Consider the following 230686-nt stretch of genomic DNA (forward strand, 5'->3'; position numbering starts at 1 on the left):
TTAAGAGGTAAATTGCAAAATCAACAGAGGTTTTGTGGACAAGCAGCCTTGATAACCTTCTTTGTTTTCCTAGATAACAATTTGGAAAATCTCCATGCTCAACTTTAGATCGGTCAATCGCTTACTTCCATTTTTCTCACATGAAAGACACCTTTAGAATACGTGCAGCACAATTTCTTCCATAATAGATTCCGCCTTGATGTAAAATATATGTTTGGACACTAGCATTGCAGTAATTAAATCTGATGATTCAAAATACTAAGAATGTTCAATTTTTTATTGATTTCGAAACAAAAAAATCCTTTACAATGGAAGTACAGGTGGTTCCTGTCCAAATCCAATCGTAAAGGATAACTGTTATGGACAAGAATACACTAATTTCATCATTTGGTAAATGGGTTTCACCCATAAATATTCAAAAACTTAGCGAACAAGTCAAAGAATTGAAACAGGACTATTACACAAAAAAGCTGACAACAGAAGCCTATATTAAACTTTTATTGGTAGCCCAGCTGCTCGAATTTAAGAGCTTAGAGGAAATGAGTGATGCACTTGTAGACGAAGATCTTCAAAAAGCACTCGGATTTGAATCGATAAGTGCCTCTCAGCTATCCCGAAAAAACAATCAGATCAACCCACTAATTCTTGCAAATTTGTTCTTGGATCTTGTTTGGAAAATTCAACGGTACCATTATCAAAACGGAAAGAATATGCCACTGAAAATCATTGATTCAAGTACACTCCCGTTGAATTTGACCCATTATAAATGGGCAAAATTCCGTAAAACAAAAGCTGGTGTAAAGCTACACTTACGGCTCGTTTTCATGGATAAAGACACCGTCTATCCTGAAAAAGCAGTGATTACGACAGCAAAAGAACATGACCGAAATCAACTCGAAGTCCTAGTGGATGATCAAGAAGCCATGTATGTGTTTGACCGCGGTTATGTGGACTATGAACGTTTTGATCGGATGACAGATGATGGCTATTTCTTCGTTTCAAGACTGAAGAAAAACGCAGTCATTCGTGAAGTCTATACATTTTCACTTCCTGATGATTGTCACGTTCTATCCGATAAAATGGTCTACATTGGTACCACACAAAATCGTACTGAAAATGTCTATCGTCTACTAGAAGTTATGGACACAAAAGGGAACTTACTTCGTTTCATCACCAACCGATTTGATTTAAAACCAGAAGAGATAAGTGATATTTACCGATCTCGCTGGGCTATTGAACTCTTTTTCAAATGGCTCAAGCAACACGTAGAAATTAAGCACTTTTATGGAATGAGTGAAACAGCTATTCAAAATCAAATTTTCTTAGCCCTGATCACGTATTGCTTACATGTTCTCATTCAATTGGAGATGAAAAGTAAGAAATCCCTACTTCGAATTACTCGTTGGTTAAAGAGAGCTCTGTGGAAACCAGCTTATGTTTGGTTGCGAAAATTTGATGGGCGAGCCAGTCCATAATCTCCCTTTTGTCGTTGTCGCTCTGGTTTAACTGTATATATTTACCAAATGGGCAGTGCCACCTTTCTTTAGGTTTTGTCTTTTTGGCACAAATTCACAAAAATTAATTAACAGAAAATTCTAACTATATTTATGCAATGCTAATGATGTTTGGAGGATAAATACATGAAACCAAAGGTGATAGTATATAAAAAATTGCCTGAAGATATTTTAAACAGCTTGAAACAAGTATGTGAGATCAAATATTACCCCGACAGTGAAGACTATTCTATATTTCTGCATGACTTACATGACGCTGAAGGGATTATTGGCGCAGGAATGCGAATCGATCAGCATTTTTTAAAGCAAGCTCCAAAATTGCGAATTGTCAGCAATGTTTCGGTTGGATATGACAATTTAGACATTCAGGAATTAACGAAACGAAACATTATGGCAACCAATACACCTGATGTTTTAAATGAAACAACGGCTGATGCAATTTTTGGGCTGCTCCTTATAACAGCTAGAAGAATGGCGGAGTTAGATCGTTACGTAAAAGAAGGCAAATGGGAAGCCCCGATTGGAGAAAATTTATTTGGTGTTGACGTTCACCATAAAACACTTGGGATTATCGGCATGGGGAAAATCGGCACCGCCATTGCCAAACGAGCACATTTCGGTTTTGGCATGAACATTTTATATCATAACCGATCCCGCAATCAAAAGGCAGAGGAACAATTTCATGCCACCTATTGCGAGCTTGAGGACTTACTAAAACAATCAGACTTTGTCTGCCTTATGACGCCGTTAACATCAGAAACAAAGCATTTAATCGGGCTAAAACAATTTCAATTGATGAAACGAAGCGCCATTTTCATCAACGGTTCAAGGGGCCAGACCGTCAACGAAAAAGACCTTATTTACGCGCTCCAAAACAAACTCATTTTAGGTGCCGGGCTTGATGTATTTGAACAAGAACCTGTCCCGAAAGATCACCCTCTGTTAAAAATGAATAATGTCGTCACATTACCGCATATCGGCTCAGCAACTTATGAAACGCGGTATGCAATGGCAAAACTGGCGGCGGAAAATTTAATAAAGGGGCTGAAAGGATTATGTCCGCCCAATTTAATAAATCAAGAAGTGATGCGAAAGTGAATTGCTAATTTCAAACATTGACCATCGGAAACACTCCTTTCCAAAAAATCTTTTCAAAGAAAAAAGCGTTCTCCACGGAGGCGCTTTTTTTCTTTGAAAACATAAAATGTGAGTCCTTAAACTGCTGCTTGCTGAAACCTGGATAAATAATGATTCATTCAAGCCGTTCTAAGGTCAGCCTTTAGCTCCAGGCTGAGGAGGCTCGCACTCTTTTTCAATGGGCTGCTTTTTCTGTTATATTTCATTCGCTGCTGATGATTGTGCTGAAATAATCAAATCGTTTTCTTAAAGCATTCAGCAGTCATGGATGCTAGTTTTTATTTGCAGATCGGACGTTGGATGATCTGCTTTTTTTTACGTATTTAGTTGAGCATTTTGCATATTTTTTGACCCAAGAGCCATAAGGATTTCAAAGACATAAAAAAGGACTTCACCCCTAAAATGTAGAATTTTTGAAGTGACGAAACCACAAAAATTCAAAAGGAGGAAGTCACTTTGTATATTCTACAAGAAAGCCTATTTTCCTTTGAAGAACTGCAAAAATTAGAGTCAAAAGAGAAATTACCTATCTTTTTTAGCTCGCTTGATTTACGCCCTTATGCTAAACAGTTGAGAAGTTCTTCACCCCGAGGGGCTGACGGTCATTCCAGAGAAGGGATTCTAAGGGCTCTCATCGCTGCCCCACTCGAAGGCATCGACACCTTTACCGCCCTTCATCATCGATTGGATAAAGACCTTCGTTTCCGTTATCAATGCGGTTTATCGATTGATCGCCCCGCACCGTCTATCTCCACTCTCAGCCGGGTTTTTGCGGCACTTACCAAAAAAAAGCTGGCTGAAAAGATCTTCCTTGACTTGGTACAGTTAGCTCAGGAGGAAGGAATAATTGACGGCAGCCACCAGGCCATCGACAGTGCCGCCATTGATGCCTATGAAAAGAAACAGCCCAAAAAGCGTAGTGAACAAACGGGTAATGCCAATTGGGGCGCAAAATATGATTCCTTCGGCAATAAAATTACCTGGTTTGGCTATAAGATGCATCTTTCAGTCGATACCGCAAGCGAACTGCCAATAGCCATAAAAGTAACCCCTGCCCATGTGAACGATGGAGAAGTCGCACCAGAATTAATAGAGCAAGTGGCAGAGCGTACCAAATCCAAAATTGAATTTCTGATCATGGATGGCGGATATGACCAACTAAAAAACTATGAATCAGCCAAAAACATTGGAGCGCAAGCCATTATCCCGCTCAATTTGCGCAACGAAAAAGAGCCTCCTGAAGGGATTTCTTCCAATGGAACTCCGCGTTGTTCCATGGGTTATGAAATGACTTATTGGGGAGCTGATAAGGACCAGCTCAAGTTCAGATGTCCTCACGCAACCGGCAAAGTGGATTGCCCATTAGGAATGGCAGCCTGTTCATCTTCCAACTATGGAATGGTGGTAAAAGTCGACATCAAAAAGGATGTGCGCCGATATTCCAATCCGCACCGTGATACAAAACGTTGGAAAGAGCTTTACAACGAGAGGACAAGTGTAGAACGCTGTAATTCAAGAATGAAAAGCTACCTTACGGCGAACTCCCTACATGTATGGGGAATTGAAAAAGTAAAGACCCATATTTACCTGAACGCTATTGTATTACTTGTTTCAGCGCTAGCGATGGCAAAGGAAAATAAAGGGAAGAAAGCCGCTTAAAAAAATTCAATGTGAAAAATTCTGTAGGTATGCCCGAAAACAAGATTATTGTAATATTTTGTAAAATAACATGCTGGTAGCTATTTGCCGAGTGCTTTATTTTTTATACTTTTATCCAAAAAATCTAATTTTGCAAAATGCTCAGTTAAATAATTCGTGAAATGGAATTTTTTTAAAAAGATACTTTTTACAAAAATGTCATTTATGTTAATATAAAAAAAGATATTTCTATTTTCCGGTCATCAGATGACCTGTTTATCTGTTGTCAGAAAATTTAATAAAATGAAAGAAGGCGGACAAAGCTCTAAATGAACTGAAAGCTTCGTGAAAATGAAAGCGTTTAAACAATTCGATTTTATAACGAAAAATTTGAAGAAGGGGAGAAAGCCATGGTCAAGGGTAAATGGAAAATATTGATTGCCAGTTTAGTAGGAAGTGCGATTGAATGGTTTGACTACTTTCTTTATGGAACAGTTGCATCATTAGTTTTTAACCAATTGTTTTTTGTTAATGAAGACCCTACAGTCGGATTATTAATTGCCTATACTTCTTTTGCTTTAGCGTTTTTCCTCAGACCTGTTGGCGGAATTATTTTCAGCCATATTGGCGACAGGTTAGGAAGAAAGAAAACATTGGTTTTAACCCTTAGCTTAATGGGAATTGCCACATTTGGCATGGGGGTAATGCCTACGTATCAAGTGATCGGAATTTGGGCTCCTATCTTTTTGACTCTGTTGCGTTTCATACAAGGTTTAGCTCTTGGCGGAGAATGGGGAGGCTCTGTTTTACTAGCTGTTGAATATGCTTCAAAAAATAATAGAGGTTTTTTTGGAAGTGTACCTCAAATGGGAATTTCTTTAGGATTGATTTTAGGCACCCTTGCCCTTTCAATTATGTCACTTTTGCCGCATGATCAATTTATGTCATGGGGCTGGCGTGTTCCATTTCTGTTAAGTGCATTGCTTGTAATTTTCGGGCTGTGGATTAGAAAAGGAATTGATGAGACGCCTGCCTTTAAAAAAGCTCAACAAGAAGGAGAGGTTGCTAAAATTCCATTGGTAGACACTCTTCGCTACCATTGGAAAGAGGTTTTAATTGCGATGGGTGCAAAAGTCGTGGAAACTGCACCGTTTTATATATTTGGTACGTTTATTGTATCGTATGCCACTTCAACTTTGAATTTTGATAATACAGATGCATTAAATGCTGTACTGATAGGCTCTATCGTAGCTACAATCGTCATTCCGCTCGTCGGAAGCTTATCAGATCGAATCGGACGAAAAACGATTTATATTAGCGGAATTATACTCACTATTTTATATGCGTTCCCATATTTTTGGATGCTTCAACAAAATTCGGTGTTTTTATTAATTTTAGCAACGGTGATCGGCCTAGGCGTTATTTGGGGATCTGTGAATGCAGTTCTCGGCACAATGATTTCAGAAATTTTTTCGGCCAAAGTTCGATATACGGGAATATCTCTAGGCTATCAGCTTGGGGCTGCAGTTGCCGGAGGGACCGCACCGTTAATTGCAACCGCTTTATTAGTGGAATTATTTAACAATTCCTACATTCCTGTTGCCATTTATATTATTTTCGCTGCATTGATCAGCTTCATAGCTATTTGGTCTGTAAAAGATGGAGCGAATAGAGAGCTGAATGATAAAGTACAAATAAAGGCTTAAGAAAATTACAAAGCCCAGATTATTCCATTCCATGTGGATAATCTGGGCTTTATTTCTCACCATACTTGGGGTTGTTAATATAAAAATGAATAATTTTTCCATTAATAGGTATAAAAAAGCGAAAACTCTAGTATCGTAATTGTTGACTAGACAAACTAATTTATCAAATCTATTCTGCCATTACCATCTTTTTTATGGTTTCTATGCCTTCTGATGAAGTGCCTGCTGTTTTTCCAACCCAAGCAGCACTTCCATGCATTCTTTGTCCCATTTGCTTTGGGAAAAAATAAAATAAAACTCATCAAAAAGGGGGGATGGATACCGAAACAACGAACATCTTTTCTTTCGTATCCGCCTAGAAACGGGAAGAAAATTTGTCACCCCCGCCTTTTGATGATGAACCTTTTATTTTGCAATCTTCCTTATTTTTCATACTTCACAAACGGATCAGCAATGGTAATTTTTTGCGCTTCTGCATCGCTGGTGCCTACATATAGATCAGCTGTTCCATCCCCTTTTCTGATTAAACCGCCGCTGAAAACTACATTGACAAGGTCAGGCCGCTTGGCAGCGCCTTTCAAAAAATGGGATCTCGTTGCAATGAGTTCCATATCAGAAAATTTCATTGTATCAGGATCTAATACAAACACCATCGGATAATAATGGCGGTTCCCTTGTTCATCTTTGCTTGCTATATGTCCGAGCACACCAATCAGACCGTTAGAAAGCAAATGCAGTTCGTTTGCTCCTCCCCATTCTTCATCCGTAAATTGGCCCTCTAAAAGCGTGGCTTTTTCGAGATTTTCGGGATTAAGATCATCAAGAGTCGGTATTCGGATAAACCCAATTTTGCCGAGACCGCCTTTCTCGCCTTGAGGCCTTGTCAACACTCCAATTGATCCGTCTTTTAATTCAATCACTCTGATATCCTTCATGCCTTCAGGACCTTTAGCGAATTTTTCTAAATCTGCAATATTTTTCCCTTTATAAAAAAGCGTTCTCCACCAAAGTGAGCTTTTAAAAGTGGGATGCGGAAAAATTTCAACTCCGCCAAAAACTAAATCTCCTCCAATTCTCGTCACGAACGGATCCTGCAGCTGAAATTTCGGCGCTCCTTCTTTCGGAATCCACTTTCCATCCCGATTTACAAAGAAATATACTTCTGAATGCTCGCTGTTTCGAGGCTCTACTCTACCTGCTATGACAAGTTCCCCATCATCTAAAAACGGCGCCGAGATATTATATACGTCCCTATTTCCTACACCTTTGAAAATTAACTTTTGTGGATTGATCGGCTGAGGAGCATTTTCAAATTCTTTTAGCAGCTTAGCGCTTGACTTAATGCCCGTTTTCTCCAACCGCACAAAAGCTCCCTCCACACTTTTGCATTTCTGTTTCTAGCAAAGACTTTCTGATGTTTTATCATATTCAATTCCAATGATGCTTGACAATGATGTGTAACGGGGGAAAAATATTTTACAAATGGATTCATCAATATTATTTACCTTTTCAAAAGAATTCTTTTAATTATTTTACATAACAAAAGTATTTCGTCAATTATATCATTTACAAAGATCAGCAAATTATTTATATGCCCTGCCCTATTTCAAATAAAACGTTTGCAAAGTTTTTCCATTATTTCTTCAAGAGAAATTTCCGCACCTGCAACCGATTGATCCGATGCACCATAATAAATCCGAACTGTACCATTTTCCGTCAAAGCTCCGCATGTAAATACAACTTGACCGAAGAATCCGTTCATTTCATAATCCGCTTCAGGCTTTAAAATGGGTTCCTCCGTCTTAGCTAACATTTTCCCAGGATCATTCAAGTCTAGAAGCAGAGCACCTAAAGAATAGCAGTCGTTTTGATCAGCGCCATGATAAATAGCCAACCAGCCTCTATCGGTTTTAAATGGAACTGCTCCCCCGCCAATGCGGCAGCTGTCCCATCCTTTTTCGCTAAGACTAAGCAAATGCCGATGATTTCCCCAATATAAAAGATTGTCCGATTCAGCAATCCATATTTCCGGTCTGCCGATTCCTTTCGGTACAGGTCGATGCAGCGCATAGTACTTGCCATTAATTTTTTCAGGAAAAATGGCCACATCTTTGTTTTCAGGATGAAAAATTAACCCTAGCCGCCTGCATGTTTTAAAATCAGTTGTTGAGGCAAGCCCCACTCCAATGCCTTCAGGCGACACTGCGCTGTACTGAATGTAAAAAGATGCACCAATCTTAGTAATTCTTGGGTCTTCAATTCCCCATGCTTCACGTTCAGTTTCCGGATACATGAAAGGTTTATCATCAATGGTGAAATTCCGTCCGTCTTTGCTGCGGGCAAGCCGAAAATAAGATAAAGATGTGACATAGGCAGCTCTATGCATGGAATCACTGTAAAAAATCATTCTTGGGTCAGAAAAATCATATCTTTTGTCATTTTTTTGCAATTCCATCTCTTTCAGCTTTCCTTTTCCTGAAGAAAAATCGATATAAGAAATTTTCACGACATTTGGATCAGTACAGACAGGACGTTCAGCAACGCGCAGCAATAAAAGCACTTCGCCGTTCAACTGGGCAACACCAGCATTAAAAACTCCTATTACTTCATGTCCACGGTGAAAAGGTTTTACATCGTCCGGAGCAATCAGTGGATTTTCTGGAAAACGAAAAACTTTCACAACCAATGCCTCCTGTTTTAAAAAAATCTAGGAAGTTTTTTGAATTGCCATGTTATTTTTCTTCAATGTCCCCTTTTCAATTCCTGTTACCAATTGTGATCGAATGTTAAACAATCCATGATCAACGTTTGAATTATCTATCCAAAGAACATCTCATTTATACAGAGTCGCTAATATAAATATTCAGAATAAAAATCAAGGTTGATATGGCAATTTTCAATCAAAGGTAAGAGTTAAAGCATGAAATCCAGCTGTCCAAAAATCCACAAACACCTCTTGAATGGATTGGCAAGGCAAAACGCAGCACTTATGTATTGAAAGATGAGCCATTATTTTTATGGTGACAAAACAAACGAAAGATTGACATACTGCATAATGACAGGGATGGTTATCAAGGGGTGTACAGAGCAAATTCAAACAAAATTCTCTATATAAAAATGACAGTCCGATGGGTTCCTAAAATGAAGGATTGGGGAGAAATACTACTGTAAAGGACAAAAATAATCGAATAAAATTTGTAAATGTCCTTCATAGAGGCAATGAAGTCCAACAAGAAGCAATTGTATGTGCTGAATGTCCATCATAAAACTTTTGAAGAACGTAATTCAGAAAGAGAACATAAGAAAAATCCTTCATAAGACTTCTGAAGGATTAAACAAGATAGGAAAAAATGGTTTGTCCGATAAATCCCTAAAATGAAGGGGCTCCAAAAAGTCAGTTAACTTGGGCACCTCTCCAACGGAATATTTTGACTGTACCAAATGAATGGCTCCAAAAAGTCAGTTAACCCTGACTTTTTGGACAGCCCTACCATCTAAGCGTCTATTCATTTCGATTTTTTCCACCTTAGTCTGTCTTAAAAACGCTTGGCAGACAAGGAACTGATCTTTAGAGAAGATGCGAATCGAACCAAAAAAGTTCATGAGCGGACGAGGCCAGTGACGCTGGATGAAAGCATTCGCCGACAGTCTGAATGCCTCCCAAATAAGGAAGGCTAGACTTTGTTCAGCTGTTTTTATTCATTTGTATATTTTGCAAATGAAGCTCCAAGCAGGTAACAATAGTTCAAATGGCAAGAATAAGCTTTCCGCATAGCTCAAACAGCGGCTGAAAATTAAAGCCTAATTTCCGGATAAAACAATACTTTGCCGATGAACTCTTTTTTTTCTAAAATTTTTTCAAACATTTTCGGTCCTTCCTCTAACGTGATGCGATGTGTGATCAGCGCCTCAGCGTTTATTTTTCCGGTTCTCATACAATCGATGGTCGTTTTCCATTCTTTTCCCGGAAACGGAGACGATATGGCATTCCAAGATCCTAATACGGTTAATTCGTTTCGGACGATTTTTTCAAAGTAAAATCTTTCGACTAGGACGTCTCCGTATGGAATTCCCATAAATACAACCTGCCCTCTCTTTTTCGCTAATGAAAAAACTTGGGCGGAAGTTACAGGGGATCCCGCTGATTCTACAGCAATGTCTACTCCTTTTCCATTCGTCAGCTCCATGATTTGATCATATGCCGATTTTTCAAGAGGATTAATCGTAAAATCCGCTCCCATTTCTTTGGCAATATTTAATTTCTGATCATCGATATCAATCGCAAAGATTTCACTTGCTCCAAAAATTTTTGCCCATTGGACTGCGAGAAGCCCGATAGTTCCGCATCCCATGACAGCAACGCTGTCACCCGGCTGCAACGATGTCCGGTAAAGCCCGTGTACGACAACGGATGACGGCTCAATCAAAGCAGCGGAGTCATAGCTTATCTCGTCCGGTATTAAAAGCACATTTTCACTAGGCAATTTCACATATTCGGCAAAGGATCCCGGCTGTAAGGCTCCAATAACATGCAAGCTTTCACATTGGGACAAAATCCCTTTTTTGCAGCTTTCACATTTACCGCAATATAAAGCAGGACAGCCGACAACCCTGTCTCCTGCTTTTACATGAGAGACAGAAGGACCAACTTCTACCACTTCACCGGAAAATTCATGTCCCCAAATCATCCCTTGTACGTAAGGTCCCAGTTTTGCATATCTTGAAATGTCTGAACCGCATATGCCTGTTGCTTTTACTTTAATGATCACGTCGTTCTCATTTTCTATCCTTGGTTCACTAGCATCCTCGAACCGCAGATCTCGTTTTCCGTAAAGTTTTAGTGCTTTCATTTCCTATTCCCTTTCCCGCATGGTTTAATTTTCGTTATGAACCTTCATATCTTGCTCCGAACGAACACCTTTAGATTTATTTTTGAAAAGCTTGTAAAATGCAACTGCCAACACGATTGAATTTATGATAAATTGATGTTCAATATAAAAATCGCTGACCATTCTCCCATACGGTCCAAGAATAAAATCTATGATGCTCTCAATCATTTTTTCACCTCTTATTGACATGTTTGTCAATACTTTACTTCTTCCCCTTTGCCAAGACTTACATGAGACATATCCCCACCTGCTATGCGGTGGGGAACAACTGATTATTCATGAACAGGAGTTAAAATAACTTTAATTGCATCGCCGCTTTTAATTGCTTCGTATGCTTTATCCCATTCAGAAATGTTGAATTGATGTGTTACAAGTGTTTTAGTATTTACTCTATTTTCATTCATCAAGGCTAAAGACGGCTCCCAATCGCTTGGTTTTTGACTGCGAGATCCGGTAAATACAATTTCTTTTTGAATAATTTTTTCCATATCAATAGGGATTTCAGATTTTGCATAAATGCCAACCTGTACAAATTGGCCTTTCTTTTTCAATAAATCGAGCCCCATGTTCAAAGCAGGTACAGCACCGGTACATTCAAATACTGCGTCTACACCGTAGCCATCCGTCAATTCATTGACTAATTGTTTGACGTCTTCTTCTTGAATGTTTACGGCATAATCCAGTCCAAGCTCTTTTGCCTTTTCCAGCCGCAGCTTGTCATTGCTTAATCCGGTTATGATAACTTTAGCTCCTAAATCTTTTACGACTTGAGCGACTAATAAACCAATCGGACCGGGGCCGAGTACTAAAACGACATCACCTTGATGAATCGTAGCTTTCTTAACTGCATGATGTGCACATGCAAGCGGCTCCGTCATCGCTGCAGATAGAAAATCTACATTTTCAGGAAGCTTATGAACACTTTCTTTACGTGCAATCAAATAGGTTGCAAAGCTTCCATCTTGCTGCGTGCCCAGCCCTTTTCTGTTGCTGCATAAATTGTAATCACCGGACTGACAGTATTTACATGTTCCGCATATATAATAAGTAGTTTCAGAGGTTACCCGATCTCCTACCTGAAATTCAGTTACATTCTCCCCGACTTCTGCTACTACACCGGAAAATTCATGGCCTAACGTAACGGGGGCTTTCACTTTGTAATGTCCTTCATACGTATGAATGTCCGTACCGCATATTCCGCTGTATTTCACTAAAATTTTGACTTGATCCGGTCCGACTTTCGGTTCTTCCACATCTACTATTTCCAAGTTCCCAAATCCTAGTTCTTTTTTTACTAAAGCTTTCATTTCTTTATCCCTCCAGCAAGCTGCAATATTGGAGACTATTAATTGAATAGCGCAAAAATTCTATAGATGACGTAATTGATCAGATTTCCACCTTGGTCGATACTAGAGATTTTGCTCGCTCCTTCAGGCATGTTAAATTTAGATTCTACAGCCATCTCAGTATGGAGCGCCGCCAAATCTGTCGCCATGTACAGTGACAGGGCGATTAACAACGTACCAACGATTACCGAATGAACAATGTTTCCTCTTGCAGCACCGACAATAAATGCAACAATGAAAGGAATGGTAGCTAAGTCCCCAAACGGAAGAACGTTATTTCCAGGTAAAATAATGGCGATTGCTACTGTGATCGGTACTAAAATAAGAGCTGTTGAAATTACGGACGGGTGACCAATTGCAACGGCAGCATCTAGCCCGATATAAATATTTTGTGCGCCGAATTTCTTTTGAAGCAGTTCTCTAGCTGATTCAGAAATCGGCATTAAACCTTCCATTAAAATTTTCACCATTCTCGGCATTAACACCATAACTGCTGCCATAGACATCCCGATTTCGATCGTATCTCCGACAGAATATCCAGCCAATAATCCTAATGCGACACCTAAAATTAGCCCCATAAAGATCGGTTCACCAAAGATCCCAAATCTTTTTTGAATCGTTTCCGGATCAGCATTTAAATTTTTAAGACCTGGTATTTTTTGAATCAATTGGATCAATGGGATACCAAGAACTGCGTATGAAACCGTGCTTCCCGTTGCAACAGAAATTCCCGGAAGCCCGAAATATTTATCAAGCATCGGAGCTGTCCAATCTGCAATTTTCAAGCAAGCAATTTGGAATAATACCGCGGCAATTAAGCCTTGAATAATACTGCCTGATAACGTATATACAATTGCACCGGTAAAAGTGTAATGCCAAAAATTCCAAATATCTACATTCATTGTTTTTGTCGTTTTTGTCACAAGCATCAAAACATTTACTAACAATCCGAGAGGAATGATAAAGGCTGCAATTGGGGAGGCCCAAGAAATCGATGCAGCAGCCGGCCAACCTACATCAATAACATTCAGTTCGATTCCAAATCGATCAACCATTCCTTGAGCTGCCGGCCCTAGATTATTGACTAAAAGATCAACTACTAAGAAAATCCCTACGAATGCAACACCAATCGTCAAACCGGCCCGAAAGGCTTTTCCGGGTTTTTGTCCGAAAATTAACCCTAGTATAAAAATCGCCACGGGCAAAATAACTGTTGCACCTAAATCTAAAAATGCTCGTATCGCATCAACAAAACCTTGCATATTTTTCCCCTCCTTAAACCCCTACCAAAATAATCAAACGTTTGTTTAATTTTTCAGCGCTTCCAAAATTTCTTTTTTCACTTCATCCAGTCCAATGCCTGTTAAGAAAGCGCGTGCATTAATAACCGGGAACGGGTACTCCTGCTGTACAATTGTTGTACTAATTAATAAGTCAGCCGTGTCCACATAAGAACCAACTTCTGTAATTTTTATTTGAATAATTTCACATTCAATGTTATGTTCTTTGCAAAGCTGTTGCACCGCATCATTAACAATAGTTGAAGTAGCAATTCCAGCACCACATGCGACTAATACTTGTTTTTTCTTCATTTCAATTCATCTCCTTTAAATCTAAACATTCTATAATTTTTGTTTTGATTAATGTTTTATTTTTTTCTGTTGTTAAAAACTTGATGACATCCTCGTTTTGAAAGATGCTTATCAGTTTTTGCAAAATTTTCAAATGAGAATTTTGCTTGTCGATCGCTAATAAAAACACAATTTTTACCGGAGTTTTTGCCTCCTGCTCCCCCATGATTCCAAACTCAACAGCGTCTTTTAGTATCGCCAAGCTGATCGCCTTTTTATTGACATGAACGGAATCCGTATGGGGAATGGCGACAGATATATTACTGGAAGTTGGGAGACCGGTCGGAAAGGTTTTTTCCCTCTCAATAATTGCATCTATAAAACTCTCTTTTACAAAGTTTTTTTCGTAAAGATGGTTTCCCATTACTTTCAAAACTTCTTCCTGATCCTTCGCTTTTAAGTCGCAAAAAATCAAAGATTCATCAAAATGCAAATCAATCACTGGTATATCACCTACTCCATTAATAAAAGAGCTTTTATTCTTGTGCATATAATTTCAGAACTTCATGTAAGTCTTTCATGCTTTGTGCGTTCAATACTTTATTCAAATCCTGTTCATTTCTCACTAAATTCATTAATTGCATGAATGCTTTTAAATGTTGATCTTTATCTAAAGCTGCAATCACAATGATTAACTTAATGGACTGATAGTTTTCAAAGGCTACTCCTTTTCGCAATTTCAATAAGCTCATCGATAAACGATTTACTCCTTCATCAGGTGAAGCATGTGGAATAGCTACATGTTCACTGATGACAAAATAAGGATCTGATTGGCAATGTTTGATCATTGCTTCAACATATTGTTCTTTAATGCTTTTATCCTTCAGCAAAGGCTGGGCCGCCAGTTTAATCGCTTCTTCCCAACTACGAACCGAATGGCGGAATATCATCGTTGAAGGAGTAATTAAATCGCATAAATTCGGATTTTTAATAGAATGATTTTCTAACTTGTTGTTAGAGCCTTGGTGAATATAGCTTTGAATCGCATTGTAAAGCTCTTTTTTATTTTTAATGACAGCATGCTTTTCAATAATTCCCATTAATTCTTCAACATTTATTACTTCAGGTACAAACCCATATAAGTCAGACATCACTTCTTTTCGCAATCGTCTTTTTTCTTCAGCACCAATAAAATGATCTACAAGGAAGAACTTTTTATTTGTTTTCAAATAAACTGGAGAAAAGACAATGTCATAATCCATTTCATATTGTTGGAATTCGCGCACAGACAATGAATCAAGAAAAATAAATTCAGGAAACAGTTCTCTTAGCGTCCCATACATCAATCTGGAAACTGATATTCCTTTTGGGCAGACAACTATGGCTTTCATTCTTTGGCTAATATTGTCGCCCTGCCTGGAAAGCCACCCGCCGATTAAAATTGTTAAATAAGCAATCTCACTTTCCGGAATAGCTGAACCGATTAAATCTTCCAGCGGTTTAACCGATTTTTTAACAAGATGATGCAATTCCTTGAAATTTTTATTGATATCATCAAGAACATCATTTGTATCAGTTAAATTGTATTTAATTCGAAAATAGGCGGGCTTCATATGAAGGACGAGCTTTTGAAGAAGCTGCTCTTTATCCTTCAAAAAAATGAACGTATTTTTTTCAAAGTTGTCGATCACTTGACTTAGCGCGCTTTTTAATTCAGGAATTTCTTTATCAATCTCCTCTTTAGACCAATAAACATTCGTTGTCAGCAAATTCAGAGTAATAAAGAGCCGTTCTTCCTCTGAAACATTTGGAAAATCATGCAAAAGTTCTTCCGTTGCCAAGTATTCTTTTGTGCCGGAAATCTCATTATAATTAAGGTTAAAAGAACCGATATGATGGCCTTTCCGTATTCTTCTTAAAATAAAAATTAAAATATAAGGCATTAACTCAAGTTTTTCGTCTGTAAATTTCAGATTTAACGATGCCTCCACTTTTTCGAGGCGATTTTTAAATTCCTCTAACTCATCTACAGATAATTGCGAAATCTGAATGATCTTTTCTTTTCCTTGATCTGCTGTCCAGATGCTGTTCGTGATAGAGATTAACAGTTTCCGGCATTGAAATTCGTCTCCCTCAATGACGTATCCATATTTTCTTGAATACTTGTATTCAAGGCCGTGTTGTTCGACAATATCCTTTACTTTTTTCAAATCGTCAATAACGGTATTCTTGCTCACTTTTAGTTCAGATGTGAAATGAGCCAACGATAAGGCATCCATTCTCGTTAAAATCATCAATATAATGAAATGGACGCGCTGCAGTTTCGATAAATCATAAAAATCGACTGATTGAGTATTTTCCTTTTCACTCAATACTTTTAGTAAACTCGGATCTACAACAAAATAGCCGTGATTTGTCCTTTCAATCTGAGGGAAATTTTGTTCATAAAGCCAATCATTGATCTTGGAAAAACTATAATTGATCTGTCTCTTGCTCAAGTTGAATTTTTGAGCAAGTTCATTGCTACTAATGTTTGGATTTTTGATTACTTCTTTCAAAAGACAATTGCTTCGAATGTCTAGTAGCATTTGTACCTCCTTTCTAAGCACAATTTTAGGCCACTTTTCCTAAAATTGATTACGCTTTCATTCCTTTTTTTGAATTTTCGCTTTACAATTTTGGGATGAACTGATCTGTTCTCGTTATTATCAAATATTAAGGACACCTTCTGAACGAATGACATCCTCCTTCTGATAAATCTCATTTTCAGGCATTAAGGCAGTCCGAAATGGATGCTGCATCAAGTAAATGGATTTAAATCCAATTACTTATTTAATTTATCTATAGACTTCCCAACAAGGATTTAGAATATAAAGAAGTACAAGGTCAAAGATCTTACCCAGTCGCTTGTAATCAACAGCGACGAAAAAACTGTCCATCCGGAAAAGATAAGACGGGATTCGTTTGACACTTACTGTAAAATCGAATGTCCTTGGATGTACGAGCTCTTCTTAACCGTCTTGTTAGGAATCAGCTAATATACTAACACAATTACATAATGTTATTTATAATTTCATAAAAGAAACATAATGAAAAATATTTAAAATTTTATCTAAATTTTAAAATATAATTATAAAAAATCCATATTTTATCATAAATTAAGGAAAGATGTATGAAATCATAATACAAATTCTTATTATTCATTCGTATAAAAAACGTCATTTTTTTATTGAACTCAAATGAAATTTACTGTATATTCTAATTATTCTTATAATTAAAAATTCTATGGGGTGGGATTAGCTGATGAGCGATTTTTCAAATGAGAAATTCACGGTTGCTGCCGTACAAGCCTCTTCGATTTTATATGACAGGGAAAAATGCTTGGAAAAAGCTATTTCGTTAATTGAAGAATCCGCGAAACAAGGGGCTCAATTAGTTGTATTGCCTGAGTCTTATATTCCTGGCTATCCGTATCACATCTGGTTAGGAACACCAATGTGGTATCATGAACTATTTAAGGAATGGTTTCTCAATTCTGTAGAAGTACCTAGTAAAACAACTGATGCTTTATGTGAAGCTGCACGAAAACATAATATACATGTCGTTATTGGTATTTCAGAGCGAGATGGCAAAACATGCTATAACACAATTTTATTTATTGATAATAAAGGGAAAATTTTTGGCAAACACAGGAAATTGGTGCCGACTCATGTTAAGCGTGTTCATTGGGGCATGGGAGATGGAAGTTATCTTAATGTTTATGACACAGAGCTGGGACGAATGAGCGGGCTGGTCTGCTGGGAGCATACTATGGATTTGGTACGTCATTCCCTTATCGCACAACGCTCCCAGCTGCATTGTGCCGTATGGGTAGGATTTTCAAGTATAACGGGTTGGGATACATTATTTGATATGTCTACTGAACTATCTGCGCGTTATCATGCTCAAGTAGGCGGATGTTTTGTTATCAATTGTCAAAGTACAGTCGACAAGGACAATGTGGAAAAGTTAACACAGATTGATTATCAAAAAGAGTGGATAAAGCCTGGAGGGGGCTGGACGGCGATTATCGCACCCGGTGGTTCGATATTATCCGGTCCTTTAAAAGGAAAGGAAGGTATTTTGTACGCTGAAGTTGATATGAAATTAATTGCTGATATGGCACATTGGCACGATGCCACCGGACATTATTCACGACCTGATGTGACTAGTCTTCTGTTAAACCGCGAGCCTTATAAAGTGCTCCGAGATATGAACAATGCCAATAACATTAGTAATCCGAAGAATAGAAGTGGTCATGATCAACAATCTGTTGATCAAATAATGAACTTGTTAAAGCAATTAGAACAAAATCTTCGAAGCAGTGAATCAGATGAGCTCAGCAGAAGATTATCAGAAATTCAGCGCGAAGCCGTTCATGCATTTACAAGGGGGAATTAACCATGTGTCTTTGTTCTTTCGGTCCGAATTCTGGTGTTCACACTTATGATGTGACAAAATCAAAAGTAACGTATTTCAAATATAATATCAATGATCGTACTTTAGTTACGAACAAACAAGAGCAAGCAGATAGTGAAGCGTTGCCTAAGGGAAAAAGTCAATCATTATAAGCATATGCACACAAAAACTCCCTTGTTTTCCTCGAAACTAGGGAGTTTGTCTGAATGACAGAAATATAGCCAATTTTTCAAACGAACGAACATTCGGCTGTTCTTCATTATAAATCGCCGACCAGCAACCATTATGGATCAGCAGGTTGCAAAAAAACAGGGACAAACAAAATCCGAAATGCTTCTGACCGCAAGCTGCCATTGACCGTCATCTTGTATGGAAAGAGCTTCTTGAAATTTTAGCTCAGAGTTAAGTAAAAAAATCAGGAACTTTACAATCGACATTTCGAAAGAACGGCTCTTCTTGTGATTATTTTGCAAAACGAGGGGCTCTAAGTATGTTCCTATAGTCTATGATTTCACGATTCCTAGACCGCCACATTTATCCAATACGAAACGGAAACTTTATTTTATACGCTAACTCTTGAAAGTCTATAAAAGGATTGCGGTTTCCCTGTATATAATAAATCGATTGGTTCCGATGCTTTTCATAGATGGAAACGGGAAACGATTCATGCCAGTGAATCAGTAAAGAAAGATTAATTTGTTTAAGGCTGCTTTTTTTTATTTCATTCGGGTATCGCAATAAAAAATACATCATTGCTCTCGCAACAGTACCTTTGCCATGTTCCGGTTCGAATCGGCCGTCTTTGACAACTCCGCAGCGATTGCGGATTTTTTCTTTTGGCGATTCCGGCTGATAAAAAGAAAAATCATGAAAAGGATAATTGGATCGTTTGACATTGCACTCCGGATGACAAACAAATAAATGATGCAAATCGCTTTTCATCGGTTCCCGTGCATGAAACCAAGACTGCGGAACAATATGTTCTGTATTATATTTTAAACGCAAGTCAATGCTTTTCATCTTTTTCAATAAAGAAATGTCCTTTTTGCTGACTATTTCTAAAAGAGCTTGAAATTGCTCATATCTTTTTTGAATTATTTCGAAATCTTCTTGTATGATTCGGCTAGGATCGCTTTTTTCGCCAGAATAGATGCTTTTCACTGTTCCATCCGGCTGCAAATCGACCCACGTATACAAATAATGATCTTTGCATATAAAATACGGCAGCTGATTTTTATGTGTTTTTTTCACTAGATTATGATAATGGTAAAATAGGTTCAGCCCCTTGATTTCTTTTCCGATGACATTTTTGTAATAATGCTCTATATCTTTTTTATCTTTTTCTGGATCATAATAAAACTTCGTGTTTTGGCGGATTTTTTCCTGATTCTGCAAAAGAGTAAGAGATGTCCGAGTACGATCTTTTTTCTGCCACTCCTTGTGCTCTGCAATATTTTTAATTAAAGGTGCATCTTTTCTCCTTTTTCTTCCCATCATTCCTCATACCTCAATAATTAGTATCATGCTTGCAAACAATGAAACTTTGTTACTTTTGCAGCTTGCGAAATACAAGAAAAAATTTTCATCGTCAACAGCCAATCAAAAACCTTCTATTATTCTTTATTAATGGAATAATGCCAAACTCCTTTTTCCATCTTCTTTCTAATTTTTCCGTTTAATTCCAAATAATCTAGATGTCCTATAATTTCAGACATCACAAGCGAAAACTGCTCCGAATACTTATTTCCATAATAGGCTTGGGCTAGACCGCTCGCGGTTGTTACCCCGTTTAAAATGAGATTCATAATTTTTTCTGCTTTTTTCTCAATCCCTTTTAATCTTTTATTTATTAAATCTTTCGGGTCTTGAATGAATACACCGTGTCCCGGAAATACGAGATCAAGAGGCAAATCCGAAACTTTCTCTAAAGAATGTTTATGCTGGAGTAAAGTCGGCATCCGCCGTCCAAAAGAATCGGGTTCGACAAGTGCGTTGCTGGATATATGCTGAATCAGCAAATCACCTGAAATCATCCAACGATGCTTTGGATCATACAGCGCAATTTGATCCGGAGCATGTCCGGGCACCTCGACAATTTGAAAATCCAAATGGCTGCTCTCGACTGGAATGATCTCCGCTTGGATAGCAAGTTTTCTGTTTTTCACAATCGATTCTTTTAAATAATCGACCTGCTTTCTCCCTGCTTCATGACATCCCATTTCCTCATATAATTTAGAAAAAAACTCCACCCTCATCTCAAGAAATTGGCGGTCTCTCTTTAAGCGCGGGATCGCATTTTTGTGGGCATAAACTTGAATGGGGTGATCCGCAATGATTCGATTCACTAATCCGACATGATCTATATGGTTGTGAGTTAAAATGATTTCGGTTAAGTCATGCAAAGCCAACCCGTTTTTTTGCAGCGTTTCCAACAATGCATTCCAACAAGCCTCATGATCCAAACCAGCATCTATTAAAGCAAGGGATTCTTTTGCTTTCACTAAAAAAAAGTTGATCGTTCTTAAATTAGACGGAACATCGACGATAATCGGGATGATTTCATAATTTTGCTTGCGAAGCTCCATATTTTTACTCCCCCTTTGTTTTGACGAACCAAATAAACCGCTTAAAACCCCCGACTTTAAAATTTGATACAAAGCGAAAAAAAGAGTTATGTGATTTGTTTCAGTCCTTGCAGTGCAGACGCTTACTTTAACCAAATCCCCATTTTTGCCATACCCTTTGGAAAATTTAGAACTGTATAAACATATTATATGTTTTTTTAAAAAGGTTTGTAAAAGAGAGGCTGCCAATTTATTTTCCATTTGTAACATGTAAGGCAATAACAAATATAGATCCGGTAGTACGGCCGCTGATTTCACGCTAATTTTACATCAAAAATCCCCATCGCCAACCGGCCGATAAGGTACTGTAAATTGACGCGCTTCATATTAAATACCAAAGCTCTTTACTGAGAAATAAATAACCCTCTTCCTTATTTTCAATGGAAAAGGGAAATCTGCTTGAACATTAAAATTCATAAATTCTTTTTTACATGTTGATCTAGGTCCGAAACAGGCAAAAGAACTAGCAGCTTCTTGCTAGCATTCTTATACATAAAATAAATCCGGTCGAATGAAAAAACGATTCAACCGGAATTAGTTTTTCAATAATTTCTGAATATCTTGCTCAAAATCAATCGGTTCGTCCCATGGTTCATATCTATTCACGACTTGGCCGTTTTCATCAATTAAATATTTTGTAAAATTCCATTTAATATCGTTGCCAACCAGCCATTCAGGGTATTCATTCGCTAGTTTGATTTTTAATAGTTTTTCTGCCGTATTCGATTCATCAAATCCGCGGAACGGCGCCTCATTTTTCAAATATTCGAATAATGGATGAGCGTTTTTTCCGTTCACGTCGATTTTTGCAAACATCGGGAATGTGACGCCATAATTTAATTGGCAAAAAGAAGCTGCTTCATCGCTTGTTCCCGGCTCCTGTTGATCAAACTGGTTGCATGGAAATCCTAGTATTTCAAAACCTTGATCATGATATTTTTTATATAGCTTCTGCAATTCTTCAAACTGGTATGTAAATCGACATTTACTAGCGGTGTTCACCACTAAGAGCACTTTTCCTTTAAATTCTGCTAAAGAAACTTTTTCGCCGTTTGCTTTTTCTACTTCAAATTGATAAATAGACATGGGAAACACCTCTTTTATTATTAAGTTACTCAGCTTTCGCAGTCCAAAATCTTGTTTAAATGCTTGATGTAAATGGTTTTGGGAAGTACAAAATTATCATTTGACATTTTTTAAAACATAAAGAAAGACACCTATTCTTTTGGTAAAATATTGGTGACGAAACCAAATCCAAAAGAAAGGTGTCACCACTATGATAACGAATAAAGACTACTTTGCGCAATTACCAAAAGAAATTAAACAAGGATTTTCCGAATTAAATATTGGATATCATTTAAGAAAAGCGAATATTACGAAACTTTCCGGGTATTCTTGTCTTACTGTTTTCAAACTGATTTTTCTTTTAGTCTTCCAATATAAGAACTGGTTTCGTGCTTTTATGAGTAAACGATCTCAGGATCTGCCCGGAAAGGATACAGTCTATCGCTTTTTAAATACACCAACCTATCATTGGAGAAAGTTTCTGCTTTCATTAAGCAGTGAAATGATCCGTCTGCTTCAACCATTAACTTCAAAAGATCGTGTCACAGCTTTTGTGATTGATGATTCTGTCTTTTCAAGAAACCGTAGTAAGTCGGTTGAACTGTTGGCTAAGGTTTTTGATCACTCTACCCATCAGTACTTGAAAGGGTTTCAAATGCTTACCCTTGGCTGGACCGATAGTTTTACTTTTATTCCCGTTGATTTTGCTCTTCTAAGTTCACCGAAAAAGGAAAGTCGCCTGCAAGAAATCAATACCAATATTGATAAACGAACATCTGGCTATAAGCGTCGCCAGGAAGCTCTGAAATCAAAACCGGACGTGGCTTCAGCTTTACTTGATCATGCGCTTGAAAAAGGGATTATAGCTGACTATGTTCTCATGGATTCCTGGTTTACACAAGCGCCTTTAATTGAGAAGATTACGAACAAAGGGTTATTTGTCATTGGCATGGTGAAGCAATTAAAGCAGCGATACGTTTACAATGGTGAACGTTTCACACTGAATCAACTTTACAAATTGGCAAAACCTCACATGGGTAAAAAAGACATTCTCGGATCCGTTTATGCTACTTTAGACAATGGAATTCCAGTAAAAATTCTATTTGTACGAAACCGTAATAAACGGAGCGAATGGCTTGCCATTCTCAGCACAGATACAACATTAGAAAATGAAGAGATCATTCGTATTTACGGCATGCGTTGGGACATTGAAGTCTTCTTCAAATGCAATAAATCCCTTTTAAATTTAGAGAAAGAATTCCAGGGACGTTCCTACGACATGTTAATTAGCCATACAACCATTGTTTTTACACGATATATTCTCATTGCTTGGCAAATGCGAAAAGAGGAGGATCCTAAGACGATTGGCAACCTTTTTTACATCCTTTGCGAAGATGTAAAAGACATAGATTTTATTACTGCCCTTCAATCACTTATTGACCTTTTCCAAACTTTGGCGGAAGCCGAGGTTTCTTTGAACATGGACATCTTTAAAAATCAAATGAATAAATGGTTGGCCACTATACCTAATTATATCAAGCAATGCTTAAATATTTCTGTGTGCGAAAGTTGAGTAAGTTATAATTATTATAATATAAAAATATTATCACGCAAAAAAATTGCTCTCAGTTACAAATTTGGAAACTTTTTGCCTGAAACGAAAAAAATGAAGGTGAATACCCGCCTATTTTTTCAATTTGAAGCATTGATGTTTTTAGAATGGCTGCCTTAGTCCTCCTTTACTATAAAAATTTGGGAGCTCTCGGCAGAATCCATTAATTTTTGAAAATATATGTTTCCTCTTTGTAAATAACTCGAGCCTTCACAAGTATTGAGTATTTTCCGGCGCTCGCATTTAAGTTGTAATTAGATACACTCACTAATTCCTTCATTCATTTCTTGTGTTAAAGTGTCTCCTTCAACCGTTCCTTACTTATAAGTATTCAACCACTAGTGCCAGCTGGATTTTTTGTCCAATCTTTCCTTTCATCTTAAGCTCCCGCCTGCAGATCATCCCGCTGTTCGGTTTTCCATGAATGGCTAAATTGTAAGATTCCAACGCTACGGCAGCTTTTTTTATTTCATTTACAAGAGTTGTTCTCCCCAGATTCATGTCAAAAGCGAGCTCATCCAGCGTATTCCTTCCTTTGCTGTTGATTAATCGATCAATGATAAAAGCGATACGCCTTTGTGATGAATCCAGCATGTTTTTCTTCTTAGAAACGGTTTCAATGAAATCATCAAACCTATGCCCATCTTCAATAAACAAATGGTAGCCTTTTCCCTTTTCGTTTTTGATGGCTGCAATCCCATTCAGTTCACTGTTAAGCTGCTTAATATAATTGCGGATTGTTCTCGTGCTGACTCCCAATGAGTTGGCAAGATAATCCAAAGAACAATAGGATTTTTTTTGAAACGTTTCTAGCATTTGAACAACACGGCCATCAATTGTAAAATCCAACAATATTCACCACCTTTTACGTAAAAATAAAGTGACATAGTTTCGTCTATCAGTCAAAGGTAGTGATTGGAATTTTGTGATATTTCGTTATAGGACCATTTTTTTAGGCTCCTGTGATCTTAACCGCGGGATTTGCCTCCAGAAATATTAACTGTCGTACCAGTAATATAACTTGCGCGGTCTGAAGCCAAGTAAGAAACTAAATCGGCTATTTCCTTTAGTTTACCCGGACGCCCAAGAGGAATGGAATTGCTGTAATCCGTTGACAATTGATCAACTGTGACGCCTCGAGTATAGGCAAGCGCTTCATTATAAGCATCTGACGTCAAGCCTGTCGGTTCGTTGATACCAGGCGCCACCGCAACAACCCGGATATTGTATTTGCCGAGTTCTTTTGCCCACGAACGAGTGAAAGCTATTAATGCTCCCTTTGTGGCGGCATAGCAGCTTTGACCAGATGATCCTTCCTGTCCGGCTTCGGAAGCAATATTGATAATCACTCCTTTATTTTGTTTAATCATTTCCCTGGCAGACGCCTGTGCACAAAGGTAAGGACCTTTTTGATTGACAGCTACCATAAAGTCAAAATCTTTCTCATTCAACTCGTATTCAGGTTTTTCACCTTTGACATCGACTAACAATCTTGGCAGGTTGACTCCGGCATTATTTACTAAAATATCCACTGAGCCGAATAATTTCACGGTTTCTGCCACCATTTTGTCAACGCTTTCTTTTTTTGTAACGTCACATTTTAGAAAATAAGAACCATTATCTTGCGGTCCTTTTTCTCCATTTAAATCGGCTACAACAACTTTTGCCCCATTTCGGATCAGTTCGTTTGTGATATGTAATCCGATCCCGGAAGCGCCGCCTGTTACAATCGCCACCTTTCCTTCTAATTCAAGCCATGAGTCACTCATTACGATCTCCTCCTTTTGATCTAATCTCTGCTCATTAGATGCTTTTAGTGTAAAATGTTTTAACCTTTCATTTAATACACAGTTTTTCACTTAAAATTGAAAAGTGGTGCATGAGCGGACAAAACGGCGGAAACAGATTGGAGCTGTAGAAATGAAAGAAAGTCTTACCTGCTTTCAAGGGCGACTATAAGCCAAAAGACATATAAAAGTACGGAGTAACGAGAAAAAGACGTTCAGCGTTCCAGAGGAAATACCGTAATGAACGCAAACGCACGACGTAACGAAGCGATATTCGTTCATGAAAGCAAAATGGTGTAAACCGCACGCTTTCAGCAGCTGATAAATATATGAATGAATCGTATTGTTTTATTTTTATTGCATGAATTTTAGACTACAGGAAATCTATGATTTATAAACGAAAAAAATAATCTTTCTTATCAAATGAAGGATTAGACTATAAATCCCTAATTTTTAGTCAAAAAACGATGCAAAACTTATCATTTCAAAGGCAATGGGTGTTGAACCACGATTGTATCCCTCCTTGTATTCACTAACGGGAAGCAGTCTTCATGTTTTCTTTTTTACACTATCAAATGTGTGGACTGAATTTGCAAGATTTGATGCTTTTGAATTACTCTAATTTGCAGATTTTTATTTACATAATATTACAAAAAAGTTTATTATGGCATCATACGTAAGGGAATGAGACAAGCTGCATTACTTGTGAGCGGCAAAATAGACTTATAGGAATATTAAGTGAGGTCATCATTTATATACCTACTAATGCCCAATTAGGAATTAGACTAGTTTTAAATGAATATAGATTCAGGAGTGAAAAGATTGCGCAACATTATTTTATTATTCATTATGTTTTTTTGGTTGGCTGCAATAATGTAAATGAATTCAGTAGCATTGCATTAAGTTAATTTTAATTTGTCAAGCCCAATTTTATGTTAAATTTCATCTTTTTGGATAAAAAAAAACTCCTTATAATTAGGATTGGCAGTCCTATCCAAATCCTAAGAATAAGGAGAAACCATTATGGATAAGAATACCACAGAATCCACAATAAATGAACTATTTAAAGAGATCGATCCAATAACTTTTTCAAAACTAATTAATGTGATTGACGTTGACAAATACATTAAAAAATTAACGGCGTATAAGTTTTTACAACTTTGTATCATCGCTCAGTTAAACGAATTGGAAAGCTTAACAAAATTGGCCAAACATTTGAAAGACAAGGAAGAGTTGCAGACATATCTGGAATTTGATGCAATTAGTACTTCGCAACTTTCTCGCAAATTAGGCCAATTATCCCCTCAACTGTTTGAAAAAGTATTTAAATATCTGGTCTTAAAGATCCAAGGGCAAATGAAAAATGCCCCGATCATCCGAAACATTGGTCGTCTTCTGGTCATTGATTCTACCACGATGAGCATGAGTTTGAGCCAATATCCATGGGCAACTTTTCGTAAGACAAAGGCTGGTGTTCGACTCCATTTAAAGGTTGTTGTAACGAAGGATATCACTGTTCCGGATCAAGGGATTATCTTACCCGCGAAACATGCCGATCGCACACAGATGGACGAACTCATTGAAATCGATCCAAATGCGATTTACTTGTTTGATCGAGGGTATGTCGATTACAAACAGTTCGACCGCTTATGCCGAGAAGGGGTGCGATTCATTACCCGGCTTAAAAAGAACGCAGAGATTGAAGTTTTATCGGAACGGATTCCCAATCCAGAACGTTTGATTTATAGGGATCAGATTGTCATTTTAGGAAATGACCGTAATCATACCAAAATGACTCATCCTCTCCGATTGATCGAAACGGTCGACAGCGAAGGGAATCCCGTGATCATCATAACCAATTGCTTTGATCTTTCTGCGGAAGAGATTGCAGATTTATACCGATATCGCTGGAAGATAGAGACCTTCTTTAAATGGATGAAACAGCACCTTAAGATAAAAAGATTTTATGGAAAAAGTCAAAATGCCGTTTACAATCAAATTTGGATCGCCCTAATCACCTATTGCTTACAGGCCATGCTCCAATTAAAAGTGAATCACGATGGTCCTTTATTAGAGATCAAGCGAACTTTACAGAATCTGCTTTTTAAAGGTTTTGACTGTTTTGTTCGCTCCCTTTTTAAAAAGCCAATTCGAACGTCCAACGGTCGGAAAAAATACCATTGGGAAAAAGATTTTGAAACCATCGTGTACCAATTTGAAGAAGGGGAGGTGGAACACCTAGACGATTTAGTTTATGATCCAATGTTTCTGTAATATATTACCAAATTGTGGAAATGGACTGCCGATTAAGACGTCATTGTCCTTTTAAGCTTGCTTAGAAAGATTGTATGTCTGAATATTCAGTTACATGAAATAACTGGAATTTTTATTGAGCTTGACAAACATTAAATTTTTTTATGCAACGCTACTGAAATGAATTAAAGAAAGATGAGAAAACTGCAAGTTACGGAAATTTTGAGCTGAAATTAAAAGTCCCCAAAGCGTTTAAAAACAAACAAGAATTTGATATCATTGCAGCTTTTAAAAATAACGGAACTGAAACAACTTTATTTCATAGTAAACCAATAATAGAATCGTTCATTATAAAGGATAAACGAGGTGAAGTAATTTATTCAAAAGATTAAACATCAAACAGAGTTTTATATAAAGACGAAATCAAGCTTAATCAAAAATTTGAGGAGAAATTTCATATAGCTATAGATAAAACGGGAACATATTATGTAGCAGTCAACACTTCCAAATTATCTGAGAGCGAGGATGTTGAAGGCAAAAGATTTTCCATGAAGAACATAAAAATAAATGTTGAACAACAACATATAAGCAATCTTACAAATTAAACCCGGCTTTTATTATGATCCCTCTTGTGCAGACAGTTAGGAAAAAGTTTAACCTTGTTTTCTGCAAGAAAAAAAATACAGAGTGTTGCAGTATATCTTTATAAAAATTTTGGATAAATATACATATATGTGATCTATCCATCAAGGGCTTGGCGTAAATCCTCTGTAGCCATGATTCTTTAGCCAAGCGCCAGCTTCAACAGTTTTGGCAAAACCAAAAAAGATTATCTTGGCTCCTCCTCCATGTAAAGCCCCCTTGCATATCACTGCATAAGGATTTTGCAATTCTCTGCACTTTTATTTTGCAAAAAACACCTAACCTGTCTCACAGGAGGGATTTTTCACGGAAATAAAAGGATAAATATACTGATGAGTTTCAATGATGGTTGTTTAGGAATCTTAAACAGGAACGACGTTTAGCTAAAAAATTTCTTGAAATATTCGTCAGTAGGTTAAAAAATGCGAAACCTCAAAAAAGATTGATCAAAAGCATTTGCAGACCAGAGGAAACTTTTATCGTACTGCCTGAAGGCCACATTTCGTATACTTTTTAAACATCTACTCTACTATCGGAAATGACAAAATAACCGATGTTCCTTGCCCTTCTTCACTTTCAATTTTCATCGTCCCGTTATGTAAAGCAACAATTTGTTTGACGATGGAAAGCCCGAGGCCTGTTCCCCCTGTTTCTCTTGAACGCGATTTATCTGTCCGGTAAAAACGTTCCCCTATACGATCCAACTCTTTTTTCGGTATGCCTATTCCATTATCCCGAACGATCACAACAGCCCGCTTCTCTTTCTGATACAATGTAATGTTGATCATCCCGTTTTCGAAGGAATACTTAATGGCATTGTCAATCACATTACAAAAAACTTGATGCAGCCGGTTCATATCTCCCATAATGATAATTTCATCATCTAAATCTGTTTTGATGGATATATTCCTTTTCTTCAGCGCAGGCGCAAACAGTTCTAATGAATCAAGAATCAATTGGGAAAAGGCGATCGGCTCTGCTTCAAGAGTCATATCTTTGTTTTCCAGCTCATTTAATTGTAATAAGTCGTTTATGAGCTTCTGCATTCGCGTTGTTTCTTTATTGATGAGCAGAAGATGATTTTTCGCCTCTTCTTTTGATGAATAAGCTTCATCCAGCAAGATTTGCGTGTATCCTCCAATATATGTGAGAGGGGTTCTTAATTCATGAGCCACGTTGGATAAAAATTCTTTCTTGCGCTCGTCTTGTTTTTCAAGAGATTCCGTCATTTTGTTGAAGGCGCTCGCCAATTCTCCTATATCATCTGACGTTTGGATAGGAACTCTTTTAGAAAAATTTCCGCGGCTGATCTCTTTTGCAATCGTTTGAATAGTTCGCAGCGAACGAAAGATCGAATGAATTGAGTACGTGATAACAAAATAGATCAATACGAAAAAGATTAAACCGAACAAGATTAAAATCGGAATGCCTTTACTAAAAACCTCTGGTATTTCGGCTAAAGGAATATAAATATATATAAAACCTATTAAGTTCTGTTCGTGGGTTAGCGGGAATATTGCTCCGACAATCTTTCGATCCAATTCATGAACATAGCCCTCTTTAACTACGTATTGCCCGGATGAGAGCTTTTTCTCATCTTCTTGACTGATCAGATGTTTGTAATCAATTTGATACGGAAAATGTTGATGAAGCTCATCTAATTGATCAACAGCTATTACTTCATAAGGTGAAATGAGATTATACCATTCAATTTTTTCTTTAATATCTTCACTAAGCGAGCCGTAATGAAAGTGAGCAGCTGTCTGCTTTCCTTCAAAAATAAGCCGCTCTTTCACACTGCGAATGTAAAGCTCTTTATATAGGAAGTGAATGAACAGAAAAGAAAACAAGATGGAAAAAATGATGCTGATGAAAAAGAGCAGCAATACTTTCTGACTAACTGAAAAATGTTTTATTTTTTTCAAGACGGCACCTCAAACTTGTAACCGATTCCCCAAACGGTTTGAATAAGATGGCTGTGCTCCTTTAATTTTAGACGAATCGTTTTAATATGAGTATCAACGGTTCGTTCACTTCCTGCATAATCGGAATCCCATATTTGGTCAAGCAATTGACCACGTGTAAATACTTTTCCTTTATTTTTGGCTAAAAGGAATAATAGATCAAATTCTTTTTGAGTGAGCGCAAGCCTGCGGCCTTCAACAGTGGCAATCCGGCCTTGAAGATCAAATTGCAACGGTCCAATAGCTGCTATTTTTACATCGCTTGCAATTCGATGTGTTCTGCGAAAAATCACTTCCATACGCGCCAAAAGCTCTGAAGGATGAAAAGGTTTTACTATATAGTCATCTCCCCCAATCTTTAAACCTTTCACCTTATCTTCCTCATTCCCTTTTGCCGTTAAAAAAATGACTGGAGAATCAATTTGAAGATATTGGCGCATTTCCTCAACTAAAGTAAAACCATCAATGTAAGGCATCATGACATCAACGATCAGCATATCCGGGTTTTCCTTTTTTAATCTTTCAAGTGCTTCAAACCCGTCTTTTGCTTCCAAACATATATATCCTTCTCTTGTCAAATACGTTCTAATCAGCTTTCGCATCTTTTCTTCATCATCAACGATTAACACCTTTAAAGACATCAGCCACTTGACACCTTCTCTCAACTTATTAAATGAATTTTCTAATTTATTAATTATAACCAGAAATTATGAAATTTGTTTGAAGTTTTTCATAAATTTGTCCTAGTAAGCTCCGAGCGATAGAAAGGCAAGCAAATGCTTCACATGACTGTCCATCATGTTTAGACCTCCTGCGATTGGATTTGACAAATTGCCAATTTTAAAAGCAAAGGCCAGTAAATGAATGTAAGAAAGGAAACAAATGTAAAAAAATATCCAAATAGGCTTCATAGTTTTCACACAATTATACGCTAACCTTCAATTAGAACAATGACACTGAAAAAAGGATTCCGTCATGAAAAAATTATGGTATTTAATCGTTTTCTTGATGCTTTTTTGGACACATCCATCCAGCATCCATGCCGAAAGCACATTGCAATATCTGATTGATCAAGCTCCAGAGCACTCAATCGTGAGAATACCGAGAGGCATTTATCATGAATCGATTGTGCTCTCAAAACCTGTTACGTTACAAGGAAATGGACAAGTAACCATTCAATCCTGCCGTAAAGAACCCGTCATTTCCATCAAAGGTCAACGCGTTTCAGTAAAAAACGTAACAATTGTTCAATGCAGCCAAGAGAAAAACGCTGCCGCCATACAAGTATCAGGAAATCATCACCGAATTGAACACGTTCATATTCGTACAAAGGGGATCGGGTTAAAGCTTGAACACGCCTATCACACCGTCATCACACAAAGCTCGATAAAAGGTGAAAAACAACATAACGGGATTGATTTATGGAAGTCAGAACAAAATGTCATTGAAAAAGTCAGAATCGAAAAAGTGAGAGATGGGATTTATATGGAGCAAAGCGATTATACAACGGCCGTCCAAAACCTCATCCAGCAATCAAATTACGGCATACACATTATGTATTCTGACCACATAACAATTCAAAAAAACATTTCCAAAAATAACGTGGCAGGAGCGATGGTCATGGAAACAAAGGGGGGAAAAATCGAAAATAATGAATTCATTTTTAACAACCGCAATGTTCATGCTCAGGGGATTCTTTTATTTGATGCGACAGAGACAAAGGTGGTCCGCAATAATATTTCTTATAATCGAGTTGGTATTTTTGCCGAAAACGCCTCCAATAACCTTATTTTATCCAATGAAGTGCGTGGGAATTTTATTGGCATTCAATTCAAAGAGGCGAACGGAAACATCGTTTCAAACAATACGTTTATTAGCAATGTAAATGAAGCTCAAGCTTTGAGCAGCTCGGACAATGAAGTGAAAAGGAATTATTGGGACGCCTCTCTAAAGCTTGATGCCGATGGATCCGGTTATAGCGACATACCTTATAAAACGAATCCGTTCTTTTTAAGTTTGACGAAGGATATTCCAGAATACCAGCTGTTTTTCCATTCACCAGGCATGGTTGTATTGCAAAAATTATGGAAAAGTCCAGACAATGAAGCGATGACGGATGACTCGCCGCTTATGACAGCTCAAATACAAGATGAATCAAAGTCATCTTCTGGAGTGATCATTGTTTTCAGTCTTCTCTTGTTTTTAGGAAGCATTACTTTATGGAGGATAGGGAGGAAAAAAGAGGATGCGTAAAATGTATTTCATTTTCATGTTATGCGCTCTACTGATTATCACTGCTGCGTGCGGAAAAAAGGAAGTGTCGCCAAGAGCCATTGATGAAAAAAACGATAAATGCGCTCAATGTAACATGGCTGTAATGGATAATCAGTTTGCAACACAGCTTATTTTAAAAAATGGCAAAACATTAGTTTTTGATGATATCGGATGTATGTATAAATGGAAAAGCGAAAATAAAAATGAAAACATCGAAGCGGAATTCGTCAGAGATTATCATTCGAAAGAATGGGTTGAATCTGATAAAGCAACCTACGTGTATGATCAATCGATACGGACGCCAATGGCCTATAACGTCATTTCTTTCCAAGATAAAAAAGATGCTGAAGCCTTCATTTCAAAAAATAGCGGAAAAATATTAAACTTCGATCAATTGCAAGATCATAAATGGAAAATGAATAAAGAAATGATGGAAAAGAATATGCAGGATGGTCATACGGATATGAATGGCGACCACAGCCACATGGATGAGGGCAATGATCATTCACATGAATGAAGGGCAAATTTATAAGTGCCCTTTTTTTACAGCGGGAGGAGTTATGCGGAACATATGGAAAGCCGAATGGCGTTTGACAATCAGGCAGCGTTCTTCTTACACGTTTGTGTTTCTATGGATTTTCGTTTTATCATTACTATTTTTGTTAGAGCGGAATAACCCTGCTCTCACAGGCTATACAAACATGACAGGCACAATCGCCAACATTGTGCTGTACATCGTACCTCTGTTTATGCTGGTGGCTGGATCGTTTTCCATTGCGAATGAAATGGAAAATGGCCAGTGGAGTCTTTTATGCACGTATCCGTTGCCGACTATTGCCTATTGGGTTGGGAAGCTTTGCGGGCAATTGACCGCACAATCTGCCATCTTCAGCTTAAGCTTCAGTTTGAGCCTTTTGGTCGGCACTTTATTGGGAAGTTCATTATCTTTGAAATGGGTGCTCATTTTATATTTTTTTTCTATCTCGCTAATATGGTTTTTTCTCGTCATCGGCTTGACCATTGGCTCGTTTTCAGAAACGAGATGGCAAGCTCTCATACTTTCGGTCGGCGTGTGGTTCTTTCTTATCATGATATGGCCGACTGCAGTCATTTCCGTTTTGAGCTTTGTCCCTTATCCGATGATAGCTCCGCTTTTAAAGGCATCTTTATTCTGTAATCCGGCGGAATTGCTCCGTATAGTATTTGTTGTTCAGCTTGACGGCGGAGCTGTTTTTGGACAATCATACGACGAGCTCATCTCTTTTATGCAAACAAAAGCGTTATGGGTGCTGCTCGTCGGTTATATGTTCATCTTTTCAAGCGTCATGCTTGCATTTTCCGTCTGGAAGCTTGAAAGGAAGAAAAGACAATGACAACATTACAAGTCTCCGACGTTTCAAAAAAATATAAAACAAAAGTTGTGCTTTCTTCCATGTCACTGGAAGCGAAAAAAGGGGAATGCATCGTATTATGCGGCGGAAACGGAGCCGGAAAAAGCACGCTTCTTCGCATTTTGGCGGGTATTTCAAAACCGTCCTCCGGGGACATTGTTTTAAACAATATCAGTCTAATTAAAAACAGAAAAAACTATATCGAGCAGATAGGCTACATGCCCGATGATTTTCATGCTCAGCAATTCATGACGCTTCAAGAATTTTTATCATTTTATGCCAAACTGCGGAAAAAAGATCAATCATCTGTACAAGACATTTTTAAAAAAATAGGTTTGGAAGAATTTAAAAGAGAACTAGTGAAAAATGTATCAAAAGGAATGAGGCAAAGACTATTATTAGGACAAGCATTGTTAGGAAATCCAAAACTGCTCTTGTTAGATGAGCCAACAAATGGTTTAGACCCATTTTGGATTGATCAGTTTGTCAATTTGATAAAAGAACAAAAGATGAAAGGCACAATCATCATTTTTTCCACTCATATGATGGATGTTGCCGCAGAAGCAGGCGATCAAATTCTGTTTATAAAGGAAGGCTCTATTATTGACCATATGAAAAATACAATTCATAAGGAAAAAACCGCATTGCAATTGTTGAGGTTATATCGACATGATCTATAAAAGTTTTTGTCATTGCTTAAAAAAAGGGTGAAAAAAATGGAATTAGAAAGAATAGATGCAGTAGCAAAGGATTCAAAAGCATTCACTGATAAACAAACGAAAGCTTCTTTATATAAAACAGTATGGAGATGGCATTTTTACGCAGGGATTTTTTTCGCACCGCTGATTATTTTTTTGTCTATTACCGGAGGAATTTACCTGTTTAAACCGCAAATTGAAAATTACATGTACCATGATCTTTATTACGTCCAACAAGGACAGCATAAAATTTCATCTACAGAACAGATTCATGAAGTGAAAAAGAATTATCCACATGCAAAAATTACAGGTTTTACACCTTCCTTTGCGCCGGACAGATCATCTGAGGTTGAAATAATGGTGAACGGGGAAAGTATATCTGTGTTTGTCAATCCATACAACGGCGACATTATTGGAAAGTTAAATGAGAATGCACGCTTCATGGCATGGGTGAAAGATTTGCATAACGGTGAATTATGGGGCGGCACCATTGGAAACTGGTTAGTAGAGCTCTCCGCTTGCTGGTTCATTATCCTAATTATTACTGGTGTTTACTTATGGTGGCCGCGAAATAGAAAATCTCTTTTTGGGACATTGATTCCGCGAATAAACCTGAGTAAAAGAAACCGCACGTTTTGGCGCGATATGCATGCCGTTACAGCAATCTGGCTTTCTCTTTTTATCGTCGTACAATTGTTTTCTGGACTCATGTGGTCCGGTGTTTGGGGAAGCATGGCACATCGTATCGTTGATCCCATTTCCGGAAACCCGGAAGGAGATCAACCATGGGAAAAATATGCATTTCGTGAACTACTCGTCATTGAAATGACGAGCTTCCTGTTCTACGCAATGAACTTTTGTCCATTAAACGTATACACAGTTGGCGTGTCCAACACCACTACTGATTGGGCTTTCAGCCCTTTCAGATACTTTTTGCTGATGTTGATCGCTCCATTCACATCTGCATTGATTACACTTTGACAATCCTTACATACATATAGTCCTCGATGCTTACGATTCGACCTTTTCGCAAATTCTTTCGCTGGATATGGTGTACATACCGAACACGTTTGTGATGTATATTCTTCTGATTGCTTAACGACTGAAATCCCTTGTTCCTCGGCTTTATACGTGATCATCTGAACTATCTTTTCAAACGGTAATTGATGAAACTTTTGATTGGTTTTCTTCCCAAAATTCGTTTGATCACGAATACCTGTTATATCTCCAATGACAATCGTTTCAACACCTTGCTTAACTGCAAGATCAACAACTTTCTTCGTCATACAATGCAAGATATGAAACGTTTGTCCTTTTCTTTTGCGATATAACTGCAACACTCGTTTGGATTTCTTCGGGTATTTCATTCCTTTGGCTACCTGTTGAGCATCAGAAATAGCTTGATAGTGCGCTATTTTCTTGTGAAAATACCGTTCAACCGCTAACCATTGGCGACCCGATAGAATATGAGAGTTTCCTTTATAATCATAACAAGTAAGAGCGTTCGCAATCCCTATGTCGATAGACATAAACTTTGTAGAATGTTCCTTCATCAACACATCATCGTATTTTTGTGCCAAAATAATTTTGTACTTCCCATTTTTCAACGGTTTTACTTCGACCGTTTTCACATGATGAATTTTTATATGTTTAGGGATAGAGATATAAACGAATTTCTCTATAATCCCATACGTTTCTTGCAAATAAGCCTTTTGTTTAGCAGGAATAGACAATCGAATACGATTTCCTTCGATGCGAAAACCATTGTTTAGAAACTTTACATTGAAATTGTGATGTTTGAATCGTGGAGGTTTGGGATTTTCAATCCCTCCCGATTTCTTCAATTCAAAAAATGATTGCCAAGATTCTTGTAACACCTTCAAAACTTCTTGTGCGGATTGAGAAGGAAGATTCTTGTACCAAAAGTGATTCTTTAACCGCTTCTTTTGATCGTACCAGTTAGGATAAGGAATACCACTATCTTTTGTCCAGTTACGTCTTTCAAAATTTGCAACATTCCATAATTTTCGGCTCGCATAACATAGCTGACGAAGGATAATCTCGTTCATTTGATTTGGTTTATAAATGAAATACGATGCACGAATCATGTTATTCACTGCCCTTCTTCTGCATAGCAATGTATTTCTTAATCGCTCCTTCACTAATAGAACCAATCGTTTCAATATAGTAACTGCTGTTCCATAGTTGCCCTTTCCATAACTTTTGCTTAATCTCAGGAAATTCTAAGAACAATTTTCTGCCCGAAATTCCTTTTAACATTTTTACAATGTAAGAAGGAGCTACTTTTGGATGAGCGGTCGCAAATACATGAATATGATCTTGTTCACCTACCTCCATCATGACCACTTCAAATCCTTTTTCTTTTGCGATTTCTTGAAAAAGGTCTTTTAAATATTTCTCGATTTCCTTGATTAGCACCTTTCTTCGATATTTGACAGACCATACAATATGATAATTGACATTATAAACACAAGTTCTAGCATGAGTAATTTTTGCTTTTTTATCCATACATATAGTATATTAAAAATACAACGAAATTCCAATATTTATATGGATTAGATTGATTACATATAGTCTTTTATCTGTACAAAGAAGGCGTTGATTCATCTCCTCATTGAAATAAGGAGGATTCTCACCGCTTTATCCTAAATCAACAATTCCAACAAAAGAAATAGCAGATGTTCCTTGGGCAGCTGAAAACTTACCTGTTCCCGAATCAAGTCCCAAAGGAATGAAAACAATTTCTGTTGATAAAGTTATGCAAATTGCAGAAAAAAACAACGTCCAACCGGGATATGGAATTGCATTTCCTGATGGAGAAACCGGTGTATATACGATCTTTCTAGATCCTGCTGACGTCTATCCTAACCGCCCACTGCCCTGGGCACAACAAACGCTGCATATAGATCAATACAGCGGAAAAGTTTTAGCTAAATTTGCATGGAGTGACTATGGTGCATTGGGAAAATTAATTTCACTAGGCATTGCATTTCATCAAGGAGAATTTGGATTCATTAGCCAGCTGTTCATGCTTGCATTAACTATTGGCATTATAATGATTGTTGTAAGTAGCGTTATAATGTGGTGGAAGCGAAAACCGAAAGGCAAATTGGGTGCTCCGGCTTTGCCAGAAAACTTTAAAATGTTAAAGGGAGTAGCCGTCATTGTCATTGTTCTAGGTCTTTTCTTCCCATTAGTAGGCGCGTCACTATTGATAGTGTGGGTTTTGGATTATTTCGTCATTAAAAGAATTCCCATTGCGAAACAGTGGATCGGGTAGAAAGCTAAATGGGAGTATCACACGAATAATGAATAAATTGTTATCAACCATTTACTGGCACCAGAGCCAATAAATCATTTCGCCTGTCAGCTCATCGATTGCATACGTCTGATTCCGTGAATCCCCGTCAAGGGAGGAAAGTTTTCAAGTTCGTGCGCGCTGGCAGGCGCCTTCAATGTTGGCACATGCTTTGCAGCAGCTACCCACTCTCCCATTTTACTGGAATAACAAGTATAACTCCTCTATCTCGTCTACAAAATTCAGGTGACTTCCTTTTTACAAAATTGACCTGAACGGCAGACAATAGATGTTCATGTAATGAGAGTCTCGTTCCTTCCCGCTTAAAAGGAGTTGGAGGATAGTTTCTTTTTCAGTTCATCTAGCTCTTCTTCAGTTAATTTCGTAACTGACATAATAACTTCCTCTTCTAGCCCTGAACGAAGCATGTCTATGGCTACCTGTCGAACTCCTTCTTCCCGGCCCTGCTTCAACCCTTCCTCCCATCCTGCCCGTCGTTCGCCTTGAAGGTTTGACAATTGGTCCCGCAGCCATTTCAAACGCATTTCATATTCATAACGGTTTACCGGGTTGACGCTTAAGCTTTCCCATTCTTCCAGCGCTTCACGAATTTCCTGCTCATTCATCGCAAACACCTCCAGTTTCGATTTTTCACTTTTCGCCATCCACTGGAGACATGAAAAAAATTTTAGTTCATACCTCTTTTCACATAAAATGAACTATTCTACTCATGGTCAAAAAAGTCATTCATCCAATAGTTTCTTCTTCAGCTCATCTAGCTCTTCTTCAGTTAATTTCGTAACTGACATAATAACTTCCTGTTCTAGCCCTGAACGAAGCATGTCTATGGCTACCTGTCGAACTCCTTCTTCCCGGCCCTGATTCAACCCTTTTTTCAATCCTTCTTCCATTCCCTTTTTCAGCCCTTCCTCCCATCCTGCTCGCCGTTCGCCTTGAAGGTTTGACAATTGGTCCCGCAGCCATTTCAAACGCATTTCGTATTCATAACGGTTTACCGGGTTGACGCTTAAGCTTTCCCATTCTTCCAGCGCTTCACGAATTTCCTGCTCATTCATCGCAAACACCTCCAGTTCACTGAGCATAAACTCATCGATTTTCCCCTTTTTGGCGTCTACTGCTGACAGCATCATCAGCCACGGATACTCTGGCAATCGTTTTATTTCTCTGTTATATTTCTTCCATTTTACCATAAACTGCTGTAAATCAATGACGTGAAATTCAAGGTGCGGACTCCAAAGAAAATGTTCTTCATCTTCTCGTATATGGAAAACCGTATGAAATCGCTCCGTTTCATGAGGAAAAAGCCGATAATTAAGGATGGTAATCATAAAGGTAGGGGGAAGCATGCTGTACGGCTGTCCTTTTGCTAATGACCGGGAGAAAACCCTCGCCCAGTAATACAAAATTCGTTCCGGTAAATCGTGCTGATTAACGATTTGAATTTCCACATTAATGCGCTCGCCTCGATCCGTCAGCACCAGTACATCAAGCCGGTTCATTTTTCCATCTTCCGTCTCTTTCGTCAGCTCTGTGCTTTCAAACTGAACATCGACAATGCGATCTGCTTCGCTCCGATGTAAAATCGCATTCAAAAAAGCAATGGTAAGCGACTTGCGGTTCGGGTTGCCGAACAGCTGCTTAAACATGAAATCCATCTTCAAATCGAGGTATTCTTTCATAGTGAAGATCGTCCTTTCGAGGGAGAATAAAAATTAAGAGGAAAACATAAGAGGGGGAAAGATTAAAAATCGTAACAGCTAGGACAAGTATTAATATTCACACCAAACAGAACATATGTTCTGTAAATAATATAAAACTAACTATAAGAAATGTCAACCTAAAATTCCAAACTTATTAATAGGAATTTAAATAATGAAGTTTTTTACTAGATTTTTGAACGTTTCCAGCCCGCTACAATTCAAAACAGCAGAGATAGGCATTTTTTTCAGTTTTACTGTAAACGCTCAAGTAATGCTGTTAAAGCCTCACTGCATCATATAACAATAATGAAGATAAAAGAGGAAAAACATTTAGATTTAGAAAAAAACAGAAATGACGGAAACCTTCATCGTTCCGCTTGATACAGGTGTCCAAAAGTAATGCACTTCAATAAAAAAGACCTTGCCAGCCTCCTGAAATGTCCACCTTAAACCATATAGCGTAGGTAGAAAAAAATACTGGCAAAGTCCAAGATTCATCGTCTTAAAGTTTTCGAATCCCATAAACTGAATAGCCGATACTAAAATTGTTTCAATGAGATTGATTGTCTTAGAGTTTCGAGCCTCTCTCGATCAATCAAATTTCAAAATGGCAGGGATTTATAGAAATCAGTCAAAAAATAGGCAGATAAAAATCAGAAGGTATAGCGGCATGATGTTTCTATTGCTTGCCGAAGCTCTAAAAAATGAATGTAAATCGTATCAGACTGTCTGTTATTTTATCGAGGCTGGAGGAAGGAAAATCAGAAGAAGGAAGCAACCCCGTGAATTCCTGCTTCATCGATCTCCAGCCCGCTATCAGCAAGATCGTGCTTTGTCCGCTATCGCTTGGCTTATATAAGATCAACAAGCTTTTCCTGCTTCATTCTGTAAATGATGAATATCGTACTGATCGCGATCAATACAAGAAAGGTGCCGATTGTAAGCATAAGCGGATGAAGAATCGCAAACAGTTCGCCAACAAGGTATTTTAAAGTACAATAGCTTAGCAGCACAACGATCGGGACAAGCGAGCCGATCAATGTGATGTAGTTTTGTGCGATCCGTGAGAAAAATACTGAAAAGAGCGCCGCAACAATGGCAACAATATAAGTAGCAATCACCGTTGTGATGATATAGCCTTCAAATGTAAAGTCAAACCAAAAATAGTAAAAATTATAGAACGAATTGATGGAAAGCGGAAAAAAAGTTTGCGTACCATTCCCAAGATAGAAAAACCAAAAAATGACGATCTGCACAGTTGTGATCAATGCTGTGGCTGCTAAAGCAGCAAGAAGTTTTGCAGAAAACAAATTCCGGCCGGTTTTCGTCGTGTATTGCAGACTGATCGCATTGTTTAGTCTGTCTGTAATATGAACGCGGCTTGTTACCATGACAACGCTTATAATAATCAAAACCGCCCAAAAGCGGATGAGCTCATTGTAATTTTCATAGACAAGATATGGAAGAATAGAATTGACATCATTGTTTGCCATGATTTGTTTTACACGTTCTTGCTGATCTTCATCGGTATAAGATTCAATATCCCTCCCTTTCGATTCATATTGTTCAATGATATTTTCGAATGCTTGCAGCTCCCAAAAAACATCTGCTTGATCAGCAAACACGACTTTTTCATGAAAATCTGCATACTGTTTATTTGTTAAATCCAATTGTCGAAACTGTTCATATGTTGTAATGCCTAGTTTTTCCGCATCTTGTTGTGATTTTAAATAGGCATTGGCCTCGTCTTCTTTTTGTTTATACCAGCTTTTAAAATGCCGAAACTCTTTTTCGTCCATTTCATGACCATATTTGTTGATCATTTCTTTTGTAATCATAAACTCATCTTTTGCAGGCCGTCCATTAGGGAAAACTTCAAAATTAAAGCTTAAAAACAGCTTGTAAAACAGAAAACTGATGAACAAAATAAGCAGCAGCACCTTCCAATTGAACAATTTTCTTAGTTCGTATAAAAAAACTCTCAATATTCTTCCCCCTAATTTAATGGTTGCCGTTTAAATTTGTACATGCTGAAGAATCCTAATAGAACAAATATGACCGCCCACGCTGCTATCGTTACAGCTTCAAAATATGGAAACATCGTAAAAATGTTGTTTCCCATAAACCATACATGCGGATTCATAATTAAATAAAAAGGATTCACATGCATGATCAAGATAAATTTACTATTCAGTGAAACAACGCTTGGAAGCCATAAACTAACACCAGCGAACAAAGCAAATGTAAAGAAAACAAGATAGCTGTTTTTCAGCCATATAGATAAGCTGAAGGTGAGCAGCATGTACAGCAGCTGGCTTAATAGTAAACAGCCGACAAATAAACAAACATACTGCAAGAATGATAGATTCCACCACGATATGTAAGGAAAAGGCGTTTCGCTATTAAAATAGCTGCTAATCGGCACAAACAGAAGATTAGAATAATCATAGACAGAAAAGTAAATGATCAATGTCGCTGCGATTAACAACATAACAGCACACACATTAGCGATTACACTTGCAGCAAGCTTGTCCCATAGCAAATTTCTCCCGCGTTTGCTCGTAAATGCAACAAAGAATGTACGGTGTTCAAATTCATAATTAGTTAGCAATGCTGTGATTAAAACAACGAGGATCATTCCTTCAAAAGCGATCGCCCGGCCAAGCTTTTTAAATAGCAAGGAATGCATTTCATAGACTGATCCTAAATAAAAGAAATGGCGATGTTCACCGTTTTTCACTAGCTGCTGCAGCCGCTTTTCTAAAAGATTGGCTTGGTTCAGCACCGTTTCTTCTGCCTCCCCGCTTAATCCGTATTTCTTGATTTGTTGCCGGGCAAACTCTGTCGCATCCAGCTCGCTGTAAATATCATCGACGCTTTTAGCGGTTTCATAATATTGAGTGAACAAGTTGAGATTGAATAGCCTGTTTAATTCACGATCCGTAAGATGTTGGTACAGAAACGCTTCATGGCCTTTTATAAACTCATATGGAAACTGATACTGCTCCCCGCTTTTTGGATTCAGCTCATTCACCCATACCATTTCATGATCGATTTCTTTTTTCATACCTGCCAATGCTTCATCATCGATTTTCGTCCCGTATTGCTCAACTATGTTTTGTAAAACAGGTAAATTTTTCCGTTCATTTTTATGGTCGAAAATAATCAAACCATTCAACGCCACAAAAAATAATAGTAAAATGATAAAAATCGGCGACTTGACAACTTTTATTAATTCGTATTTGATCATTATGCCAGCGCTCCTTCTCCATATACATGAAGAAATACGTCCTCTAATGTCGGCTCAACACTTTTCCAATTTTCATTTGGCTGTTCGTCGCTAACAAACCGAAAGATCATCTGGCCATTTTCTTGCTTTTCCGAAATTGTTGCAAATCGCTTCCGAAAGATTTCTGCATCCTGAAAATCAGCTGCGGTCTCATAAATGCGGCCGGACAATAATTGGCATAATTCACGTATCGGCTTTTTATATAAAATCGTTTTATCTTTAATCATAATGATTTCATTGGCAATCGATTCGACATCAGACACAATATGCGTTGATAAAATAATGATCCGATTGTTTGCTAATTGGGTTAAAAGCTTGCGGAAACGGGCGCGTTCGGTCGGATCAAGACCTGCAGTGGGCTCATCAAGAATCAAAATTTTTGGATCGTTCAGCAATGCCTGGGCGATGCCGACCCGCTGAATCATCCCGCCGGAAAACTTCCTCATTTTTTTATGCATGACATCTTCAAGTCCAACGAGCTTTAAAAGCTTCGGTATTTTTTCTTTTGCTTCATGCTTTGAAATCCCTTTTAATGCTGAAAGGTAAAGCAAATATTTTGCAGGGGTGTAATGCTTGTAATATCCGAACTGCTGCGGCAAATAACCGAGAAGCTCCCGGTATTTGCTGCCGAGATGGATGATATTTTCTCCGTTGTAACGAATTTCTCCTTTTGTCGGAAAGATGAGTGTGACAAGCATTTTCATCAATGTTGTCTTCCCAGCGCCATTTGGAGCTAATAGTCCGTAAATTCCGTTGTCAAACTGTAAATGAACATTTTCAAGAGCAATAAAATTGCCGTAATATTTGGAAACATGGTCGACAATTAGCATCTTTACAAAACTCCTTTTATATTGGTTTTGACGAAAAACAGCTTAAGCTGATGAACATATATATACATCGCAGCCATCCCGATGATGATGTAAATAAAATACGGAACGTTTAACAAAAAGGCTTGATAAACATAGCTGTTCATGTAAGAAAGAAACAAGTTTGCGGCAATCCAGCTGATAAATAAAGCAATTTTCCCACTTTTTGTCGGTACATAAAGCAATACATACAAAAAAGCAGCAGCAAAAAGAAATAAAGATGCAACAGATAATAAAAAGGCAAAAGGAAAATGAATGGAAAACTCTGTTGCCAGCCAGAAAATGATGACTCCATTGGCGAGCATAGCGAAAATGCTGAACATGAACATACGGAATGCTGCTAATTGATACACATTGTATTTACAAGTCATTTCCACCTCAAACGCCGGCTTTTGCTTTTGGCAAATAAAAAAGAAAAAAACGATGACAAAATAAATAACTGGTGAAAAACAAAAGATGAATGTATATACATCCAAGGCTATCCATGAAAAATATTTTGCGGTTGAAAGAACAAACATAGCGAAAACAGCGATAGTTAAAACAATCGTAAAAGCGATTTCCGTCAGATCACGAAAGACGTTGCGGAAACCGACTTCGCGATACATAGTGAACATATATTGCCAAAAGGAAGGCTTTTTGTTCATGCCTTTTGCAATAATCTTCTGAATTTCTTGTTTGATCTCCTTATCGCTAGGAAAAGGAATTTTTTCGTTATCAATGGCCATGGACATCCTCCTTTAACTGCTCATTGATTTTTCGCAATGTAGAATAATATTTCGTTTTTACGGTTGATTCTTTTATCTGGAGCTTTGCGGCAATCTCGGCAAATGTTTGGCCTGCAAAAATTTTCATTTGCACAATTCGTCGATTCTCATGATCAAATCGTTCAAGCAGGTTTAAAACCTGTTTTACCTCGTCCTTTTGTTCGATTGTAAAAAGCACATCATCACTTTCCCGCTGATCTGTTAACAAATTGACCGTTTTCTTCTGCTGTTTATATTCTTTCGAGCGATAGTAATCGATGATTCTCGCCTTTGCGATTTTATACAGCCATGTCCGGAACGCCGCTTTCCCCTCATAATGGTGAATGCCGCGCAGCATGCTGATGAAAATCTCCTGCGTCAAATCTTTCGCTAATTCTTGATCAAACGTTTGTTTAAATACGAACGCATAAATCTCTTTGTAATAATAAGAGATCAGCTTATTTGCCGCTTTTTCACTTGCCCGCTTCTGTATTGCTTTTATCCATTTCTTCTCTTGATCCATCGTGAAGCTTCACTTCCAATCCCAAAGCTCAAAACTTCTATCACTACCTATATATTCGCAAATAATAAATAAAAAGTTTTGCGAAAATCAAAAAAATTATTCAGCCTCTTTATCCAGATCCAGCCGCTAGCCTCTCGATTGTTCGGAGCTTTGCAGGCGACGCTTAACGACATATCCTTACTGATTGGACCGGTCTGCTTTATGCACACTAGCGAAAAAACGTTTCTTTCAGAACGGAAGCTTACATTACGAATAAGCGATTGTGATATAATGTGTATTCCGGCATGCAGATGAACGATATGTTTGCTTCAAAATACTGAAACGACTGCTGTTTAAAGGAAAAGCTGCTAAAAAGAATTATTAAAGTCTTCTTTATCTGGAAGCAGTAGTTTCATATTTTTTCAATTTTCCGGACAGACCCAATATATGTGCTTAAAAATCCCATAAAAGTCATTTAACATTTTGTTCCACATACATACAATTTAAATAGAGATTGTTACTAGAAAAAGGAGATCTTTATGAACAAGATTTTATTATCGAATATGACGGTATATGCTGAAGAACGAGTTTTCAAAAATGGATATGTATTAATAGAAAATGGGAAAATTCTCGAAATTGGTCCTCAAGAAAAGCTGACTGTTACAGACGAACGGGTTGAAAAAGTTGAAAGCAAAAACAAATATGCAGTTATTCCTGGTTTTATCGATCTGCATATTCATGGAGCAGCAGGCGCCGATACGATGGATGGAACCGATGAGGCAATTCGCAAAATGGCAGCGGCACTCCCCCGGGAAGGAACGACGAGTTTTTTAGCAACAACGATGACAAGCTCTGAACAGCGGATTGAAGAAGCTCTGATCAATGTAAGAAAGTACATGGAAACAGCGAATGAACCCGGATATGCAGAAGTGTTAGGAGTCCACTTGGAAGGTCCGTTTATTTCCTCTAAAAGAGCAGGGGCGCAGCACTCAGAAAATATTCTCGAACCGAACTTGCAGTTATTTAAAAAATGGCAGCATATGTCCGGCGGGGTGATAAAGCTTGTGACATTGGCGCCTGAAAGAAAAGGTGGAATAGAATTAACCGATTATTTAAAACAAACAGGAGTTGTCGCCTCCATCGGGCATTCAGATGCTTCTTATGCTGAAGCTGCTAAAAGCATACAAGCTGGCATTACCCATGCAACCCATTTATTTAATGGAATGAGCGGATTGCACCATCGCAAGCCGGGAGCTGCTCTAGCAGTGCTCATGCATGATGAGGTGTTGTGCGAAATTATCGCAGATGGCATTCATGTGTGTCCGGAAATGGTGAAATTTGCTTATCAAAACAAAGGAAATGACGGGCTTATTTTAATCACGGATGCAATGAGAGCGAAATGTCTCGGTAAAGGAATCTATGAACTTGGAGGCCAAGAAGTCCGAGTGAATGAAGATCGGGCAGTTTTGCGGGATGGGACGCTGGCAGGAAGTATTTTGAAGCTGAATGATGCAGCCAAAAACATGATGGCTTACACCGGATGTACGCTTCAAGACATTATTCAAATGGCAGCCGTTAACCCTGCCAAACAAATAAACGTTTATGATCGCAAAGGAAGCATTGCAAAAGGAAAAGATGCTGACTTAGTTGTTTTAAATGACCGCCTTGAAATAGTAATGACATTTTGCCGCGGAAAACTTGCCTATTCACAACAAGAAATGTGACGAAGATATTGCTGCCAGCGAAAGATTACGGTGATATGAGCATGAAAGCAGCACAAATGATTAGGTAAACAAGAACTGAATTTTGCATTAAGACGGATCAGTTATTGCTGCTTTTACACAACAGCTCACATCAATAAACAAGTTCGCTCTGTGAATCTAGATGAAGATGTGGACTGCATCCATTTAATAAAAAATAGTTACGATCATGATGGGGAGCACTATCCGCTAAAAGCAGATCCTCTCTTTTGTACCGATACCATTAATAACACAAAAACGAAGTGGAATTTAAGCTATGGTGGCAGAGTCGAGAAAAACTATTGTTGTAAATGATTCCATTGAAATCGCTTCAATGATGGCTCTATCCCTTAGCCATGACTATCGCTTAATTGATGGAATGTTAGCGCAAAAAGCCTTAAACGAGCTAAAAAAATTTAAGTGATTCCGACCAGTTGTTTGAAAAATAACACCATTAACCAACCGTCTTACTAGAGAAAATATGGAATAAGTGATAAAAGGAGCGGATCCCGTTAGGAATGCAAAAACATACAAAAACCCAAAAGTTTTTCGCAAACAAGCCCATTTCAGTCAAATCGATAGGTAACTATTTCAACCACTTTCGCACTTCCTCTTCCGCAAGTCCAGTGAGATCGGCAATATCTTTCGCTGCCATTCCTTTCGCCGACATATGCCGGATCATGCTCTTCCGTTCTTCCTCCCGACCTTGCTTTAGCCCTTGTTTCAACCCTTGTTTCAATCCTTTTTCCAACCCTTCCTCCATCCCCGCACGCCGCTCGCCAAGAAGATTGGACAATTGATCCCGCAGCCATTTCAGCCGCATTTCATACACGTAGCGATTTTCCGAACTGACGCTTAGCTTCTCCCACTCTTCCAATGCTTCGCGAATTTCTTGCTCGTTCATCGCCAACACCTCCAGTTCCTTGAGAATCGTCTCATCGATCTCTTGTTTCCGGGCATCCACCGCTGACAGCATCATTAACCAGGGCCACTCCGAAGATCGCTTCACATCACGTCTATATTTCTTCCATTTTACCATAAATTGTGATAAGTTCTTTTTCCCTTGAAAATAGATCCTAATTATTTTCTAGATGAGTAATCCTTCCTTATTTTTCAAATGGAGGCGGAAATAAAGGAGTTATTTTATTTGACTCGATCGAAATAGCAGACAGGATCTGAGAAGAGGCAAGCATGATCCGTGCCTTTCCGCGAAGAAGCATTAGACTAAGTTTCATCATAGTCCGAATCCTTTGACTGCATGTACTTATTGAAAGGGAGAGTGTATGAATGGGTACGAAGACTTGCGGCAAATCAAAACACGTATTCAGGCTGTAACAAATATTCTTCTTCATGAATTCATCAGGAAAACTCTTGCATTCTATGAAAATAAATCTCGCGACTCAAAAAGCTGTTTTCTGCAAGAAAAAATACAGAGTGTTGCAGTATACCTATATCAAAATTATGTATAAATATACATATATGTGATCTATCCATCAAGGGCTTGGCGTGAATCCTCTGTAGCCATGATTCTTTAGTCAAGCGTCAGCTTCAATAATTTTAGCAAAACCTAAAGCTCTCTCCATGTATAGCCCCTTTGCATATCACTGCATATGGATTTTGCAATTCTCTGCCCTTTTATTTTGGAAAAAAACAGAAACCCAAATGAACTGGAAGCTGTACTATGAAGTGCCCAGTTATCAAGGATACTAAACTTAGGTTGTGGAAATCCAAATACTGATACCTGAACCATTTGAAATTTAGAGAAATTAAGAACAAAAATAAAAAAATTTTAACTTCTAATCAAGTTTTTTATTTTTAAAGAACCGATCTGGGAAAATTTGATACACAACCGCTTCTTTCATCCAATCTGGTGTTTTGTAATTCGGATCATAGACGGTCAGCTGGAACAGCTCCGCATTTTTGTCGACCGCCCTCCCCCATTGTCCTTCTTTCGTATCTTCGCCATATTCCGCCTTCATCCCGGCATCGACAGCGATAAATTTATAACCGTATACCCCCGGCGCAGAAGGAGTAAACGCAGCCTCCCAATACTCATCATCCCCGAGCACGCCGACTTTTTCCATCGTGTAGACTTTGGCGGTTCCGGTCGTCGCATTTTTCACATACACATCCGCTTTCGTCAAATCGCCTTTTTTCGCCGCAAGACGAAGCGTTACCTTCGTTCCCGCTTTCACCGCGCCAAACGGCTGGCGGTACAGCGTATCCCATGTATTGTGTTTTAATCGGTCTTTCTGAACAACACCGTCAGAGCCATTGGGGTTGTAGTCGGTGTACACCTCTTTTGTTTTCGCATTGAAGAAGAATGTAATGGTTGTCGTTTCCAAAACGGTTAAGCGTGCATTCTCTTGTGGGTAGCTCTCGTTCCAATTGTTTCCGAGGACAATTTTATATTCATACGATCCTTTCGGCACCCGCGCCGTAAACGTGTACACCGAGTCAAAATCATCATCGGTCAACAGCGCTGTCGATGTCCCTGGAGTCCATCCGTTGTTCTCCCCCTCATAGCCGATGGCCGGCAGCACCGTCCCGACAAGACGCGGCTGTTTCTCCTTCGCAATCGCCGTATACCATGTCGAATCCGCGATCGCATGCGTCCGGTCATTGTAATAAAACGTCACCTCGGTTTGCCGATCCAGCTTCAACACCAGATTTGCGCCATTGCGACCACCGGCGCCGTAATTTTCATCCCAGCTGCCGTTGACCGCAATTTTGTACTCATAGGTCCCGGCTGGCAGCGTCCCGGTGAATGTATAAAGCCCATTCCCTTCATCATGCATCCTCGTCGCCAATGCCCCCGGATCCCATTCCGCCGTATGGCCCAACTCATCTTGCAAATTGCCGACTAGCGTGATCGTCCGTGGCTGCGAGGCCGTGGATTCGGCCGTCCACCGATGCTCCCCATTCCCTAGAGCGCTAGAACTTCCTGTTTCGTTCGCAGCGGCAACCGCCTGGAAAGGAGTCAATGCCAGCAACAACACCGATGCCAAAACCAATGATAGCATTCTCCTTGCCTTCTTGATCATCCCCCGCTCCCTTCTCCTTTGTTTGGCCAACTTCCTTCTCTCCTTTCCTTTTTATATTCTTTGTGCAATCGTTTGCACAAAACGGTTGATGCAAACGATTTCATCAATCTTTATCTTATACGAATAAACAGAATATTTCAACTATATTTTCCACTTGTTGAAAAACGAATCGTTCTGTTGTTCTATTTTCGATTCGTGTCAAACTCAAAATTGTTTAAATTCGATATTGAAAACGATTACAAATAAAAATTATAATAGACGTAAACGTTCGAGGGTTTGCTCCCTTTTTACTCTTTTTATCCAATCGTTTCCCTTAATTTTTTGGAAGCCAAACCGTCGAATGTAACATTTGATTAAGGGGGAAGGGCATTGTGCTAACGTTTCACCGCATCATTCGAAAAGGATGGATGTTCCTGCTCGCGTTTTTGCTCACTGCCTCGCTGTTCTGCCCAACAGGACAGCACGCCAAGGCTGCCGCACCGTTTAACGGCACCATGATGCAGTATTTTGAATGGTACTTGCCGGATGATGGCACGTTATGGACCAAAGTGGCCAGTGAAGCCAACAACTTATCCAGCCTTGGCATCACCGCTCTTTGGCTGCCGCCCGCTTACAAAGGAACAAGCCGCAGCGACGTAGGGTACGGAGTATACGACTTGTATGACCTCGGCGAATTCAATCAAAAAGGGACCGTCCGCACAAAATATGGAACAAAAGCTCAATATCTTCAAGCCATTCAAGCCGCCCACGCCGCTGGAATGCAAGTGTACGCCGATGTCGTGTTCGACCATAAAGGCGGCGCTGACGGCACGGAATGGGTGGACGCCGTCGAAGTCAATCCGTCCGACCGCAACCAAGAAATCTCGGGCACCTATCAAATCCAAGCATGGACGAAATTTGATTTTCCCGGGCGGGGCAACACCTACTCCAGCTTTAAGTGGCGCTGGTACCATTTTGACGGCGTTGATTGGGACGAAAGCCGAAAATTAAGCCGCATTTACAAATTCCGCGGCATCGGCAAAGCGTGGGATTGGGAAGTAGACACAGAAAACGGAAACTATGACTACTTAATGTATGCCGACCTTGATATGGATCATCCCGAAGTCGTGACCGAGCTGAAAAACTGGGGGAAATGGTATGTCAACACAACGAACATTGATGGGTTCCGGCTTGATGCCGTCAAGCATATTAAGTTCAGTTTTTTTCCTGATTGGTTGTCGTATGTGCGTTCTCAGACTGGCAAGCCGCTATTTACCGTCGGGGAATATTGGAGCTATGACATCAACAAGTTGCACAATTACATTACGAAAACAAACGGAACGATGTCTTTGTTTGATGCCCCGTTACACAACAAATTTTATACCGCTTCCAAATCAGGGGGCGCATTTGATATGCGCACGTTAATGACCAATACTCTCATGAAAGATCAACCGACATTGGCCGTCACCTTCGTTGATAATCATGACACCGAACCCGGCCAAGCGCTGCAGTCATGGGTCGACCCATGGTTCAAACCGTTGGCTTACGCCTTTATTCTAACTCGGCAGGAAGGATACCCGTGCGTCTTTTATGGTGACTATTATGGCATTCCACAATATAACATTCCTTCGCTGAAAAGCAAAATCGATCCGCTCCTCATCGCGCGCAGGGATTATGCTTACGGAACGCAACATGATTATCTTGATCACTCCGACATCATCGGGTGGACAAGGGAAGGGGTCACTGAAAAACCAGGATCCGGGCTGGCCGCACTGATCACCGATGGGCCGGGAGGAAGCAAATGGATGTACGTTGGCAAACAACACGCTGGAAAAGTGTTCTATGACCTTACCGGCAACCGGAGTGACACCGTCACCATCAACAGTGATGGATGGGGGGAATTCAAAGTCAATGGCGGTTCGGTTTCGGTTTGGGTTCCTAGAAAAACGACCGTTTCTACCATCGCTCGGCCGATCACAACCCGACCGTGGACTGGTGAATTCGTCCGTTGGACCGAACCACGGTTGGTGGCATGGCCTTGATGCCTGCGATCGCGTTGTAAAGACATTCCGCTCTATCATTGAGGCAAAAAACACGGCCTTGCCCGCCATGAATGGCGGCACAAGGCCGTGTTTGATGTTATCATCCATTTGCTTGCTTCAACTTCTCCCCGAGTTCGACAGTCACTAGGCAAACAAAATGCCTCTCGCCCCTTGATACAAAAGGGATCGGAGGCATTTGGGCACACTTCGGGCGTGTATCTAGGTGCGAGGGTGGATGCCTAGAATCTTTGGAGGAGGTTCCAGCCCTAGAGCCGCAAGGAATAGCGCTTGTTTGGCCGTCAGTTCGGTTCGTTGATAAAGGTCGCCGTTTTTTGAAGAAAAATGTCCAAGCATGAGACGCTCGCATTCGTCTCTTACTTTCGGCCACGATTCATGAGTTCGGATCTCCACGATCCGAACCAGCAAGAGAGCCAGCCAACTGAGCAGCACATGCGCCCGGATACGGTCTTCCAAGCGATGATACATGGGGCGCAGCTCGAGTGTTGATTTCAACGTCCGAAAGGCCTGCTCGATATCCACCAGTTGCTTATACCCGAGCGCGACATCCTCGGCAGACAAGGTGTCATCGGAGGTTCGGATGAGATATTTGCCATCGTACGTTTCCGCTTCACGAACCGCTTGCTTGTCGATGCGAAGCGTTCCATCCTTCAATTGACGCAAGTATTTTCCGTAGGACGGATGGGAACGCAGCCGGCAGGTGGCCTTATGATGAGCTTCATTGGGGAGTTGGCGAAGCCCCTCCAACTCCTCTTTCAGCGATTCGAGCAGCGTTTCCCGTTCCTTGCGTTGGCGTTCGGCTTCGCTGGGATTGTACACGAGAACATAGCGCTGACGCGCTTCTCCGTCGCCCACGATGATTTCTTTGATATGCAAGTTCTCGCGAACTTGTTGGTAGCGCCCGCGACGGTTTAGGGCCTCTTCGACGGCGGCTTTGCCGGACCGCATTTTTTCGCCGACAATGTAGTGTCCCCCGGCCTGTTGCAAGATTCGCAAATTCTCTTCAGACGAAAATCCGCGGTCCATCACGCTGATCACACGCCCAAGCTTCCAGCCAATCAAGTCTTGTTTCACCTGTTTGATGACCGTCATATCCATCGTATTGCCAGGCCATACCCAAGCGCGAATGGGGACTCCTTCCCGGGTAACGGCCAGTCCAATGACGATTTGGACCAAATCGGGACGCTTATCTTTGGAAAACCCCTGCTTTCGAAGCGATTCTCCTTCTGGTGTTTCGGATGGATCCACTTCGAAGTACGACGAAGTCGTATCAAAGTAAATCAAATCGACTTCCAGGTTCAATAAATCGGCCACGGCATGGAACACTTGGCGTTCCAATTCCGGCTGCACAGCCAGCAGCTCATCCATCGCCCGGTACAACTGGTGGCTGGCGACTTGGGGAAGATGAGGGATATGCACGTCTTTCTCCACCCACTCCTCCATCGCCAACTTGCTTGACGGATGAAGGGCACGATTCGCCACCATGGCAAAAATCAGCCGTTCCAACGGAATCTGATGATGTCGGGAGGCAAACAAGGAGTGGAGAATCTCTCCCAATCCCAGTTGTCTCCAGAGCTGATCCAAAAGCCAAGCGCCACCAAGGCGTTTGCTTGATTGAAACTGAAAGTCATCCGACACTTCTCCTGTCAACGTCTCGATTTCCCAAGCCTGCTCAGGAGAAAGGAATCGCGAAATGCTTTTGGCCAGACGCTCCAAGACAGCGCGATCCACCTCGTCTTCGCGCCCAAACGAATAAATCACCTTCGCTTTCGCATATTTGGCCTTCGGATCCCATTCGTTGTGAGCAAGCTGGAGATACGCCACGGTCGTTCCATCTTTGTTTTTGCGTGTTACTCGCCGTATGTACATGCCTATATTATAACCGATATTCAGCTGTTTTAAAAGTTAAAATAAACAATTCGTGTGCCTATGAAATTCAGTGTTTTTTTCTAGGATCCGCATCGCGAAATCTTTGATATAACAGCATTTTGGCCATTTTCATTTGCCTAAAATGGCCTCAAAACTGTCGAACTCGGGTCATGCCCTTTTCGAAAAGCAAACTCATCGACACAAACCGCCTTTGGCTGAATGGTATTCGACAAAAAGGAAGGGGCATGGGTATAAAACCAACGTTCAACAGTCGTGTAAGGGAGTTTTAGCATACGAGCCACCGCCTGAATGGATGTTCCAATGCAAGATTGCGCCACCCATTGTTGAAAGACGTCCGTTGCCACACTTCGAGGGGAGATCCCTGGATAAGAGGTGCTGAATGTCATGCCACAAGTGCAACAACGTCTCCGTTCCACTGGGAGTTCAATCCAAAAAACCCCGATCCGTTGGGCATAGCCATGCATCCATTGCTTCTTTTTTCGGGTCATTTTTGTTGTGCGTTGCAAGCAGACAGGACATAACGGACATTGTTCGGGAAGAGAAAGTTCGAAAATCCAGCGTTCTCCTTCTTTTCGTTCCTTTTCAATCAAAACATCTGGCAAATCGATAAGTTCTTTGATAAACTGAGAGTACATGCGAATTTTCCTCCAATGGTTTGGTTTGGTCACCTTTACCATACAGGAAAATTCGCATTTTTTGTACCCTCTATTTTCTTTATTTTCCTACTGCGTTCTATGTCAATATATCAAGTACAACTTGTGGTGAAGAGCCTTTTATTTGAACATTTTACATTTTTTTGTTCTAAGAGCCATAAGACTTTCAAAAGAAAAAAGGACTTCACCCCTCATTTGTAGAATTTTTGATGTGACCTAAACACAATAATTCGCTAGGGGGAAGTCACTTTGTACATTCTACAAGAAAGTCTATTTTCCTTTTTGAAGAACTGTAAATTTTAGATTCTAAAGAAAATTTGCCAAATCTTTTTTAGTGCTCTTGATTTACGTCCCTTTGCTAAGCAATTCTTCACCCCAAGGGGGGGCTGAAGGTCATTCTAAGGAAAGGAATTTTAAGAGCTCTTATTGCTGCTCCATTAAAAGGTTTTGATACGTTTACAGCCCTTCGTAACCGATTGGATTAAGACATTCGTTCCGTTATCAATGCGGTTTAAAAATCGGTCGACCTGCACCATCTATCTCTACTTTTAGTACAGTATTTTCCATGAACACACTCAAAAAAATCTAGCAGAAAAAATCTTTATATGATCTTGTCCAGATAGGCCAAGCTGAAGGCGTATCAATGGAGGGCATCAGGCTATCGATAGTGCCGCCATTAACGCCTATGAAAATAACAAGTCTAAAAACAAACAGGCAATGCAAATTGGGGAGCAAAGTTTGATTCTTTTAGCAATAAAATCACTTGGTTTGGCCATAAAGTGCATCTTTCTGTAGATACCATCAGTGAATTACCGATTGCGATCGAAGTAACTCCAACTCATGTAAACGATGGAGAAGTCGACCCAACATTGATCGGAAATGTGACAGATTGTACAAATTTCCAAATCGAATTTCTGATCATGGATGGTGGATATAACCAACTTTATGAAAAACCGATTAGTTTCTATCAAATTGAAAATTAACAGCTGTTAAAAGCTCCCTGCAAAAAGTCCTTTATTTATAAATATCCCCGATTGACAAATATTTCGTTTCCAAATACGGTTCAATGCCTTCCACTCCACCTTCACGGCCGATTCCGCTTTCTTTCATTCCTCCAAAAGGAGCGTGGGCAGCAGATGGAGAACCGTCATTCCAGCCGATAATTCCGAAATCTAAATGCTCATGCAGATAGATGCCTGTTCTATAGTCATTTGTAAAAAAGTAAGCGGCCAGACCATAAGGCGTGCTGTTTGCAATATTAACAGCTTCTTCTAATTCCTGAAACGTTGTGATTGGCAAAATGGGTCCAAATGTTTCCTCTTGCATAATCTTCATGTTCTCATTGACATTTTTGAGAACCGTCGGATAAACAAAGAAATAGCCTTTTTCCCTATTTGCATTGTATTTATTGCCGCATAGAACTTCAGCACCTTTACTGATTGCATCATTGACCTGCGAGACAATCTTATTAAAGCCTTTTTCATTAATAACTGGCCCAATTTGAGTGCCTTTTTCCAAACCATTTCCAACTTTTAATTTTTTAACTTCATTTGTTAATTTTTCAGCAAATTCCTCTACAATGCTTTCATGCACTAGAACTCTGTTTGCACAAATACATGTTTGACCGGCATTTCTGAACTTGGATGCTATCGTTTGTTCTACCGCCAAATCAATATCAGCATCATGTGCAACAATGACCGGTGCGTGGCCGCCTAATTCCATTCCCTGTATAAAATTTTAGGTCTATATCGCTTGACACGGAGCCTCTGCGGACATGTTTCCTAGCGAAAGGAGCGAGCGCCAATCCTTGCTTCGCAAGGCATCAAGCCTAACATGTCCGCCACTCCATGTAAAATTTTATTCGAATCATTTATGCTAAATAAGCAGTATGCTCAGATATGGTTGTTCATCTACTTGACCTTAATTTTTTGTCCGGTTAAGTCAATTCATTTTAGAACCAATTTTAAAAATAAGTTCTTCATAAATTTTTAGCGATGAGGCAAACAAGAAAGACGAACAAGAGCGCCCAGATGGCGGCTGGTAAGCTATTTCTGTTTCCATGATTTCAATGACGGAATAGCTTTCACCCCCATAAAACCTCCGTCAGCTTTTCGGCGCGGCAGGCGCCTGTGGCTTTACCTTCAGCAAAAAGAAAATGCCAAGGAGCACCATCAGCAAAAGCGATCCCATCGCCAACCGATTGGCAATGTTTCCGTATGAATGAAAAAGGAGGGTAATGCTTCCATAAATCGCTGGACCAATGATGGCTGACACTTTTCCAGAAAAAGCGAACAGTCCGAAAAATTGCCCTTGCTTATCTGGCGGGGAAAGTTCGACTATATATGTTCTCGAAGTGACCCACATCGCTCCTAAACTGACGCCGAACAAACTCCCAGCAATCCAAAAAGATAGCTTGGAAAAAGCAAGCACCCCTATCGCCAGTGCGATGCACATCACGATGCCGACATACAAAACCGCTTTTTTGGCTCCCTTGCTTCTCGTAATATAGCCAAAAAGAAAGGAACCGATAATACTTGAAACTGTGGAGACTAAATATAAAAGGATAAACTCCCCTGCCGTAAACCCGGCAATGACTTTAGCATAAACGGACATGATGGCGATCGTCGTCGCCACCGCATCATTCAAAAAGAAATAAGCAATCATGAAAGTAAAAATGTTTTGATACTTTTTCATTTCTTTCAATGTTGCATAAATATCCCGATAGCCTGCAAAAAGTCCGGCCTTTCGCTTTAAGGCATCGGCTTTTTCGGCTTCTTCTTTGACAAAGAAAAACAGCGGGAAAGAAAAGAGGAGAAACAAAAGGGCGCTTGGAATAAAAGCCCGATAGTAATCCATTTCTCCAACAAATGGATACACAGCGAGCCCGACAAGCGTTCCGACATATCCGACAGCAACGCCAAAACCGGAGATAAGCGGTATTTAGAGCATGCAGTGCGCCAATTGCCATTGGATCGCTTCCGATAATAAAAGCCGTCGGCAGGCTTCCTTTCTTAATCGCCTGTTTCATGATCTTGTAACCTTCACTCGTCAGCCAGTCGGCAATGTATACATTTTCTTCCTTGAATAGTTTTCTTTCTTTCATGATTTTTTCAAACGTTTCTATTCTCGGATCGCGATTTTCAGACTTGCTCAAATTGTCGAGAGTTTTAATTTGCTGCACCCCGCCGATATAGCCGATATTTTGATGATTTAATTGAAATAAATAGTCAAGCACTTTGGCGGTGGCTTTCTTAAAATCTGAAATCACGACATCATATTTTACATGCGAGTCATTCGGGTCATAATCAATAAAGACGACATTAGAATTATGGTTATAAAATTCCTCCAAATTTTCGATATCTAAAGAGCCGATGACAATAATGCCGTCCAAGTTGCTCAGTTTTGAGGGATCACCATTGCTGTTTACCCGGTAAATCGTCGAAATTTCCATCCCAAGATCTTGGCAAGTTTTTTCGCAGCCAACTCGAATGGACATAAAATAAGGATCGTTATACTCATATTCTTCGGAATATATGATGACAAACCCAATATTAAAAGATTTTTTTCCCTTCTACCGGAAGTTTTTTCGTTTTTTTCCGCAGAGGTGTATAGTCCAATTGTTTTGCCGTATCCAAAATACGTTTTCTCGTATCCTCGGCCACAGATAATGTCGGGTCATTATTCAATACTCTTGATACAGTGGCAGTTGAAACATTTGCCAGCTTCGCAATATCTTTAATTGTCGCCATCTCCACAACCTCATTCTAAACATATTTTTTACTAAATTTTTCTGTCATTTTACCAAAATTTTAATTTACAAACAATAAAAAAGTCCGCGAAAGTGGGTAATTCTATTGCTGCACATTTTCCCTGAAAAATGCAAAAAAGAATGCCTGAACATGTTTTTTGTTTTAATGGAGCCTTGGAAAATGCTTTTCAATAGCTTAACCCACCTTGTTGATCAGAGACGATTACGCTTATGGGTTCCCTATGTTTCAGCCTTTCAAAAAACTTATGAACTATCCAATCGTTTTAAACAATCGGCCAATTTAGAATGCCAGCTTCTTAGCAGCCATTCAATAAAGGGCCTAAACGGATAGTTTAAAAAATAACAAATAATCGCCTTATAAAATCTTTATAATTGGAAGTTACACTTTCATTACGAGATTCATGAAATGTTTGAATCATAGGAAGTTGAATCGTGATTGTCTTTTGAAACTGGAGTAAACATTGAAACAGCCACCTTTTTGTTTCAGCAACACACACCTCTTTAAAGTTTCTTCAAGAGAAAGGGGAATCGAAAATGGAGAAATACATTTTGAAAACTCACCATTTGAGTAAATCTTTTGGCAAACAGTTAGCGGCAGACAATGTTTCTTTAAAGGTGAAAACAAACACGATCTATGGACTGCTCGGGCCAAATGGAGCCGGAAAATCAACGACTTTAAAACTGTTAACAGGGCTTTTACATCCCACATCTGGCGAAATTATATTTAACGGTCATCGATGGAGCAGAAAAGATCTTAAAGACATAGGTGTACTTATTGAATCACCGGGTCTTTATGGCAATTTGACCGCTTATGAGAATCTACTTGTTCATACAAAGGTACTAAATTTACCAGAGTCAAGGATACAAGAAGTGCTGAAAATAGTTGGTTTAGAAAATACCGGTAAAAAGAAAGTATCGCAATTTTCGTTTGGCATGAAGCAAAGATTAGGTATTGCTAAAGCACTTTTAAATCATCCAAAGCTTCTTATTCTCGATGAGCCAACAAACGGGCTTGATCCACTAGGTATACAAGAATTGCGCAAGCTTATAAGATCCTTCCCATTGCACGGAATGACTGTCATTTTATCAAGTCATATCTTATCAGAAGTGGAACAATTAGCAGATCATATTGGCATCATTCATCATGGAAAACTCAAATATCAAGGTGAAATCGAGAAAAATAAAGATTTAGAAAAATTGTTTATGGAAGTAGTCAGTGAAAAAACGAAATAGGGAGGAAATGAAATAATGCTCAATATGATACAGTCAGAAAATTTAAAATATAAACGTACATTTACAAAAAAAATTGTATATATTTCTCCTTTCTTTTTTATATTATATGCCATTCTTACAATGCCTACTATTCATTCAAAATATAATTATTTCGAATATACAGTATTCAATTGGTGGCCATTACTATTTATGCCGTTAGGGACAGCCTTGATATCTTCACTTTCTGCAATGAGGGAAAAAAAGTCAGGAAACTACAGAGTTTTACGATGTCATGATATGAGTTTAACACATATGTGGTTCAGTAAAATCATTGTGATTGCCCTATATACATTGTTATCATCTATTGAACTCATCTTCTTATTGTTCATATTAAAATTTTTTCTTCCTAACAGCATTACATCAGCAGTTGTAGTAATACAAGCAAGTCTTGCAGTTTGGGTCACATCTTTGGCATACATCCCTATAGGCTTGTTTTTGGCAGAACGATTCGGAACAGCGGTTTCTATTATTGTTAGTGTTTTAGGCATCGTCATAGGAGTAGTGATGGCCTCAGAACCTTATTGGATTTATATTCCGTGGAGCTGGGGAATGAGGCTAATGTCTCCTATTGTAGGTGTTCATCCAAATGGAACCCCGCTGGAAACAGGAAGTCCATTGTTAAATTCTTCTGTTATTCCAATGGGAATTGTCGTCTCGATTGTATTTTTTATTTTGCTGTCATTTGCGACAGCGATTTGGTTTTCTAAAAAAGAGGTGAACTGAATTGTCTTTTCTTCAAGTTCTATCTTCCGAATGGATAAAGACGAAGCGAACGGCGATTAGACTTATCGTGTTTGTCACACCAATCGTTTATCCAGTTTGTATGTTATGGTATTTTTCTAAATACAGTAATCCTTCATCATGGCAAATTAAGATATATAGCGGCTTTTTCGAGGTGTTAACAGTCTCTATACCTATCATTGTCTCTCTACTTACAGGTCTTATATCGTTTCAGGAAGAAAAATCAGGAAATTTTATCGGCCTGTTAGCAGAACCAGTTTCAAGAGCAAAACTTTATATGAGTAAACTAGTTTTGCTGATTTTATCAGCAATCATGGATATATTCTTGGCCACTTTCCTTATGCTGTTAGGGATGAGTTATATATTACATGTAGACGATGTTCATTACGGATTATTTTGGCAAGGTGCACTGTTATCAGTGATTGGCTCGCTTTTTCTTTTTTCAATGCATATATTTATTAGCTTTGCATATGGGATGGGAGCGTCTATAGCTATTGGAGGGGGCGGTTTCCTTATTTCAGCTATCATTGGAGCAACCGTTGTTGGGGATGACATGTGGCCATTTATACCTTGGGCTTGGGCTGTTAGACTTGCAAAAATCCCCATATTGTTGATGCCTGAAGCAAAGCTTGCTAATGGAATACAGCCATCAGAGCTCTTTCTTCAAGAACTGATGAAAGGCATGATACCGGCGATTATATGTTTTGTGTTCGCAACAATCGGCGGAATAATATGGTTTAATCGATGGGAAGGAAACAAATCATATGAATAATAACAAAAACAATCTTGTAAAGCACGATGAAGCAGGAAAGGAGAAAATATGCATTGAAAAGAAAAAATTCTATATTTTCCCTTTTATTGATCGTTTCAATTTTTTTGGGAGGTTGTTCGCTTATAAGCGAGTTAAAACATACCGCAACAAAAAATATGGCGATTGATAAAAAACTACCGATATATGAATTAAACAAACAAAATTTTAAGGAAATAAGCTATAAAGATAAGACTTATATTATCCAAGAATCTGTCATTAAGCCTAGTTATTTACAAGAACCTATTGGGAGAGTTTCCGAAAGTATTACAATTAATGAAGAACATGAAATATTAAGCAAAAAAGAACTTAGAAAAGTTGAAGTTCTTCCAAATAAAAAAGAAGAAAAAAGATTTCATTATAACTTTGGCTGGGTATACAGCATAAAAAATACAAACCCAGACGAAGAAATAGCAGTTGTCGTGAATAACCAATATCGTGTGGCAAAAATGCAAAAATAAAATTCGCCACAAAAGGTGGAATCAAGAGCGACGATAGAATGAATTGATTTTCTATATGGACAAAAAAGATGGAAAAATGAGCGCAAGCGCCGCATGAATAATGGGATTTAGAGTCAAAATTCAAGAAGGAAGCCGAAAACATTAAGCGTTATTGAAACTTATTACAAATTTATGATATTTTCCTGTTCCTTTATATAAAACTCTACTGTCGCTCCACCTTTTTCGTTATTATAAGCCAAAATCTCTCCACCAAAATTGTTAACAATTTTTTTCGAGATATAAAGGCCTAAACCGATATGATTTTTGTATTGTTCATCTTGATAAAATGCCTCGAACAACATGGACGCATCCTTTTGTTTAAATCCGATTCCTGTATCCATACATTTAAAGAAAATTTTATTGCTCTCATCACCTAGTTCATCATGTACCTCAAGTTTAATTTCTCCATTCGTTGTAAATCTCAGGCTGTTATATAAAATATTATCTAAGACCCTCATTAACATTGACTCATCAAGTAAATAAAATTGTTTACTTAAATTGATATCAAACTTAATATCTAAGTTCCTTTTATTATAGGCCACTGCTGATATTTCTTGCTTTTTCTCTATAAGCATTTTATTCAAATCCAATTTCTTAATATTTAATAAAAAATTCGCCTTTTCTACTTTATATAACAGCGATAAATTATCTGTAAGCATGACCATCTTATTACAATTATTACGAATAATATCTAGATGGGGAATGATATCAAAATCATCATGGTTCTTCAAATCAGCAATCAAATCCATTTGTCCTTGGATCACCGTTAAAGGGGTTCTTATGTCATGGGCAATTGATGACATCATCATCTTGCGTTCATCATCTAACTTTGATAGATTTTCAATGGTTTCTTTCAGTGCGTTGATCATTGTATTAAAAGAATTTTGTATTTTGATAAATTCCCATCTTTTAAGCCCGTGCACCTGAAAGTCAAAATCACCATTCGAAATCTTCTCTGCAGCCTGAAGCAATACTTTGATATTATTAAATAATGACTTATATAGTTTAGATGTAAATAAAATCAAATAAATAATAAAAAATATTAACGGCGAGATCAGCAGCAAAATATAAATCAATACCACTCCGGGATTATCCTTTATATTATTAATTAAGAACCCAAAAGGAGCCTTTATGACATAGACAGCTTGGATAGAGTTATTATGCTGAACAGGTACATATCTATAAACATACTTTCCTTTTACAATCTCATGATTTATGACTTTGCTGAAATTTATTTTATTTTCTACAACCCCCTTATCCCCATACATATGATTACCGTTGATATCCAAAACTTCACCTTGGATGTTTTCATGATAGGACTTTAAATCAATTAATTGTCCTTTTAAAATTGATGATGAATTTTCTTCGATCTTTTTTTCAATTAAATCTATATACTTAACATAATAGTTAGACGGTTTGATGGTATTGTTGTTTGTTATCACAAATATCAACAGAAATAAGCATATATATGTGATAAGCGTTGATATAAAGGTTGATAGGAAGACCTTAACAACCAATAAATAAAAATCTCTTTTTATCGTTTTATCCTTTTTCATATGTCACATCCCATTTATATCCTAATCCATATAGCGTTTTAATATAAGAATGTTCCGGATCTAAAGAGCGAATTTTCTTTCTAATATTTTTGATACTCTCTGTAACTGTTTCTAATTGACTTTCTGAATCGAATCCCCATACGCTTTCAAAAATTCTTTCTTTAGAAAAAACCATATTCTTATTCAACATTAATAGTTTAATGATTTCATACTCTTTTTTTGTTAAATGTAATTTAACACCTTTACAAAAAATTTCATTAGCTAAAAGATCTATAGTAATATTTTTAGAGCTTAGAAGATGCCTTTCATTCGATCTTATTCGCTCTTCTCGTCTTAAATGGCAATCTATTCTAGCCTTTAATTCCTTTAAGCTAAAGGGTTTACTAATATAGTCATCTCCACCTACTGAAAGAGCTTGAATCTTATCTTCTTCTAACGTTTTTGCACTTACAAATATGATAGGACAATCCAAACTGTCACGGATCATGCTACACAATTCCATTCCATCAATGCCTTCCATCATAATATCCAATATAATTAAATCAAAATTATTATTGATAATCTGCAATGCCTCATTCCCGCTATGAACAGTTTCAACAAAGTAATTATAAAGCTCTAGGTATTGTTTTATTGTAAGGCAAATATCTTCATTATCATCAACCACTAAGATTCTCTTTTTTTTATTCATTATCCCCACCACCTATATGAATTCTTGGAATAATTCGGGACAATATAAAAAATAATGATGTAACCGAATAGAAACTCGAAGTTATCTGTCTTAATGGCAAATAACAACATTCCATTCCCTATATAAATTGAGAATCTAAAGTTTTTCTAATGTTTTTGGAAATTTTTTATTGCAATTGAAAAGTGCAGAAAAATGCAATGAACATGCGAATGTTTGCTGCCATATTAATTCCTTTTAATATCACACGAAGACAGCAAATGTTAGGTAAACTCACATATCAAAATATTTTAAAATTTCAAAGAGTTTTTAGAGGTTTTTTAGGAGTGAAGGAAACGATTTTAAAAAAAGTGAATCTAATGGAAGAATGGTTAAGATAATTATTGTTGCGGATGCATCGAAATAAGAAAAATTACTTGTCGACGTTTATGAAGACAGGGAAATATAAATTAGGGATGGAGGCAGCTTGTTTAAAACAAAGACCTTGATGCTATAATCAAACCTCTTGTAAAGTGCAAAATAAAAATTCAGAGTTTTGCAAAGAAATACACAGGTCTGAACTGTCGCCAAGTGCAAACAATGATCCGAAATGAGGATCGAAGGAAGCGAATTCCCTCCCTTTCGCTGATCATACCTTTAGTCCCTCAACACTCTCTCAGCAAGTTGGACAGATGACTGGCGCCATACCCAACTACTCTTTCAACAAATGACAGATTTTTCTTCCGTCAAATCCAGCATGCGCAATTTCTGTTACGCTCAGTCCTTTTTCAGCCACTTTCGCACTTCCTCTTCCGCAAGTCCAGTAAGATCGGCAATGTCTTTCGCCGCCATTCCTTTCGCCGACATATGCCGGATCATGTTCTTCCGTTCTTCTTCCCGTCCTTCCTTTAATCCTTCTTCCCGTCCTTGCTTTATCCCTTTTTCCAACCCTTCCTCCATCCCAGCGCGCCGCTCGCCCAGAAGGTTGGACAATTGATCCCGCAGCCATTTCAGCCGCATTTCATATGCGTAGCGATTTTCCGGACTGACGCTTAGCTTCTCCCACTCTTCCAACGCTTCGCGAATTTCTTGCTCGTTCATCGCCAACACCTCCAGTTCATTGAGAATTGTCTCATCAATTTCTCGTTTTCGGGCATCCACCGCCGACAGCATCATCAACCAGGGCCACTCCGAAGATCGTTTGATCTCACGTCTGTATTTCTTCCATTTTACCATAAATTGTGATACATCAATGGCGTGAAATTCAAGATGCGCGCTCCAAAGAAATTGTTCTTCATCCTCTCGGATATGAAAGATGGTGTGGAAGCGATCGGTTTCATGCGGAAAGAGCGGGTAGTTGAGGATGGCAATCATAATCGTGGGCGGAAGTTCGCTGTACCCTTGTCCTTTGAAAAGCGACTGGGAAAAGAGCCTCGCCCAGTAATACAAAATCCGCTCCGGCATATCGTGTTGGTCAATGATTTGAATTTCCACGTTGATCCGCTCGCCTCGGTCGGTCCACACGAGCACATCCAGCCGGTTCATTTTCCCCTCTTCTATCTCTTTTGCCAGCTCCGTGTTTTCAAACTGCACATCAACAATCCGGTCATGGCCTGTCCGATGCAAAACCGCATTCAAAAAAGCGATTGTTATCTGCTTTCGGCTCGGGTGGCCGAACAATTGTTTAAACATAAAGTCCAGTTTTAAATCGAGGTATTCCTTCATAACAGGGATCATCCTTTCGAGGAGAATTTGGAGAGGAATAGAGGTTCATCTAAAGAAAAGCCAAAACCATTGACAGAGTTTTCAGACAAAAAAGAGCCCATCGCCTTTCTAATACGCACTTCTTGACAAATCCCAACCGGCAGCCGTTCTAATGAAAACTTTGCCACCAGATATATCGGGAACATATGTTCTGTTAATGCTATTGTAATATACATGATCTTCTCTTTCAACCACCAACATTTCGACAAATTTCGAACCAGCCAAACACCATTCCAAAAGGGTTAACTCCCACTCCCTTGGAAATAGATCCCAATTGTCTTCTGAAAACAGGAGGATGAGTAAAATTTTCCTCATTTTCCTTAAATGTAAATGGAGGCGGAAATGAAGGCGTCGTCTTTATTGGAATCGATCGAAAGAAAAGACAAGCACTAGCCATGATCCGCGCCTCATCCGGAGAAGATTGTACGAGTTTCATCATAGTCCGCATTCCTTTACTGTATGTCCCGCATTAAAAAAAGGAAAGGGGGAGTGTATGAAAAGAGGTACGAATACTTGCGGCAAATCAAGACCCACATTGAAGCGCAACAAATAATCCTCCGTGAGATCATTAGAAAAACCACTCGCATTTGGCGAAAAATAAATCTTATGATTCGAATAATTTCGGAAGTGCTGAAAGATGTGCGATGAAGAACCCGGTTACAAAGGAAAAGGCATATATAGATGGCGGAAATCAAATATTTGCACCTGAACAAATGAAATTGAGACGTAAAGAGCAAAGAGCCTTCCTCATAAATCGATTTTCGACTTATAGCTGTCCCCTTTATGGAATAACGTTGAAAGATCATGCAATTCAGTCAAGCCCTAATATTGTGTAAAAGCCGACTCCCAGCTCAGCAAACTTATGCCTGCGAAATAGAACCGCTTTCCGCTCGCTCCTCTTTCCATAAATTATTAGACTCATCATGGAATTCCCCTTTTTGTACAGTCCCTTCAACGGCCAAATCCAAATTATTGTGTAAAATCATACTCCCAGTCTAGCGAACTTAGAGCGAACTTAGGCTCCCGGCAAATCAAACCGCTTCCTTTTCACACAAAATTCAGGACTTAATCGCCTCCAACAAGTTTTTTAGCTTTACTTATACAAATTCCAGCCGCAATCAACTAAACGCAACAGGCAAAATTCAACCCACCATTTCATATCCTAAAGGATGAGAAATGGTGGTTTAATATTACTGTGTTGTATACCGCTTCCTTCCATTAAAAAACAAACTCCACTGTCGGATTTTTCGTTACACAATCAATATGGACATCTGCTTTAACCATTCCGCCAAAGGTGTGATTGGAACCGAATGCAACGTGGACGGTATTGTACGCTTTTTCATCTTCCAAAATAACGCCTGTGATTCTTGCTGCATAGTTTGTTCCGATGCCTAACTCGCCTAACAAACGGCCGTTTCCATCCCCGAGCAGCGCCAGTAATTGAGCACCTGTCTCACCTGTGGCATCTACCAACCTCCCCTTTTCAATCGTTAATACAACAGGTTCATCGACTAAACCTATACCTGCAATCGAACCTGTAATTTCAATTTTTCCTACCGCCTGTTCTTCTAATGGAGCTATATACGCCTCACCTGAAGGAAGATTTCCGGATGCCGCTTTTCCGCGGAAAACACCTGTACTTGGTATACCATCTCTGCCTTCAACAGGAATCTTTAATTCATAGCTGTCGCCGGTTTTAATAATAACCATTTTTGCCTTTGTTAATTTTTCCGCTACTTCATTTGTTTCTTTTTCAACAATGCTATAATCTGCACTCATCGCACCATTCAAAAACATATCTTCTGTAATTCCCGGCATGGTAATGACACTAACTCCATGTTGATTGGCCGTTTTCCTTGCAGCAGTATGGGTCAATGAATGTTTCGTTAAACAAAAGACAAGATCAAATTCCAGCATTTTTTCTGCCGTTTCCTGCGGAGGTTCTTCCCCTGATTTACTCCGATCTTCCATTACATGAATTTTCGTTTTCCACCCATCATTTTTTAGAGCCTTTTCAAATTTTCTCCCTAACGATTCCGTACTATTATCCGTTAAAACAAGGATAGATATATTTTTGTCTACTGAAAAATTATTTTTCATTAAATTATGAACGGTTTCTTGAAAACTGCTCATACCTTTTCACTCCTTATTTTGCGTAAAATATATACTTGCCAAAACAAAAATGAAAGCGATGATCGTACCGAAACCGAGTGGTTCATCCAATAAAAAAACACCTAACAGAATCGTGGTAATTGGCATCAAATAGGTAATAAATAAGGCAAAAATGGCGCCGCCGGATTTAATTAAATAAAAATACAACAGATTCCCGATACCCGAATTAAATACGCCTAACATGACAAAATAGAAAAAATTATTTCCACTATTTCCACTAAATAAATATTGATAGCTATCAAGATCAAATAAAAGCATAAAAATACCGGAATAAATACTGCCGACAGCCATTGAAACAAAGGACAATGTGTAGACAGAAACCGAACTCAAAAACTTGCCTGTCAAAATCGAAGACAATGTATAAAAACTGACTGCTACTAACAGAAATATGGCACTCATAACCTGAAATTGCCCAGAAAATCCAAAAACAAAAGATAATACTATACCGATAAAGCCAATGGCGACACCTAATAGTTCTTGTCGATGAACCTTCTGTTTTAATAGAAAAACACTAAATAAAACGCCAAAAATCGGACCTGTTGCATTGATAACCGCACTAATGGTTGTATCTAAACCCTTTTGGCTAAAACTCATAAATACCCATGGAACACCTGCGCTTAACAAGGTAATTCCAATTAAGGCACCCTTATTTTTAAAGTCTGTTTTTTTCTTTTTCAATAGAACGAATGGCAACAAAACCAGACCGCCAAATAAACAACGATAAAAAACAATAGAAACCGCATGAAAATCTGGTAAAAGCAATTTTGTAAAATAAAATGTCGATCCCCAAAGGAGGCTTAATACAAATAAAGCCAATACTGGCATTTCAGATTACATCCTTCCATGCTATAGGAAAACGAAAGCGCCCATTAAGCGATCTGCTTCCAGGCCTAGAGCCGCAGGACTGTGAACAACATCGGTGAAACAGCATCGCATAAAGAAAAAGCGAATGCTTTTTCGGGGAGATAAAAGGCACGATGGGGCTTGTGATCCGATGTTGTCCAAATCGTACGGAGGCGATGGAAACCTCGCTCCTGCTAAAGCACTTCAGCATTTAAGTTCAAAATGTAATTTCTTACTTTAAAAAGAGATCCGGATAGATCCGGATCAACTAAAAGACATATTCTGCAGCAATCCGTGCCACAAGTGTACGTGGAAGAATCACCGGCAAACCGCTCCCTTTTTTCGCTTCAAGTTTATGGGTTTCATTGTACCCCATACAATCCAACACAATTAACTCTGCACCCTGTTCTTTTAAGGATGCAGCCGCTCCGGCGATATCGCTTTCTTCATAAGGAGAAGCGGCTGCCGTTACCAATTCCAGTCCGACGCCCTCCCATTTTTTCGCTAATGAATGCCGCTGCTTTTCTAATGGAACCACTAACCCTAATTTACTGCCGCCCGTCATAATGGCTTGAACTGTATGCACTAAAATTTTATCCGGATAAATGATTGGTTTTGTTGTCACTAATGTTGGAAAATCACCGGTACATAACATAATCACTACTTCCACATCTTGTTCCAATTTGGTCAATTCATCCTGTAATAATGGAAGCAGCTTGCTTTTTCCAATCTCGACTGATTGACCATTGCGGAGTCGGGAAATATAAACTGTGTCCGAACCCTCAGGTTTGATGGCATCCATCGTTTCTTCCGTTAGCCGATCCAATCCGCCTCTTTCCACGATTTCTACATCCGCACCGAAAATTTTTTGAAAGGAAGGAGTGGCATCTGTGCGAGGGGATTGGCCGATTGTTAGTACACCAACCTTAGCCATGATTACTCATCCCCTAAAGTTTGCAAATGTTTCATGGAACCATAGAGTTTCACTAAGCGTTCATATTCTTCTTTATCATAAAATTCAAAGTTGCCTTGAGTATATTCTTTTGCCACTTCAATGCAAAATCTTACAGCTTGGGCAATATCGACTTCATGGCTAGCACCAGTACCGCATCCCGGTACAGCTGTTTTGGCAGTGATAGCGACGCCGACAACCGGTGCATCTGTTGCAACGGCAGGCTGAAGAATGCTATTTAAGTGGTAGACGCCATTGCCGTATGGCGTAATATCTTGCGTTGTGACAGCAAACGTGACTGGTAAATCACCCGTTGTCATTTCCATAATTCGCAGTAAATCATCATTGAATTTTAAAATATATCCTGATTTGACTGTTGGAGAAATCGCAATGCCACGGTGGTTTATCACTTTATTTCCTTTCGTTGTATCAATCGATAAAACGGCGTCCATTTCCGGGACTACTTCATATCGATTCATTGTTAATATATCAACAGGAGAATCCATAAAATCTACAGGTTCATGCGGCCGTGTAGGCGCATCCGGACAAATATGTGTCGTTACATAAACATCACCGGGCAGCCGATCCCCTTTTTCGGACATGATTGCAAGTTTTAAAGCTATTGTTACAGCCGCAGCTGCTCCATCACCGTCGGAAACAAATCCAATCCGATTTGGACGTGCGCCCAAACCGCCAAGTCTTCCGACAACACCCAATGTCGGAGCATGTCCGCCGCTCGATTTCCCATTTGTCCCTTTAATTAATATTTTGACAAAATCTGTTGACCCATTTTCGCCAGTTACTGTTGTGTAGCTTGCTTCCACATATTTTTTTCCTTCAAATAAGCGGACAACCGCTTCTCCATTAACTGAAGCATCATCTAGTAATTCCAAAACTTCCATTGTATATTTTAAAGACATCCCAATCTCTCCTTATACAATTTTTTTATTAATAACAGGTTCAATGGTTTTTAACAAATTGTGGTTATACATGGTTGAGCTTAATTTCAAATTCTCTTTTGGAACGGAAATGACGGCTACTTTCAGTCCCTCTTTCACCTCAGCACTGACAACCGGCATTCCTGTTTCGGCATTGAAAGTCATAATTAAATCAGGAAATGTCCCTTTTCTCTGGCCATTGACTTCGACTGTCATGTACTCATTCCAAAATGTTAATTCCAAGTCATCAACTTTTACAAACCCTACATCAAAACCGCCTTTTTCTTCAAGCTCGCAATAACTAACCGTTCCGGAATGAATAACACGCCCTTTTAAATGGGACGCAACGGCTTCAATTCTTTCCGGTCCCTCCGGTGCTGACAAAAAGACTTCGCCGAGTTCAATTGCTTGAGTAATGCCGCCTACTGCTGCATTTTCTTTTACATAATCAACAGTTACCGGATTTCGGCAAACGGCAACCATTCCGCCCGCTTCTACTGAAATACTTCTGACAATTTTACCGGCTGATTCCAGGGATGATTTTACGACACCTTCCACTTGTCTTTTCCCTTTTCCGCCGGCAAATGACTGGATCGAAACATAACCGTCAACTTCAGACAAATTCATGGAGCCCATCGCCCCTGTTGGATGGGCGCGTCCGTTGCTTGGCGCATCAATAACCGGCAGCCCGGTTGCCGCTGCCTGCAGCCAGCCATTTATCGTTGTTGCTGCCCCATTTTCATTTGTCATAAGCGCTTTAATAGGATGGTGAAACTCCTTTAGCATCCGGTTTACAGTCTCAACAAACTGGTCGGAACTAACAGAAGCTTCCTTAGAAGATGGAGCCCCTACTAATGAAACATTGACTACATAATCGCCGCCCTGTAATTCATCAATTGAAACTAATTCCGGCTGGCCAATGGAAAAAGTAGACTCGGCTTTTTGGAGACCGTCATGAATCCAGCCTCCGCCTCCCCCGCCGAGAATACAGCCGCCGTAAACGGCTTTTTTCGCATCTTCCATCGTTAATGTTTTTCTAGCCATTCTATCACCTCATTATTTCGCTTTAAACACGGATGAGAAGAAACTATATAATGCATCGCCGGCAATAAATCCAGCTGCGGTCGTATACATCTTATTTTCAGCTTCAGATCCTATAAATTTGATAACAAGAACGCGAATTATTAAACCGACAATAACAGCCCATCCTGCTAAAGGATTCATAATAAGCAACCCAGTAGCCAGCATAATGCCCAATTGTCTTTCCGTACCGCCAATCAGCTGAATGATCACCCCGGGAATGGCCCATAAGAGCAACATAAGACCAACATTCCCGCTTAATCCAGACTTAATGGTGGATGCATATACATGATCAACCGGCGGAACTAAGCCTTGTCCAAAAAAGTTCTTGGAAAATAGGGCAACCATCACAATCGCGATAATGAACCCGATAAATGCACTTTTCAATTGTATTTTCCGTCCATATAATTCTTGTTCAACGGAAACGCCAGTCCGAATGATGTTGCCGGATTTCAAATCATATCCAAAATCTGCAAAAGCAGGTCCTGTTGCTGCTGTAAAACCGGTCAGCAATGCTAATGCAACTGGCGGGAAGCCGAGTATCATGCCGATTAACAATGAAATAAGTGTTACCGCAAATGCCGGGAACCAACCGGAGTGCATAGCCGCAATCCCGACTATAATTTCATGCACTAATGCAGCAAAAGCAGCAAATATAATGAAAAGAATCAATTGACCAAATGGCATTTCAGTAATGAGCCCGCCCATGACGGCAATTAGAATAGCGATTCCTAAGTAAAGCAGGAATCCAAAACCAAAACCTTTTTTAATATCGTCAGCACCGCGGGTATATTCGTATCCGCTTGTGTCTGTAACTTTTCCACCTTGTTTTCTCGTTTTCGTAAAAGTAATGATAAACTGAATAAGAGCAACGAGACCTGCGCCGATCATCATGCCATGTGGGATATAATAGTCTCCTAAATTCAAGCCAAACAACGGTTGCGAGTATCCGTTAAGTAATAAACCAATACCGAACATGCTCAAAGCCCAAAAATTCCCGATGAATGCAACACCAAAGGCCGACATGGAAATGCCGAAGTGGGATCCAACTAATCCGCCAAGAATCCCCAATCCAAGATATTTTGCCTTTTTGCCGCCTTCATCACCGGCTTTTAAAGCTTCGGCCGTGGCAACACCTGGAGGCCATACTTCGTTTGCCCCGAAAAGTTTCGTATCGAAAACTTTATAAAGGATAAGGGCATCGGTTAAAAGCGCCAATCCGGCTCCGATTAACATTGGGATAATAAGGTCCGGCAAGCCCATTACAAATGGAAGTCCAATTGGTATTAATAAACTATTGGCAGCCCCAAAAGTGGCAGCTGAAATGGATGTCTGAACTAAATTTTGATTTTCCAACGACTTAAATTGTTCAAAGATTTTAATTGGAATTCTCGCAAATAACATGGCGATTAATGCGCCAATAATGGATGTATTTGGCGTAATACCGAGCGTTGTAATTAGTTGCATCCCGATAATGGCGCCAAAAATAGAAATAAGAACAGAAAAAATAAAAAAGGTTAAATTGAATGTCCTATTTTGCATCTTTATGACCCCTTTTTAATTAATTGATAACCAATCCCTTGCGCCTCCACTAAATCGATAACAGGTACAGAAATTTTTCCGTTTAAATAATCTTTAAGTCCAATAGTGGAAAAACCTGTACAAGCAAACAGGATACAATCGGCGCCAGAGTTGATGACATCCTTTACTACTTCTAATAATTCATCTTTTGCCGTGGAAGCGAATAAATCGGTTGTTTTTCTAAGAGAAGGATGATAGGAGTAGGAATGGAATTTCCTTCCCAATTCCTCTTTCATTCGTGCTGGAGGTGCGTCGGTAATGCCAATGATGCCAATACGGTTTCCTACCATACTTGCAGCATGCGCCCCACAACCCCCCGCGCCTAAAACCGGCAAATCAATTTCATTTCTTGCTTCATCCAAGCCTGGATCTGCAGCACAACTAATGGTAATGGCATCAATGTTCGGTTTTTCCGCCAATTCTTTAGCTAACTCAACGATTTTGGGTATGGCTTTTTTCTCCGATTCATCATCGTATATTCCATTAGGTTGCGATGGAATACAGCGTGTGACCGATTCTATGGAAAAATATTCTTTCAATTTCTTCCCGTGTTCATTTAAAATTTTTTCATCATCAGTTGTTAAAACACGAATAATCCCTAACAATTGAACCACCTCTATCGGATTTTTCACCATTATAAATTTTTCAACTATTTCTATAAATGCAAAAAGAGTGAAATCATTTTCTTTCTGAATTATCCATATTGTGCATTGTTGATCTTTACGCAAATGATCTATTTGATAAAAAAAGAGTCTCATCACCATATTCTGTGATGTTCACACAATTCCGGCAATAAGTTAGCGAGATTGATACTCAATCTAGAGTAGCTCCTTCGTCAGCTTGCAGACCACTAAGTGGGTAGAATGGAAGAGGTCAAGCGCTTTCCTTGACGGATTCCATTCTACCAACTACAATGCGGAAAGCTGATGAAGGGCATGGTTAAGCAACCTGATTTTTATAAGTTTTACCTGTACATTCCAAAAATACACGTAGCCGAAATCTTTCAAGGTTTCTGAAGCCAAAAGCACGTCTTTTGATGTTCTTACTCTTATGGTTTGTACCTTCAATCCGGCCATTCGTAAAAGGGGTAAGAAAATATTGTAAAATTTGTGCCTTCCAATTTTCTATCGTCTTGGCAACTTGATGAAATGAAGGAAATGGGCTGCTCCATGCGAGTTGAATCTATTCTTCTAAGAGTGAATCAGCTGTATCATAGTCATTCACTTGGTATATTTCTCTAAAGAGTTCTTTTAGAAAATAGGCATATGACAATTCTGAATGCTCTTTGAGCATCTCGTCTAATTGTTGTTTTTCATTAGCCGTTAACTTTTCAGAACCTTTCAAGAGTTTAAACCGTCCCTTTTTTAGTCCAGGAGTTTTCTTTCTAACTTGGTCAAGTGCATGTGTCACCTTTTGCACCACATGATATTTATCAATGACGATACAGGCCTCTGGGAATATAGATTTAACAGCTTTATGGAAGGGATCCCACATATCCATAACAACGGTATGAACGCATTTATCAGACCGAATCTTCTTGGCAAGTAAGATCTGAGTTGAACGATAACTCCGTTGATGTTCCATACCAAGCACACTCCCGGATTGGGTATCCATAAGAACTGTTTCATATCGGTGACCCTTTCGGACAGCGATCTCATCAAGGCTAAGGATTAATTCATTGTTTTCTAAAACACTTTCAAGAGTTTCTAAATGCTCCTTCTCTTTTTCTTTAGCAACGGAATAAAATATTCTTTCAACGGTTGTATAAGGTATTTTTTCCTTTCGACTCACTTCTTGGATAGTAGAGCCAATGCACATTTCGTACAGATATTCTCTGTACCGATTGGTCTGATGCTTATTAGGACGGATACATTCAAATGTTTGTGAAAATCCCTCATTACAGTTGTGACAACGGTATCTATACACTCTGACAAACAAGAAAAGGGGCTTACCTAATACGGACAAGTCACGAACCTTTCTTGTCCGCCAGTCATGGGCATGACTAGAAAAAAAACCGCAGTAAGAACAGCGTTCTTCTGTAGTATTTTTCTCAACATGTAACAAACTGCAATCTTCAAGAAACACTTGTTTAACAACTTCAAATTCTGGCAAATCTAGTGATACGGAAAACACTTTAGAACCTCCTGTTATGTTAAGTGACGCTAACATTATTGCCAGGAATTCGTGAGTGTTTTCCTTATTTTTTGGGTTAAATCACAAAATGTGGTGATGAATCTTTTTTTCTTAAAGTACAAATACTGTCCATGTCTTGATGATAATGTAATAGTGTTATCACTCAATATTACTAAATTGAGGATGAAAAAATGACTAATCAGAAACCATTCCGAAGTAAAAGTTTTTATTTAAAGGATTTTTATTCCATTATTTCTGTACCCTAATTTTATGCATTGTACCTTATTACATCTTTTTTGTGTTTAATTCCATATAGTAACATATATTTAGTTTCTAAAATTGAAATTTTTTGTCGGAATGGAGGATTTTCATGGACGAGCAACAATCAAAATCGCTTCGAATTTTGTCATTATATGAACGTCTTTGCCAAGGAGATACGATTTCGAAAAAGGAAGAAGCGGTTCGTTTTGGTGTGAATGAAAAAACAATTCAGCGTGATATTGATGAATTGCGTACATACATCGCCAATAATTTTGAAGCATCAATGGTATTAGAATATGATCGGAAGAAAAATGGCTACGTATTAAGACGAAATGAAAACATTTGGTTAACGAATGAAGAAATACTCGTTTTAGCAAAAGTATTACTGGAAAGCAGGGCATTTCAAAAAGCAGAAATGGATCAGTTATTGGATAAACTCATTTTGCAATCACAGCCTGAAAATCGACGATTTATCCAAGAAGTGATTCGCAACGAGCGCTTTCATTATGTCCCGGTGCAACATAATCAATCGCTGATAAACATGATTTGGGATTTAAGTTATGCGGTACGAACGAAGCGAGTGACAATTATCGATTATCAAAAGGAAGGAAATGATTCTCCTGTTAAAAGAAAGCTCAAGCCTGTTGGAATCGTTTTCTCTGAATATTATTTTTATTTAGTAGCGTTTCTCATAGACTACGATTTTAGTTTTCCGACAATTTATCGAATGGATCGAATTGTCGATTACTGTATTACTGATGAGCGTTTTAAAGTTGACTATAAAAATCGATTTGAAGAAGGAGAATTTCGAAAGCGAGTCCAGTTTATGTATGCAGGTGAACTAATGAAAATTACGTTCCGTTTTTGGGGACCTTCCTTACAAGCTATTTTAGATCGATTACCGACTGCAAAGATTATTGCAAAAGATGAACAATCCGTCACAATTGAAGCAGAAGTTTACGGCCGTGGCATTAAAATGTGGCTTTTAAGCCAAGCGCAATATTTAGAAGTGTTAAAACCTGAAGAATTTCGGAATGAAATGAGAGAAACGATAGAAAAAATGTTGAAGAACTATAAATAAGAATAAATATACACATCGTTATTTAAAAGTAATTTTGTCGAAATTTATCGTTTTTTTGTAGATTTTATCCTAAAAAATTATAGTAAAATATACCTGCAAATTTTTAATTATCAAAAGCCTGTTTATAAATCTAAAAAACATCTGTATTTTCTACTCAATTCTTTAACTATGATTATAATTATTCGCTAGGAGGGCAACACAGTGACAAAAGAAAAAATAAAAACTCTAGAAGTGCTAGATGAAAAAACGAAAAAAGTATACACGCGCGTGTTAATAGCCTTCATAAAAGAACAGGGAGAATTACATCCAAAGCAACTTTCTGATTTATATTTATTTATGTCCCAAATTGGACTGAGTTCTGAATCACGGCATGACCTTCGTGCTTTTCTGAGCAATGATTCAAACGTATCTTTTGTTGATGTACTTCATTGTTTGATGAGTGAGATGCAAACGTTAAATAGTGAAGAACAAGAAGCAATGAAATTTTCAATTATTAAAGATTTAGCACGTTTAATAAAAGCAGCAAATTATAACCCTCGTTTGGATAACAATCTAATAATTACAGCTGAAAAGTTTTATCCTGAAAAGGCTGAAGAAATTCTAGCACTTGTTATTAAATCTATAGATAACGACGAAAAATTTCTTAAAGATGAGATTTCCATAAGTGAATTTGAAAAGAGGACTAAAGATTTAGCTTCAAAAGCCGCAGCAGTAGGGGTTCCCATTGCAGCTGTATATTTTTCTGGAAGCGTTGTTGGATTAAGTGCAGCTGGCATTACTTCAGGCTTAGCGGCGCTTGGATTTGGTGGATTGTTAGGTCTCAGTTCAATGATTACTGGAATTGGGACAGTTGTCATTTTAGGAGTCATGGCTTACAAAGGAGTTCGTTGGATACTTGGCAAGAACGAACGTGAGTTACGGAACAAACGTGAAAAGCTAATCCAAGACATATTAAAAACACATCAAAAAGCAATAAATATACTTATAGAAGATATTAATGAACTTGCAAATAAATTGGAACAATACATGAGTCAATCCAATCGGAATGAAGAACTGCTTGAAAAATTGAAACGTGAGCTTGAGATATTTAAAGCTGCACTTAATTCTTTAGAAGAAAGGAAAGAGCAATTTGAAATTTAACAAATATGAGCGTATTGTAGCATACCAGAGACTTGAACTTCTTGATTTGAGACGGTTATTTTCCGAAGTTGAAGTCGATTTGCAAGATTATTTATCTCGTGAACAACGAATTAATATAGAAGCAAATATAATTCAAGATGAATTATCTAGTATAAGACAACGCCTAGAAGCATTAGGTGTCGATTTCAATAAATTCGAAACGTCTACATCACCTAGTGTGAAAAGTATACATATCCCTGTAAAAACGTACCGAAAAATTGAATCTACGGATTTTAATAATGATTTCAATCGTTTATTACAACTGGCTGATCAACGGTTGAGTGATGCCGGCATCGATTTAAAACGAGATCCTTTATTACAAATTATCAGCCAAAATGAATTAAAACAGAGTCAAGATGATTACTTAAAAAATTTCGGAAATATCGAATGGACAAAATCTGACTACCTTATTGTTTTGATTGCTGGGCTTGTTGCAACCCTTCTTGATATTTTTTTAGTGAAAATTCCAACTGATACTAACTTTTTAGGTAATATGCAAGAAGGTTCTCCAATCACAAAGTGGATTAAGGAGAAATCTTCAGAAATTCACAAATCATTTTTTGAGGATTTGGAAAAGAAAGCGAAAGTGGTCTTTGATGCTTCAACTGACGTTTCTCTTGATCAAGAAGTTGCCGGTTTAAATCCACATTTTCATCGACTTATGAGTTTTGGGCACGATCCCATTCTTGGTTTTATTTTTGGAGTTATTGATGTTATGAAAGGAACCGGGACATTTGTAGATAAGTATGGAAATCTTATTGTTGCTAAAAATAATGGATACTCACCGGAAAGTAATTTTTTCATCGCAATCATTAAAGTATTTCTTCATTTACTTTCTGATATTTTTACAAAGGCAGGGATTCAACCGCCGTTTTTCACACTTGTTCAGCTTATTAAAGCTAAATCTCCATTTGTACTTGGTCCTTCTGGTGAAAAGGTTAGTTGGACCGATGTTGCTCGCTATATGTACAAGCATGGATATGATTTTCGTCATTTTTTAACTACGGGCATTGTACCAGCATCAGTTGATATTATTATCCGTTTATACTGGTACGCTTCAAAAATGTTTTCTGATGATCCAGAAACCCACTTTCCAAAAGCAAAGCTAGCATCTTTGTTAATGCTGGGTCACTCTATTGCTTTATCTGGAAATTTTATAAAAACAGGGTTGATTTACCATATGAATCCCCTTGCACTTAATTGGTCACAAATTCTTCGCATGGTTCCAATCGTTATTTCTTATATAAAAGAAAAAATTGAGAGAGATAAGAAGATACGTAAATCTATAGATAAGGAATGGATATTATTGTATAAGGGGATCTAGGCTATGGTTATTCAATGACAAGGAAATGTTTTAAAAATAAAAAACGAAAAAGCAATTGTAAGAAATATCCAAATAGCGAAATCGTGATAGAAAATGTCAATAATATCACCAAAAACATCTAAAGTTACATTCTCATTAGCCCCCTAATGAATTTGGACACTCGATAAGGTGTTTTTTATAATCGAAGTGACCAATGAAGGGGACTTTTGATGTACATGAAACGAAGAAAACATTCGAAGGAATTTAAGCTACAAGTAGTGAAAGAAGCATTAGAAGTTGGAAATAAAGCATTGGTAGCTAGAAGATACGAGCTTAGCCCGAATCTCGTGCAAAGATGGGTGAAGGCATACGAAGAAGGACAGCTAGGACAAGAAACAGTTACCCATTCCTCTTCAGCTGAAATCAAAAGGCTGGAGGAAGAAAATGAACAGCTCAAGAAGCTATTAGGGGAAAAAGATTTAGAAATCGCGATTTTGCGTGATTTGATAAAAAAGAAGAACCCTCACTTACTGAAAAATTGGAAGTTGCCGAGCAGTGGAGCGAGAAAGGATATCCGATTACAAAAGTATTGGAGATTCTAGAAATGAATCGCTCAACCTACTATTTTTACGGAAATGAAAGAGTTTTATAAAAATATTTTTAATCGAGTAGGAGGGAGCGATTAACTCCCGTCCTCTCACACCACCGTACGTACGGTTCCGTATACGGCGGTTCAATTAAGATAATTGACGCAAGTCTTTATAACTTCCGTGAATAGCTGTTCTCTTTATGCCAGTGGTCACTCCACCCTCCAAGAGATCTCCCACGGGATTCACCGCTTCCTCCCTCAAGTGAGGTACTACGTTTTCTGTGTTCATCATGACTCACTGAATGCCAAGGGCTATTCTCTCTTAATTGTTCGGTCCTTCTTAGTTGTTCTAGACCAACTAATACTATGACCTCTGCTGACTTCTGACGGTTCAGCTATCTATCACTAGATAGGTTACCAAGGTTACTTGGCGTGCCAGCCAGACCTCCCCGGGTAAGAGTGTAATCTTTCCTTCCATCCATCTGCTTCATTTACTCTGTATCACCTTCGGCAGAAAGGGCTTTGTTTTGTCTTGCAAACTCACCCAGTGATACCTAGCCTCATATGAAGTTCGTGTTCCGAGAGACCCAAAGTTTGCCGCTCGCTTCCTTCAGATTCCGCGTCACCACGGACACCCTTGCGTTAAGCTAACTGCTACTTCTGCCTTCGCAGCTCGGGACTTTCACCCTATAGATTACACCCATGCCGGGCGCACAAGTAGAACCACATAATGCATAATGAAGGAATATTTTCATCTAATTTCAAGATATATCGTTAATTTCTTTGTTTCATTACTAAATATATCCTCTCCCTCTATAAATGTTGATATATCAACGGTAGTAGCCGTTTCAGGGGTGTCAAAAAAATATTTTTCGACAAAGTTTCTAACATTATTTCTTAAATATGTGTATATCTTACATTGACTGGGTACGCTTCGCGGCCACTACTGGTTAAATTTGGTTGTAGTGGGGGGAAGCGTATGGGATGCACCGTAGATCTCTGCATCGCTGATGATGACGAACCCTCCCATGTCTCTTGGCATCCTTGTGCCTACATTCCTTCGTTCGGTCTAGTCATCAGGCAGAGGCCGGCTAAGCTCCTTTAGGGACTCAAGGTCGAATGGATGATATCGCGCCAGCTTCTCCGTGTCATCCTTGTTGTCTAGAGAATCGAGACTATAGGCATCAAGCAGCCGTTTCGAGGCCAAAGATGTCCTGCATCATTCGCTTCGCATCGAACGCTTGGTGCTTCGTACATACAGCGTGCAATACCTTCAATAATTTTCCGCATAACACCACAATCGATTGCTTCTTCCGCAACGGATTATCAGGACGTGTCGTGTAATAGTCGTGCAGCTGCCGAAACGCTTCGTTGTGGCGGATCATCGGCATCATCACGCGGAAGAGGAGGGCGCGCAACCGCCTTCTTCCACGCTTGGAGATCCGTTTTTGCCCTTTGTGTTGGCCGGAGGAATGTTCCCGCAGCGTCAGGCCCGCTAATTTGATAAGCTGCCGCGGATCCTGATAATGGGAGAAACTCCCGATCTCTGATAACAATTCTACGATGGTCGCATCGCCTAAGCCCGGAACGGTCTTCAACCATTCGTACTCGACCGATGTCTGTACGAGTTCAATCAGCTGTTCTGTCAATGCCTCGATCTCTTTTTCCAGCTGGCGATATCGGCGGACAAGCGTGGCGATTTCGATACGGGCCATCTGTTGTCCTTCCGTTACGCCAATGGAGTGTTGGGCCAATTCCATCAACTTCTTCGCTTTCGGCTTTTGTGGCGATTGTAATCCCTCACTTTGCCGGTAAAGGGCCAGCACCTCTTCTAGTTCTTTTCCTGCCAGATCACTCGGAAATGGCGTATATTCCAGCACCGCGAGCGCCATTTTCCCAAATGACGGGAAGACTTGGGAAAACTCCGGAAAATATCGATCAAGCCAGCGAATCATTTGATTTCGAATCGCTCCCTGTTCTTCCACCAATTTGGAGCGAAATGTCGCTCCCACGCGCAGTTCGGCCTCCATCCCTTTCAGAATGCGCGGATAGCTGAATCGGCCGTCTTTCACTAACCGGGCAATGACGAGCGCGTCTTTCGCATCATGCTTGGTTGGAAGATTGTCGTCCAGCTCTTTGGAGCGCTTCACGTGCATCGGGTTTGTCATGACGAGAGGAATGCCCTTCTCGTCAAGAAAGTAAGCGAGATTGAGCCAATAATGTCCCGTTGGCTCGATGCCAACGATCACTTCCGTTTTTTCAAATTCCTCCATCGCTTTCACGATGCACTGGTACAACCATTCCAACCCTTCTCTGGATTGCGGAACGGGAAACGATTTTTTCAGCACCCTCCCTCGCTCATCCACAAAGCAGGCGTAATGCTTCTTTTTCGCGATATCCATGCCAACGACGAGCGTTTGATCGGTGACTTGATTAATCTTCTTGTTTGAGATAGAATTCATGTATAGTCCTCCTTGGTATCCAAATTAGGGGTCAATTCGTGCGATTGACACCCCCGAATCATACCAAGAGGGCTTTTTTTATTCAAGTCCCCGAAAAAACTTCTAACAGGAATGCTCCTATCTTTTGATAGGGGAGCTTTGTTTTGCGTGCTTATGGTTTTAATTTCCAAGGACTTTTTATTGTTTTTCGTATCATTGAGGTATTTCCTTTAAAAATCAAACAACTATTTTTTAACACTGATATCTATCCCGCTCCTATTATTTTTACCAAAGGGAGCGGGATTTTTTGTTCTATCACTATTGTTATATTTTTGATAGGAAAGAAAAGGAGAGGGAGAAGTTTAAATCCATTCTTTGCAGAAAAGCCATCAAATCAAAAATCACTTCCTGCAGCAAGAACTACCCCTAACCCCAAAAAAGTAAAAAACGCGTAAGGTTCGCTCCGATAAAACTCACGAATAGAGAACAGAACGCGTACTGTTGCGTAAAGATAAACAAATATAACTGTTGTAATGCCGGCAATTGTTCCAACTGATATAACTCCTGCAACAAAATTTTGTCCGACTGCATGAAACGTAAATTTGTAAATACCTTGATATTTCAAAAATTTTTAATTAAAATTTAATTGTAAATATTGTATATTATGTATATGGTGTATATGTAATACATATACAGTTAAAAGAGGTTTTTCTATGAAAATAATACTTAAAAACAGTTCCGAACAACCTTTATACCAACAAATAAAAGATCAAATTAAGGGTGCCATTCTCCGTCAAGAATTAAAAGAAGGAGAAAAACTACCTTCCATTCGTTCACTAGCAAATGATTTGCATGTTAGTGTTCTTACAACGAAAAGAGTATATGAAGAGTTAGAGAAAGAAGGCTTTATTATAACTATTGTAGGAAAGGGGTCATTTGTAGCGTCTGAAAACATGGAAATGTTATTGGAATCTAAAAGGCATCTGGTGGAAAAAAAGCTCTCAGAAGTGTGGCAAATGGCTAGAACTCTTGGAATAAATAAAGAAGAACTTTACTCAATGATGGATATCATTTTTGAAGAGGATGATGAATGATGAAAGCCGTTTTAGAGGTAAATAACTTAAAAAAAGAGTTAGGTAGTTTCAGCTTAGAACAATTAACTTTTTCACTAAAGGAAGGCTGCATAACAGGATTCATCGGTGTAAATGGTTCTGGGAAAACAACAACAATTAAAACCATTCTTGGACTTTATCCCAAAGATGACGGTAGCATTAAATTTTTTGGTAAAGATATGGAAAAAAATGAATGCGAAATAAAAAATCGCATTGGTGTAGTTTTAGACGAAGGCTATTTTTATGAAGAGATGACATTGAAAGAAATGAAGAGTATTATTGCCCCAGCATATACGAATTGGGATGAATCTGTTTTCTTAAACTACATAAATCGTTTCAATTTAAAATTAAACCAGAAAATTGCCACTTTATCGAAAGGTATGCGTATGAAATTTGCTATTACTTTAGCTCTATCTCACCATGCGGATTTATTAATAATGGATGAACCAACAAGTGGGCTTGATCCATTAATTCGTAATGAGTTAATGGAAATACTTTTAGATTTCATGGAGGAAGAGGGGAAAAGTGTTTTCTTTTCTACTCATATTACGTCTGATTTAGAGAAAGTAGCTGATATGCTTATTTTAATCGACAATGGCAAAATCGTATTCAATGAAAGTAAAGACGAACTATTAGAAAGACACGCTTTGATAAAAGGGGATAATCGTTTAATAAATGAACACTCGACTAAATTATTTTTAAGATTACGTCAAACACCATTTGGATTCGAAGGAATTACCAATAAAGTAGATCAAGTATGTGAGCAAATGAAAGATATTATTATAGAAAGACCCTCCATTGAAGATGTAATGTTGGCTTATGTAAAGGAGAGATAAAATTGTTGCTTCATCTCGTTAAAAAAGATTTAATTTTAGCAAAAAAGTATCTATTGGTTATGCTTATTTTTGCAATTGTAGCACCTATATTTAACAATTCAAAATTAGGATTAAGTAACGGCAGCTTTATAAGTTTTCTTACTACTGTTTTATTTGTGGAATATATTTTGTTTAATATGATTTCGTTTCAAGAGGATAAATATAAAGGGGCAGCCCTTCTTTGTACAACTCCATATACTCGAAATGGTGTTATTAAAGCAAAATACGTATTTATTCTCGTCATTTTTATTGCGTGCTTTCTTTTATATAATCTTGCTGCAGCAATTGGTGCATCATATGGGTTAACACGGTTAAGTATTTATAGTGTAGGAGTAGCTCTTCTTATTATTTCTATTTTTTTCGGTTTATTAATTCCTGTTCAAACTAAATTTGGGTATGAAAAAACAAAATATATCTTTTTTATTACGGTCTTTTTAACTCCATTTATACTGCCAACTATTATTGAATGGTATCAATCTATTGATATTAATATCAATTTTAACTTACCAATACCTCAATCTATAAAGGATTGGATACCTTTTGCTATAGCTGTTTTAATGGGATTAATTTCAATGATTATATCAATCCGAATCTATTCAAGGAAAAACTTATAATCATTTTTTGAGGTGAATATGAATGAAAATAATCATATTTTTATTTCGTCTCATCACCATATTCTGTGATGTTCACACAATTCCGGCAATAAGTTAGCGAGATTGATACTCAATCTAGAGTAGCTCCTTCGTCAGCTTGCAGACCACTAAGTGGGTAGAATGGAAGAGGTCAAGCGCTTTCCTTGACGGATTCCATTCTACCAACTACAATGCGGAAAGCTGATGAAGGGCATGGTTAAGCAACCTGATTTTTATAAGTTTTACCTGTACATTCCAAAAATACACGTAGCCGAAATCTTTCAAGGTTTCTGAAGCCAAAAGCACGTCTTTTGATGTTCTTACTCTTATGGTTTGTACCTTCAATCCGGCCATTCGTAAAAGGGATAAGAAAATATTGTAAAATTTGTGCCTTCCAATTTTCTATCGTCTTGGCTACTTGATGAAATGAAGGAAATGGGCTGCTCCATGCGAGTTGAATCTATTCTTCTAACTCAAGTTTGACAGAGTACACTAAAGAAAAGCCCGAAAATACTGGTGTTTTGGACTTTACCCACAACACGTACCACTACACTTGTTAGTGGCACGTGTTTTTTTCTAATACTCTAGGAGGCGCTTGTGTGACAAGTGCTTCAAATGCTAGATTTGCTTGACCTTGTAATTCTGTACGAACGATTTGCTCTTCACCATTCACGCGTATTTTCGAGGCCTTCACCTGGCTTACATCATGCAAAATATCCTTTACACTTGTTTGGCATCCTATTTCTTTTAGCTTATAGGCCAAAAAGGATTCCATGACAAGCGCAAGGAAACAAACCATGATATGGCCTCGAATACGAGATTCCACTCGATGGTACATCGGGCGAAGTTCTAGATTCGACTTCAGGTTACGAAAGGCTTGTTCCACTCTCCACAACTCTTTATAGGCAAGTGCTGCCTCTTCATCCGTTAATGACGAGTTGGTCCGAATGGCGTACTTTCCGTCAAACTTTTCGTCATTGGATACCTTCTCTTCATCAATTTTGGCCGATGCTTTTTCTATCGTTAAAAACTTGGAATACGCACGGTTTTTGACGAGTCCAGATGGACCGAGTTCATCAAGCTTCGATTGAAGGTTTTCTAACACGACTTGACGACTCGCTCGATCACGTTCTTCAGCGTCCGGATTGTAACAGAGTACATACGTTTCGCCATCGATTTTCTTTGACTTCACTTTTAGATTCGGGAGAACCTTCTTATATGGCCCACGGATGGATAATAGCTCTTGGGCTTTCTTCGACTTTCGTAATTTGACACCCACAATATATTCCATGCCCAGTTCACGAATTTGATCTAAGTTGGCTTCACTAACCATTCCGCGGTCTCCCACTAGAATGACTTTCTGAATAGGATAGCGCTTCTTCAGGTCTCCAACCACCATGCCAAATGTCTTCGTATCATGCATGTTTCCAGGGAAGACTTGATGCCCAATCGGAATCCCTGTTTTGGTCATTAATAAGCCAATCACGACTTGTTTTCGATCTCCACGATGATCTTTGGAGTAACCATAGTGAGCCAGCAGTTCGTCTGCTTCCTCTCCTTCGAAATAGGTGCTTGTCGTGTCGTAAAACACGATATCTACTTCTAATGAGGTTAAATCGGTTAAATGTCCATAAAGTTGTTCCTCAATTTTTTCTTTTTGTTCACTTAAGAAGTCTAATGCACGATAGTAGTGATGGAGTTGAATGTCTGAAAGACCTTCTGCATAAATCGTGTCGATCCATTGTTTGAAGATATAATGCTTACTATTGGGATCCATGAGACGGTTTAACACCATGGCAAAAATGGCTTCGTCATACTGAGAAGCAGCCTCGGAATCATCCATGATTTTACGTAATAGCCGACCAAGCCCTAACTTTTCCCATACCTTTCGGAACAGATAAACCGGCCCAAACTCTTTTGTCCAAAGCACGGAGACAGAAGAGGAAGACCCTTGCCCGTGAATTCGGTCAAAGTAACGCTCTGAAAATTTGGCTAATCCCTCGATTATGTTATCGACAGAGCCATTCTCTAATAAATGTTCTAACCTCCCTAGATTACAAAGCGTTTGTTGCCGAACTTTATTGTCTACACGAAATGTACGACATATTTGTAGATATTGACGAACTGAACCATTTTTATTTTTTTGCTTATTAATTCGAATATACATAGCACTAATAGTATAACATATATTACATATTATTGGATATACAAAAGTTATCCACATAACACTACATAATGATTATATTTTCGATAAAAAAAGTGGATAACTATTGGTATAATCACCTTTAGTTATCCACATGTAGTGAAATGGTGTCAAACTTGAGTCTAAGAGTGAATCAGCTGTATCATAGTCATTCACTTGGTATATTTTTCTAAAGAGTTCTTTTAGAAAATAGGCATATGACAATTCTGAATGCTCTTTGAGCATCTCGTCTAATTGTTGTTTTTCATTAGCCGTTAACTTTTCAGAACCTTTCAAGAGTTTAAACCGTCCCTTTTTTAGTCCAGGAGTTTTCTTTCTAACTTGGTCAAGTGCATGTGTCACCTTTTGCACCACATGATATTTATCAATGACGATACAGGCCTCTGGGAATATAGATTTAACAGCTTTATGGAAGGGATCCCACATATCCATAACAACGGTATGAACACATTTATTAGACAGAATCTTCTTGGCAAGTAAGATCTGAGTTGAATGATAACTCCGTTGATGTTCCATACCAAGCACACTCCCGGTTTGGGTATCCATAAGAACTGTTTCATATCGGTGACCCTTTCGGACAGCGATCTCATCAAGGCTAAGGATTAATGCATCGTTTTCTAAAACACTTTCAAGAGTTTCTAAATGCTCCTTCTCTTTTTCTTTAGCAACGGAATAAAATATTCTTTCAACGGTTGTATAAGGTATTTTTTCCTTTCGACTCACTTCTTGGATAGTAGAGCCAATGCACATTTCGTACAGATATTCTCTGTACCGATTGGTCTGATGCTTATTAGGACGGATACATTCAAATGTTTGTGAAAATCCCTCATTACAGTTGTGACAACGGTATCTATACACTCTGACAAACAAGAAAAGGGGCTTACCTAATACGGACAAGTCACGAACCTTTCTTGTCCGCCAGTCATGGGCATGACTAGAAAAAAAACCGCAGTAAGAACAGCGTTCTTCTGTAGTATTTTTCTCAACATGTAACAAACTGCAATCTTCAAGAAACACTTGTTTAACAACTTCAAATTCTGGCAAATCTAGTGATACGGAAAACACTTTAGAACCTCCTGTTATGTTAAGTGACGCTAACATTATTGCCAGGAATTCGTGAGTGTTTTCCTTATTTTTTGGGTTAAATCACAAAATGTGGTGATGAATCAAAAAAGAGAGACGAACCATTTATTTCGCCTCTCTTAAGCTATTTTCATGATTTTTAAGCAAAATATTAAAATAAAACGATTTTCCGAATTGTTTAAATCTATATTTAGTAATTGTTCAATTTTTTTCAATCGATAGGTCATCGTTCGCCGATGAATAAACAGAATTTCTGCTGCCTTTGAAACATTGCCATTTTCTTGTAAATAAACTTCCAATGTTTTTAATAAATCATTCTTTTTATCTTCCAGCAATGGCGCCAAAAAGTTCAGTGCGTATTGTTTCGCAAACGGGTCATCAATTAAATTTAGTAAAAACTGATAAATTCCCATTTCATTATATGTGTAAACATATTCTCCCTTTTTTACATTCGAACCGACTTCGATGATTTTTGTAACAGATTGCACGACCGTATCGAGGTTGGCTCCTTTTCCAAAATAAGGACTAATCGAGACATATAATCCCCTTAAAGGATCCAATTTATTGTACGCCTCTATTTGGTTTTTCCACCGTTGGACCATTTCACTATAATTCTCTTCAATACCTGTTAGGAGCGCATAAAATTTTCTGTTTTTCATAAAGATAAACACTTGACTTTTATGAATTTGCAATTGCTCAATGAAATCCATTAACTTATTTCGAATTAAACCTTCATAGTCAATCAAAGACGGATTGGAATACGGGATGTTTAAACTGTCCGAATAAAAGTGAATAATGACATTATTCTTTTCGTTTGCCTGATCCAAATGGTCAAAACCCTTCAGAAACCCATTCATTTGTTCATAATCGTTTAGACGTTTTCTCTGATTATACAACTGTTCTTTCAATAATACATCTTTTAGCTTGTTCCCCACTTCTTCTAAATGATTTTGAAAGACAGGATCCGTGATTAAAGAATTGATACAGTGAATGTGGACAACGGCAAATACGCGGTTTTTATAAGTAAGCGGGATAATCATTTGCTTTCGATATCCTTCTATACTAAATAAAATATTTTTCGTGTGTGAAAATTTAGTTGTCCACTCCTCCAACATTTCATCATACCGCTGATAGGTTGGCAGTGAAAAAAGTGCCGTTGACTTTCTCCATCCATCGGATGTAAAGTTTTTTGCAGCATATAGAAGTCTTCCTTCGTTATCTTCTATATAAACGGATCCATTTAACATCTTTGATAGCACATCAAGCGCTTCTTGAACCGAATCGATTTCCATTGCTCCAAATTTTGACAAAGGATTTTCCGAACGACCCTGTCCAAAATACTTCTCTTTATATAAACATTCATAAAGTGGTGTTAACACGTTTATATAGGAAATGTTTTTAGGCAAAGAGATGATGGGAAAGTCATGTTGATTGGTAATGGCAATCATTTCTTCCGGAAGCGTATCAATAAATCTTCCGACTTTTATAACTAAACCAGCCGCCCCAATCGATATCAAATCCTTTACAACTTGAATTTGTTTATCCGGATCGTCTTTTATTGAATAAAAGGTTGTTAATACTAACATACCGGGAGTTGCCCAATTCAATACTTCCGGTACTTCCATGACTTCAACGGTTTCTATTTTCCGGAAAATCCCCTTTTCACCAGCAACGATCTTTCCTGAAGCTAATTCGCCAATTTTTAATGCATCTTTTACTTTCATCCCTTCATCGCCTCGAAAAAAATTTGAAAAGGAAATATTTTTTGAACATTATATCACCAATTGAAAAAGATAGTAATACAAAATTGTTGAGAGTAATGGAAATAGTTCGTATTTTCGTAAAAATTTTTCAGTTAATGAGGTTGATTGTTCGTTTTATAGATTTGGAAATATAGGGCATATCTATAGGTCAACCCGTTATTCTCCTAAAAAAAACCAATTACTCTATTCAAGTTTCTAAAGATTGACATTAACCGAAATTGAATGGTTTACGACAAAAAACCGAAAGAACGAAACCTGAAAGAGACAAACAAATGCCCGGACGTATATGCAAAACAGCCGCAACGGTTTGGGAATATTATCAACAAAAGAACATAATAGGTGAAAACATCTAAAAAATGCGGCGATGTCGTTTCAAGATGAAGTCCAAGAATTTGTGTAAAAAGAAGCGGACACAAAGCGGTTCTATTTCCGGAGATATAAGTTTGTTGAACTAGGAGTCGGCTTTTACACAAACATTAGGATTTAACCTCATTTCAATATGCGCCTGATAGCCGACAATCCTTAATCAAACGTTTAATTAAGAAAAAGCGGGCGAAAAAACTGCTTCCTGTTTTTTGTTGGGGGCTAGCCAGTCATGAAAACATATGAAATGCCGAATACACTGCAGCGGCAAAAAGTCTATGTCGGAACGAAAGAATACTATGCGAAAACAGTGACAAATCAATCGTATGGAATTTCATATGAGCGCTCCAAAGGAAATGTTCCTCATCTTAACGCAAATGAAATACCGTATGAAAGCGGCCTGTTTAATGAGAATATAAAGGGTTGTTGAGGATCGTAACCATAGTGAGAGGATGTTCGGAATACGCTTGTTCCAAGGAGAGCAAAGGAAAACAGCCTTGCCAATAATACAATACCCGATCTTGCAAATCATGCTTGTGAACTATTTGAATTTCTACGTTCATCCGCTCTTACGTTTCTTTCACAAATTCCGTATTTTCTTATTGAACATCAACAATGCGGCCGCGTCCCGCACCTATGAAATAACAATTCATAAAAGTGATGGCAATCCGCTTTCGGCTTGGATGGCCGAACAGCTGTTTAAACATGAGATCCATTTCCAAATCGAGGTATTCTTTCATGACGGGGTTGATCGCTGCCAGCCGTACAAAAGCTACAGTCCACCACCGTCCGCTTTTCAAAAGTAATGATCCGCATTTACAAAAATAGAACCATCACTCCGGATGGGGACAAGCAGAGGAACAATTCTAAAATAACATAAGGAAACTTACCACAAAGCGAAAGTAAGTTATAATGAATGGTAGCAGAAAGAAATGAGATGGGTGGATTGATAAACATGAAAATCAAAACATTATTGATTGCTCCCTACCCTGGTTTAAAAGAATTAGCCTTAACCCTTGCCAAAGAACAACAATTGCTGGACATGACCGTTGTACAAGGAGATTTACGTGAGGCGATTCCTATTGCGAAACAATATGAAAAAGAAGGCTATGATCTCATTATCAGCCGCGGCGGCACCGCGCAGCTGCTGCGCCAGCATGCATCACTGCCAGTCATTGAAATAAAAGTCTCCGGCTATGACATATTGCGTATATTGACATTGGTCAAAGACTATAACGCACATCTTCGCATTATTGGATTCCCCAACATATGCCAAGGTTTTATTTCTGTCTCCAATCTTTTAGGCGTCCAAATTCCTTATACCATTATCCATGATCAAGAAGAGGTAGAGGAGGCCGTCCAACAAGCGAAGGCCGGCGGCGCCCAAGCGATCATCGGAGACACGATCACGTGCAAGACAGCGGAAGCGCACGGGCTTCAGAGCATACTGATTACTTCAGGCAGAGAGTCCGTGATCGAAGCGTTTGAACAAGCAAAACAAACTTATCAAATTATTGAAAACACCGCCAAACAAACAAAAATATATCAACAACTGCTGCAAAAAACAAAAGAACCTATTGTTGTTTATGACGAAAATGGCACGATACAATTCGCTAATTCCTCTTTTCAAAAGATATTGCGATTTATCAAAAAGGATTCGGATGAATCTTCTATTTATGCGTATTTTCCGTTTCTCCACAATGCGTGTGCGCAATTATGCAAAAAAATTGAACCGATCGAAATATTGTACACTTTCGCAACCGACGATGAACTGATGCAGTTTCGGCAAGGATACCTTAAAACGGATAATGCCGAAAACCAGTATTACCTGCGGTTTTCGGACGAAGAGAAGGAAGACCGGCAAGAATACGGCCTATCCGTTGCTGCCATTCAGCCAATCATGACTTCCTTTTCACAGATTCCCGGGAACAGCCAACTGATGCAAGCAGTTATTAAGCAAGGAAAAAAGGCTGCGGCGCATAATAAGCCAGTAGCATTATACGGAGAAAAAGGAACCGGAAAAAAAACACTGGCCGGAATCATTCATTGTGAAAGCAAGGCGCAAGATGGTTTTCTGCTGCTCATCCGGATCTTAGAAGATCATCGCGAGATTGCAGACTATCTCAAACTCATCCTCGTCCATTTGGAAATGGGGACATGTTTTATCCAAGGTGTGGAACGTTTGCGGTTGGAACACCAAAATCATCTAGCGCAGCTCATCGATCAGACAAAAGCACGCATTATTTTTTTATTTCATGATAACCCGATTGATTTGTTGCGGCAAAAAAAATTATCGGGTCAAATTTTTAAACAATTTAAACAAAACCAAATCCGATTGCCGTCCCTAAAAGAACATGCGGAAGATTTGGACGAATATCTCCGAAAATTTATTGCACAATATAACGTCAAATACGGAAAGCAAATTGTAGGTGTGCAGGAAGAAGCGCTAAAGTGGCTGTACAGCCGTACTTGGAAAAATAATTTACAAGAATTAAGCCGTGTGGTGGAACAAGCCGTTCAGTTTGCGAATCATGAGTATATAAGGAAAGAAGATTTCAACGACATTTTGAAAAACACGGATGATCACAGCTCCGTGATTGATCTCAATAAACCGCTCGCCGAAATTGAAAAAGACATTATCTGGAAAGTATTACAAGAAGAAGAGATGAATCAAACAAGAGCCGCCAAAAGATTGGGGATCAATCGGAGTACGTTATGGAGGAAACTGAAATAACGTTGCATTATGCAACATTATTTCAGTTTTTTTATTATAAATCAAAAAAATGTTGATAAATTAAACATAAATAAATAAAATATAGTTGTAAGCGATTTCTGTATGCGTTTTTTTATAAAACTGTTTCATTTTTAAACATAATTGTGAGGGAGAGATGAAAAAATGAAAATCAAGGCAACGTTGGATCGCATTCCAGGGGGAATGATGATCGTTCCACTCATCGTGGGGGGCATCATCAACACATTGTTTCCGAACGCAGCGAAAACATTCGGTTCGTTCACAGGTGCGCTGCTGACAGGAGCGTTGCCAATCCTAGCTGTTTTCTATGTGTGCATGGGGGCGACGATTGATTTTAAAGCCACTCCGTACATCCTAAAAAAAGGAGGCGTGCTGCTCCTCAGCAAAATAGGCATCGCAGCAGTGATCGGGATCATTGCCGCCCAATTCCTCGGTGAAGGCATGATTAGCGGAGGGATGTTTGCAGGGTTGTCAGTGTTAGCCATCGTAGCAGCCATGAACGACACAAACGGCGGGTTGTACATGGCGTTGATGGGCCAGTTTGGCAAGAAAGAGGATGTCGCTGCTTATTCGATCATGAGTTTGGAATCAGGTCCGTTCCTGACGATGGTAACACTCGGAGTAGCAGGACTTTCCGCTTTCCCTTGGCAAACATTGGTAGGTGCGATCTTACCCTTGGTCATCGGGATGATCCTTGGCAATTTGGATCAAGAGCTGCGCGAATTTCTCGGGCGTGCCGTTCCAGTGTTAGTTCCATTTTTTGCGTTCGCACTGGGGGCTGGTCTGAACTTGCTGAACGTGTGGAAAGCGGGAATTGCAGGAATTTTGCTGGGGATCGCAGTTGTACTCATTACGGGTACGGTGCTTTGGGTCGTTGATCGATTGACCGGAGGCAATGGCATAGCCGGACTTGCGGCCGCTTCAACAGCCGGCAATGCAGCGGGCGTCCCTGCGGCAGTTGCGGCAGCCAACTCTTCGTATGCTCCGGTAGCTCCCGCAGCCACTGCATTGGTCGCTTCCTGTGTCATCGTCACCGCCATCTTGGTGCCAATCGTCACCGCTTGGTGGGCAAAACGGATCGGGGCAGACAACAAAGCAACGGTTTGATGGACGGAGGGAGACAAGATGAACAAACTAGCCATTATTGCCGATGACTTGACAGGCGCTTCCGATTCCGGAGTGCAATTCGCCAGGAAGGGGCTTGCCACGCAGGTCTTGTTTGATCTAACCGGGCTGTCCAGCGTGAGGGATATAGAGGCAATCGTAGTCGACACCGATAGCCGATCGCTTCCCGCGCTTGACGCATACCGGCGTGTACAGAATGCAGCGAAATTATTACAGGAGATGGGATTTCGCCACCTGTACAAAAAAATCGATTCCACCCTTAGAGGAAATATCGGAGCGGAAATCGATGCCATTTACGATACAATAAAACCGACATTTATGATAATTGCACCGGGTTACCCTCAAAACGGGAGAACCATTTATAAAGGGCATCATTTTTTACACGATACATTGCTGCATGAGACAGAATTATCACGAGATCCGAAATGCCCGATAAAAGAATCATATGTTCCCAGTTTAATAGCAAAGCAGACGAAGCGCCCTATAGGGCTGATTGACTACCAAACCCTTCGTCTCGGATTTGACAAAGTCAAAGAACAGCTTGATCGTTATCGGGCAATAGGTATTCCTTACATCATCTTTGATTCCTTAAGCGAGGAAGATTTGCAGGACATCGTCCGATACGTGTGCCGGATCAATGAAAAAGTCGTATGGGTCGGATCGGCAGGTCTAGCCAATTATCTTCCCGAAGCTTATCACCTGCAAAAAACAAACAAAGCGGACATGATCGAGCCAATCGAACGGCCCATTCTGCTCGTCGTAGGCAGTGTAAGCCAAGTTTCCCGCAAACAGCTCGATCGCGCCCTTTCTTTACAAAACGTGAAAGGAATACCGGTAGATTCGATAAAACTCGCAAGCAATGACCAGTACCGTTATGAGGAGATGGAAAAGGCCTTTCACCAAGCGGAACAATGGGCTAAACAAGGTTATCATGTCGCTCTCTATTCTTCCGCTTCGCCAAATGAAATCAAACAGGTGCAGGAAATAGGCAAATCGAAAGGATTGAGCGCAATCAAAATAAGCAATTTCATCTCCCAAAGCCTAGGAGAAGCCGCCGCTAGGTTAATTCAGAAAGGATATTTTGGCGCCATGATCTTAACGGGCGGCGATACGGCAAAACATGTTTGCGATAAAATCGGGGCTAAGGGTTTTGAATTGCTGGATGAAGTGGAAACAGGAGTGCCAATAGCGAAATTAATTCATGACTCAGGAATGTACGTAGTAACAAAGGCGGGCGCCTTTGGTTCGGAAAATACATTTATTCAAGCCATTCACCAATTAAAAGGAGTAGATGCCAAATGAAACCTGTCATCGGAATCACGATGGGAGACGCTGCCGGTGTAGGGCCGGAGATTATCGTAAAAGCTTTGCAAAACCGATCCATTTATGAACAATGCAATCCTTTAGTGATAGGAGATGCAAAAATATTAGAACGGGCAGTTCAAATTACCAATTCCAAACTGGCCATTCACCCTATTTCATCGGTAAAGGAAGCAGCTTGCCAATACGGCACAATTGATTGCATTGATTTAAATTTGCTTCCTGCCGATTTGCCTTTTGGCCGGGTATCAGCAGCTGCAGGCGATGCCGCATTCCAATTTTTAAAACGCGCCATCGAATTAGCGAAAAACGGGGATATTCAAGCCATTTGCACAGCTCCTTTAAATAAAGAAGCCCTGCACAAAGGCGGACATCAATACCCGGGACATACCGAAATTTTGGCCGATTTAACGGGCACTCAAGATTATGCAATGATGTTGTCCTCTCCAAAACTTAAAGTCATTCATATCACCACCCATGTCGGGTTAATTAAAGCGATTGAAATGATTAATCCCGATCGGACCTACAAAGTTATTAAGCTGGCTCACGAAACGTTGACAAGAGCGGGAAAAGAAAACCCAAGCATCGCCGTGTGCGGCATTAATCCACACGCTGGAGAAAACGGTCTGTTTGGCAATGGAGAGGAAGAGGAAAAACTCATTCCCGGCATCCGAAAAGCACAAGAGGAAGGAATCAATGCAACAGGGCCATATCCGGCAGATACATTATTTTACCGTGCGGTGCGCGGAGATTTTGATATTGTTGTCGCTTGCTACCATGACCAAGGGCACGCCCCTATTAAAGTGCTGGGGCTGGAAGCCGGAGTAAACATCACCGTCGGCCTCAAAGGCGGTATCATCCGCACATCTGTCGACCATGGAACAGCCTTTGATATCGCAGGAAAAAATCTGGCGGACGAACGCAGCATGCTCGAAGCCATTCGCGCCGCTGTCGAACTGGCTCCGAAAGTTTAAACACCAACCTTTTTGCTTTATTTATCTGTTTTTGGCAATTAAAAAATGTATGAATGACAAAATACGAATATTCCATTCCCTGTATAAAATTTTAGGTCTATATCGCTTGACACGGAGCTTCTGCGGACATGTTTCCTAGCGAAAGGAGCGAGCGCCAATCCTTGCTTCGCAAGGCATCAAGCCTAACATGTCCGCCACTCCATGTAAAATTTCTATTCGGATCATTTATGCTAAATAAGCAGTATGCTCGGATATGGTGTTCATCTACTTGACCTTAATTTTTTGTCCGGTTAAGTCAATTCATTTTAGAACCAATTTTAAAAATAAGTTCTTCATAAATTTTTAGCGATGAGGCAAACAAGCAAGACGAACAAGAGCGCCCAGATGGCGGCTGGTAAGCTATTTCTGTTTCCATGATTTCAATGACGGAATAGCTTTCGCCCCCATAAAACCTCCGTCAGCTTTTCGGCGCGGCAGGCGCCTGTGGCTTTACCTTCAGCAAAAAGAAAATGCCAAGGAGCACCATCAGCAAAAGCGATCCCATCGCCAACCGATTGGCAATGTTTCCGTATGAATGAAAAAGGAGGGTAATGCTTCCATAAATCGCTGGACCAATGATGGCTGACACTTTTCCAGAAAAAGCGAACAGTCCGAAAAATTGCCCTTGCTTATCTGGCGGGGAAAGTTCGACTATATATGTTCTCGAAGTGACCCACATCGCTCCTAAACTGACGCCGAACAAACTCCCAGCAATCCAAAAAGATAGCTTGGAAAAAGCAAGCACCCCTATCGCCAGTGCGATGCACATCACGATGCCGACATACAAAACCGCTTTTTTGGCTCCCTTGTTTCTCGTAATATAGCCAAAAAGAAAGGAACCGATAATACTTGAAACTGTGGAGACTAAATATAAAAGGATGAACTCCCCTGCCGTAAACCCGGCAATGACTTTAGCATAAACGGACATGATGGCGATCGTCGTCGCCACCGCATCATTCAAAAAGAAATAAGCAATCATGAATGTAAAAATGTTTTGATACTTTTTCATTTCTTTCAATGTTGCATAAATATCCCGATAGCCTGCAAAAAATCCGGCCTTTCGCTTTAAGGCATCGGCTTTTTCGGCTTCTTCTTTGACAAAGAAAAACAGCGGGAAAGAAAAGAGGAGAAACAAAAGGGCGCTTGGAATAAAAGCCCGATAGTAATCCATTTCTCCAACAAACGGATACACAGCGAGCCCGACAAGCGTTCCGACATATCCGACAGCAACGCCAAAACCGGAGATAAGCGGTATTTCCTGTTTATTCCCCAAACTGGAAATCATGGAATCGTAAAAAACAAGGCTCGAATGGTAAAAAAACTTTGCTGCGACAAATAAAAGCACGATTATGACAAAAGACGCCGGCAATCCAAACATGGCATTCCCAAGATTCGAATATCCGGCAACACCCATAAGCAAAGTTGCCGTAACCGAAAGAGTCGTAAAAATCCCAAGCCATTTCTTTCTTCTCCCGGTCCGGTCAATCCATGTGCCGTATAAAGGTGAAAATATCACTAAAAAGAAAGAGGCTAACGCATTCGCATACGAAATAAATGTACTGGCGATCTGGTTCAAGCTCTCGCTTTTTCCCACCGTTTCCGAAACATAAAGCGGGAAAAAAATCGTGTTCACATTCGAGGAAAAAATCGTATTCGCAAAATCATACAACGCCCACGATAAAATCGGCAACGAAACATACAGTTTCCAGCCCGGCTGCCTCTTTGTTTCATACGCATGCGAGGCAATCTTCTCCACTGCACCCTCCCCCATTCTGTCGGTGATAAAACGGCCGCAAACCGTTTATTCCATATATAGATTACTTTTTATATTTAATGATTTTGTTTCATGAATGTAAATTTTTCGAAAGAATACCTCTTGCTTCCGAAAAACGATAGGTTTCATTTTTTGTCAGAATATAATTAATATTTTAACAAATAAATGTGCATTTGTGTATGAGCATCGTTTTCCGGAGTCAGTCAAGACTTTGTTGGAGCTTTTTTGGTTCGCTGAAAACAGGTGTAAGTCATAGGTTAGCGAACCATTTTTTGAATTTCCTGCGTAAGTGCTTTTGGACTCTCATCCCTTGTCATGACAGACGGATATGTATACTTTTTTTACCATCCCTTGAGTTCAGACAGGGCATCGAGTGGTGACAGGCACCTGACCCAAGCAAAAAAATAAAAATGGTTCTGTTCGTCAATATCTACAAATATGTCGTACATTTCGTGTAGACAATAAAGTTCGGCAACAAACGCTTTGTAATCTAGGGAGGTTAGAACATTTATTAGAGAATGGCTCTGTCGATAACATAATCGAGGGATTAGCCAAATTTTCAGAGCGTTACTTTGACCGAATTCACGGGCAAGGCTCTTCCTCTTCTGTCTCCGTGCTTTGGACAAAAGAGTTTGGGCCGGTTTATCTGTTCCGAAAGATATGGGAAAAGTTAGGGCTTGGTCGGCTATTACGTAAAATCATGCCGTAAAAACAACTTATTAGACACCCCCGTGTTGTGGGTAAAGTCCAAAACACCAGTATTTTCGGGCTTTTCTTTAGTGTACTCTGTCAAACTTTTAGATATAGTAATAAAGCTTGTAGACTGTCTAAGCAGAGACTTTGTCAACAAGCGAAAGTACTAGCTGATGTTTTGTATTTTCAAGAACTGACTAAGATAATGATCCTAAATTCAAGGTCTTCCTCCTGTAATCCATTCAATTAAATATCCTATAAACATTAAAATACAAAATATTATAAACATGATAAGTTTATAAATCATTTAATTCCCCACTCTATTATTTTTTACAAGGTGCTATACTAAAATAAGCTGCTACTGCTAAGGCAGCTCTTTTTTCGTCAGATTTCATAAATAGAAGAGCGGCAGTTATCCCAGCTACTAAAGCTTTATCACAGCCACAATCGAAATATCCTTTTACTTTATAACAAAGATCATGTGTCATACATAAAGAATCTAATTTATTTTTTGGTACACCGCCACCATGTCCAGGTCCGTACCATTTTCCCCAAACTGGCATACTTCTTAATATTTGAGATACAGATTGTGACTCTTTTTTATTTTCAATTTGATTAATTAAATATATACGTTTTACCTACGGCCGAGTAGAAACAAAATCCATTCCCGAGGGAATTCGGCGATTTGCCCAATCGCTAGAGTCCATGATACCAACATGCTGAATGACCAGCATGGTTTCTATTGAATAATACCCGTAGCTCAAAAATTAGGGGATATAAAATAGCTCTTGCATGGAAAAGTCCTTTAAAAGGAAAGTGCGATCTTCAGTTTCATGCAAGAGCACTTTCATTTTTTTCGCCTACCGAGTGCTACATTTATTTTTCGATGGCGCAGCAAAGCCTTATTAGGCGGCAGGTTTTCTAACGTTTCCACTACTTCTTCGGATGAATAAGCCTAAACCACTGTCAAACGGCTTCGACAAATGACAGGCAATCTATTTCAACCACTTTCGCACTTCCTCTTCCGCAAGTCCAGTGAGATCGGCAATATCTTTCGCTGCCATTCCTTTCGCCGACATATGTCGGATCATGTTCTTCCGTTCTTCCTCCCGACCTTGCTTTAGCCCTTGTTTCAACCCTTCCTCCATCCCCGCACGCCGCTCGCCAAGAAGATTGGACAATTGATCCCGCAGCCATTTCAGCCGCATTTCATACGCGTAGCGATTTTCGGAACTGACGCTTAGCTTCTCCCACTCTTCCAATGCTTTGCGAATTTCTTGCTCGTTCATCGCCAACACCTCCAGTTCCTTGAGAATCGTCTCATCAATCTCTTGTTTCCGGGCATCCACCGCTGACAGCATCATCAACCAGGGCCACTCCGAAGATCGCTTCACATCACGTCTATATTTCTTCCATTTTACCATAAATTGTGATAAATCAATGGCGTGAAATTCAAGATGCGCGCTCCAAAGAAATTGTTCTTTATCTTCGCGGATATGAAAGATGGTGTGAAACCGATCGGTTTCATGCGGAAAGAGCGGGTAGTTGAGAATTGCAATCATAATGGTGGGAGGAAGTTCGCTGTACCCTTGGCCTTTGAAGAGCGACTGGGAAAAGAGCCTCGCCCAGTAATACAAAATCCGCTCCGGCATATCGTGCTGGTCAATGATTTGAATTTCCACGTTAATCCGCTCGCCTCGGTCGGTCCACACGAGCACGTCAAGCCGATTCATTTTCCCTTCTTCGAACTCTTTTGCCAGCTCTGTGTTATCAAACTGCACATCGATGATACGATCATGGCCTGTCCGATGCAAAACCGCATTCAAAAAAGCGATTGTAAGCTGCTTTCGGCTCGGATGGCCGAACAATTGTTTAAACATAAAATCCAATTTTAAATCGAGGTATTCCTTCATAATGGGAATCATCCTTTCGAGGAGAATTTTTGGGGAGAGTAGAGGTTTATCTAAAGAAAAGCCGAAGTTATTTGCATATTTTCCAGATAAAAGAAAACGCATCACCTTCCAAAACGCACTTCTTGACAAATCTCAACCAGCAGACGTTCTAATGAAAACTTTGCCACCATATACATTCAGAACGTATGTTCTGATAATGTTATTGTAATACACTTTATCTTATCTTTCAATCATCAATGATTCGACAAATTTTGCACAGAGCCAAAAACTATACCAAAAGGTAAGCCCTTTTACACAGCAAGTTCCTCCTTCCTTAGAAATAGATCCTAGTTGTCTTCCAAAAAACAAGAACATGAGTAATCCTTCCTCATTTTTCTTAGGTTACCATTTTAATTAGCAAAGTGCCGGTGTGTTTAATCCTGCCATGGTGACCGTCGGGAAAGGGGATAACCGTCAGTATACCGAAGCATATCTGCGTTTTCAAGCCCACTACGGGTGAAGTACAGCCGTGCAAAAGGTTGTTCACTATCCGAACCAAGTTTGTTCCACATACGCACAAACATATTTCATTCGACCTAAATCTTTTCCACATCAGACCTTCCACATCAAGCCTAATATCCAGCACTCCGCACCAAATCCCCGCCACATTCCATACTTTTCGTATTCCAACGCTTGACATGTTCGCAGCGGTGATTATAATTAATTAAAAAATTGTTAATAATTTTCTTACAATAACTATGAAGAGGAAAAGTAAGGTTCAGTTATTTTTCACAGAGAGCTTCGGTAGCTGAGAAGAAGCAAAAATACGAACCCGAACAATGGCCTCTGAGTTGCGTGCTGAAAGTATTATTTTCGTGTTTTATCCCAACAAAGCACGAAGGTACGAGTAGGTTCCGCCGAGTTTGGTACTCGTTACAAATACCACAGTATGAAGGGATTAAGCCCGTAGTACTGGCAGAGGCTGTTTTGTGCGAGCAAACAGTGAAGTAAGGTGGTACCACGTGAGCAAAACCACGTCCTTATCTATATAGATAAAGACGTGGTTTTTTTTATAAAACAACAATGTATGGGGGAAAATTTATGAATCGTTTTTTAGTTATTCAAACTGATTTTGGATTAAGCGATGGAGCTGTCAGTGCAATGTATGGAGTCGCTTTGAATGTTAATCCCAGCCTGAGGATTTTTGATTTGACCCACGATATTCCCCAATATAATATTTGGGAAGCGTCTTATAGGCTGTACCAAACGATATCGTATTGGCCAAAGGAGACGGTATTTATTTCTGTTGTTGATCCGGGTGTCGGTTCAGAACGGAGAAGCATTGTTGTGAAGACAAAATCAAACCAATATATTGTGACACCCGACAATGGAACGATCACACATATAAAGAAGTATATTGGGATCGAAGAAGCAAGGCTGATCGATGAAAAGGTAAACCGGCTGCCAAATTCCGGGCATTCTTATACCTTCCATGGACGTGATATTTACGCTTATACTGGCGCACGGCTTGCATCCGAAGTGATTCCGTTTGAACAGGTGGGGCCGGAAATTCCAATCGATTCGCTAATTGAACTGCCGGTTTTAGAAGCCTATATTCAAAATGGTGCGATTAAAGGGAATATTGATATACTTGATGTCCGCTTTGGAAACTTATGGACCAATATTGATCGCAGCTTGTTTCAGAAGTTAGACGTAGATTACGGAGATTCTTTTGAAGTAACGATTGAAAATGAAACAAGACAAGTATATAAAAATATTATGACGTTTGGCAGATCATTTGCGGATAGTCATTTGGGCGAGCCTTTGCTTTACGTCAATTCGCTCGACAAAATCGGTGTGGCAATCAATCAAGGATCATTTGCGAAGGCCTACCATATTGAAGCAGGTGCCAAATGGAAAATCACTATCTGCAAAGTACCGAATTTCGTATATAATGGAAATTCAATATAATCATAAAAATAAAAAAAGGAGAGGAAGTTCATGAAAGAAAACAATCTATCGATCAAAACAATCGTAGCAATCGGAATTGGAGCAGCTGTCTTTGTTATTCTGGGAAGATTTGCGTCCATTCCAACAGGGATACCAAATTCCAATATTGAAACAACTTATGCATTTTTAGCACTTATGTCAATTATTTTTGGGCCTGTCGCAGGCGGTTTCATCGGACTTATCGGTCATGCGTTAAAAGACTTAATATTTTATGGATCTATTTGGTGGAGTTGGGTTGTTGTCAGCTTGCTTGTCGGATTTTTAATTGGTCTGGCTTCCAAAAGCATCGATATCGAATCTGGTGAATTCGGCACTAAAAAAATTATTACATTTAATATTGTTCAGGTGATTGTTCAAGCAATCGGCTGGTTCCTTGTCGCACCTTCTCTTGATATACTGGTTTATGCTGAGCCAGCAAATAAAGTCTTCCTGCAAGGATTAGTTGTTGGAATTTCCAATATGGTAACAGTTGCCGTCATTGGAACACTTCTTCTTTTACTCTATGCAAAAACACGCAGTCAAAAAGGAAGTCTTGATAAAGAATAAAAGCACATTGTGAGTTTTGACAACATATTTACTTACAGGAGCTTTTACGAATGAGAAAACGAGTGATTGAATTTCATAATTTTAGCTTTAAGTATCATAGCCAAAAAAATCCAACATTAAAAAATATTCATTTCAACATTTACGAAGGGGAAAAAGTTTTAATCGTTGGTCCTTCAGGATCTGGGAAGAGCACCATTGGCCACTGCATCAATGGTCTAATCCCCTTCTCTTATAAAGGAGAAATGACCGGAAGTTTAAAAGTAATGGGTCAGGAAACAAAGGAGTTAAATATTTTTGCTTTATCAAAAATGGTTGGTACTGTTTTACAAGATCCTGATGGCCAGTTTATAGGATTAACTGTTGGTGAAGACATAGCTTTTGCACTGGAGAATGATTGCACTCCGCAAAAGGAAATGTTCGAGATCGTAAAAGATGCTTCCAAAATGGTCGAAATGGATGATTATTTGCCTGCCTCTGTCCATCATTTGTCAGGCGGGCAAAAGCAGAGGGTTTCCCTCGCTGGTGTAATGGTTGACAAAGTGGATATCCTGTTGTTTGATGAACCGCTCGCAAACCTTGACCCCGCTACTGGAAAGTATGCAATGGCTTTAATCGACAAAATCCAAAAAGAAACGAATACAACCGTTGTCATTATTGAACACCGTTTAGAAGATGTTTTATATCGCCATGTCGATCGCATTATTGTGGTCAATGACGGCTCAATAGTAGCTGATATGAGCCCTGACCAGCTTTTAACAACTAACATTTTAGAAGAGACGAATATACGGGAGCCGTTATATATTAAAGCGGTCAAATATGCCGGTTGCGAACTAACTGAAGATATGCATCCTGCTGATTTCAATCAGTTTAAAGCGGATTTATGCCGAAAAAACTTGTTGGAATGGTTTGAAGATGCAAATCCAAAAACGCCAAGTAAAGAAGGAAAAACAATTTTAGAGCTGAAAAATATTTCGTTTAGCTATTCACCAGGTCACGAAACGATAAAGGATGTTTCTTTTTCAATTAACAAAGGGGAAATGGTGAGCATTGTTGGAAAAAATGGAGCAGGGAAATCTACAATTACAAAATTAATTTGTGGATTTGAAAAGCCTTCCTCAGGGAGCATATTGTTTAACGGCAAGGATATAACAAACGAAACGATTAAAGAACGCTCGTTAAAAATCGGCATGGTCATGCAAAATCCAAATCATATGATTTCAAAGCATATGATTTTTGACGAAGTAGCCTTAGGCTTAAAGGTTCGCGGCGTAGCGGAAGCTGAAATAAAAGAACGCGTCGACAATACATTAAAAATTTGCGGGCTGTACCCATTTCGGAATTGGCCGATTTCAGCATTAAGCTTCGGTCAAAAAAAGCGGGTTACGATTGCTTCCATTTTAGTGTTAGAACCAGAAATCATTATTTTGGACGAGCCAACTGCCGGACAAGATTTTCGCCATTATACTGATATTATGGAGTTTCTTGCTCAATTAAATCGGCAAGGCGTCACGATTATGATGATTACTCATGATATGCATTTAATGCTGGAGTATACAGAAAGAGCGATTGTATTTGCAGAAGGCAGGAAAATTGCCGATGACTCAGCTGTCAATGTCCTTTCTGATATTGACATCATCAAACAGGCAAATTTAAAGGAAACGTCTCTTTATAACCTGGCATTAAAAACAGGAATACCAGAACCGAGGAAGTTTGTGGAACGTTTCATAGAATATGATCGGGAGGTAAGGCAGGTTGGCAGCCGAGATGCTATCTTATATTGACCGAAAATCTCCTGTTCATCAGTTGACAGGTGTAACAAAGCTAATATGCTTTATCTTATGGTCGACTGCAGCTATGCTGACATACGACACTCGTATTCTACTATTTTTATTTTTAATTAGTATTCTCATTTTTATTATTTCAAAAATTAAACTTGAAGAGATATTGTTTGTTCTTGTATTTATTTTAGTATTTCTTTTCATAAACAATGTTGCCATTTATGTCTTTTCACCGCAAGAAGGAGTAAAAATTTACGGCTCCAGCCATGTGTTATTTGAAATATCAGGAAGGTATAACGTCACATTGGAACAACTTTTTTACCAATTGAATATTACGTTAAAATATTTCACAGTGATCCCAGCGGCTTTGCTTTTTATTGTGACGACTCATCCGAGCGAATTCGCGGCTTCCCTCAATCGCATCGGTGTGAGTTATCGAATTTCGTATGCTGTTTCTTTGGCATTAAGATATATACCGGACGTACAGCGGGATTTTCGGAATATAGCACGCGCCCAACAAGCTAGAGGCCTTGACATGTCCCGCAAAGAAAAACTTCCTAAACGGATCAAAAATGCCGCCTCCATCCTTGCACCGCTTATTTTATCAAGCCTAAACAAAATTGACACCATCAGCAACGCAATGGAACTGCGCGGCTTTGGCAAAAACAAAAAACGCACATGGTATAGTGCAAGACCTTTCCAAAAAAGTGACTACTTTGCAATCGCTCTGTTTAGTATTCTGTTCATTGTCACCTTAATCATCACATTCCATGATGGAAGCCGGTTTTATAATCCGTTTTAAAAATACTCCTACTGATCGCATCCAGTAACGCTGTTTGTTGCTGGATGCGTTTTTTTGTGAAAACATTTAAATTAGCCCTATTTTAGGGGTGGGCAGGTTGCTTCCTTGGGCCTCTAAGCTGGCAAGCCTTTTTTTATGCAATCAAGTTCTGCATTTTTTTGTTGCAGAACTCTGTATTTTTATTTTGCAATAAACACTCATGCGCATCACCTAAACAGAACTGCCCACATTTGTTACGCCAATCACTCCTAGTTCATCTTCCCATATTCGTGATATGGACATCAATCCCTTTATTCCTACACGTTTCTTCTTAATCCTTTTTCCTCCATAAACTTTTTACGAAAATATACCTGTGACGTATGGACTGTTCCATAACCGACCGCCGGCACGACCTATTAACCAATTAATAGACCGAATATTCAGTTAACAGCACCCATAAAAACAAACCGCCCCATCAAGGGCGTTTCGACCATTTGGACCCTTTCCACTGATGCCATTTCCACGCGCTTTCGATGGCTGACAAGTGACAGGCAGCCTCACCCCCTCACAAATTCAGCATATTTTTTCTTCCGCTCTGTTTTTGTGCCTGAAAAGTAATCTAATAATGCATCCATATTCATAAATTTCGGAGGCAGCGATTTGGGATGCATATACAAATAAAAACTACTCCATCGGTAAAGTTCCGGCGCATGTACCAAATGAGCTTCTACCGGGTTGAGATGAATATATCGACTCACTTCCAACATTCCGCTATCATTGTCAATCAATTTACCATAATAACGCTTTTCAAATACATGTCCCGTCAAACGATAGCGAGTATTATAATAATTTGCATACCGTTTGTTCATGAGCGCCATGACTTTCGAAATCGGCTCCTGTTTTGAGCGCAGCTGCAGGTGAAAGTGATTCGTCATAAGGCAATATGCGGCTATTTCAAACGGGATTTTTTCATGTAGCTGGTGGAGGATATGAAGAAAAGCGAGAAAATCATTTGTTTCCTTGAATAGGGGATCACGCCGATTGCCGCGGCAAACGATATGATAAAACCGATGGGGCACCCAGATCCGCTTTTGCCGTCCCATTCTTTTTACCTCGCTGTTGCTTGTTGCTTCGTATATGTTTTCAGCCACCTTAGCGTCATCGCTTCCCAAAGCGATTCATCCGCTATCTCTTCGGTTCCCTTTAAATCGGAAATGGTCCTTGCCAGACGAATGATTTTCGCTTGTACACGATTGCTCCATTGATGCTGGGATGCCCATTGCTGCAACAGAAGTTGCTGCCTTTTGGCAAGCGGGCTTTTTTCCATTAATAACTCAAAAGGAACACGCCCATTCGTTATTTCTTTTCCGTAACGTTCATATTGCTTTCTTCTTGCTTCTTCTACTCTTTTCCTTATGGTTTCCGAAGATTCCGAAACCCTCGTTTCTTTGGTGAAATCAATGACTTCCAATGACAATAAAACATCCATCCGGTCATAAATCGGCCCGGAAACACGATTTCGATACGCTTGAATTTGTTTCGGACTACATGTGCAATAGCGCGTTCTTGAGCCTAAATATCCACACGGACACGGATTCATCGCCCCAAGCAAAATAAAGTCCGCAGGATATGTCACCGTCGACGAAATACGGCTAATCGTCACTTTCCCCGTCTCTAACGGCTGGCGAAGCATATCCAGCGTCTTTTTCGCAAATTCCGCCATTTCATCGAGAAACAAAACACCGCGATGTGCCAGCGACACTTCGCCAGGCTTTGGGTGCGTTCCCCCGCCAATTAAAGAAACCGATGAAGCGGAATGATGCGGATGACGAAAAGGCGGATGGCCGCTCTCGATTTTTTCCCCTGCCAGCTGGTACAAACTGATCACCTCTAACTGCGCATCATGAGAAAGGCTCGGCAAAATCGTCGGAAACGTTTCCGCCAACAAACTTTTCCCGCACCCAGGCGGTCCAACCATTAACACGTTATGTCCGCCTGCCGCTGCGATCTCCAATGCACGCTTTGCTTGATGATGGCCAATAATCGATTGAAAATCCCGATGATGCTTTCGCGGGGAGTCTATGATTTCAGGAGTGCGAAAAGCTGGGGGTAACGAAAGAACGCGTTGTCCTTGCAGATATTGCACCGTTTCTTCCAATGTCTGAACAAAGATACAATCGAGATCTTTCAAATGATGAAGCGGAAGTGTGGGATCATACGGAAGGTATACTTTTTGAAAACCGAGCTTCTTTGCCGCCAATATCGCTGGAAGCATGCCATCCACCGGCTGAATCGCTCCATCCAACGATAACGAACCTAAAAACGCTGCATCGGGGGAAACCGGCGCTGTCAGCTTGCCCATTGCCTTCAAAATCCCAATCGCCATCGCCAAATCAAACATCGGGCTATGTTTTTTCCTCTCCGGCGGAGACAAATGAACAACGAGCCTTTTATCAAAAAAGTCGCAGCCGAAAGCATAAAGCGAAGCAAGAACACGTTCCTTTGCCTCTTTCACCGACGCATCCGGCAACCCAACAATCACCATCGCCGCAATCCCCGGCACTTCCTGCACCTCCACCTGCACCCGATACCCTTCTAACCCCCTTAACCCAATGCTTAAAATCTTCACCGTCACTCATCCATCCCTCCCAATCACAGAACATTAGTTCTTACCCATTATTGTAATACCCCTCCGTTTATCTTTCAATTACCAATATTTCGACAAATTTCGGGCGGTGACAGGCACCAAACCCAAAAAATACTCCTACTGATCGCATCCAGTAACGCTGTTTGTTGCTGGATGCGTATTTTATGAAAACATTTAAATTAGCCTTATTTTAGGGGTGGGCAGGTTGCTTCCATGGGCCACTAAGCTGGCAACCCTTTTTTTATGCAATCAAGTTCTGCATTTTTTGTTGCAGAACTCTGTATTTTTATTTTGCAATAAACACTCATGCGCATCACCTAAACAGAACTGCCAACATTTGTTACGCCAATCACTCCTAGTTCATCTTCCCATATTCGTGATATGGACATCAATCCCTTTATTCCTACACGTTTCTTCTTAATCCTTTTTCCTCCATAAACTTTTTACGAAAATATACCTGTGACGTATGGACTGCTCCATAACCGACCGCCAGCACGCCCTATTAACCAATTAATAGACCGAATATTCAGTTAACAGCACCCATAAAAACTAACCGCCCCATCAAGGGCATCTCGACCATTTGGACCCTTTCCACTGATGCCATTTCCACGCGCTTTCGATGGCTGACAAGTGACAGGCAGCCTCACCCCCTCACAAATTCAGCATATTTTTTCTTCCGCTCTGTTTTTGTGCCTGAAAGGTAATCTAATAATGCATCCATATTCATAAATTTCGGAGGCAGCGATTTTGGATGCATATACAAATAAAAACTACTCCATCGGTAAAGTTCCGGCGCATGTACCATATGAGCTTCTACCGGGTTGAGATGAATATATCGACTCACTTCCAACATTCCGCTATCATTGTCAATCAATTTACCATAATAACGCTTTTCAAATACATGTCCCGTCAAACGATAGCGAGTATTATAATAATTTGCATACCGTTTGTTCATGAGCGCCATGACTTTCGAAATCGGCTCCTGTTTTGAGCGCAGCTGCAGGTGAAAGTGATTCGTCATAAGGCAATATGCGGCTATTTCAAACGGGATTTTTTCATGTAGCTGGTGGAGGATATGAAGAAAAGCGAGAAAATCATTTGTTTCCTTGAATAGGGGATCACGCCGATTGCCGCGGCAAACGATATGATAAAACCGATGGGGCACCCAGATCCGCTTTTGCCGTCCCATTCTTTTTACCTCGCTGTTGCCTGTTGCTTCGTATATGTTTTCAGCCATCTTAGCGTCATCGCTTCCCAAAGCGATTCATCTGCTATCTCTTCGGTTCCCTTTAAATCGGAAATAGTCCTTGCCAGCCGAATGATTTTCGTTTGCACACGATTGCTCCATTGATGCTGGGATGCCCATTGCTGCAACAGGTGTTGCTGCCTTTTAGCAAGCGGGCTTTTTTCCATTAATAACTCAAAAGGAACACGCCCATTCGTTATTTCTTTTCCGTAACGTTCATATTGCTTTCTTCTTGCTTCTTCTACTCTTTTCCTTATGGTTTCCGAAGATTCCGAAACCCTCGTTTCTTTGGTGAAATCAATGACTTCCAATGGTAATAAAACATCCATCCGGTCATAAATCGGCCCGGAAACACGATTTCGATACGCTTGAATTTGTTTCGGACTACATGTGCAATAGCGCGTTCTTGAGCCTAAATATCCGCACGGACACGGATTCATCGCCCCAAGCAAAATAAAGTCCGCAGGATATGTCACCGTCGACGAAATACGGCTAATCGTCACTTTCCCCGTCTCTAACGGCTGGCGAAGCATATCCAGCGTCTTTTTTGCAAATTCCGCCATTTCATCGAGAAATAAAACACCGCGATGTGCCAGCGACACTTCGCCAGGCTTTGGGTGCGTTCCCCCGCCAATTAAAGAAACCGATGAAGCGGAATGATGCGGATGACGAAAAGGTGGATAGCCACTCTCGATTTTTTCTCCTGCCAGCTGGTACAAACTGATCACCTCTAACTGCGCATCATGAGAAAGACCCGGCAAAATCGACGGAAACGTTTCCGCTAACAAACTTTTCCCGCACCCAGGCGGTCCAACCATTAACACGTTATGTCCGCCTGCCGCTGCGATCTCCAATGCACGCTTTGCTTGATGATGGCCAATAATCGATTGAAAATCTCGATGATGCTTTCGAGGGGAGTCCATAATTTCAGGAGAGCGAAAAACTGGGGGTAACGAAAGAACACGTTGTCCATGCAGATATTGCACCGTTTCTTCCAACGTCTGAACAAAGATACAATCGAGATCTTTCAAATGATGAAGCGGAAGTGTGGGATCATACGGAAGGTATATTTTTTGAAAACCGAGCTTCTTTGCTGCCAATATCGCTGGAAGCATGCCATCCACCGGCTGAATCGTTCCATCCAACGATAACGAACCTAAAAACGCTGCATCGGAGGAAGCCGGCGCTGTCAGCTTGCCCATTGCCTTCAAAATCCCAATCGCCATCGCCAAATCAAACATCGGGCTATGCTTTTTCCGCTCCGGCGGAGACAAATGAACAACAAGCCTTTTATCAAAAAAGTCGCATCCGAAAGCATAAAGCGAAGCAAGAACACGTTCCTTTGCCTCTTTCACCGATGCATCCGGCAACCCAACAATCACCATCGCCGCAATCCCCGGCACTTCCTGCACCTCCACCTGCACTCGATACCCTTCTAACCCCCTTAACCCAATGCTTAAAATCTTCACCGTCACTCATCCATCCCTCCCAATCACAGAACATTAGTTCTCACCCATTATTGTAATACCCTCCCTTTTATCTTTCAATTACCAATATTTCGACAAATTTCGGGCGGTGACAGGCACCGAACCATTTTTGACAAACTTCGAAGCACGGCAGGTATTATCCCATAACAGGGGCTAATTCATCCAATGTTGCACCTTGGAAAGAAGGAATCTCGCACTCAAAGGCTACTTTCAGCCACCAATGAGGTGTTGATTTTTCATTCATATACACAACACGAACAGAAGGGTTCACTCCATTTTCTAACAAGGAAAAGATGGCCTTACTATAAAAAGCCGGAACATATCCAAGCTTCTTCCCCCCATGAGTGTAAATAGCAACAGCATGAGGGTCATAAGCGTTTGTTGGTTCTTGTACTAATTTCAACGTTTCGTTAATGGCCAGCCATGTTGCCCAATTTTGAGGAAGATTTTGATGGCGCATGCCATGAACAAAAAAGCTGACGCGCAGCTTGCCATCGTTTTCAAGACGCAGCGGCTGCTCAAAAGAATAAGTGTCGCTGGCTAACCGCCCACGTGTTTGTTGAAGCAAGTCCATCTTAGTGGAATTCTCATCCAGACCTAAATCGGACAAAATGGCTTTAAAATCCGCACGATCTGGTGACGGCAATCGGCGTTCAAACGCCGGAAACAGCTCCTTTGATCGATATATTTTAGTTGGGTCTGGGAAAGCTGGATGCAACATATACCCGTTATTCAATGCATCTTTCAGTTTTCCGTGACCAGAGGCATTATAGGTGTAAGTGAACTCATAATAGCCATCATAATGAGAAAGAGTTCCTATATGATAAAAAGAACGGGTTTTGGGATTTTGCCAAACCACTAAAAGTGTATGAACTTTTTTCATGTTATTGATCACCCCTTCCAATCCACTCCAATATTTTCTTTCTTCGAAAAGGCACTATACTCAATAACCAGTCTTTTTGTGCCTCGCTTAAAATATCTAATGATTGAATAAAATCAGAATACCTTATTAAATCAAATTCAACTAACTTTTGGATACTTTGATGAAACTCATCTGTAAAGTTTTTACTAATATATGTTAACAAGTCTTTAGCTTTGACTTTTTTCTTTTCAAATATACCCGCCTTAACCTTTGTTTTCTCGGTATATTTGTTCATTTCTTGGGGATTCGAAACCATTTGCATGAGCTTTTCATCATCAAATCGAAAACCTAAGGAAGCACCGTTATCATAAATGGGGGAGAACTTTGCTCCTGTTTCGAGAAATAGTAATTTCCAATTAAATGGATGCCTATCTTGATTGCCAATAAGAATATCAAACAATTGCATATCTATAAATTCTGATTTTATGGCCTTCCAATATGCAAACTCCCTCATTATTTTGAATCCAGCATCAATAAGTTCCATGCCCTTCAATGAGGATTCTTGGAGCTTCGTATAATCATCTACTAGTGCTGATAATAAAACTCCGCCTTCTTCAGCCATTTTTGCATCATATTCTTTTACAAAATTTCGCAGAAGACATCCTCTTCTACCGTTCCTAGTTACAATTTCTACCTTCATCATTTCCAAACCAAATATAGCTCCAATTTCAGCGGCAATTAATTCTGTAATATCCTCCCAAGAAACTCCTTCTTTAAATTGTCGAGGATATTTTATAAGATAATGTATTTTCTCTGGAGATATCAATTCCTCTTTCTCCAATGTACTTTTTCTACCATATCCGATCCGTTCCCAATCACTAACATCTCTCAACAATGCTAATCGTTCCTTTTTCGTACAATCTTACTATGTATTTTAACACTAAATGATGCAAATTTATCATTCATCATAAAATTACGGCGTAACGATTTAAAATTTCGGTCATCAAAAACCAAAAAAGGACAATATGATTGGAAACTATTTTTTAAATATTTACTGATTCATTGATTTCTATTTTTGTTGGTTCCACATTTGCGTAATATTTTGGACGATAACCTTGGAGGCACACTTTTTTGATTACCCCATTCTCAACAACAAATGTTAAATCCTCAATTTCCTGTAGTGTCCCAGTTAAAATGAGTTGTTCTACCACTTTTCCTCGGATCTGTTCCATAGTGTAACCTTTTTCTTTCAAGATACGCAAAAGGTTTGAAATCACTTGTATCTTTGCATTAGAGGGGTTTATAATCATACTTTCTAACAATACGGAAGAATGATCATACCGAGGTAATTCTTCACCAAATAATATTCTCCTTACTCGCAACATAGCAATATCATCCGCTGATAATCTTTTTCCCATCAAATTGATAGACATTTCAGGAAAGGTAAATGAACTATAGTCCCCCAAACTTACTAGGGTTATAGTAACTGTTGTATCCTCCTTTTGGGATTCAACACGAATATTTTCAATCGTAACCATATCAGCAAAATTTCGGACTGAAAGAGCGTATTGACCGCTATTTTGTTGCATCAATTTTAACGTTCTTTCCGTTTTGCTATCAGGATTCTTCAATACCAATTCATATGTGCCTGCTTTTGGTTCACGGTATTCGTCATATTCGCAAGTTAAATCACCTAACCAAAAATACGCTCCTGAAGAATTTACGATTTTCGTTTCAATAGCTGGACTCGTTCCGAAACTTTGACCTTCTCTTTTCACTACTCTTTTTAATAATAACGGTTTCCCTGTGAGGGTGCTTTTCATTACAGGTGTTTGATCCTTAAACTCTTCAGCAACTTTTTTGCTTACATAGGAGTACAAATTATATACATCAATCTCACCGTTTGCATCAGCAGCTTCGCCTTCCAACCCTCTAATGAGATAATCCGTAAAAGCACCGTGGCCATTTCTGTCCCACGCCCATTGATTTGACGTACATGCAGCGATCAATACTTTCCCCGACCCTTTTACCTCTAGGCCTCTTACCATTTCATGTTGTATATTTCTTGCAATGGCACCACTATGACAAGTATCAAAAAACGCCAGTACAGTACTAGCAATAGTATGATCAATCAAATCTCTTACATCTGTCATTTTAATCATGGAATCTTCTGGATTATAAGCATCGCCATCGAAAGGAACAAAATAACCTTCATTATTATGCAAAAAGCCATGACCTGCCCAAAAAAGAAATAATATATCATTTGGAGAAGCATCTTCAAAAAAGGACGTTAAAGCGGAGTGTAATATATTCCGCTTTGCAATGTTCCCTTGAAACACCTCTACATTTTCTTTTTTAAAAAACGACGGAGGTTCTAACAACAATCTTTTTATTTCACTAACATCATTAACTGTATTAGGAAGAGGGGAAGTATTTAAATATTGGTCTACTGCTATAAGCAAAGCTTTATAAACCATTGTTGATCACCCTATCGTATCAACATCTGAATTTGATTTTTGTATGGCAATAGAGATATGATTACGAACAATCTACAAATTGGAACTGTAACCCAACACCATCACTTTATATTCAGAATCGATTATAAAAATTTGTATTTACGACAACCAATTAACAGTCGGAACTTCATAGATAACAGTAGCTACATTCAAGAAACAACAGGCATAATCCCTATTGAATTCCCCAAATATCCATCGCCTTTTTCACCAGTTTTTCTTGTCTTGAGAGAATCTGGTTCTTTGTCCATTCCTTTTCCTCTAATATTTCTTTCGTAAGATCAAACGATACTTTTTTGTTTCGTTTTTCGTAAATTTCCTTTTTACGATCAAATGAATAGTATTGTGCAGCAGAATTTTTCACACCGCTCAATAAAGTCAAATTTCCAAGCTTATGAACCAATTCTTGATGAACATCAGGCGTGAAACGTTGGATCCAATATTCATCTTTTAGCTTTTGCGGAAGGATGTGCTCCACCGTAATTCGTCCATGGAATTGTTTTACCACGCTCTGATCTTGGCTTTCTTGTTCCAAGCGAAGGAGTATTGCTTTTACAGCAGGAGAATGGTAAATATCCGCACGTATCAATTGTTCAAATTCTTTATTATCCGCATATTTTTTAACCGTTTCAATCAGTTCATCCGCTGAACATCCTTTATTGATCAAATTAATCACTTGATAATAAACCGTATTTCGTTTTGTTTTGCCAAGCCGGCGAACCCAGTTTTGGTACGTGATTTTTTCCATTAATTCAACAAAATCAGCGAATTCCATATCCGGCACCGGTTTATTTAGAAACGCAAGCACAGGAGGTATCCACTCATCATGAGCGACCCGATGGAGGGAAGAGATGAGTTTTTGCGTCTTAAGATGATTATCGAAATCGTTTTCCATAATTTTTTCATAATGATGAGCCGAGCGCAGGAGAAATTCAGCGAAACGAGCGGGAGCTTCTTTATATTCTTCAAGGATCTCATCAAACTCTTGATAAAGAATTTCCTGCTGCTTGTTCCCTTTGATCGAAGTCCGCAAATGGCTTAAGAAATTATCCAGCTGCCGAATGCCAACGATATTCTCCAGTTCATTCCAACATTCTTCCACTCGGCTTCTCTCAAGAGGCTTGCTTTCACAATATTCAAACAGCCGGTTTTTTAATAAATCCCCGTTGGAAAGAGACATTCCTCTCGCATTTAAGACATTAAAAAGCCGGTAGGCGGAGGTAAAGTTATCGGTGACCACAAAGACAACATATACATGTTCTAAAATATAATTGACCAACCGCCGCAACTCGACTTCGCTTAATTCTGAAACTACTTGTTTGATTTCAAGCATATTGTCATAAAACTTCGCTTGAGTTTCACTCATTTCTTGTGCAGAGCTTATATCTTCCCCCATGAGGATATACTTCTGGAAAAATGCTTGATCTTGCTTTCTGACTATCAGGCGAGGCTGCTCCGGTTCATCCGTATAAGGGTTTACCGGCATAATTCGTTTTTGAATATCCTCTACACTAGAAGGATGCGTGATCAACTGCTTCATAACCGCAAAAATAATATTTAAAGTCGTTAACCGCTGCTGGCCGTCTACGACTTCATAACGGCGGTTGCGTTCTTTTTCAATCGTAATAATCGATCCGATAAAGTATTCAGGGTCATTACGCTGATAAGCTTGGCAAATATCTTCTATCAACTCGCGCGCATGGCTTTTCTCCCAAGAATACGGCCGTTGATAAGGAGGAATTTCATAAATTTTGTTTTCCGTCAGTATCTCGTTGATCTTTTTTTCACTTGCCTCCACTTCACATCATCTCCTCTAAAGAAACAGGTTTGCTTTTGCACACAAATCTATCATACAAAAATTTTAAGTTTTTACAACTCTACCGTTTCTAATACATGTGAATTCCCAACAGTTATTGATAATTTCTTCCCAAAAACCAATCCATATCATAGTTTTGTAATGATTGAGGAAGAAATTTTATGTAAAAAAGGATTCCTCGTAAGCGAAGATAACAAAAAGCAATCTTGAAGCATCTATGGGGTAGTTATGGAGAAGTTCACCAATGAAATGGATACAGCGGGTATAGCTAGAAGAGGAAGCAGAGGATCTCTATAACCATGATGCAAAACATAGAGGGAATTCGTAATTTTACATTTCAGAACATATCCGTCGTAAATAAATTCGCACAAACGAATAAAGCAATCCCCCACATGCGTCAATAACCACATTCGCCAAAAGCGCCATCCTCCCCGGTTGAAACGATTCAGTTCCTTCTTCCGTTTTTGAATATAAATCATTTTTCCATCCACTCCAACTCCTCCAGCGACTGGACATCTTGAAGAATGTAGCGGATCGTTTTTTATCGACTTTGGCAGCTGTTGAAAGGATAACATTACATACCTCCCGATACTACTTATTATTATCCCTTTTAAAAATTGGTTTTAACTGATGAGCTAGCTCCTGAACCATATCTTTTGTGGTGATATTGTCGGACAATTCCCCTCGTTGATACGCTTCAATTAATATATGCTTGAAACGATCGGTTTCTGGTCGCAAAGTCTTTTTCTTCGGCACAACAGTCACCCCCAACGTAAAAATGCAATAAGCCTCCCGCTGAACAACTTCAACAGGAGGCTGCCAAACTACTATTTATCGTTTCAACGCTTTGACATATACGTCAAAACCCGGTTTTGCTCTTCAACGGTCATGCTAGAGCCAGACGGCAAACAAATGCCATTAGCAAACAATTCATCAGAAACGCTCCAACCTTCCTGATGCGGGTAATACGTTACCCCATTAAACACAGGCTACAGATGAAGCGGCTTCCATCCATATTTTCCTTCACAAGCGCGTTGATAATATCCATCGGCGTCACATCAAGCCCTTGCGGATTGATCGTCAATGTTATCAACCAGCGGTTAGGCATTGTTCCTTCCAGTTCGGGAATAACATCGATGAAGGTTTTGAATCTATTTAAGAAAAGTCTTCGGGTCGTTGTTTTCGAATTCCGAAATGATACAACAATGCTTGAACAATCCGCTCCGAAGCATGACCGTCCCCATACGGATTAGATGCTTTTGCCATCTTTGCATATACCTCTTGATCAGTAAGAAGCTGCTTTGTTAATTGATATACGTTCTCCTTATTCGTCCCAGCTAACTTGAGCGTCCCCGCAACGATTCCTTCTGGTCGTTCTGTCGTATCACGCAACACTAAAACAGGCTTTCCTAACGAAGGTGCCTCTTCTTGAACACCACCAGAATCTGTTAAAATCAAGTATGCTCTTGCGGCAAAATTATGAAAATCAATAACATCGAGCGGTTCGATTAAATGAATTCGCTCATGGTTTCCTAATATTTCTTGTGCCGTTTCCCGAACAACCGGATTTAAATGCACTGGATAAACCACTTGCACATCAGCAAACTCTTCAACAATTTGCCGAATCGCCGTAAAAATATTCCGCATCGGCTCTCCAAGATTTTCGCGACGATGTGCTGTCACCAATAGCATGCGATCCGTTTGCAGTTGCTCTAAAATCGGATGATAGTAATTCTTTTTTACCGTCGTTTTCAATGCATCAATTGCTGTATTCCCCGTAATGTAAATATGCTCTTTTGGCTTGTTTTCCTTCAACAAATTTTCCGCCGCTTGCTTCGTTGGCGCAAAATGCAAATCGGTAAGAACTCCCGTTAACTGACGGTTCATTTCCTCTGGAAACGGAGAATATTTATTCCACGTCCGTAATCCTGCTTCCACATGACCGATTTTCACTTGATTATATAAAGCGGCTAAGGAAGCAGCAAATGTTGTCGTCGTATCCCCATGAACGAATACGATATCCGGTTGGACTTCTTTAATTACTCGATCTAACCCTACTAGCGCCCTTGTCGTAATATCGACAAGCGTCTGCCGTGATTGCATAATATTTAAATCATAGTCCGGTTCAATACGAAAAATGTCCAACACTTGATCAAGCATTTCTCGATGTTGCGCTGTGACAGCCACATACGATTGGATACAATCACGATATTTCTCGATCTCCTTCACTAAAGGAGCCATTTTAATCGCCTCCGGACGCGTCCCGAAGACGGTCATCACTTTTAAAACCGAAGACATCTTATTCACCTTTTCCAACGTAGGTTTAATTATTTTGCTGTTTCGTCCTCTTTTATATAACGTAAAAACTCTCGTAAAGCTTCTCGCCATTCTCTCATTTTCCTAAAACCATTCAATCGAAGAGACATATGATCAAACACCGAATACGCCGGTCTTGGTGCTGGTCTTGGGAAGTCTTTTGTTGTACACGGATTTACCTTAACTTTTATCCCCGCTTCCTCAAAAATTGCTTTCGCAAATTCGTACCAAGAACAATGTCCTGAATTGGAAACATGGTAAACTCCGTATTTTTCCGTTTGAATCAGTTCCAAAACACAATTCGCTAAATCAACTGTATACGTTGGACAGCCAATTTGGTCATGCACGACCATCAATTCATCGCGTTCTTGTGCTAGTTTTAACATCGTTTTGACAAAATTGTTCCCATGCTTTCCGTATACCCAAGATGTTCTGACAATAAAAAATTTCGAATGTAAATCACGAACAAACTGCTCACCGGCTAATTTGCTTTTCCCATATACGCTGAGCGGGTTTGTCGAAGCAAATTCATTATAAGGTGTAGTAGCTGTTCCATCAAAGACATAATCCGTGCTTATATAGACAAGTTTAGCCCCCACCGCTTCCGATACGACTGCAACATTTCTCGTCCCATATGAATTAATTAAAAATGCTTGATCTGGCTCAGATTCTGCTAGGTCAACTTTTGTATAGGCAGCAGTATGAATAACTACATCTGGATGGATCTCACGAATAACTCTTTTAACTTGATCAAAATTGGTAATATCTAATTCTTCCCTCCCGTATCCATAAACTTCATAACCACGGTCTGAAAGCAAAAGTACTAGATCAGTCCCAAGCTGTCCTTTTGCACCAGTCACCAACACTTTCATGATCTGTCACCATACTGTTTTTGATAGTAATTCATATATTCACCGGATTTAATATTTTTCCACCATTCTTGGTTGTCAATATACCATTGGATCGTTTCAAGGATACCTGTTTCAAATGTATATTGGGGCTTCCAACCAAGTTCTGTCATAATCTTTGTTGGATCAATCGCATAACGGCGGTCATGTCCCGGACGATCGGCAACATATTTAATTAAATCTTTTGATACACCAAGCTTTTCAACAATTAAATAAACAATTTCATTATTTGTTCGCTCATTATGACCCCCGATATTGTATACTTCCCCCGGTCTTCCTTTATGAATGACTAAATCAATCGCCGCACAATGGTCTTTCACATGCAGCCAGTCGCGAATATTTTGGCCGTCACCGTAAATCGGAAGCTCTTTTCCTTCCAACGCGTTCGTGATCATTAACGGAATGAGTTTTTCAGGGAAGTGATACGGCCCATAGTTATTGGAACATCTCGTAATGTTCGCATTGAGACCGTACGTTTCATGATACACTCTTACAAGCAAATCTCCGCCAGCTTTGCTTGCCGAATAAGGGCTATTTGGCGCTAATGGTGTTTGTTCTGTAAAATATCCCGTTTCTCCAAGCGTTCCGTACACTTCATCTGTTGAAATTTGTACATATTTCTTAATATTATTGGCTTTCGCCACATCTAATAACGCTTGCGTGCCTAATACATTTGTTTTCACGAAAATATCAGGATCTGTAATACTGCGGTCGACATGAGATTCAGCAGCAAAGTTGATAATTACATCAATTTCATGAGTTTTCACAAGATAATCTACAAACTCGCGATTATTAATATTACCTTTTACAAAAGTATAGTTAGGATGATTTTCAACATCTTTTAAGTTTTCAAGATTACCAGCATAGGTTAATAAATCATAATTGACTACTTTATAATTTGGATATTTCTCAAGCATATAACGGACAAAGTTGCTGCCGATAAAACCTGCTCCGCCTGTGACTAAAAGATTCATGACTTTCTCTCCCATTCAAAGTTGATTTCAGCATCTGCTAATAGTGGATGTTTCGTATCTTTGTCAGAAAGAATTGGATTCGCTGTCGGCCAGTCAATTCCTAACGCCGGATCATTCCAAAGAATGCCTCGATCATGTTCTGGAGAATAGTATTCATCCACTTTATATTGTACTTCTGTATTTTCTACTAACGTACAAAAACCATGCGCAAACCCTTTCGGCACAAGCAATTGCCGCTTATTATCCGCGCTCAAAATAAAACTTTGCCATTTTCCAAACGTCGGTGAACCTTTGCGAATATCAACAACTACATCATAGATAGCCCCTCGAGTAACGCGAACTAACTTCGTTTGCGCCTTTGGATTTAACTGATAATGAAGCCCGCGGATCGTTCCCGCTTGCTGGGATAACGAGTGATTATCTTGAATAAAGTCGAAATCAAGCCAATATTTCGCAAAAAGCTTTTTATTGTAGCTTTCCATAAAAAAGCCGCGGTGGTCACCAAATACTTTTGGTTCAATAAGCAAAACACCAGGCAATGAAGTCTCCAAAATTTTCACGACGCACACCTCATCATTTTATAAATAGATTGGCCGTTTTTTCTGATTAGCAATATCTATCAAATATCGACCATATTGATTTTTCTTTAACGGCTCAGCTAACTTTAATAACTGTTCTCTTGTAATATACCCTTTTAAATAAGCAATTTCTTCAAGGCATGCAACCTTTAAGCTTTGACGCTTTTCTATTGTTTCAATAAATTGAGAAGCCTCAAGCAACGATTCGTGCGTACCAGAATCCAGCCAGCAAAAACCTCTTCCTAAAATCTCCACATGCAATTCGCCAAGCTCCAAATATTTTTTGTTCACATCGGTAATTTCCAACTCGCCACGTGCGGAAGGCTTAATGCTTTTCGCAAATTCAACAACGCGGTTATCATAAAAATACAACCCTGTCACCGCATAATTAGACTTCGGATGTTTCGGTTTTTCTTCAATGGAAATGACTTTTCCGTTTTCATCAAACTCTACAACGCCAAAACGTTCTGGGTCGTTTACGTAATACCCAAACACCGTCGCTCCTGTTTTTCGTTCCACAGCGTTTTGTAACAAGTTCGTCAACCCATGGCCATAGAAAAGATTATCTCCTAAAATCAAGGCAACATTGTCATCACCGATGAACTCCTCTCCAATAATAAACGCCTGCGCAAGACCGTCTGGGGAAGGCTGCACGGCGTAAGATAACGAGATTCCTAACTGTGACCCGTCTCCTAATAGCTCCGCAAACCGCGGTGTATCATTAGGAGTAGAAATAATTAAAATATCACGGATACCAGCTAACATTAAAACAGATAATGGATAATAAATCATTGGCTTGTCATAAATAGGCAATAATTGTTTAGATACTGCTTTTGTTAAAGGATAAAGGCGGGTACCACTCCCGCCTGCTAAAATAATCCCTTTCATTGTTATACATCCCCTTAATTAGCTATCCAGAAATAGTTGTTCGTAGTCACTTACAATTTTATCCCATGAATATTCTTTAATGATGCGATTTTTTGCTTTTGCTCCTAGTAATTCTATTTCCTCTTGAGTATATTGATCGGCCATATTAATCAACTGACTTAATGATCCTTGCTCTTTTGTAAAATATAAGGCCCCGTCTGCACCAACTTCTTTATTAAAAACTACATCTAGTAATAAATTAATTCTTGTTGATGCCAATGCTTCCAGAAGAGAAGGGTTTGTCCCTCCCACTTCATGACCGTGTAAATATCCGTAAGCTTGCTTACGAATTTTCTTTAAAAGTTCCTGATCATACACAGTCCCTACAAACTTAATACGAGGATCGCGATCAAATTTCGTTTTTTCAAGCAGCTGCTGATAAAAAGCATTTTGTTCAACATTTGAAATAATCACTAAATCCTTTTTAGTGTTAGATGCCATAAACTCGCGAATCATTAGTTCATAATTGTTTTCCGGAACAAAACGTCCCACAATTAAATAATATTCAAACGGCTTTACCTGATGTTGACGATACCAATCAACTAGCTTCGCACCATCATCCGCAAGTGAAGATGCCTTCACATCCGCTCCATAAGCAATAAATGTAGTTTTAGGGCGATAGTGTCTATATTCATTTTGAATGTATGATTCAATCCCACGTGAATCGCATACTAATAAATCCGCATGTTTCACCATTAAACGCTCAGAAAACTTCCAATAACGTTTAATCCAATAATTCCATTTACTCCGTTTCCATTCATGACCATCAGGGTTTACAAACACCTTGACCCTCATTTTCTCTAGCTTTTTCTTATAGAAAGCAAAAAACGGACCAATTCGACAAGCCAGAATATAAACAATGCTGTTATTTAGATTGTTTTCTTTAATATATCGAATGCATTCCTGTAAACTCATTAAATCATAAAGAACCGCTTTCGCACTTCCCACATCAGGAACCTTTACATTAAAACATCTAGCATTGTTATAATAAAATTCATCGTTATTCTCCCCTAAACATGAAACATGGTAAGTGATATCCTCACTTACCTTCCTTTTCGTTAAATATTCTACAAACGTTTCAAAACCCCCATATTTGGCTGGAATGCCTTTAGATCCAATAATAAATACATGTTTCATTTTATCTGACTCCTATTACTTTTTCATAAAGTGACTGAATTAAATGAACATGGTAGTCCATTACATATTTAAAGTCCATATTACAAATATTTTGATTTATTCTTTTTAGAATGTTTCTATCCTCAATAAGCTTTTCTATATAATGTGCAAGATCATTTACATCGGCTTTAAAAATTATTCCTGTTTCTTTATCTTTTATAATGTCTTTAAAGCCCACATGCTCTGATACAAGTATAGGTACACCATAAGATAATGCTTCTAGGCCAATAAACCCAAATGTTTCTTTCCAAACACTCGGAATAATTAATACATCTGTTTCCTGAAAGATGTTAAATAAATCCTTATATTGATATCGACCATGAAACGTAACGAAATCCTTTTCTACATCTAAAGGAATGCAATAATCATTGCCATAAACGTTTAAATGCCAATTTGTTTTTCCTTGTTTTAATAATGAGGTTAAGCTCTTTCTTAATAAGAAAAAGCCCTTATATTCTTCTAGAGGCCCTAAAAATGTAATTTTTAAAGGTTTTTGCACATCATAATTTTTTAATGAACGATTATCCTTAATACCAGAATGCGAAATGGGAATTACTTCCCCTGTAATATCCACATAGTTCTCATATACTTTTTTCGTAGTAGAACTGTTAAAATGAAAATAGTCAATGGATTCTAATATACTACAATAATAGTCTCTTAACTTTTGAAACTGAATAGCTAAACCTAAATCAACTTTGTCTTCCGAAATTATAGATTTTTTTTCACTAAGTTGCTTTATCTTCTGTTTTTTACTTTCCCTTAATTTCTTTACTAGGAAGCTATTTTTAAACGTTTTATACACTTTCGATTGCATAATATAAATTAAAGGAAAGCTGTAAGCATTAGTATTGCATATTACACATTTTTGTCCGTCTCTATAATCTGTACAAATTTGACTATTATAATCAATTAAATTTACTTTTGGACAAATACCGTAATAGTCATGAGTTGTAAAAACAACCTTAATTTTTTTTTCTTTAGCAACCTCGAAAAATTCTTTATGGATCCCCATTAATGTATGTACATGGATAATATCAGGTTTTACTTCTTCTAAAAAAGAAGAAAACACAGCTTTGGAAGAAGCTCTTTGCATAAAAAGTTCAGGATTTTTTACTCCCCCTAATAAAGGAACAGGCAGAGGATTGACTAATTCAAATACAGAAATCCCCTGATATCCGTTATCTCCTTGGATTGTAATCTTACGAGAAAAATTATAATGTCCAGGATAAAGCAAATAAACCTTATGTCCTAATTGTGATTGTTGAAGCATTAAGTCCACCGAATATTTGGTTAATCCTCCTGATCGATAAGGAGGGAGTCCCAAGGTATAATGTAGAACTTTCATGTTATTACACCATATCTTTCTTATTTTTATTCTTCGTATTGAATCCCTACCCCTACACCATAAATGATAATTTATTCACTAGTGTATTAGTTACTACTTTTTAATACCCTTGATATTTGATTAGGATAACAAGGCAATCAAAATATAATTTGTAAATTTGTAAGCAACATTTTATCCAATATCGCTGTTTAGTTTATTAACTTCATTTCTAAATCTTTAGCAACATTTTCCCACTCATATTTTCCCACTGGTTTCATCCAATTTTCATTTAAATTATTACTAATATAATCTTCGGCAAGCTTTTTTAATGCTAAGTAAAGTTCATTTTCATCGTTTAAAATTACCGGTCCTTTTTTTACATCTTCCATTATATCTTTTAATTCATCATTTAAATCTCCCAACAATGTTAGAATAATTGCTGGACTTCCTAAATACTCATATACTTTTCCAGGTACTTGAGTACTCTCTTTATTTCCATACAACAACAAAACATCAGCCTTTACAGTATACCGTAAGGCTTGTTTATATGGTACTAATGGATAGATTTTGATATTATTATGTTTTTGTAACTTTTCTTGATCACTATAGTGATCAAACTGACCTACGAAGATAATATTTAATTTATTATATAAATTAATATCATTACTTTTTAGTAAGTTTAATGCGTTATATAAAGGATTAATATCTCGGAGATGACGATAAATAGTTCCTACATATACAATATTAAGCTTATTGAATTCTATCCCTTTTAAATTTAAAGATTCCTTGTTAATAATATCAATATATTGCTGTTTGTCATAACCTCTTAACACTATAGAAGTCTTTTTAGGGTTTAAATCATATTTATCAATATAAAGCCTTTTTGTCTTTTCGGTAGTAAATAGGAGCTTATCTACTTTTTCTACGATTTTTCTTTCTATTTTTTCCTCAATAAACTTCTTTAGAATAGATCTATTATTACGTAAACTATCGCCATTCCAAGGGTCACTCCAATAACCAACCCATCTAATAAATTTAAATCGTCTCTTTAATAGGTAAGCTACTATATGGCTCGAGGGGGTTTCATGTAAAGAAAAAAGAATATCATAATCCTTATTTTTCATAAGCTTTTTAGCAAATTTATAGGCAGGATAAATCCAAAACATAAATACGTCTGGAATCACCATTGTATTCTTAATAAAGGTATTTACTTTTCCCTTTACTGTATTATTAATAGATACATGTTTAGAAATATCAATATTATTATCTAAATCCTTCATTTTCTTTCTATAAAAAAACTTGTAAAAAAAACCTGGACTAATTCTATAAACATTTACTCTTTTATCAAATGCTTCTTCTAATTTGGAATCATATGCGATAGAATCCTTTGGATAATCGACGCCCAAAACATCTATTTGATGTCCCAACTTCGCTAAATAATTTATATAATTTAGTGCTCTTATATTACCTGATCCAATATACGGAGGTATTTGTGTTGCGACAACTAAAATTTTCATTATAATTCACACCTTAGATATTTGTGTTCTTATAACCTTTTAACTTCTTGGCTCATTAACATTTTGATTTTCCATTGTATTGTTCCTGAAAAAAATTAATCCTAAGGAAATAAACATAAAAATATAAATAGTTACATTATAGTATTGGTTAGGATTAAAATTAGATGTAATAAAATTTCCAACAAATAGAGAAATAGGAAACCATACATCCTTTTTAAATTTCTTTATAAGGACAATTAACATATAAATATAAATAAACAAATACGTAATGAAGCTTATAAACCCCTGTTCTACAAGAATATTCAAAAATTGGGAATGAATAACAATATCTCTTATCCCATAATTAGTGTATACATAGTATACATATTGACCAGCACCTATCCCTAACATTGGTATATCTTTTAATAATTTTGTGATATTACTAAATTGTATAAATCTATGAGATTCAGTGGAACCTCTATCTAAAACCAACAATTTGTATGCATCATCAAAGAAAAAATAGATGCTTAAAAACAATATGATTACTCCTAAATTTGTTAATGCAACCCTAACAATAATAGTTTTATAATTTATATTTCTAACAAAAATAAATAGACAAAATATCAAAAACTCTATAAAAATAGCTAAATAAGCTATTCTTGTCAATGTTAATAGAATAAACACAAAATTTAACACAAAAACTAAAAAGATAAATATATTTTTTTTCTTATATAGATAATATAAAAGGACAGCAAATAAGATAGTACCTAGATTCCCAGCACCATTACTTGCACCAACTATTCCCCAGACCCTCTTTACAACTTTTATACCTTCGTAATAATTAATATTTGCTGCTGGATTAGATAACAAAAAACTTCTATTAAAAATAAACTGCAAGATTGAAAGAATCGAGTTTAGTAACGAAAGTACTACTATTGATTTAAAAATAATATCATTATTTTGCTTTTGACCACTTAAAATAAATGTTAGATAAAACCATATCAATAATAAAGTGATACTCAAATATACCATCAAATGATGTATAAATAAATTTAATTCATATATTCTTACAAGATTATATTGTGTTAACAACAATAATATGATAAACAAAAAAGCAAACAACAAAAAGTAAAAATGTTTATGAAAATTTTTATTTAATGTCACTTCAGCTTTATAATAATGTCTACCCCTAATAATTAAATAATACTGAATTATCAAGAATGTAATAACAGAAATTACCAAACAAAAAATATGTAAATAAATTTTTTGCCCATGATGAATAAAAACTCCTAAATCTAAATTAATCGATATTGCTAATAATATAAGCGTAATACCAAAATTACTAATAGCCTTATTGTTTAAAATAAATAAACTTAGTAAATACAATACATACACCAAGAAAATAAATAATAATAATTTAGCCATATGTAATCACCAAATCAATTTTAAAATAGTCTATATGCTTCAGCGACGAATCGAACAACAGAATAATCAAATTAAACAACTACAAGCACGAATTGAACAGTTAGAAACACAGATGAAAAAAAACAGTACGAATAGCCATTTACCGCATCCATCGGAATATTTCCCCATTCACTGGCTTCACTTCGAAGAAAAACCGGACGTAAACCAGGCAGACAAATAAGACATCTAGGACAAACGTTGCAAAAAGTCCGCCAACCGGATAAGGCGTACTCGCTTTCGTTACGCAGTAGATGGAAGGGAAGGTAATCGATTTTTTATCCCTATCCATCTATATAGATTCAGATTAATTTTCCGACATAACCACCTGTCCGATGCGCTGGAGCACTCTTTCTGGAAATTCAGAAAGGTACTCTAAGAACGAAACAATCGATTCTCGCAACTCTTTTCGATTGGGATGAAACCGATTGGCAATGACACTCTCTTTCAGCCAACCCCAAATTCGTTCAACTAAATTTAAATTCGGCGAATAAGGGGGTAAGAATACAAAAGTTAACTGTTCTTCGTGCTCATGTAAAAAAGGCTGAAGAACTTTGGCATGATGAATTTTTGCGTTATCCAAGACCATCACGACATGTTTATCTGGATACTGGTCTAATGTGTATTGAAGAAACTGCAGAAAAGCCTGTGCGTTACATTGGTCCGTTTCCATACAGAGAAATTCACCCGTTTCGATATTCACACCACCTAATAAGCTGACCGTTGCGTGATGTCCATACGTAGGGATTTGTTTTTGACGCCCTTTCACACTCCATGTAGAACGAAGAGCTTGGTAGCCCCGAATATGACTTTCATCTCCATAGATTATGACCATGTTGTCAGTCAAGTTTTTTTATGAGTTCCATTTCTTGTTGAAACTCTTTTTGTTTTTGAGGATTCGCCCGTTTGAGGGTATATGTAGGGCGTGTATAGCGAAATCCCCATCGATGGAGCATATCACAAATTCCACCACGGGACATGGTGACAGAAAATTTCTCTTCTAATACATGTTGAATGATTCGTGTATTCCAGCTGGTTTCGATGCCGTATCCTTCATCGGCAGGGGTGCTTTCTTCCAACATCTTTCTTAATTCGCATTCTTCGTTTGGAGACAGATACGGCTTACTACCGGGAGCATAATGGCGTTCTAATAGCGCATCCATACCACCTTGATTAAACTTTTGAACGTAAATCGAAACGGTTTCACGATGGATGTTCAAAAGCTCAGCGACTTGGATTCCTAAGTAGCCTTGCATAATGAGACGAATCACCGCTATTCGTTTCGCCATGTTCGCATTTTTCATTCTGCGCTCCTGTTCTTGAAGACGTTCGATGGTCCAACCATGATCGTTCGTAATTTGTAATCCTTTTTTCTTCATCATTCATCCGCTCCTTTGATTGATCCTCTTAGGAGCAGTATAGACAAGGATACATGTTGATTAAACATGTCGGAATTTCAAACTGAATTTATATAGTTGTGAAGTTTATTACAAGGAAGAACAGATTATTTTTTATCATTTTTTAAAGTTTGATCGCAATCTGACTCTTATATAATGTTCTCCTTCTTAAACTTTTCAATATTATTACTAATTACTTTCGCAGGAACACCTGCAACCACACTGTTATCAGGTACATCTTTGATTACAACTGCATTGGCACCAATAACTACATTATTACCAACCTTAAATCCTCCAATCAATCTTGCACCTGGTCCAATATACACATTATCACCAATCACAGGAGGTCCACCGTGCCCAGTCCTTCCCCCTATGGTACAGTTCTGGCCAATAGTGCAGTTTTTCCCTATTTTACAATCTTTATGTAAAACAACACCAATCCCCCCATAACCAAATTTTGTATTCTCCCCTATATCGGCTGTATGTAGAATATAAGAGTTATGAAGTACATCATTAAACTTTGTTATTAAGTTAGCAAGTCTTCTGAACTCTTTATGTTGATAGCTTTCTTGGAATTTTACAAAGTCTATAAGAAGTATCCTTACTTAGAAACCTTCCCCTTCGCTTTAAAAATTTTATTAAAGAAATAAGCATTTATAAAAATTGTCACAAAATAAGTAAAACAATTTGCAATAGCCGCGCCATACATACCATAATTACTTATGAGTATATAATTTAAAATAATATTAAAAATAAGGGAAATTAAACTAACATAAAAATTCAGTTCTGATCTCCCAATGCTCATTAGCGTCATTCCCTTAGGAGAATATAGACTCCAACATACAAACCCTATTAAAAGTATTTCAAAATAAACCACCGAATTCTGATAACTAATACCAAAAACAAGAGGAAGAATGAAAGGAGCAGATATTGCTGCTAATACTGCTACCGAAACTGCAAGAAATGTATTACGCACTTGATAAATCCTAAGAATATCCTGAACATCCTCTATACTATTAGAGACCTTTGAGATTTTTGGTACCATAATTTGTCCTAAAGTAGATGGTATCAACATCATTGTCGTAATAATTAATTGTGCTATACCGTAATATCCAATTTCTTTTGTGTCATTTATTAAGTGATTTGCCATAATTATATTTATGTTTGATAATAATACTCCTAATAAATTAGCACCAAATGCAAAAAACGCAATATTAAAAATCCTCTTTACAATTCCTATCGAAATTTTAATAGTAAAAATTGATGTCAATTCATTTTTAATAAAAGGAACTGTCATTAACAATGAAATAAAATTTAAAATAACTAAAGACCATATATAACCATGTAATCCTGATAAATATGCGCATAATGTACTAAATATAATTACAATAATCTTTGATAAGCTTTGGATATAAGACATCTGTTTTATTTTTTGTTGTGCCTGGAAATAAACAATAATTAAATTAATTAGAGTTAATATTGGGACTAAAAAGATATATATTTTCAAAAGTTCATTAATGCTAGTATCAATATTAAGAAACGAAAAATGCTGAGTAATTAAAATTAATATTATTAAAATAAAAGAGCTAAATATAGTCAACATAAATCCGATATTAAAAATGTTTATTCTTTCTTTATATTTAATATCTTCTGAACATAGCTTTAAAATAGACGTATTTATTCCCAGTGATGCGATTATAAGAAATATATTCAAATAAGATTGTAAAATTTTTATTACTCCAATTTCCTCAACACTTAATATCCTCGTTAAAAATATTTGTCCACCAAAACCTGCGATTTGTATTAAAATATTAGCCGATAATAAGTGAAAAAAACCTGTTCTTATAGCTTTACGTATCATTTTTATCATTTTGATCTGCAAATCCTTTTCCATTTTTAAAGTAATGCATCTGTGTTGGTTAACCAATAAAAATCAAATATTAAATTGAAATAAAGGTTTTCTCCCGTTCCCCGTCGAATAAAAAAGGTAGCTGAAAATAACAGAGAGAAAATGATATGAACCATATTCACGAAATCGGAACACTATCCATTGCAATTAAGGAAACCAAAAATAATCGCATGTATGAACGCTACCAAGCTTTCTTCTCTGATAATAACAAAAGGAACACCATCATTTTTTATAAATTTCAAGTACTTTTCGGAAATAATCTTCTGGATAATTTTGTTCTTCAATTTTTTTATAATATTCGTATCTATTAATAATATCGGTTGTTTTTTTAGTTAAATCTAACATATCCCTAGATGAAAACAATAACGTTCCCTCAGGCCTTTTGCATACATCACTAGCTATTGCCGGAACACCTTGACTTAAAGCTTCTGAAATAGAAACACCGAAACCATCTACACAAGTAGGGCGTATAAATAGATGAGATTTATTTAAAATGGGATAAAATTCGCTATCCTTTACTTCAAAAAAATATATTTTTTCTTGTAATCCAAGAGATTGAATTTTTCCTTTTAGAGTCTCATAATAGTTTCTTTCTTCATTATTTTGAGACTCAACTCCAAGCAAAGCAAATAATAAACCTACGTCATAACCATTTTTATTTAAGGAATCAATTAACTCTATTAACATATCAATGCCATAAAGGTCAGTATTATTATAAAATCGAATATTTCCGTTTGCAGTAATTAGAAATTTTTGTGATTTAATAAAATCCCAAACTTCCTTTGGAATTTTTTTTATATCATCTTCTATCTCAATTGGTTTTATAAAAGAGGGAATTGTGCTAACTTTATCCTTATTAAATCCCATTTCTATTAATCGAGTTCTAGTATTATCATTTACACATATTATATGATCTATTTTTAATAGACTTTTAATTAAAATCTTCTTTCTTATCCCTTTATGTTTATTCAATTGGTCTATTAAACTGTTTCCATGAATAGTTAAAACAACTTTCTTTTTAAGTATCTTCTTAAAAAGTCCTAATAACATTCTGATTTTTATATTTATTGTGTGAAAATGATACACATCTGCTTTTATAAAGAGCAATTTAAATAATAATGAATATTTATTAAATGTGAAAACGTTAATTCTAGCATTAAAATATGTCCCTTCATTAAAAACTATGCACTCATGGCCATTCTCTTCTAATCTTTGTTTAAGTCTTTTAATATGAACAGATATCCCTCCTAGAGGTGGGGGATATATTCCAACTTGAACTATTTTCATTTAGAAATCCCGCCTGTTAAAATTTTATTTTCTGTTCTAAAAATTTAAATTTCCCGGTATTTGTTCTATCAAGTTTTTCTACCTTTACTATTGATAGGTTTATTTTATTATTATATTGTTCTCTAAAGAGATTGTATATTTTCGAAAGCTTAAACTCATCAATGTTATTTTTGGGTATCACTTTTAATACAACTTCTCCTGGTCGATCTTGATAAAATTGTCCTGCAAAAATTTCATTTTGTATTTCACTTAGAATTTTATATATTCCCGTTAGCACAACTTTATTTCCTTCTAATGTTACAAAGTATTCTTGTTCTCTTCCCTCTATTTTTTTAATAAGTTTATGTGATCTTCCGCATTCACAAATACTATTAGTATTTACAGCTAAATCTTTAGTCCTATATCTTATAAACGGCATAGCATAGTTCAAAAAACTTGTTGCAACAATCTCACCAATTTCTCCTTCTCCATTAACCTCATTTCCATCTTTATCAAGTAATTCTGTATATCCATAAAAAGGTTCTAAATGATAGTAATGGCTTCTCTCGCACTCACCAGCTATTACCGCATGTTCAGAATGTCCATAAAAGCTAAAAACCCTTTTGTTAAATGCTTTACTAATAGTTTCACGTAATTCAGGTCTCAAATTCTCCGAAACACATAATATAGCTTTTAGATTAGGTAAATTCAGTTTTATATTTCTCTCCAAAATATAATTGCTTAATAATTGTATAGATGATGGGTAGCAATGTATAAAATTCGGATTAAATTCTTCTATTTTTCTTATATATTCCAAAACATTTTCATATGTTATGTCATATGAAGATAATATTAAGTCTCTATTTTTATATTCGTATATTCCTGTTCGGGGCTTCATTCCCATTAAAATAACACGCCTATTACTACTTTTTATGTCATATCCAACTCTTTTCCAAATGTGTGTTACATAAGCCCATTCTTTATACTTATCCTCTTTTTCATCAACTAAAAACGTCAATGGTTCACCTGTTGAACCACCAGTTGTTACTATCCTTAATTTTCGATGCTTATAATCACTTGATATTAAATCTTCAAAATTATTTTTTATTATATCTTTAGTTAGATAAGGTATTTTTTTTATATCTGAAAAACTTTGTATATCATCAGGTTTTATTCCATGTTCGTTAAATAACTTAGTATAGTACGGTACCGTTTTATATGCATGATTAATTATTTTCTTTAACTCTAAAAATTGATATCTATCTTGTTGTTCTTTTGTCCACCATTGAGACTCATCTAAAAAATTTGTTAAATCTCTAAATTTTTTTCCGTATCTAATATAGTCTGGAATACTAAAATAAACAAATCTTAATGGTTTCTCTAATATATATTTAGCATTTACTAATAACTCATTTAGATTCATTGTTTTCACCATACGATTTGATTATTAGTGATGTATTAATTTGTAATTCATTAGTTTTACACTGTATTTTTTTGCCTTTTAAACTCACACCATAAGAAGGACTAATAGTTACATCACTAATAAGAGTTTCTTTACTGTTATTAATATGTAACTCGACATATATATTGTTCTTTTTTAGCAATATTCCTTTTTCTAGTCTATATATATTAATACTAGGATTAATTATAAAGTTTACATAAATTGTTCTACTTAATTTATTTTTATTAGTATTAATATGGACTAGCTTATCATATATATTAATTCTATCTTCAGAAATATTTACCGTTCTATGGTGTTCAAGACCTAAATCATCAATAAATCCTTTATGAAAACCGCTAAATCTCATATTGGTAAATTCTTCACATTGTGAATAAGTCCTTTCTTTCATATAAAATAGATTTGTTTCTTCAAAATCATTTTGTTCAAACTCTTCTACTTGAACTGTATTATGCATAGCTGTACTACGAAAAAGATTTCTCATTTTATAATCAGCAGTATAGACATAAGAACCTGGATCGATAATAAGATCCTCTCCATCTATGTTGAGTTCAAAACTCAACTGGTCATTATGACTGTGGACTCCTTCCCCTCTGAATGAAAGTTCTCCACATCTAATGCAACAATAGACTCGATCATTTCTTAAAATATAATATCCCCCATCTCTATAAGCAACGGATGTTAATGGTTTGGGTTTTTCTACATTACTCTTATAATTTTGATAAATCCATAGTGCATCCTCAATGTAGTCTTTTCCATAATAGCGGAAATCATCACGATCAAACAACTCTCCTGCTATCCCTAGTAAATGCCGGAAATCATTTCTTACCCATGTACTATAAATAGATAAAATTAATAGCCTGCCATCATCAGCATCACCAATAATTGGAGCTAACCCGTTTGGCTTAGTGATATTCATAATAAATTCACACATTTTTTCCAACCTATCCATATAATCCTTGGAGAAACGTATATTGTTCTTATTGCATAGCACCGTAGTCTTTAAGAATAACTCTGTTACTAACCGATGATAAGACGTAGAGGCTTCGTAGTTTGTACCATCTGGATTATTTTGAACAAACATTTCTTTTTCTAATTCACTAAGTCCATAGTCAAGCCATTTTTTAGGATTATTGCTCTTATTTCGGTCATTAACAATAAATGAACCGAAGTAAAGCCCAAGCCAAACTAATCCAACAATATTGGATAAGTAATGGTTGCCGGTATGTGGTCCTTTATTTTCTAAGTTTTTAATAATAAATCGACCATGTAGGTATAGAGACTTATGAAATTGAGTCCAAAAATTCTTATCGATTGATGGAGAGTCTTTAAAAAAGAAATAAGCTGCAATCCAATTCACAGCTCTTATTGCAACATCCATTGTACAGGTCCAATTGACCGACATCTCAACCGGATTTTTTTCTATCCAATCTTCTATTTCTTCTTTAAACTCTATGGCATATTTTTCATCGTTAGTTAACCAATAAGCCTTACCTAACGTAAATAGATGTTGAAAACGAGATAATTCCCAAGGAACTTTAACATCTGCATTGTTTGACAAGTCTATTATTTTAATATCTTTATAAAACTTGTTTTCCCAAACAAAGTTTGTTTTAAAGTCTGTATTCCAAGGCAACTGCTCTCCAAGATATATATCGCCTGAACCCAGCAGGTTAAATATATGGGAACAAATTTTATCAGCATCATTAATAATTTGCATTTCAATATTTAGCTGTTTAATTTTTTCTATTAATAATTGTTTATCTGTAGTACTAAAGAAAAAATTACAGTTGGGTTTAAAATTAATAAAATATTTATCATCTATATCAATTGGCTTAAGCTTAATTATTTCTTTTCTTATCTTGTAATAAAGTATTTCATATAATTTAATCACAATTTTCTTTAAAGCTTTATCGATTGGCAGTTTTCTTAAATTTTGTATCTTTCGTGTTAGCTCTCCCATATTTCCTCCTAAATTGTCATCGATACATCTATATTACTTGTTATCGGGAGCACCCCACGCATGTCAATAACAATTTTATTCGATAGTGCTTTCTTATCTATTACTTTAAAATAGTCGTGATCTACTAGTAACACAACCACATCAGCTTTTTCGATCGCTTCCTCTGTTTTTACGAGTTGGACATTGAATTCTAGTAAATCTTTTGGAAGCTCTTCAATATGCGGCTCAGCTACATATATAGTTTGATCGTAAATAGCAGATAATTCTTTTACAATTTTCACCGCTGGGCTTTCTCGTAAATCATCCACGTTTGCTTTAAACGCTAAACCTAGACATGCAATTGTTGGGTTTTGGAGATTTTTCGTTGCTTCTTTAATTTTTTCAATGATAAAATACGGTTTTGAATCATTAACAATACGAGCTGTACGAATTAATTTCGCTGTTTCAGGAGCTGCATCCACAATAAACCAAGGGTCGACCGCTATACAGTGCCCACCTACCCCAGGACCTGGCTGCAAAATATTCACACGCGGATGATGATTCGCTAAATTGATTAACTCCCACACATTAATGTTGAGCTCATCACAAATCATAGAGAGCTCATTGGCAAACGCGATATTTACATCACGAAACGCATTCTCTGTTAATTTAGATAGCTCTGCAGTTCTCGCGTTCGTTTCTAATATTTTTCCTTTTACAAAATTCTTATAAAATTCAACTGTTCTTTTCGTCGATTCCTCATTAATGCCACCAATAATACGATCATTCTCAATTAACTCTTTTAAAATTTTCCCTGGGAGAACCCGTTCTGGACAATGAGAAACAAATATACGTTTTTCATGATTTTCATCAATACTCAAATCTGCTCTCTCTTCTAAAATCCATTCTGCCACTTTCTCTGTTGTTCCAACAGGACTTGTCGATTCTAAAATAACAATATTTCCTGGTTCTAAGTAAGGAGAAATGGATCTTGTTGCTTGTTCCACATAAGTCAAATCTGGTTTATGATTTTCTTTAAACGGCGTCGGAACGGCAATAATAAAAACATCTGCTTTTTCAGGTACAACAGATGCTTTTAAATTCCCGCTCTCTACCGCTTTTTTGACCATTATATCTAAATCAGGTTCATAAATATGTACTTGCCCATTATTGATTAACTCAACTGCTTTTTCGTTAATATCAACTCCATGAACTTCAAATCCATTGTGCGCTAATACAGTCGCTGTTGGTAATCCAATATACCCTAAGCCAATCACACAAACTTTTTTCATTTTATGCATTCCTCTTTTCTTCATTTTTAATAAGCACTATTCGGTTTAATCATTACTTTAACCGTTTTAAATATAATCTTTAAGTCATATAGAAACGAACGTTCACGAATGTATTTCAAATCCAACTCAACCATTTCATCAAATCCCAAATCATTTCTCCCGCTCACTTGCCAAAGACCTGTACATCCTGGTGTCACAAGCAGTCTTTGCATATCATACTTTGTATATTGTTCTACTTCTCTAGGCAGTGGAGGACGGGGGCCAACTAAACTCATATCTCCTTTAATAACGTTCCAAAGCTGCGGAAGTTCATCAATACTTGTTTTTCGGATGAATTTTCCTATTTTCGTAGTTCTTGGATCCTCTTTTATTTTAAACATCGCACCGGATACTTCGTTATATTTTAATAGATCATTTAGTCGTTCTTCCGCATCTACAACCATCGATCGGAATTTATACATATAAAAATTTTTGCCGTCTTTGCCGACGCGTATTTGCTTGAAGAACACAGGGCCTTTCGGATCTTCAAGTTTGATACAAATAGCGACAATGATAAAGACAGGTAATAACAGGATAAATCCAACAATCGCTCCCAATAAATCCATCATTCGTTTGGCAAATAAATAGCTTTTTCTCTCGTTAACCGCTGTTTTGTCAATGAATAATAGCTGCTGATTTGTATCCTCTTGATTAGATGCTTTCACAAAGGCCAAATCGACTCACCCTTTTTCTCTATTTTGTTATCCTTTCCTCTTTTATCAACTCTTCCATAAACTGTATCAACTCTGGCTTTAGTTCTTCGTTTTTCATCGCAAACTCGATCGTCGTCTTAATAAATCCGATCTTTTCTCCGACATCATACCGTTTTCCTTCGAAGTTGTAGGCGAAGACGCGCTGAATTTCGTTTAGTTTTTGGATGGCGTCTGTTAATTGGATTTCGCCACCGGCTCCGATTTTTTGTTCTTCTAAAAACCGGAAAATTTCAGGCGTTAGTATGTACCGACCCATGATGGCGAGATTGGATGGCGCTGTTCCTCTTGCCGGCTTTTCGACGAAGTTTTTGACTTCGTATCGGCGGCCCGTTTGCTCGAGCGGTTCGATGATGCCGTAGCGGTGTGTTTCTTCTTCAGGAACAGGCTGTACGCCGATGATCGATGCTCCCGTTTTTCCATATTCGTCCATCAGCTGTTTTAAGCAAGGCTTGTCCCCCTGCACGATGTCATCTCCAAGAAGTACAGCAAACGGTTCGTCGCCGATGAATTTTCGGGCGCACCAGACAGCATGTCCAAGCCCTTTTGGTTCCTTTTGCCGTATGTAATGAATATCTACTTTGGAAGATTGGCGCACTTTTTCCAAGAGATCAAATTTTTCTTTTTCCACTAAATTGTGTTCGAGTTCAAAGTTGTTGTCAAAATGGTCTTCAATCGCTCTTTTTCCTTTTCCGGTGACGATGATGATGTCCTCAATTCCGGATTCGATCGCTTCTTCTACTATGTATTGAATCGTCGGTTTATCAACGATCGGCAGCATTTCTTTCGGCATCGCTTTCGTTGCGGGCAAAAATCTTGTTCCGAGCCCCGCAGCTGGTATGATGGCTTTCCTCACTTTTTTCAATATACTCACTCACTTCCCTTTGTACTTTTTGTTTATACGGACCTACGTATAATCTATTCATCAATAGAGCATACGTAGATACATATCGGTTTTGAAAAAAAATAACCACTTGATGTCGTTCCCAGTGGTTTTCCAGTTCACTTCTTAGTTTTAACATTTTTTGTTAAAATACACCAACCATAGCTCTCCCTAGTTCAGTAATTGTTTTGCTTTCTATTCTGTATGTTTTTCAGGCATCTCATTTATGATCAAAGCTCAATATCTTTTTGAGCAAGTTTTTATCAAAAAATTTTTTCTTATGTATTACGATGCTTCATTCCTCGACGTTTTCTATTTTTTGCACTTGTTTCACATTTATCATCATGAATTAGTATTATCCTTCTTTAATACAGATCAAAGGATACTTTGCAGGTATTGGTTCATTTTGGCACCCACCAATGAATTTCTTTTGTTGATAAACCGGGCATCTAACCCGCCCTCACACCGCACCATCGACGACTAGCGTCTAAGGTGTCCTTTTGGAAGCACCCACAGCGCGGCCGAGTGCCTCTATTGATAAAGGTAAAGAGACATCACCTTTAAAAAATTCTAAAAAACAATATATAGAAAAGGCGCTAATAGCCATTCAATATTTTGTAATTTAGAAAATTCCAAAAAACTTCTTTTTTTTGATGCGTTCGGGAGGTTCTTTGTAAATCGCTTCGTTTCGGATGACGCAATCGGCGTTATCTTTGAAATATTCGACCGCATCTATGCCGAATTGTTCTTCCACCTCCGCAAAAGCTTCCTGCATGTGAAAGCTCCTATACTTCAAATCGTGCGCATCTGAAGCAATAAAATGGACAAGATTGGCATTTAGTAACTCGAAAGAAAATTTTTTAATTTTGCTGCCAAACGTTCCCGTAAGGCTTGCTGCTGTCAGCTGGGCTGCCGCTCCCTGCTTTACAAGCTTATACAAAAGGTCGGGATTTTGCGCAATTTCGCTGTTTCTCTCTGGATGGGCAATGATCGGATTCAGCCCGGCCATCATCATATCAAATATCAACCGTTCCGCATATCTTGGCACATGGTTTGAAGGAAACTCAATTAAAATATAGTTTGACTGATTTAAACCGCCGCAGTTCCCAGCCGAAAAGTCTTCAAGCAGTTCCCCGTACAGCCGGATCTCTTGGCCGGGAACAACTGTAAGCGGAATTCCTTCCTGTTTCAATGTTTCATTCAATTTTTCTGTCTTTTCTTTAACGAAGCTCCATTCATTGTCAAACTTCCCGTTTTTATGGTGCGGTGTAGCGGTAATGACCGAAATCCCTTGACGGACAGCCGCTCGCGCCATTTCGATGCTTTCCGTCAAATGCTTTGCTCCATCGTCCACTTCCGGCAATATATGACAGTGCAGATCAATCATCATACGACACCATCCTTCAAATCACGGAAAAAAATCAGATATTATCATTTTAAACAAGTAGACTGTTTTTTTCAAAGAAAAATAGGAAAAAATACCTAATTTTTCCCGCCGTAATAATAGTAATAATGGCTGTCTTTCTGCGGCTTGCCGTTTAATACAACTCCTAGCAGCTTGCTTTTTGCCGACAACAATGATTCTTTTCCTTTTAACGCTGCTTCTCTCTCCGTTTTTCCGCTTGCCACCACCATGATCGACGCATCGACTTGATTAGCCAAAATTTGCGCATCCGCTACCGCTAAAAGAGGCGGAGAATCAATAAGCACAATGTCGTACTGATCATAAGCTTCTTTGAGCAGCTCCACCATGCTTCTCGATGACAAAAGCTCGGCTGGATTCGGAGGAATCGGTCCGCTCGTTAAAACGTCCAAATGATCAACTTCACTTACCGACACAGCTTCCTGTAAAGTCGCATTTCTTAACAGCACGCTCGTCAATCCGTGAATGTTTTGCAGCCTGAATGTATAATGAACTGTCGGTTTGCGCAAATCAGCGTCAATTAACAGCACCTGCTTCCCTTGCTGAGCAAACACAACAGCCAAGTTTGCCGCCGTTGTCGACTTCCCTTCTCCAGGGCCAGTTGATGTAATCATAATTGAACGAATTTCATGGTCCACAGACGAAAATTGAATGTTTGTCCGAATCGTCCGGTATTGTTCAGAGATCGGCGATTTCGGGTTGAGCGCCGTGATCAATGTGCGCTGTTTTTGCTTCATTCCTTTCGCTCTAGGCGCCATACGTCTCACCCCTGACTCTCGATTTTTTGACCGCTTGATTCATTGTCGAACTGTTCATTTCATTGTCCATTTCAGAAATTGCCCCAAGCACAGGAAGCTCCAAAAGCTTCTCAATATCCTGCTCTGTCTTTACCGTGTTGTCAAGATACTCAAGCAAAAACGCAAGTCCAACGCCGGCCATCAATCCGACAACAAACGCAATCGCCATATTTAAGACAGGCTTTGGCTTGACAGGAGAAGCATTTTCTTTCACTTCCGCTTTCGACAAAATGTTGACGTTGTCAACGTTCATAATATTTTTAATTTCCTTTTGAAAAACGCTCGCGATCGTGTTGGCAATATTTGCTGCATGATTCGGATCAGGATCTTGAACGGAAATGTTGACGACCTGCGAGTCCTTTTCGCTTCCGACCGTAATTTTTTCATTTAATTCATCGACCGTCTCGTTTAAACCCAGCTCTTCAATCACCAGCTCCAAAATTCTTGGACTTTTAATAATGACATTGTATGTATTAATGAGCTGCAAATTCGTTTGAATTTCGTTGTATTGAAAAGCGGCTTGGTCATCCTTCGTTTGGTTGACTAAAATTTGGGTGGAAGCTTGATAAATCGGAGTAATAAAAAAATAGCTGACAATGCCGCTTGCCGCCGTTGCAATCGCCGTAATGAGAATAATTAAGCTGATCCGTTTTTTCAATGTATCCAATATCTCTTTTAAACTAATTGTTTCTTCCATGTTTACCTCCGTTGCAAAATATGTCATTACCTATCAATTTATTATAATATTAAATTCTTCCAACATCTAGTTGATTCGACAATTTTTATAGAGAATTTTGTCCTTTTTCAGAAAAAAGTGTAAGGAGGCGAATCGCTTCAATTCACCTCCTTACACTTTCTTCCTACATCGTATTCAGCAAAATTGCGGCAGCCGCCCCAATGGCAACAGCAATAACCGGAAAAGCGATATAAAGGCACATTTTTTTGATTTTTCTTCTTGCTTCGATTTCTTCCGGCGTCAACCATTGACCTTTCAACCCTTCACCCTCCCCTTCCCCTGATGCGCTTCTCCTAGCAAATACCAAGAAAGCGTCATCAAAAACTTCACAAATCCTTACAAAAATAATATGAAGTAAGAACTACATTACCCATATCGGTCAGCCGCCTTATGATGTTTACAGGAAAAAAGGCTTATTTTTAGTTCGGGGGAGATAGAACAATCAAACGTTCCCTAGCTTTTAAAACATGCAGAATGAAAGGAGATGTCAGATAAGTCGCTTAAAATAAATCAAGTAAAGAAAAACAAACCGTTTTTCTCTACTTGATTTCGTATATTTCTATTTTTGCTTGAAAGTATCTGGCGGATGCCTGCTACTTTCAGTATGATGTGGGATAATGCCACAATCCCACAGCTATGATACATACACCTTTTTAATCTCGTGTTCAAGCTGTTTTAATAATTCTTTCGTAGTGACATGTTCGTTTGTTTCACCTTGCTTATACGCATTAAGGAGAATTTTCAGAAATTCGTCCTGGATCTTCTTTGTCTCTTTCATTCTGAAAAATTTCCTTTCTTCAAATTTTTACAAAATTAAACAGCAAGATATGACAATTATACTAACATCAAATCAAAGTTGCAATAGTTTACTAGACAAGAATAGTGTTCGATTTCGCATTTTGCGCTATAATCGTAAGGAACGTGTTGCTATAAACGACAAAGGAGCGGACTTCTCATGCCTTCCCATATTTTCGATAAACAATTAGTGCTTCATTGTTCAGAACAAGTGATAAACATGCTTTCCCCTGAAACAGAGGAACAACGTGAATGGATGAAAAAAGGGTTTCTTTTATATAGACAAGGAAACGTGTTTAATGTCAAGCAAGAAGGAATATTTATTACGGCGGCAGTTGAGGACGTAAAGCGCGCATATGTCAAGCTTGATTTGGAATATTTCCAGCTGTCAAGCTGCTCCTGTTCTAATGAGTTTCCATGCCGTCATCTCATTGCTGTTTTTTTATATATTTATGCATTAACAGACGATCTCGGTGACTTTTTTAACAAGTGGAAAGAAAAACCGAATAAAAAGCTGGCCGTGTTGAAGGAGGAAGGCTTGATTCAAAAAGGAATGAAGCCGAGTGAACAACCGGCCGACGATTGGGCGGAGCTTTTTAAAGGCGAACTGGACAATGTTGAAACACTCTTCGGTACACAAAGAATTTATGCGATTTGGTATAAAGTGTATCCTCTTCTGAAAAAGAAGGAGCCTAAAAACCGAGGGTTAAAACCTCTCTACCATATCATGCTGGCAAGTAGTCTGCTTGTTGAAATTTGCCGTTTTTGCCATCAAAACGAAACAAATACAAATTCGCCAGCTCTTTTCCAATACGCTGCTCAGGTGATAGAAGAATTGCAGCTTGAGATCATTGAACATGTAAAGCAAATCAAAACAATGTCCTTGCCTTTTTCCGCTGATCCCATTTTACATGACATGAGGGATCACATCCGCGAGCTTTTGTTTTGCGGCAAAGCTTTTCTCTATGAGCGAGTCGTTATTTACCGGATCATCTGGGAGTATTTACTGAACCGAAAAAAGTGGATGGAAGAAGAGCGGACGATGCTTGAACATCGAAAAGATGATGAAATGAAAAAAGGCGGTTTGTTCATTCTTGAATGCGAACTCGCTATTTTCCATTTTGATTTTTTGGACAAAAACGATGACCGCATCATCCATTATTTGAACGAAACTGAGCTTCCACTTTTGCCGTTATTGTTTGATTGGATTATATCGATGAATAAAAGAAAAGAATTTAAACGGTTCCGAAAATGGGTTCCGGTAATTCTTGATCAAGCCAATTTGTATATTCAAGTAGAATATTTTTACGATCGACAAGAAACGATATATTATTTATTAAATGAGTTTGAACATTACCGTGCTCAAGTTGGGGATGACGAGACGTTCGAACACGCTTGCCGAAAGCTTCTTCCGTACAGCTATGCAGTTTATCATGAATATTTAATAGAAAAAGGCCTGTTTCATACATGGGCGGAGCTTCAGCTTTCGATCGGTTTCTCTCTAGATGATGTAGAGAGCCGGCTTCTTACTGTCATTGAAAAAAAAGCACCCGGTGTGCTGCTTCCCCTATTGCATCAAGAAATTGCCGGCAAAATCGCTGCAAAAAACCGATCAAGCTACAAAGACGCTGTGAAATATTTAAAAAGGCTGAAACGCGTTTATAAAAAAATGGGCGATATGGACACTTGGGAACACTATTTTCAGCATATTACGAGCGAGTATAAACGCCTTCGCGCTTTTCAAGAGGAGCTCGTAAAAGGAAAATTGATGTAATACACAGCTTAAATATCAAAAGTATTCAACAGAAAAGGAAGTGGGGACATGTTCACCACAACTAGTCTTGTGATTTGTGCTGAGAAAATCGGAGATCATCAATACAGCATTTGGTGTACAGATGAAGCTGGCACCTTTCTTTCGCTTAAGCAATGGCAGCAATACGCATTTATTTGGCATACTTCTTCCTTTTATGGCACCGATTTGCGTGTATCAGACAATTGTATTCTGCTTTCGCCGTGGCAGGCGGTCGAATTTTTTGGCAAACAACCGGTCAACTCTTTGCTCAATATTTCCTTTTCCAGCGATCTTGACCAGACATCGCAAACAGCTGAACTGATTTTTCAGCTTGTTCAGACCGGTAACTTCATGCCTGACTATTCATCTTGGCAAAAAGGAAAGATGGGCTGGAAGCCGAAGGATAAAACGGTTAAGGAAATTGATCTTCCATGGTTTTCCGCTGCCGTTTCTGACCTTTTGGAAAGAAGCGCAGGAGCGAAACGTGCTTGGGATCAGCTTGTCGAAACATATCCTTTGCTCACATCATTTGAAGGGCATTTTCTTGATGAACAGGACTGGCTTGAGAAAATAGGCTGGCGATTAAACGATCGGCCGTTTCAAATCGGCTTCCGTCTAAATGAACCTGAACAGGATGGCGGCATTTGGAAGATGGAAATGTTTTTGCGTGATCAAACAGACAAAAATTCTTTGCTTTTATACAAAGGGAAAAGCTCGCTGCCGGCTAAATGGCGGAAATATACGGACACAATTGAGCGTGAACAGCAGCGCCTTACTGCAATCGTCCCATGGCTTGCATTTGAAAATGGAGAAGCTCTATTAAGCGAACAGGAGGCGTGGCGTTTTTTATTTGAAGCAAGCGAAACATTCATCAAATCAGGCATCGAGATTCTTTTGCCATCCTGGTGGCAGGCGGTGAAGCAATCGAGCCTGGCATTGAAAGCGCATGTGAATACAGTCCCGAAAGGAAGATCGTTTGTCGGGATGAATTCCCTCATCGACTTTAATTGGCGGATCGCAACAAACGGCGTGGAGCTGACCGAAGAAGAATTTGAACAGCTGGTTGAGCAAAAACGGCGGCTCGTCAACATACGGGGAAAATGGGTCATGCTTGATCCGTCAATGATCGAGCAGATGAAAAAAATGCTGAAGCGTGCAGAAAAAGAGGGCCTCCACATTTTTGATATTTTAGAGCAGGAATTTGGGCGAAATCGCGAAGAGGGGGACGAGCTAGAGCGCCCATTTGCTGGGATCGAAATCAAATTAAACAGCACATTAAAAAAAATGGTGAAGCAGCTGGGGGAGCTTTCGGAAATCCCTTCCGTAAGCATGCCGAAGCATTTCGCCGGCACCCTCAGACCTTATCAAAAACAAGGCTTGGATTGGCTGTTATTTTTACGCCGCTTCGGTTTTGGCGCATGTTTGGCAGACGATATGGGGCTTGGGAAAACAGTGCAGATGATTGCTTATTTTCAATATGTAAAGGAACGGGAGAAGCCGGAAACGCCCGCACTGATCATCGTGCCGACGTCCGTGCTCGGCAACTGGCAAAAGGAAATAGAAAAATTCGCGCCTCAATTAAACGTTTATTTACATTACGGCCAAAACCGGAAAAAAGGCGAAGCATTTCAAAAAAAGGTTTTGGGCTCCGATATTGTTTTGACGTCATACGGCTTGAGCCACGTAGATTTTGACGAACTTTCTTCCGTTCATTGGTCCAGCCTCTGCATCGATGAAGCGCAAAATATTAAAAACGCCCATACGAAACAATCGCGATCTATCCGGAAATTGAACAGCCATCAGCGCATTGCGCTGACAGGAACGCCGATAGAAAACCGTTTGACGGAGCTTTGGGCCATTTTTGATTTTATCAATAAAGGTCTTTTAGGAAGCCTTCACCAATTTCAGAAGCAATATGTGCTTCCGATCGAAAAAGGGGAAAAACCGGACAAAATTCAAAAACTGCGCAGCATGATCAGGCCGTTTCTGCTTCGAAGAACAAAACGCGATGAGCATGTCGCACTGAATTTACCGGAAAAACAAGAACAGAAGGAGTACGTGCCGCTCACCGTCGAGCAGGCATCATTATATGAACAGCTTGTCAAAGACACATTTGAGGAAGTAATGAAAGCGGACGGCTTCGAGCGGAAAGCACTCATTTTAAAAATGCTGGGCAAGCTGAAACAAATTTGCAATCACCCCGCTCTTTATTTGAAGGAAGAGGCTGTTTCTACTCTTCAAGGCCGGTCTCATAAAATCGATAAGCTGCTTGAATTAGTTGAAGCTATTTTGAATCAAGACGAAAGCTGTTTAATTTTTACCCAGTACATTCAAATGGGGAAAATGCTGAAAAACTTGCTTGAAAAAACATTTAAAATAGACGTTTTATTTTTGCACGGAGGCTTATCCAAAACAGAAAGGGACAAACTTGTCGAGACGTTTCAAAATGGAGGCAGCCGCTTATTTATTTTGTCGCTGAAAGCTGGAGGTACAGGATTAAATTTGACAGCCGCCAACCACGTTATCCATTTTGACCGCTGGTGGAACCCGGCCGTTGAAAACCAGGCAACCGACCGCGCCTACAGAATCGGCCAAAAGCGGTTTGTCCACGTACATAAACTGATTACCACCGGCACAATTGAAGAAAAAATCGACGACATGATCGAGAAGAAACAAGCTTTAAACGAAGAATTGATCCAAAGCGACAATTGGATCACCGAACTTTCAACAGAAGAATTGAAGGACTTAATAACGCTGAGGAATGAAGAAAGGTGATAAAGCGTGTCTGCATCGATCGAAAACGACTGAGGAATGAAAAAAGAGATAAAGTGTTAAAATGTAAAGCTTTTTAAAAAGTGACTATGTCTACTTTAGCGACTTCTTTTATCAAAGTTTGAAAGCAAAGGGATTATTCCATTCTTAAGCTGTTAAAAAAGGAGGGAATCTTCTTGGCAAAAAAAGATTCTAAAACGGAAACACATGTCCCGGAATGGGAAAAACTTTATGAAGAATTAATAAAAGCTGCAAATAAATAAGAACTCTTTTAACCACTCTTTTTGGGAGTGAGCAGCGGAGTCTATACACCACAAAAAAAGATCTGGGAGTCTTATCAATTTTAATGAGGCTGAGGCAAAGACCGAAAGCTGGAAGCAGTCTCGACGAAACAGCATAAATACATTAAAAGGAAGCCAAGAATGGAGCGGTTGAAGCTTTTATAAAATGAAGCATCATTTTCATCTCTAAAAAATTTGAACAAAATGGATCAAAACGTCATTTCTAAAAAACGGCTCTTGCCTTTCATTAGCTGATAATTCCTTTCCTCTCAACAAAACAGCCAGCCTCAAAAAAACGGCTGGCCAAAGGTTGAGGGAGCTTTTAGGGGATGCCTTGTGATTTTTTCTTTTCACTGGAAGGAAAAAAGCGGACGACTTAGCTAACGGAAGTCCATTTTCGATTTGAGTCAAAAGGTGGACTTTCTTCTCATAAGATTGATTTTCGTTTCTTCTGCGGAATCAAAAGCAAACTTACTTTACATCAAACATGCCTTATTTTGCTTAAGACGAAAAGGATTGTTTTTCCTCTAAAGTCAGACTTACTATGCCTCAGACTGTTCAGGTGCGGATTCCGGATCGAAAAGCTCTCTTGCCCGCATTCTTTGCGGCGGAGTGCCCATAAATCGAACGGAATCCGCAACAACTTCTGTTACGTACACTTTTTTGCCCTCGCTGTTTTCATAGTTGCGCGTTTGAATTCTTCCGATTACGCCAACGATCGATCCTTTCCGGCAGTAATTTGCAGTATTTTCAGCTGTTCGTCTCCAAAGTGTACAATGAACAAAATCTGTGTCGATTTCCCCTGCCGCATTGCGAAAGTTGCGGCTCACAGCCAGCGTAATATTGGCAACAGGAGCCCCTTCACTTGTATAGCGGATTTCAGGATCCTTTGTTAATCGACCGACGAGCGTCACATGGTTGATCACATCATCCCTCCCTTCTCGTAATGTGCACCCTTATTGTAGCTGAAGTTAAAAAAATAGAAAAATGTCTATTTTTAGATTTTTCCGCCTTTAACGACGTTGATTTTCTCATTTTCCTATAGCTATTTTTCGAAAATAAACAACGATTTATTAATTTTCGCGATTTTTCATATTTTTTGTCGCAATGAAGGAAAAATGATTCGACCCATAGATGTGTATGTTCTGCAAGAGCTTTGAGAAGATTGGAGAAGATTTCATTTGCTCATCGATGATTTCTTCTTTATAGCGAAGAGTTGTGTGGTCGTATGTAAACAATTGAACATAAAACTGCTTTTCTTGCATACCAAACATTACCCGCAATATTGACAATTTATCCTCCATTTGAAAATATACATCAATTACCGCATCGCTCGGGATTTGAAAATAATGATAGCTAAGCTCATTTTCGGAAAAATCGCCAATCCTCAACATCATGAATTCCTTATTTCTAGTTCTATTTTCATGACCGCGGATAATATGAATTTTTTTGAGTTTATATTTCGTCATCAAATCCCCCCTTAGGCCTTTTTAAAAAAGTATAATCCTTAATGTCAAAATTATCTATATTTACGAAATATTTGTAATATATGTATTTTAGTTCATTTTTCCTATAAAATGTCGAAAATTCTCCATATCTCTTGTATTTTCTTCATTTTTCAATTTCGTTCTAATACTGAACGTTTATTTTATTGATCTTATTACGATCTGACGATGCCTTCTTTTTCCTTTACCATATTTTTTAATGGTATGGAAAAGTTGGTGGAATCGTGAACGCACAGCAAAAATTTCAAATGAATATGAAATTTTTCCGAAAAGAAAAAGGATGGACTCAGAAACAGCTGGCCGAAAAATTGAATATGACAAGATCAGTAATCAGCAAATTGGAAACTGGAGTGCAGCAGCCTAGTCTGGAGCAGCTTGTTTCGATTAGTGAAGCACTCGAAATCAGCATTGATCATCTAGTTGGTCAAGGCGGTACCCCGAGCATGTTGGCAGAAGTGCTTGAACCATATCGGTCAGAAAAACATTTGGAGGAAGTAATTGACTTTTTAATAAAACATCCCAATTTATACGATGCGATTAAAAAATTAGCGAAAACGAATCATAATCAACAGCAATTATCCCAGTATGTTGCTACGATGATTCATGAACTGTTGAAAATAGAGTAAAGGCTGACTTTTGTCAAGCCTTTTTTATTTTATGTTATAATAAAGCATAAACTCTAGTTGGGGGCCTTGAACCATGAAAACCTTTAAGCTTGTCGAATTGAAAGTTGAGAGGAAAGATCAGGAAAACCGCATCGAAAATTTACCTCTTGCTGATGGGCTGATCATTAATAAAGAGGACGGCGAAAATTCGTGGTTAATTGAGGCGCTTCTTTCTAAACAGTTTCGTCCTTATTTTGAACACCATTTGCAAAATAATGATGAACTCAAGCTTTTAGCCACGATTACTAAAAAAAATAACAGACCCGCTCATATCATTGCAAAAATTCGTTCGATCACTATGTTAAAGGATCATATTTCTGTCCTATTTGACGGCAGAATTTATAATAACCGAACTTCCAAACAGGAAGCAGAAATGGTCCTCAGAGAACTAATTTCAAAAGGTCTATCCGGACAAGAGCTGCTGGAGGCATTTAGTAAAACAATCCATAAAATCCATGATCCAAAAACTAAATGCCGATTTAAAAAAAATTGAATAGTCCTCCATGAAAAAGGATAGTCATGCGTATTTAATGAGAAAGCCAGCAAAAATCCTTGGACCAGATTTGCCTAGATGAAACCGCAGATGCTCCACATCTAATCAATTTTAACTTAAATCAGTTATGAGACACCTCATTTAACTCCTAAAAATAAAATAGAAGGCACAGACGGCCTTCTTCAATTATTGATTTTCTTGTTCTTCGTTGTTTTCGTCGTTATTATCGTCGTTATTATCGTCGGCAGTATCATCTTGATTGTTATCGGCGCCTTCTTCATCATCCGGTGGCAATTCTTCATCTAAAGTATTCCCGTTATTGTCTTCATCTGTTGGACCTGTATTTTCTTCTGTATCGTTATTATTGTCCGGAGGGACCTCATCATTCGTATTGCACCCTGTCACCACCATCAACGCCATTAGCATGCTAATCAACATGTACATCCATTTCTTTTTCATATGATTGCTCCTTTCCTATTGTTCATACGTTCTTAACATGCCCAAGTATTTTTAACACATTCAACAAATTTTTCTAAAACACAGATTGAATTTTTCAACCTTCAGTATATGATGACATAGATTGAAGAAAGGATAAGAAGAAATATTCGTAAAAGAACGATTTCGAAAATAAACTTTTGCAATCCAACATTTTCATATCCAAATGTAAAAAAGAAGAGAAAACACCTCAGAAGGGCTCATAATCGGGGAAAAACAAACGAAAGCAATATTTTCAACATCAGAAGAAATAAAAAATGAAGATATAGAGATGAATACACCGTACTGGAGCACATCGAAAATTTTGGGAGAGAATACAGAAAGAAGATCTTTTAAGATGCAAATACATTCAAAACGAGATCAATACAACAGCCTCCTTGAAAACTTTTGAAAAAAGCGGCTGTCTAATTTGCCTTTTTAATAAAAAACAGATGCCATTATAAGGCACCCGTTTATTTCACAGCAAACGTTAATTCAGCTTCACAAGCGATTTCGTCATCAACCTTTGCAATTCCTTTTGCTTTTCCGATCGGACCCCGCTGTGCGATCATTTCCACTTCCAGTTTTAGTTGATCCCCGGGGCGTACTTGTCTTTTAAAACGGCATTTATCAATGCCAGCAAAAAGAGGGAGCTTCCCTTTATATTCTTCTTTTTTCATCATGGCAACGCCGCCTACTTGAGCCAGTGCTTCAACGATCAAAACGCCTGGCATAACCGGATAATCCGGATAATGTCCGTTAAAAAACGGTTCATTAATTGTGACATTTTTGATGCCGACCGCCCGCTTGCCTTCCTCTAATTCAACAACTCGATCGACTAGCAAAAACGGATATCGATGTGGTATGATCTCTTTTATTTGCTGAATATCCAACATGAAGATGCCTCCTTAAGGATTAAAACGATAGTCTGTTTCCGCAGCTTTTTATGGCTCTAATGAACGAATTATGCCCCATTTTTTCGTCTCCCGAGCTCCGGCATCTGAGCAATGCATCAGCTCGTTTCTTAGAACCAATCTTGCAGAAGATCTTAACAAGGAGGAAAATTCCCCCAGCCTTTCATCAAGTATATTAGAATTACGCGTCCTTTTCAACAAGATCTATGATGTGCTGCCATGTAGACGGTTTAAGTGCATCTAGTGGACGTCCGTCCCCCAACACTCCATATCCGATCATCGCACCGATTGCCATGCTGATGACCATTCCAAAAACAAGTAAAATGAGACGAAGCCAAATTGGAATAAGCCGGACTCGTGTGCGCGTTTTTCTCTTGACTCCGTCCTCTTTTTTCGCTTTTTTCCGTTCTTCCCTTGTTAAAATATCAACTTTTTCCTGAGCAGCCATCATAAAAACTCCCTTAAAAAAATAACAAGTTTTAAAAAGCTGCTACAGCAGCTTCTTTTAAGGTCAAAGATCAAAAAGACCTATTTCTATATTCACGGTGAACACCCGTTTAAGGCTAGAGGTAAAACTTGTTAAATTGCATTTTGCCGATTTTCAACTGTTCAACACAATTGCAGAAATCGCCCTATTACCTCACCGTGTTGATTAGTCCAAGCATTTGATCGCCGATCGTGATTGACCGAGCATTTAGTTGGTAGGAGCGTTGTGCGATCATTAAGTCTGTAATTTCTTGAGTCAGGTCGACATTTGAGCTTTCCAGAGCCCCTTGCCGCATGCCGATTTCCGTCCGCAAATCCCCTTCCAAATTCGTCAGCACATCTGTGATGGGCACGTTTCCTAATTGCTGTAAGCCGTATATATTATTGCCGAGTGAAATCATCATGCTCGGACGATCTACTCTGACAACTCCAAGATTAACCGTTTGCGGTAGTTCTCCTTCATTCCGTGGCGCTGCTGTAAGCGTCCCGTTTGCAGAAATGACAATATCTCGAATATCTCCGTCCAAGTAAATCGGGTTTTGATTTTCATCAAGCACTCGGTAGCCGTCTTTCGTCACAAGCATAAGGCGGTTCGTACCATCGTTTGCAGGAGATAAATAAAGAGCACCGTCTCTTGTATACCGGACCTCGCCGTCTACTTCCACTTGTAAAAACTGATCCTTGTGTAAAAGCGCAACATCTAGCTCTCTGCCTGTCGTTTTAATAGCGCCTTGATGAAAGACAAGCTGTTTATCCAGTCTGGCGCCGACGCCAAGACGAAGGCCGTAATCAGTCAATCTGCCTGTTTCTTTTTGAAGATCCGGCTGATTGTTCAGCTCTTGTCTCATCAATTCGTGAAAGGTTGTGCTCGTTTTTTTATAACCGTTTGTATCGATATTCGCTAAGTTATGACCGATTGCATCCAATTGCTGCTGTAACTGATTCATCGTATTAGTCGCTGTAATCATTGAGCGGAGCATTTACAACACCTCTTTGTCAGCCGATGCGGCCGATTTCATTGACTGCTTTGTCCATACTTCTGTCATATGCTTGCAGCACCTTCTGATTTGCTTCAAAAGAACGATAGGCTGTCAGCATATCCGTATAAGCCCTTGCAACATCAACGTTGGAACGTTCAATATATCCTTGGCGCAGCACATATTGCACATTGCCGTTTCCAATTGCACTTGGCAGCTCTGTTCCGTCAGCCGTTCGAAACAAGCCGTTCCCTTCATTGACAAGATTGCGGACATCATCTTCAAACCGAATGCCGATCGTTTGACCTGTGTATTGTCCGTTTTCCAGAACTTCTCCTTCAGGCGTAATAGTAAAATCGTTTCCTTCAATAATAATCGGCGTTCCGGCTACAGACAGGACAGGGTTTCCTGCCATTGTCAGGCGGCCTTGCTCATCAATCGTAAAGTGGCCGTTTCTCGTATATTTCACTTCACCATTTCCCGTTTCAACAGCAAAAAAGAGAGTGCCTTTTAAATTCGTTTCTTCATGAATTGGAACCGCTTCTTCCACTAAAGCTACATCAGTCGGCAAATCAGTTGCACGGATATCCCCTTGGGTAAATAGTGGAATCAATTCTTGCATATAAACGCCTGTATTGACAGATCCAACTTCCGAAATATTTGTCACACCGTTTTTTGTTTCAATTCTTGACAAAAGCATTTCCGGAAAAGCCCGTATTGCAGCCCGGTCAGATTTATATCCCGGCGTGTTAGCGTTGGCTATATTGTTTGAAAGCATTTCCGCATGGCGCTGCTGTGTGAGCATTCCTGCTGCAGCTGTATAGAATCCTCGAAGCATGATTTTTCACCCCATCCAACAAATCCGACATGTTCTCCTAATTTTATATTATAAAGGACTTTTCGATGATTCTCATTACAATTTTTTTATTATCTTATAGGTAAAAGATCACAATTTTCTGATAGGTCTTTTATCTTCCGTCTCCTTTCCAAACTGTTCATAAAGAAATATCATTTGGAAGTTGGGAGCTGAATGGGTATGTAAAAGCAGGATTGGTCTTTCAGATTTGAATCGAGTAGGAGGGAGCGATTAACTCCCGTCCTCTCACACCACCGTACGTACGGTTCCGTATACGGCGGTTCAATTAAGATAATTGACGCAAGTCTTTATAACTTCCGTGAATAGCTGTTCTCTTTATGCCAGTGGTCACTCCACCCTCCAAGAGATCTCCCACGGGATTCACCGCTTCCTCCCTCAAGTGAGGTACTACGTTTTCTGTGTTCATCATGACTCACTGAATGCCAAGGGCTATTCTCTCTTAATTGTTCGGTCCTTCTTAGTTGTTCTAGACCAACTAATACTATGACCTCTGCTGACTTCTGACGGTTCAGCTATCTATCACTAGATAGGTTACCAAGGTTACTTGGCGTGCCAGCCAGACCTCCCCGGGTAAGAGTGTAATCTTTCCTTCCATCCATCTGCTTCATTTACTCTGTATCACCTTCGGCAGAAAGGGCTTTGTTTTGTCTTGCAAACTCACCCAGTGATACCTAGCCTCATATGAAGTTCGTGTTCCGAGAGACCCAAAGTTTGCCGCTCGCTTCCTTCAGATTCCGCGTCACCACGGACACCCTTGCGTTAAGCTAACTGCTACTTCTGCCTTCGCAGCTCGGGACTTTCACCCTATAGATTACACCCATGCCGGGCGCACAAGTAAAAAAATCGGCGTAAAAGCCGATTTCTAAAAAACTTATTGCTACGATTTTGTTATATAAACTTTCTTTTTGGCAGTTTGTCCATGTTTTCAAGCATGATTCCTGTTCCGACAGCAACGCAGTGCAGCGGATCATCCGCTATGGTAACCGGAACCTTCAGCTCTTCAGACAAGAGCAGATCAAGCCCATGCAGGAGTGCTCCGCCGCCTGTTAAAATAACACCGCGGTCAATGATGTCTGCAGACAGCTCAGGAGGTGTGCGCTCCAACACATTTTTAGCTGCTTGAATAATGGCTTCGACAGGTTCTTTTAATGCTTGCTCGATTTCTTTCGACCTAATAGTGATCGTCCGAGGCAGTCCTGTGACCATATCACGACCCCGAATATCGATTTCTTCGTCGCGTGCACCTGGAAATACTGTTGCCGCTTTCACTTTAATATCTTCTGCAGTTCGTTCACCGATCAGAAGCTTATACTCCCGTTTAATATAATTTAAAATTTCAAGATCAAATTTGTCTCCAGCCACTTTCAAGGACGAGGCGGTAACGATATCACCCATGGATAGTACAGCTATGTCCGTCGTCCCGCCGCCAATATCCACCACCATGTTTCCACTCGGCTGGAAAATCTCCATCCCAGCGCCAATTGCAGCTACTTTTGGTTCTTCCTCTAAAAAGACTTGCTTGCCGCCGCATTTTTCAGCTGCCTCTCGGATCGCTTTCCGCTCCACTGAAGTAATGTTTGTCGGGCAGCAAATTAAAATCCGCGGCTTTGATATAATGCCTTTGACATTTAACTTATTCAAAAAATGTTTGAGCATTGTTTCTGTAATATCAAAATCTGCGATGACACCATCCTTCAGCGGGCGTATGGCAACAATATTGCCAGGTGTACGGCCAACCATACGTCTCGCTTCCTCGCCAACCGCTAACACCTTTCCGTTGTTGCGGTCAAGTGCCACAACAGAAGGCTCATTTAACACAATGCCTCTGCCCTTTACATGAATCAGCACATTTGCTGTTCCTAGGTCGATTCCTACATCTTTTGAAAACATATTATTATGATCCTCCCTTGCCAATCATCATCTCTCCAACTAATATCCTAATTTCTTATTGTATCATATAATTGCATAAAAAGTATGATTTTGTAAAAAAAGACAAGATTTTCGGAGAGATTTGTCGGTTGGCGTCGAGAATCATCATCGTTTTATCGGTTCTTTTTGCTGTTCTTCTTTTTTATATTTTAATTTTGTTGCTTCTCCGCCACGAAGATGGCGAATCGATTTATGATAATCTAGTATTTTCTTTACTTCGTTTGCTAAATCAGGATTTATCTCCGGCAGCCTTTCCGTTAAATCTTTATGGACGGTACTCTTGGAAACGCCAAACTCTTTCGCGATTACACGAACAGTTTTTTTCGTCTCCACGATATACTTTCCAATCTTGATTGTGCGTTCTTTGATGTAATCGTGCACACCACTCGACCTCCCTAATGTGGATGTGAGAAGTGTGAAATGAGATTCGCATGCACAGTGTATACAGCTATATACATGATGTAGAATCTAAAGTTGCCATTTTTGCTGTATTGATCATCTATCTCCACGATCCCTCACCTCAAACACTCTCTTGTTAGGTTTGTAACATTTTATTAGCTTGGGTGAAGATATATTCTTGAAAAGTCAAGAAGGACAAGGGATTTATGAAAATTTATTTTCCACTTAAAGTCGAGGTCATGTTTCGACACTTTTCATTGATTAGTTTTTCGACGATATACGCCAATCATTTTCCGGGAAATATGTATAATTCCAGTGAAAAAAAGAAAACATCTGCTCCTTTTTGGAACAGATGTCGAGAAATGGAGAATGGTTTGATTCTTATGACAAAACAGAAAAACATTTTTGATGAGCTCTTCGGCAATGTGGACAAGTTCTCTCTTGCTTTTTTATGTTCCTAAAATATTTGACTTGTTCAGGCTTTTATTAGCGCAGATACCGAAATTGTTCAGACCTTATCGGGTCTATTTAATAAAATTTCGTTCAATGATCATACATATTCACTTTCCAACTTTCGTTTATTCATCATATATGCCAGCTCCGACTGAAATTTGGCGTATGATGCGCATCTGCTCAAAATAAAGCTTTTGAGCCTCTTGAACGGAAACCGGCTGAAAGCGAATCTTTGCCCCTGGCACTGCTTGAGCAACGTACATCAAATCCACTGTAATGACTGTTCCGATTCTCGTATATCCGCCCGTTGTTTGCCGATCAGCCATTAAAATGATCGGCTGTCCGTCAGCAGGTATTTGAATTCCGCCAAGGGGAGCAGCTTCCGACAAAATGTCGGCAGGCTTTCTATGAGAAATTTTCGGCCCTTTCAGCCGATAGCCCATTCTGTCCGATTGCGGTGTGACTTCATATACAGAAGAAAAAAAAGTATCGATTCCTTCTTTTGTAAACGCCTCTTCATGTGGACCCGGGACAATGCGAATGGTCATGTGCTTTTCGTATTTCGGGATAAGGGAAGGGGATAACATTCGGCCAATCGTGCTTGTTTTTACAGCATCTGAACCCATGATTACATCCCCTTTTTGAAGGGCTCTTCCATTTAATCCTCCTATTCCCGCTTTTAAGTACGTTGATTTGCTTCCCATGACCTTAGGGACGCTAATTCCGCCTGCGATTGCGATATAGGCTCTCGCTCCGCTTTTTAAACCGGTAAAAGAAAGCTGATCTCCCTTTTTCAGCAGCACGCTTTTCCATAACGGAGCGTCTTTCCCATTGATTTTTGCCGCTAGATCGCCTCCGCATATCGCAATCACAATATCACGGACGGCCCTTAAGGAAGGACCTGCGATTGTTGCCTCCAGCACCGCTTCATCTTTTCGGTTGCCGACTAAAAGATTTGCGATTTGCATGGAAAACGAATCCATAGCGCCGGCAACAACAACTCCGTATTGCTGATAGCCCGTTCTTCCTAAATCTTGAACAGTCGTTAACAAACCAGGCTTTTCAACTAACAATATTTCTTTCATCATTTTTCGCTCCCGGATTGACAATACGAATATTTTCTTCTTCCAGTTTGCTTTTTAAAGCTTCAGCAAATGCTAATGCCTTCGGACCGTCGCCATGGATGCAGATTGTATCAGCTTGAATGGGGATGTCATGCCCGTTTATTGCCGCTACTTTTCCCTCCTTCACCATACGGAGAACTCTTTCTACCGCTTCCTCTGGATCGTGTATGATTGCATTTTTTTCTGATCTTGAAGTTAATGTTCCGTCAGGCTGATACGTTCTGTCGGCAAAGACTTCATGCGCGACCGTAAGCCCGATCTTTTCCCCCGCACGGCAAAGGACGCCTCCTGAGAGTCCATATAGGATAAGCGACTCGTCAACATCTTTTACTGCTTGAGCAATCGCCTCCGCTAACGCCTTGTCTTTTTCAGCCATATTGTATAGAGCACCGTGGGGCTTCACATGGTTCAGCTTCATCCCTTTTGATGCCGCCACAGCCTGCAAAGCTCCAATTTGATAAACGACCATATTGTAGACTTCCTCAGGAGATACTTTCAATTCCCTTCGTCCGAATCCGGCTAAATCGTTCAACCCTGGATGAGCGCCTATCGCCACATCAAACTTTTTCGCAAGCTCTACAGTCCGCATCATGACATTATGGTCGCCGGCATGAAATCCACAAGCAATGTTGGCTGAAGAAATACAGCGAAGCAGTTCTTCATCATTGCCAATTTTAAAATGGCCGAAGCTTTCCCCTAAATCGCTGTTTAAGTCAACAGATATCATGTTTCTGCCGCCTCCTTTTTATATTTGACCACTTTATATGAACCCTTTAGCACCTGCTGTTCAATTTTTTCATATTCTCTTTCCGTAATGGGGACAAATCGGATGTAATCGCCGGCTTTTAGCAATATTGGATCTTGTTTCTGCGGATCATACAATTTGACAGGCGTTCTCCCGATGATTTGCCAGCCTCCCGGTGTTTCCAAAGGATAAATCCCTGTTTGCTCCCCGGCAATTCCTATTGAACCGGCAGGAATTCTAGATCTGGGTGTCTTTTTCCTCGGCGCCGCAATTCTTTTGTCCATTCCGCCTAAATATGGAAAACCTGGAACAAACCCAATCATATAAATCAAATAATCGGAGGATGAATGAATCTTCACTACTTCTTCTTCCGACAATCCATTCGTTTCAGCAACAAACTGAATATCTGGCCCTGCCTCCTTGCCATATAATGTCGGAATTTCAATGACTATTGGATCCGGCACTGGCATGCTTTCTATCTTTTCTCCAATTTTTAAAAGCTTTTGAGAAAGTTCATCGTACGAAATAATATTTGGTCGATAAAAAACAGCAAGGGTGGTGTAAGCAGGAACCCATTCGACTATTCCTTCAATGCAGCTTTGTTCCAGCCAATATACATATTGGCGGATTTGTTGATAAATTGCTTCGGAAATCTCCGTACCGAATTGAATGATGATTCCTGTATCACCAAGCGGTTGAATCGAAAATTCCACCGTTTCCACCCTCCTTTTGAAAAAGTGCTTTTACGCAGCAAAACACTTACTTTTGCAGCTTCTGTGTAAAGCTTGTCAACCCGGCCAAAACGGCTGCTGCGGATGTTTTTTTCAGCACTGGTGGATTGCTGCTGTTAAGCAAGTTTTCCAGTCCACATAAATCGTTAATCGAAACGTTCGTATCAAAAAGAAATCGACATAAAAAAGCCCCTATCACTCAATGGAAGCAAAAATTTATTTAATACTCTGGTACGCAATTAAAATATACATACTCGCAGATGGCAGATCTGATTGAAATTCTTTCGCTGCACAAACTGCCAGAAAAACAGGATCGCCCATAATCATGCAATGAACAATTTTCCGCAGGAAAATTCAACACCAGTCTATAGATTCAGCCAAATTTAAACAGCCGAACAATCATGTTCTAAAAAAGGATTGCAGTTTGCTAAAAAGACGCTTTTTTACTCAACTGGCGAATGAAAAAGAAACTAAAATACTATATTGCGAGCGGAGATACTGTTAATACGTTCAATCGGCTACACGTTTCCCCACTATCACTAAATCTCGCTCAACACCGTCCAGTACCGCTACACGGGGAAAGTGCCCCCAATCGCGGAAGCCATTTTTGTAAAACAGCTTTAAGCTCGGGATGTTGTGCTTGAAAATAAAGCCAAGCAAATTTTTTATTTGGAGGCTTGGAGCCTTTTCTATAGCGGTCTTCAAGGCAAAATCGCCGATTTGTTTTCCCCGGTACTGTTCATCAATGTAAATGCTAATTTCCGCAGTTCCGTTATAAGCAGGCCTTCCATAAAAGGATTGAAAGCTGAGCCAGCCAGCTACGCTTCCATCCTGCTCGATCATCCACAACGGTCTCGTTTTTGGATTGTGCTCATGAAACCACTGTATACGGTCTTCCACTGAAATAGGTTCAGTATCAGCTGTCACCATCCGGCTTGGGATCGTTGAATTGTAGATCGAGACGATTTTAGGCAAGTCATGTATCGTTGCATCTCGAAAGCGAATATTTTCCACGTGCTTCTTCCTTTCTCCTGCTTAGATTGATTCTATTATATATGGAATAAAGTGAATTTTCGATAATCGCTTCACATTATGTTTTGAAAAAATGTTTCGGCAAGCCTGCTTTCTCGCTTGCACCTTACCGTACGTTGTTTCTTGTACCGTTTATGAAAAATTTTTCGGTCTGTTCTTTATGAAAATTTCAGCGCCTATGCTCATTTAATTTTTACCAGATATGATTTAGACAAAAAAAAAACCTACTCGTTTGAGTAGGATTGTATTGGTTAAGGTTTAGTTGTAGAATTATCAGATTTTTCTTGTTCTGAATTTTCTTTTGACTGAGATTGTTCTTCATCAGGCTGAGTTTCATCTGATGGGGCTGTTTCGTCTGAAGTAGCTTCCTCTCCATCTTTATTATCTTCTTTTTGTGCTGCCCCGTCAGAAGGCTCTTCAACAGATTTTTCAGTTAAACTTGTTAACGGCTCGTCCATGTAGTTTAATGGATTGTAGGCTTTACCGTCTTTGCGGATTTCAAAGTGAACATGGACGCCAGCGTCTTTATTGAATTGGTTTTTCCCAGCTTGTCCGATAATTTCTCCTTGTTTAACTTTGTCGCCGACCTGTACTTTCGTATCGGCAAGCGATTGGTAAATGGTTTTTACACCGTTTTCATGTTCAATTTCTACGACATATCCTAAAAGAGAATCTTTTTCAGCTTTTGCAACCGTTCCGCTTAAAGATGCAGTGACTTCAAATGCTTTTCCATCATTTGATGCGATATCGATACCTTGGTTTGGATGGTATGTGTTATTATGGAAGACAAGTGCCGTTTCTTGTTCTTTTTCTGAAGCATTAAAGTCATAAAAGTTTGTTACTACCTTCACAGCATCAGGATCGATGGCCGGCATTTTGAAGTTTTCGACGGATTGATTTACTTCCACCGATTGATCTTCATTATAGGAAACGTCTGTACCATCGTCCGTTGATAAATCGTTTGCATCATTGTTGCGGATTGCTTGATACCATAAAACGGCTGTTAAAATAACGGCTGCACTGACTAAATAAATAGCAGGAAAAACCCATTTTTTTCTGAAAAACTGTTGGAACTTCGAGCCTTGAGAAGTACGTTTCTTTTCTTCCTCTCTCATTGTTCATCACCTCAGCAACCATTGTGAACAAGTTTGAGAGAATCTATACATCAAAATAAAATTTTTTCTTTTATTTTTTGCTATTTGTTTTTTTCTATGCATATTGTTGAAAAATATTTGAAGGAGTTTGGATCATGAAGAAGTTTGCGGTATATGTAATCAGTATTTTACCGATTATGTATATGGCGGTCATTTGGATCTTGTCGAGCTATCCAGCTGACACTTTCGTCAAAACGCCGTTTTCGTTCGACCATTTATTGAAAGAGTCGCTTCATCTCATTGAGTTCGGAATTCTTTATTGGCTTTTCATTTTCGCCTTCGCTGTCCATGAAAAGCTTACAGAAAAATTAAGTTTCGCCTCAGCGATGATCGCTGTTTTTTACGGGCTGTGTGATGAAATTCATCAATATTTCGTTCCCTCAAGATCTGCGACAATCATTGATCTTATTAAGGATACAATCGGTGTTTTCGCATCCTACTATATCGTCAAAATCTTTTATTTCCAAAAAGACGAATCGAAGCTAAAAACGTTTTTTTGCAAATTAGCAGCATTAAAAAGATCCCAGCGCTTTTAAGGCTGGGATCTAAAAAAGAATTTATCGAGTCGATCAATATTTCATTTAGTTCGAAATGAAGTTGGCAGCTTAATGGCACTATCAGCGGTAGCCCTAAAGAAACAAATGTGAGAACACCGATTACCGATTTTCTCACAAAACGCACCGATTTTTTTATTTTTTCGCCATATATTTTGATAAAAACGGGTTGGCTTGTGAAATTTCAATTCCCTGGTAGTAATGTGAGACAATCTCTTTATAATTTTTCCCTTCCTGCGCCATAAAATTGGCACCGTACTGACTCATGCCGACTCCGTGTCCGTATCCTTTTGTCGTAACAATAATTTGGTCGCCTTTCAATGTCCACGAAAAATCCGTTGACCTTAGACCTAGCTTTTCTCTTATTTCCCTTCCAGTAAACTTTTTCCCGTTAATTTCGACTAGAGCGACCCTGTGTCCTGGCGTCCTTTCGATAATTTTTCCAATTGAATTGCCTTTCCCTATTTTAATCCCTAATTTTTGTTCAAACTCTTGAACGGTGAATACCTCCCTGGCGAGAAATTTTTCCGATTTCTCATCCCAAGGGCTTTCTACGCTTTTTAAATAAGGAAGGGCGTTCGGCCAAATGGCCTCCGAATTTTCCGTATATCCATTACTCGTTGAAAAAAAAGAAGCATCAATCGGCTTGTCGTCATACGTTAAAATTTGGCCTCTTGTTTCGGCAACAGCTTCTTTAATCTTTTTTATTTTCCAATCAAAATCTTTTTTCCAAATTCTCCTTAATTCTTCTTCATTTTTATAAACTTGATGGAGCTCAGTATCCGTGACTACCGCTCCTTTGGGAGAGCCGACATTTTGGCCCGTAAACAGCTCTTTCACGATGTACGTTCTAGCAGCTAAAGCTTGAGCCTTTAACGCTTCTTTTTCAAATTCTGCGGGCATCTCGGCGGCGACAACACCGACCACATATTCTTCAAGCGGAACTTCATCAATTTTTTTTTCTTGGGAACGATAAATCGGTACAGAAACTTTTGATTCCTTTTGTAGCACATCCGTTGTTTTCTTCTCGGCTAGTTCCTCGCCAAGCGTAGCTTTCGTCTTTTCGGCAAACGGGGCTACCAGCAAACTTGGCACCATCAAAATAATGAAAAATATTGCTGCAAAAAAAAGAAAGAACGGTTTCACTCGTTTCATATTACAGCCCCCATTTCTTTTATCGCTGACTTCAGTAAAGTTTATGGGGAAGGACAACCTTTTATGACTGAAATCGGAGATGCTGTTTGCAGGGGGAGTTTTATGTATAAAACGAAAAAATATGAAAAAAATAAGCGGGTAATACGAAAAAGAAGCTAGCATCTCCTAAAAGAGGCTAGCTTCTTTTGTGAAATTATACATTTAAATTCGTTGCAACGGCTTGTTGTTCAATTGCCGGGATGTCTGCTTCATCATTGACGCGTTCAATATCTGCGCCAAGTTCTTTTAACTTCTCATGAAAACGGACGTAGCCGCGATCTAAATGCTTCAGCTCCGTAACCCGTGTATACCCTTCTGCAGCAAGCCCGGCTAAAATTAATGCAGCTGCCGCTCTTAAATCGGTTGCCGTTACTTCTGCACCTTGAAGCTTTACAGGACCGTTGATGATACAAGAGCGGCCTTCGATTTTAATATCCCCGTTCATACGACGAAATTCTTCTACGTGCATAAAGCGGTTTTCAAATACCGTTTCGGTAATTACGCTAGTTCCGTTTGCCTGAAGCAGCAGGGCCATCATCTGAGACTGCATGTCAGTAGGAAAACCTGGATGAGGCATTGTTTTAATATCCACTGCCTTCAATGTTTCCGGACCAATGACACGAATGCCTTCTTCTTCCTCGATAATGGTTACGCCCATTTCTTCCATTTTCGCAATTAATGATGTCAAATGCTCCGGAACTGCTCCTTTTACAAGGACATTCCCTTTCGTAATGGCAGCAGCAACCATAAATGTTCCTGCTTCAATACGATCTGGAATAATTAAATGCTTTGCACCGTGCAAGGAATCTACACCTTCAATTCTGATAGTACCAGTGCCTGCGCCGCGGACATTTCCGCCCATTTTGTTTATAAAATTCGCAAGGTCGACAATTTCAGGCTCCTTTGCACAGTTTTCGATTACAGTTGTTCCTTCTGCAAGTGCGGCTGCCATCATAATGTTTTCTGTTGCGCCGACACTTGGGAAATCCAAATAAATTTTGGTTCCGCGAAGTCTGCCATTCACTTCTGCGTCAATAAAGCCGTTGCCGACTTTTATCGTTGCACCCATCGCTTCGAAGCCTTTCAAGTGCTGATCAATCGGACGGGATCCGATGGCACATCCTCCCGGCAAAGCAACACGTGCACGGCCTTTGCGGGCAAGAAGAGGTCCCATAACAAGCACAGATGCACGCATTTTTCTAACATATTCAAATGATGCTTCCGTTAAAAGCTCTCCGCATGCATCGACAACTACTTGATTACCATCAAAACGAACCTCTGCTCCGAGATAGCGGAGAACTTCGTTTATCGTGTAAACATCGGAGAGCTTAGGAACATCACAAATTTCACTCTTTCCTTCACTAGCTAATAAAGATGCAGCGATGACAGGTAAAACGGCATTTTTAGCTCCTTCGATCTTTACTGTACCGTTTAACTTTCGACCGCCGCGGACGATGATTTTTTCCAAGGTATTCCCCTCCGCGTCCCATTTTCTCTATATTAATATTCAGTTGTAATAATAGGTGTTCCTACTGTTACAGTAGTTCTTTCGCCCATTCCTGCACTTCTGAGCGAAATTTGAATGTTCATCTTTCCATTTTTCGTTTCAATAGAATGATCCCAATCGTTTGTAAAACCGGATATGGAAACGAAGCGTTGCTCGTTTAAGCTTTCCACCGGTTTTGCATGAAACCTTTTTAAAAGGTTATTTGCCTCAAAAAACAAAACACCTTCCATCTTATCATCTGTATAGCCTTTGACACAAGTGAAAAATGTAGGATTTCCAGGAATTTTGTCGAAAATGTGACGGTTAAAATAGCGCTCCAGCTTCATCCATGCACGGCCATTCCAACGTTTCCCTGTTGCTTCATATATAACTTGAATTTTCGGGCTTGCTTTTGCATGAGGTTTAATAATTTGCAATGTTTCAGTGATCTGCTTATCGCTGTTGTAATAAGTGCCGGTCCACTTTTCAAAATTACCGTTTTCCAAGTAAGACCAATTAAATTGACGAAACTGTGTGTAGATTCGTTTCACTTTTTTGCTATTTTGGGGAAAAGAAAATTTTGCAAAAATTGACCATTCTGCCACATCTATGTTTTGTTGATGAAATTGCTCCACGATTTCCTCTACGTGAATATCGTGTCTTTCAGCATTCGTTCGTTCTGTGTGCCAAGCTGACAAAAGAAAACCGAATAAAAATATGAAAATAAAGACAAAATATAAATTTTTCACCGCCATCACCCTTTCCTTATTAAAAGTGTTGCCGGAAAGGGTTTTGGCATACGTGGAAAAAGTCGTCAAGATTAGACAACAGCCTTTATGTATTCATTGTCCCTCGACATGTTTAAAAAAGATATTGCAGCTGCTGTGACCAAAAAAAATAGTTCAAGAAAAAATTGCTCACTGATGACGCAATGGCGATGGTCAATAAAATGAGCAAAAGCCTTGTCTCGACAACTCTTCCTTTGCGAATGATTTTTTCAATTTGAAGAGCCTGTAAAGCCCGCCAAGTTAGAAAAATAAATACTAAATTTACTATGATGCTAATGAGCGCCTGCTGGCCTAGCCCCGCCACATTACTCCTCCTTCCGAAATCTTCCTTTCTTGTTTCACAAACCCACTTTATTATATAAAAATCTTTCCTATTCATGCACACTTTTTATTTGATTTTGTGAAAAACAATGGTTAGGCAGTTTTTTCATGTTGTTATTTCTTATAAATGAAGCATTCATTGATGTGGAATGTAGATAGGAGGTCAATTCGTTATTTTTGGATTTGCAGTTTTAGAGTTGAATGATGCGATTACATGTTGTCCATTTTTTGCTGTCAATAAAAGTAAGTTGCCGATTTTTTGCATCCAGGCTAGTGCCAACATTGCAAAATAGCCATCATCATGATCTTCCTAGTTTTTTCAAAAAAGACGGCCCGAACGGAAATGCCGGGACGTCTTAAATGAGAAATTAAAATTTCTTTTTCGCCACGTTAATACGATTGATAGCACGTTGCAGCGCCAGTTCAGCGCGTTTAAAATCTATGTCTTCCTGCCCTTGGCCTTTGCGCTGCAAGCGTTCCTCAGCACGTTTCTTTGCAGCTTCCGCGCGGGCAACATCGATATCTTCAGCTCTTTCAGCTGCTTGTGCCAAGATCGTGACTTTATCAGGGCGAACTTCCAAAAAACCTCCGCTGACAGCCACGAGTTCTGTATTATTTCCTTTTTTCAGCCGAACTGCGCCAATTGCAAGCGGCGCAACCATTGGAATATGACCAGGCAAAATTCCAAGCTCGCCGCTTTGAGCTTTGGCGCTGACCAATTCTATATCCGCATCATAAACTGGGCCATCGGGAGTGACGACACTGACTTGTACGGTCTTCATATTCAGTTCCTCCTAGGGTCCCAAAATATTATACTTCAACGCCCATTTGCTTCGCTCTTTCAAGGACATCTTCAATTGTGCCCACTAAGCGGAACGCATCTTCAGGAATGTGGTCGTACTTACCTTCAAGAATTTCTTTAAATCCACGTACAGTCTCTTTTACAGGCACATATGAACCAGGCTGTCCTGTAAACTGCTCTGCAACGTGGAAGTTTTGTGATAAGAAGAATTGGATTCTTCTAGCACGATGTACAACAAGCTTATCTTCATCTGAAAGCTCGTCCATACCAAGGATTGCAATAATATCTTGCAACTCTCTATATCTTTGCAATGTTGCCTGAACTTGGCGGGCAACGTTGTAATGCTCTTCACCGACGATTTCCGGAGCCAATGCACGTGACGTTGAAGCAAGTGGATCCACCGCTGGATAAATACCCATCTCTGATAGCTTACGGTCAAGGTTTGTTGTCGCATCTAAGTGTGCGAATGTTGTAGCCGGAGCAGGGTCTGTATAGTCGTCAGCAGGCACGTAAATCGCCTGAATCGATGTAACAGAACCTACGTTTGTTGATGTAATCCGCTCCTGCAATTGTCCCATTTCTGTCGCAAGCGTCGGTTGGTATCCAACAGCAGAAGGCATACGTCCAAGCAACGCAGATACTTCGGAACCAGCTTGTGTAAAGCGGAAGATGTTGTCGATGAAGAAGAGAACGTCTTGCCCTTGTTCATCACGGAAATATTCAGCCATTGTCAAACCTGTTAATGCAACGCGCATACGCGCTCCAGGCGGCTCGTTCATTTGTCCGAACACCATTGCTGTTTTGCTGATAACGCCGGAGTCTTTCATTTCAAAGTATAGGTCGTTTCCTTCACGAGTACGCTCCCCAACTCCAGCAAATACGGAAATACCGCCGTGCTCTTGTGCAATGTTATTGATCAGCTCTTGGATTAAAACCGTTTTTCCAACTCCTGCACCGCCGAACAAGCCGATTTTTCCACCTTTAATATATGGAGCAAGCAAGTCAACAACTTTGATTCCTGTTTCCAAAATTTCAACTTGTGTTGACAGCTGTTCAAATTTCGGAGCAGGCTTATGAATTGGATCCCGGCGCGCTTCCGCTGGAATCGGGTCTCCAAGGTCAATATGTTCCCCTAACACATTGAATACCCGTCCTAATGTGACATCTCCAACTGGCACGGAGATTGGAGCGCCTAAGTCTTCGACTTCCATTCCGCGCGTTACGCCGTCCGTTGAAGCCATAGCGATTGTCCGAACGGTGTCATCCCCTAAATGAAGCGCTACTTCCAACGTTAAATCAATGTCTACCTCGTTTTCATTGCGCGCTTTATGTGAAATTTTTAGGGCGTTATAAATTTCCGGCAAATGTCCGCTTTCAAACTTTACGTCCACTACCGGACCCATTACTTGAACTACGCGTCCTTTCATGTTCCTGTTTCCCTCCTAACGTACTGTTTCAGTGATCTATTCAAGCGCTGATGCCCCGCCAACAATTTCTGTAATTTCTTGCGTAATCGCTGCCTGACGAGCTCTGTTGTAGGAAAGAGTCAGCGTATTGATCAGTTCTTTTGCGTTGTCTGTTGCATTCTTCATTGCCGTCATTCTCGCAGCATGTTCGCTTGCTTTGCTGTCAAGCAAGGCGCCGTAAATTAAACTTTCAGCATATTGCGGCAAAAGCACTGCCAAAATGTCTTCCTGAGACGGTTCGAATTCATAAGACGTCATTTTTTTATTCGCAGCGATGTCCGAAAGCGGCAGCAGCTTTTTCTCCGTTACTTCCTGCTGGATGGCGCTGACATAATGGTTGTAGAACATATAAATTTCATCTACTTTTCCATCCTCGAACAGCTTGACTGTATTGGAAGCAATTTCTTTAATATCCGAAAAGCTTATATCATCGCCTAATCCGACAATTTCTTCAACGACAGGCATACCGCGTTTTTTGAAAAAATCGCGGCCGACCTTTCCGATGGCAATCACGGCGTATTCATCCGTCGAACGATGCCGTTCTTGAATCGTTTGATAAACGGCGCGCAGCACGTTGCTGTTAAACGCACCGGCAAGCCCGCGATCTGATGTAATGACAACGTATCCTGTCTTTTTGACCGGACGCTTTTCAAGCATCGGGTGGCTTACGTCCGTACTCCCAAGGGCGATGTTTGCCACAACTTCTTGAATTTTCTCCATGTAAGGCACAAATGACTTGGCGCTGGTTTCCGCCCGATTCAGCTTCGAAGCTGAAACCATCTCCATCGCCTTTGTAATTTGGCTTGTCTTCTTCGTCGAATTGATGCGTGTTTTAATATCGCGCAACGATGCCAAAGGTTCTCACCACCTTTTTGAAAAATAGCCGATCATGTTTTGAAAACGGCTGTGAAAAGAATCCCCGTATTTTCACAGCCTTATCGTTCTTTATTCAGAAACTGCAAAAGTTTTTTTGAATCCTTTGATGGCTTTTTCCATTTTCTCGTCTTCAGGCAGATTTCCTGTCGAACGGATTTCTTCAAGAAGCTCTTTTTCATTTTGATCTAAATAAGCATAAAATTCTTCTTCAAAGCGGCGAATATCCTCAACAGGAATATCATCTAAAAATCCTTTTGTTAAGGTGTAAAGGATCATGACTTGTTTTTCAACTGGGATCGGCTTGTTGATGCCTTGCTTCAATACTTCAACTGTACGCATACCGCGGTTTAACTTCGCCTGAGTTGCTTTATCTAGATCTGAACCGAATTGAGCGAATGCTTCAAGCTCTCTGTATGCTGCAAGGTCTAGCCGAAGCGTACCCGAAACTTTTTTCATCGCTTTGATTTGCGCTGCACCGCCGACGCGGGAAACGGACAATCCGGCGTTTACCGCAGGGCGCACACCTGAGAAGAATAGGTCAGATTGCAAGAAAATTTGTCCGTCTGTAATGGAAATTACGTTCGTAGGAATGTAAGCTGAGATGTCGCCAGCCTGCGTTTCAACAAATGGTAATGCCGTCAAAGATCCGCCGCCTTTTGCATCGCTAAGTTTTGCTGCACGTTCCAATAGACGGGAGTGCAAGTAAAAGACATCCCCAGGGAACGCTTCACGTCCAGGTGGACGGCGTAGTAATAGAGAAAGCTCACGGTAAGCGGCAGCTTGCTTTGAAAGATCATCATATACGATAAGGACGTGTTTTCCTTGGTACATAAAATATTCGCCCATAGATACACCGGCATATGGGGCCAAATAAAGCAATGGAGCCGGTTGAGACGCAGATGCCGTTACAACGATCGTATAATCTAATGCACCGTGTTTACGAAGTGTTTCAACAACATTTCGAACTGTTGATTCTTTTTGTCCGATCGCAACATAGATACAAATCATGTTTTCTTCTTTTTGGTTAATGATTGTGTCGATCGCAATTTGCGTTTTACCTGTTTGACGGTCACCGATGATGAGCTCGCGTTGTCCGCGGCCAATTGGGATAAGAGCGTCGATCGCTTTAATACCCGTTTGCAGCGGTTCATGAACAGATTTCCGGTCCATGACGCCTGGGGCAGGGCTTTCAATCGGACGTGTTTTGGTTGTTTCAATCGGGCCTAACCCGTCCACTGGTTGTCCAAGCGGATTTACAACGCGGCCGATCAGCTCTTCTCCAACAGGAACTTCCATAATCCGTCCTGTTCTTCTCACTTCATCGCCTTCACGAATGTCTTTAAAAGGGCCTAAAATAACAATACCGACGTTATTTTCTTCAAGGTTTTGGGCTAATCCCATAACGCCGTTTGAAAATTCGACAAGCTCACCGGCCATGACATTGTCGAGGCCATGAGCACGTGCGATCCCGTCACCTACTTGAATAACTGTGCCGACATCGCTAACTTCTATTTCAGACTGATAGTTTTCAATTTGCTTTTTTATCAGTGCACTAATTTCTTCAGCTTTGATGCTCATGAGTTTCACCCCTATCTACGAACTTTTCGCTAAATTCCGCCCGATGCGTTCGAGCTTACTCTTGATGCTACCGTCAAAAATACGATTGCCGATTTGAAGTTTCAGTCCGCCAATTAAGTTCTGATCAATGATGTTTGTGATCTTAAGCGATTTTTTTCCGACCTTTTGCGCAAATACTTCTGAAAGAGCCTGCTTTTCTTCATCCTTCAACGGACGGACGGAGTAAACCGTTGCTTCTGCTGTTTGCTGTTCTTCATTTGCAAGCTCCACAAAGTTATCTACAAGTTCAGGAACTAAGCGGATGCGATGGCGATCGATAAGCAGAAGAAGAGTATTGATAATTTCAGCACTCAATGAAGAAAACGCTTCATTGACCAATGATTTTTTATTTTCGAGCAACACCTTCGGATGCTCTAAAATTTGCAGCAATTTTTGATTTTCAATAAACGCCTGCTTTACAATCCGCAATTCTTCTTCAAACTGCTTCACTTGATTTTTTTCCTTTGCAATTTGAAAAAGAGCTGACGCATAGCGCTTTGCCACTCCGCCAATCATAACTGTTCTCCTACCTCTTTAATATAATCATTGATCAGCTTCTCTTGCTCAGCCTCATTCAATTCTTTTTCAATCACTTTAGAAGCAATAAGAACGGATAATGATGCCACTTGATTACGCAATTCAGCAACGGCTTGCTCTTTTTCGTGTTCGATTTCTTTCTTGGCTGCTTCTTTCAGTCTTTCTGCCTCCGCACGAGCCGCTTGGATGATATCTTCTTTTTGCTGTTCGCCGAGTTTTTTCGCATTTTCAACAAGCTCCTGTGCTTCGATGCGGGCTTGCTTTAATAGCTCACGCTGCTCTTCGGCAAGCTTTTTGGCTTCCGCATGCTTTTCTTCCGCAGCGTTTATTTCATTTGCAATAAATTCTTCCCTCTGTTTCATAATGCCCATAAGCGGACCAAAAGCATATTTTTTGAGCAATGCTAACAAAACTAAAAATACAACGAGCTGAACGAGCATATCTCCTGCTGCGAAGCCTCCAGCTCCGAGGGCAAATTCAACTGTTAACACGGCTTCGTTTCACTCCCTTCAAAACTTCCGTTTTCCAACTACCGGCTATATTGGGACTCTGTTACCATTCACAACATAAAGGAATGGCGAAGATGCTTAAAAAACTTCGCCATTTCCTCTTTTTCACTTGCTGTCCTTTCGATTCGGACTTCACGCAAATTGATTGCATGCCGATTTCTAAAAAGCCTTTTTCAACACCAATCTAGGCAAGGCTCTTTTGAAATTTTCAAATTACGCACCAAAAGCCATAAATGCAATAACAACCGCGATAATCGGAATCGCCTCAACCAACGCAACCCCGATAAACATAGTAGTTTGAAGCATACCGCGCGCCTCAGGTTGACGAGCAATACCTTCTACTGTACGAGATACGATAAGTCCGTTACCAATACCAGCACCAAGTGCCGCTAAACCAATTGCAATTGCAGCTGCTAATAAATTCATGAATAAAGTCCTCCTTTATTTGTTTAAAAATAATTTTTTACACAAAAATTATGATGAAGTCATTTATTTTTAATGGTCATGGCTAACTTTATGCGCCATATAAACCATTGTTAACATTGTAAAGATAAAAGCTTGGATTGCACCTACAAAAATACTGAATGCCTGCCACGCCATCATCGGAATAATTGCCCCGATGAAGCCGAATGCTCCGCTAGTTGCCAAGCTGACAAGCAGACCTAGCAAAATTTCCCCAGCATAGATGTTACCGTAAAGACGAAGACCAAGCGTCAACGTGTTTGCAAACTCTTCAATAATTTTAAGCGGGAACAAAAACGGCAGTGGCTTGAAAAAGTCGCTTCCATAGGCGGAAAAGCCCTTTAATTTAATCCCGTAATAATGCGATAAACCGACGACTAAAATGGCCAGTGTCAGCGTTATGGTAGGATCAGCCGTAGGCGATTTCCACCAAAGCTCATGGTCAACAACGATAGCGAATGGTAGACCAAGCATATTGGAAACAAAAATGTACATGATGAGCGTCATTCCTAAAGTAAGGAATCGGCCGCCTGTCTGCCAGTCCATCGTGCTGTTAATAATGTTTTTCACAAAATCCATGACCCATTCCAAAAAGTTTTGCATGCCCGTTGGCTTCATTGCCAAAGAGCGGGTCGACATTACGGCGATGATAAATACAATTGCGCTAGATACAAGAATCATTAAAATATTGGACAAATTAAATTCAAGCCCTAATAATTTTACTATCGGCGCTTCGTGACCCAACAAAATTCACCTCTCTTCCCAAGCTTGTCCGCAAATGTATAGAATAGAATCTATCATAATGACAATATAGATTGTCATTAAACCAATAACCACGCTAATTAAATGGAAATGTTCAGGGAATTTAAGTGCGATTAATACCGCCAATCCTGCGGCTGCCATCCTTGAAACCGTTCCAAGCGAACGTGCTGTACGGCCTTCTTCAATTGCTTGCTGTATTTGCTTTGATTTACGCACTAGTATCCATAAATTATAGAGGCTAAAGCTTGTACCAAGGGCAAGACCGAGGAAAATATCTTGATAAGGAGTAAACCCCCACGCTAACACATAGATGGCAAGCAAAAACAGCAAATATTTTTTGCTGCGCACAAACAATTTTTCAATACGATCCATAGTTACCGTTCATTCTCCTGAAAAAAATGTTGGACTAATCTCAGCATCGCAATTATTCCCGCAGCCAGTCCAATTAGAAGACCGATGATCAAAAAAACGGGTTCTGTATGCAAATGTCGATCAAGCCATCTTCCTGCAAAAATCCCAACGAGCACTGACCCTGCCAAATAGGAAAGAATGGCAGTCATTAAAGCGTATGCTCGGAGCGGATGGTGCTCTTTTTGCCGCATTGGGTATGTCCTCACAATATAAAATTACCTTATTTTCATTATGTCAAAAGGCTGTTGAAAACCTTATCATCCCACCCCGTTTAGCATACAATAGGCACCAATCAATGTCAATCTGTTTCACGTCAAAAGTTGAGCTATTTGTTAAGAATATCACAATTTGTTCACAAATATTTTTGGTGTTTCTATTGACTTTTTAATATTTTTTTATCTAAAATGATTGTCGTTTCATAGCTGCTTTCTTCCCCGTCTTTTTTTGCAAAAATAAGCGCTTTGTAAACGCCGTTTGGAATGTCCTTAAATTGCCCGGAAATGTCTCTTTTCAACAAACCTCCCGGAATATTTCTTTGCCAGTCTAAAAAGCCTTTGAATGTTAAAGTGTCCGGGTCATACAGGGCAATCCCGAATTCATCCGCCCCTTGCGGCAAATAAAGCTCATAATGGTACATATTCCCTTGATCGGCAAGCCCAAATTCAAATCCCATGATTTTTGGATAATTCGGTTCGCCAACAACGAATAAATATGGAAGGCGGATTGTCTGGCTGCCGGCTGTCACAACAAGTGTCCCGTCATACAATCCTTCCCTCAATGATTTTGGTGCAACATCAATCGAGACGGATACTTCTCTTTTCCCGTTAGCAGGAACCTTTACGGAAATAGGGAGCTGCCATTGAACCCCTTTTTGATAATGCGGTTTAGAAAAAACAAACGTTTTTTCTTGATCGGAGAGATTTTCAAGAGTTAACGTGATCTCTTTCTTTTTCCTGCCGATATTTTTGTGAAATTGACCGAATGATAGAGATGCCGGATAAATGAGAGCTCTTGTCTGAACAGCCGATAAAATATCGATTCTTCCCGCCCCCTGCTCAAACACCTTGTACAGCCTTCCATTTTGATCATAAAGCGGTTTAGCAGTATTCATCATAGCTGCTTTTATTTGTTCCGGCGACCAATCTGGATGCTTTTGTTTGATCAATGCCGCTGCACCTGCTATATGCGGAGCAGCCATGCTTGTTCCTTGAAGAGCCATATACCCTTTAGGTATTGTGCTGTCAATTGCTACACCAGGCGCGACAAGATCGGGCTTCACTTCCCATGTGACTGTTACCGGTCCTTTTGATGAAAAGGGCGCGAGGCGATCTTGTTCTATCTGAATGGTTGTTTTGATGAACGATTTTTCATTCAATTGTTTGCGCAGCCATTCGCCATCTTCCTTTGAGATGGAGACAACAGGAAAGTCCAATTTTTCTTCTAAATTGCCGGTAAATCTCCCTTTCATGTTGTTGCAAATAATCAACGCTTGGGCTCCGGCCGATTTTGCATTTTTCGCTTTTTCGGCAAACGTGATCTCCCCGCGCTTCACCAAGGCTATTTTTCCTTTAACAGAAGGTTTAAAGTCTTTTTTCTCCCCTAAGCCTGCATATTCTATCCGTCCTCTAATTGTTGTCCAAGGGGCAGAATTGAACAAAGATTCAGCTGGTATTTTCTTTTGAAATCCTGAAAGGGTTAAATACTTTACGTCAAGAGGCGGTGTCGATGCGCCGACGGAAATTGCTTTGCTTGCAGTGCCAGGCGAACCGACGGTCCAAATGTTAGGTCCAGAGTTTCCGCTTGATACAACTGCAGTTATCCCCTCTTCAACGGCTCGGTTTAACGCCAGGCTTGTCGGATAATCCGGACCGTTCACATCATTGCCAAGGGAAAGATTTACGATATCTACCTGATCCTCAATCGATTTTTCAATCGCTGCAATAACTTGGTCTGTCGTCCCGTACCCATGAGGGCCAAGCGCTCTATAGGCAATGATGGAGGCTTCCGGAGCAACCCCTTTCAATTTTCCATTTGCGGCTATAATTCCTGCTACGTGAGTGCCGTGAATTGTCCTCGAATTGTCTTTCGCGACTGTTTCCATTGGGTCTTTGTCTTGATCTACAAAATCAAATCCGCCTTGATAATTTTTTTGTAAATCTCGGTGGTTGTAGTCGATCCCCGTATCTATAACAGCTACTTTCACTCCTTTTCCCGTCAATCTTTCATCCTTCGCGTCAAAATAGCCGCGTGCATCGATGCCGCCTATAAAAGGAACACTTTCTTCAACCGTTGCTTGAAAAGTCGTTACAGGCTCTGCATGTTCAATGTAAGGCTCTTTTACTAGCTGATCTAGATCTCTTTTTTTCCCTTTTACTGAAAATCCGGTAAACGTTTTTTTATATTCCCAGCAAATGTTTATTTCCGGATATTTTTTTTGAATCAACTCTTTTATTTTTGAAAGGTTCTGATCTGACAAAACAATGATCATTGTGACTTGTTCATCAGCATTCTCTTCAGGGATTTGCGGATGTTCGGGGAAGGTCTTTGCAAAAGCAGTTACATCAAAAACGTGGAAAATGAAGAAAAAAAGCAAACAAATTCGCACTGAAAGGTTTCCCATTTCTATCACCTCAGCACTTATTGTTCGCTATGAACATCAGTTTATTGCATGAAAAAAGTCGTTTTAAGGGAAAAGTGAGAAATTGATGGAGCTGTTTAATAAGTCGTTTTTACGGCTTATTGACGCCTATTAATGTTTTAGAAACGTTGATATATCGATGTTTATGATTTTGTGTTTTCAATGGGGATTTGACTTTCTGGACAGCTCCTTATATTAATGAATTTTTCATACTATGCTAAAAAGAAAGAGAGGGCACTTCACTTCGCCCTCTCCTGTTATTTTGTACCAAATAAACGGTCTCCTGCATCTCCTAAACCTGGTACGATATAGCCATGGTCGTTTAATTTCTCATCAAGTGCGGCAATGTAAATATCGACATCTGGATGAGCTTCTTCCATTGCTTTTACCCCTTCAGGAGCAGCTACTAGACACATGAAACGGATATTTTTTGCACCGCGTTTTTTTAGACACTCTATTGCTTCAACTGCTGAACCGCCGGTAGCCAGCATTGGGTCAACAACGATGAAATCCCGCTCTTCCACATCAGAAGGAAGTTTTACATAGTATTCTACAGGCTTTAATGTTTTCGGATCCCGATATAACCCGATATGGCCGACTTTTGCGGCAGGAATCAGTTTCAAAATGCCGTCAACCATTCCTAGCCCCGCACGCAAAATGGGAATAACCCCAAGTTTTTTTCCTGACAAGATTTTTGTTTTCGCTACTCCTACCGGGGTTTCTACTTCCACTTCCTCCAGCGGAAGATCTCGTGTTATCTCAAACGCCATTAATGTAGCAATCTCATCCACAAGCTCTCGAAATTCTTTTGTTCCGGTTTTTTTATCGCGAATATAGGATAGCTTATGCTGAATTAACGGGTGATCAAATACAAACACTTTGCCCAAGTTTCACATCTCCTTTTCTTTTGCCTCAATAGATTTTACAGAAAAAATTTTTGAGTTTCAACATTTTCATCAACCTTTTTCGACAACATTCCAAACGATGAAATCCATTTTAAATAGTTTTAAGAGGCAGAAAATTAAAATAAAAAAAGAGCGTCCGAAGCATGTGGCTTCGAACACTCAATATTTCCTCAATAATTTGGGTAGAGCGGGAATTTTTCTGTTAAAGCTTGCACCCGTTTTCTCGCTTCTTCCAATTTAGCTTCGTCTTGATGGAATTTCAATGCAAATGCAATAATCGATCCGATTTCATCCATTTCTTCCAAACCAAAACCGCGGCTTGTGACAGCTGCCGTTCCAATACGGATTCCGCTTGTAACAAAAGGCGATTCAGGATCGTATGGAATCGCGTTTTTATTCACAGTAATGCCGATTTCGTCCAAAACATGTTCAGCAACTTTTCCGGTTAATTGCAAGTTGCGGACATCAACTAAAATCAAATGGTTATCTGTTCCTCCAGATACTAAAGTCAGTCCTTCTTCTTTTAATTTTTCTGCCAGCCGCTTCGCATTGTTGATAATGTTTTGCGCATATGTTTTAAATTCTTCTTGTAAAACTTCTCCCAATGCTACCGCTTTTGCCGCAATAACATGCATTAACGGACCGCCTTGAATGCCTGGGAAAATGATTTTATCAATTTGTTTTGCAAATTCTTCTTTGCATAAAATCATTCCGCCTCTTGGACCGCGAAGTGTTTTATGCGTCGTAGTTGTTACAAAATGGGAGTACGGCACAGGATTTTGATGAAGACCTGCAGCAACAAGGCCGGCAATATGAGCCATGTCAACCATTAAGTAAGCTCCCACTTCATCAGCGATTTCCCGAAACTTTTTAAAATCAATTTCACGAGGATAAGCGCTGGCACCAGCAACAATGATTTTCGGTTTATGCTCAAGAGCTTTAGCTCGAACATCATCATAATCGATAAGATGAGTGTTAGGATCAACACCGTATTCAACAAAATTAAATTGCATTCCGCTGAAGTTTACCGGACTTCCATGCGTTAAATGGCCGCCGTGAGACAAATTCATTCCGAGAACAGTGTCCCCATGATTTAAGACAGCATAGTAAACAGCCATATTGGCTTGAGAACCGGAATGCGGCTGAACGTTTGCATGCTCAGCTCCAAAAATTTTTTTCGCCCGTTCGCGAGCTAAATCTTCCGCAACGTCAACATATTCGCATCCTCCATAGTAGCGACGTCCCGGATAACCTTCTGCATATTTATTTGTTAATACAGAACCTTGGGCCTCCATTACCGCTTCACTGACAAAATTTTCTGACGCAATCAATTCGATTTTCGTACGCTGGCGCTTTAATTCGTTCTGTATCGCTTCATATACTTCAGGATCCTGTTGTTGAATATATTTCATGAAATGTTCCCCCTCTAGTCTTTCATCGATTGAACGGCACAGGTGAGCGACAAAATCGTCATGCCGATCTACTTATTAATCAGAATAACCGTATTGATCATCCTTTGGCAACCCTTTTCTTTTATGTAAGCGTATTCTTCCCAAACTTTTTTTTGGCATGAATAGTTTTTAATTCGGAATTTCTTAAAACCTCGATTCTGCCTGTATACTTAAACTATCAGTTTGTAAAATGAATCATGTCTTGTACAACTCGACCAACGGAGCTTCTATACCTAGCTCAATGCACAGAGTCGTCAAGCAGGAAATGATCGGCAACCTGTATTTTCACTAAACAAAATCGCATCAAAGTTTGATACGACTTTTGCTTACAATTTCTAAAGAGGGAGGGGCCCCGATACTTCAAAGAAATGATGTGCATGTTTTTTTCGTTCCGCTCCACTTCTTTTATAAAAAAATAGCAGCACAAACCATGACGTAAGTTCGCACTGCTAATATTCGAATGTTTATTTTGTATAAACTGCCCGCGCACCGCCGATAAGCTTCGGCCGGCTAAAAGCTAAGTTTACATGGGCTTGTCCGACTTGCTTGACCGAACTTCTAACAGGGACAGCAACATGCTTTAAATGCATGCCAATAAGTGTATCTCCGATGTCAATGCCTGCATCTGCCTTAATAAATTCAACAACAACCGGATCCCTCATATGCTCATAAGCAAACGCTGCCATGGAACCGCCTGCTTTCGGGATTGGGATGACAGAAACGATTTCGTAATTGCGCTTTTCTGCTGTTTCCCGTTCAACGACAAGAGCGCGATTTAAATGCTCGCAGCATTGAAAAGCGAGCTCTACACCTGTTTCTTTTTGAAATTCCGATAATGCAGAAAATATCATTTCGGCAACATCCGTATTTCCGGCAGTGCCGATTTTTTCTCCGATTACTTCGCTCGTTGAGCACCCTATGACAATCAGCTGCCCTTTTTGAATTGGTGCTTTTTCTTTAAAATCGGCCAGCACTGTTAAAAGCTGTTCCCGGTATTCTTGCAATTCCGGCATTCGATCATCACCTTATAAATGGGTTTCTTCATATTTTGAAATTTTTTCTATTCTATTCGCATGCCTGCCTCCCACATATTCAGTTGTTAGCCACGTTTTCACAATTTCGCGGGCAAGTCCCGGCCCGATGACACGTTCACCCATTGCAAGCATGTTGCTGTCGTTATGCTCCCGGGTTGCTTTTGCGCTAAACACATCATGTACAAGGGCGCAGCGAATACCCTTTACTTTATTGGCCGCTATTGACATTCCGATCCCTGTTCCGCAAATTAAAATACCGCGGTCAAATTCTCCTTTCGCGACTCGTTCAGCTGCCGGCAATGCGTAATCAGGATAATCAACTGATGTCCCACAGTCGCAGCCGATATCTTCGTATTCGATATTCATCTCGTCAAGCAATTTTTTGATTTCTTCACGTATGTTGACCCCTCCGTGATCTGAGGCAATTATGACTTTCACTAGCTGCTCCTCCTTTTTATTTTTCATAAGTAAATCGATCGATTACTTTCTTTAGCTGCTGAGCGCTTGCTTCAAGCTCTCTCGTTAATTGATTAATGTTAGAAATATTATCAGCTTGTTCTTGTACAGATGAGGCCACTTCCTGTGCACCAGCAGATGTCTCTTCGGCAATCGCTGCCACTTCTTCAGATTGCGCTCCTGTTTGTTGAATGCTTTTTTGCTGTTCGTCCATCAGCTCGCTGATCACCTTAACCGCTTCGGCAACATGCAAAATCGATTTCGACATCTCCACAAGAATTTTCTCTGTTTCTTTCCCTCTTTGCGCTTCTTGTCGAGCTGTTTTCACTTGATCTCCAATCTGTTCAACAACATTGCTTACTTCTTTTTGAATGTTAGAGATCAGCTCGGAAATTCCTTGAACAGCTTTGGCGCTTTGGTCAGCAAGCTTTCGAACTTCTTCCGCAACGACAGCAAACCCTCTGCCGTGTTCACCTGCTCTTGCCGCTTCAATTGACGCGTTCAGCGCCAGCAGGTTTGTTTGATTGGCAATATCGCCGACAAGGGATACAATAGTCTCCACCTTTTTGGCATTTTCTTCAAGACGCTGTACCGCCAAAATAGATTGCTCGTTTTTTTCGGCCAACGATTGAATCCCTTTAATTAAAGATTGAAATATCTTTTTGCTTTGGTCAAGTGATTGAACCATTTCATTTGCCATTTTTTCGGATACTTTTGCTTTTTCTTTTACCTGACTAGCAAGCTCTACCGTATCTTCCACCGCTTCTGCTGTTTCCTGAATAGCAGCCGCCGATTGGTCGGCTCCTGTTGAAATTTCCTTAATCGTATATGAAATGCTTTCAGCTTGTCTTGTTGCCTGTTCTGTTGCAGCATGTATTTGTTTCACCTGCTCATTTGTTTGCTCAAAATTTATTTCAATGTTTTTCACCATATGTCTTAAATTGGAAAGCATTTCATTAAAGGCTCTGCTTAAGGACCGAATTTCATCATCTGATTTGATGTCAGGAACATTTACGGAAATATCGCCATCGGCCGCTATAAGAGCAGCCTTTTCAAGCCGCTTTAGCGGAGAAATAAGAAATCCAGCTGCAATAGCTGTTAAAATCCCTGACCATATGATTCCAAGAGTCAACGTCAAAATGGTAAAAGATGTTCGGTCAATATATTGTTTCACATACTCGTATACAACATAAATGAAAAATCCGCTTGTTGAATATGTAATAAGAGCAACAATCGTAATAAAGATGACGATTTTTAAACGGATGCTGAATTTGTATCGATTCTTGTTTTTCACAGAGTCCACCTGCCTGCTAATTTGTTTCTAATTTTGAAATAAGCTTTTGAAGCAATTGCTCCAGCTCTTCCCTTGTTTTTCTGTACTTTTCCACGGAACTGCCAAACGGATCGGTAATATCACGTATCTCCCCATCTTTTCCAACAACGAACTCGCTTACCGTAAATGTTTTTTCGGCTGCTTTAGGAAAAAATTGGCATAATATGTTTTTATGATCTTTAGTCATCGTAAATACATATGTTGCCCAATCGATATGTTCTTCCGTAAGTTTTGAAGCACTGTGCTCAACATGTATTCCCTTTTCCTCCAGCACTTTTTTTGCATTTTCTGAAATTTTCTGCCCATCCAATGCAAACACGCCTGCTGAACGAACGTTAAATCCGCCGTTTTTTTGCAAATGCTTAAAAATAGCCTCCGCCATCGGGCTTCGACATGTATTTCCGGTGCAAACGAATAAAATGTTTGTCACAAGGTTTTCTCCCTTCTATCTCTCCCTTTTGATGTTACCTTCATTATAATCAAAAAGTTCGAAAGAATGGAAACCATGAGGAATTTTTTTTATTTTTATTATCGACAAAAAGTCACAATTTTTTTGCATAATAGGCATATTTAACCAAAAAAATTAACAAAAAAAGCACGTCCAATGACTGTGCTCAAATGATTGGTTTAGATAATATAGCTTTCTACATTGAAAATAATAATTTCAAGCCAAATACAAGCAAAATGCTGCCGCCAAAAGCTTCACTATATGTGCCGAACCAATCTTGAACCCGTTTGCCGATCAATAACCCGCTCCAAGTGAGCACCATGCTCATAAAACCAAACATTACGACGGTTAACAAAACCTCCGCTCCGTAGATACCTAGACTTAATCCTACCGAAAAACTGTCTAAACTGACGCTCAGCGCAAAAAGGAACAGGCCGATGCCGACCGGTGCAATGAAAGGCGATTCATCGCGTTTAAAAGACGAATAAATCATTTGAATTCCTAAAAGAGTGAGCAGACATCCTCCAATATACATGGCAACTAAACCAAACTTTTCCGATAGTACTTTCCCCAAGACAATTCCGATAAGTGGCATGATCATATGAAAAATCCCAATGTATATACCGATGTCAAAAATTTGCTTCCATCGCAAACGAACTAAGCCCATCCCAAGGCTCACTGAAAAGGCATCCATCCCTAATGCAAATGCCATTAAAAATAAAGTTACTATTTCTGCAGCCATATAGATATAACCTCCCCCGGACACGCATATTGAACGATATGCACGTCAGAGGGACATTATGACAAAGAATGGCGCCCGGTTCATTGATCTCTGTTTATTTAACTGCGCGATCTGTTTCTGCCTATGCGTGCGATGGCAGATGAGCCTTTACCATTTTTATATTTGCTTTTGATCTGTCAATTCCGCCTGTTAAACAAAGGATCAGAAAGTCTGGACTCAAAAAAACCGGCCTGAGCGCCGATTTTTGTTCAAGGCATTAAAAGTTTACCGTTCTTTTATGATCCGGTGGGATGCAGCTTTTAACAAGCGATTCATAATAGCTTGTCCAACTCCTTCCGCAGGAAACGCTTCGCTGAATAATACATCCAGCTGTTCTTCATTAAACTTTCTGAGCGAATCATACAGTGCGCTGGCAACTGTTCGCAAATCGCTTCTTTTTCCGCAGACAACAATTTTATCCGCACTGTAAAAACGACTATTTTCTTCTGTTGTCAACACCCCGACTTTTTTTTCTTTTTCTTTCTCTTTTTGTATTAATTGTTCAATAAATTCTTTGCTTCCATCGACAATCGTTAAAGGAGCATCAGGTGCATAATGTGTATATTTCATGCCCGGCGCTTTCGGCAATTCCTCCTGATTCAGCAGCGCAGCATCTATGCGCACCGTACCGATGACTTCTTCTAATTGCTGCTTTGTAACACTACCTGGACGCAGGATCACTGGAATATCCTCGGTGCAGTCAAGTACTGTTGATTCTACGCCAAGTCCAGTAGAGCCTGCATCGACAATTCCCGGGATTCGCCCTTCGAGATCATCCATGACATGTTTAGCAGAAGTGGGACTTGGCTTTCCGGAAAGATTTGCGCTCGGAGCTGCAATCGGCAGATTTGCTGCTTCGATTAATGCTAATGCTGCAGGGTGATCCGGCATGCGCACTGCTACTGTTGATAATCCTGCTGTGGCAAGATTCGACAGACCTTCTTTTTTTGGCAAAACAAGGGTGAGAGGGCCTGGCCAAAAACGGTCAATTAATGGATCAATCCAATCGGGATAGCTATCCACAATCTCTGTTAACTGTTCTTTTTTAGCAATGTGGATAATTAACGGATTATCGCTCGGTCTTCCTTTCGCGCTATAAATTTTTGCTACTGCTTCATCGCTTTTCGCGTTTGCTCCTAGTCCATAGACTGTTTCTGTTGGAAAGGCAACCAATTCATTTTTTTTCAATAGTTCGGCTGCCTGAACAATTTGTGGAGAATTTTTTGTAACATGCTCTAAATTATCCACAATCCAATGCTTCGTTTTCATTTCGTTTACTCCTTTGCTAATACATGAACGAGTGTTATGAATCTTTCTAAGCAATAGTGAAACTGTTCCATTATTTTTCAAGAACAAGCTTTATCCACAAATTGTGGATAAAGCTGTTGATTGCAGTGGATAAATATTGTGGATATTGTGTATAATTTATACGTATCCATAGCGTTATTTTACCATAAACTCTACATTTGGAACGGATACCAACTGATTCATGAGATTTGACGCAAGCATGTGGGAAGGCAATTCATCCGCTTGAATCCTCTTGAATCCCAATATTTCTAATAACTCTGCTACAGAATTTTTGTTGACTGCAAAATAAATATTTTTCAAACGAAACTGTTCCATTAATAAGTCTGCCGATTTTAATAGGGAAATGATATGTCCTTGATTCAAATTGCTGGACACAACGCAAGAGCGGAGGAGACCATCCTGATTGATGACTTCCATTCCGAGACATCCCGCTATTTCACCATGATCAGTCTCCATAATAATAAAATGGCTGTTGTCGAAGCCTTCCGTGGAAACGCCCGCTTGATCTGCAAATTGTTGAATGGTTTTTAAGTCTTCCCTTTCCGCAAACCGCAATGAATAATACACGCTTTCACCCCTTTTATTCGGACAAATCTAGTAATCAATGTATGAGGCAAAAGCTGAATTAGACCTATGAAAACAGATTTGTAAACCATTCTACTAAGAAAAATTTCACTTCTACTTCCTCATCATGTTCTTCAGGAGCGAATAAGTTTTTTGTTTTCTCTAATTTCTTTTCTTCTTTTACTTTATCCTTTTCTTCATCCTGTTGAATAGCTTCACCGCTTGAAAAGTCGACAAAGCAAAGCGGCGGAAACAACACGCACCACCAGTTGGCTCCTTTTCCTTCTCCAAGAGTGATCAATATGGCTTCATAGTTTCCAGCCGGATAAAGGAAATTTCCATAAAGCTTTGTCGGAAATTGAATTTTTTTAAACTCCACTGTAAAGGATTGGCTGCTGTTTTCCTGTTTTAAAACGCTTTGGACGATATCCTTAATTTCTGGTATTTTTGCTCGAATGATTTTACGCGCCTCTTCAATCGAAGTTAGATCCTGAACCCATTGATTAATTGCTTCATTGACCGCATTCCGAACATTCCGTTTTAAAGCTTGATCTTCCGGAGAATCGCTATTTGCTAAAATTCGCAGACGAATGGCTTCGTCAGGAATGATCACCGTCTCATTTTGTTTTGCGTCTGTCGGCATTTCATAAGCTGTTAATAGGCTGCCAAACAGCATTAAAAAAATATATATAACAGATAATTTCTTTTTCATCGTTTTTCCTCTCCCTTCAGTACGTCATTATCGACAGAAGAGAGAGATCTTAAACATAAAATTGGTTCAGATTTGAAGTTTGCTAGAAAAGGAGGGAATGGCTCGAAAAGCTTATTATAACGAAAGGACAGCAAATACTTTCCGTTCTTTTCCATTCATATCGTATTCAATTTGTACCTCTGCTTTTGGAAACCTATTCTCTAGCATGCTTTTCACATCTTTTCCTTGCCCGTGCCCGATTTCAAATGCGATTAATCCAGGGTAGCGGATCACATCTGGAAGCTGCTCCGCAATTTTTCGATAATACAAAAGGCCATCCGCTCCTCCTGAAAGCGCTAATGTCGGCTCCCAGTCCTTTACAACCGTTGACAGCTCCATGATTTCTTCATCCGGAATATACGGCGGATTGGACACAACAACATCCGCTTTTTGCTTTGCATTTATAATAGGGTTCAGCAAATCGCCTTGATAAAAATGCACATTAGCACAAAGCTTTTCGCTATTTTCTTTTGCCACTGCAAGCGCTTTTTCGGAAATATCGGTGGCAGACACGCGCATTTTTTTATTTTCAAGAGCCAATGTGACGGCAATAGCACCGCTCCCCGTGCCAATATCTACAACATCGATTTGCTCCCTTTCAGAAAATAAACGTTCAGAGTGGAGCAGCACGCCTTGAACTAGCTCTTCCGTTTCCGGTCTCGGAATCAATACATGCTCGTTCACCTTAAAAGGGCGGCCGTAAAATTGTTCGCAGCCGATAATATATTGCACAGGCATCCCTTGAGCATGTTTTTGCACGTCCTGCTGAAAGATTTCCCATACTTGTTTGTCAATATCCATTCTTAAATCGGCAAGCAAGCTCGCCCGACTTTTCTTCATATGATGCAAAAGCAGCAATTCTCCCGCATTCTCATCTCTTCCCGCTTGTTTTAAAAAAGAAGAAGCCCATTTGAGGGCTTCGAAAACTTTCGGCATGGTTTACTCCCCTTGGGATTGCAGTTTTTTCGCTTGATCTTCTAAAATGAGGGCATCGATAATTTCATCCAATTTTCCTTCTAGGATGAGATCAAGCTTTTGTAATGTGAGACCGATACGATGGTCTGTAACTCTGTTTTGCGGGAAGTTGTACGTACGAATGCGTTCCGATCGATCACCGGTTCCAACAGCAAGCTTTCGGTTTTGATCGTATTCCGCTTGCGCTTCTTGGCGGTATTTATCTAAAATGCGGGCACGCAAAACCTTCATGGCTTTCTCTTTATTTTTTATTTGCGATTTTTCATCCTGGCAGGATACGACAATTCCGGTTGGAATGTGTGTTAAACGTACAGCTGACATCGTAGTGTTAACGCTTTGTCCTCCAGGACCGCTTGATGCGAATGTATCAACACGGATATCTTTCTCGTTAATTTCTACTTCTACCTCTTCCGCTTCCGGCAAACAGGCGACTGTTGCAGTTGACGTATGAATTCTGCCTCCAGATTCCGTCTCCGGTACCCGCTGCACGCGATGGGCACCGTTTTCAAATTTTAATTTGGAATAGGCTCCTTTTCCTGTAATCATAAAAATGATCTCTTTATAGCCGCCAGTCCCGGTCGTGTTTGCTTCCATCACTTCTATTTTCCAGCCTTTATCTTCCGCATACCTAGTATACATGCGGTAAAGGTCTGCAGCAAAAAGCGCTGCTTCCTCTCCGCCTGCTGCACCGCGGATCTCCATGATAACGTTCTTTTCATCGTTTGGATCTTTTGGAAGCAATAAAATTTTTAATTGCTCAATCAGCTCGCTTTCCCGCGCTTCAAGCTCTGCCAGTTCCTCTTTTACCATTGCCCGCATTTCTGGATCAAGCTTTTCTTCAAGCATGCTTTTTGCATCTTCTAGCTGCTCTCTTACCTTTTTATATTCACGGTAAACTTCAACCGTTTCTTGAAGATCAGATTGTTCTTTCGAATATTCGCGCAGCTTTTTCGGATCGTTGACAACCTCCGGATCCATTAAAAGCTCATTCAATTTTTCATATCGGTCTTCAACCGCTTGCAAACGTTCTAACACGGAATTTCACCTCTATTTTTAATCATAGCCCACTCATAGGGAAACTCCTATGTGGTGCACCGTTTGTAACTTTCTAAATTATAGTATAGGAAACTGTACCAGTCAAAAACAACCGTTTTTAACAATTGGGAAGCAAAAAAGCTTTTTTCGATATGCGATGCTGCAAAGTCGATTTTACAGGTTCGGACGGCTTTTATAATCACATCAAGGTTTTGTTAAAAAGCGATTAATCAATCCAATATGCCGCCATCATTTGTACCAAACTAGCAACCTTTTAAAATTTTTCGTTTTTGATCTAGAGTGCAGGACAAAATCAAGTCGGCTGACAGACAAAACCAGATGTATGCGGACGAATGATTCTGCCATGAAATAGAATCAGCGGCCGAATGGAACAGAATATATTTTTTGAAGCTCTCGCAGTTTCAAACGTTCGGATAATTGCCGGCTCCTCTGTCGATATTCTAGAACTTTTGCCGGATGACCGCTTGTTTTGTCAAACAGGAAGGGTTCTCCTATAAAAAGCTGAATATGTATATTATGATCGTTTGAAAGGGGAGGTTCGATGAATACAACCGATGCTGCCAAAAAAATCGGTGTTTCTCCGAAAACAGTTCAGCGCTGGATCAAACAGCTTAATCTTCCAATGGAACGGAACGAACTTGGACATTATATGTTTTCTGACGAGGATATCACCTTGCTCAAAGAAGTTCACAATCAAATAAAACAAGGAGTTCCAATGCAACAAGTAATAGTAAAAGCGAAAAGAAAAGAATCGGCTAAAAATGCTGGTGGAACGGTTTCGAACGAATTGTTGAAAAAAATAGCGGATCTGGAGCAAATGATCTATTCAAAAGCTGACGATGTCGTGTCATATCAGCTTTTAGTGCAAAGAAAGGAAATTGAAGAGCTGACAGGAAGGATCGAGACGCTCGAAAGAAAAATAAAAGAGCTTGAAAGCAAAAAAAGTATGCCTGAACTTCAAATGTCTTCGATTGATAAACCCCGAAAAAAGAAGGCAGTATATAAAACGCTGCTCAGCTCCATTTTCGGTTTATAAACCCATCTTCATGACACACACTCGATACACGAAATCAATTTTCGATTTATAAGTTCTTTATAAAACTCGCTCAATCGGTGAACGAGTTTTATTTTTTATTGATTAACTGAACATGCAAGTTGTATCGGGGCAGTGCGCGCTGCAACTTGTCGTACAGCTCCTTTTGCCGGTTTTCGCGTTGTTGTTCCGTCAATTTTTGTGATGTATAAATAACCGCCCAAGCATCGTCCCCATTTGTCCAAAAAGAATCGAGCTCTAAACCTTTTTCAGTTTCCAGTGTACGGACGATTTGTTCTTTTGCCTCCCTGATCGTCAAGGGGCTGTTCGCAATATTTATGTTTGGATTTTGTGTTTGCTGGTCGACCACATCTCCTGTATTTTCAGGCTTAACGTCCCTCGTCATCAGGTTGGATCCATTATGATCGAGATTTAATGAGTGATTATCTGATATTTTATCCGCCGTTCCACACCCTGACAGTAAATATATTGCCGCCAAAATGAATGGTATCAATATTCGCATAAAAAGCACCTCCTGTTCTTAAGGTGCCCAAAAGGATCAGCTCTTTTAAATGAAAATATTTCCTTATCGTAAGATTCTCTTCATCACACCTTGCCGACAACGTTTCTTCCCATCTAATGCAAATAAGCAATGATTCATAACGGCGGATTCGCGTGGCACTTTCGGCAGACAGGATAGTACTTGTCATTTCCTCCGATTTGGATTTGCTCGCCCGAATATACCGGTTTGCCGTTGTCGTCAATCCGTAAATTCATTGTTGCTTTCCTTTCGCAGAACCAGCAAATCGTTTTCATTTCCTCAATTTTATCCGCAAAAAGCAGCAAATATTTGCTTCCTTCGAAAAGCTCATTTTGAAAATCGTTTTTCAATCCAAACGCCATTGCGGGAATATTCAATTTGTCAACAATATCCGCAAGCTCAAGTACATGCTTTTTCTTTAAAAATTGTGCCTCATCCACTAGCACACAGTACGGCTTAGGCTGATACTCCTTCACAATTTGGAAAATATTCGTATCATCGTAGATCGGTATCGCTTTTCGTCTGAAGCCAATTCTGCTTGATACATATCCAACTTCATCACGAGTATCAATGGCAGACGTGAAAATCAGCACCGATTTGTTTTGTTCCTCATAGTTATGAGCAACCTTTAAAATTTCGATGGATTTGCCGCTGTTCATCGCCCCGTATTTAAAAAACAATTGCGCCATATTTAAAAATCTCTCCCCGTTTTATAAAAACATGTCAAATAAGTGAAAAAACAGGCAGAATGAAAAGACTGCCTGTTTTACATAATTATTTAAGACCGTATTTTTTGTTAAATTTGTCTACACGTCCGGCTGCAGTTGCAAATTTTTGGCGGCCTGTATAGAACGGATGGCATTCAGAACAAATTTCAACGCGCACCTCATCTTTAACAGAACCGCTTTCAAATTCGTTTCCGCATGCACATTTTACGAGTACTCTTTTATAATTTGGATGAATTCCCGGTTTCATAGTTTTCAACTCCTTTACGCCCTGAATCATTTCGAAACAGAGTTTATCTATTCGGAAACGTGCAATTATTTCACGCTTCAACATTCTTAAACACACATGAAAAAATTATAACAAGGGTTTACAAGAAATGCAACATAGTTAGAAACTTTTTATGCCAGTTGTTTTCCATTCTTCTTTTAGCATTTCAAAAAATTCCTCATTTGATTTCGTTTGGCGCATTTTCTTTAAGAAGCGTTCAGCAAAATCCATCTGATCCGACATAGATTTTCGAATCGCCCATAACATTTCTAAATGCTCTTTCGGAATTAACAATTCTTCTTTTCGTGTACCGGAACGGCGAATATCAATGGCAGGGAATATTCTCCTTTCCGCTAATGAACGATCAAGATGAAGCTCCATATTTCCCGTTCCTTTAAATTCTTCGTAAATGACATCATCCATTCGCGATCCCGTATCTACAAGCGCAGTTGCCAATATCGTCAAGCTGCCGCCTTCCTCAATGTTCCGCGCCGCCCCAAAAAACCGCTTCGGACGGTGAAATGCGGCAGGGTCAATCCCTCCTGACAGCGTCCGGCCGCTTGGCGGAATTACTAAGTTATACGCGCGGGCCAGCCGAGTTATGCTGTCCATTAAAATAATGACATCCCGTTTATGCTCCACAAGACGCATCGCTCGTTCAAGAACGAGTTCAGCGACTTTAATATGATTCTCCGGCACCTCATCGAAAGTTGAGCTTACGACATCCCCTTTTACAGAACGTTCAATATCGGTTACCTCTTCAGGACGTTCATCAATAAGCAGCACAATCAGTTCAGCCTCAGGATGGTTCGTCGTAATGGCATTGGCAATTTCTTTTAAAAGCATTGTTTTTCCTGCCTTAGGGGGTGCCACAATTAAACCGCGCTGTCCAAAGCCGACTGGTGTAATTAAATCCATAATTCTTGTTGATAAATTTTTAGGTTCGGTTTCCAATTTCATTTGTCTATTTGGATAAAGAGGAGTAAGGCCCGGGAAATGGACGCGTTCTTTCGCAGATTCGGGGTCGTCGCCATTTACCGCTTCAACGTGCAGCAATCCGTAATATCGTTCATTTTCTTTTGGCGGGCGGACTTTTCCAGATACTTTATCGCCGTTTCTTAAATCAAAACGGCGGATTTGCGAGGCTGAAATATAAATATCCTCTGCGCTGGGAGAATAGTTAATTGGACGCAGAAAACCAAATCCTTCAGAAGGAATGATTTCTAAGACGCCTTCCATAAATAGCAAATCTTCTTTCTCCGCATTTGCTTTTAATATTGCAAAAATTAATTCCTTTTTTGTTAATTTGCTGTAATATGAAATTTTAAATTGCCGTGCTAGTTCATACAACTCTTTTAATTTCATATTTTCAAGAGTTGAAATGGAAATCTCGCTCATACTTACACCACGCTTTTCTTACCATATTCAAAATGTTTCACGTTTCGTTCTTCCATCCATTAAAATTATGTTGTTTGAAAATGTAAGGACAAATGGATTGAGAAGGAGGCAGGAAGGTAGGAAGCTTAAAAGCAGAAATCTTTTTATAACAACCTCTTTATTTTTACCTTATTTTTTTACTTTTCGCAATACATTTCAAGCTAAAAAACAGCGGAAAGTATTTTGAAGGGTATTATTTTTAAAAAGCAGAGGAGATCTATTCGTCTCCTCCTAACTAAGATCGAATAACTAAATTCGGTTTTTTATTCAAAGAATGGCGGCCATCGATAAAGCGAACTGTTCCGGATTTCGCACGCATCACAACAGAATGAGTCGTTGCAATAGAGCTTTTGAATTGCACACCTTTTAACAGCTCGCCATCCGTTACACCTGTTGCAGCAAAAATCGCATCATCGCCTTTTACTAAGTCTTCCATTCGAAGAGTTTTGTTGACATCAATCCCCATTTTTTTACATCGTTCCAGCTCCTGGTCATTTTGCGGCAGCAGCTTTCCTTGTATTTCTCCTCCTAAACATTTTAAAGCAACTGCTGCCAACACTCCTTCAGGAGCCCCTCCAGATCCGAACAAAATATCAACGCCCGTATGGTCAAAGGCGGTATTAATTGCCGCAGCGACATCGCCGTCATTGATCAGTTTAATGCGAACACCCGCTTCTCGAAGGGTTTGAATAATATGCTCATGTCTTTTTCGATTTAAAACAGTTGCTACAACATCTTCGATATCTTTATTTTTCGCCTTTGCAACAGCTTTTAAATTGTCGATAATCGGAGCATCAATATCTATGCACCCGACAGCTTCAGGCCCTACTGCAATTTTGTCCATATACATATCTGGCGCATGGAGCATGTTCCCATGGTCGGCTACCGCTATAACTGCAAGTGCATTCCAGCCGCCTGACGCCACAATATTGGTTCCTTCCAATGGATCTACTGCGACATCGACACGCGGGCCGTAGCCGTTGCCAAGCTTCTCCCCAATATACAGCATCGGAGCCTCGTCCATTTCTCCTTCTCCAATCACGACTGTTCCTTTCATCGGGATCGTATCTAGAACGGTTCGCATTGCTGAGGTCGCGGCATCATCCGCCTCATCTTTTTTGCCGCGGCCCATCCAACGTGCAGACGCAAGGGCAGCTGCTTCTGTCACACGTACAAGTTCCATTGATAAACTTCTTTCCATTTTGTGTTCCTCCCCCTTTGATGTCATTTCATGCAAAATTGGTGATTCTTATGAATTTTGCAATTGCTGAATTTCTTGGTCAGTTAATTTCTCCCTCCATATTTTGGCGCCAATCCCGGCAAGTTTTTCTTCCAAATGGCTGTATCCGCGATCAATATGGTCGATGCCGGTTACCTCTGTTATTCCATCGGCCATTAAACCCGCTGCTACAAGCGATGCCCCTGCCCGAAGATCGCTCGCTTTTACTTTTGCACCTTGAAGAGTTGACGGACCTGTTATGATCGCAGACCGACCCTCCACTTTGATTTGAGCACCCATCCTTCTTAATTCATCAATATGCTTGAATCTTGAAGAGTAAATGGTATCCGTCACCATGCTCGTTCCGTTCGCCTGTGTCAAAAGCGTTGTCATAGGCTGCTGCAAATCGGTTGGAAATCCCGGGTAAACGAGAGTTTTTATATCGACAGGCTTTAATTCTTTATTTCGACGGGCGATATAAACTTGATCATCGCTCGTTTCTACATGGACCCCCATTTCCCGAAGCTTCGCAATAAGGGATTCGAGATGAAGAGGTATGACATTGTCAACGATGAGCTCTTCTGCAATGCCGGCACCGATAATCATATACGTCCCTGCTTCAATTCGATCCGGAATAATCGAATGGCGGCAGCCATGCAGCTTTTCAACCCCATCGATCCGGATGACGTCCGTTCCGGCCCCTTTTATTTTTGCACCCATGCTGGATAATAAAGTTGCAACATCAATAATTTCAGGTTCTTTTGCAGCATTTTCAATAATTGTCCGCCCTTTTGCCAAGACCGCTGCAAGCATGATGTTTATGGTGGCACCCACGCTTACAACATCAAGAAAAATCCGAGCTCCTCTAAGCTCATCCGCACGCAAATAAATGGCACCATGCTCATTTGTTACAGAAGCACCTAAAGCTTCAAACCCTTTTATGTGCTGGTCGATTGGTCTCGGGCCTAAATGACAGCCGCCGGGAAGCCCGATCACCGCTTTTTTAAACCGGCCAAGCATCGCTCCCATTAAATAATAAGAGGCTCTCAGCTTTTTCACTTTTCCGTTTGGAAGCGGCATTGAAAGCATGCTTGTCGGATCGACTGTAATATCGTTTTGATGAAACGAAACTTTGCCCCCTATTTCCTCCAATAAATCGCCCAAAATATGTACATCAGATATATCCGGAAGCCCTTCAATCGTAACGGATGAGCTTGCTAAAATTGTTGCTGGAATCAATGCTACTGCGCTATTTTTGGCGCCGCTTACCTTCACCGTACCTTTCAACTTCTGCCCGCCTGCAACTTTTAACTTTTCCATAGCAGTCTCCCTTCTTGTGACCTAACAGTTTGCTAAAGAAAACGGGATCCAGATTTTCTTTAACAAACTGTCATGATGAAAAGCCCTCTTTACACATTGATTACCATTTGTTGAAAAATACATACGAAAAGGCGGCAATTTTATTGTACACAAATAGATAGGGCATGACAAAACGTTCATCAGAAAAACGAGCAGATTCTACTCCTTCAGGCGTTACAGCAAGTCAAAAGACCGGATTCTGCGGCAAAAGATTTTTCAAACGGGGGAAATCCCCCGTTTTATCATTTATCGATTGTTCCAGTCTGCTAAAAATTTCTCAATACCTTGATCAGTCAGCGGATGTTTGAACAGCTGCATCAACACTTTATAAGGAATCGTGGCAATATGAGCTCCGCGCAATGCTGCCTCAGTTACATGCTGCGGATGACGGATGGAAGCAGCAATAATTTTCGTATCAATGCCATGAATATCAAATATTTGGGAGATTTCTGAAATGAGATTCAATCCATTATGACCGATGTCATCTAACCGACCTAAAAAAGGAGAAACATATGTAGCACCTGCTCTTGCAGCTAGTAGCGCTTGATTGGCGTTAAAAATAAGCGTCACGTTTGTATGAATTCCTAATTCTGAGAATTTTTTGACTGCTTTTAGACCATCAGGGGTCATAGGAACTTTTATCGTAATATTTGGTGCAATTTTAGCTAATTCTTGACCTTCCTTAATCATTTCTTCCGCTTTAGTTGAGATGACTTCCGCGCTGACAGATCCGGAAACAATGGATGTAATTTCTTTCAATCTTTCTTCAAACGTTACGCCTTTTTCTTTTGCAACCAAGCTAGGATTGGTTGTTACTCCTGACAAAACGCCTAGTGATTGAGCTTCCTTAATTTCTTCGATATTTGCTGTATCAATAAAAAATAACATGCCTGGTACCTCCCTTATGTGATCGCTTTCGCAAAAACAAGAAACGAAACCGCCATACTTCATAAAAGAAAGGCGGCCGTTAATTGCATAAAGAAATATGAAACCTTATCTATTTATTCTGCTTTTCCGGATGAACCGAATTCGCGCATTTTGCCTTTAACTGTTTCTTTAATGGCTTCCCGGGCAGGACCTAAATATTTGCGCGGATCATACATATCCGGATTTTCTGCCAAAACTTCGCGTACGCGTTTAGCAGATGCTATTTGGTTTTCTGTATTAACGTTAATTTTCGCAGTTCCTAAAGAAATTGCTCTTTGAATATCCTTTGTCGGAATTCCTGTTCCCCCGTGCAGTACTAATGGAACGCCAGTCCGGTTGCTGATTTCCTCCATTTCTTTAAAGCCTAGGTTCGGCTCTCCTTTATACGGACCGTGAACAGATCCCAATGCAGGAGCTAGGCAATCAATACCTGTCCGTTTTACAAGCTCTTCACATTCATTTGGATCAGCGTAAATAATTCCTTCTCCTACTACGTCATCTTCCTGTCCGCCGACAACACCTAATTCCGCTTCAACAGAAACACCATGTAGATGAGCAAGCTCCACTACTTTGGAAGTTAAAGCGACATTCTCTTCAAAAGGATGATGAGAGGCATCGATCATAACAGAAGTAAAGCCGGCATGAATAGCTTTTGCACATGATTCAAAGCTTGAGCCGTGATCTAAATGGATGGCAACTGGAACGGTAATTTTATAATCTTCCATCAAACCTTTTACCATGTTCACAACCGTTTTAAAACCGCCCATATAGCGACCAGCGCCTTCAGAAACGCCTAAAATAACCGGTGATTTTTCTTCTTCTGCTGCTTGCAGAATTGCTTGTGTGAACTCGAGATTGTTTAAATTAAACTGTCCTACAGCATAGCCGTTTTCTTTTGCACGATTTAACATTTCAGTCATTGAAACTAAGGGCATCGAAAAATCCTCCTTAAATTAAGTAGCCTATGTTGCGATTAGGGAAAAGCTCAAATCTAGCATGACCTGAGCAAGAAAAATGTATGTATGATGCCAATCATCTTTTCTTACTAAATAGAATACCAACTTATGAGGATTTCGGCAACTTTATCCCGATAAATTCATGGATTATACACTTTATTTCGCTCGGGAAGGCAAATATTTTCTCACTGTATCCCGCAGCTCGTCAATGTCAAACGGCTTGGCGAAGTGTGTTAATGCCCCTAAATCTTTCGCTTCCTGAATCATATCCAATTCTCCATACGCGGTCATGATAATGACTCGTATATCAGGGTTAACCTTTTTTAGCCTTTTTAAAATTTCTATCCCGTCCATCCCTGGAATTTTCATGTCTAATAAAACGAGATCAGGGGAATGGTTTTCGGCTATTTCTAATGCCTGAAAACCGTTAGCAGCTTGAAAAGTTTGATAACCCTCTTTATTGAACACTTCATTCAGCAAAATCCGAATTCCGTATTGATCGTCGACAATTAAAATTTTCCCATCCATTTTTACACCTCTTAACTTAAACAAATGCAATACTTTTTAAAATTTTATTTAGTTATGTATTCTCGATTAAATTACAATTTCCTGCCAACCGATTCACAAATTATTCATATTTTGATTCTTCGCCGCTTTTTCTTATTATATAAGCAGAGAACTTTGTATAAAGGTGGCTGATGATTGAATGTTAAAAATTTTTACGACACAATTAACAGGGTTTTTCCAAAGAATTCAAGAGAAAGAAAACAGCCAAATAGAAGATGCCGCACGTCTTCTGGCGCAAGCTGCAATCGGAGAAGGCGCCATTTATGTTAAAGGATGGGGAATTCTTGAAGGAATCTATGCCCAAGTTGAAAAAGGAGAATCCTTTCCGGCATGCAAGCCTTTGCCTAGTGTGGATAACGTAACCGCAGCAGACCGCGTTCTCCTTTTCACTCCGTTTTCGACTGATCTTGATGCGATTGATACTGCGCAGCAATTGGCCGAAAAAGGGATTCCAACCGTTGGGGTTTCCGCAGCTGTTAACGGCGAAAAAAGCTTACAGCAATTTGTCGATATACATGTAGATTCCAAATTAACAAAACCCATTATTCCCACTGAACATAATGAACGAATCGGCTTCCCTGTGCTCATGACTTCATTATATGTTTACTACTGCTTATTTTTGACTGTGAAAGAAATATTGGAGGAATATGAAGAATAAACTTTACATGCAAGAAATGCGAAGAAATTGGCAAATCGCCAATTTCTTTTTATATGAATTAGCATAGAAACCTATTGATTTCAAATTTAGTCCTCTCTTGTACAGACTTTAGACCTTTATCAATACATTTTGTAGTGCAGAGAGGCTGATGACCTGTTTCATGATTTACAATGCGTTTTTATGAAAAATCGCGTATAAGTTTTTTTCGATACTCTAATAAAATTTTATGAAAAATGCGACGCCGTTTATAGGGATGGTTTTTAAATTTAGAACAGCGTCGATTTCCCGGCCGATTCTTTCTTCAAAATGAAAAACAAAGCCGCTGCTTTTGGAAAACAGTGAAAGAGGCGATTTTTTGCTATTATCGAAATAAAAAAATTTGTATTACGAGCAAAAAAAAGGCTGTCTAACCAATCGTTCAGACAACCTTTTCTTTCATTTCTTATTGATTTTTCTTGTTTAGAGAAGCGTGAATGAACTCCCGGAAAAGAGGCTGCGGTCTAGTTGGCCGTGATGTAAACTCCGGATGGAATTGGGACGCAACAAACCAAGGGTGGTCTTGTAATTCAATGATTTCTACTAACCGTCCATCTGGACTTGTTCCGGAGAATACAAATCCGGCCTCTTCCATTTGCTGACGGAACTCATTGTTAAATTCGTACCGATGGCGATGACGTTCATAAATTACTTCATCGTTGTAGGCTTCATAAGCCTTTGTTCCTTCTTTCAATTTGCAAGGATATAAACCAAGACGGAGCGTTCCTCCTAAATCCTCTACTTCTTTTTGCTCCGGAAGCAAGTCAATAATCGGATATGGAGTGTTTGGATCAATTTCAGATGAATTCGCACCTTTTAATCCTAGAACGTTGCGGGCAAACTCGATCGAAGCTACCTGCATGCCAAGACAGATGCCAAGGAAAGGAATTTTTTGTTCGCGGGCGTATTGAGTCGCGATTATTTTCCCTTCCACTCCCCTGTCTCCAAATCCGCCAGGAACTAATATACCTTCAGCTCCCTGAAGCAAGTCTGCTACATTCTCCTTCGTAACATGCTCCGCATTGATCCAATCAATTTCCACATCGGCATCATAATAATATCCGGCATGCTTCAAAGCTTCCACAACGGAAATATAGGCGTCCTGAAGCTCGACATATTTGCCGACTAAGGCGATTTTAACTGTTTTTGATAAATTGCGGACTTTATTGACAAGCTCGATCCATTCCGTCATATCAGCTTGTCCGCATTGAAGATCCAAATAATCGCAAACAATTTGATCAAGGTTTTGTTCTTGCAATGCTAAAGGGACGCTGTAAAGAATATCGGCATCACGGCATTCAATGACAGCTTTCGGTTCAATGTCGCAGAACAAAGCAATTTTATCTTTCATCTCTTGGGAAATCGGCATTTCTGTGCGCACTACAATCACATTTGGCTGTATTCCCAATGAGCGCAATTCTTTCACACTATGCTGTGTCGGCTTTGTTTTCATTTCTCCTGCTGCTTTAATATATGGCACAAGAGTACAATGAATGTACATGACGTTTTTGCGGCCTGCTTCATTTTTCATTTGGCGGATTGCTTCCAAAAACGGCAATGATTCAATATCTCCGACGGTACCGCCGATTTCGGTAATAACGACATCAGCATTTGTTTCTCTGCCAGCGCGAAAAACGCGGTCTTTAATTTCATTCGTAATATGGGGGATGACTTGAACGGTTCCGCCTAAATAATCGCCTCTCCGTTCTTTTTTAATGACGGCCGAATAAATTTTTCCTGTTGTGACATTGCTGTACTTATTTAAATTAATATCAATAAAGCGCTCGTAATGGCCTAAATCGAGGTCAGTCTCAGCGCCGTCATCCGTCACGAACACTTCGCCGTGCTGATACGGACTCATTGTTCCCGGATCAACATTGATATATGGATCGAATTTTTGAATCGTCACATTCAACCCGCGGTTTTTTAGAAGTCTGCCAAGAGATGCGGCAGTAATTCCTTTCCCTAAAGATGAAACAACGCCACCGGTTACAAAAATATACTTGGTCATGCAAAAATTCCCTCCAGTTGCAATCTATCCTTTTGTTAATTTGCACAAAATAAATCGTCAGAAGGCATCAACAAAAAAATATGAAAGCTCCCTTCCTTTTCGGAAAGGGAGCTTTCATATTGTAATTTGTTTTCCGTACTTTTAAAGCCCAATTAAAATATTAGCGAGGAAAACTATGAAAGTCAACCCTTAAATTTAGTACATTATTGTTCGTCCAATTCTTCCTCATCGAGATCGAAATCAGCATCCAACTTGTCATCTTCTACATCGTAATCATCGTCAATTAGTTCATCATCAAAGCTTTCATCATCTTCTTCGTCCTCAAAATCATCGTCTTCTTCATCAAGATCAAGCTCTTCTTCATCCACATAATCGTCAAGATCGTCATAGTCAAGATCGTCTTCAACCAAGTCTTCATAATCGTCAAGATCTTCTTCATCGTATGCAATCTTCGCTTTTTTCTTCTTCGTTTTAACCGTCGGCTGGGTTTCTTCTTCAATTTGATCGAGCGGATACCAGCTCTTAATGCCCCAGCTATTTTCCCCAATGCAAATAAATTTTCCATCTATATTTAAATCCGTATAAAACTGTGCAATGCGTTCGGTCGCTTCTTCCTCCGAAAGCCCTAATAAACTGCTAACTTCTTTCATTAATTCTTCAAACGGTATAGCTTGCTTTTTTTCGGAAAGAATAAGGTAAGCGATATCCACCATCGACATTTCTTTCAGCTGCTCCTGCGAGTATTGCGTTAAGCTCAAGGTCAGGCACTCCCTTTCTCGTCTTTCATCTATCTTTATTAAATGAAAGGGCAACGAAAATAGAATAAAGCATGATATAATTCCGAATGATGAATGCCGCCCTTTCAGTGATGTACCATATGATACGTTTGCATACCATTCATTATAAACAAATTTTACAACTTTATGCTACCGTATTGTGTCTTGATTTTAAATTTTTTCGTCAAATTCCATTGTCTATCTTTCTATTTTTTAAAATCTTAAGGCGCCCTTGTGGCGCCTTTTAAAATTGCTTTCTATCTAATCATATCTTTATGAAATGAGCTCTTGCTCCTTCGATTCGCCAAAAACAGCTTTTTCCAGCAGCTCCGCTACATCGTACGTTTTCACTTTATTTTCAACCTCTTTTGCTTTCGTTCCATCTGTCAGCATTGTTAGACAATATGGACATCCGGAGCTGATCACGCTTGGATTGACAGCTAATGCTTGTTCGGTGCGCGCAACATTGATGCGCACTCCCGTGTCTTCCTCCATCCACATAAGACCGCCGCCGGCTCCACAGCACATGCCCGTTTCCCGATTCCGTTCCATTTCAACAACTTTTACACCTGGAATGGATGCCAAAATTTCACGGGGTGGATCATAAATTTCGTTGTATCTTCCAAGATAACAAGAATCGTGGAAAGTAATCGTTTCATTCACTTCATATTTCGGAACGAGCTTCTTTTCTTTCAACAGTTTTGCTAAAAGTTCTGTATGATGGTATACTTCGGCTTCAAAACCGAAATCCGGATATTCATTTTTAAATATGTTGTAAGCATGCGGGTCGATTGTAACAATTTTCTTCACATTATATTTTTCAAATTCGGCTATGTTGCTTGCAGCAAGCTCTTGAAATAAAAACTCATTGCCGAGGCGCCTCGGTGTGTCACCTGAATTTTTCTCTTTATTTCCTAATATAGCAAATTTCACACCTGCTTCGTTCAAAAGTTTAGCAAACGATAAAGCGATTTTTTGGCTGCGATTATCAAATGATCCCATGGAACCGACCCAGAATAAATATTCAAACTCCTCGCCTTGCTTTTTCAATTCCTTCACCGTTGGCACGTAGACATCTTCTCGTGATTTGCGCCAATTTTCCTTATCTTTGCGGTTTAGGCCCCACGGATTTCCTTGCCGCTCAATGTTTTGCATCGCCCGCTGCGCATCCGGATTCATTTTTCCTTCTGTTAATACAAGGTAGCGGCGCAGGTCAATGATTTTATCGACATGTTCGTTCATTACTGGACATTGGTCTTCACAATTCCGGCACGTCGTACATGCCCATATTTCTTCCTCTGAAATGACCTCTCCGATGAGGCTTGGATTGTAGTCAAGAGCCGCCGCCGCTTCACCTGTTCCCTTTTGCAGCGACTGAAGAGCCAGCTGATTTCCCATCGTATTTTGAAATGCAAAGGCAGGCACCCAAGGGGACTTGGAAGTGATGGCAGCCCCTTTATTTGTTAAATGATCCCGAAGCTTTATGATTAAATCCATCGGCGAAAGCATTTTTCCAGTACCAGTCGCCGGACACATATTTGTACACCGTCCGCATTCAACACAGGCGTACAAATCGAGAAGCTGCGTTTGCCGGAAATCTTCAATTTTTCCGACTCCATATGATGTTTGAGTTTCGTCTTCAAAATCAATTTTCTCCAACTTCCCTGGATTTGACAAACGACTTAAAAAAACATTGGCAGGTCCTGCAATTAAATGGGCATGTTTAGACTGAGGGACATACACTAAAAATGTGAGCAAAATGAGCAGGTGCACCCACCAAAAAACGTAAAAAATAACAGCGGCGCCTGTTTCACCGACAAAGCCCAGCAGGAAAGCAGCCGATGAGGCAACAGGTTCACTAAAGCTTCGTTCATATCCCCTCCAAATCATGTACATACCGTTTCCAAGCAGTACAGACAGCATTAATCCGCTGATAAAAACAAGGACAAGTCCGGATTTAAACCCTCGTTTTAAACGGACAAGCTTTTCAATGTATCGCCGGTAAAAAGCAGCAACTACCGCTACTAAAATAAGGAGGGTAACAATTTCTTGGAAAAAGGTGAAAATCGGGTATAACGGTCCGAAAGGCAAATGGCTCCCCGGAATCAGCCCTTTTAAAATGAAATCAATCGCACCGAATTGGACAAGAATAAAGCCGTAGAAAAAAATAACATGAACCCAGCCCATTTTCTTGTCTTTTAATAGTTTTTTCTGTCCGAACACATTGACCCAAATCCGTTCGAAACGTTCTTTTACCTTCCCGTCGAATTCTTCTTTTTTTCCAAGTTTGATATAAGCAATTCTAGTTTGAATTAAATAAATAAACAAATACACCGCGTAAACGGTTACAAGCAAAAACGCAAAAAAATTAATCCATAATAGTGTATTCATTATTCTCCCCCATTCATAAAATCCCCCTGTTGTATTTGACTGAAATTTCGGACGTTTCTTAATTATATTATATAATGAATGAACGTTCAGTCAATTCACCAAATCGTTGAAAATCGGAACCATTTTTCCTTTGTTTCGTATATAATGACAGTTATTTATTTCTAAAAAAATATTGAACAAATTCCAAAATTTATTTGTTCATTTTGCTAGAGGAGTGCCGGAAAAATGGATACGACTGACATTGTCGGGCTCATTAAACAACACCATCATCAAATAAAAAAAACTGTCAAAAGGACTGTGAAAAACGAATCTCTTGTTGATGATATCGTCCAAGAAGTTTGTATTAAAATATATATATATTTTCAAACGAATGATATGCCTACCAATATCAGCGCTTGGATTACGACTGTCTCAAAAAATACAGCCACCGACCATCTTCGAAAAATTCAACGAAACAATCATTTGCTAAACCATCTGCAGCAAGAAGCAATTTTTCACAACTGCTCAGAATGGAATCCCGAATCCAAGGCCTTATTAAAACAAATGATTGAATATGTGCAAAATGCATTAAACGAAATGGATCCTAATACAAAAAAGATTATTCTATTGCGGCAGCAGGGATTATCCTATACAGAAATTGCCCAGCAGATGAATTTGCCTAAAAATACGGTGAAAACAAAAATTTTCCGCGGCCGAAAACAGTTAATGACATTTCTGCAAAAGAACGGGGTTTTTCAAAATGATTTATGAGGATGTTAGTTTTCAATATAACTAAGCGACCAATAATCTCTGCAACGACTGCCGGGCGTTTGCTGAACAACTCAAACAGCGTTCACATCGCTGTGGAAAACTCTCTTGACCTAGCAATAGAGCCTGCAATTTACTTTTGGATCGCGTTTTTTGTTTTTCGCTTTTTTCATTGTCTGCTTTTCCATAGTCTCAGCTGGTTCAGCCTCATTTCAAAAAGCAGTATGATGGATCCTGTTTAATACAGCAAAAAATGAATAAGCTCTTCCCTATCATAAACAAAATACAAAAGAGGTTATAACTCAACAAACAGCACAGCTGTCGGAAAATAAATAGCATGTCTCCTTCAAATATATGCAAACAAAAAAGCAAAAAGCCCTTTTTCACACAATAACTTGTTGAAAAAAGGCTTTTTCTGCTCTCTTCGTTTTAACATCCTAGAAAAAGAGATGCGATTAGGTTGAAATCGGAAAGCATTCCTATTTCCCTTTTACTCGAATCATTTCCCACATCTAAATTCGTTACATTTTTTCAGGAGCGGAAACGCCAATTAAGGTAAGGGCATTTTTCAGCGTGATTTGCGTTGCTTTCATAAGAGCAAGCCGCGCCTTAGATTTCATTTCATTGCTTGCATCAAGCACTTTTTCTGCATTGTAGAAGCTGTGTAGCACAGATGCCAGCTCAAAAATGTAATTCGTAATCCGATGCGGAATTCTTTTCTCTGCGGCTTCAGCGACAACGCCAGGGAATTCACCAAGCTTTTTTAACAGCTCTATTTCTTTCTCAGATTGAATTTCATTCAAAAGATCGCTTTCGTTTGCATTGTAAGACAGGCCTTGCTCGTTTCCTTGGCGGAGAATGCTGCATACACGCGCATGAGCGTATTGTGCGTAATAGACAGGATTTTCATTTGATTCCGATACAGCCAAATCCAAGTCAAAATCCATATGCGAGTCGCCGCTTCTCATAGCAAAAAAGTAACGAACGGCATCCAAGCCGACTTCTTCGATCAATTCTCTCATCGTGACAGCCTTGCCAGTACGTTTTGACATTTTCACTTTTTCGCCGTTTTTAAAGAGGCTGACCATTTGCATAATTTCCACTTCAAGAACATTTTGATCATACCCCAGCGCCTGAATGGCTGCTTTCATTCTCGGTATATAGCCATGATGATCCGCGCCCCAAATGTTTATCAGCTTATCAAAGCCGCGATCCAATTTATCTTTATGATAAGCAATATCTGGTGTTAAATACGTATAAGACCCATCCTTCTTAATCAACACTCTATCTTTATCATCGCCAAATGCAGTAGAGCGGAACCATGTTGCCCCGTCTTGTTCATAAATGTGGCCGTTTTTCCGAAGCATGTCGAGCGCCTCATCAATTTTGCCGCTTTTGTATAGGGATGTCTCAGAATACCAAACATCGAAGGAAACGCGAAATTCTTCGAGGTCTTTTCTAATTTTCTCAAGCTCATATTTCAGACCGAGGTCACGGAAAAATTGCAGCCGTTCTTCTTCGCTTTTTTCAAGCAGACTGTCGCCATATTCATCAGCAATTTTTTTTCCGATTTCAATAATATCTTGTCCATAGTATCCGTCTTCAGGCATTTCCGCTTCTTTTCCAAGCGCTTCTAAATATCTTGCCTCTACGGACAGAGCTAAATTGTGAATCTGATTTCCAGCATCATTAATATAATATTCCCGGGTTACATCATACCCCGCTTTTTCTAAAATGTTGCAAAGAGAGTCGCCGAATGCTGCTCCGCGCGCATGCCCCAAGTGAAGATCTCCCGTCGGGTTTGCAGAAACGAACTCCACTTGGATTTTTTTACCTTCCCCAACATTTGATTCGCCGTATTTGTCACCCGCTTGAATAATGGCTGGAATCAACTTAGTTAAATATTCATTATTCATGAAAAAATTAATAAAGCCCGGACCAGCAATATCAATTTTTTCAATGGATGCTTTCGCTCGATCAAAATGTTGAACAATTTCCTCTGCAATCGCCCGAGGCGCTTTTTTAGCTATGCGAGCAAGCTGCATGGCCATGTTTGTTGAGTAATCGCCGTGTGCTTTTTCTTTCGGCACCTCTAAAATAACTTCCGGAATTTGCTCCTCTTCTGCGATGTTTGCTTTCAATACAGCATTTTTTATTTCTTGTTTCAGCTGCTCCTTTACTTCATCTACAATGTTCATTCAATGCTCCTCCTTCTTAAATTGAATGCTTAAACTGTGTAAACGAGGGGTATCTCCATTTATTTCGAGCAAATATTCTATGCTAAGTGTACCATGTTTTTCTTCATCTGTATGCCAGATAAGCGATTTTGTCTCCGCTGCGAGCTTCAGCGTCCCGTACGGTGTTTCATAATTGGCATACGTTTTTTGTCCCTGCTTGAAGCGCTGTCTTAAGCGAATGCCTCCGGAACGTATGAGAGTCGTTTCCTTTTCGCTGATTTTGATTAACGTCTTAACGGTTTCATCATCTTGAATCTCATCATAAACCAAATAAAAAGTGTGCTGCTTTTTGAAAAATTCCCCGGTTGTATAAAATTCAATCCGCTCTTCTTCTGTTTGATTTTGAAAAATCTTGTTTTGAACATAAATTTGAACAGGTACGCGCATGTCTTTATATCATCCTTTTTAGGGATTTATTCTATATTTTAGTGGAAATCATTTGCTGTTAAAAGCTTTATATTGGCCTGCCTGCCGCTTGACGCTCGATCCAAGCTGTTCAGCTTTTGAATAATAAAAAGCCATAGCAGAAGCACTATGGCAGAAAAATGACTTTACTTTCTTTTTGCCACCCAGCCTAATAACATTTCTCGAATCAATTTGCTCGCTGTATTCGCTGTTTGTTCTGAATGGTCATATACAGGTGCGACTTCAACTAAATCAGCGCCGACAACTTTCACATCAGAACGGGCAATTTCATGTATAGAAGCAAGCAGCTCTTTTGATGTAATGCCGCCAGCATCGACTGTTCCGGTTCCCGGCGCGTGAGCAGGATCCAGCACATCGATGTCAATCGTAACATATACAGGTCTTTGTGAAAGTTTCGGAAGAATCTTTTTGAGCGGCTCGAGCACTTCAAATTTGGCAATGTAAAGTCCAGCCTCTTTCGCCCATTCAAATTCCTCCTTCATCCCAGATCGGATGCCGAATGAAAAAATATTTTCCGGGCCAATCAAATCGCTTGCTTTCCGGATCGGAGTGGCATGAGACAGAGGCTCGCCTTCATAATGCTCGCGCAAATCTGTATGCGCATCGATATGAATGACCGCTAAATTTGGATATTTTTTATGCATCGCTTTAATGACAGGCCATGTTACAAGGTGCTCTCCTCCAATTCCGAGAGGAAATTTATCCGCTTTTAAAATTTTGTCCACAAACTCTTCAATCAACTCAATGCTCCGCTTTGCATTTCCAAACGGAAGAGGAATATCGCCTGCATCAAAATATTTTACGTCCCCAAGCTCACGATCTAAATAAGGACTGTATTCTTCCAATCCGATGGAAACCTCCCGAATGCGGGCCGGACCGAAACGGGAGCCTGGCCGGTAGCTGACTGTCCAATCCATCGGCATTCCATAAATGACTGCTTCACTTTCCTCAAAGCTTGGATGGCTTCTAATAAAAACATTTCCTGAATAAGCTTCATCAAATCGCATGGACATCACCCTCCTGTCTGAAAAAGCAAGAGGCTGATCCCTCTTGCTTAAACTGTATCATGCTATTCGCTTTTTGTTCAGTTTTCCTAAAGGCTATTTAATTATTTCGGAAACAAACTTCGGTAAAGCGAATGCAGCTTTATGAATTTCTTTCGTGTAATATTTAGAATCCAAGTCAAAGAAACGATCGTCACTTACCTCAATTGGATCATATTTCTTCGATCCGATCGTGAATGTCCACAGCCCGCTAGGATATGTCGGGATGTTTGCAGTATATAGCCTTGTAATCGGGAAAATCTCTTTCACATCATGATAGACATTTTTTATCAAATCTGCCTTAAACCAAGGATTATCCGTTTGCGCGACAAAAACGCCGTCCTCCTTCAAAGCTTTGGATATTCCTGCATAAAACCCTTTTGTAAAGAGGTTGACCGCAGGACCGACAGGCTCGGTTGAATCAACCATAATGCAGTCATATTGATTTTCGCTTTGTGCAATGTGCATAAAGCCGTCGCCAACTTTCACTTCAACGCGTGGATCATCTAGTTTTCCGGCAATTTCCGGCAAGTATTTTTTTGAATACTCGATCACTTTGCCGTCAATTTCTGCAAGTGTTACTTTTTTTACACTTGGATGCTTCAGCACTTCACGGATAACGCCTCCGTCTCCTCCTCCGACAACTAGCACATATTCTGGCTTCGGATGAGTAAACAACGGTACATGGGCCATCATTTCATGGTAGACAAATTCGTCTTTTTGCGATGTCATTACCATTCCATCCAAGAAAAGCATGTTGCCGAATTCTTCTGTCTCCACTACCTCCAATTTTTGGAATTCGGTCTGTTCTGTATGTAAAGTGCGTTTAATTTTCATCGTAATCCCGAAATGTTCTGTCTGTTTTTCTGTATACCAAAGTCCTCCCAAAATTTAATCTTCCTTTCATATGTTTTTCCAATATCTTTCCCTAATTTGAACAGACAACACGTAAACCTCAAAAAAAGTATAGTGGAATCTATCAAAATTGCAAAGAATAAATTTCATTTTTCATAGGTGGAAGTTTAAAAACTGGCGAATCACCTCATACTGAATAACAAAACGAACGGGCTTAAGAGGTGATGGGAATGGAAGCGATGACGCCAAAAGGCATTCGTCTTACCATCAAAACAATCCGGGCATTATTTTTTATTCATTTTTTTGTTTTTGCTGCGGCAGCTATTTGTATTGCGGTTGTTTTGATTGCGGCTAAAGTACAAGGCGCTCCTTCCATTGTTGTGCCGCAATCAACTGTATTGTACGCAAGCAACGGAACGAAAATCGGTGAGGAGCATCACGGCGGCCGCCGTTTTTGGGTGGAACTTGATGAAATTTCACCCTATTTAATCAATGCGACAATCGCTATTGAGGACAAAAATTTTTATGATCATCACGGTTTTGATTTTAAACGAATAGCAGGTGCTGCCGTTGCCGATCTCAAAGCGATGGCAAAGGTGCAGGGAGCCAGCACAATCACCCAGCAATACGCAAGAAATTTATATCTTGGATTTGAAAAAACGTGGGCTCGGAAAATGACAGAAGCTTTTTATACCATTCGGCTCGAGATGAACTACTCGAAAGAAAAAATTTTAGAAGGCTATTTAAATACAATATATTATGGACACGGAGCCTACGGGGTCGAGGCGGCCTCCCGTTATTACTTCGGCAAAAAGGCAAAGGACTTGACGCTCGCCGAAGCCGCTCTACTTGCCGGCATTCCGAAAGGACCGTACTCCTATTCACCGATGGTGAACTATGATTTATCAAAAAAAAGACAAGAGATGATTTTGCAGACAATGGTCAAACAAGGGTTAATTACAAAAAAAGAAAGTGAACTGGCTGCCAAGGAAAAATTAACGTTCAAAACGAACGAAAACACCAAAACAGAAAAGTTTGCCCCCTATTTTCAAGATGAGGTTATGAAAGAAGTAAAAGAAATATTGCAGGACCACCAATTAATTGAAACAGCCGGTCTGAAAATTTTTACTACTCTTGATCCAAATCTGCAAAAAATTGCTGAATCGACCGTAGAAAAAGTCATGAGGAAAGACTCGGATATCCAAGTTGCCTTCTCTGCAATCGATCCGAAAACAGGCGAGGTAAAAGCTCTAATCGGCGGACGGAATTATAAAGAGAGCCCTTTTAACCGCATGACTCAGGCAAAACGTCAGCCTGGTTCAACGATTAAGCCGTTTCTATATTATGCAGCCTTGGAAAATGGATTTACGCCGTCCACAACGCTGAAAAGCGAGCCGACAACGTTCCATTTTCAAAATGGAACAAACACGTATTCCCCGGGCAACTACAATGGCTACTACGCAAATGATGAAATTACATTAATAGAAGCCCTTGCTTTGTCCGACAATATTTATGCTGTTAAAACCCATATGTTTATCGGTATGGATCAATTAATAAAAATGGGAAAGCTTTTTGGAATCGGAGAAAATTTTAAAATGGTTCCGTCGCTAGCTTTAGGAACTTCTCCCGTAAGGCCGCTCGATCTCATGAACGCTTACGGCATTTTAGCGAACGGCGGTCAAAAAATAAAACCGATATTTGTCCGTAAAATCATTGATAAAAATGGAAAAGTCTTATATGAGGCAAATGTTGAAAAGGAGCAAATTCTAAATGAACAAACAGCCTTTATCACCGCACATTTAATGACCGGCATGTTTGATCGAAAGCTAAACAGTTATACAACTGTTACAGGGGAAAACATTATCGATCAACTATCAAGGCCTTTTGCGGGAAAATCCGGGACGACAAAGACTGACAGCTGGATGATCGGATTTGCCCCGCAGCTCGTAGCAGGTGTATGGACAGGTTATGACAAAGGAAAGACGATTGACATGGTCGAGGAACGAGCCTATTCGAAAAAAATTTGGGCCGGCTTTATGGAAGAAGCGTTGAAACATGAACCTGTAAAACAATTTAAGCCGCCTGAAGGAGTTGTCGGTGTTTATGTCAATCCGGAAAACGGGCTTTTAGCGACGAAAGAATGTCCCGTCTCCCGCCTTGCGTATTATGTGAAAGGCACGGAACCAACAAAATATTGCATGGAGCACCTCGACAATATGGAAGAGCCGAAAAACAGCGGGCGGAAAAAAAAGGATGAACCATTATGGAGAAGGCTTATGCCGTGGTTTTAGACATATAGGCAAAATAAGGGTTTGCGCATAGTCTTGACGCAAGCCCTTATTTATTTTTCAAAGAAGATGCAGCTCCTATGATATACTATAAAAAAGGACGATATATATTCAGATGTCATAACAAGAGGCCAGTCCTTGTAGAAATCGACCGATTACATGTATGCTACAGCTCTTATATTTTTCGAAAGCTTCAGCGAAGAATCTGAGGAAAAATAAACGAATAGCCGATTTCTACTATCCTTTTCATGCTTAAAAACACACGACTGAAAGGATTATCACAGCAATGAACGAATTATTAAAACAGCCGGAATGGAGAATCATCGATCATTCAAGCTTAGGACCCTTTTTTGATGCCAAGCAATCATTCGCTTACGATGATACGTTGTGCACGACAGTCGGGAGCGGCATGTCCCCCGCGACAGTCCACACTTGGGTGCATCATGATACGATTGTTCTCGGCATTCAAGATACAAGAGCCCCGTTTTTAAAAGATGGAGTAGATTTTTTAAAAAAACAAGGATATAAAGTCATCGTTCGAAATTCCGGCGGGTTGGCTGTTGTTTTGGATGAAGGGATTTTAAACGTATCGATCATTTTACCGGAAAAGGAGAAAGGAATTGACATTAACCGTGGTTATGATGCAATGAAGGATTTAATCTGTTTCATCTTGAAACCGTATGGTGCAGAAGTCGAAGCAGGAGAAATTGTCGGTTCATATTGTCCCGGGAGCTACGACCTCAGCATTCACGGCAAAAAATTTGCCGGCATTTCTCAGCGCCGTCTTAAGAGAGGCGTAGCGGTTCAAATTTATTTATGCATCACAGGAAGCGGAGCAGCGCGCGCAAACGTGATTAAACAGTTTTATGACAAGGCAGCAAAAGGAGAAGCCGAACATTTCAAGTACCCAAACGTAAATCCGAGCACGATGGCGTCTTTACATGAATTATTAAAGGTGAAGTTAACCGTCCAGGATGTGGTGCACGACCTTTTTGCAGCCTTACAACATTTGAGCGGCCGCATTTATTCCTCCAATTTAACCGACTTTGAACTGGAATTGTATGAAGCAAACTTCATAAGAATGATAGAGCGGAATGAAAAATTTTTGCCTAATATGTAAATCGGGAAGGGAGAAAGTTATGTTTAAAAAAGTAGCTTCTGATGTTTTAGGATTAAGTGATATCGGCACGGTGATCAAGCCGGAGGATTATGATAAAGTGGACGCGGATGATTATGTCATGCATGAGGATGGGGAAAAAATCTACTTCCTCATTAAGTCGAAAACCGACGAGTATTGTTTCACAAACAAAGCGTTAATCCACGTTGACGGCACAAGCGCTGTCAGCAAAAAACGCACTTTAAAGCGGTATGACTACTATGCCCACCGCGTTTCAAACGTTGTGCTTGAAACGGCAGGGACTATTGATTTAGATGTAGAAATCAAATTCCAAATTGGAAACACGCCTTTTTCCATTGATGTTCATAAAAAACATTTAGAAGAGCTAAAAGATTTGTATAAAGCGTTGATTAAAATAGAAGAAATTTCAAACGATCATGACAATTATATGGAGTATGCAAAACAAAGCCTGCAAATGGCCGCCTCTGTATTCACCAACAACCGCATAAATGAAAGCAATATTTCCGAGCAATTTAAAGAAATTAACGATATTGCGTTCAATTGGCTGATGAATGCGAAAAAGCAATACAATTTAAAAGATTACGGGTTTGTGTTTGACCTTTTTATCCAACAATAAACACTAAATAAGTGCCTAAAAAATAAATCAAGCAGAGAAAAACAAACCGTTTCTCTACTTGATTTCGTATGTTTGTTTGAAGTAGCTGGCGAATGCCTGCTACTTTCGGACGTTGCGGCTAATGCCGCAATCCCTTTTTATTTTTTGTATGGCTATTATTCAAAATAATATTGAATAAGATCAGGCTGCCGCCCTTTGTCCTTTAAAAGACGCAGGCGGAGCGTCTTCCGCTATTCCGCCATTTTTTCCAGATTGCCGTTTCGATCCATTTTAAACGTTGTTGTCGGACGTTCTTCTTCCTCAAAGAGAACTAGCTTTCGAGCGCGGTTCATAATCTTCATAAGTGTTTCATAGTCTTCTTGAACTGTTTTCGATTCTTCCTCAAGCTTGGCAACCTTCTTCTCCAACTCTTCGTTTTTCTTAATCAGTTCTTCATTTTCTTTTTTCAAACGCTCGTTTTCTTGCTGCAAAGCCTCGATATGTTCACTGTTCCCTTGGTAAGTTCTTAAAAATTCAATTACACTATCCATTGTCAGCTCCACTTTTGAATTGGCTGCGAGCTCTGGATGATTATAATTCTTTGAATTTTGCACCGCATTTACTTCAGTAAAATCACCAGGCGACGCTTCAGGCGGCGTATAAAGCAATCGCTTCTTTGCAGTCTGGCCTTTCCCAAGCGCTCTCATTTTCTGCTTTCTCTGTTTTTTTGCAAGCTGCAAAGCTTTTTCATACTTATGGCGCACAACGGCGTTCCAGCGGAAGCCACAGGCGGCCGACGTGCGGTTCAGCTTATCACCAACTTCTTCAAAAGCGTTTAATTGCGTGCTTCCTTCACGGACATGCCGCAAAACGGTTTCTGCTAATAGCAGATCGTTTTCTTCTGTCCAAGCATCCTGTCTTGTTTTCATTCACTCTCAACTCCCTTATTCTTGAATAATACTATTTGTTCTAGCATCATTTTTCCCAAAAGATTAAAAATATATACAAGGATAGTAGATTTTTACAGAAAAGCGCTGTACTTGATTTCAAAAAACAGACAAGGTATACTACCCGATAGTGCTTATTCATAAAGAAAGGATTGTTCAAAAGGATGGCAAATGAGTTCCGTGTATGCGACGATTGTAAAGCGCCAAATTTAAAATCGCTTATTCCGAAATTAAAGAATTTGGATCCCGATGCTAAAATTGAAATCGGCTGCCAATCGTACTGCGGGCCCGGAAGAAAGAAAACGTTTGTATTTGTGAACAACCGTCCGGTCGCTGCGTTAACGGAAGAAGAGTTAATAGAAAAAGTGAAAGCAAAGCTTAAAAAATAAGAAACCGCCTTTTAAGGAATGATTGCTTCCTGAGGCGGTTTTTTATTTAAGGTTGTTGAACGACATTCCTTTGTGTCTGTTTAGAGCCGCACTTTGAAAAACGAGGTGTTCACCTGAATTTAAACAAGTTATAATATAATCATGTCAAAACGGAAGAGGGAAGAAAATGACCTATGCAAGTGAAAAGCTGCCAGAAGAAAAAGTTTTTAAAGACCCGGTTCACCGTTACATCCACGTTCGCGATAAAATCATTTGGGATTTGATCGGGACAAAAGAGTTTCAACGGCTGCGCCGCATCCGCCAGCTCGGGACAACTTTTTTAACTTTTCACGGTGCGGAGCATAGCCGATTCAACCACTCATTAGGCGTTTATGAGATCGTCCGCCGAATTGTTGATGACGTATTTCGCGGGAGACCGGAATGGAACGAAAATGAGAGGCTGCTAAGTTTATGCGCTGCCCTTTTGCACGATGTCGGACACGGTCCCTTTTCTCATTCGTTTGAAAAGGTCTTCCATCTGGATCACGAAGATTTTACCCAAGCCATTATTTTAGGAAATACAGAAATAAACCGCGTTCTCTCAAAGGCAGGGGCGGAATTCCCGAAAAAAGTGGCAGAGGTCATTGCGAAAACATACAAAAATAAGCAGGTTATCAGCTTAATTTCCAGCCAAATTGACGCCGACCGAATGGATTATTTGCAACGAGATGCTTTTTACACAGGCGTTCAGTACGGCCATTTTGACATGGAACGCATTTTGCGCGTGATGAGGCCGAGAGAGGATCAAGTCGTCATTAAATACAGCGGCATGCATGCTGTCGAAGATTATATTATGAGCCGATATCAAATGTACTGGCAAGTATATTTTCATCCAGTAACGAGAAGCGCTGAAGTCATTTTGTCCAAAATTCTCCATCGAGCAAAAGCTCTGTATGAAAATAATTATTCATTCCAAGCAGATCCAGTCCATTTTTATTCGATTTTCAAAGGAGATGTCACAGTCGAAGATTATTTAAAATTAGACGAATCCATCATCCTTTATTATTTCCAAGAATGGCAAAAGGAAAAGGATCCGATTTTAAGCGATCTGTGCAACAGATTTATAAACAGGCGCCTGTTTAAATATGTGGAGTTTCAACCGTCCAATGAACAATTGATGAAGCTGATTGAACTAACAAATTTGTTCAAAAAAGCAGGCATTGATCCGGAATATTATCTTGTTGTCGACTCGTCTTCAGATCTTCCGTACGATTTTTACCGACCGGGCGAGGAAGAAGAACGGCTGCCGATCCATTTGCTCATGCCAAACGGGGAAATACGGGAGCTTTCAAGAGAGTCGGAAATTGTGGACGCCATTACCGGAAAGCGGAGAACGGATCATAAATTATATTTTCCTCTTGATTTTTTAAAAGATTTCTCGGAGAAACGAAACTTGAAAAAACAAATTTTAGAAATTTTGCAGCTAACTGACAAAGATGGATTTATTCTGTAGGTGAGGAGATGAAGGGTGTGTTAACCGAACACGCAAAATTAATGAAAGTGCTGTCCGCTTCGAAAGAGATCATCGGACGAAAAAAACTGCAAAAAATTATATTTATAGCAAAAAAACTTAATTATCCCTTTTATGAAAAATACGAATTCCATTTTTACGGGCCGTATTCAGAAGAGCTGACGCTTCGCATTGAAGAGCTTTGCAACATGGGCTTTATCAATGAAGTAAAAGAAAAAAAAGGCGGCTATTATCAATACAAATATTCCCTTACAAAGTCGGGGCAGGAATTTTTAAGCCATTACGATTTGGACATGCCCGAACTGCAGAATTGCATAAATGAATTAAACGCCCAATCAGCACGTTTTTTAGAACTTGTATCAACCATTTTATATTTTGATCATTTGGACAAGGAAGAAGTGAAGGAAAAAGTATTCACGCTCAAAAAAAAGCAGCGTTATACGGATGAGGAAGTGGAGGAAGCTTATCAATTTATTCAACGATTGCAAGATCGCAAATTCAGTGCAAAAATCAGCTGAATTTTCCCCTAAAAAAATGAAGAAAATCCTTTTTATGTATTTCAACCTTTTTATAGTATACTGTAAGCAAAGGAAATTGTTAGAATAGGAGGGCGCATTTTTGCCGTTTTTATATTACGATTTGGAAGTTATACCGTTTGTCATTATTGCTTTGATCGTCGGCTTCACTATCCATGAATTTTCACATGCATTTGTTGCCTATAAGTTCGGAGATCCGACAGCGAAAAATCAAGGGAGGCTGACCCTTAATCCGATCTCCCATTTAGATCCGATCGGTACTCTTTTAATATTTTTGGCAGGGTTTGGTTGGGCAAAACCCGTTCCGGTGAATCGTTTCTATTTTAAAAATCCCCGCTTATCCGGGGTATTAGTATCTGTAGCTGGTCCATTGAGCAATTTATTCATTGCCTTTCTCGCTTTTTTGCTGCTGAACTTTTTCTTTTCGTTTGGATTATTTTCCGGCTTATCTTATGATGGAGCCAGAATGGTTGAACAATTTTTTAATATTCTTATATCATTAAATATTATGTTGTTTATCTTTAATTTATTGCCGTTTCCGCCGCTTGACGGTTATCGCATCATTGAAGATTTAGCCCCGCCGGACATCCGCGCCAAGCTTACTCAATATGAAAATTACGGAGTGCTTATTTTTTTAATTATTGTTATCACCCCTTTGGATCAATATATTATTCATCCGATATTTAATTGGGGAAGCCGAGCTGTTATCACTCTTTTTCATTTCGTTTTACAACCGTTCTTTTAAAGGGAGGGATGTTTACATGACAGAAAAAAAGAAAAAGGTCGAGTTCCAAATTATTAAAAACGATCCAACTGACGGCCATCGCGGCTTTGGAGCAGGCACCCTTAGCCTGGAAAATGTTTCCCCTGTCTTCATTGACATCGAGGAAAAAACGGCATTTGTAGATATCGGCGCAATGCATGCAAGGAGCCAGGTAGAACGCGGCATTAAATTTACTCATGTGAAAGAAGACGTTCCGAACGGAAAACCGTATTGGCTTGTATGGGTAACAATTGACAGAAAAGAAGATGGGCCATATTATGCCGGGGTTGCTGCCTGTTATATGACTGTTGATCGCGAGGCAAGACGAGGTTATAAATCATTGCCTGAACACGTAAACCGCATGGATAAATCGCTAAAACGGAACATCATTGTCGACCACATGGATGAAAGCTCGAAAAAAGTTCTTTCCGATTTTCTTCGAAACCATGATGAAGGCATGTGGGAGCGCTCAAGCGATGAATTAAAGCAAAGCCTTTCTGTTTAGAAGCGGAAGGGTTGTTGATTCAGCAAAAAATGTAAAAAGCAGGGAATTTTTGATGGAAAATTCCCTGCTTTTTGTTTATGCAAGCGCCTGAAGGGCTGTGATTATCGCTAATTTATATACATCTTCAGCGTTGCAGCCGCGAGAAAGATCGTTCACTGGAGCATTCAATCCTTGGAGAATCGGTCCGATCGCTTCAAAGTTTCCAAGTCTCTGTGCAATTTTATAGCCGATGTTTCCAGCTTCAAGGCTCGGGAATATAAATACATTGGCATCGCCTTTAATTACAGATCCCGGCGCTTTCTTTTCCGCAACAGACGGCACGAAAGCTGCATCAAATTGAAACTCTCCGTCCAATATTAAGTCCGGAGCCATTTCTTTTGCCAATTCAACTGCTTTTGCCACTTTTTCTGTTTCCGGGGATGTTGCTGAACCTTTTGTCGAGAAGCTGAGCATAGCAACGCGAGGGTCGATATCAAACATTTTGGCCGTTTTCGCGCTTTCAATAGCGATCTCTGCTAACTCCTGACTGGTTGGAGCGATGTTGATCGCGCAATCAGCAAATATATATTTTTCCTCACCACGAACCATGACGAATACGCCTGATGTTTTTTTCACGTTTTGTTTCGTTTTAATGATTTGAAGAGCCGGCCGCACTGTATCTGCGGTTGAATGTGCAGCACCGCTCACAAGCCCGTCCGCTTCCCCTTTATAAACAAGCATCGTGCCAAAATAATTTTCATCCAAAAGAAGCTTCCGTGCTTCTTCTTCTGTCACCTTTCCATTGCGGCGTTCAACAAAGCTTTGAACAAGCTCTTCTATTCCACTGTAATTGGCAGGATTATATATTTTTGCACCTGCAACAGAAATATTTAAACTCTTTGCTTTTTCTTCAATTTCTGTTTCATCCCCAATTAAAATGGGCTGTAACAAATTTTCCTCTGTTAATCGGGAAACTGCTGTTAAAATTCGCTCATCCAATCCTTCAGGAAAAACAATTTTAATATTTTTTCCCGATATTTTATTTTTCAATGCTGCAAAAATGTCTGCCAAAACAAAGTCAGCCTCCTTAATCTTAAAACATTCTTTTAACACGAATTGTTCCATTCACTTTTAGCATACCCCACCTGCTCTTAAATTTAAAATGAAAAATTTCATCATAGCGCTTTCAACAGCACTTTTTTCTGTCACATAATTGTCATACTGTTTTACCCGGATATTCTCCCCTAAACTGTGGTATAGTAAACTTGTACATAGCCAATATGAGAGGTGACGAAAATGAGTGAAGAAGTTCGTTCAAATGAAGCCGTTGAAACGCTCGATGGTTGGTATTGTTTGCACGATTTCCGCTCGATCGATTGGAGCGCTTGGAAAACTTTATCTAGCGATGAACGCCAGGAAGCTATTCATGAATTTCTGAATTTGTTAGAAAAATGGAGTGCAGTGGAAAAAGACCAACAAGGCAGCCACGCTTTATATACGATCGTTGGACAAAAAGCAGATTTGATGATCATGATTCTCCGGCCAACGATGGAAGAATTGAATGAAATTGAAACGGAATTTAATAAAACAAAACTGGCTGAATATACAAGCCCTGCCTATTCATATGTTTCCGTTGTGGAATTGAGCAGCTACGTAGGCGGCGGAAATGATGAAGATCCGTATCAAAATCCATATATCCGATCTAGACTATATCCTATTTTGCCGAAATCAAAATATGTTTGCTTCTATCCGATGGATAAACGCCGTCAAGGCAATGACAATTGGTATATGCTGCCGATGGAAGAGCGCCGGAGCCTCATGAGAAGCCACGGACTTATCGGTCGCAAGTACGGAGATAAAGTAAAACAAATTATTACCGGTTCTGTCGGATTTGATGACTGGGAATGGGGCGTCACGCTCTTCTCTGATGATGTTTTGCAGTTTAAAAAGCTCGTATATGAAATGCGTTTTGATGAAGTAAGCGCCAGATACGGCGAATTTGGCTCCTTCTTTGTCGGAAACATTTTACATCCTGAAAAAATTGCAGCATTTTTACATGTATAAACCAGTACTGCTTTCAGTACTGGTTTTTTCTGCTGAAGACCTACCAATAGTAAGCAAGCAATCTAGCTGCATGCTTAATGTGCAAGAAAAAATGTCATGCTATACAGGAAGTGTAATAAATCACGATTTATCTCTTTCTTCACATGCAAAAAATAAAAGTACGGGAGATTTGAAGAAAAATTTCAATGGAAGGAATGGGCGAGAGGGTGACTTTTCCCAACACCATGCACCATGCCAAGCGCCATGGATGAATACATATATGCCACTTCTCAAAATATGGGGCTGTCCAGTCAAAATCCACTGAAAATAAAACATCATAAGCATTGATATATCAGTGTTTCTAAAACATTAAAGGGGCGTCTATAAGCCGGAAAATCGACTTATTAGACAGCCCCTCATACTTTATAAGCTTCTTTTTTTCTTTTATACAGAACAAAGATGTCGGAATGGGAATTTTTCCGAATGTCATAAAAAAGACTTCGTCGTCATACATTGGAATGAAAGATTACTATTTAGGCAATGTCTTTTAAAAAAAGGCAGGTGAAAAAATGGCTGTAATTCCCACATACTGAAGAAGATGTAAAGCTATTGGCCAGATTGATGAGAGCTGAAGCAGAAGGAGACGGAGATTTAGGCATGCTTCTTGTAGGCAATGTCGGTGTCAACCGTGTCCTTGCAGATTGTTTAGACTTTAAGGATATACGCACCGTTCGCAGTATGGTGTTTCAAAGCCCCGGAGGCTTCGAAGCCACACAGAAAGGATATTTTTATCAGGCTGCAAGGCAAAATGAAATAGACTTAGCAAGAAAAGTTTTGAAAGGAAACCGCTACAGTCCTGCAGAAACTGCTTTGTGGTTTTTTAAGCCATATGGCGATTGCCCTGCTACATGGTATAACCAATATAACTCAGGACGATATAAATCCCATTGTTTTTATAGTCCTGCACAATCTGTTTGCCCAAGCGTATACAGATTTTAGGAGGTTGAACATGAGCAACAAAAAACAGAGCCAACGGCAGCAGCAGCAAGGGTATCCAATACCGGCGGTTACTCCTGTACAGCCAACCTATCCGTACGGATTTTACGCGCCCAGCGGGTCTGTTATCGGCGCCCCTCCCTCAGCTCAACCAAGCGGCACCAGCGGTCAAGCTGTACCCGGAATGCTTCCGCTTGAAGAATCCTATGTCGAAAACATTTTGCGCTTAAATAAAGGGAAATTGGCCACCGTATACATGACCTTTGAAAACAATCCTGAATGGCCGGCGAAAGTATTTCGCGGCGTCATTGAAGCTGCCGGAAGAGATCATCTCATTTTAAGCGACCCGCAAACAGGAAGGCGATATTTATTGCTGATGGTTTTTTTGAATTACGTCACTTTCGATGAGGAAATCGTATATACATCCCCTCAAAGTCTCGCTTCTTATCCACCAAGATAAGAAAAACGCTAGACAGAGAGAGGCCGGTAGGAATGCTGCAAGACGCTTACAATTTCTTGATCAATACCCTGCCCTCTTGTCTAGTTCTTGTCAAATAGACAAAAGTCTAAGCATCCTTGCTTCTCTAATGAAGCAAGGTTGTTCAGCTTTTCTATGAGCTTTTATTTTCATTTCGATCTTACTTATATAAATAAAAGCACTTAAATTTCAAAAACGGCCAATAAAGCTTTTTTATTTTCCCTTCGACTTAAAACGCATAATCGAGATTCTGAAAAAAGCTCCGATTACCTCCCCCATTTCATCCATAGGCGTTTTCCGCATCCATAGCAATCGAGTAGGAGGGGGAGATTAACCCCCGTCCTCTCACACCACCGTACGTACGGTTCCGTATACGGCGGTTCAATTAAGATAGATGACGCAAGAATTCATAACGTTTTTGTAGACTTTTAAGCCCTTGGTTACTCCAATAGGGGTTTCCAAGGGTTTTGTGTAATATGGGACTTTTTGAAATTCGCCAGTAACCTTTACGACTGTTCCCCCATTCATAGGCTTTCCAGCTAGGAACTCCTAACTTTATGAGGTTGCGTATTCTGGTTTTTGGCTTTTTCCAGCTTTTCCATAAACACATCCGGAGTCTTCGTCGTATCCAGCTATCTAATTTTCCAAAGATACTCTTTGTGTCTGCTAATGCAAAATATCCACACCAACCAATTAAATATTGATTCAATTTCTCAATTCGATATTCCATTGGGTATGGCATCTTTCTTGATGTAATTTCTCGTACCTTTTTCTTCATTCGTTTTATACTCTCTCTGGCGATTCGAACTTTTGGCTCTTCTGAAGATGTAAAACTAAATCCAAGAAACTTCCGTTTCCATGGTCGGTCAACCGCCGATTTTTTCTCGTTGACCTTTAGACGTAGTTTCCCCTCAATAAATCGTTGAACACTAGCCATTGTTCGTTCCCCAGCTCGTTTCGACTTCACATAAATATTGCAATCATCGGCATAACGAACAAACTTATGTCCTCTTTTCTCTAATTCTTTGTCTAGTTCATCTAGTGCAATATTCGAAAGTAGAGGGCTTAGAGGGCCACCTTGCGGCGTCCCTTGTTCTGTACTTGAAACCACACCATTAATCATGACACCAGCTTGTAGATATTTGCGGATTAGCTTCAATAGTGGCTTTTCTTTAATCGTCTTGGCTAATGTGTTCATCAGCCTGTCATGATTCACTCGATCGAAGAACTTTTCTAAATCCATGTCCACTACCCATCTATAACCATCCCTGATATAACCTTTTGCTTTCCTTACTGCGTCATGGGCACTTCGATTTGGACGAAACCCATAACTATGTTCGGAGAACATAGGGTCATATATCCTGGATAGTACTTGGGCTATTGCTTGTTGAATCAAACGGTCTGTCACGGTTGGAATACCTAATAACCGAACACCGCCATCGGGTTTCGGGATTTCGACTCGTCGGACAGGCATTGGTTCATAGGTACCCTTGAGAATGGCTTCTTTAATGGATATCCAGTTTTCGACTATGTGCTGACGTAGGTTTTGTACGGGCATCATATCTACTCCATGGCTACCTTTATTCTTTTCTACTCTTTGTAAAGCTAAAAGCATATTCTCCCGTGACAGGATTCGTTTCAAGAGCATCGTTATTCTTCCTTCCGTGAATAGCTGGTCTTCTTATGCCAGTGCTCACTCCACCCTCCAAGAGGACCCCTGCGGGATTCACCGCTTCCTCCCTCAAGTGAGGTACTATGTTTTCTGTGTTCAACATGACGCACTGAATGCAAAGGGCTATTCTCTCTTAATTGTTCGGTCCTTCCGAATTGTTCTAGACCAATCCGTACTATGACCTCTGCTGACTTCTGATGGTTCAGCTACTTATCACTAAGTAGGTTATGAAGGGTACTTCACATATCCATCAGACCTCCCCGGGTAAGAGTGTAATCTTTCCTTCCATCTATCTGCTTCATTTACTCTATATCACCTTTGGCAGAAAGGACTTTGTTTTGTTATGCAAACTCATCCAATGATACCTAGCCTTATATGAAGTTCGTGTTCCTCAGACCGGAAGTTCGCCGCTCGCTTCCTTCAGATTCCGCGTCACCACGGACACCCTTGCGTTAGGCTAACCACTACTTCTGCCTTCGTGGCTCGGGACTTTCACCCTAGAGATTACACCCATGCCGGGCGCACATAAAAAAAACCGGGCGTGAAAATTCCACGCCCAGTTTCTTCTACCAGAATTTAAATCCCGGTGAACTTGGTGCATTTTCAATGATATCGATGACCGGTACTGTATAAGCGATTACAATTAGCACAACAGACAGACCGATCCAAATTTTCCAATTTTCTAGAAGCAATGGCGTTTTTTCCGCATCTTCATGAACTTCACCAACTGGAAATTCTTCCGTTCCTTTTGGAGCAGCCACTGCCAAATTTATAACAATATAAAGAATCATCAAAATGGCAACGAATAAGATGGCTCCGCCAACCGCCATGATAGTTTGATAAGACATCCATTCCAACGCCTGCGGATGGTCTCCATATGTTGTATAAGCGGTCCGCCGAGGAGCTCCAAACAAACCAACTGTATGCATGGCTCCTGACATTAGGAACATACCGATGCACCAGAAAACGGTTTGAATGATCCCTAATTTATTTAATCGCGGTGTTAACGTTCTGCCTGTTAAATGAGGAACCAACCAATAGGAAATACCAAAAAACGTCAACGCTACAGTGGTGGCCACTGTTAAATGGAAATGTCCTGTTACCCATAAAGTGTTATGAACGACTTGGTTCATTTGGTTACTTGCATTAATGATTCCGCCTGCTCCGCCAGGAATAAAAACGAGCATTCCCATAAACGGTGCAAAAAAGCGAACATCTGTCCACGGAAGTTTTTTCACCCAGCCAAACAGTCCGCTGGCCCCTTTTTCTCTTCCGCTTATTTCAAATGTTGCAAACAAAGCGAAAGCTGTCATTAAAGATGGAACAATGACCATAAACGTCAACACAATTTGCAAAAACTTCCAAAACGGAGTGATCCCAGACTCTAGTATTTGATGATGGAAGCCGACTGGGATGGAAAAAAGAACAAACAGTACAAACGCCAGTCTTGCAAGCGAATCGCTGAAAATTTTCCCGCCTATTATTTTTGGAATGATGACGTACCAGCACATATAGGCAGGCAATAACCAGAAATACACTAATGGATGGCCGAAATACCAAAAAAGTGTTCTGCTTAACAGCACATTGATTTTATCGACTAACCCGAAGGACCAAGGAATAAACTGGAATAATACCGTTACTGCTACGCCCAATGTTGCTATGATCCATAAAATCATTGTGGCAACTGCCATAAAGCTTAATAGAGGAGACGGTTTTCCTTCATTTTTCTTTTTCCAGACAGCGTATTGGCTAAACATGCCAGCTCCGCTTACCCAGCTGCCGACTACAACAAGCGTCAGACCGATATAAAACCATGGCGATGCTTTAAGTGGTGCATAAAAAGTGTATAGAACGGTCGCTTTATTTAATAAGATCATAACCGTTGTAATCGCTGTTCCAATCGTCATAAGCCAAAAGCCGATCCAACCCGCCTTTTTGGCAAACGGAGTTAAATCACCTGTCGTCCGACTCATGGAAGCATATAAAAAACCAATGATAAAAAATGTTGTAAAAACAAGTGCCAACAAAACGCCATGAGCAGTCAAAAGCTGATAATACCCGATCCCTGCCGGAAGCTCAAGCGTTCCGCTTCTAACAAAAGCCTGCAATAACCCGGCAATCGCTCCTAAAAACAATGCAATATAACCAACTGCAATATGGGCGAGCGCCAGCTTTCCATCGTTTGGGTGAAGCGCTGTATTTTTCATGCTTTTGTCACCTCAATTTTCGTGCTCATCATTTGGTGCCCAGTACCGCAATATTCGTTGCAAATTATTAAATAGCTGCCGGGTTTATGGAATGTATGTGTAAGCGAATTCACATGTCCCGGGGTCACCATCATGTTGACATTTGTGCCAACGATTTCAAGGCCATGAACAACATCTTTGCTTGTCACGATAATATGAACTTTTGCTCCCTCCGGTATTTTTATGTCATTCGGCATAAAGGCAAAAGCTTGAGAAACTATAACAAGTTCGTATTCGTTGTCTCCAATTTTCTTTAAGCCTGGTTGATTAAACGGCTCTGTCGTATCGACTTTTTGCGGATCCAATGTGGTCAGATCACTCGGCGGATGATGACCTTGTGCAAATGCACTGATGCCCACGATTGTTAAAAACATCACAAGCGTACCTATACCTATTAATAGCCAAACCTTTTCAAGTTTGTGCAAATGCAAGATGATCCCCCTCCTTTATAATCGTTGAATAAATAAGTAGTAAACTCCAAACCAAGAAAGTATTAAAAAAAGAGCCAGCATAAGAACAGATAAAAAAGTGCCAAATAACGAATATTCTTTCTTTTGAGCAATTTCCTGCTCTTTTTTATCGGAGATGAATTCTTTTGCCACCCATAACACCACCTTTTCTTCTTTTAAAAAAATTGTAGTTTAGCTTACGTTAGTCAATCTGTGAAAAAAATCACATTTTCCATAGTACTTTTTGACAGTATGTTGAACAAAAAACATTGCATTCACACTGAATCTTCTATCATTAGGAAGCTAGGAGCCAAAATGAACGGGACACATTTTTGGATGAAGCTCTGGCTATGACCTTTGAATCGGTTAAGAAGGTCACCCTTTCATTTCTTTGCACAAAAAAACGCCTGTCCCGATATAGTAGACAGACGTTTATATTTACATATATTTAACTGCAGCAACAGCAAGAAGAACCCATGCAATTAAAAATGAAATGCCTCCAAGCGGCGTAATTGCACCTAACACTTTGATCTGCGTCACACTTAATATATACAGGCTTCCGGAAAACAGGAGAATACCGATGAGCATCAGCCACCCGGCCCAATTTGCATAGCCTGCCTGCGGATGCTGCTGCAAAAACAGAGCCGTGACAAAAAGGCCTATCGAATGGAACATTTGATATTGTACACCTGTTTGCCATGTCTCCAAATATTTTTGCGGAATTTTCCCTTCCAAACCATGGGCGCCGAATGCTCCTAAAGCTACAGACAAAAAAGCACCGACGGCTCCAAGAATGAAAAATATTTTCATCATCTTCACCCCTTTTTCCCTTCATCTTACCTTATCGTCCGTTTTTTTTAAATGAAGATTTTACAGATGACAAGATTTTGTTAGAAATCAAAAATAGATTCTCCATTTGCATCGTCTTCGACCAACAAACGTTCTTTCATTGTCAGCGTTTTGCTGTTTGCATTTCCGATCATTTTTTCCAGCTCTAATGGAGTTATTTCACTTTCGCTTTTTGGCTCTTGACTAGCTGAAAAATCATAATTTTCCTCTTGTTGATCCAAAATAACATCACATAAAGAACGGATGACAAGAAGCCGGGCTTTTAGATCATGAGGTGTTCCTGCTGCCTTTGCCTTTTTCAGTTCCTCCTCCATTTTTCCTATTATGCTTGAGACCGGTATATTCAACTCCTATCGCTCCTTATTGAAAGATAATGATCTTGCTTTTTTATCATATTTGATTTTTTCCTTATTGACAAACTTGTCTGCTTCATTCACTTTTCATAACAAACTTGTTACAATAAGTAAGGAATTTTTGAGCACAAGGAGGGCCTGCAGATGGACAATCAATATTTGCAAACAATAAACGGCGATTTATGGTTAACAGAAGATGAAAGAGAAAATTTAAAAATCAGCTATAGAATCAAAGAAGTGCTTTTTTCAAAGCAATCCCCTTTTCAACATGTTATGGTATTGGATTCATATGATTTTGGCCGCATGCTAGTGCTAGATGGAGTTGTGCAAACCACTTCTATTGATGGGCATATATATAATGAAATGATTTCCCATATCCCGCTCAATCTCCACCCAAATCCGGAAAAAGTGCTGATCATCGGCGGCGGAGACTGCGGTGTTGCCAGAGAAGTGTGCAAATATGATTCAGTGAAGGAAATCGATATGGTGGAAATTGACGAGCTTGTCGTTTCCGCATGCAAGGAGCATCTGCCTGAAGTGTCAGGAAACTTAAGCGACCCGCGCGTAAATTTCTTATTTATTGACGGCGTGAAATATGTAGAAAACAAACAAAATGAATACGATGTGATCATTGTTGACTCTTCTGACCCGATTGGACCGGCAGAACAGCTGTTTTCAAAAGATTTTTATACCAACCTATATAAAACGTTAAAAGACGATGGCCTCATGGTATGCCAAAGTCAATCGCCTGTTTTCCATTTGGATGTTTTAAAACGGTCTTATAGCCATATTCAATCTTTATTCCCGATTACAAAACTATACACAGCTGTTGTTCCTACATATCCGGGAGGACTATGGAGCTTTACAATCGGATCGAAAAAATATGAAGATGTAAAGTCGGACAATTTTTCGAAAGATACAAAATATGTAAATCAAGCCATTCTCGAAGGATGCTTTAAGCTTCCTGAGTTTTTGCAGCAAGCATTGAAATAATGGACCCTGGCCCAAAAGTCATTGAAAGTTGGCTTTTGGGGCCTCTATTTGTTTTAACAAAAAACACACTTTCTAGTAAAAATGCAAGCGTCAAACGAACAATAAAGAAAGAACTGTGTGCTGCAAAATAAAGTACATAATATTGCAATCAGACAAAGACGAGAATTTGCTTAAAGAAACGCAAAAAGTGAGAGGCGATGGTAAAGCACCTCTCATTTAGATAAAATCTCTTTTGCAACTGGGAATTCGCCTATGCTGGTATTCGCCAGCTACTTTCAAAAATACAAAAGCCAATGAAGAAAAACGAGCTGTTTTCTCCACTTACTTCATTTAGCGACTTTATCAGAAAGTCTAAAATATGATATGTTGCTTATTTTTCAAACAGTTTACAAATAAATGGGATGCCAATCATCAAATGGTATTTTGATAACTTGATGAAACTATTTGTGAAATATACTCACCTACTAAAACAACTAATCCCGCAAAAACTGCGGAAAAAACGGCTTGTTTCATAATAATCATTTCTCCCCCAATTGGGGAAAGACTATAGAATATTTACTATAATTATACTTTCTATACTGGGACGCCAGTTACATATTCAGATAAAATAGCCCCTACGATAGCTCCTGCAACTGCTCCACCAATTCCACCTTTAATTATTGCTCGGAAATCAGTTTTAGTTAACCAGAATTCGACTCGGACGAGTGTGCTCTTTTATTATTTTGTTGAAAGAATCTTTTTGCATACTGGAAAAAGGTTATCTTCATCTTTTGCAAATTTTCTTAATAGGTTTTCAGTAACTTCAATTGAAAAACTTTGTTTGTCTTCATCAGTGAGAGAAAGTGTTTCAATGACATACTGATGAAACTCCTGAAGATTTGGAAATTCACCAGTTTTTCTATACATTCTTTCTGTTTTACTGACTAATAAGGTTAATTTATGATACTTAGTTGCATCAATATTTAATTTTAAAAGAACATAGTCTATATCATTTTTATCAATATGTTTGTTTGTTTCAACAAGTTCAACCAATAGTTTCATTACTTTACCCAGTTTTTGTGTTAATTGATATGTTTCTTTATCAAGTCTGTTAATTTGTTCAATTTCTTCTTCAATATGTTTAATTCTATCCTCTAATTCTTTCATTCATACTTCCCCTCCCTACCTATGTGTCTTACACTGGAGCCAAAAATTCAATAGCTTCTCTAATTACGGAGGCTACAATTCTAGCTGTGGTTTTTCCTAGAGGTTTTTTTAATGCTTGATAAACAGCATCTTCTATCTTACCATAGGTTAAATTTTCCACACTTTCTAATTAATTTTCTTAAAGCAGGTTTAACGTAAGTATGCATTAAATTTCCTACTTTAACAGTTGCGTCTTTCCCTAAAGTTTTACCTACAAAATTAGTTATGGTAGTAGTGTTACTAATCGCCCATTTTAAAGCTTTTTTAACTGCATAGCTAGGAACAGAGTTTGTTTGAACGCCGCTAAGTCTAACTGGGTCAGTTACTGTAATAGAACCTGGTCTATCTAATTGATAATTTTTAGCAAAACTATTATAGTCGAGAACTAACTCTTTTTTCTCATTATTTAAAGCATCATAATCATTTTCAGTTGGTAATACAGTAGTTGGTTCATTTGTCGCAGCACTTGTTTTATTACCTTCAAATCCTACGAATGTTGTTAATAGTATTGCTGAAGAACTTAAGATTAAGATACCTTTTTTAACATATTTTTCCTCCTTGTAATAAATAAAATTGTTAGGAATGATCGTACTTTGTCAAATCCTCTACTCCGCAAAGAACAAAGCGATGCTTTTGTAGTCTTGAGATATTGGTCATTTGCTTCGAACCTCCTTTCTATTTGAAAGACGTTTTACAAGTCTATATTGCTTCAATATTTCCTAAAAAATCCTTTTATGCGCAAATATGACAGATTCCAATGCAATGACGAGTGTGCACAAATCTATTCTTGAAGAAAAACCGAGGCAGAAAGTGCGCCCCGTCATATTAAAGGCAATCGGTCGTTCCGCAGATTTTCTTTTCGAGGGCTTTCGAAAGTCCAAACGGAGTTGGAATTGTGGCCATGGAACACAATCTATTGAAAGCGTCCGGAAAATCATTCACTTTCAACAGAATCTCCAAAAAAATAAAAAGACGGATGAAGAAAAACTTTATGATGTTTCTTCATCCGTTTTATTTTTGGATAGTCCCTTTTTCATGTTTCCACATATCACGCAAACGGCAGGCAGCAATTAAATGTCATTATCGCTGATGCACCAGTCAATTTTTTCTGATCCGATGGACTTTAAAAATTGATTTGCTTTAGAAAAAGGCCTGCTGCCAAAAAAGCCTCTGTTTGCCGAAAATGGCGATGGATGCGGCGACTCAATGACAAAATGCTTATTCATGTTAATCATTTCTTTTTTCGCCTGTGCATGCCTTCCCCATAAAATAAAGACGACTGGACGCTCTCGCTCGTTTAAACAGCTAATCACTCGATCGGTAAATTGTTCCCATCCTTTTCCTTTATGAGAATTGGCTAGTCCCTGCCTTACCGTCAGCACAGTGTTCAATAATAGAACACCTTGCTTCGCCCATTTGACAAGATGACCGTGGTTTGGAGGCTTGCAGCCGAGATCGTTCTCAAGCTCGATGAAAATATTTTTCAGAGACGGCGGCTGAGCAATCCCCGGCTTTACGGAAAAGCTTAATCCATGTGCTTGATTTGGCCCATGATACGGATCTTGGCCTAAAATGACAACCTTTACTTCTTCATAAGGCGTGTAATGCAAAGCATTAAAAATGTCGTACATATCCGGATAAATCGTATGATGGGCATATTCCTGCTTCAAAAATTCCCGCAGCTCTTTGTAGTATGGCTTTTCAAACTCTTCTTTCAACAGTCCCCACCAATCATTTTTTAAAATCTGCTTCAACGTTTGCCACCCTCTTAGCTTCTACTGATCTATCACTATTTTTAATGTTATGATGATTCGGCTTTTTTTGTCAAAGGGTGACAGCTGTCGCTAATATTTTGCAAAATGTTCCACATGAAACATTAAGGCTTTCGACAGAAGCAAGAGGGCAAAAATCGCAGTAAAGACTGAAATATCAACTTTTTTGCCGTTCCCATTTTAAAGTGAGAAGCTTGGTGCCCTAAATGTACGAAAAACATTTGATGCATTTTTATCACGTTTAAACACGCCGGAATGCTCCAAGATAACGCAAATGTTCTGACGATTCTATTGATTTTCGTCTGTTAGAAACTCGCAGGTAAACGGAATATCCATTCATTTTTAACAATTACCGAATAGCCAAATGAGACAAAGCTCGTCATTGAAAAAATGCTGAAACAGACGGACAAGGCCTACGACATCAAAGGTGCTGCCCCCCTCGATGCTTTAATGTGGCAGACGCCCATAAGGAAGGCATTTTAGGCGAGGGTCATGATCCTGAGGCACACCTCATCCCAATCATTTGCTAGAAGAGGTTTCGAGCTTGATGTCGATACACAAGACGGAAATAATTTTTTTGCTTACTCCTTTATTCAAGTTCACAAAAAAATTATTTATGTTTCTTTTTGATTACAAATTTTTTCGTAATTGCAGCTTTTTTTGAATAGTTCTTTGCATAAGCACATAATTTTATAAAGAGAATGAACAGAAAGGACAGGTTTAAAAACATATGAGCATAAAGAAAATCTATATAGGTATCGCATTTATTTCTTGTTTCTTTTTTATTCTTTCATCACCAGTTGCAGCTGAACAAAAGATTGATGGTCAGCTGATCATAATAAACAAGAGCGTAAATAAACTGGCATTTTTTGAAGACGGAATTCTTCAAAGAGTATTTCATGTCGCAACAGGAAAATATGCTCAGCTAACTCCAGAAGGCATTTTCCCCATTGTCACAAAAATTAAAAACCGCCCTTATTTTAAAGAAAAGATTCCAGGAGGAGACCCGAGAAATCCATTGGGTGATCGCTGGCTTGGTCTTGATGCTTTGGGATATTATGGAAATAATTTTGCCATTCACGGCAATAATAATCCAAGATCGATTGGAACGTATGCAAGCAGCGGATGTGTCCGCATGCATAACGCCGAAATTCGCTGGCTCTTTGAAAAAGTTGAGCTGCATACGCCAGTCATTATTCTAAAATCCAATAAAAGCTTTGACGTTATTGCAAAAGAGCACGGATATTATACTGAACAAGGGGTTCCTGTCACTATTCGGAATGGAAGAGTGCTGTTTGCAAGGGAACAGTTAACGAAATCACCCGAAAATATGTATTCACCGCAGGGAGCTTTTGCTAAACAATAAACCATGGGGCGGAGACGGAGCAAGCAGCTGAATTACTCCGTTCCACTCAAAAGGTTTGCTGAATTAGACGAAATCGGGAAAGTATTGAGCATTTAGTCTCTCCGTTCCATGCGAAGCCAGTTGCAACATCGGGGTGATCACGCTTCTTCTTGATGTTTCATAAAATCAACAGTTGCGATGATGCCTTGTTCGTAAGGAGTTTTTGGCAGCGGCCCGATTCTTTTTTCAAATTTTTCACCCGATAATACGACAGGCTCTTCGACTAAGTACATCATTTCAACCATTTCCTTCATCATCGGGCTGAATAACCCTAAAAAATAAATCATCGATTTCGTGACAACACTTACTTTCTTTTCATATTGAAGCTTTTCCCTCAAGATTTGAATAATTTCCCGTCCGGAAATAACTCCCGCCCCCGGTATATTCCAGTGCTCATGATAGGTATCGTCCCTTAATGCAAGCTCAACTAAAGCTTTGGCACCGTCCGGCAAAAAAATATATTCCCTCGGTATATTTAAATCCCCGATAAATTGAGATCGTTTATTTTGGACAACTTTTTTTAACGTATGATGCAACAATGTTTTTTCCCCACATGGACCGTAAAAATCGGGGAAGTGAGCGATCAAGTAGTCTACTCCGCTCTTTTCCACCATTTCAGCAAGCCGCAATCGTATTTTTCCTTTTTTAGTATGAGGATTTTTCGGATCAGTCTCGGACATTGTTTTTCCATTTGACCGTCCATATGCATAAATATTATCAACGACAACAAGCTTAGCTTTTTCTTTTTTTGCTGCCGCCAGCACATTTTCCATGATGATCAATAGATCTCTCTCCCACTGCGGATACGGTATGTTAATGGCATGGAAAATCCATTCCGCACCTTCGCATGCTTGCAAGATGCTGGATCGATGGAGGGCATCTCCAGCGACAATGCTGACGCGATCGTTCAAACGGTGAAACATTTTTTTCATTTTTTCTGTATTGCGGGCTACGGCGACAACCTCAATATTCTCTCTATTGAGCAATTCATGAACTAAAT

At 39.3% G+C, this 230686-nt stretch carries 208 protein-coding genes, 11 pseudogenes and 1 other annotated feature (1 of these 220 only partly in view); of the genes and pseudogenes, 61 read left to right on the forward strand and 158 right to left on the reverse strand.

Annotation, left to right across the window (positions count from 1 at the left end):
- Positions 1–359 precede the first annotated feature (359 nt).
- From NST97_RS11180 to NST97_RS11195, 4 genes are all read left to right on the forward strand, one after another.
- Positions 360–1475 carry an IS4 family transposase gene (locus NST97_RS11180; RefSeq protein WP_341343236.1) on the forward strand — a complete coding sequence of 372 codons (1116 nt, stop codon included), beginning with the start codon at positions 360–362 and terminating at the stop codon, positions 1473–1475.
- A 165-nt stretch (positions 1476–1640) separates the two neighbouring features.
- Positions 1641–2612, forward strand: coding sequence for a 2-hydroxyacid dehydrogenase (locus NST97_RS11185; RefSeq protein WP_341343237.1), 972 nt, complete (start codon positions 1641–1643; stop codon positions 2610–2612).
- 495 nt (positions 2613–3107) lie between these two features.
- Positions 3108–4310, forward strand: a complete 1203-nt coding sequence (locus NST97_RS11190) for a transposase (protein ID WP_339192838.1) — start codon at positions 3108–3110, stop codon at positions 4308–4310.
- A gap of 389 nt (positions 4311–4699) precedes the next feature.
- On the forward strand, positions 4700–5995 hold the full coding sequence (locus NST97_RS11195) for an MFS transporter (RefSeq protein WP_341343238.1): 1296 nt from the start codon (positions 4700–4702) through the stop codon (positions 5993–5995).
- Positions 5996–6417: 422 nt separating this feature from the next.
- On the opposite strand, the gene NST97_RS11200 is transcribed toward NST97_RS11195, so the two are convergent.
- From NST97_RS11200 to NST97_RS11240, 9 genes are all read right to left on the reverse strand, one after another.
- Positions 6418–7359 (reverse strand): MTP-1 family protein, encoded by a 942-nt coding sequence (locus NST97_RS11200; RefSeq protein WP_063388861.1) that lies wholly within the window; start codon positions 7357–7359, stop codon positions 6418–6420.
- Positions 7360–7601: 242 nt separating this feature from the next.
- Positions 7602–8675, reverse strand: a complete 1074-nt coding sequence (locus NST97_RS11205; protein WP_066251199.1) for a BtaManbiosPhlase — start codon at positions 8673–8675, stop codon at positions 7602–7604.
- Positions 8676–9789: 1114 nt separating this feature from the next.
- The gene (locus tag NST97_RS11210) at positions 9790–10845 is read right to left on the reverse strand and encodes a galactitol-1-phosphate 5-dehydrogenase (RefSeq protein ID WP_066251196.1); all 1056 of its coding nucleotides are present in this window, start codon (positions 10843–10845) and stop codon (positions 9790–9792) included.
- 24 nt (positions 10846–10869) lie between these two features.
- The gene (locus NST97_RS11215) at positions 10870–11052 is read right to left on the reverse strand and encodes a hypothetical protein (protein WP_066251194.1); all 183 of its coding nucleotides are present in this window, start codon (positions 11050–11052) and stop codon (positions 10870–10872) included.
- 104 nt (positions 11053–11156) lie between these two features.
- Positions 11157–12191 carry a zinc-binding dehydrogenase gene (locus tag NST97_RS11220; RefSeq protein WP_063388865.1) on the reverse strand — a complete coding sequence of 345 codons (1035 nt, stop codon included), beginning with the start codon at positions 12189–12191 and terminating at the stop codon, positions 11157–11159.
- 38 nt (positions 12192–12229) lie between these two features.
- Complete coding sequence (locus tag NST97_RS11225) at positions 12230–13492, reverse strand: PTS galactitol transporter subunit IIC (protein WP_063388866.1); 1263 nt, start codon at positions 13490–13492, stop codon at positions 12230–12232.
- Positions 13493–13537: 45 nt separating this feature from the next.
- Positions 13538–13822 carry a PTS sugar transporter subunit IIB gene (locus NST97_RS11230; protein WP_063388867.1) on the reverse strand — a complete coding sequence of 95 codons (285 nt, stop codon included), beginning with the start codon at positions 13820–13822 and terminating at the stop codon, positions 13538–13540.
- Position 13823: 1 nt separating this feature from the next.
- Positions 13824–14303 (reverse strand): PTS sugar transporter subunit IIA, encoded by a 480-nt coding sequence (locus NST97_RS11235; RefSeq protein WP_082829602.1) that lies wholly within the window; start codon positions 14301–14303, stop codon positions 13824–13826.
- A gap of 34 nt (positions 14304–14337) precedes the next feature.
- The gene (locus NST97_RS11240; protein WP_063388869.1) at positions 14338–16389 is read right to left on the reverse strand and encodes a BglG family transcription antiterminator; all 2052 of its coding nucleotides are present in this window, start codon (positions 16387–16389) and stop codon (positions 14338–14340) included.
- Positions 16390–17104: 715 nt separating this feature from the next.
- Here NST97_RS11240 and NST97_RS11245 point away from each other — a divergent pair.
- Both NST97_RS11245 and NST97_RS11250 read left to right on the forward strand, forming a co-directional pair.
- Positions 17105–18241: a carbon-nitrogen hydrolase family protein gene (locus NST97_RS11245; RefSeq protein WP_341343239.1), complete on the forward strand. Its 1137-nt coding sequence runs from the start codon at positions 17105–17107 to the stop codon at positions 18239–18241.
- 2 nt (positions 18242–18243) lie between these two features.
- Entirely contained in the window at positions 18244–18411 is a 168-nt protein-coding gene (locus NST97_RS11250; protein WP_157727840.1) for a hypothetical protein, read from the forward strand.
- A 382-nt stretch (positions 18412–18793) separates the two neighbouring features.
- On the opposite strand, the gene NST97_RS11255 is transcribed toward NST97_RS11250, so the two are convergent.
- From NST97_RS11255 to NST97_RS11265, 3 genes are all read right to left on the reverse strand, one after another.
- A complete protein-coding gene (locus NST97_RS11255; protein WP_341343240.1) occupies positions 18794–19756 on the reverse strand; it encodes an endonuclease I family protein in 963 nt (320 codons plus the stop codon).
- A 116-nt stretch (positions 19757–19872) separates the two neighbouring features.
- Complete coding sequence (locus NST97_RS11260) at positions 19873–20844, reverse strand: MBL fold metallo-hydrolase (protein ID WP_341343241.1); 972 nt, start codon at positions 20842–20844, stop codon at positions 19873–19875.
- Between the two features lie 573 nt (positions 20845–21417).
- On the reverse strand, positions 21418–21969 hold the full coding sequence (locus NST97_RS11265) for a glutathione peroxidase (RefSeq protein ID WP_341343242.1): 552 nt from the start codon (positions 21967–21969) through the stop codon (positions 21418–21420).
- 190 nt (positions 21970–22159) lie between these two features.
- On the opposite strand from NST97_RS11265, the gene NST97_RS11270 reads away from it, so the two are divergent.
- Positions 22160–23521 carry an IS4 family transposase gene (locus tag NST97_RS11270; RefSeq protein ID WP_341343243.1) on the forward strand — a complete coding sequence of 454 codons (1362 nt, stop codon included), beginning with the start codon at positions 22160–22162 and terminating at the stop codon, positions 23519–23521.
- Between the two features lie 360 nt (positions 23522–23881).
- On the opposite strand, the gene NST97_RS11275 is transcribed toward NST97_RS11270, so the two are convergent.
- The gene (locus tag NST97_RS11275) at positions 23882–24412 is read right to left on the reverse strand and encodes an HTH domain-containing protein (protein WP_341343244.1); all 531 of its coding nucleotides are present in this window, start codon (positions 24410–24412) and stop codon (positions 23882–23884) included.
- A 116-nt stretch (positions 24413–24528) separates the two neighbouring features.
- The gene (locus NST97_RS11280; protein ID WP_094244330.1) at positions 24529–25329 is read right to left on the reverse strand and encodes an SDR family oxidoreductase; all 801 of its coding nucleotides are present in this window, start codon (positions 25327–25329) and stop codon (positions 24529–24531) included.
- A 1041-nt stretch (positions 25330–26370) separates the two neighbouring features.
- Here NST97_RS11280 and NST97_RS11285 point away from each other — a divergent pair.
- The gene (locus NST97_RS11285; protein ID WP_339192832.1) at positions 26371–27621 is read left to right on the forward strand and encodes an IS4 family transposase; all 1251 of its coding nucleotides are present in this window, start codon (positions 26371–26373) and stop codon (positions 27619–27621) included.
- Positions 27622–28763: 1142 nt separating this feature from the next.
- Here NST97_RS11285 and NST97_RS11290 read toward each other — a convergent pair.
- Together NST97_RS11290 and NST97_RS11295 are read right to left on the reverse strand one after the other, a co-directional pair.
- Positions 28764–30167: a sensor histidine kinase gene (locus NST97_RS11290; protein WP_341343245.1), complete on the reverse strand. Its 1404-nt coding sequence runs from the start codon at positions 30165–30167 to the stop codon at positions 28764–28766.
- Positions 30164–30847 carry a response regulator transcription factor gene (locus tag NST97_RS11295; RefSeq protein ID WP_063388886.1) on the reverse strand — a complete coding sequence of 228 codons (684 nt, stop codon included), beginning with the start codon at positions 30845–30847 and terminating at the stop codon, positions 30164–30166. Before NST97_RS11295 ends, NST97_RS11290 begins: the two co-directional genes overlap by 4 nt.
- 334 nt (positions 30848–31181) lie before the next feature.
- Between NST97_RS11295 and NST97_RS11300 the strand changes: the two genes are divergently transcribed.
- Genes NST97_RS11300 through NST97_RS11320 form a run of 5 tightly spaced genes read left to right on the forward strand, consistent with a single transcriptional unit; the run spans position 31182 to position 35550 of the window.
- Positions 31182–32459: a right-handed parallel beta-helix repeat-containing protein gene (locus tag NST97_RS11300; RefSeq protein WP_327848121.1), complete on the forward strand. Its 1278-nt coding sequence runs from the start codon at positions 31182–31184 to the stop codon at positions 32457–32459.
- A complete protein-coding gene (locus NST97_RS11305) occupies positions 32452–32997 on the forward strand; it encodes a nitrous oxide reductase accessory protein NosL (protein ID WP_327848122.1) in 546 nt (181 codons plus the stop codon). The genes NST97_RS11300 and NST97_RS11305 overlap by 8 nt, the downstream gene beginning before the upstream one ends.
- Before the next feature lie 43 nt (positions 32998–33040).
- Positions 33041–33853, forward strand: a complete 813-nt coding sequence (locus NST97_RS11310) for an ABC transporter permease (RefSeq protein WP_094246366.1) — start codon at positions 33041–33043, stop codon at positions 33851–33853.
- Positions 33850–34551 (forward strand): ABC transporter ATP-binding protein, encoded by a 702-nt coding sequence (locus tag NST97_RS11315; RefSeq protein ID WP_066251146.1) that lies wholly within the window; start codon positions 33850–33852, stop codon positions 34549–34551. The genes NST97_RS11310 and NST97_RS11315 overlap by 4 nt, the downstream gene beginning before the upstream one ends.
- Before the next feature lie 36 nt (positions 34552–34587).
- On the forward strand, positions 34588–35550 hold the full coding sequence (locus NST97_RS11320) for a PepSY-associated TM helix domain-containing protein (RefSeq protein ID WP_082830364.1): 963 nt from the start codon (positions 34588–34590) through the stop codon (positions 35548–35550).
- 8 nt (positions 35551–35558) lie between these two features.
- Here the strand turns inward: NST97_RS11320 and NST97_RS11325 are convergent.
- A pseudogene (locus NST97_RS11325) lies at positions 35559–36677 on the reverse strand (RNA-guided endonuclease InsQ/TnpB family protein); the annotation flags it as partial.
- 1 nt (position 36678) lies between these two features.
- Complete coding sequence (gene tnpA, locus NST97_RS11330; RefSeq protein WP_063388891.1) at positions 36679–37098, reverse strand: IS200/IS605 family transposase; 420 nt, start codon at positions 37096–37098, stop codon at positions 36679–36681.
- 223 nt (positions 37099–37321) lie between these two features.
- Between tnpA and NST97_RS11335 the strand changes: the two genes are divergently transcribed.
- Complete coding sequence (locus NST97_RS11335; protein ID WP_341343246.1) at positions 37322–37870, forward strand: PepSY domain-containing protein; 549 nt, start codon at positions 37322–37324, stop codon at positions 37868–37870.
- 463 nt (positions 37871–38333) lie between these two features.
- Here NST97_RS11335 and NST97_RS19290 read toward each other — a convergent pair.
- The 7 genes and pseudogenes from NST97_RS19290 to NST97_RS11370 form a co-directional block, all read right to left on the reverse strand.
- A pseudogene (locus NST97_RS19290) lies at positions 38334–38532 on the reverse strand (Rpn family recombination-promoting nuclease/putative transposase); the annotation flags it as partial.
- A 99-nt stretch (positions 38533–38631) separates the two neighbouring features.
- Positions 38632–39588, reverse strand: coding sequence for an Rpn family recombination-promoting nuclease/putative transposase (locus NST97_RS11345; RefSeq protein WP_341343248.1), 957 nt, complete (start codon positions 39586–39588; stop codon positions 38632–38634).
- Between the two features lie 872 nt (positions 39589–40460).
- Positions 40461–41594, reverse strand: a complete 1134-nt coding sequence (locus NST97_RS11350; protein ID WP_341343249.1) for a hypothetical protein — start codon at positions 41592–41594, stop codon at positions 40461–40463.
- 11 nt (positions 41595–41605) lie between these two features.
- Positions 41606–42859 (reverse strand): hypothetical protein, encoded by a 1254-nt coding sequence (locus NST97_RS11355; protein ID WP_341343250.1) that lies wholly within the window; start codon positions 42857–42859, stop codon positions 41606–41608.
- Positions 42859–43728, reverse strand: coding sequence for an ABC transporter ATP-binding protein (locus tag NST97_RS11360; RefSeq protein ID WP_117017573.1), 870 nt, complete (start codon positions 43726–43728; stop codon positions 42859–42861). The genes NST97_RS11355 and NST97_RS11360 overlap by 1 nt, the downstream gene beginning before the upstream one ends.
- 2 nt (positions 43729–43730) lie before the next feature.
- Positions 43731–44489 (reverse strand): hypothetical protein, encoded by a 759-nt coding sequence (locus tag NST97_RS11365; protein ID WP_340882270.1) that lies wholly within the window; start codon positions 44487–44489, stop codon positions 43731–43733.
- Entirely contained in the window at positions 44479–45030 is a 552-nt protein-coding gene (locus NST97_RS11370; protein ID WP_063388899.1) for an RNA polymerase sigma factor, read from the reverse strand. Before NST97_RS11370 ends, NST97_RS11365 begins: the two co-directional genes overlap by 11 nt.
- Before the next feature lie 518 nt (positions 45031–45548).
- Between NST97_RS11370 and nagA the strand changes: the two genes are divergently transcribed.
- Together nagA and NST97_RS11380 are read left to right on the forward strand one after the other, a co-directional pair.
- Positions 45549–46733 carry an N-acetylglucosamine-6-phosphate deacetylase gene (nagA, locus tag NST97_RS11375; RefSeq protein WP_341343251.1) on the forward strand — a complete coding sequence of 395 codons (1185 nt, stop codon included), beginning with the start codon at positions 45549–45551 and terminating at the stop codon, positions 46731–46733.
- A 292-nt stretch (positions 46734–47025) separates the two neighbouring features.
- Positions 47026–47172 carry a 2-oxo acid dehydrogenase subunit E2 gene (locus NST97_RS11380; protein WP_094244319.1) on the forward strand — a complete coding sequence of 49 codons (147 nt, stop codon included), beginning with the start codon at positions 47026–47028 and terminating at the stop codon, positions 47170–47172.
- Positions 47173–47334: 162 nt separating this feature from the next.
- On the opposite strand, the gene NST97_RS11385 is transcribed toward NST97_RS11380, so the two are convergent.
- On the reverse strand, positions 47335–47727 hold the full coding sequence (locus tag NST97_RS11385; RefSeq protein ID WP_341343252.1) for an Rpn family recombination-promoting nuclease/putative transposase: 393 nt from the start codon (positions 47725–47727) through the stop codon (positions 47335–47337).
- Positions 47728–48565: 838 nt separating this feature from the next.
- Positions 48566–49822, reverse strand: a pseudogene (locus NST97_RS11390) (pullulanase X25 domain-containing protein); the annotation flags it as partial.
- 377 nt (positions 49823–50199) lie between these two features.
- Here NST97_RS11390 and amyS point away from each other — a divergent pair.
- Positions 50200–51813 carry an alpha-amylase gene (amyS, locus tag NST97_RS11395; RefSeq protein WP_445684615.1) on the forward strand — a complete coding sequence of 538 codons (1614 nt, stop codon included), beginning with the start codon at positions 50200–50202 and terminating at the stop codon, positions 51811–51813.
- Positions 51814–52032: 219 nt separating this feature from the next.
- On the opposite strand, the gene NST97_RS11400 is transcribed toward amyS, so the two are convergent.
- Complete coding sequence (locus NST97_RS11400; RefSeq protein ID WP_172437878.1) at positions 52033–53700, reverse strand: IS1634 family transposase; 1668 nt, start codon at positions 53698–53700, stop codon at positions 52033–52035.
- Positions 53701–53849: 149 nt separating this feature from the next.
- Positions 53850–54356, reverse strand: a pseudogene (locus NST97_RS11405) (helix-turn-helix domain-containing protein); the annotation flags it as partial.
- A gap of 267 nt (positions 54357–54623) precedes the next feature.
- Here NST97_RS11405 and NST97_RS19295 point away from each other — a divergent pair.
- Positions 54624–55318 (forward strand): annotated as a pseudogene (locus NST97_RS19295) (transposase); the annotation flags it as partial.
- 70 nt (positions 55319–55388) lie between these two features.
- Here the strand turns inward: NST97_RS19295 and NST97_RS11415 are convergent.
- From NST97_RS11415 to NST97_RS11430, 4 genes and pseudogenes are all read right to left on the reverse strand, one after another.
- A pseudogene (locus NST97_RS11415) lies at positions 55389–56096 on the reverse strand (aldehyde dehydrogenase family protein); the annotation flags it as partial.
- Positions 56097–56477: 381 nt separating this feature from the next.
- Positions 56478–57314 (reverse strand): annotated as a pseudogene (locus NST97_RS11420) (MFS transporter); the annotation flags it as partial.
- A gap of 46 nt (positions 57315–57360) precedes the next feature.
- Positions 57361–57870, reverse strand: a pseudogene (locus NST97_RS11425) (transcriptional regulator); the annotation flags it as partial.
- A gap of 55 nt (positions 57871–57925) precedes the next feature.
- Positions 57926–58123, reverse strand: a complete 198-nt coding sequence (locus NST97_RS11430; RefSeq protein WP_339197844.1) for a LacI family DNA-binding transcriptional regulator — start codon at positions 58121–58123, stop codon at positions 57926–57928.
- 554 nt (positions 58124–58677) lie between these two features.
- Here NST97_RS11430 and NST97_RS11435 point away from each other — a divergent pair.
- From NST97_RS11435 to NST97_RS11450, 4 genes are read left to right on the forward strand one after another with little or no spacing between them, the layout of a single operon-like run.
- Complete coding sequence (locus NST97_RS11435; RefSeq protein WP_339197848.1) at positions 58678–59376, forward strand: lantibiotic protection ABC transporter ATP-binding protein; 699 nt, start codon at positions 58678–58680, stop codon at positions 59374–59376.
- A gap of 15 nt (positions 59377–59391) precedes the next feature.
- Positions 59392–60138 (forward strand): lantibiotic immunity ABC transporter MutE/EpiE family permease subunit, encoded by a 747-nt coding sequence (locus NST97_RS11440; RefSeq protein ID WP_339210554.1) that lies wholly within the window; start codon positions 59392–59394, stop codon positions 60136–60138.
- Position 60139: 1 nt separating this feature from the next.
- Positions 60140–60928, forward strand: a complete 789-nt coding sequence (locus NST97_RS11445) for a lantibiotic immunity ABC transporter MutG family permease subunit (protein WP_339197851.1) — start codon at positions 60140–60142, stop codon at positions 60926–60928.
- 53 nt (positions 60929–60981) lie between these two features.
- A complete protein-coding gene (locus NST97_RS11450; protein ID WP_339197854.1) occupies positions 60982–61425 on the forward strand; it encodes a NisI/SpaI family lantibiotic immunity lipoprotein in 444 nt (147 codons plus the stop codon).
- A 161-nt stretch (positions 61426–61586) separates the two neighbouring features.
- Here the strand turns inward: NST97_RS11450 and NST97_RS11455 are convergent, their stop codons facing one another.
- The 13 genes and pseudogenes from NST97_RS11455 to NST97_RS11515 all read right to left on the reverse strand — a co-directional run bounded on the left by NST97_RS11455 (position 61587) and on the right by NST97_RS11515 (position 75147).
- A complete protein-coding gene (locus tag NST97_RS11455) occupies positions 61587–63020 on the reverse strand; it encodes a HAMP domain-containing sensor histidine kinase (RefSeq protein WP_339197857.1) in 1434 nt (477 codons plus the stop codon).
- The gene (locus NST97_RS11460) at positions 63007–63708 is read right to left on the reverse strand and encodes a response regulator transcription factor (RefSeq protein WP_339197860.1); all 702 of its coding nucleotides are present in this window, start codon (positions 63706–63708) and stop codon (positions 63007–63009) included. Before NST97_RS11460 ends, NST97_RS11455 begins: the two co-directional genes overlap by 14 nt.
- A gap of 753 nt (positions 63709–64461) precedes the next feature.
- A complete protein-coding gene (locus NST97_RS11465; RefSeq protein ID WP_339197863.1) occupies positions 64462–65409 on the reverse strand; it encodes an Rpn family recombination-promoting nuclease/putative transposase in 948 nt (315 codons plus the stop codon).
- Between the two features lie 8 nt (positions 65410–65417).
- On the reverse strand, positions 65418–65624 hold the full coding sequence (locus NST97_RS11470; protein WP_339210555.1) for a hypothetical protein: 207 nt from the start codon (positions 65622–65624) through the stop codon (positions 65418–65420).
- A gap of 11 nt (positions 65625–65635) precedes the next feature.
- Entirely contained in the window at positions 65636–65887 is a 252-nt protein-coding gene (locus tag NST97_RS11475) for a hypothetical protein (protein WP_341343255.1), read from the reverse strand.
- A gap of 779 nt (positions 65888–66666) precedes the next feature.
- Positions 66667–67581 (reverse strand): aminopeptidase, encoded by a 915-nt coding sequence (locus tag NST97_RS11480; protein WP_339194180.1) that lies wholly within the window; start codon positions 67579–67581, stop codon positions 66667–66669.
- A gap of 6 nt (positions 67582–67587) precedes the next feature.
- Entirely contained in the window at positions 67588–68445 is an 858-nt protein-coding gene (locus tag NST97_RS11485; protein ID WP_339210557.1) for a DMT family transporter, read from the reverse strand.
- A 286-nt stretch (positions 68446–68731) separates the two neighbouring features.
- Positions 68732–69397 carry an AroM family protein gene (locus NST97_RS11490; protein ID WP_339197875.1) on the reverse strand — a complete coding sequence of 222 codons (666 nt, stop codon included), beginning with the start codon at positions 69395–69397 and terminating at the stop codon, positions 68732–68734.
- 2 nt (positions 69398–69399) lie between these two features.
- A complete protein-coding gene (locus tag NST97_RS11495) occupies positions 69400–70335 on the reverse strand; it encodes a DUF1177 domain-containing protein (RefSeq protein ID WP_339194183.1) in 936 nt (311 codons plus the stop codon).
- 12 nt (positions 70336–70347) lie between these two features.
- A complete protein-coding gene (locus NST97_RS11500) occupies positions 70348–71397 on the reverse strand; it encodes a DUF917 domain-containing protein (RefSeq protein WP_341343256.1) in 1050 nt (349 codons plus the stop codon).
- 12 nt (positions 71398–71409) lie between these two features.
- Positions 71410–72975, reverse strand: coding sequence for an OPT/YSL family transporter (locus NST97_RS11505; RefSeq protein WP_339194185.1), 1566 nt, complete (start codon positions 72973–72975; stop codon positions 71410–71412).
- Positions 72976–72977: 2 nt separating this feature from the next.
- Positions 72978–73619: an aspartate/glutamate racemase family protein gene (locus tag NST97_RS11510; protein ID WP_339194187.1), complete on the reverse strand. Its 642-nt coding sequence runs from the start codon at positions 73617–73619 to the stop codon at positions 72978–72980.
- A gap of 334 nt (positions 73620–73953) precedes the next feature.
- Positions 73954–75147: pseudogene (locus NST97_RS11515) on the reverse strand (ISL3 family transposase).
- Positions 75148–75517: 370 nt separating this feature from the next.
- Between NST97_RS11515 and NST97_RS11520 the strand changes: the two are divergent.
- The 4 genes from NST97_RS11520 (at position 75518) to NST97_RS11535 (ending at position 79573) form a co-directional block, all read left to right on the forward strand.
- Positions 75518–76489 carry a helix-turn-helix transcriptional regulator gene (locus tag NST97_RS11520; RefSeq protein ID WP_340732789.1) on the forward strand — a complete coding sequence of 324 codons (972 nt, stop codon included), beginning with the start codon at positions 75518–75520 and terminating at the stop codon, positions 76487–76489.
- Between the two features lie 201 nt (positions 76490–76690).
- The gene (locus NST97_RS11525; protein ID WP_339197883.1) at positions 76691–77629 is read left to right on the forward strand and encodes a hypothetical protein; all 939 of its coding nucleotides are present in this window, start codon (positions 76691–76693) and stop codon (positions 77627–77629) included.
- On the forward strand, positions 77619–78992 hold the full coding sequence (locus tag NST97_RS11530) for a hypothetical protein (protein WP_094245847.1): 1374 nt from the start codon (positions 77619–77621) through the stop codon (positions 78990–78992). The genes NST97_RS11525 and NST97_RS11530 overlap by 11 nt, the downstream gene beginning before the upstream one ends.
- Before the next feature lie 215 nt (positions 78993–79207).
- Entirely contained in the window at positions 79208–79573 is a 366-nt protein-coding gene (locus NST97_RS11535; protein WP_341343257.1) for a transposase, read from the forward strand.
- Between the two features lie 1171 nt (positions 79574–80744).
- On the opposite strand, the gene NST97_RS11540 is transcribed toward NST97_RS11535, so the two are convergent.
- Positions 80745–82022, reverse strand: coding sequence for an IS110 family transposase (locus tag NST97_RS11540; RefSeq protein WP_340786644.1), 1278 nt, complete (start codon positions 82020–82022; stop codon positions 80745–80747).
- 143 nt (positions 82023–82165) lie between these two features.
- Here NST97_RS11540 and NST97_RS11545 point away from each other — a divergent pair, with 143 nt between their 5' ends.
- The 4 genes from NST97_RS11545 (at position 82166) to NST97_RS11565 (ending at position 84602) form a co-directional block, all read left to right on the forward strand.
- Complete coding sequence (locus tag NST97_RS11545; protein ID WP_339200065.1) at positions 82166–82456, forward strand: hypothetical protein; 291 nt, start codon at positions 82166–82168, stop codon at positions 82454–82456.
- Between the two features lie 258 nt (positions 82457–82714).
- Positions 82715–83095, forward strand: coding sequence for a GntR family transcriptional regulator (locus NST97_RS11555; protein ID WP_066251550.1), 381 nt, complete (start codon positions 82715–82717; stop codon positions 83093–83095).
- Complete coding sequence (locus NST97_RS11560; protein ID WP_066251558.1) at positions 83095–83949, forward strand: ABC transporter ATP-binding protein; 855 nt, start codon at positions 83095–83097, stop codon at positions 83947–83949. Before NST97_RS11555 ends, NST97_RS11560 begins: the two co-directional genes overlap by 1 nt.
- Before the next feature lie 2 nt (positions 83950–83951).
- Positions 83952–84602, forward strand: coding sequence for an ABC-2 transporter permease (locus NST97_RS11565; protein WP_339192839.1), 651 nt, complete (start codon positions 83952–83954; stop codon positions 84600–84602).
- A 235-nt stretch (positions 84603–84837) separates the two neighbouring features.
- Here NST97_RS11565 and NST97_RS11570 read toward each other — a convergent pair.
- The 4 genes and pseudogenes from NST97_RS11570 to NST97_RS11585 all read right to left on the reverse strand — a co-directional run.
- Positions 84838–85080 (reverse strand): annotated as a pseudogene (locus NST97_RS11570) (transposase); the annotation flags it as partial.
- Between the two features lie 96 nt (positions 85081–85176).
- The gene (locus tag NST97_RS11575) at positions 85177–86787 is read right to left on the reverse strand and encodes an IS1634 family transposase (RefSeq protein ID WP_340732214.1); all 1611 of its coding nucleotides are present in this window, start codon (positions 86785–86787) and stop codon (positions 85177–85179) included.
- Positions 86788–86859: 72 nt separating this feature from the next.
- Positions 86860–87888 carry an ISL3 family transposase gene (locus NST97_RS11580; RefSeq protein ID WP_341343258.1) on the reverse strand — a complete coding sequence of 343 codons (1029 nt, stop codon included), beginning with the start codon at positions 87886–87888 and terminating at the stop codon, positions 86860–86862.
- Between the two features lie 137 nt (positions 87889–88025).
- Positions 88026–89630, reverse strand: coding sequence for a PucR family transcriptional regulator (locus tag NST97_RS11585; RefSeq protein WP_341343259.1), 1605 nt, complete (start codon positions 89628–89630; stop codon positions 88026–88028).
- A gap of 634 nt (positions 89631–90264) precedes the next feature.
- Here NST97_RS11585 and NST97_RS11590 point away from each other — a divergent pair.
- Positions 90265–90462, forward strand: coding sequence for a hypothetical protein (locus NST97_RS11590; protein WP_339197890.1), 198 nt, complete (start codon positions 90265–90267; stop codon positions 90460–90462).
- A 169-nt stretch (positions 90463–90631) separates the two neighbouring features.
- Here the strand turns inward: NST97_RS11590 and NST97_RS11595 are convergent, their stop codons facing one another.
- Entirely contained in the window at positions 90632–90832 is a 201-nt protein-coding gene (locus tag NST97_RS11595; RefSeq protein WP_339197893.1) for a hypothetical protein, read from the reverse strand.
- A gap of 155 nt (positions 90833–90987) precedes the next feature.
- On the opposite strand from NST97_RS11595, the gene NST97_RS11600 reads away from it, so the two are divergent.
- The 4 genes from NST97_RS11600 to pdxA all read left to right on the forward strand — a co-directional run bounded on the left by NST97_RS11600 (position 90988) and on the right by pdxA (position 96203).
- Positions 90988–92766: a sigma-54-dependent Fis family transcriptional regulator gene (locus NST97_RS11600; protein ID WP_341343260.1), complete on the forward strand. Its 1779-nt coding sequence runs from the start codon at positions 90988–90990 to the stop codon at positions 92764–92766.
- A 162-nt stretch (positions 92767–92928) separates the two neighbouring features.
- On the forward strand, positions 92929–93891 hold the full coding sequence (locus NST97_RS11605) for a 2-keto-3-deoxygluconate permease (protein WP_341343261.1): 963 nt from the start codon (positions 92929–92931) through the stop codon (positions 93889–93891).
- Between the two features lie 18 nt (positions 93892–93909).
- Positions 93910–95211, forward strand: a complete 1302-nt coding sequence (locus NST97_RS11610; RefSeq protein WP_339197905.1) for a four-carbon acid sugar kinase family protein — start codon at positions 93910–93912, stop codon at positions 95209–95211.
- Entirely contained in the window at positions 95208–96203 is a 996-nt protein-coding gene (pdxA, locus tag NST97_RS11615) for a 4-hydroxythreonine-4-phosphate dehydrogenase PdxA (RefSeq protein WP_341343262.1), read from the forward strand. The genes NST97_RS11610 and pdxA overlap by 4 nt, the downstream gene beginning before the upstream one ends.
- A gap of 457 nt (positions 96204–96660) precedes the next feature.
- Here the strand turns inward: pdxA and NST97_RS11620 are convergent, their stop codons facing one another.
- Positions 96661–97998, reverse strand: a complete 1338-nt coding sequence (locus NST97_RS11620; RefSeq protein ID WP_117017421.1) for an MFS transporter — start codon at positions 97996–97998, stop codon at positions 96661–96663.
- 454 nt (positions 97999–98452) lie between these two features.
- On the opposite strand from NST97_RS11620, the pseudogene NST97_RS19300 reads away from it, so the two are divergent.
- Positions 98453–98719, forward strand: a pseudogene (locus NST97_RS19300) (IS1634 family transposase); the annotation flags it as partial.
- 313 nt (positions 98720–99032) lie between these two features.
- Here NST97_RS19300 and NST97_RS11625 read toward each other — a convergent pair.
- Positions 99033–99272 (reverse strand): hypothetical protein, encoded by a 240-nt coding sequence (locus NST97_RS11625; protein ID WP_339193526.1) that lies wholly within the window; start codon positions 99270–99272, stop codon positions 99033–99035.
- 432 nt (positions 99273–99704) lie between these two features.
- Positions 99705–100625 (reverse strand): Rpn family recombination-promoting nuclease/putative transposase, encoded by a 921-nt coding sequence (locus tag NST97_RS11630; RefSeq protein WP_341343554.1) that lies wholly within the window; start codon positions 100623–100625, stop codon positions 99705–99707.
- A gap of 725 nt (positions 100626–101350) precedes the next feature.
- Positions 101351–101646, forward strand: a binding site (T-box leader).
- A 56-nt stretch (positions 101647–101702) separates the two neighbouring features.
- Between NST97_RS11630 and NST97_RS11635 the strand changes: the two genes are divergently transcribed.
- Genes NST97_RS11635 through NST97_RS11650 form a run of 4 tightly spaced genes read left to right on the forward strand, consistent with a single transcriptional unit; the run spans position 101703 to position 105737 of the window.
- Positions 101703–102572, forward strand: a complete 870-nt coding sequence (locus tag NST97_RS11635; RefSeq protein ID WP_341343263.1) for an SAM hydrolase/SAM-dependent halogenase family protein — start codon at positions 101703–101705, stop codon at positions 102570–102572.
- Between the two features lie 30 nt (positions 102573–102602).
- Positions 102603–103157 (forward strand): ECF-type riboflavin transporter substrate-binding protein, encoded by a 555-nt coding sequence (locus tag NST97_RS11640; RefSeq protein WP_327873717.1) that lies wholly within the window; start codon positions 102603–102605, stop codon positions 103155–103157.
- Positions 103158–103207: 50 nt separating this feature from the next.
- Entirely contained in the window at positions 103208–104938 is a 1731-nt protein-coding gene (locus NST97_RS11645; protein WP_341343264.1) for an ABC transporter ATP-binding protein, read from the forward strand.
- Entirely contained in the window at positions 104910–105737 is an 828-nt protein-coding gene (locus NST97_RS11650; protein WP_066249377.1) for an energy-coupling factor transporter transmembrane component T family protein, read from the forward strand. Before NST97_RS11645 ends, NST97_RS11650 begins: the two co-directional genes overlap by 29 nt.
- 536 nt (positions 105738–106273) lie before the next feature.
- Here the strand turns inward: NST97_RS11650 and NST97_RS11655 are convergent.
- The 35 genes from NST97_RS11655 to NST97_RS11830 all read right to left on the reverse strand — a co-directional run bounded on the left by NST97_RS11655 (position 106274) and on the right by NST97_RS11830 (position 142078).
- Positions 106274–106819 carry a transposase gene (locus NST97_RS11655; RefSeq protein WP_341343555.1) on the reverse strand — a complete coding sequence of 182 codons (546 nt, stop codon included), beginning with the start codon at positions 106817–106819 and terminating at the stop codon, positions 106274–106276.
- A 5-nt stretch (positions 106820–106824) separates the two neighbouring features.
- Positions 106825–108351 (reverse strand): YifB family Mg chelatase-like AAA ATPase, encoded by a 1527-nt coding sequence (locus NST97_RS11660; RefSeq protein ID WP_341343265.1) that lies wholly within the window; start codon positions 108349–108351, stop codon positions 106825–106827.
- Positions 108352–109006: 655 nt separating this feature from the next.
- A complete protein-coding gene (locus NST97_RS11665) occupies positions 109007–109552 on the reverse strand; it encodes a transposase (RefSeq protein WP_094244295.1) in 546 nt (181 codons plus the stop codon).
- Between the two features lie 5 nt (positions 109553–109557).
- Entirely contained in the window at positions 109558–111084 is a 1527-nt protein-coding gene (locus NST97_RS11670; RefSeq protein ID WP_311066627.1) for a YifB family Mg chelatase-like AAA ATPase, read from the reverse strand.
- Between the two features lie 148 nt (positions 111085–111232).
- On the reverse strand, positions 111233–111979 hold the full coding sequence (locus tag NST97_RS11675) for an HIRAN domain-containing protein (protein WP_091705233.1): 747 nt from the start codon (positions 111977–111979) through the stop codon (positions 111233–111235).
- A 1-nt stretch (position 111980) separates the two neighbouring features.
- Positions 111981–112853, reverse strand: coding sequence for a HipA domain-containing protein (locus NST97_RS11680; protein WP_341343266.1), 873 nt, complete (start codon positions 112851–112853; stop codon positions 111981–111983).
- A gap of 148 nt (positions 112854–113001) precedes the next feature.
- Complete coding sequence (locus NST97_RS11685) at positions 113002–114435, reverse strand: caspase family protein (protein ID WP_011232763.1); 1434 nt, start codon at positions 114433–114435, stop codon at positions 113002–113004.
- A 211-nt stretch (positions 114436–114646) separates the two neighbouring features.
- A complete protein-coding gene (locus tag NST97_RS11690; protein WP_341343267.1) occupies positions 114647–116269 on the reverse strand; it encodes a DUF262 domain-containing protein in 1623 nt (540 codons plus the stop codon).
- A 233-nt stretch (positions 116270–116502) separates the two neighbouring features.
- Entirely contained in the window at positions 116503–116862 is a 360-nt protein-coding gene (locus NST97_RS11695; RefSeq protein ID WP_339197943.1) for a hypothetical protein, read from the reverse strand.
- A 16-nt stretch (positions 116863–116878) separates the two neighbouring features.
- Positions 116879–117043, reverse strand: a complete 165-nt coding sequence (locus tag NST97_RS11700) for a hypothetical protein (RefSeq protein WP_339197945.1) — start codon at positions 117041–117043, stop codon at positions 116879–116881.
- Between the two features lie 214 nt (positions 117044–117257).
- Entirely contained in the window at positions 117258–117395 is a 138-nt protein-coding gene (locus NST97_RS11705; RefSeq protein WP_244956394.1) for a hypothetical protein, read from the reverse strand.
- Between the two features lie 47 nt (positions 117396–117442).
- Entirely contained in the window at positions 117443–118585 is a 1143-nt protein-coding gene (gene wecB / locus NST97_RS11710) for a non-hydrolyzing UDP-N-acetylglucosamine 2-epimerase (RefSeq protein ID WP_341343268.1), read from the reverse strand.
- Positions 118586–118614: 29 nt separating this feature from the next.
- Positions 118615–119475: a dTDP-4-dehydrorhamnose reductase gene (gene rfbD, locus NST97_RS11715; protein ID WP_341343269.1), complete on the reverse strand. Its 861-nt coding sequence runs from the start codon at positions 119473–119475 to the stop codon at positions 118615–118617.
- On the reverse strand, positions 119472–120485 hold the full coding sequence (rfbB, locus tag NST97_RS11720) for a dTDP-glucose 4,6-dehydratase (RefSeq protein ID WP_341343270.1): 1014 nt from the start codon (positions 120483–120485) through the stop codon (positions 119472–119474). The genes rfbD and rfbB overlap by 4 nt, the downstream gene beginning before the upstream one ends.
- Positions 120482–121045, reverse strand: a complete 564-nt coding sequence (gene rfbC, locus NST97_RS11725; protein WP_341343271.1) for a dTDP-4-dehydrorhamnose 3,5-epimerase — start codon at positions 121043–121045, stop codon at positions 120482–120484. Before rfbC ends, rfbB begins: the two co-directional genes overlap by 4 nt.
- An 18-nt stretch (positions 121046–121063) precedes the next feature.
- Positions 121064–121951, reverse strand: coding sequence for a glucose-1-phosphate thymidylyltransferase RfbA (rfbA, locus tag NST97_RS11730; protein WP_341343272.1), 888 nt, complete (start codon positions 121949–121951; stop codon positions 121064–121066).
- An 18-nt stretch (positions 121952–121969) separates the two neighbouring features.
- Positions 121970–123127: a beta 1-4 rhamnosyltransferase Cps2T gene (cps2T, locus tag NST97_RS11735; RefSeq protein WP_341343273.1), complete on the reverse strand. Its 1158-nt coding sequence runs from the start codon at positions 123125–123127 to the stop codon at positions 121970–121972.
- 1 nt (position 123128) lies between these two features.
- Positions 123129–124511 (reverse strand): glycosyltransferase, encoded by a 1383-nt coding sequence (locus tag NST97_RS11740; protein ID WP_341343274.1) that lies wholly within the window; start codon positions 124509–124511, stop codon positions 123129–123131.
- Positions 124512–124699: 188 nt separating this feature from the next.
- The gene (locus NST97_RS11745) at positions 124700–126007 is read right to left on the reverse strand and encodes a glycosyltransferase (RefSeq protein WP_341343275.1); all 1308 of its coding nucleotides are present in this window, start codon (positions 126005–126007) and stop codon (positions 124700–124702) included.
- Between the two features lie 39 nt (positions 126008–126046).
- Positions 126047–127411: an O-antigen ligase family protein gene (locus tag NST97_RS11750; RefSeq protein ID WP_341343276.1), complete on the reverse strand. Its 1365-nt coding sequence runs from the start codon at positions 127409–127411 to the stop codon at positions 126047–126049.
- Positions 127412–127754: 343 nt separating this feature from the next.
- Positions 127755–128282 carry an IS630 family transposase gene (locus NST97_RS11755; protein ID WP_341343277.1) on the reverse strand — a complete coding sequence of 176 codons (528 nt, stop codon included), beginning with the start codon at positions 128280–128282 and terminating at the stop codon, positions 127755–127757.
- A gap of 4 nt (positions 128283–128286) precedes the next feature.
- A complete protein-coding gene (locus NST97_RS11760; RefSeq protein ID WP_341343278.1) occupies positions 128287–128829 on the reverse strand; it encodes a helix-turn-helix domain-containing protein in 543 nt (180 codons plus the stop codon).
- Positions 128830–128993: 164 nt separating this feature from the next.
- On the reverse strand, positions 128994–129443 hold the full coding sequence (locus NST97_RS19305; protein WP_445684616.1) for a serine O-acetyltransferase: 450 nt from the start codon (positions 129441–129443) through the stop codon (positions 128994–128996).
- A 2-nt stretch (positions 129444–129445) separates the two neighbouring features.
- Positions 129446–130714 (reverse strand): oligosaccharide flippase family protein, encoded by a 1269-nt coding sequence (locus NST97_RS11775; RefSeq protein WP_341343280.1) that lies wholly within the window; start codon positions 130712–130714, stop codon positions 129446–129448.
- 261 nt (positions 130715–130975) lie between these two features.
- Positions 130976–132040 carry a glycosyltransferase family 4 protein gene (locus NST97_RS11780; RefSeq protein ID WP_341343281.1) on the reverse strand — a complete coding sequence of 355 codons (1065 nt, stop codon included), beginning with the start codon at positions 132038–132040 and terminating at the stop codon, positions 130976–130978.
- Positions 132041–132056: 16 nt separating this feature from the next.
- A complete protein-coding gene (locus NST97_RS11785; RefSeq protein ID WP_341343282.1) occupies positions 132057–133442 on the reverse strand; it encodes a phenylacetate--CoA ligase family protein in 1386 nt (461 codons plus the stop codon).
- Positions 133429–135441 (reverse strand): alginate lyase family protein, encoded by a 2013-nt coding sequence (locus tag NST97_RS11790; protein ID WP_341343283.1) that lies wholly within the window; start codon positions 135439–135441, stop codon positions 133429–133431. The genes NST97_RS11785 and NST97_RS11790 overlap by 14 nt, the downstream gene beginning before the upstream one ends.
- An 8-nt stretch (positions 135442–135449) precedes the next feature.
- Positions 135450–136712 carry a UDP-N-acetyl-D-mannosamine dehydrogenase gene (wecC, locus tag NST97_RS11795; protein ID WP_341343284.1) on the reverse strand — a complete coding sequence of 421 codons (1263 nt, stop codon included), beginning with the start codon at positions 136710–136712 and terminating at the stop codon, positions 135450–135452.
- A 26-nt stretch (positions 136713–136738) separates the two neighbouring features.
- A complete protein-coding gene (locus NST97_RS11800; RefSeq protein WP_341343556.1) occupies positions 136739–137416 on the reverse strand; it encodes a sugar transferase in 678 nt (225 codons plus the stop codon).
- A 28-nt stretch (positions 137417–137444) separates the two neighbouring features.
- Positions 137445–138326: a UTP--glucose-1-phosphate uridylyltransferase GalU gene (gene galU, locus NST97_RS11805; protein ID WP_341343557.1), complete on the reverse strand. Its 882-nt coding sequence runs from the start codon at positions 138324–138326 to the stop codon at positions 137445–137447.
- Between the two features lie 640 nt (positions 138327–138966).
- Positions 138967–139731 carry a tyrosine-protein phosphatase gene (locus NST97_RS11810; RefSeq protein ID WP_341343558.1) on the reverse strand — a complete coding sequence of 255 codons (765 nt, stop codon included), beginning with the start codon at positions 139729–139731 and terminating at the stop codon, positions 138967–138969.
- A 95-nt stretch (positions 139732–139826) separates the two neighbouring features.
- Entirely contained in the window at positions 139827–140525 is a 699-nt protein-coding gene (locus NST97_RS11815) for a CpsD/CapB family tyrosine-protein kinase (RefSeq protein ID WP_341343285.1), read from the reverse strand.
- Positions 140515–141261: a YveK family protein gene (locus NST97_RS11820; protein ID WP_066248041.1), complete on the reverse strand. Its 747-nt coding sequence runs from the start codon at positions 141259–141261 to the stop codon at positions 140515–140517. The genes NST97_RS11815 and NST97_RS11820 overlap by 11 nt, the downstream gene beginning before the upstream one ends.
- A gap of 163 nt (positions 141262–141424) precedes the next feature.
- A complete protein-coding gene (locus NST97_RS11825; protein WP_339197976.1) occupies positions 141425–141559 on the reverse strand; it encodes a hypothetical protein in 135 nt (44 codons plus the stop codon).
- A gap of 375 nt (positions 141560–141934) precedes the next feature.
- Positions 141935–142078 (reverse strand): hypothetical protein, encoded by a 144-nt coding sequence (locus NST97_RS11830; protein WP_186439282.1) that lies wholly within the window; start codon positions 142076–142078, stop codon positions 141935–141937.
- A gap of 177 nt (positions 142079–142255) precedes the next feature.
- Between NST97_RS11830 and NST97_RS11835 the strand changes: the two genes are divergently transcribed.
- Both NST97_RS11835 and NST97_RS11840 read left to right on the forward strand, forming a co-directional pair.
- Positions 142256–143869 carry an SWIM zinc finger family protein gene (locus NST97_RS11835; protein WP_341343286.1) on the forward strand — a complete coding sequence of 538 codons (1614 nt, stop codon included), beginning with the start codon at positions 142256–142258 and terminating at the stop codon, positions 143867–143869.
- 48 nt (positions 143870–143917) lie between these two features.
- Positions 143918–146662 (forward strand): DEAD/DEAH box helicase, encoded by a 2745-nt coding sequence (locus NST97_RS11840; protein ID WP_341343287.1) that lies wholly within the window; start codon positions 143918–143920, stop codon positions 146660–146662.
- Positions 146663–147482: 820 nt separating this feature from the next.
- On the opposite strand, the gene NST97_RS11845 is transcribed toward NST97_RS11840, so the two are convergent.
- Both NST97_RS11845 and NST97_RS11850 read right to left on the reverse strand, forming a co-directional pair.
- A complete protein-coding gene (locus NST97_RS11845) occupies positions 147483–147866 on the reverse strand; it encodes a single-stranded DNA-binding protein (protein ID WP_063388989.1) in 384 nt (127 codons plus the stop codon).
- A 147-nt stretch (positions 147867–148013) separates the two neighbouring features.
- Entirely contained in the window at positions 148014–148409 is a 396-nt protein-coding gene (locus tag NST97_RS11850; protein WP_117017298.1) for a hypothetical protein, read from the reverse strand.
- 260 nt (positions 148410–148669) lie between these two features.
- Here NST97_RS11850 and NST97_RS11855 point away from each other — a divergent pair, with 260 nt between their 5' ends.
- Both NST97_RS11855 and NST97_RS11860 read left to right on the forward strand, forming a co-directional pair.
- Entirely contained in the window at positions 148670–149071 is a 402-nt protein-coding gene (locus tag NST97_RS11855; protein ID WP_066248034.1) for a helix-turn-helix domain-containing protein, read from the forward strand.
- 73 nt (positions 149072–149144) lie between these two features.
- Complete coding sequence (locus NST97_RS11860) at positions 149145–149603, forward strand: YwpF-like family protein (protein WP_063388992.1); 459 nt, start codon at positions 149145–149147, stop codon at positions 149601–149603.
- Positions 149604–149789: 186 nt separating this feature from the next.
- Here the strand turns inward: NST97_RS11860 and NST97_RS11865 are convergent, their stop codons facing one another.
- From NST97_RS11865 to NST97_RS11920, 12 genes are all read right to left on the reverse strand, one after another.
- Positions 149790–150062, reverse strand: a complete 273-nt coding sequence (locus tag NST97_RS11865; RefSeq protein WP_341343288.1) for a hypothetical protein — start codon at positions 150060–150062, stop codon at positions 149790–149792.
- Positions 150063–150550: 488 nt separating this feature from the next.
- Positions 150551–150973, reverse strand: a complete 423-nt coding sequence (gene fabZ, locus NST97_RS11870; RefSeq protein WP_094244697.1) for a 3-hydroxyacyl-ACP dehydratase FabZ — start codon at positions 150971–150973, stop codon at positions 150551–150553.
- Between the two features lie 199 nt (positions 150974–151172).
- On the reverse strand, positions 151173–151439 hold the full coding sequence (locus tag NST97_RS11875; protein ID WP_066248025.1) for a DNA-directed RNA polymerase subunit beta: 267 nt from the start codon (positions 151437–151439) through the stop codon (positions 151173–151175).
- Between the two features lie 187 nt (positions 151440–151626).
- On the reverse strand, positions 151627–152457 hold the full coding sequence (locus NST97_RS11880; RefSeq protein WP_066248024.1) for a flagellar hook-basal body protein: 831 nt from the start codon (positions 152455–152457) through the stop codon (positions 151627–151629).
- 16 nt (positions 152458–152473) lie between these two features.
- Positions 152474–153292, reverse strand: a complete 819-nt coding sequence (locus tag NST97_RS11885; protein ID WP_341343289.1) for a flagellar hook-basal body protein — start codon at positions 153290–153292, stop codon at positions 152474–152476.
- 927 nt (positions 153293–154219) lie between these two features.
- A complete protein-coding gene (locus tag NST97_RS11890) occupies positions 154220–155221 on the reverse strand; it encodes a rod shape-determining protein (RefSeq protein ID WP_063388998.1) in 1002 nt (333 codons plus the stop codon).
- A 144-nt stretch (positions 155222–155365) separates the two neighbouring features.
- Positions 155366–155641, reverse strand: coding sequence for a sporulation transcriptional regulator SpoIIID (spoIIID, locus tag NST97_RS11895; RefSeq protein ID WP_063388999.1), 276 nt, complete (start codon positions 155639–155641; stop codon positions 155366–155368).
- A 596-nt stretch (positions 155642–156237) separates the two neighbouring features.
- On the reverse strand, positions 156238–157197 hold the full coding sequence (locus NST97_RS11900) for a 5-oxoprolinase subunit C family protein (protein WP_340788952.1): 960 nt from the start codon (positions 157195–157197) through the stop codon (positions 156238–156240).
- A complete protein-coding gene (locus NST97_RS11905) occupies positions 157175–157963 on the reverse strand; it encodes a LamB/YcsF family protein (RefSeq protein WP_094244703.1) in 789 nt (262 codons plus the stop codon). The genes NST97_RS11900 and NST97_RS11905 overlap by 23 nt, the downstream gene beginning before the upstream one ends.
- Entirely contained in the window at positions 157960–158694 is a 735-nt protein-coding gene (gene pxpB, locus NST97_RS11910; protein WP_117017303.1) for a 5-oxoprolinase subunit PxpB, read from the reverse strand. The genes NST97_RS11905 and pxpB overlap by 4 nt, the downstream gene beginning before the upstream one ends.
- 528 nt (positions 158695–159222) lie before the next feature.
- On the reverse strand, positions 159223–159726 hold the full coding sequence (locus NST97_RS11915) for a GNAT family N-acetyltransferase (RefSeq protein ID WP_066248016.1): 504 nt from the start codon (positions 159724–159726) through the stop codon (positions 159223–159225).
- Positions 159727–159995: 269 nt separating this feature from the next.
- Positions 159996–160859 (reverse strand): M23 family metallopeptidase, encoded by an 864-nt coding sequence (locus tag NST97_RS11920; RefSeq protein ID WP_144597825.1) that lies wholly within the window; start codon positions 160857–160859, stop codon positions 159996–159998.
- 134 nt (positions 160860–160993) lie between these two features.
- Between NST97_RS11920 and NST97_RS11925 the strand changes: the two genes are divergently transcribed.
- A complete protein-coding gene (locus tag NST97_RS11925) occupies positions 160994–161434 on the forward strand; it encodes a VanZ family protein (RefSeq protein WP_339193578.1) in 441 nt (146 codons plus the stop codon).
- A 153-nt stretch (positions 161435–161587) separates the two neighbouring features.
- On the opposite strand, the gene spoIID is transcribed toward NST97_RS11925, so the two are convergent.
- From spoIID to prfA, 27 genes are all read right to left on the reverse strand, one after another.
- Entirely contained in the window at positions 161588–162607 is a 1020-nt protein-coding gene (gene spoIID, locus NST97_RS11930) for a stage II sporulation protein D (RefSeq protein ID WP_066251285.1), read from the reverse strand.
- Between the two features lie 193 nt (positions 162608–162800).
- On the reverse strand, positions 162801–164114 hold the full coding sequence (gene murA / locus NST97_RS11935) for a UDP-N-acetylglucosamine 1-carboxyvinyltransferase (RefSeq protein WP_341343290.1): 1314 nt from the start codon (positions 164112–164114) through the stop codon (positions 162801–162803).
- A 32-nt stretch (positions 164115–164146) separates the two neighbouring features.
- A complete protein-coding gene (locus NST97_RS11940; protein WP_341343291.1) occupies positions 164147–164881 on the reverse strand; it encodes a YwmB family TATA-box binding protein in 735 nt (244 codons plus the stop codon).
- Between the two features lie 112 nt (positions 164882–164993).
- Entirely contained in the window at positions 164994–165224 is a 231-nt protein-coding gene (locus NST97_RS11945; RefSeq protein WP_162877012.1) for a DUF1146 family protein, read from the reverse strand.
- 385 nt (positions 165225–165609) lie between these two features.
- Positions 165610–166023 (reverse strand): F0F1 ATP synthase subunit epsilon, encoded by a 414-nt coding sequence (locus tag NST97_RS11950; protein ID WP_340734327.1) that lies wholly within the window; start codon positions 166021–166023, stop codon positions 165610–165612.
- A 28-nt stretch (positions 166024–166051) separates the two neighbouring features.
- Positions 166052–167470, reverse strand: coding sequence for a F0F1 ATP synthase subunit beta (gene atpD / locus NST97_RS11955; RefSeq protein ID WP_066251292.1), 1419 nt, complete (start codon positions 167468–167470; stop codon positions 166052–166054).
- Positions 167471–167506: 36 nt separating this feature from the next.
- A complete protein-coding gene (atpG, locus tag NST97_RS11960; protein ID WP_066251293.1) occupies positions 167507–168364 on the reverse strand; it encodes an ATP synthase F1 subunit gamma in 858 nt (285 codons plus the stop codon).
- Positions 168365–168454: 90 nt separating this feature from the next.
- The gene (gene atpA / locus NST97_RS11965) at positions 168455–169963 is read right to left on the reverse strand and encodes a F0F1 ATP synthase subunit alpha (RefSeq protein ID WP_063389014.1); all 1509 of its coding nucleotides are present in this window, start codon (positions 169961–169963) and stop codon (positions 168455–168457) included.
- A 15-nt stretch (positions 169964–169978) separates the two neighbouring features.
- Positions 169979–170518 carry a F0F1 ATP synthase subunit delta gene (locus tag NST97_RS11970; protein WP_341343292.1) on the reverse strand — a complete coding sequence of 180 codons (540 nt, stop codon included), beginning with the start codon at positions 170516–170518 and terminating at the stop codon, positions 169979–169981.
- A complete protein-coding gene (gene atpF / locus NST97_RS11975; RefSeq protein ID WP_082830384.1) occupies positions 170515–170979 on the reverse strand; it encodes a F0F1 ATP synthase subunit B in 465 nt (154 codons plus the stop codon). Before atpF ends, NST97_RS11970 begins: the two co-directional genes overlap by 4 nt.
- A gap of 282 nt (positions 170980–171261) precedes the next feature.
- Positions 171262–171474 (reverse strand): F0F1 ATP synthase subunit C, encoded by a 213-nt coding sequence (gene atpE / locus NST97_RS11980; RefSeq protein WP_063389017.1) that lies wholly within the window; start codon positions 171472–171474, stop codon positions 171262–171264.
- A gap of 69 nt (positions 171475–171543) precedes the next feature.
- Positions 171544–172254: a F0F1 ATP synthase subunit A gene (gene atpB, locus NST97_RS11985; RefSeq protein WP_130156431.1), complete on the reverse strand. Its 711-nt coding sequence runs from the start codon at positions 172252–172254 to the stop codon at positions 171544–171546.
- Between the two features lie 6 nt (positions 172255–172260).
- On the reverse strand, positions 172261–172644 hold the full coding sequence (locus NST97_RS11990) for an ATP synthase subunit I (RefSeq protein WP_063389019.1): 384 nt from the start codon (positions 172642–172644) through the stop codon (positions 172261–172263).
- A 2-nt stretch (positions 172645–172646) separates the two neighbouring features.
- Positions 172647–172874: an AtpZ/AtpI family protein gene (locus NST97_RS11995; protein ID WP_094244712.1), complete on the reverse strand. Its 228-nt coding sequence runs from the start codon at positions 172872–172874 to the stop codon at positions 172647–172649.
- A 182-nt stretch (positions 172875–173056) separates the two neighbouring features.
- Complete coding sequence (locus NST97_RS12000; protein WP_341343293.1) at positions 173057–175303, reverse strand: S8 family serine peptidase; 2247 nt, start codon at positions 175301–175303, stop codon at positions 173057–173059.
- 275 nt (positions 175304–175578) lie between these two features.
- The gene (upp, locus tag NST97_RS12005) at positions 175579–176208 is read right to left on the reverse strand and encodes a uracil phosphoribosyltransferase (protein ID WP_063389021.1); all 630 of its coding nucleotides are present in this window, start codon (positions 176206–176208) and stop codon (positions 175579–175581) included.
- 188 nt (positions 176209–176396) lie between these two features.
- Complete coding sequence (gene glyA / locus NST97_RS12010; protein ID WP_063389022.1) at positions 176397–177638, reverse strand: serine hydroxymethyltransferase; 1242 nt, start codon at positions 177636–177638, stop codon at positions 176397–176399.
- A 503-nt stretch (positions 177639–178141) separates the two neighbouring features.
- Positions 178142–178690, reverse strand: a complete 549-nt coding sequence (locus NST97_RS12015; RefSeq protein ID WP_063389023.1) for a TIGR01440 family protein — start codon at positions 178688–178690, stop codon at positions 178142–178144.
- A gap of 12 nt (positions 178691–178702) precedes the next feature.
- Positions 178703–179149 (reverse strand): ribose 5-phosphate isomerase B, encoded by a 447-nt coding sequence (rpiB, locus tag NST97_RS12020; protein ID WP_063389024.1) that lies wholly within the window; start codon positions 179147–179149, stop codon positions 178703–178705.
- A gap of 16 nt (positions 179150–179165) precedes the next feature.
- Positions 179166–180461 carry a methyl-accepting chemotaxis protein gene (locus tag NST97_RS12025; RefSeq protein ID WP_341343294.1) on the reverse strand — a complete coding sequence of 432 codons (1296 nt, stop codon included), beginning with the start codon at positions 180459–180461 and terminating at the stop codon, positions 179166–179168.
- Between the two features lie 16 nt (positions 180462–180477).
- Positions 180478–180930 carry a low molecular weight protein arginine phosphatase gene (locus NST97_RS12030; protein ID WP_327848500.1) on the reverse strand — a complete coding sequence of 151 codons (453 nt, stop codon included), beginning with the start codon at positions 180928–180930 and terminating at the stop codon, positions 180478–180480.
- Between the two features lie 214 nt (positions 180931–181144).
- Complete coding sequence (locus NST97_RS12035) at positions 181145–181690, reverse strand: manganese efflux pump MntP (protein ID WP_063389026.1); 546 nt, start codon at positions 181688–181690, stop codon at positions 181145–181147.
- Between the two features lie 264 nt (positions 181691–181954).
- A complete protein-coding gene (locus tag NST97_RS12040) occupies positions 181955–182998 on the reverse strand; it encodes an L-threonylcarbamoyladenylate synthase (RefSeq protein ID WP_341343295.1) in 1044 nt (347 codons plus the stop codon).
- A 174-nt stretch (positions 182999–183172) separates the two neighbouring features.
- A complete protein-coding gene (locus NST97_RS12045) occupies positions 183173–183604 on the reverse strand; it encodes a GNAT family N-acetyltransferase (protein WP_063389028.1) in 432 nt (143 codons plus the stop codon).
- A gap of 64 nt (positions 183605–183668) precedes the next feature.
- Positions 183669–184313 carry a stage II sporulation protein R gene (gene spoIIR, locus NST97_RS12050; protein WP_063389029.1) on the reverse strand — a complete coding sequence of 215 codons (645 nt, stop codon included), beginning with the start codon at positions 184311–184313 and terminating at the stop codon, positions 183669–183671.
- A gap of 114 nt (positions 184314–184427) precedes the next feature.
- Positions 184428–185288 (reverse strand): peptide chain release factor N(5)-glutamine methyltransferase, encoded by an 861-nt coding sequence (gene prmC / locus NST97_RS12055; RefSeq protein ID WP_340882362.1) that lies wholly within the window; start codon positions 185286–185288, stop codon positions 184428–184430.
- A gap of 3 nt (positions 185289–185291) precedes the next feature.
- Positions 185292–186362, reverse strand: coding sequence for a peptide chain release factor 1 (prfA, locus tag NST97_RS12060; RefSeq protein ID WP_063389031.1), 1071 nt, complete (start codon positions 186360–186362; stop codon positions 185292–185294).
- Between the two features lie 562 nt (positions 186363–186924).
- Here prfA and NST97_RS12065 point away from each other — a divergent pair.
- Positions 186925–187419, forward strand: a complete 495-nt coding sequence (locus NST97_RS12065; protein WP_327856152.1) for a MerR family transcriptional regulator — start codon at positions 186925–186927, stop codon at positions 187417–187419.
- A gap of 88 nt (positions 187420–187507) precedes the next feature.
- Here NST97_RS12065 and NST97_RS12070 read toward each other — a convergent pair whose 3' ends face one another.
- From NST97_RS12070 to NST97_RS12110, 9 genes are all read right to left on the reverse strand, one after another.
- Positions 187508–187939 (reverse strand): hypothetical protein, encoded by a 432-nt coding sequence (locus tag NST97_RS12070; protein ID WP_339198016.1) that lies wholly within the window; start codon positions 187937–187939, stop codon positions 187508–187510.
- A gap of 134 nt (positions 187940–188073) precedes the next feature.
- Positions 188074–188646: a thymidine kinase gene (locus NST97_RS12075; protein WP_063389034.1), complete on the reverse strand. Its 573-nt coding sequence runs from the start codon at positions 188644–188646 to the stop codon at positions 188074–188076.
- An 85-nt stretch (positions 188647–188731) separates the two neighbouring features.
- Positions 188732–188932, reverse strand: coding sequence for a 50S ribosomal protein L31 (gene rpmE, locus NST97_RS12080; protein WP_063389035.1), 201 nt, complete (start codon positions 188930–188932; stop codon positions 188732–188734).
- A gap of 138 nt (positions 188933–189070) precedes the next feature.
- Positions 189071–190348, reverse strand: a complete 1278-nt coding sequence (gene rho / locus NST97_RS12085; protein ID WP_063389036.1) for a transcription termination factor Rho — start codon at positions 190346–190348, stop codon at positions 189071–189073.
- A 274-nt stretch (positions 190349–190622) separates the two neighbouring features.
- Positions 190623–191588 (reverse strand): class II fructose-bisphosphatase, encoded by a 966-nt coding sequence (gene glpX / locus NST97_RS12090; protein WP_063389037.1) that lies wholly within the window; start codon positions 191586–191588, stop codon positions 190623–190625.
- Between the two features lie 48 nt (positions 191589–191636).
- The gene (locus tag NST97_RS12095) at positions 191637–192926 is read right to left on the reverse strand and encodes a UDP-N-acetylglucosamine 1-carboxyvinyltransferase (protein WP_063389038.1); all 1290 of its coding nucleotides are present in this window, start codon (positions 192924–192926) and stop codon (positions 191637–191639) included.
- 285 nt (positions 192927–193211) lie between these two features.
- Positions 193212–193853 carry a fructose-6-phosphate aldolase gene (gene fsa / locus NST97_RS12100; RefSeq protein ID WP_066251329.1) on the reverse strand — a complete coding sequence of 214 codons (642 nt, stop codon included), beginning with the start codon at positions 193851–193853 and terminating at the stop codon, positions 193212–193214.
- 113 nt (positions 193854–193966) lie between these two features.
- Positions 193967–194827 (reverse strand): class II fructose-bisphosphate aldolase, encoded by an 861-nt coding sequence (locus tag NST97_RS12105; RefSeq protein WP_063389040.1) that lies wholly within the window; start codon positions 194825–194827, stop codon positions 193967–193969.
- A gap of 177 nt (positions 194828–195004) precedes the next feature.
- The gene (locus NST97_RS12110) at positions 195005–195376 is read right to left on the reverse strand and encodes a response regulator (RefSeq protein ID WP_063389041.1); all 372 of its coding nucleotides are present in this window, start codon (positions 195374–195376) and stop codon (positions 195005–195007) included.
- A 178-nt stretch (positions 195377–195554) separates the two neighbouring features.
- Between NST97_RS12110 and NST97_RS12115 the strand changes: the two genes are divergently transcribed.
- Positions 195555–196073, forward strand: coding sequence for a DUF2529 domain-containing protein (locus NST97_RS12115; protein ID WP_341343296.1), 519 nt, complete (start codon positions 195555–195557; stop codon positions 196071–196073).
- A 442-nt stretch (positions 196074–196515) separates the two neighbouring features.
- On the opposite strand, the gene NST97_RS12120 is transcribed toward NST97_RS12115, so the two are convergent.
- The 3 genes from NST97_RS12120 to NST97_RS12130 all read right to left on the reverse strand — a co-directional run bounded on the left by NST97_RS12120 (position 196516) and on the right by NST97_RS12130 (position 201287).
- Positions 196516–198120 carry a CTP synthase gene (locus tag NST97_RS12120; protein WP_063389043.1) on the reverse strand — a complete coding sequence of 535 codons (1605 nt, stop codon included), beginning with the start codon at positions 198118–198120 and terminating at the stop codon, positions 196516–196518.
- Positions 198121–198323: 203 nt separating this feature from the next.
- Complete coding sequence (gene rpoE, locus NST97_RS12125; protein WP_339198023.1) at positions 198324–198878, reverse strand: DNA-directed RNA polymerase subunit delta; 555 nt, start codon at positions 198876–198878, stop codon at positions 198324–198326.
- A gap of 291 nt (positions 198879–199169) precedes the next feature.
- Positions 199170–201287, reverse strand: coding sequence for a (Fe-S)-binding protein (locus NST97_RS12130; protein WP_130156424.1), 2118 nt, complete (start codon positions 201285–201287; stop codon positions 199170–199172).
- Positions 201288–201512: 225 nt separating this feature from the next.
- Here NST97_RS12130 and NST97_RS12135 point away from each other — a divergent pair, with 225 nt between their 5' ends.
- Entirely contained in the window at positions 201513–202037 is a 525-nt protein-coding gene (locus NST97_RS12135) for an RNA polymerase sigma factor (RefSeq protein ID WP_341343297.1), read from the forward strand.
- 518 nt (positions 202038–202555) lie between these two features.
- On the opposite strand, the gene argS is transcribed toward NST97_RS12135, so the two are convergent.
- The 4 genes from argS to speE (NST97_RS12155) all read right to left on the reverse strand — a co-directional run bounded on the left by argS (position 202556) and on the right by speE (NST97_RS12155) (position 206628).
- Positions 202556–204232, reverse strand: a complete 1677-nt coding sequence (gene argS, locus NST97_RS12140) for an arginine--tRNA ligase (protein ID WP_341343298.1) — start codon at positions 204230–204232, stop codon at positions 202556–202558.
- Positions 204233–204658, reverse strand: a complete 426-nt coding sequence (locus NST97_RS12145) for a DUF1934 domain-containing protein (RefSeq protein WP_063389048.1) — start codon at positions 204656–204658, stop codon at positions 204233–204235.
- 164 nt (positions 204659–204822) lie between these two features.
- Positions 204823–205704 carry an agmatinase gene (speB, locus tag NST97_RS12150; protein WP_063389049.1) on the reverse strand — a complete coding sequence of 294 codons (882 nt, stop codon included), beginning with the start codon at positions 205702–205704 and terminating at the stop codon, positions 204823–204825.
- Positions 205705–205797: 93 nt separating this feature from the next.
- Positions 205798–206628, reverse strand: coding sequence for a polyamine aminopropyltransferase (gene speE, locus NST97_RS12155; RefSeq protein WP_082829608.1), 831 nt, complete (start codon positions 206626–206628; stop codon positions 205798–205800).
- Positions 206629–206825: 197 nt separating this feature from the next.
- On the opposite strand from speE (NST97_RS12155), the gene NST97_RS12160 reads away from it, so the two are divergent.
- From NST97_RS12160 to NST97_RS12170, 3 genes are all read left to right on the forward strand, one after another.
- On the forward strand, positions 206826–208886 hold the full coding sequence (locus NST97_RS12160) for a transglycosylase domain-containing protein (RefSeq protein WP_339198032.1): 2061 nt from the start codon (positions 206826–206828) through the stop codon (positions 208884–208886).
- Between the two features lie 283 nt (positions 208887–209169).
- Positions 209170–210003, forward strand: coding sequence for a lipoate--protein ligase family protein (locus NST97_RS12165; RefSeq protein WP_341343299.1), 834 nt, complete (start codon positions 209170–209172; stop codon positions 210001–210003).
- Positions 210004–210022: 19 nt separating this feature from the next.
- Positions 210023–210637: a PH domain-containing protein gene (locus NST97_RS12170; protein ID WP_063389052.1), complete on the forward strand. Its 615-nt coding sequence runs from the start codon at positions 210023–210025 to the stop codon at positions 210635–210637.
- Positions 210638–210867: 230 nt separating this feature from the next.
- On the opposite strand, the gene NST97_RS12175 is transcribed toward NST97_RS12170, so the two are convergent.
- Positions 210868–211545 carry an RsfA family transcriptional regulator gene (locus tag NST97_RS12175; RefSeq protein WP_066251351.1) on the reverse strand — a complete coding sequence of 226 codons (678 nt, stop codon included), beginning with the start codon at positions 211543–211545 and terminating at the stop codon, positions 210868–210870.
- 182 nt (positions 211546–211727) lie between these two features.
- On the opposite strand from NST97_RS12175, the gene NST97_RS12180 reads away from it, so the two are divergent.
- The 5 genes from NST97_RS12180 (at position 211728) to NST97_RS12200 (ending at position 215266) form a co-directional block, all read left to right on the forward strand.
- Complete coding sequence (locus tag NST97_RS12180; RefSeq protein ID WP_063389054.1) at positions 211728–211952, forward strand: DUF1450 domain-containing protein; 225 nt, start codon at positions 211728–211730, stop codon at positions 211950–211952.
- Between the two features lie 166 nt (positions 211953–212118).
- A complete protein-coding gene (locus NST97_RS12185; protein ID WP_341343300.1) occupies positions 212119–213444 on the forward strand; it encodes an HD domain-containing protein in 1326 nt (441 codons plus the stop codon).
- A 17-nt stretch (positions 213445–213461) separates the two neighbouring features.
- Positions 213462–213980, forward strand: coding sequence for a YwgA family protein (locus NST97_RS12190; protein WP_339210662.1), 519 nt, complete (start codon positions 213462–213464; stop codon positions 213978–213980).
- A gap of 100 nt (positions 213981–214080) precedes the next feature.
- Positions 214081–214743 (forward strand): site-2 protease family protein, encoded by a 663-nt coding sequence (locus NST97_RS12195; RefSeq protein ID WP_341343301.1) that lies wholly within the window; start codon positions 214081–214083, stop codon positions 214741–214743.
- 16 nt (positions 214744–214759) lie between these two features.
- A complete protein-coding gene (locus NST97_RS12200; protein WP_063389058.1) occupies positions 214760–215266 on the forward strand; it encodes a YwhD family protein in 507 nt (168 codons plus the stop codon).
- A 75-nt stretch (positions 215267–215341) separates the two neighbouring features.
- On the opposite strand, the gene pta is transcribed toward NST97_RS12200, so the two are convergent.
- The gene (gene pta / locus NST97_RS12205; RefSeq protein ID WP_094246391.1) at positions 215342–216316 is read right to left on the reverse strand and encodes a phosphate acetyltransferase; all 975 of its coding nucleotides are present in this window, start codon (positions 216314–216316) and stop codon (positions 215342–215344) included.
- A gap of 225 nt (positions 216317–216541) precedes the next feature.
- Between pta and hemQ the strand changes: the two genes are divergently transcribed.
- The 3 genes from hemQ (at position 216542) to gerQ (ending at position 218744) form a co-directional block, all read left to right on the forward strand.
- Complete coding sequence (gene hemQ, locus NST97_RS12210) at positions 216542–217309, forward strand: hydrogen peroxide-dependent heme synthase (protein ID WP_063389059.1); 768 nt, start codon at positions 216542–216544, stop codon at positions 217307–217309.
- Between the two features lie 600 nt (positions 217310–217909).
- Positions 217910–218287 carry a cell wall hydrolase gene (locus NST97_RS12215; protein ID WP_094246392.1) on the forward strand — a complete coding sequence of 126 codons (378 nt, stop codon included), beginning with the start codon at positions 217910–217912 and terminating at the stop codon, positions 218285–218287.
- A 10-nt stretch (positions 218288–218297) separates the two neighbouring features.
- Positions 218298–218744, forward strand: coding sequence for a spore coat protein GerQ (gene gerQ, locus NST97_RS12220; RefSeq protein WP_341343302.1), 447 nt, complete (start codon positions 218298–218300; stop codon positions 218742–218744).
- 403 nt (positions 218745–219147) lie between these two features.
- Here the strand turns inward: gerQ and ltrA are convergent, their stop codons facing one another.
- The 6 genes from ltrA to NST97_RS12250 form a co-directional block, all read right to left on the reverse strand.
- Positions 219148–220410 carry a group II intron reverse transcriptase/maturase gene (gene ltrA / locus NST97_RS12225; protein ID WP_327848818.1) on the reverse strand — a complete coding sequence of 421 codons (1263 nt, stop codon included), beginning with the start codon at positions 220408–220410 and terminating at the stop codon, positions 219148–219150.
- A gap of 590 nt (positions 220411–221000) precedes the next feature.
- Positions 221001–222641, reverse strand: coding sequence for a b(o/a)3-type cytochrome-c oxidase subunit 1 (locus NST97_RS12230; protein WP_094244736.1), 1641 nt, complete (start codon positions 222639–222641; stop codon positions 221001–221003).
- A complete protein-coding gene (locus NST97_RS12235) occupies positions 222638–223111 on the reverse strand; it encodes a cytochrome c oxidase subunit II (RefSeq protein ID WP_094244737.1) in 474 nt (157 codons plus the stop codon). The genes NST97_RS12230 and NST97_RS12235 overlap by 4 nt, the downstream gene beginning before the upstream one ends.
- A gap of 15 nt (positions 223112–223126) precedes the next feature.
- Entirely contained in the window at positions 223127–223282 is a 156-nt protein-coding gene (locus NST97_RS12240) for a cytochrome c oxidase subunit 2A (protein ID WP_117016867.1), read from the reverse strand.
- A 285-nt stretch (positions 223283–223567) separates the two neighbouring features.
- Positions 223568–223939: a DUF423 domain-containing protein gene (locus tag NST97_RS12245; RefSeq protein ID WP_063389063.1), complete on the reverse strand. Its 372-nt coding sequence runs from the start codon at positions 223937–223939 to the stop codon at positions 223568–223570.
- Positions 223940–224019: 80 nt separating this feature from the next.
- Positions 224020–224325 carry a YwdI family protein gene (locus tag NST97_RS12250; protein ID WP_144597606.1) on the reverse strand — a complete coding sequence of 102 codons (306 nt, stop codon included), beginning with the start codon at positions 224323–224325 and terminating at the stop codon, positions 224020–224022.
- 150 nt (positions 224326–224475) lie between these two features.
- Between NST97_RS12250 and speE (NST97_RS12255) the strand changes: the two genes are divergently transcribed.
- Positions 224476–225324 carry a polyamine aminopropyltransferase gene (speE, locus tag NST97_RS12255; protein WP_341343303.1) on the forward strand — a complete coding sequence of 283 codons (849 nt, stop codon included), beginning with the start codon at positions 224476–224478 and terminating at the stop codon, positions 225322–225324.
- A 717-nt stretch (positions 225325–226041) separates the two neighbouring features.
- Here the strand turns inward: speE (NST97_RS12255) and NST97_RS12260 are convergent.
- Both NST97_RS12260 and NST97_RS12265 read right to left on the reverse strand, forming a co-directional pair.
- On the reverse strand, positions 226042–226470 hold the full coding sequence (locus tag NST97_RS12260) for a hypothetical protein (protein ID WP_341343304.1): 429 nt from the start codon (positions 226468–226470) through the stop codon (positions 226042–226044).
- A 1109-nt stretch (positions 226471–227579) separates the two neighbouring features.
- The gene (locus NST97_RS12265; protein ID WP_341343305.1) at positions 227580–228263 is read right to left on the reverse strand and encodes a uracil-DNA glycosylase; all 684 of its coding nucleotides are present in this window, start codon (positions 228261–228263) and stop codon (positions 227580–227582) included.
- A gap of 748 nt (positions 228264–229011) precedes the next feature.
- Here NST97_RS12265 and NST97_RS12270 point away from each other — a divergent pair.
- A complete protein-coding gene (locus tag NST97_RS12270; protein ID WP_339198048.1) occupies positions 229012–229647 on the forward strand; it encodes a L,D-transpeptidase in 636 nt (211 codons plus the stop codon).
- 137 nt (positions 229648–229784) lie between these two features.
- On the opposite strand, the gene NST97_RS12275 is transcribed toward NST97_RS12270, so the two are convergent.
- On the reverse strand, positions 229785–230686 hold the 3' portion of the coding sequence (locus tag NST97_RS12275; protein WP_341343306.1) for an SDR family NAD(P)-dependent oxidoreductase. The gene runs 46 nt beyond the window's last position; 902 of the gene's 948 nt are visible here — the last part of the coding sequence; its start codon lies off the right edge, out of view — the gene reads right to left on this strand; it ends in the stop codon at positions 229785–229787.

The sequence above is a fragment of the Aeribacillus sp. FSL K6-1305 genome (assembly GCF_038050115.1).
Classification (GTDB): Bacteria; Bacillota; Bacilli; order Bacillales; family Aeribacillaceae; genus Aeribacillus; species Aeribacillus composti.

Coding starts and splice junctions, on each gene's coding strand:
- NST97_RS12075 (WP_063389034.1), bottom strand. CDS start 188,646: ATGGCGCAATTGTTTTTTAAATACGGGGCGATGAACAGCGGCAAATCC.
- NST97_RS12160 (WP_339198032.1), top strand. CDS start 206,826: ATGGAAGCGATGACGCCAAAAGGCATTCGTCTTACCATCAAAACAATC.
- amyS (WP_445684615.1), top strand. CDS start 50,200: ATGTTCCTGCTCGCGTTTTTGCTCACTGCCTCGCTGTTCTGCCCAACA.
- NST97_RS11695 (WP_339197943.1), bottom strand. CDS start 116,862: ATGTTATCCTTTCAACAGCTGCCAAAGTCGATAAAAAACGATCCGCTA.
- NST97_RS11370 (WP_063388899.1), bottom strand. CDS start 45,030: ATGGATCAAGAGAAGAAATGGATAAAAGCAATACAGAAGCGGGCAAGT.
- NST97_RS11315 (WP_066251146.1), top strand. CDS start 33,850: ATGACAACATTACAAGTCTCCGACGTTTCAAAAAAATATAAAACAAAA.
- NST97_RS12015 (WP_063389023.1), bottom strand. CDS start 178,690: ATGCCGGAATTGCAAGAATACCGGGAACAGCTTTTAACAGTGCTGGCC.
- NST97_RS11210 (WP_066251196.1), bottom strand. CDS start 10,845: ATGAAAGCACTAAAACTTTACGGAAAACGAGATCTGCGGTTCGAGGAT.
- NST97_RS11295 (WP_063388886.1), bottom strand. CDS start 30,847: ATGTCTTTAAAGGTGTTAATCGTTGATGATGAAGAAAAGATGCGAAAG.
- spoIID (WP_066251285.1), bottom strand. CDS start 162,607: ATGAAACGAGTGAAACCGTTCTTTCTTTTTTTTGCAGCAATATTTTTC.
- argS (WP_341343298.1), bottom strand. CDS start 204,232: ATGAACATTGTAGATGAAGTAAAGGAGCAGCTGAAACAAGAAATAAAA.
- NST97_RS12170 (WP_063389052.1), top strand. CDS start 210,023: ATGTTTAAAAAAGTAGCTTCTGATGTTTTAGGATTAAGTGATATCGGC.
- NST97_RS11850 (WP_117017298.1), bottom strand. CDS start 148,409: ATGACGAAATATAAACTCAAAAAAATTCATATTATCCGCGGTCATGAA.
- NST97_RS11635 (WP_341343263.1), top strand. CDS start 101,703: ATGAATCGTTTTTTAGTTATTCAAACTGATTTTGGATTAAGCGATGGA.
- NST97_RS11500 (WP_341343256.1), bottom strand. CDS start 71,397: ATGGCTAGAAAAACATTAACGATGGAAGATGCGAAAAAAGCCGTTTAC.
- NST97_RS11245 (WP_341343239.1), top strand. CDS start 17,105: ATGAGCGATTTTTCAAATGAGAAATTCACGGTTGCTGCCGTACAAGCC.
- NST97_RS11790 (WP_341343283.1), bottom strand. CDS start 135,441: ATGGGAGAGCTAACACGAAAGATACAAAATTTAAGAAAACTGCCAATC.
- NST97_RS12230 (WP_094244736.1), bottom strand. CDS start 222,641: ATGAAAAATACAGCGCTTCACCCAAACGATGGAAAGCTGGCGCTCGCC.
- NST97_RS11300 (WP_327848121.1), top strand. CDS start 31,182: ATGAAAAAATTATGGTATTTAATCGTTTTCTTGATGCTTTTTTGGACA.
- NST97_RS11215 (WP_066251194.1), bottom strand. CDS start 11,052: ATGATTGAGAGCATCATAGATTTTATTCTTGGACCGTATGGGAGAATG.
- pdxA (WP_341343262.1), top strand. CDS start 95,208: ATGAAACCTGTCATCGGAATCACGATGGGAGACGCTGCCGGTGTAGGG.
- speB (WP_063389049.1), bottom strand. CDS start 205,704: ATGCGATTTGATGAAGCTTATTCAGGAAATGTTTTTATTAGAAGCCAT.
- NST97_RS11610 (WP_339197905.1), top strand. CDS start 93,910: ATGAACAAACTAGCCATTATTGCCGATGACTTGACAGGCGCTTCCGAT.
- NST97_RS11520 (WP_340732789.1), top strand. CDS start 75,518: ATGGACGAGCAACAATCAAAATCGCTTCGAATTTTGTCATTATATGAA.
- NST97_RS11560 (WP_066251558.1), top strand. CDS start 83,095: ATGAAAGCCGTTTTAGAGGTAAATAACTTAAAAAAAGAGTTAGGTAGT.
- NST97_RS11335 (WP_341343246.1), top strand. CDS start 37,322: ATGAAAACAATTTCTGTTGATAAAGTTATGCAAATTGCAGAAAAAAAC.
- rfbA (WP_341343272.1), bottom strand. CDS start 121,951: ATGAAAGGGATTATTTTAGCAGGCGGGAGTGGTACCCGCCTTTATCCT.
- NST97_RS11380 (WP_094244319.1), top strand. CDS start 47,026: ATGGTGGCAGAGTCGAGAAAAACTATTGTTGTAAATGATTCCATTGAA.
- NST97_RS11890 (WP_063388998.1), bottom strand. CDS start 155,221: ATGTTTTCAAAAGATGTAGGAATCGACCTAGGAACAGCAAATGTGCTG.
- NST97_RS12145 (WP_063389048.1), bottom strand. CDS start 204,658: ATGCGCGTACCTGTTCAAATTTATGTTCAAAACAAGATTTTTCAAAAT.
- fsa (WP_066251329.1), bottom strand. CDS start 193,853: ATGTTATTTTTTATTGATACAGCAAATATCGAAGAAATTAAGGAAGCT.
- NST97_RS11185 (WP_341343237.1), top strand. CDS start 1,641: ATGAAACCAAAGGTGATAGTATATAAAAAATTGCCTGAAGATATTTTA.
- NST97_RS12120 (WP_063389043.1), bottom strand. CDS start 198,120: ATGACCAAGTATATTTTTGTAACCGGTGGCGTTGTTTCATCTTTAGGG.
- NST97_RS11310 (WP_094246366.1), top strand. CDS start 33,041: ATGCGGAACATATGGAAAGCCGAATGGCGTTTGACAATCAGGCAGCGT.
- glpX (WP_063389037.1), bottom strand. CDS start 191,588: ATGGAAAGAAGTTTATCAATGGAACTTGTACGTGTGACAGAAGCAGCT.
- prmC (WP_340882362.1), bottom strand. CDS start 185,288: ATGCCGAAAGTTTTCGAAGCCCTCAAATGGGCTTCTTCTTTTTTAAAA.
- NST97_RS11925 (WP_339193578.1), top strand. CDS start 160,994: ATGAAGAAGTTTGCGGTATATGTAATCAGTATTTTACCGATTATGTAT.
- NST97_RS11655 (WP_341343555.1), bottom strand. CDS start 106,819: ATGGGACGGCAAAAGCGGATCTGGGTGCCCCATCGGTTTTATCATATC.
- NST97_RS11840 (WP_341343287.1), top strand. CDS start 143,918: ATGTTCACCACAACTAGTCTTGTGATTTGTGCTGAGAAAATCGGAGAT.
- rfbB (WP_341343270.1), bottom strand. CDS start 120,485: ATGAATCTTTTAGTCACAGGCGGAGCAGGTTTTATCGGCAGCAACTTT.
- NST97_RS11320 (WP_082830364.1), top strand. CDS start 34,588: ATGGAATTAGAAAGAATAGATGCAGTAGCAAAGGATTCAAAAGCATTC.
- NST97_RS11470 (WP_339210555.1), bottom strand. CDS start 65,624: ATGTATATTACAATAGCATTAACAGAACATATGTTCCCGATATATCTG.
- NST97_RS11920 (WP_144597825.1), bottom strand. CDS start 160,859: ATGAGAGAGGAAGAAAAGAAACGTACTTCTCAAGGCTCGAAGTTCCAA.
- NST97_RS11750 (WP_341343276.1), bottom strand. CDS start 127,411: ATGGCTAAATTATTATTATTTATTTTCTTGGTGTATGTATTGTATTTA.
- NST97_RS11830 (WP_186439282.1), bottom strand. CDS start 142,078: ATGAAAGAGACAAAGAAGATCCAGGACGAATTTCTGAAAATTCTCCTT.
- NST97_RS11465 (WP_339197863.1), bottom strand. CDS start 65,409: ATGAAGGAATACCTCGATTTAAAACTGGACTTTATGTTTAAACAATTG.
- NST97_RS12270 (WP_339198048.1), top strand. CDS start 229,012: ATGAGCATAAAGAAAATCTATATAGGTATCGCATTTATTTCTTGTTTC.
- NST97_RS11755 (WP_341343277.1), bottom strand. CDS start 128,282: ATGGTCATAATCTATGGAGATGAAAGTCATATTCGGGGCTACCAAGCT.
- NST97_RS11345 (WP_341343248.1), bottom strand. CDS start 39,588: ATGAAAGAATACCTCGATTTGAAGATGGATTTCATGTTTAAGCAGCTG.
- NST97_RS11880 (WP_066248024.1), bottom strand. CDS start 152,457: ATGCTCCGCTCAATGATTACAGCGACTAATACGATGAATCAGTTACAG.
- NST97_RS11705 (WP_244956394.1), bottom strand. CDS start 117,395: ATGCCTAACCGCTGGTTGATAACATTGACGATCAATCCGCAAGGGCTT.
- NST97_RS12200 (WP_063389058.1), top strand. CDS start 214,760: ATGACAGAAAAAAAGAAAAAGGTCGAGTTCCAAATTATTAAAAACGAT.
- NST97_RS11260 (WP_341343241.1), bottom strand. CDS start 20,844: ATGGAGCTTCGCAAGCAAAATTATGAAATCATCCCGATTATCGTCGAT.
- NST97_RS11475 (WP_341343255.1), bottom strand. CDS start 65,887: ATGATGAAACTCGTACAATCTTCTCCGGATGAGGCGCGGATCATGGCT.
- NST97_RS11875 (WP_066248025.1), bottom strand. CDS start 151,439: ATGGCTGCTCAGGAAAAAGTTGATATTTTAACAAGGGAAGAACGGAAA.
- NST97_RS11745 (WP_341343275.1), bottom strand. CDS start 126,007: ATGAAAATTTTAGTTGTCGCAACACAAATACCTCCGTATATTGGATCA.
- NST97_RS12180 (WP_063389054.1), top strand. CDS start 211,728: ATGGCAAATGAGTTCCGTGTATGCGACGATTGTAAAGCGCCAAATTTA.
- NST97_RS11835 (WP_341343286.1), top strand. CDS start 142,256: ATGCCTTCCCATATTTTCGATAAACAATTAGTGCTTCATTGTTCAGAA.
- NST97_RS11885 (WP_341343289.1), bottom strand. CDS start 153,292: ATGCTTCGAGGATTCTATACAGCTGCAGCAGGAATGCTCACACAGCAG.
- NST97_RS12245 (WP_063389063.1), bottom strand. CDS start 223,939: ATGAAAATATTTTTCATTCTTGGAGCCGTCGGTGCTTTTTTGTCTGTA.
- NST97_RS11365 (WP_340882270.1), bottom strand. CDS start 44,489: ATGGCCATTGATAACGAAAAAATTCCTTTTCCTAGCGATAAGGAGATC.
- NST97_RS12115 (WP_341343296.1), top strand. CDS start 195,555: ATGTTAAAAATTTTTACGACACAATTAACAGGGTTTTTCCAAAGAATT.
- NST97_RS11220 (WP_063388865.1), bottom strand. CDS start 12,191: ATGAAAGCTTTAGTAAAAAAAGAACTAGGATTTGGGAACTTGGAAATA.
- atpA (WP_063389014.1), bottom strand. CDS start 169,963: ATGAGCATCAAAGCTGAAGAAATTAGTGCACTGATAAAAAAGCAAATT.
- NST97_RS11585 (WP_341343259.1), bottom strand. CDS start 89,630: ATGAAAGTAAAAGATGCATTAAAAATTGGCGAATTAGCTTCAGGAAAG.
- spoIIR (WP_063389029.1), bottom strand. CDS start 184,313: ATGAAAAAGAAATTATCTGTTATATATATTTTTTTAATGCTGTTTGGC.
- NST97_RS11540 (WP_340786644.1), bottom strand. CDS start 82,022: ATGAATTCTATCTCAAACAAGAAGATTAATCAAGTCACCGATCAAACG.
- NST97_RS11815 (WP_341343285.1), bottom strand. CDS start 140,525: ATGGCGCCTAGAGCGAAAGGAATGAAGCAAAAACAGCGCACATTGATC.
- NST97_RS11900 (WP_340788952.1), bottom strand. CDS start 157,197: ATGAAAGAAATATTGTTAGTTGAAAAGCCTGGTTTGTTAACGACTGTT.
- NST97_RS11575 (WP_340732214.1), bottom strand. CDS start 86,787: ATGTATATTCGAATTAATAAGCAAAAAAATAAAAATGGTTCAGTTCGT.
- tnpA (WP_063388891.1), bottom strand. CDS start 37,098: ATGGATAAAAAAGCAAAAATTACTCATGCTAGAACTTGTGTTTATAAT.
- hemQ (WP_063389059.1), top strand. CDS start 216,542: ATGAGTGAAGAAGTTCGTTCAAATGAAGCCGTTGAAACGCTCGATGGT.
- NST97_RS11555 (WP_066251550.1), top strand. CDS start 82,715: ATGAAAATAATACTTAAAAACAGTTCCGAACAACCTTTATACCAACAA.
- NST97_RS11385 (WP_341343252.1), bottom strand. CDS start 47,727: ATGATGCTGTCAGCGGTGGATGCCCGGAAACAAGAGATCGATGAGACG.
- NST97_RS12095 (WP_063389038.1), bottom strand. CDS start 192,926: ATGGAAAAGTTAAAAGTTGCAGGCGGGCAGAAGTTGAAAGGTACGGTG.
- rho (WP_063389036.1), bottom strand. CDS start 190,348: ATGAGCGAGATTTCCATTTCAACTCTTGAAAATATGAAATTAAAAGAG.
- NST97_RS11285 (WP_339192832.1), top strand. CDS start 26,371: ATGGATAAGAATACCACAGAATCCACAATAAATGAACTATTTAAAGAG.
- wecC (WP_341343284.1), bottom strand. CDS start 136,712: ATGAAAAAAGTTTGTGTGATTGGCTTAGGGTATATTGGATTACCAACA.
- NST97_RS12130 (WP_130156424.1), bottom strand. CDS start 201,287: ATGAATACACTATTATGGATTAATTTTTTTGCGTTTTTGCTTGTAACC.
- ltrA (WP_327848818.1), bottom strand. CDS start 220,410: ATGCTCTTGAAACGAATCCTGTCACGGGAGAATATGCTTTTAGCTTTA.
- NST97_RS11355 (WP_341343250.1), bottom strand. CDS start 42,859: ATGATCAAATACGAATTAATAAAAGTTGTCAAGTCGCCGATTTTTATC.
- NST97_RS11490 (WP_339197875.1), bottom strand. CDS start 69,397: ATGGCTAAGGTTGGTGTACTAACAATCGGCCAATCCCCTCGCACAGAT.
- rpmE (WP_063389035.1), bottom strand. CDS start 188,932: ATGAAACCGGGAATTCATCCAAATTATAAAAGAGTACTCGTAAAATGT.
- speE (WP_341343303.1), top strand. CDS start 224,476: ATGGACAATCAATATTTGCAAACAATAAACGGCGATTTATGGTTAACA.
- NST97_RS11865 (WP_341343288.1), bottom strand. CDS start 150,062: ATGAAAAAGAAATGGATGTACATGTTGATTAGCATGCTAATGGCGTTG.
- NST97_RS12040 (WP_341343295.1), bottom strand. CDS start 182,998: ATGAAAACGAAGCATTGGATTGTGGATAATTTAGAGCATGTTACAAAA.
- NST97_RS11740 (WP_341343274.1), bottom strand. CDS start 124,511: ATGAAAGTTCTACATTATACCTTGGGACTCCCTCCTTATCGATCAGGA.
- NST97_RS12135 (WP_341343297.1), top strand. CDS start 201,513: ATGGATACGACTGACATTGTCGGGCTCATTAAACAACACCATCATCAA.
- NST97_RS11775 (WP_341343280.1), bottom strand. CDS start 130,714: ATGATAAAAATGATACGTAAAGCTATAAGAACAGGTTTTTTTCACTTA.
- nagA (WP_341343251.1), top strand. CDS start 45,549: ATGAACAAGATTTTATTATCGAATATGACGGTATATGCTGAAGAACGA.
- NST97_RS11760 (WP_341343278.1), bottom strand. CDS start 128,829: ATGATGAAGAAAAAAGGATTACAAATTACGAACGATCATGGTTGGACC.
- NST97_RS12035 (WP_063389026.1), bottom strand. CDS start 181,690: ATGGCTGCAGAAATAGTAACTTTATTTTTAATGGCATTTGCATTAGGG.
- NST97_RS11995 (WP_094244712.1), bottom strand. CDS start 172,874: ATGCGGCAAAAAGAGCACCATCCGCTCCGAGCATACGCTTTAATGACT.
- wecB (WP_341343268.1), bottom strand. CDS start 118,585: ATGTCTTCGGTTTTAAAAGTGATGACCGTCTTCGGGACGCGTCCGGAG.
- NST97_RS11600 (WP_341343260.1), top strand. CDS start 90,988: ATGAAAATCAAAACATTATTGATTGCTCCCTACCCTGGTTTAAAAGAA.
- NST97_RS11505 (WP_339194185.1), bottom strand. CDS start 72,975: ATGCAAAATAGGACATTCAATTTAACCTTTTTTATTTTTTCTGTTCTT.
- NST97_RS11535 (WP_341343257.1), top strand. CDS start 79,208: ATGAAACGAAGAAAACATTCGAAGGAATTTAAGCTACAAGTAGTGAAA.
- NST97_RS11280 (WP_094244330.1), bottom strand. CDS start 25,329: ATGAGTGACTCATGGCTTGAATTAGAAGGAAAGGTGGCGATTGTAACA.
- NST97_RS11860 (WP_063388992.1), top strand. CDS start 149,145: ATGAAAACCTTTAAGCTTGTCGAATTGAAAGTTGAGAGGAAAGATCAG.
- NST97_RS11430 (WP_339197844.1), bottom strand. CDS start 58,123: ATGGCGACAATTAAAGATATTGCGAAGCTGGCAAATGTTTCAACTGCC.
- atpF (WP_082830384.1), bottom strand. CDS start 170,979: ATGCTCGTTCAGCTCGTTGTATTTTTAGTTTTGTTAGCATTGCTCAAA.
- NST97_RS12065 (WP_327856152.1), top strand. CDS start 186,925: ATGAATACAACCGATGCTGCCAAAAAAATCGGTGTTTCTCCGAAAACA.
- NST97_RS11270 (WP_341343243.1), top strand. CDS start 22,160: ATGATAACGAATAAAGACTACTTTGCGCAATTACCAAAAGAAATTAAA.
- NST97_RS12185 (WP_341343300.1), top strand. CDS start 212,119: ATGACCTATGCAAGTGAAAAGCTGCCAGAAGAAAAAGTTTTTAAAGAC.
- NST97_RS11305 (WP_327848122.1), top strand. CDS start 32,452: ATGCGTAAAATGTATTTCATTTTCATGTTATGCGCTCTACTGATTATC.
- gerQ (WP_341343302.1), top strand. CDS start 218,298: ATGAGCAACAAAAAACAGAGCCAACGGCAGCAGCAGCAAGGGTATCCA.
- NST97_RS11810 (WP_341343558.1), bottom strand. CDS start 139,731: ATGATTGATCTGCACTGTCATATATTGCCGGAAGTGGACGATGGAGCA.
- NST97_RS11685 (WP_011232763.1), bottom strand. CDS start 114,435: ATGGTTTATAAAGCTTTGCTTATAGCAGTAGACCAATATTTAAATACT.
- NST97_RS11990 (WP_063389019.1), bottom strand. CDS start 172,644: ATGGATCGTATTGAAAAATTGTTTGTGCGCAGCAAAAAATATTTGCTG.
- NST97_RS11195 (WP_341343238.1), top strand. CDS start 4,700: ATGGTCAAGGGTAAATGGAAAATATTGATTGCCAGTTTAGTAGGAAGT.
- NST97_RS11440 (WP_339210554.1), top strand. CDS start 59,392: ATGCTCAATATGATACAGTCAGAAAATTTAAAATATAAACGTACATTT.
- NST97_RS12175 (WP_066251351.1), bottom strand. CDS start 211,545: ATGAAAACAAGACAGGATGCTTGGACAGAAGAAAACGATCTGCTATTA.
- NST97_RS11905 (WP_094244703.1), bottom strand. CDS start 157,963: ATGATATCTGTTGACTTAAACAGCGATTTAGGGGAAAGCTTCGGCCAT.
- NST97_RS11455 (WP_339197857.1), bottom strand. CDS start 63,020: ATGAAAAAGGATAAAACGATAAAAAGAGATTTTTATTTATTGGTTGTT.
- NST97_RS11485 (WP_339210557.1), bottom strand. CDS start 68,445: ATGCCAGTATTGGCTTTATTTGTATTAAGCCTCCTTTGGGGATCGACA.
- NST97_RS11665 (WP_094244295.1), bottom strand. CDS start 109,552: ATGGGACGGCAAAAGCGGATCTGGGTGCCCCATCGGTTTTATCATATC.
- glyA (WP_063389022.1), bottom strand. CDS start 177,638: ATGAAATATATTCAACAACAGGATCCTGAAGTATATGAAGCGATACAG.
- NST97_RS11820 (WP_066248041.1), bottom strand. CDS start 141,261: ATGGAAGAAACAATTAGTTTAAAAGAGATATTGGATACATTGAAAAAA.
- NST97_RS11785 (WP_341343282.1), bottom strand. CDS start 133,442: ATGAATCTAAATGAGTTATTAGTAAATGCTAAATATATATTAGAGAAA.
- NST97_RS11605 (WP_341343261.1), top strand. CDS start 92,929: ATGAAAATCAAGGCAACGTTGGATCGCATTCCAGGGGGAATGATGATC.
- rfbD (WP_341343269.1), bottom strand. CDS start 119,475: ATGAAAGTGTTGGTGACTGGTGCAAAAGGACAGCTTGGGACTGATCTA.
- NST97_RS12260 (WP_341343304.1), bottom strand. CDS start 226,470: ATGAAAGAATTAGAGGATAGAATTAAACATATTGAAGAAGAAATTGAA.
- NST97_RS12070 (WP_339198016.1), bottom strand. CDS start 187,939: ATGCGAATATTGATACCATTCATTTTGGCGGCAATATATTTACTGTCA.
- NST97_RS11240 (WP_063388869.1), bottom strand. CDS start 16,389: ATGCTACTAGACATTCGAAGCAATTGTCTTTTGAAAGAAGTAATCAAA.
- NST97_RS11970 (WP_341343292.1), bottom strand. CDS start 170,518: ATGATTGGCGGAGTGGCAAAGCGCTATGCGTCAGCTCTTTTTCAAATT.
- atpE (WP_063389017.1), bottom strand. CDS start 171,474: ATGAATTTATTAGCAGCTGCAATTGCAATTGGTTTAGCGGCACTTGGT.
- fabZ (WP_094244697.1), bottom strand. CDS start 150,973: ATGTTGGATATTCAGCAAATAAAAGAGATCATACCACATCGATATCCG.
- NST97_RS11400 (WP_172437878.1), bottom strand. CDS start 53,700: ATGTACATACGGCGAGTAACACGCAAAAACAAAGATGGAACGACCGTG.
- NST97_RS12105 (WP_063389040.1), bottom strand. CDS start 194,827: ATGCCCTTAGTTTCAATGACTGAAATGTTAAATCGTGCAAAAGAAAAC.
- NST97_RS12110 (WP_063389041.1), bottom strand. CDS start 195,376: ATGGATGGGAAAATTTTAATTGTCGACGATCAATACGGAATTCGGATT.
- NST97_RS11950 (WP_340734327.1), bottom strand. CDS start 166,023: ATGAAGACCGTACAAGTCAGTGTCGTCACTCCCGATGGCCCAGTTTAT.
- NST97_RS11460 (WP_339197860.1), bottom strand. CDS start 63,708: ATGAATAAAAAAAAGAGAATCTTAGTGGTTGATGATAATGAAGATATT.
- NST97_RS11180 (WP_341343236.1), top strand. CDS start 360: ATGGACAAGAATACACTAATTTCATCATTTGGTAAATGGGTTTCACCC.
- NST97_RS11625 (WP_339193526.1), bottom strand. CDS start 99,272: ATGCCAGTTTGGGGAAAATGGTACGGACCTGGACATGGTGGCGGTGTA.
- NST97_RS11265 (WP_341343242.1), bottom strand. CDS start 21,969: ATGTCTATTTATCAATTTGAAGTAGAAAAAGCAAACGGCGAAAAAGTT.
- NST97_RS11360 (WP_117017573.1), bottom strand. CDS start 43,728: ATGCTAATTGTCGACCATGTTTCCAAATATTACGGCAATTTTATTGCT.
- NST97_RS11250 (WP_157727840.1), top strand. CDS start 18,244: ATGTGTCTTTGTTCTTTCGGTCCGAATTCTGGTGTTCACACTTATGAT.
- NST97_RS11780 (WP_341343281.1), bottom strand. CDS start 132,040: ATGAAAATAGTTCAAGTTGGAATATATCCCCCACCTCTAGGAGGGATA.
- NST97_RS11225 (WP_063388866.1), bottom strand. CDS start 13,492: ATGCAAGGTTTTGTTGATGCGATACGAGCATTTTTAGATTTAGGTGCA.
- NST97_RS11480 (WP_339194180.1), bottom strand. CDS start 67,581: ATGAGCAGTTTTCAAGAAACCGTTCATAATTTAATGAAAAATAATTTT.
- cps2T (WP_341343273.1), bottom strand. CDS start 123,127: ATGAAACATGTATTTATTATTGGATCTAAAGGCATTCCAGCCAAATAT.
- NST97_RS12000 (WP_341343293.1), bottom strand. CDS start 175,303: ATGGGAAACCTTTCAGTGCGAATTTGTTTGCTTTTTTTCTTCATTTTC.
- NST97_RS12165 (WP_341343299.1), top strand. CDS start 209,170: ATGAACGAATTATTAAAACAGCCGGAATGGAGAATCATCGATCATTCA.
- NST97_RS11435 (WP_339197848.1), top strand. CDS start 58,678: ATGGAGAAATACATTTTGAAAACTCACCATTTGAGTAAATCTTTTGGC.
- NST97_RS11640 (WP_327873717.1), top strand. CDS start 102,603: ATGAAAGAAAACAATCTATCGATCAAAACAATCGTAGCAATCGGAATT.
- atpD (WP_066251292.1), bottom strand. CDS start 167,470: ATGAAAGGACGCGTAGTTCAAGTAATGGGTCCGGTAGTGGACGTAAAG.
- NST97_RS11230 (WP_063388867.1), bottom strand. CDS start 13,822: ATGAAGAAAAAACAAGTATTAGTCGCATGTGGTGCTGGAATTGCTACT.
- NST97_RS11495 (WP_339194183.1), bottom strand. CDS start 70,335: ATGTCTTTAAAATATACAATGGAAGTTTTGGAATTACTAGATGATGCT.
- NST97_RS11675 (WP_091705233.1), bottom strand. CDS start 111,979: ATGAAAAAAGTTCATACACTTTTAGTGGTTTGGCAAAATCCCAAAACC.
- NST97_RS11645 (WP_341343264.1), top strand. CDS start 103,208: ATGAGAAAACGAGTGATTGAATTTCATAATTTTAGCTTTAAGTATCAT.
- NST97_RS11255 (WP_341343240.1), bottom strand. CDS start 19,756: ATGATGGGAAGAAAAAGGAGAAAAGATGCACCTTTAATTAAAAATATT.
- NST97_RS12215 (WP_094246392.1), top strand. CDS start 217,910: ATGAGAGCTGAAGCAGAAGGAGACGGAGATTTAGGCATGCTTCTTGTA.
- NST97_RS11590 (WP_339197890.1), top strand. CDS start 90,265: ATGAAAACATATGAAATGCCGAATACACTGCAGCGGCAAAAAGTCTAT.